Origin of the sequence: Stenotrophomonas sp. PAMC25021 (assembly GCF_004795795.1) — a bacterium.
Classification (GTDB): Bacteria; Pseudomonadota; Gammaproteobacteria; order Xanthomonadales; family Xanthomonadaceae; genus Stenotrophomonas; species Stenotrophomonas muris.
This window is the reverse complement of record NZ_CP039255.1, coordinates 2,539,996-2,765,219: the sequence shown is the minus strand read 5'-3', so window position 1 is coordinate 2,765,219 and position 225,224 is coordinate 2,539,996. Positions and strand designations below refer to the sequence as shown.

Genomic DNA, 225,224 nt, shown 5'->3' with positions numbered 1-225,224 from the left:
GCCCAGGTCCAGCGCCAGCTTGTAGTAGTAGGTGTTGACCGATTCGGCGATGGACTTGCGCAGGTCGGTCCAGCCATGGCCGCCACGGTGGGCGTCACCCCAGCCGCGGGAAGTGCCCGGCAGATAGAACATGCCGGTGGACAGCACCTTGTCTTCCGGGCGTCGAACGCCCGAATCCAGGCCGGCCAGGCCGATCAGCGGCTTCAGCGTGGAACCGGGGGCGACGCCACCGAGCACCAGGCGGTTGAACTGCGGCCGCGACGGGTTTTCGTTCAGCGCCTTGAAGTCGGCATGCGAGATGCCGTTGACGAACAGGTTGGGGTCGTAGGACGGCAGGCTGACCATCGCCAGCACTTCGCCGGTGCGCGGGTCCATCGCCACCGCCGAGCCTTCCTGGTCGCCGAAGGCGGCCACCATGGCGCGCTGCAGGTCGGCGTCGATCGACAGCCGCAGGTCGGCGCCGGACTGCGCGGCGACGCGGCCGATGGTGCGGATCGCGCGCCCCTGCACGTTGGTCTCGACCTGCTCGTAGCCGACCTTGCCGCGCAGCTGCTGCTCGTAGTAACGCTCCAGGCCGGACTTGCCGATGTGGGTCAGCGCGGCATTGCCTTCGCCGAGGATCTCCAGATCCTTGTCATCAACGCGGCCAACGTAGCCGATGATGTGCGCGAACAGATCGCCGTAGGGGTAGCGGCGGGTCAGGTAGGGCTCCAGCTCGACGCCGGGGAAGCGCCAGCGGTCGACCGCGAAGCGCGCCATCTCCTCGTCGCTCATGCGCAGCTTCAGCGTGACCGGCAGGAACTTGCGGCGCGCCTTGCGCGACTTGTTGAACGCTTCCAGCTCTTCCGGGCTGATGTTGATGATCTTCGCCAGCCCTTCCAGGGTGGCGTCCATGTCCTTGACCTTGTCCGGGGTCACGTCCAGGCGGAAGGCCGGCACGTTCTCGGCCAGCAGGCGGCCATTGCGGTCGTAGATCATGCCGCGCCCGGGCACCACCGGCCGCGGCTTGATGCGGTTGGCTTCCGAGCGCGTGGCATAGACGTCGTGGTCCAGCACCTGCAGCTTGAAGTACCAGCCGCCCAGGCCCAGCAGGCAGACCAGCACGCCCAGGAAGCCCAGCGCCGCGCGGCGGCGGAACTGTTCGGCTTCGGCGTGCGGGTTCTTGACCTGGCGGCGCGGGATCATGGCTCAGCGCCCGCGCTTGCCGAAGCGCACCGCGTCCAGCAGCACGAACACCAGCGGCCACAGGCCCATGCCCAGCAGCGGTGCCCACCAGTACGACCACGGCAGGGTCGGCTCATCCACCACGATGTGGACCAGCGCGCTGACGATGCGGTCGTTGAACAGCAGGCCGCCGATGGCCAGCATCTGCTGGGACATCGGGAAGAAGCGGATGCGGGCGCGGAAGCGCTGCAGGATGAAGGCCAGCATCACCAGCCGCAGCGCCTGTTCGCCCAGCACGCCGCCGTACAGCAGGTCGGCAACCACGCCGCTGGCGAAGGCGATGCCCAGGCCGACGCGTTCGGGGGCTTCGATGACCCAGTACGCCAGCACCAGCGCCAGCCAGTACGGGCGCAGCGGCTGCAGCAGCGCCGGCAACGGCAGCAGGCCCAGCAGCAGCGCCACCACCAGGCTGGCCGGCAGCACCCACGGGTTGTCGCGCAGGCGGCTCATCGCTGGGCCTCCGGCGTGGTCGGTTGCCGGCCAGCGGCCGGCACTACCGTAGCGCCGGAGGCTGGGGTGGAGCCCCCCTCTTGTTGAGGGGGGCGCGCCGAAGGCGCGGGGGTAAGGGAGGATGCGCGGGCCGGTTGCACCGAAGGTGCAGTCGGCTGAGGGGGGCGCGCCGAAGGCGCGGGGGTAAGGGAGGATGCGCGGGCCAGTTGCGCCGAAGGTGCAGTCGGCTGAGGGGGGCGCGCCGAAGGCGCGGGGGTAAGGGAGGATGCGGGGGCAACAGTCCTCGTTTGCGACGAGGGCTGTTGCCGGCCAGCGGCCGGCACTACCGGGGAGCTGGCCGGAGCCGGCGTCGTTGCCGCTGGCGCGGCTCCCGCAGGCACGCTGGCGCCGGTGGCCGGCCCCCCCGGGGCGGTTTCTTCCAGCTGCAGGCGCAGTTCCGGCGGAATGCGGATCGCCGCCCCCGGGCGCAGCAGCAGCACGTCGCGGCCGCGGTCGAGCTGGGCCGCCGGCTTCAGTTCGCCGACCAGGAAGGCATGGGTGTCGTCCGGGCGCAGGCCGGTGATGGTGCCGACCGGGAAGCCGGCCGGGAAGCGCCCGCCGAGGCCGGAGGTGACGATCTCATCGCCCACTTCCACGCCGGCGCTGAGCGGGATGTCGCGCAGTTCCAGCGTGTCGCCGCGGCCATAGACGATCAGGCGCACGCCGTTGCGGGCCACGGTGACCGGCACCGCGTGGTCGGGATCGGTCAGCAGCAGCACGGTGGAGGTGCCGCCGGTGACGCTGATCACCTGCCCCATCAAGCCGCCGGCATCGATCACCGCCTGGCCGACGTGCACGCCTTCGCGGGTGCCGGCGTCGAGCACCAGGCGCTGCTTCACCGGGTCCAGGTCGATGTCCAGGATCGGCGCCAGCTGCACGTCCAGGCCGCTGCGCTCGGCCACGTTCAGCAGTTCGCGCAGCTGGGCATTGTCCAGCGCGGCGGTCTGCAGGCGGGTCAGGCGCGCGTTGGCCAGCAGCAGCTGGTTGCGCAGTTCGCGATTCTCGGTCACCAGCTGGGTATGGCTGGCGGCGGAATCCTTGACCTGGTTGCCGAGCTTGCCGGGCAGGCCGGCCAGCGCCCATACCGGCTGCACCAGGCTGTTGGCCTGCTCGCGCAGGCGCGCCAGCCAGCCGGCCTGGTCATCGAGCACGATCAGGGTGATGGCCAACGCGAGATAGGCCAGCAACCGCAGGGGGCTGGCGGCATCACCGGATCGGGAGGCAACGGGAGGACCGGCGTAGGGCGGCACGGCAACGATTCAACTGGCAGAAGGCGAAAGGGAAACACGCGGGCGCCCCGCCGGTGCCGGCCCGCCATCACGGCGGGCCGCACCCCGGAAGGGCGCGGCGGGCAGGAACGGCCGGGACGGCTTATTCCGGCGCAAAGAACTCGTTGCCGTGCATGTCCACCAGCTCCAGCGCACGGCCGCCACCGCGGGCCACGCAGGTCAGCGGATCGTCGGCCACCTGCACGTGCAGGCCGGTTTCCTCGGAGATCAGGCGGTCCAGGTCGCGCAGCAGGGCGCCACCACCGGTCAGCACGATGCCGCGCTCGGCGACGTCGGCGCACAGTTCCGGCGGGGTCTGCTCCAGCGCCAGCTTGACCGCGCTGACGATGCCCGACAGCGGCTCGTGCAGGGCCTCGAGCACCTCGTTGGAGCTGATCTTGATCATCTTCGGCACGCCCTCGGCGAGGTTGCGGCCGGAGATTTCCATCTCGATCACTTCCGCCTGCGGGTAGGCGCAGCCCAGCTCGACCTTGATGCGCTCGGCGGTGGCTTCACCGATCAGCATGCCGTGGTTGCGGCGCACGTAGTTGGTGATCGACTCGTCGAAGCGGTCGCCGCCGATGCGGACCGAGGCCGAATAGACGATGCCGTTGAGCGAGATCACCGCCACTTCGGTGGTGCCGCCGCCGATGTCGATGACCATCGAGCCACGGGCCTCGGTGACCGGCATGCCGGCGCCGATCGCGGCCGCCATCGGTTCTTCGATCAGGAACACGTCACGGGCACCGGCTTCCTCGGCCGATTCCTTGATCGCGCGGCGCTCGACCTGGGTCGAGCCGGCCGGCACGCAGACCAGCACGCGCGGGCTCGGGCGCAGCACGCGCGATTTGTGCACCTTCTTGATGAAGTGCTTGAGCATCGCCTCGGTGTAGGTGAAGTCGGCGATGACGCCGTCCTTCATCGGGCGGATGGTGGTGATGTGACCCGGGGTACGGCCCAGCATCTGCTTGGCTTCGGCGCCCACGGCTGCCACCGAGCGGGTGCCACCGATGGCACGGTCCTGGCGCACGGCCACGACCGACGGCTCGTTCAGCACGATCCCCTGCCCGCGCACGTAGATGAGGGTGTTGGCCGTGCCCAGGTCGATGGACAGGTCGTTGGAGAACATGCCACGGAGTTTCTTGAACATCTGAGGAAGGAGTCCTGAGGGGTGTCGTGCCCGCCGCGGGATGGCGAAAAAATGGGCAGAAATCGAGGCCGACAAGCCTAGCAACCCGCCTGCCGCCGAGCAAGGAAAAAACTAGCTGAACCCGCGTCTTCACAGGCTTTCGGCCTGATCGGGCATCACCCGGTTCTGGCCCTGAGCGGCACCAGCGGGTAACCTTTGCGCCGTCGGGCGCCCAAGGGCGCCGTTTGCTTGCCCGCTGAACCGGGCTGGCCCACCCCAAAATTCACCGCATAGGCTTACATCGATGTCCGCTCTGATCTGTGGTTCTCTTGCCTTCGACACCATCATGGTGTTTCCGGACCAGTTCAAGAATCACATCCTGCCGGACAAGGTGCACATCCTGAACGTGTCCTTCCTGGTGCCGCGCATGCGCCGCGAGTTCGGCGGCTGCGCCGGCAACATCGCCTACAACCTGCACCTGCTGGGCGGCCAGCCGATCCCGATGGGCACCGTGGGTTCGGACTTCGGCCCGTACCGCGAGTATTTCGAAGGCCTGGGCATCGACCTGTCGCGCGTGCGCGTGATCGATGAGCTGTTCACCCCGCAGGCGTTCATCACCACCGACCACGACAACAACCAGATCACCGCCTTCCACCCGGGCGCGATGATGCGTTCCTACGAGAACCATGTGCGCGGCGTGCCGGGCGTGACCCTGGGCCTGGTCGGCCCGGATGGCCGCGAAGGCATGATCCAGAACGCGCAGGAATTCCACGAGGACGGCATCCCGTTCATCTTCGACCCGGGCCAGGCCATGCCGCTGTTCAACGGCCCCGAGCTGCGCGCCTTCATCGACCAGGCCGACTACGTGGTGGTCAACGACTACGAGTCGAACCTGCTGCAGGAACGCACCGGCTGGGACGAAAAGGAGATCGTCAGCCGGGTCAAGGCCTACATCACCACCCGCGGCCCGAAGGGCGCGGTCATCCACACCCCGGAAAAGAGCTACGACATCCCGCCGGCGCACGAGCGCCGCGTGGTCGACCCGACCGGCTGTGGCGACGCCTTCCGCGCCGGCCTGATCTACGGCATCCAGAAGGGCTACGACTGGCTGACCATCGGCCGCATGGGCAACCTGATGGGCGCACTGAAGGTCGAGCACCCGGGCACGCAGAACCAGCGCTTCACCTTCGATGAGTTCAACGAGCAGTTCAAGCAGCAGTTCGGTTACGCGCTGGGCGCGTAAACCGAACTGCCCGCGCATCGCTCGGTGGGTGTCGACCTGGGTCGACACTGCCGGCCGGCAGCCGGCACTACCGGAACTTCCGACCGACACGTTGCCTGCTCTCTGTGGAGCCGAGCCCATGCTCGGCTTGCGCGCGCCTGCGCGATCTGACCGCAGAGCAGCCGAGCGTGGGCTCGGCTCTACACGGTCATGCGGCCTGCCAGGCCGCCAACAGCGCGCGGCAATCGGCGAAATGCCAGTCGGCACGGCCGGGCCACGGGTTTTCCGGCAGGTTGACCAGTACGGTATGGGCGCCCGCGGCGCGGCCGCACTCCAGGTCGTAGGCGTGGTCGCCGACCATCACCGCCTCCCTCGCTGCAATGCCCCAGCGCCGCAGGTGCTGCTGCAGGCCATCCGGCGAGGGCTTGGGCACCGCTTCATCACGGCCGACGATGTCGGCATCATCGAACAGTTCCCCGACCCCGATCGCGTCCAGCGTCAGCTTCGCCAGCGCATGATCGTTGCGGGTCAGGATGCCCAGCCGGCAACCGTCGGCTGCCAGCGCACGCAGCAGCGTCACCGCACCCGGCGCCGGCAGCGCCTCCTCGGCCAGCACACGTTCGTGATCCAGCAGCCACTCACGCTTGGCCTGCGCCGGCGCATCCGGCAACGCTGCGATATGGTCCAGGATGTCCTCCTCGGCCGCGATCTGCAGCGCACGGCGGATCGCGGCGAAATCATGCACGGCGACGGTCAGCGTGCCATCCATGTCGAAGACCCAGTGCCGGATCGCGGACAACGCGTGCACTGCGCTGCCCGTCGCGATCATCACTGCCACCACTGCGGCATGCGACTGGCGTCGACACCGCCGGTCTCGAACACGGCCGTACGCGTGCCGCCAGCCTTGACCGGGAACTCGATGCTGATCGACTTGCCCTTGCGCGCCAGCTTCCACAACGCCTTCTGGTCGGTGATGAACAGGGCGATGGCTTCATCGGTCTTCGGGCGCCAGGCCGCCATCGACACCGGCTTGCCATCGTCCACAGTCACCTTCACCGTGCACTGCGGGCAGCGGAAATCGCCGGCCTGCAGCACCAGGTAAGCGTGCCGCTTCCACTCCGGGTGATCGCGGAACACCAGCTGCACCGGCTTGGCGCCGCTGCCATCCACGTCCACCCGTTCCTTGCTGTAGATCTGCGCCGAAACCTGGTTGCCCTTGTTGCCCACCGGGATCTGGTTGTACTGCCACAGCGCCTGCATGCGGCGCAGGTCGCGCGCGGCATCGCCCTTGGCCTTGACCTCGTCGAAGCCCGCGGCGATGCGCTCGGCGGCGGCGGTGTCCTTGTACTGGTCCAGCAGCGAGGCGCCATGCAGGCGCGCGCGTTCCCAGTCCTGCGCGGCCACGGCCATGTCGTACTGCTTGGCTACGTCCTCGGCCTTGGCTTCCTTCTGCGCCTGCACGGCGGCCGCGGCGGCTTCCTGCGCCTTGCGCTCTTCCTCGGGGTTGCTGCAGGCGGCCAGGGCCAGGGTGCAGGCGGTGAGCAGGATCAGTCGTTTCATGGCGGAGGTCCTATGCGAGTGCATCCCGATTCTATCGGCAGCGAAAAGCGGATACAGCAACGGCGGGTTTCCCCGCCGTAGCTGGTGAAGCAGTGACCGGTTGCCGGCCAGCGGCCGGCACCACCGGTTACTTGGCTTCAGCCTTGGCCAGCATGTCCTGGACCGAGGCCGTGGTGATCGGGTGGTAGCCCGGCTTGGCCTTTTCAAAGGCCTGCTTGGCCAGCTCCAGCCCCTTCGGGGTCTTCACCAGTTCGGCGTAGATCGGCAGGATCAGCTTGCGACGGCCGACGCGCTCGATGAACGCGGCAGCACCTTCATTGGCCTGCTCGTAGCCGCTGCGGATCGCCAGCGGGTACCAGCGCATGGCGATCTCGCCATTCGGGGTGCCGGTGAAGTGGAACGCCTTGTCCAGCGTGGCCAGCTTGTCCAGCGGCTGGGTCGCACCCAGGCCGTCGATGAAGCGCACCCATTCCTGCGTGCTCCAGTCGGCGATGACCTGGCTGCTCGGCACGGTGCCGGCGCTGGCGAAGGCAATGCGCGCGGTATCGACGCTGCTGAAGTTGCGCGACTGCGCCTTGGCCGCGAACGCCGGAATGCCCGGCTCGTCCAGCCACGCCTTCAGTTCGGCCTCGGTCACTGCCGAGGGATTCTTCGGCAGCAGGTTCTTCTTCATGTACGCGACGAACTGGTCGGTGTTCGCGCTCTGGAAGGCATGGTCATCGAACCAGCCGCGCAGGAACGGATCGAAGGTCTCGCGGCCGAAGCGCTGCTCCAGGAATTCCAGGAACCACGAACCCTTGACGTAGGCGACCTGGCTGAGGGCTTCGTCGGGGTCACGCTCGTTCAGCGGCGGCAGCGCCAGCGCCTGGTCGGCCGGGCTCATGTCCTTCACTTCGGCCAGCAGGTCGGTCTGGTCGATCTGCTTCTCCATCTCGGCCATCTCCTTGCCGTACAGGGCTTCGGTGATGCGGCCCTGGACGTAGGTGGTGAAGCCTTCATTGAGCCAGATGTCCTTCCAGCTGGCGTTGGTCACCAGGTTGCCCGACCAGCTGTGCGCCAGTTCATGGGCGACCAGCGAGACCAGCGACTTGTCACCGACGATCACGGTCGGGGTGGCGAAGGTCAGGCGCGGATTCTCCATGCCGCCGAACGGGAACGACGGCGGCAGCACCAGCATGTCGTAGCGGCCCCAGCGGTATTCGCCGTAGAGCTTCTCGGCGGCACCGATCATCTTCTCGGTGTCTTCGAATTCCTTGGCGGCCTTGTTGACCATGGTCGGCTCGGCCCAGACGCCGGAGCGGCCGGAGATCGGCTCGAACACCAGGTCGCCGGCGGCGATGGCCAGCAGGTAGGACGGAATCGGCTGCGGCATCTTGAAGGTGTAGTCACCGTCACGCGCGGCCTTCGGATCGTTGTCGGCGCTCATCAGCACCATCACGTCCGGGCGCGAGACCACGTGCGCGCTGTAGGTGAAACGCACGCTCGGGGTGTCCTGCAGCGGCACCCAGGAGCGGGCGTGGATGGCCTGCGACTGGCTGAACATGAAGGGCAGCTTCTTGCCTTCGGTCATCGACGGCGCCAGCCACTGCAGGCCCGAGGCGGTCGGTGCGGTGTGGTAGGTCACTTCCACCTTGGCCGGCTGTTCCGGGGTCTCGATGGTCAGCTTGCTGCCGAACACCTTGTCGACCGGGGCCAGCGCGAACTGCAGCGGGCTGCGCGCGCCATCGGCACCGACGGCCTCGACCTTGGACACGGTCAGCTCGCGGGTGTCGAGCACCAGCTGCCTGGCGTCCTTCTGCTTCCATTCCAGGGTGTAGGTGGCGGTTCCGCCGATCTGCTTCTGGTCGAAGTCCAGCTTCAGATCCAGCGCGATGTCCTTGATGACGACCTTGTCCGGCTCGGCGTACGAGCTTTCGTCGTGGCTGCGGTTCTCGGCGTTCACGGGGGCGGCGGGGGCCTTTGCGGCAGTCGGGGCGGCGGCGGGCGCGGCCGCCTCCTGGGAGCAGCCGGCGGCCAGGGCCACGGCCAGCGGAAGGAGCATCAGCGGATTACGCATGAATCGGGACCGTTACGGGGATCAAACCCCAATGGTACCTCCCTCCGGCCGCGCAGGCGTTGCGCGGTGCGGGGTAATGCAGGCCGGGGCCGTTCCTGCGCCTCCGGCGCATGCCAACCAAGGTTGGCATCTACAGGTAGGTGCCAACCTTGGTTGGCATCTACAGGCAGGTGCCCACCTTGGTTGGCACGGATCCATCAACGCACGCGGCAGGCCCGTGCCGACCAAGGTCGGCACCTACCAGAGCGGATGACCGCAGCGGGCGAGTGCCAACCAAGTTGGCACCCACCAGAGCAGGGCTTACAGCTTGTAGCCGGAGTGGATCGAGACGATGCCGCCGGTCAGGTTCTTGTAGTGGCAGCGCTCGAAGCCGGCCTGCCCCATCATCGCCTTCAGTTCGTCCTGCGGCGGGTGCTTGCGGATGCTCTCGGCCAGGTACTGGTAGCTGTCCGAATCGTTGGCGAACAGCTTGCCCAGCTTGGGCAGGATCTTGAACGAGTGGAAGTCGTAGATCGGCTTGAACCAGTCCGCGGTGACTTCGGAGAATTCCAGTACGCGGGCCTGGCCGCCCACCTTCAGCACGCGGTACATCTCGCGCAGGCCAGCGTCCTTGTCGGTCACGTTGCGCAGGCCGAAGGCAATGGTGACCAGATCGAAGCTGTTGTCCGGGAACGGCAGGGCTTCGGCGTTGCACTGCACGTAGTCCAGGCCGAGCACGAGGCCGCGGTTGGTCAGGCGGTCACGGCCGACCGACAGCATGCCGGCGTTGATGTCGCCCAGCACCACCGAGCCCTCGGCGCCGACGCGCTCCTTCAGCAGGGCGGCGATGTCGCCGGTGCCGCCGGCCAGGTCGAGCACGCGGTCGCCCGGCTTCACCTGCGCGGTGGCCACGTAGTAGCGCTTCCACGCCCGGTGCACGCCCAGGCTCATCAGGTCGTTCATCAGGTCGTAGTTGCGCGCGACCGAGGTGAACACCTGGCCGACCAGCTTCTGCTTGTCCTTGGCGGCGACGTCGCGGAACCCGAAATGGGTGGTACCGGCTTTGTAGGGGGATTCGCTCATGGCCCCGATTATCGCACCGCCGGGGGCCAGCGGCACCCCCTGCCCGTATGATGGCGGGCCACGACTTACCGGAGAGCCCCGCATGATCACCACGCCCGACTACCAGGCCCTGCTGCAGACCGCCATCGCCGAAGCCCGCCAGGGCCTGGCCGAGGGCGGCGTGCCGATCGGCGCGGCGCTGTACCACAACGACGGCCGCCTGCTCGGCTGCGGCCACAACCGCCGCGTGCAGGAAGGCGACCCGTCGGTGCATGGGGAAACCGACGCCTTCCGCAAGGCCGGCCGCCAGCGCCGTTACCAGGACACCATCATGGTCACCACCCTGGCCCCGTGCTGGTACTGCTCGGGGCTGGTGCGCCAGTTCAACATCGGCACCGTGGTGGTGGGCGAATCGCGCACCTTCCAGGGCGGCATCGACTGGCTGCGCGAAAACGGCGTCAACGTGATCGACCTGGACAACCAGGAATGCGTGGACCTGCTGGGCGATTTCATCAGCCGTCATCCCGACATCTGGAACGAGGACATCGGCGAATGAGCCACGCGCGCTCGTCTCTGCAACACATTTAATGAACGCTTCAGCGCCGGTGCGCCCTTGTGCCGGCAGCCTTTGCGGGCATCGGCGTGACCGCGCGCACAGTCAGCCACGCCACGCGCACACATTGCGGTAACACCCCACGCGGCTGACACGCCTACGGTGGGGTCACCGGGGCACCCTTTCCCCGGCGGAGCCAGCCATGTGCGCGCACGCCGTACGCCCTACGACAGACCCGATCCTCGATCCGATCCGCGAACGCTTGCAGCAGCAATATGCGCTGCACCGGCGCGGCGCGCCGTTCTGGACTGCCTATCAGCACATGCAACTGGAGCTGGTCCGCCGCCACCCGCTCGACCACGAACGCCTGTGCAATGCGATGGCCACTCTGGCCGAAGACCTCGGTACGGTCGAACATGCGCAGTTGATCGGCCATGCCAACGCAGGCTCCACATCCCGCTGACGCGGCATGCACCGCCATATACGCCACACTCGGATGAACCCCCACTCCCTTTCCACTCAACCGAACTGGATTGTCATGCACGCTGAAGTCCCCACCATTCCTCCGGTCATCAACGTTGACGCCGAGCTTGACCACTGGCGCCGCCAACATGCCGAAGGCGCACTGCCGCACAACTCGTTCGGCTCGTACGTGCCGTGGATCAAGTTCGCCTGTGATTCGCTGATCACCCAGCCGCGCGCCAGCGAGGCCGAACGTGACGAGATGTTCCAGACCCAATACGCCCTGCAGATCATGCCGCGGCTGAGCGAAGCCCAGGCCCGTGAGTTCGTCGACCGTTGCTGGCAGCACGTCTACCAGAGCAGCCCGGTGCGCAGCCTGCAGGCGCCACGACTGCAGCGCATGCGCGCCTGACCGCCGCTGCACAACCCCTGCACGGGCCACTGCCGATCATCCTCGTCACCTGAGTGGGACGACGACGATGAAAGCACGCAACCTGTTCAATACGATCGCCAAGAAGGCCGCGGCCGCCACCGGCTCGCCGTGGACCTTCCTGGCTGCAGTAGCGATCGTGGTGATCTGGGGCATCAGTGGCCCAGTGTTCGGTTTCAACGACACCTGGCAGCTGGTGATCAACACCGGCACCACCATCATCACCTTCCTGATGGTGTTCCTGATCCAGCACACGCAGAACGCGGATACTGCCGCGATGCAGATCAAGCTGGACGAGCTGATCCGGGCGACGGCCGAAGCCAACAACGAACTGTTGGATCTGGAAGAACTGGATGAAGCGCGCCTGGAAGAGATCCGCGCCGAGTACGAGCAGATGGCGCGCGAAGCCGGCGATGCGCTGGCGCGCGTTCGCGCCTGCCATGCGGCGCGGCGCGACGATGAAGCGGTGTAGCAGGCCTCCGAATGACAATGCCGGCCAACGGCCGGCACTACCCTCGATCTCCAGGTAGGTGCCAACCTTGGTTGGCACAGGGCCAGCCGCCTGCGCTGACGCATCCGTGCCAACCAAGGTTGGCACCTACCAGAAGCATTGCTTACCCGCGCTCGTGCCAGCCGCCGCCCAGCACCTTGTACAGGGTGATGCGGTTGGCCTGCTGCGCCAGCTGCGCCTCCAGCTGGGTCTGCTGCGCGTTGTAGGCGGTACGCCGCGCGTCAAGCAGGGTGACAAAGCTGTCCAGCCCCGCGTCGTAGCGTGCCTGCGACAGGCGATTGGCCTGTTCGGCCGCTTCCACCAGGCGCTGCTGTGAACTCACCTGCTCATCCAGGCTGACATTCAACGCCAGCGCATCGGCCGTTTCGCGGAATCCCACCTGGATCGACTTCTCGTACTGCGCCAGTGCGATATCACGATCCGCGTTGGCGATGGCCAGGTTGGCGCGCAGCTTGCCGCCCTGGAAGATCGGCAGGGTGATCTTCGGCAGGAAGCTCCACACACGGGTGCCGCTGTCGAACAGGTTGGACAGTTCGCTGGAGCCGCTGCCGATGCTGCCGGTCAGCGAGATGCTCGGGAAGAACGCTGCGCGTGCCGCACCGATGTTGGCATTGGCGGCCAGCAGCTGGTGTTCGGCGGCCATGATGTCCGGGCGCTGCAGCAGCACGTCGCTGGGCAGGCCGGCCGGCGGCGGGGCCAGCGCCAGCAGCTGCGGTTCGATGCTGTCCGGCAGCAGTGCCGGATCGAGCTGGCCACCGGCCAGCAGCGCCAGTGCGTTGCGGTCCTGGGCCAGCTGGCCGCGCAGGCGCGCGGCATCGGTGCGTGCGGTCTCGACCAGGGTACGGGTCTGGGTCAGCTCCAGCGCCGAACTGCCGCCGCGTTCGTGGCGGGCCTCGGCCAGGCGCAGCGAATCCTCGTAGGTCTTCAGCGTGGCATCGGCGATCTTCAGCCGCTGCGCATCAGCCCCATAGGTCAGCCACGCGGTGGCGGTCTCGGCCACCAGGCTCAGCTGCGCGTTGCGGCGGTTGGCAGCCACGGCGAAGTACTGCTGCAGCGCCGCCTCGCTGAGGTTGCGCACGCGACCGAACAGGTCCAGCTCGAACTCGGCCACACCCACGCCCGCGCTGAACTGCTCGGTGACACCGGCATCGGTACCACGGCGGTCCATCTGGCCGGTCACGGCCACGCCGGGCACGCGATCGGCGCGCTGCACGCGGTACTGGCCACGCGCGCGCTCGACATTGAGCACGGCCACGCGCAGGTCGCGGTTGTTCTGCAGCGACTGCTCGATCACCTGCTGCAGGCGCGCATCGGTGAAGAAATCGCGCCAGCCGACGGCGGCGACATCGGCCACCTCGCCCTGCGCGGCCTCGGCCGGCCACTGCGCAGGAATTGCCGGAGCGACGGCGGTGTTCTTCGGCGCCAGGGTGGAGCAGCCGGCCAGCGCGAGCGTGGCGGCAATGGAGAGGAACAGGGATGCACTTTTCATGGGGATCACTTCCATCGGTACTGCCGGATGGCAGGAGGCAGTGCCGGCCAGCGGCCGGCACTACCGTTTCGATAACGCCAGCCTGAGGCCGGCATGACCGCTACAGGTCACGTCGTGGATCTGCGCTTGAACACGCGCTGCACCACCACGAAGAACAGCGGCACGAAGAACACGCCGAGCACGGTGCCGACGATCATGCCGCCGAGCACGCCGGTGCCGATCGCCTGCTTGGCGCCGGAGCCGGCGCCGGTGGAGATCGCCAGCGGTACCACGCCCATGCCGAAGGCCAGCGAGGTCATCACGATCGGGCGCAGGCGGTCGCGCACGGCGTGCATGATCGACTCGATCAGGCTGGCGCCCTTTTCCAGGTTTTCCTTGGCGAACTCGACGATCAGGATCGCGTTCTTGCTGGTCAGGCCCACCGTGGTCAGCATCGCCACCTGGAAGTAGATGTCGCGCTCCAGGCCCTTGAAGGTGTTGGCCAGCACCGCGCCGAGGATACCCAGCGGGGCCGCCAGCAGCACCGCGGTCGGTACGCTCCAGCTTTCATACATCGCGGCCAGGCACAGGAACACGATCATCAGCGACAGCGTGTACAGCAGCGGCGTCTGCGAGCCGGCCTGGCGTTCCTGGTAGGACATCGCCGTCCATTCGATGCCGAAACCCGCCGGCAGCTGCTTGGCCAGCTGTTCGATCTCGGCCATGGCATCACCGGAGGCGACACCCGGGGCCGGTTCGCCCTGGATTTCCATTGCCGACACACCGTTGTAGCGTTCCAGGCGCGGCGAACCGTAATCCCAGTGCTTGGTAGCGAAGGCGCTGAACGGCACCATCTCACCCTTGTCGTTCTTCACGGACCAGAGATCGAAGTCCTCCGGCACCATGCGGAACGCCTGGTCGGCCTGCACGAACACGCGCTTGACGCGGCCACGATCGACGAAGTCATCGATGTACGAGCTGCCCCACGCCGCGGCCAGCGTGCCGTTGATCTGATCGATCGACAGTCCCAGCGAGGTCGCCTTGGCCGCGTCGATGTCGATGCGGAACTGCGGCGTGTCTTCCTGGCCGTTCGGGCGTACGTTGGCCAGCTTCTTGCTGCCTGCGGCCAGGCCGAGCAGCTGGTTGCGCGCGGCCACCAGTGCCTCGTGGCCCTGGCCGCTGTTGTCCTTCAGGAAGAAGGTGTAGCCCGAGGCGGTCCCCAGCTCCGGAATGGCCGGCGGCGGGAAGGCGAAGATGAAGGCATCCTTGATCTGGCCCAGGGCCGCCATCGCACGGCCGGTGATCGGCATCACGCCATTGTCGGCGTCACGCTCGCTCCAGTCCTTCAGCTTGACGAACGCCATGCCCGCGTTCTGGCCCATGCCGGCGAAGCTGAAGCCCTGCACGGAGAACACCGAGTCCACCGCATCCTTCTCGTTCTGCAGGAAGTGGTTTTCCAGTGCCGCGATCGATTCCAGCGTGCGTTCCTGGGTGGCACCGACCGGCGCCTGCACCAGCGCCATCAGCACGCCCTGGTCTTCATTGGGCAGGAACGAGCTGGGCAGGCGCACGAACAGCACGCCCATCAGCACGAACAGCGCCGCCACGATGCCCATGAAGCGCCACGGACGGTGGATGATGCCGCGCACGCCGCGCTGGTAGCTTTCGCTGGTGCGGTCGAAGCCACGGTTGAAGCCATTGAAGAAGCGACCGGCCAGGCCACGGTGGGCGACGTGGTGCTCACCCTTCTTCAGCGGCTTGAGCATGGTCGCGCACAGTGCCGGGGTCAGCACGATCGCCACCAGCACCGACAACGCCATCGCAGAGACAATCGTGGCCGAGAACTGCCGATAGATCACGCCGGTGGAGCCGCTCATGAAGGCCATCGGCACGAACACCGCCGACAGCACCAGGCCGATACCCACCAGCGCACCGGTGATCTGGCCCATCGACTTGCGGGTCGCTTCGAGCGGCGACAGCCCTTCCTCGGACATGATGCGCTCGACGTTCTCCACCACCACGATGGCATCGTCCACCAGCAGGCCGATCGCCAGCACCATCGCGAACATGGTCAGCATGTTCACCGAGAAGCCCAGCATCGCCAGCACGCCGAAGGTACCCAGCAGCACCACCGGCACGGCGATGGTCGGGATCAGGGTGGCGCGGAAGTTCTGCAGGAACAGGTACATCACCACGAACACCAGCACGATCGCTTCGATCAGGGTCTGCACCACGCCCTTGATCGACACGCGCACGAACGGGGTGGTGTCGTACGGGATCTCGGCCTTCAGGCCGGCCGGGAAGAAGCCCTTCATGTCTTCCAGCGCGGCATCCACACCGGCCGCGGTATCCAGCGCGTTGGCGCCGGTGGCCAGGGTGACCGCCAGGCCACTGGCCGGCTGGCCGTTGTAGCGGGTGACGAAGTCGTAGGACTCGGCACCCAGCTCGACGCGGGCGACATCACCCAGGCGCAGCTCGGCACCGTCCTGCGCACCGCGCACGATGATGTTTCGGAACTGTTCCGGGGTCTGCAGGCGCGACTGCGCGTTGATGGTGGCGTTGAGCTGCTGGCCCTTCACCGACGGCGCACCGCCGAGCTGGCCGATCGCCACCTGGGCGTTCTGCGCCTTGATCGCGGCGGTCACTTCCGGCACCGACAGGCCATAGGTATGCAGCTTGTTCGGGTCCAGCCAGATGCGCATGGCGTACTTGCCACCGAACACCTGGATGTTGCCCACGCCCGGCACGCGGCTCAGGCGGTCGACGACATTGGAACCGACGTAGTCGGCGATGTCGTTGGCGTCCATGCTGCCGTTCTCGGACACGAACGCGATGACGTTCAGGAAGCCCGAGCTGGACTTGGCCACGTTGATGCCCTGCCGCTGCACTTCCTGCGGCAGCAGCGGCATGGCCAGCTGCAGCTTGTTCTGCACCTGCACCTGGGCGATATCCGGGTTGGTGCCGCTCTCGAAGGTCAGGGTGATGGTGGCCTGGCCGTTGGACGAGCTGTTGGAGGAGAAGTAGATCAGGCCATCAAGGCCCTTCATGTTCTGCTCGATGATCTGCGTCACCGAGTCCTCGACCACCTTGGCCGATGCACCCGGGTAGGTGGCACTGATTTCCACCGCCGGCGGTGCGACGTTGGGGTACATCGAGACCGGCAGCTTGAACAGCGCCAGGCCGCCGGCGAGCATGATGATGATGGCGATCACCCACGCAAAGATGGGTCGATCGATGAAAAAGCGTGCCATGGGGTTCTCCGCTTACTTCGCGTCGCCGGCCGGGGCGGCAGGCTGGGCGGCTGCCGCCGGCTTGGCCGGTGCGTCGCCCTTCTCGGTGGCCTTGACCGGCATGCCGGGGCCGATCTTCTGCAGGCCTTCGACGATGACCTTGTCACCGGCCTTCAGGCCGTCCTCGACCAGCCACTTGTCGCCGACCGTGCGGCTGACCTTGACCGGGCGCACTTCGACCTTGTTGTCCTTGCCGACCACCATCGCGGTGGTGTCGCCCTTCGGATCGCGCGCGATGCCCTGCATCGGCACCAGCACCGCGTCGCTGCGCACGCCGCCGCCGATCACCGCACGCACGTACATGCCCGGCATCAGCAGGCCGTCCGGGTTGTCCACCTTCACGCGCAGGCCGAAGCTGCCGGTGGTCGGATCGACGCTGACTTCGGAGAACTCCAGCGTGCCCTTGTGCTCGAAGGTGCTGCCGTCTTCCATCAGGATGCTGACCGGCAGGGTCTGGTTGTCCTGCAGGCGGCCGGCGGCCAGTTCGCGGCGCAGCTGCAGCAGCTCGGCCGAGGACTGGGTCAGGTCGACATAGATCGGGTCCAGCTGCTGCACGGTGGCCAGTGCGTTGGCCTGGCCGGCGCTGACCAGCGCACCCTGGGTGACGCTGGACTTGCCGATGCGGCCGCTGATCGGCGCGGTGATGCGGGCGTAGCCCAGGGTGACGTTGGCCGCATCCAGCGAGGCCTTGGCGGCACCGACGTCGGCCTCGGCCTGCTTCTGCGCGGCGACGGCGTTCTCCAGGTCCTGCTGGCTGACCGCATCGACCTTGGCCAGCTCGGTGATGCGCTTGGCACTCAGGCGCGCGGCATTGGCGGTGGCTTCGGCGCGGGCCAGCTGGGCGCGGGCGTTGTTGGCCTGGGCCCGGTAGCTGGCATCGTCGAGCTGGTACAGCGGCTCGCCGGCCTTGACCATGCCGCCCTCGGTAAACAGGCGCTTGGCCACGATGCCATTGACCTGCGGGCGCACTTCGGCGACCAGGAAGGCATTGGTACGGCCCGGCAGTTCGCGGGTCAGGCCCACGGTCTCGGACTTCAGCGTGACCACGGTGACGTCACCCGGGCCCTGCTCGGGGGCCTGGGGTTGGCCGCCGCAGGCAGCCACGGTCGCGGCGATTGCCAGCGACAGTGCAAAGGGTCGGATTCGGCTCAGCAACATGACGGAAAGGCTCTTGGAGGAAGGAATCTCAGAGGGAGCTGATATCGATGGACGTTCCCCTTCCGGTGAAAGCCCGCAGATCGCGCCCACCCGGGTGGAGTGGGCGCCAGACCGGCCTGCCACGCACACGACGGGAATGATGGGTGCGAAATATACATACATGCTTGTTTGTTTGTAAACCGGTACAATTCAGCCACGTTTCACCCGCACTCGTACCCACACCCATGGCCCGCAAGACCAAAGAGGACACCCAGGCAACCCGGGAAGGCATCCTTGACGCCGCCGAAGCCTGCTTCCATGAACACGGCGTGGCCCGTACCACGCTGGAGATGATCGGTGCCCGCGCCGGCTACACCCGTGGCGCGGTCTACTGGCACTTCAAGAACAAGAGCGAGGTGCTGGCCGCCATCGTCGAGCGCGTGCACCTGCCCTTCATGCAGGAACTGGAGCGCACCTCCACCGACCAGCGCGACACCCCGGTGCACGACCTGCGCGCGGTGATGATCCACTCGTTCATCGAGCTGTCCGAGGACGAGCGCCTGCGCAAGACCATGGAGATCATGCTGCGCAGCGATGCGTCGGCGGACACCAGGGTGCTGACCGAAATGCAGCAGGCCGGATTCCGCGATGCGCTGGACCGGATGGAGCGTGCCCTGCGCCGCGCCCGCGATCTGGGCCAGCTGCGCGAAGGCGCCGACCCGAAAATCGCCGCGCGCATGCTGCACGCCACCGTGCTGGGCGTGCTGCACGGCGCGATGGTCGAACCGGAACTGATGGACCTCAAGCGCGATGGCATGCTCGCGCTGGACATGACCCTGGCCGCCTACGTGAAGGATGGTGTGTTCGTTCCCGGCACCGTCCCCGAGCCGCTGCCCGAGGCGTGAACGAGGCTGCTCCCATCACTGCGGCACCCCCTGCAAGGGCAGATCGATGATCCTGGACAACGTGGTGTGGGGCTTCATCGGGTGTGGCAGCGTCACCGAGAAGAAGAGCGGGCCAGCCCTGGCCAACACGCCGGGCTCACGGGTAGTGGCGGTCATGCGCCGCAATGCCGCATTGGCCGAAGACTATGCACGCCGCCACGCGATTCCGCGCTGGTACGCGGACGCCGATGCACTCATCGCCGATCCGGAGGTGAACGCGGTCTACGTTGCAACACCGCCCTCCACGCACATGCACTACGCATTGCAGGCGATTGCTGCGGGCAAGCCGGTCTACATCGAAAAGCCGATGGCCATGGACCACGACGAGTGCCAGCGCATCATCGCGGCCAGCGCCCGCAGCGGCGTGCCCGTGTTCGTGGCCTACTACCGCCGTGCCCTGCCCCGCTTCGCACAGGTGAAGCAGCTGCTGGACGACGGCGCGATCGGCACAGTGCGCGGCGTGCGCGCCACCCTGCACCGGCCGCATTCAGTGGATGCCGCATCGCCTGACTTCTGGCGGACCAACCCCGCGATCGCCGGCGGCGGGCTGTTCGTCGACCTGGGCTCGCATACCCTGGACCTGCTCGACCATCTGCTGGGGCCGCTGAGCGATGTGCGTGGCCTGGCCAGCTCGTTGACCGGCGCCTACGCCGCCGAGGACAGCGTCTCGATGTGCTTCCGCACCGGGACGGGGACGCACGGCATCGCGCAATGGAGCTTCTGCGCGTTCCGCCGCCAGGATCAGATCGAGATCACCGGCGACCGTGGCCAGCTGCGCTTTGCCACCTTCGAGGACGTTCCGGTGGAGCTGGAAACCGAAGCGGGCGTGCAGGCCTTCGACATCCCGAACCCGTCGTCGATCCAGCAGCCGTTGATCGCCTCCCTCGTGGACGAACTGCGCGGCAACGGGCACTCGCCCTCGAACGGCATCAGCGCCGCCCGCACCAGTGCAGTGATCGACCAGGTGCTGCGGGACTACCGCACCCGGCAATCGCACTGACCGCACAGGAAAAAGGCCGCCTTGCGGCGGCCTTTTCTGCTGCAGTGGGCGGGGTCAGCGCCCTCGCCACGGCGAGGGATCCGACCCCACCGGGCATTACAGGATGTAGCGGCTCAGGTCCGGGTCCTGCACCAGTTCACCCAGGTGCTTGTCCACGTAGGCGCTGTCGATGGCCAGGGTTTCGCCGTCGCGGTCCGGTGCCTCGTAGCTGAGCGAATCCAGCAGGCGCTCCAGCACCGTATGCAGGCGACGCGCGCCGATGTTTTCCTGGCGTTCGTTCACCTGGAAAGCGATCTCGGCCAGACGATCAATGGCATCGGCAGTGAAGCTGACCTTGACGCCTTCGGTGGCCAGCAGTGCTTCGTACTGCTTGGTCAGCGCGGCCTTCGGTTCGGTCAGGATGCGCACGAAATCGTTCTTGCTCAGCGCACCCAGCTCCACGCGGATCGGGAAGCGGCCCTGCAGCTCCGGAATCAGGTCGCTGGGCTTGGCCAGATGGAACGCGCCCGACGCGATGAACAGGATGTGGTCGGTCTTGATCGTGCCGTACTTGGTGGACACGTTGGAGCCTTCCACCAGCGGCAGCAGGTCGCGCTGCACGCCTTCGCGCGACACGTCACCACCACCCACGTTGTCGCCACGCTTGGCGACCTTGTCGATCTCGTCGATGAAGACGATGCCGTGCTGCTCGCAGGCCTCGATCGCGGCGGTGCGGATGTCGTCCTCGTTGACCAGCTTGCCCGCTTCTTCCTCGATCAGCAGCGGGCGCGCGGCCTTGATGGTCAGCGTGCGCTTGTGCGCCTTGGCGCCGCCGCCGAGGTTGGCGAACATCGACTTCAGCTGCTGGCCCATTTCCTCCATGCCCGGCGGGGTCATGATGTCCATGCTGACGTTGGCGGCCAAGTCGAGTTCGATCTCGCGCTCGTCCAGCTCACCGTTGCGCAGCATCTTGCGGAACTTGATGCGGGTCTCGTTGTCCTGCGCCGACGGCTCGTTGCGGGCGACTTCCGGATCGAAGCCGATGCCACCGCTGCGGCGCGGCAGCAGCGCATCCAGGATGCGGTCTTCGGCACGCTCTTCGGCCTGGGTGCGTACGCGCACCTTGGCCTGTTCGCGATAGAGCTTGACCGCGGTATCGGCCAGGTCGCGGATGATCTGCTCGACGTCCTTGCCGACGTAGCCGACTTCGGTGAAGCGGGTGGCTTCGACCTTCACGAACGGTGCGTTGGCCAGCGTGGCCAGGCGGCGCGCGATCTCGGTCTTGCCGACGCCGGTCGGGCCGATCATCAGGATGTTCTTCGGCATCACTTCATTGCGCAGCTCGGGCACCAGCTGCATGCGGCGCCAGCGGTTGCGCAGGGCGATGGCCACGGCGCGCTTGGCGTCGTGCTGGCCGACGATGTGCCGGTCCAGTTCCTGCACGATCTCGCGCGGGGTCATGGTGGCGGAGGAAACTTCGATCTTCGACATGGATGTGCTCACGGATTCTTTGTCGGTAGTGCCGGCCGCTGGCCGGCAACCAGGCACGCGTGCGGGGGATCATGAGGTTGCCGGCCAGCGGCCGACGCTACCCTCACAGCTCCTCGACCACCACGTTGCGGTTGGTGTAGATGCAGATGTCGCCGGCGATGCCGATCGCTTCGCTGGCGATGGTGCGCGCATCCAGTTCGGTGTGCGCCATCAAGGCGCGTGCGGCCGACAGTGCATACGAGCCACCCGAGCCGATGGCGATGATGCCGTCCTCCGGCTCGATCACATCGCCGGTGCCGCTGATGATCAGCGAGGTTTCCTTGTCGGCCACCGCCAACAGGGCTTCCAGCTTGCCGAGGCGGCGCTCGGTGCGCCAATCCTTGGCCAGTTCGACCGCAGCACGCTGCAGCTGGCCATGCTTTTCCAGCTTGGCCTCGAACAGCTCGAACAAGGTGAAGGCATCGGCGGCGGCACCGGCGAAGCCGGCCAGCACCTGGCCATCACGGCCGAGGCGGCGCACCTTGCGCGCGTTGCCCTTCATCACGGTGTGGCCCAGCGTGACCTGGCCGTCGCCGGCAATGGCCACGTGCTCGCCGCGACGGACGCAGACGATGGTGGTGGCGTGGAAAACGTTGGGGTTCTGACTGGGGTCCATGATGCCTCCGGGGTGACAGAACCAGAGGTGGGGACTGCGCTGCGCCCTTCAAGCCACCCGCGACCGGCTGCCGCAGGGGCAACGTTCAGCTTTCTCCGCTGCCCTCGTTGCTGCGTCGACGCTTCGCGCGCGGATGCGCGGCGTCGTAGACCTTGGCCAGGTGCTGGAAATCGAGGTGGGTATAGATCTGCGTGGTGGCGATGTCGGCGTGGCCCAGCAGCTCCTGCACACCGCGCAGGTCGCCGGACGATTCCAGGATGTGGCTGGCGAAACTGTGCCGCAGCATGTGCGGGTGCACGTGCTTGAACAGGCCCTGGCGCTGCGCCAGCTGGCGGATGCGGATCTGCACTGCACGCTGGCTGATCGGCCCGTTGCGGCCGGGGAACACCGGCGAGGCCGGGCCGCCCCCACTTTCCGTGCGCCACGCCTGCAGGGCTTCGCGCGCGGGCCGGCCGAACGGCACCCGGCGCTGGCGGTTGCCCTTGCCCAGCACGTTCACCAACCCGCTGTCGAAATCCAGATCGCGCCAGGTCAGCGCGCAGACTTCGCTCAGGCGCAGGCCAGAGGAATAGAACAGTTCCAGCAACGCGCGGTCACGGCGGCCGAGCTCACCCTCCGGCTCCAGCTCGACCAGCTGCACCGCCTCATCGGCGTCGAGGACCTGTGGCAACCGGCGCGGTGCGCGCGGTGCCTTCAGCGTCGCTGCCGGGCTGACCTCGATACGCCCGTGCTTGAGCAGCCAGGCATAGAAGCTTCGGCAGGCCGACAGGCGGCGCTGCAGGCTCTTGGCCGACAGGCCACGCCGGTGCTCGTCGGCAACGAACTGGCGCACGGCCTCGGCATCCAGTGCCTCCACCGCCACGCCACGCGGCTCGGCCCAGGCCGACAGCGCGTCCAGGTCGCGGCGGTAGGCGTCGAGCGTATGCGCCGACATCCGCCGCTCCACCTGCAGGTGCTGCAGGAAGGCCTGTACCGCGCTCATCGTCGTCGCAACCTGCTCAGCCCGGGAAGCGCTTCAGGCCAGTGACCAGCGCGTCGCCCATCATGCGCAGGAACAACGTCCCCATGCCCGGGTAGAAGCGGTTCGGGTCGTGGCTGCCGACCGCGATCAGGCCCACGCCCGGTAGCGGCAGCAGCGCGGTGGTCTGCACTTCCTCGCTGCGCACGCCGTACAGCACGGCATTCTTTTCCGGCTGCAGGCGGCCGCAGATCGGCTCGCCATCGTTCAGGCAATCGCGGAACGGGCCCAGCTGCGGATCATCCGCGGCAATCACCCGCAGCCAGTCGGCCTGTTCCAGCCCGGCCACTGGCGTGTGCACCACCAGCCGCACCAGGTCGCCGGCGAAGTCTTCCTGCAGCGAGGCGGCCATCGCGCGCAGGGTGTCAGCCGCGTTGTCCTGCTTCATCAGCGCCAGGGTCAGCTGGTGCGTGCGCACCGCCAGGCGCTCATTGACCTGGGCGGTCGCGCCCAGATCGGCCAACCGTCGTGCCAGCTCGCGGTTCTTCTCGCGCAGCACTTCCAGCTGGTAGCTGGCCAGCGACGCGGTCGGGCCGTCGTCACGCGGCACCACCAGGGTCAGGGCCAGGTCCGGGAACTGCTTGAGGAAGCCGGGATGACGCCGCAACCAGGCAGCGACTTCATGGGCCCCGAGCTTGTCGACGGTTTCGGTCATGCGATCCACTCCCCTTCGAAGACGAATGCGGTCGGGCCCGCCATCACCACCGGCTGGCCATCGCCCGGCCACTGGATGCGCAGGTCGCCACCGGGCAGGCTGATGCGGGCATCGCGCTGCAGGCGACCGCGCTGCATCAGGGTCACCGCGGCGGCACAGGCACCACTGCCGCAGGCCAGGGTCTCGCCGACACCGCGCTCGAACACGCGCAGGCGGGCGTGGGCCGGGCTCATCACCTGGGCGAAGCCCACGTTCACCGAGCGCGGGAACGACGCATGCTGCTGCAGCAGCGCACCGACGCGCTCGACCGGTGCAGCATCGACCAGGCCCACTTCGATCACCGCATGCGGGTTGCCCATCGACACCGCGGCGAAGCGTACGCTCTCGCCCTGCAGCGGCAGCAGGTATTCCTCGCGCGCGTGCGCAAAGCCCATCAGCGGCACGTTGGCCGGCTCGAAGGCGGGCACGCCCATCGTCACCGCAAACTGCCCTTCGCCCAGCACCTTCACTTCATGGCTGGCCAGCGGGCTGTCGATGACGAATGCACCGCCCTGCGCACTGCCCTCGCGCACCAGCCAGGCGGCGATGCAGCGCGCGCCGTTGCCGCACTGCTCGGAATTGGAGCCGTCGGCATTCCAGATGCGGTACGAGGCCACCGAACCGTCCGCACGCGGTGCCTCGATGGTCAGGATCTGGTCGCAGCCAACGCCGGTGTGGCGGTCGGCCAGGCGCGCGGCCAGCTCGGGCGTGGGCGGTGCGGTGCCGTCACGCAGGTCGATCACTACGAAATCATTGCCCGCGCCATGCATCTTGCTGAAACGCAGGGCCCTGGAACCGGCCTTACTCATTCCCGCTGCCCGCCTTCTTCGCGGGCGTTGGCGCCGGCTGGGTGGCCGGTGCGGCCGGCTCCACGGTCGTGGCCGGGGTGCCGCTGCCCTGGGTCTGCGGCGCGGTCGCCTCGGTGGCGGGCTCGGCAGCGGGTTCGACGGTTTCTTCCACCGGCACCGGCTTCTGCGGCAGTACCAGCGGGCCCTTGTTGCCGCAGGCGGCGAGGAGCAGCAGCGAGGCCGCTGCCAGCGGAATCAGGATGGCGTTTCGATGGGGGATCTTCATGCCCCGAGTATAGCCATTGGCGGCTGAGCGGTTGGTGCAGGGAATCGGGTGGCCGGCCAGCGGCCGGCACTGCCGCCGGCGCTCAATCCGCGGGCGGTGGTGGCAGCGGCCGCGTCCACAGCCAGATTGCGACCACGGTCATGCTGCCGATCGAGAACCACTTCACCCAGGCGATCGGCACGCACCACAGCATGATGCCGGCGCATACCGCCATGGTGATCGTGGCCATCCACTTGCCGTAGCGGCTGACCGCCCCGTGTGCCTGCCAGTTGGCGATGGCCGGGCCGAAACGCGGATGCTGCAGCAGCCAGGTATGCAGGCGCTCCGAACCGCGCGAGGCGGCCCAGGCCGAGATCAGGATGAATACGGTGGTCGGCAGCCCCGGAACGAAGATGCCGACGATGCCGGTGCCCAGGCTGACGTACGCCAGCAGCCACCATGCCCAGCGGAAACGCACCACGCGCGGCGGCGTGGCGCTATCGCGGGGTGCAGATGGCTCGGGCTGGCTCATGGCCGCAAGGATACCGGTTCGGGGTGCCAGGCAGCGCCCGGCGCCCCTTCGCCGTTACGGCTGGGCGATGCCCAGCTGCTGCAGCACGAACGCGTACGACTCGGACAGTTCACGGTAGCGCTGGAAGCGCCCCGACTTGCCGCCGTGGCCAGCTTCCATGTTGGTGCGGAACAGGATCGGGTAGTGGCCGGTGTTGTCATCACGCAGCTTGGCCACCCATTTGGCGGGCTCCCAGTACTGCACCTGCGAATCCCACAGGCCGGTACCCACGTACAGCGCCGGGTACGCCTGCTGCTTCACGTTGTCATAGGGCGAGTAGGACAGCATGTAGTCGTAATACGGCTTCTGCTCCGGGTTGCCCCACTCGTCGTATTCGTTGGTGGTCAACGGAATGGTCGGGTCGAGCATGGTGGTGACCACGTCGACGAACGGCACCTGCGCCACCATCACCCGGTAATCCTGCGGCGCCTGGTTGGCCACCGCGCCCATCAGCAGGCCGCCGGCGCTGCCACCGGACGCGGCCACGCGATCCTTCGCCGCCCAGCCCTGTGCTACCAGGCCACGGGTGACGTCGATGAAGTCGTTGAAGGTGTTCTGCTTGTGCAGCAGCTTGCCGTTCTCGTACCAGTCGCGTCCCATCTCCTGGCCGCCACGGATGTGGGCGATGGCATACACCACGCCACGATCAAGCAGGCTGACCGCGGTCTGGTTGAAGTACGGATCCATCGACATGCCGTAGCTGCCGTAGGCGTACTGGAACAGCGCGCCCTTGCCGTCCTTCTGGTAGCCCTTGCGGTAGACCAGCGACACCGGCACCTTCACGCCATCGCGCGCGGTGATCCAGACGCGGTCGGTCTCGTACTTCGAGGCGTCATAGCCGATCACCGGCTGCACCTTCAGCTGGCGACGCTCGCCGGTGGCGGTGTTCAGCTCGAACACGGTGGTCGGGGTGGTCATCGAGGTGTAGACGTAGCGCAGCCACGGCGTATCGGCCTCGGTGTTGTCGCCCAGGCCCATCGAATAGGCCGGCTCGTCGGCCTTCACGTAGTCGCTGCGCCCGTCCTTGAACAGCAGGCGGATGCGCTCCAGGCCCTCGGACCGTTCGGCGATGGCGGTGTAGGTGTCGAACAGTTCGAAGCCTTCGATGAACACCGCATCGTCGTGCGCGATCCAATCCTTCCATTGCGCGCGCGAGGTGGCATCGGTCGGCGCGGTGACCAGCTTGAAGTTCTTCGCACCGTCGTTGGTGCGGATCACCCAGCGGCCGTCATGGTGGTCGGCGTCGTACTCGACATCGCGCTGGCGCGGCGCCAGCACGGTGAAGGTGGTCGGGTCGCTGGCCGGCGCGTAGCGCTCTTCCGAGGACACGGTGCTGTGCACGCCGATGGTGATGAAGCGATCGTCGCGGGTGCGGCCGATGCCCATGTAGAAGCTGTCGTCCTTCTCTTCGTAGACGACGGTGTCGGCGCTGGCCGGGGTGCCCAGCACGTGCTTCTTCACGCGCACGGTCAGCAGCGTTTCCGGATCGTTTTCGACATACAGCACGGTGCGGTTGTCGTCGGCCCAGACCAGGTCGCCGGAGCTGCCGGTGATCACATCGGGCAGCACCGTGCCGGTGGCCAGGTCCTTGAAGCGGATCGTGTACTGGCGGCGGCCGACGTCATCGTCGGCCCAGGCCAGCAGCTGGTTGTCCTGGCTGACTTCCATCGAGCCGACGCTGAAGTAGCCCTTGCCGGCGGCCATCGCGTTGACGTCCAGCAGGATTTCCTCGGCCGCCTCCATGCTGCCCTTGCGGCGCGCGTGGATGGGGTAATCCTGGCCGGTCTCGAAGCGGCTGTAGTACCAGTAGCCGCGCTCGCGCGCCGGCACGCTGGAATCATCCTGCTTGATGCGGCCGACGATCTCCTTGTACAGGGTGTCTTCCAGGGGCTTCAGCGGTGCCAGCAGCTGGTCGGCGTAGGCATTCTCGGCCTGCAGGTAGGCCAGCATGTCCTTGTTCTCGCGCTTGTCGTCGCGCAGCCAGTAATAGTCATCGTTGCGGGTCGCGCCGAACGGCGCCTTGACCACGTGCGGATGCTTGGCGGCATCCGGCGGAACGGGCGGCGTGGCGGCGGTAGCAGTCGTGGTCATCAGGCTGGCGAGCAACAGGCAGAGGGTGGACTTCATGAGATAAGGCTCCTGGCGCATCAATGCAATGGTCTTCGACGGGGTCAGATCCCTTTTCCCGAAAAGGGATCTGACCCCAATCTCGGTAATGCGGCAACCCTGCGGAACGTCATGGGTTGCGCCGGCCGGCGTACCATGGGCACATGAGCACCCCGCCCCACACGCCGGGCTACAGCCGGCGCAGCCATGAAATCGCTCCGTTCCACGTGATGTCCCTGCTGGCCCGCGCGCAGGCGCTGGAACAGGCAGGCCACGATGTGATCCACCTGGAAATCGGCGAACCGGACTTCACTACCGCCGAACCCGTCGTGCGTGCCGGCCAGGCCGCACTGGCCGCCGGCCACACCCGCTACACCGCCGCGCGCGGCCTGCCGGCGCTGCGCCAGGCGATCAGCGGTTTCTACCGCAGCCACTATGGGCTGGATGTCGATCCCGAACGCATCCTGGTGACCCCGGGTGGGTCCGGTGCGCTGCTGCTGGCCAGCAGCCTGCTGGTCGATCCCGGCCGCCACTGGCTGCTGGCCGACCCCGGCTACCCCTGCAACCGCCACTTCCTGCGCCTCGTCGAGGGCGGCGCGCAGCTGGTGCCGGTCGGCCCGGACACCGCCTACCAGCTGACCCCTTCGCTGGTGGAACAGCACTGGAATGACGACAGCGTCGGCGCGCTGGTCGCCTCACCGGCCAATCCGACCGGCACCGTGCTGTCCGCCGACGAACTGGCGGCACTGTCGCAGGCCCTGCACGCGCGGGGCGGCCACCTGGTGGTGGACGAGATCTACCACGGCCTGACCTACGGCCTGGATGCGCCCAGCGTGCTGCAGGTGGACAACAGCGCGTTCGTGCTGAACAGCTTTTCCAAGTACTTCGGCATGACCGGCTGGCGGCTGGGCTGGCTGGTGGCACCGCCTGCAGCGGTACCGGACCTGGAAAAGCTGGCGCAGAACCTGTACATCAGCGCCTCCAGCATCGCCCAGCACGCCGCGCTCGCCTGCTTCAGCGAGGAATCGATGGCGATCTTCGAACAGCGCCGGGAAGCGTTCCGCCAACGCCGCGACTTCCTGCTGCCCGCGTTGCGTGAGCTCGGCTTCCGCATTGAAGTCGAGCCGCAGGGCGCGTTCTACCTGTACGCCGATGTCAGCGCGTTCACCGACGACGCGCAGGCGTTCTGCGCGCACTTCCTGGAAACCGAGCACGTGGCGTTCACGCCGGGCCTGGATTTCGGCTTCCATCGCGCCAACCAGCATGTGCGGCTGGCGTATACCCAGCAAGTACCGCGGTTGCAGGAGGCGGTGGGGCGGATCGCGCGCGGGTTGAAGCGTTGGCAGGGATCACGTTGAGGGTAGTGCCGGCCGCTGGCCGGCAAGCCGGGAATGCCTGAATGATGCGGTTGCCGGCCAGCGGCCGGCACTACCGGTAAAGAAAAACGCCGCCCTGGGGCGGCGTTTTCCGTTCTGCTTACTTGCCGCCCAACCGCTCCCACAGGAAGCTGTAGGCCAGCGCGGACATATGCGCGGCCTGTGCATTGTTGGCTGCGCCGCCGTGGCCCCCTTCGATGTTCTCGTAGTAGGTCACGTCCTTGCCGGCGTCGATCATCTTCGCCGCCATCTTGCGGGCGTGGCCCGGGTGCACGCGGTCATCGCGGGTGGAGGTCGTGAACAGCACCGGCGGGTAGTTCTTCTTCGCGTTGAACAGGTGATACGGCGAGAAGGTCTTGATGAATTCCCAGTCGCTGGTGTCCGGGTTGCCGTACTCGGCCATCCACGAGGCGCCGGCCAACAGGTGGCTGTAGCGCTTCATGTCCAGCAGCGGCACCTGCACCACCACCGCACCGAACAGCTCCGGGTACTGGGTCAGCATGTTGCCGGTCAGCAGGCCACCGTTGCTGCCGCCCTGCACGCCCAGGTGCTTGGCGCTGGTGATCTTGCGCTTGACCAGGTCCCGCGCCACCGCGGCCATGTCTTCATAGGCCTTGTGACGGTTCTGCTTCAGCGCCGCCTGGTGCCAGCGCGGGCCGTACTCGCCGCCGCCGCGGATGTTGGCGACCACGTACACGCCGCCCTTCTCCAGCCAGGCGCGGCCCATGCCACCGGAATAGCTCGGGGTCAGCGAGATCTCGAAACCACCGTAGCCATACAGCAGGGTCGGGTTGGAGCCATCGAGCTTCATCGCCCTGTCGTGCACCACGAAATACGGCACGCGGGTGCCGTCCTTGCTGGTGGCGAAGTGCTGCTCGATCACCTTGCCCTTGGCATCGAAGAAGGCCGGCATGGTCTTCAGCGTTTCCGGTGCCTGGCCGATCTCGGCCAGGGCCAGCGTGGTCGGCGTCAGGTAATCGGTGGCGGTCAGCCACACCGCGTCGCTGTCATTGCTGTCCACCGCAGCCACGGCCAGCGTGCCGAAGGCCGGGGCGCCGACGAAGCGACTGGTCTGCCAGCCGTCGGCACCCGGGGTCAGCACCGACAGGCGGTTCTTGACGTCGTCCAGCACGTTCAGCACCAGGTGGCTCTTGGTCCAGCTGGCACTGGCCAGCGAGGTGGTCGCGGTCGGGGTGAACAGCACGTCGAAGTCGCGCTTGCCGGCCAGGAAGTCATCCAGCTTCGTCGCCAGCAGCGAACCGGACGCGTAGGTCTTGCCGCCCACGGTCCACGGATCGCGCAGTTCCAGGGTCAGCCACTGCTTGTGCAACCCCTTCTCGGCCGAGTTCGGCGCGTCGATCTTGGTCAGCGTGCCGTCGTCGCCACGCAGGTAGAGCTCGTTGTTGTAGAACGCCAGGGTGCGGCTGACCAGGTTGCGTTCGAAGCCCGGGGTGTCATCGTGCATCGCCGCGATGTACATGTCCTCCGGCTTGCCTTCGTACACCACGGTGGCCGAGGACATCGGCGTGCCGCGCTTCCACAGCTTGGCCACGCGCGGGTAGCCGGAGGTGGTCATCGAGCCGGCACCGAAGTCGGTGTAGACGAACACGGTGTCGCGATCGACCCAGTTGAGGCCGCCCTTCGACTCCGGACGGAAGAAGCCGTCCTTGATCCAGGTCTTGTTGGCCAGGTCGAACTCACGGGTGACGTCGGCGTCGGCGCCGCCGCGCGACAGCGCGATCAGGCAGCGGCTGTAATCCGGGCGCAGGCAGTCGGCGCCGTGCCAGACCCAGTTCTCGCCCTCGGCCTTGTTCAGTGCATCCAGGTCGAGCACGGTCTCCCACTGCGGCGAGGCCTTGCGGTACTCGGCCAGGGTGGTGCGGCGCCACAGGCCGCGCTCGTGCTGCTGGTCCTTCCAGAAGTTGTAGTAGTAGTCACCGATCTTCTGCACGCCGGGAATCTTGGCGTCGGAGTCGAGCACCTCGCGGATGCTGGTCTCCATCTGCTTGAAGGCCGGGGTCTGCGCCAGGCGCGCCTCGGACCTGGCATTCTGTTCCTTGACCCAGGACAGTGGCTTGTCGCCGGTGACGTCCTCCAGCCAGGCGTAGCGATCGGTGTCTTCAGCGGCCACGGCGGTCCCCACCGAGGCAGCGGTCATCATGCCGGCCAGCAGGCAGGCGGAAGCGAGTCGTGACATTGCAGCTCCAGGCAGTCATAAGCCGGGGAACGCTAGCACGGAATGTCGCGGCCTCCCCCGTGTCGAAGGTCAGGCCGTGGCCGCCGGACCGCGCCGGCCGCGTGCGGCGGAAGCCGGCCGACGGCGCGCCTGTCCACCGGTACGCCGCGCCCGCCATCGCCATGACGGGTGCGGCAGCGGAAAGCGCAGCAGCGCCCACCAGGCGGCGAGCGGCATGCCCACCAGCCACATCGGCAGCCAGCCCAGCCACGCGCTGCTGCCGCGTGCCGCCGGCCAGACCAGGATCAGCGCCAGCCCGGCCAGCGCCAGTTGCCGCACGCCGCGCAGCAGGCGTGGGTCGGCGCGTTCGATGACGCGTTCAGTTGCAGGGCGACGGACGGAACGAGCGTTCATGGGGGCTTCTCCGGTAGACAATGCAACACAGCTTGGGCAAGCCCCTTCTCACAGGATGCGACACCATTGACGGATCGCGTGCACACAGTCGACCATGCGCGTGCAAGCCCACTGGAGCCCGCTCCCGCATGACTTCGATCCGCCCGTTCTGCGCCGTGCTGCTGGCTCTGTCCCTGGCAGGTCCTGCCATGGCCGCCAGTGAGCCGCCGTCGCCCCGCGCCAGCGCCACCGACGCGGCCGACCCGGGGGCGCCGATCGACCTGAAGCGCTTCATGGGCACCTGGTATGTGATCGGCCGCGTGCCGAACTTCATCGAACGCGGGCATGTCGCCAGCGTCAACGAGTACGAGCTGCGCGACGAGCACAAGGTCGCCATCACCTACCGCTACCGTGATGGTTTCGGCGAACCACTGCAGGAAATTCGCGCACGTGCCAGCGTCGATCCGGACAGCGGCAACCATGGCTGGCGAACCTGGTTCTATCGCGTGGTGCCGACCCACTCGCGGGTACTGGAAGTGGCCCCGGACTATTCATGGGCACTGATCGGTTATCCGGGCCGCGAAATGGCCTGGATCTTCGCGCGCAAGCCGGACATGGACAAAGCCCTGTACAAGGAGCTGGCCGAGCGCCTGCGCGACGAGTACGGCGTGAACACCGACAAGCTCAAGCGCGTGCCTCAGCATCCGGAACAGGTCGGGAAGCTGGGCTACGAAGTACCGAACGCGCGTTGACCGGATCGTGGGCACGGATCCGGGGCCGCGCGTCCAGGGTTCATGCCGCCCGAGGCTGCACGCGGCGTTCGATCTCGCTGCGTGTTGGCAATGTCTTGAGATCGTAGGCCGCCTGCATCGCAAGCCAGGAAGCGGCATCCCCGCCGAAATGCCGTGCCAACCGCGCTGCCGTGTCCGCCGAGATGCTGCGCTGACCGTGGACGATGGCGTGCAGCCGCGTTGCGGGAACATCCAGCGCCTTCGCCAGCGCATTCACGCTCAGCGACAGGGGCAGCAGAAACTCTTCGCGCAGGATCTCGCCAGGATGGATGGCGCGCATGCCGTTGTGGGGACGCTTCATGGCGGGCACCTCAGTGATAGTCAACAATTTCCACGGCATCGGCGCCGCCGTCGGTCCAGGTGAAACAGAGCCGCCACTGATCGTTGACACGGAGGCTGTATTGTCCTCTCCGATCACCTGACAGCGCCTCAAGACGATTCCCGGACGGGCTGCGCAGGAAGGCCAGCGTCTGTGCCGAATCGAGCAGCTGGAGTTTACGTTCAGCAGCGCGTCGTATCGGGCGCCAAGCGCGAGGGCAGGTTCCTTCAAACAGGGCCGGGTCTGCTTGCAGCGGAATGAACGGATCATTCCGCCAAACGTATTACGCCTTACGGAACACACCAAGGAACGCGACGTGCTGCCAGTCCCAGTCTGGCGATATCGATCCCTGATGGACGTGGCAGCTTCCAGAGCCTGGCGCCATTACAGGCACCCTGTCGACACTCTGCAGGCTGCAAGCTGCCGGCCAGCGGCCGGCACTACGCGAACGATGCCGGGCGCCGCCCGGCACTCTGTTATCTGCGGCTGTAATGCGCGACCAGGCGGTCGCCGAGCATCTGCAGCAGCTGCACCAGGACCAGCAACAGGACCACGGTGACCAGCGCCACGTCGGTGTGCGAACGCTGGTAACCATCGCGGAACGCCAGGTCGCCGAGGCCACCGGAACCGATCGCACCGCCCATCGCGGTGAAGCCGATCAGGGCCACGGTGGTGACCGTCGCCCCGGCGATCAGCCCCGGTCGTGCTTCCGGCAGCAGCACCCGGGTGACCAGCTGCCAGGTGGTGGCGCCCATCGCCTGGGTCGCCTCGATCACGCCACGATCCACTTCGCGCAGCGCGGTCTCGACAAGGCGCGCGTAGAACGGCGCCGCGCCGATCACCAGCGGCACGATCGCGCCGCGCACGCCCAGCGAGGTACCCATCAGGAACAGCGTGACCGGGATCAGCACGATCATCAGGATGATGAAAGGCACCGAGCGCAGCAGGTTCACCACCAGAGCCAGCACGCCATAGGCAAACGGCCGGCGCTTCATCTGCGGCGCCCCGAACAGGTACAGCAGCACACCCAGCGGCAGGCCGATGGCCAGAGTCAGCGGCAGCGAACCGAGCAGCATCAGCAGGGTGTCGAGGGTGGCCTGGCCGATGTCGGCCCACTTGCCCGCATCCAGGTGACGGAAGAAACCGCCGGCAGTGGCGATGATCATCGACGCAGCTCCTCGACATGCACGCCGGCAGCCACGAAGGCAGCCTGCGCGGCGGACTGGTCACCGCCCACCAGGGCGACCACCAGCTGGCCATAGGGGGTGTCCTTGATCCGGTCGATACGGCCGGACAGGATGTTGTAGTCGACCCCGGTCTGGCGCGCGACGCTGCCCAGCAGGGGTTCGTAGGTGTCGCCGCCGAGGAAGGTCAGGCGCACGATGCGCCCGCCCACCACGTCGAAATCGCGGTGCAACGCCCCTTCGTCCACGTGCTCCGATTCGCTGACGAACCGCCGCGTGGTCGGGTGCTGCGGATGCAGGAACACCCGGGTAACCGGACCGGTCTCGACCATCTGGCCAGCATCGAGCACGGCCACGCGGTCGCAGACACGGCGGATCACGTCCATCTCGTGGGTGATCAGCACGATGGTCAGGCCCAGCTCGCGGTTGATCTTCGACAACAGCGACAGCACCGAGGCGGTGGTCTGCGGATCCAGCGCGCTGGTGGCCTCGTCGCACAGCAGGATCTGCGGGCGGGTCGCCAGCGCACGGGCGATGCCGACACGCTGCTTCTGGCCGCCGGACAGCTGCGCCGGATACTTCTGCGCATGCGCTTCCAGGCCCACGGTCTGCAGCAGCTCGGCCACGCGCGCGTCGATCTCCGCCTGCGGCGTGCCGGCCAGTTCCAGCGGGAAGGCGACATTGCCAGCCACCGTGCGCGACGACAGCAGGTTGAAGTGCTGGAAGATCATGCCGATGCGCCGGCGCAGCGTGCGCAGGCCGTCCGCGTCCAGTGCGGTGACATCCTCGCCACCGATCAGCAGCCGGCCACCGCTGGGTTCTTCCAGGCGGTTGATCATGCGGATCAGGGTCGACTTGCCGGCGCCGGAATGGCCGATGATGCCGAATACCTCACCGGCCTCGATGGTCAGGTCCAGCGGTTGCAGCGCGCTGACTTCGCGGCCGGCAACGGCATAGGATTTGTGCAGGCGCTGGAACTCGATCACGGGCGTGGCTCACCGGCTGGGTGACGGAAGGGGGCGTGCAGCCTACCAGCGCAGGCGGTCGCGCGCCCGCGCCATGGGCCAGAATGTTATTCCTTTTGGTTCTAAGCCGCCCGCGCCGACGTGTTGGCTGGGGTCAGAGCCCCTGCGGGGATCCGACCCCGGGGTCGGATCCCCGCAGGGGCCCTGACCCCATTCCCAGGCCCAACCGGCTCAGGGATGGTCCAGCGGCTTAGGTGGCTGCACCCGGTTCAGGCGCTCACGATGCAGCAGGTACAGCCCCGAAGCCACGATGATCGCGGCGCCCACCCAGGTATAGCCATCAGGCAGCTGGCCCCAGAAGGCCAGATCCCAACCGATCACCCAGACCAGGCCACTGTATTCCAAGGGCGCGATCATCGAGGCCTCGCCCAGCTGGAACGCCTTGGTCAGGGCGATCTGGCCCAGCGCCCCGGCCAGGCCCATGCCGGCGATCAGCGGCGCATGCGCCAGCTGCAGCGGCACCCAGCCGGGAAGGGACAGCAGGCCGGCACCGATGGCCATGATCACCAGGAACCAGACCACCATCGACTGCGAGGTATCGGTGCGGGTCAGCAGGCTGACCGTGATCGCCGCCACGGCATAGGCGGTGGCCGCAGCCAGCACCATCAGGCCGGGCACCGAGATGAAACCGTCCACGCCCGGCCGCAGCACCACCAGCACGCCGACCAGGCCGATGCCGATGGCGACCCAGCGCCGTGGCCCGACCCGCTCGCCCAGCAGCGGTACCGACAAGGCGGCGATCAGCAGCGGGGCGACGAAATAGATGGTGTAGGCGGTGGACAGCGGCAGGTCGCGCAGGGCGAACACGAAGCAGCCGATCATCGCCATGCCCAGCGCGCCACGCAGCAGGTGCAGGCCCCAGCGACGCGGCACCAGCGAGCGCGGGCCGGCGCTGGCCAACACCCAGACCAGCACGAACGGCAACGAGGCCGCGCCGCGCAGGAAGGTCACCTCCAGGGTCGGATAGCTGGCCGACAGCTGCTTCATGCCAGCGTCCATCAGCGAGAAACAGGCGACCGCAGCGACCATCCAGGCCACCGCACGCGAAGGGGAGCGTTGCACGTTCATGGCCCATTATCGCCCGGTCGTCGCTTTCTGTAGAGCCGAGCCCACGCTCGGCTGCTCTTCACAAAGCCGCCGAGCGTGGGCTCGGCTCTACAGGGGACGGGCATGCGGGCCCTCGCGATAGAATGATCGCCACTGAAACCTGCGGAGCACCGCCCATGCCTTCCTTCGACGTCGTGTCCGAAGTCGACACCCACGAGCTGACCAACGCCATCGACCAGGCCAACCGCGAACTGGCCACCCGCTTCGACTTCAAGGGCGTGGACGCAAAGTTCGAGCGCGACGGCGATGTCATCAACCAGACCGCGCCGACCGAATTCCAGCTCAAGCAGATGAACGACATCCTGCGTGCTCGCCTGGCCGCACGCGGCATCGACGTGCTCAGCCTGGAGTTCGGCGACATCGAGACCAACCTGGCCCAGGCCCGGCAGAAGATCACCGTCAAGCAGGGCATCGAGCAGAAGATCGCCAAGAAGATCGCGGCGGCGCTGAAGGATGCCAAGCTGAAGGTGGAAAGCCAGATCAACGGCGACAAGCTGCGCGTGCAGGGCAAGAAGCGCGACGACCTGCAGGACGCCATCGCCGTGCTCAAGGCCGGCAAGTTCGAGCTGCCGCTGCAGTTCAACAACTTCCGCGACTGAGGCATCCGCCGGGCATGCCCCGGCGCTGCCAGCGGCAGGCACGACGGCGCGTTGCCAACGACGCGCCTACAATGGCGGCCCCGCCAGCCGACGTGCCCGCCATGACCGATTCCCCCCTGCCCACCGATGACCCGATCGCTGCCACCCGCCTGTGGCTGGAGCGCATCGTCATCGGCCTGAATCTGTGCCCGTTCGCCAAGGCGGTGTATGTGAAGGACCAGGTCCGCATCGTGCTCAGTGATGCGACCACGCCGGAAGCGCTGGTTGAGCAGCTGGCCGAGGAACTGGTGCTGTTGCGCGATACGCCGGCCGAGCAGATCGATACCACGCTGATCGTGCATCCGCAGGTGCTGACGGACTTCCTCGACTACAACGATTTCCTCGACAACGCCGACGCCGCGATCGAGGCACTGGACCTGCAGGGCATCCTGCAGGTGGCCAGCTTCCACCCGGACTACCAGTTCGACGGCGTGGCAGCGGACGACGCCAGCAACTACACCAATCGCGCGCCCTTCCCCACCCTGCACCTGCTGCGCGAAGACAGCGTGGCGCGCGCAGTGGATGTCTATCCGGACCCGGACGTGATCGTCGAGCGCAACATCCAGACCCTGGACCGCATCGGCGTGGACGGCTGGCATCGCCGCCTGCGTGGCGAAGACCTGACGTGAGCACGGTGCCGCCGATTGCCGCATGGCCGGCCGCGCCGCTGTCGGGCAAGGTGGTGCTGGTCACCGGCGGCGCCAACGGCATCGGCCGTGGCATCGCACAGGCCGTGCTCGGTGCCGGCGGACGCGTGCTGATCGGCGACCTGGACGTGGAGGCCGGCGAGGCGTGCCTGGCGGAATGGCAGCGTAGTGGCGAGGCCGCATTCCAGCGCCTGGACATCACCGACGAAGCCAGCGTGCGCGACTTCATCGCCGTGGCCCTGCGGCGTTTCAGCCGTATCGACGGGCTGGTCAACAACGCGGGCATCGCCGTACCGCATGGCACGCAGCTGCAGGACATGGACTGGGACGAGTGGCAGCGCCGCCTGTCCTCGCTGCACGGCGCCTTCCTGTGCAGCAAGCACGCACTACCGGCGCTGACGGCCAGCGCCGCCGGCGCAATCATCAACATCGCCTCGACCCGCGCCTGGCAATCCGAAGCGCACAGCGAGGCCTATGCTGCGGCCAAAGGCGGGCTGGTGGCGTTCACCCATGCGCTGGCGATCAGTGCCGGCCCAACGGTGCGGGTCAACAGCATCAGTCCGGGCTGGATCGGCACCACGGCCTGGCAGGCCCCCTCGCGGCGACACGCACCGGAGTACTCCGCCATCGACCAGGCACAGCACCCGGTCGGCCGGGTCGGCCGCCCCGAGGACATCGGCGCGCTGGCGGTGTACCTGCTGTCGTCGCTGTCCGGCTTCAGCACCGGCCAGGACTTCATCGTCGACGGCGGCATGACCCGGAAGATGATCTACGCCGAATAGAAAAAGGGGACGGAGGGGATTAAGTCGTTTGTGCACAAACGACTTAATCCCCTCCGTCCCCCCTTTTTTTCGCTTACGCCATGCCCGAGTGCCGCAGCAGCGCGTCGATCTGCGGCGCGCGGCCGCGGAAGGCCTTGAAGTTCTCCGCCGCCGGGCGGCTGCCACCACGCGACAGGATCTCATCGCGGAAGCGTGCACCGGTTTCAGCCAGTGCCTGCGGCGCTTCCTCGAACGCGGCGTAGGCATCGGCGCTGAGCACTTCGGCCCACTTGTAGCTGTAGTAACCCGCGGCGTAACCACCAGCGAAGATGTGGCTGAACTGGTGCGGGAAGCGGTTCCAGACCGGCGGGTGGTTCACGGCCACTTCCGCGCGCACTCGGTCCAGCAGTGCCAGCACGCTGTCCTGCGCCGGTTCGAACTGGCTGTGCAGCAGCATGTCGAACAGGCCGAACTCCAGCTGGCGCACCGTGGCCATGCCGCTATGGAAATTGCGCGCAGCCAGCATGCGCTCGTACAGCGCGCGCGGCAGCGGCTCGCCACTGTCCACGTGCGCGGTCATGCCCTGCAGGTGGTCCCATTCCCAGCAGAAGTTCTCCATGAACTGGCTGGGCAGCTCCACCGCGTCCCATTCCACGCCGTTGATGCCGGCCACGCCCAGTTCGCCGATGCAGGTCAGCAGCTGGTGCAGCCCGTGGCCCATCTCATGGAACAGCGTGGTCACTTCATTGTGGCTGAAGGTCGCCGGCCTGCCGTTGGCGCCCCGGCCAAAGTTGCACACCAGGTAGACCAGTGGCGTCTGCACGCTGCCGTCGCCACGCACGCGACGGTTGCGGCAATCGTCCATCCACGCACCGCCGCGCTTGCCCTCGCGTGCGTACAGGTCCAGGTAGAACTGGCCGACCAGCGCGCCCTGCGCATCGACCAGGCGGAAGAAGCGCACGTCTTCGTGCCACACCGGTGCGCTGTCTTCCTGCACATGCAGGCCATACAGCTGCTCGATCACCGAGAACAGGCCGCCCAGTACCTTCGGTTCGGTGAAATACTGCTTCACTTCCTGCTCGGAATAGCTGTAACGCGCCTGCTTCAGGCGGTCGGCGGCGAACGCCAGGTCCCAGGCCTGCAGGTCATCGATGCCCAGCTGCTCGCGTGCGAACTGCTCCAGCTCGGCGCGGTCCTTGGCCGCGAACGGCTTGGCTCGCGCGGCAAGGTCACGCAGGAAACCCAGCACTTCGGCCGGATCCTGCGCCATCTTGGTCGCCACCGAGTAATGGCCGTACGAATCGAAGCCGAGCAACGCGGCCAGTTCGGCGCGCAGGGCAAGGATACGGTCGATGTTGCCACTGTTGTCCAGCGCGTCATCGCCGAACTCCGATGCACGCTGCGCGCTGGCACGGTACAGGATCTCGCGCAGGTCGCGGTCTTCAGCCCAGGTCTGCACCGGCAGGTAGCACGGCATCTGCAGGGTCAGTTTCCAGCCGGTCCTGCCGTCCTTCTCTGCCGCAGCGCGCGCGGCAGCCTTCACGTCTTCCGGCAGGCCCAGCAGTCGCGCTTCGTCCTCGATGTACAGCGACCATGCATCGGTGGCGTCGAGCACGTTCTGCGAGAACTTCGCCGACAGCGCCGACAGTTCCTCCTTGATCGCCGCAAAGCGCTGCTGCGCCTCAGGTGCCAGCTCGGCACCGCCCAGGCGGAAGTCACGCAGCGTGTTGTCCAGCACCTTGCGCTGGGCTTCATTGAAATGCGCGGCCTCCGGGCTGGCGGCCAGTGCCTGGTACTGGCGATACAGCGCCAGGTTCTGGCCCAGCGCGCTGGCGAAACGGGTCACCCGCGGCAGGTTGCCGTTGTAGGCCTCACGCAGTTCCGGGGTGTTGACCACCCCCTGCAGGTGGCCGACCAGGCCCCAGGCACGCCACAGGCGCTCGGTGGCGTCATCCAGCGGGGTGACGAAGGTGTCCCAACGCACCGGCTGCACCCGCTCGGCTGCGCTGACGGCAGCTTCGGCCTCGGCCAGCAGCACATCCAGCGCCGGCGCGACGTGCTCGGGGCGGATCGCGTCAAAGCGCGGCAGTCCGGAAAAGTCGAGCAGGGGGTTGGCAACGGTCACGGCAGATCTCCAGGGAACGGGCCCGGCGGGCGGGCAGCTTCCCAGATATGGCGCTGACAGGCGCGGCTGACAAGGGGGCATGCGCCGGCGTTCACGTCGGCCTGACGGCCGCGCACCGAAGCTCTGGCTGCGGGGGAGTCCGCAGCGGTACTTACCGAACGAGGCCCTACATGGAAGGTCTGGCTGCAGTGGCATCCATCTCACCGGCGCGCTCGCTGGCGCTGTCCGCCAGCCCGGCAGAACTGGCCTGGATCGCCGCGCTGTGCGATGCCGGCGACGACGCCCCCCGCCATTTGGAGCAGCTGCAGGCGGTATTGCAGCAGGGCGGCACGTTCAACGATGCCCAGGAGTGGTACCCGTTCGAGGTGATCGAGCGCGGCGCCAGCCAGTTGCAGCTGGGCCACGAGCGCGAGTTCGTGATCTGCGTGCTGCTGTGGCTGCAGGCATTGGCCCAGGGACGCGCCAGCATCCTGGACCCCAGCCTGCACCTGGATGACCGAGCGATGGACATCGAGGCGTTGCCTGATGCGCTGCGCGATGCGGTGCTGGATGCGTTCACCGCAGCGGGGTATTGAGACGCCCCGGCGACCGGGTGGATTCGACTGTGGGTCGACTTTCGCGCGCAGCGCGGGATTCCGGCGACCTGAACGTGGAGCGGTCGACCAACAGTAGACGCTACCCAGCCGATGCGCAGCCGGCCGTGCGTTGCCGCGTTACAACGCTTCCAGGCTGCACCACGGCAGTTCGGGCAACCCCTGCCCGGCCACCGCCGCCGCCAGCTGCGCATCGGCGCCGTCGACATCGATCCCCTGTCGCCCATACCACGCCGGGTCGTAATAGCTCTGCGCATAGCGCTCGCCACTGTCGCACAGGATGCTGACGATGCTGCCCTGGTGGCCCGCCTCACGCATCCATTGCGCGGCCTGCAGCACGCCGATGAAGTTGGTGCCGGTGGAGCCACCGACACGGCGGCCGAGCTGGCGGCTGACATGGCGCATCGCGGCCAGGCTCAGCGCATCGGGCACCTTCACCATCGCATCGACACTGGTCGGGATGAAACTCGGCTCCACCCGTGGCCGGCCGATGCCTTCCACGCGCGAGCCACCGCTACAGGTCAGTCCACGCCAGTCCTGTTCACCGGCCACGGCAGCCTTGTAGCCGTCGAAGAACACCGACACTTCCGGGTCCGCGCACAGGATGCGGGTGTCATGCCGGCGGTAGCTGACATAACGGCCCAGCGTGGCGGCGGTACCGCCGGTACCCGGGCTGCACACGATCCATTCCGGAACCGGGCTGGGCTCTTCGGCCATCTGCTTGAAGATGGATTCAGCGATGTTGTTGTTGGCACGCCAGTCGGTCGCCCGCTCGGCATAGGTGAACTGGTCCATGAAGTGGCCGCCGGTTTCGCGGGCCAGCTTTTCCGAATCACAGTTGAGGTCGCAGGCGCGCTCGACCAGGTGGCAGCGGCCCCCATGGAACTCGATCGCCGCGATCTTTTCCGGCGAGGTGGTGGCCGGGATCACCGCAATGAACGGCAGGCCCAGCAGGCGCGCGAAATAGGCTTCGGACACGGCGGTCGAGCCACTGGAGGCCTCGATCACTGGCCGGCCCTCGCGCAACCAACCGTTGGCCAGCGCGTACAGGAACAGCGAGCGCGCCAGCCGGTGCTTGAGGCTGCCGGTGGGATGGCTCGACTCGTCCTTCAGGTACAGGTCGATGCCCTCGAACCCGGGCAGCGCCAGCGGGATCAGATGGGTATCGGCGGAACGGTTGAAATCGGCTTCGATCTTGCGGATGGCGGCGGCCACCCATTCACGCTGCGACATGGCGGGCAATCGTTATCAGGACGGAACGGTGCGATCCGGCCATTGTACGTCGCGGTGCCGTCAGGTGCGGGCCGGTAGAATGGCGCCATCCGGCCGGCAACGGCCCCGTCTGAAGGACCTCCCCCATGACCATTCCCGCCCTGCGCGATGTCCCCGGCGTCGCCGCCCAGGCCCCGGCCGAAACCAGCGGCTTCGTGTTCAACCACACCATGCTGCGGGTGAAGGACATCACCGCCTCGCTGGACTTCTACACCCGCGTACTGGGTTACCAGCTGATCGACAAGCGCGACTTCCCGGACGCCCAGTTCAGCCTGTACTTCCTGGCCTACGTGCCGGCCGGCGCAGTGGTGCCAGAAGACGACAGCCAGCGCCGCCTGTGGATGGCCGGCCTGCCGGGCGTGCTGGAACTGACCCACAACCACGGCACCGAGACCCAGCAGGGCGCGGTCTACCACGACGGCAACAGCGACCCGCGCGGCTTCGGCCACATCTGCGTGTCGGTGCCGGACATCGAGGCCGCCTGCCAGCGCTTCGAGGACCTCGGCGTGACCTTCCAGAAGCGCCTGACCGACGGCCGCATGAAGAACCTGGCCTTCATCAAGGACCCGGACGGCTACTGGGTCGAAATCATCGCCAACTGACAAAAAGGGGACGGAGGGGATTAAGTCGTTTCTGGCACTATTGGCCGGAAGCGACTTAATCCCCTCCGTCCCCTTTTTTTCGAGGTTCGTATGGAAACGATGGAACTGCACCGCGGCCGCCTGATCGACCACATCCAGCTGGTGGTGCGTGACCTGGCGGCCAGCCGCCGCTTCTACCAGGCGGTGTTCGACACCATCGGCATCCCGATCGCCGGCGAAGGCGATGATTACTTCTGGGCCGATGAGCTGTTCATTTCCAGCGCCAGCAGCGAGGCCGCCGCCGGCCAGCTGACCGGCCGGCACCATCTGGCCTTCCAGGCCCGCGACAGCGCCACCGTCGATGCCTTCCATACCGCCGCGATCGCCGCCGGCGGCACCGATAACGGCGCGCCGGGCGAACGCCCCTACCACCCGGGCTACTACGGCGCCTTCGTGCTCGACCCGGACGGCAACAACATCGAAGTGGTCTATCACGGTCCTGCGAACTACAGCGCCGACTCGGTAAAGGTCACGTTCTGATATCACCGAAGCCGTGAACGAAGAAGCCGGGCAATGCCCGGCTTCCCTGCTTCCAGCGCTGCAGCCCTCAGTGGGCGGCCATGTAGATGTCCTGAAGCACGGCCTTTTCCAGTTCCAGCTCGCCCAGCAGGTTCTTCACGATATCGCCCAGGCTGAGGATGCCGACCAGCTGGTTGCCGTCGGTCACCATCAGATGACGGCGCCGCGAGTACGTCATCAACGACATGGCCTGCTTCAGCGTCGCGTCCGGCGCAATGCCTTCCAGGCCGGTGGACGGCAGGCTGGAGATCACCCGGCGGCCGGCCTGCGGGCCGTCGTCGGCCAGGGTACGCACGATGTCCTTCTCGGAAATGATGCCGACCGGGGCATCGTCCTTCATCACCACCAGCGCAGCGATCCTGTTCGCGCTCATCTTGTGGGCGGCGGCACCGATGGTGTCTTCGGCGTCGATGGTGATGACAGCTTCTTTCTTGGATTGCAGGAGTTCGCGGACGTTCATTCTTGTTTCCTGGTGCAGGTCACTGAAGTCAAAAAAGTGTGCTCTTCCGATACGCCCCCTCCCCGGGAACAGACCTTTCAGCGCACGTCTGGCGCACCCGGCCGCCGCGTGGAATGGATCGGCAGGCGATGTGCTGCAACGCGAACGAGGTGGGCTCAACCGCTCAACCCGGACCTCGGTCAAATCGATTCTACGACTGCGACCATCGGTCACTACCGGCATCGATAGGACAGTTCGTCGTGGGAACCAACCGACGATCCAGAGAATGGCACCGCGGCTGAAACCGCCGCTGAATACAGCCGATGCCGCGCATTAAAGAATGATTGCCTGCTGCCGACGGCGGACAGAACACCCGGTGGCTGTCCCACTTGGCATGGCCGACCACGCAAACGAAAGGGGCCACGCGGGCCCCTTTTCGCATGCAGCATTCAACGGATCCGGGAGTGTTACTCCACCGTCACGCTCTTGGCCAGGTTGCGCGGCTTGTCCACGTCGGTGCCGCGTGCCAGCGCGGTGTGGTAGGCCAGCAGCTGCACCGGAATGGTGTGCACGATCGGGCTGAGCACGCCGGCATGGCGCGGCGTGCGGATCACGTGCACGCCTTCGGACTCATTGAAGTTGCTGTCCTGGTCGGCGAACACGAACAGCTCGCCACCACGGGCGCGCACTTCCTGCATGTTCGACTTCACCTTCTCCAGCAGGCTGTCATTGGGGGCGATCACCACCACCGGCATGTCCTCGTCCACCAGCGCCAGCGGGCCATGCTTCAGCTCGCCCGCCGGGTAGGCCTCGGCGTGGATGTAGGAAATCTCCTTGAGCTTGAGCGAGCCTTCCAGCGCGATCGGGTAATGCAGGCCACGGCCCAGGAACAGCGCATTGGACTTGCGCGCGAAGCGTTCGGCCCACGCCGCGATCTGCGGTTCCAGATTCAGCGCGTGCTGCACGCTGCCCGGCAGGAAGCGCAGCTGTTCCAGGTAATCCGCTTCCTGCGCCGCGTCGATGCGGCCATGCAGCTTGCCCAGCACCACGGTCAACTGGAACAGCGCGGCCAGCTGGGTGGTGAAGGCCTTGGTCGAAGCCACGCCGATCTCCGCGCCCGCGCGGGTGTAGCAGACCAGCTCGCTGGCGCGCGGAATCGCGCTTTCCGGCACGTTGCAGATCGACAGCGTGTGCTTGTGTCCAAGCGCCTTGGCGTACTTCAGCGCCTCCATCGTATCCAGCGTTTCGCCGGACTGGGAGATGGTGACGATCAGGTGCTTCGGGTTGGCATACGCGGCGCGGTAGCGGTACTCGCTGGCAATCTCCACGCTGCACGGCAGGCCGGCGATGGCCTCGATCCAGTAGCGCGCGGTCAGGCCGGCGTAGTAGCTGGTGCCGCAGGCAATGATCTGCACACCCTCGATGCCCGACAGCACCGCTTCGGCATTCTTGCCGAACAGCTCGGCCGGGAAACCACCGGCGTCGATCGCCGCCTCGATGGTGTCGCCCAGCGCGCGCGGCTGCTCGTGGATTTCCTTCTGCATGAAGTGGCGGTACGGGCCAAGCTCCAGCGATGCCAGCGACACGTCGGACAGGTGCACATCGCGCTCGACCGGCCGGTCATGCTCATCGAAGATGCGCACGCCATCGCGACGGATCTCGGCGGTGTCGCCCTCTTCCAGGAAGATCACCTTGCGGGTGGCCGAGATCACCGCCGAGACGTCGGAGGCGACGAAGTTCTCGCCCTCGCCCAGGCCCACCAGCAGCGGGCAGCCCATGCGCGCGCAGACGAAGCGCTCCGGCTCGGCGCGGCTGACCACGGCCAGCGCGTAGGCGCCGGTCAGCTCCTTCACCGTGTGCTGCAGCGCCACCAGCAGGTCATCGCCGCCCTTCAGGTGATGATGGATCAGGTGCGCGATGACTTCGGTGTCGGTCTGCGACTCGAAGGTGTAGCCCAGCGCCCGCAGCTTCTCGCGCTGCTCTTCGTGGTTCTCGATGATGCCGTTGTGCACCAGCGCCACGCCGTGGCTGATGTGCGGATGCGCGTTGGCCTCGGTGACGCCGCCGTGGGTGGCCCAGCGGGTGTGGCCGATACCCAGCACCGCATTGAACCCTTCGGCCTCGGCCGCCGTGGCCATTTCCGACACGCGACCGGTGCGGCGGACACGACGTACTTCGGGGCGCTCGGCGTGATCGATCACCGCGATGCCCGAGGAGTCGTAACCACGGTACTCAAGCCGCTTCAGGCCTTCGATCAGCACCGGCACCACGTCGCGATCGGCGATTGCACCCACGATTCCACACATGTCACGCGTTTCCTTGAAGACGATCGGCGCATTCTAGCCCGCGTGTCCGGCTTCCCCCTCCTGTCCGCTTAATGAAAGTGTCCGGAAAGGTGTCCGCGGACACCCGGACACTCCAGCGGCCCGCCCAACCTGTTGAACTGAAAGGAAATAAAGTTGGCACGCTACGTGCTTGGTACTGGCTACCACCGTCAGGCACGCACCCGATGATCCGCGACACTTCCGCACAGGACCAGATCGTTTCCTCCGCCCCCGCCGGCGCCACCCGCGTCAACTGGCAGCGCTACCGCTGGCCGGCGCTGGGCGCCATCGTGCTGCTGGCCGGCATCGGCTGGGCCGTGCATGCCTGGTCCAATGCCAGCCGCTCCTTCGACAGCAGCCGGGTGCGCATCGCCGAAGTGAAGCGCGGCGACCTGGTCCGCGACATCGCCGCCGACGGCCGGGTGATCGCCGCCAATAGCCCGATCCTGTACGCCATCTCGGCCGGCACCGTGGACCTGAAAGTGGTCGCCGGTGACGTGGTGAAGAAGGGCCAGGAACTGGCGGTCATCGACAGCCCGGAACTGCGCAGCAAGCTGGCCCAGGAACAGGCCACCCTGGCCGGCCTGGAAGCCGAGGCCAGCCGTGCCGCGCTGGACGCCACCCTGGCCCGCGCCAAGTCGCGCAAGGAAACCGACCAGGCCACCATCGAGCGCCAGGCCGCCGACCGCGACCTGCAGCGCTTCCAGCGCGGCTACGACGGCGGTGCGGTGCCACAGATCGACCTGGCCAAGGCCAAGGACTCGCTGAAGAAGGCCGACATCACCCTGGCCAACGCCACCACCGATGCGCGCCTGCAGAGCCAGGGCGCCGACCTGGATGCCCGCAACAAGCGCCTGCTGGCCGACCGCCAGAAGGCCGTGGTGGCCGAAGTGCAGCGCCAGGTCGACGCACTGACCCTGCGCGCACCGTTTGACGGCCAGGTCGGCCAGGTGCAGGCGGTCCAGTCCACCAACCTGGCTGCCAACGCGCCGGTGCTGGGCGTGGTCGACCTGTCCAAGTTCGAGGTCGAGATCAAGGTGCCGGAGAGCTTCGCCCGCGACCTGGCGATCGACATGCCGGCGCAGCTGACCGGCGGCAATGGCAAGCCGTTCCCGGGCGAGATCAGCGCGGTGTCGCCGGAAGTGGTCAACGGCGAGGTCAACGCCCGCGTGCGCTTCGCCAGCGCGCAGCCGGAAGGCCTGCGCCAGAGCCAGCGGATGTCGGTGCGCGTGCTGCTCGATACCCGCAAGGACGTGCTGAAGGTCGAGCGCGGCCCGTTCGTCGAACAGGGCAATGGCGTGGCCTACGTGATGGATGGCCGCACCGCGGTGCGGCGTCCGGTGGAACTGGGCGTCAGCAGCCTGGGCGAAGTGGAAATCAAGTCGGGGGTGCAGCCGGGCGACCGCATCGTGGTCTCCGGCAGCGACCTGTTCAAGGACGCCGAACGCGTCTCCGTCAACTGATACCTGATACCTGAATCCTGGAGAGAGGACACCCCATGTACATGCTCGAAATGCGTTCGGTCGCCAAGGTCTTCCGCACCGAACAGGTGGAAACCCACGCGTTGCGCTCGCTGGAACTGCAGGTCAAGGAAGGCGAGTTCGTCGCGGTCACCGGCCCGTCCGGCTCCGGCAAGACCACCTTCCTCAACATCGCCGGCCTGCTGGAAACCTTCACCAGCGGCACCTACCTGCTTGACGGCCAGGACGTGAGCACGCTGGGCGATGACGCCCGCAGCCGCCTGCGCAACCAGAAGATCGGCTTCATCTTCCAGGGCTTCAACCTGATTCCCGACCTGAACCTGTTCGATAACGTCGACGTGCCGCTGCGCTACCGGAAGATGAGTGCCAACGAGCGCCGCGAACGCATCGAGAAGGCGCTCACCCAGGTCGGCCTGGGCTCACGCATGAAGCACTATCCGAACGAACTGTCCGGCGGCCAGCAGCAGCGTGCGGCGATCGCGCGTGCGCTGGCCGGCAGCCCGCGCCTGCTGCTGGCCGACGAACCGACCGGCAACCTGGATACGCAGATGGCCCGCGGCGTGATGGAACTGCTGGAGGAGATCAATGCCGCCGGCACCACCATCGTGATGGTCACCCACGACCCGGAACTGGCCGCGCGCGCGCAGCGCAACGTGCACATCGTCGATGGCCAGGTGACCGACCTGGTGCGCGAACCGGTGCTGGCTACCCCGCCGCGCCACATCGTTGCCGTCAACGAGTGAGGGCACTCCCATGTTCGCCTACTACACCCGATTGGCGGTACGCAGCTTCCGCCGCAACAAGATCCTGACCGCACTGATGGTGGTCGCCATCGCGCTCGGCATCGGTGCCTCGATGACCACGCTGACGGTGTTCCACGTGCTGTCCGGCGACCCGATTCCCGGCAAGAGCGACCAGCTGTTCTACGTGCAGGTCGATCCGCGCCCGCGCGGCGGCTATACCCCGGGTGAGGAGCCTGAGGAACAGATGACACGGCGCGACGCCGAGACCCTGCTGCGCGAGAAGCGCGGCATCCGCCAGGCGATGATGAGCGCGGGCGGCGGCACGGTGGAACCGGAGCTCAGCACGCTCAAGCCGTTCTCGGTGGATACGCGCTGGACGTCGGCCGATTTCTTCCCGATGTTCGACGTGCCGATGCAGTACGGGCGTGCCTGGAACAGCAGCGATGATGACAATCGCAGCCGGGTGGTGGTGCTGTCGAAAGCGATCAACGACAAGCTGTTCCAGGGTGCCGACAGCACCGGTCGCGAGATCCGCCTGAGTGGCCATTCACTGCGGGTGATCGGCGTGATGAAGAAGTGGAATCCCGAACCCCACTTCTTCGATCTGACCACCGGCAACTACGGCAAGGATGAAGACCTGCTGGTGCCGTTTTCCACTGCGATGGACCTGGAGTTCGGCAGCAACGGCAACATGAACTGCTTCGGCGAGAATCCGGATGGCAGCAGCAACTCGATCAACGCGCCCTGCAGCTGGATCCAGTACTGGGTGGAGCTGGATCCGGCCAAGGTCGAGGACTACCGCAGCTACCTGGCCAACTACTCGGACCAGCAGCGCGCAGCGGGCCGTTTCGAGCGCCCTACCAACGTGCGCCTGCGCCCGGTGATGGAGTGGTTGACGTTCAAGAATGCCGTGCCCAGCGACGTGCGCCTGCAGATGTGGCTGGCATTGGGCTTTCTCGGCGTCTGCCTGGTCAACACGGTGGGCCTGCTGCTGGCGAAGTTCCTGCGCCGCAGCGGCGAGATCGGCGTGCGCCGCGCCCTCGGTGCCAGCCGTGGGCAGATCTTCCTGCAATGCCTGGTTGAAGCCGGTGCGATCGGCGTTGCCGGCGGCGTGCTCGGCATCGGCCTGGCCCTGCTCGGCCTGTATGCGGTGCGCCAGCAACCCGTGGACTACGCGAGCCTGGCCCACCTGGACGGCAGCATGCTGCTGCTGGCCATTGGCCTGACCCTGTTCGCCAGCCTCGCCGCTGGTTTCCTGCCCGCCTGGCGCGCGATGCAGGTTACCCCGGCCATCCAGCTCAAGTCGCAGTAAGCACGAGTACGAGGACCTCCCATGGATATCCGCCCCATCCTCAGCACCCTGCGCCGGCACAAGACAGCCGCCGCCCTGATCGTGCTGGAAGTCGCCCTGACCTGCGCCATCGTCTGCAATGCCCTGTTCCTGGTCACCCAGCGCGTTGAACGGATCAGCCAGACCAGCGGCCTGGCCGAGAACGAGCTGGTGTTCGTCCGGGTCAGCGGCATCGGCAAGCAGACCAATGGCCAGGCCCGCACCCAGGAGGACCTGTCCGCCCTGCGCGCCGTTCCCGGGGTCACCGCCGCCGCGAAGGTCAACCAGCTGCCGTTCCGCCCGAACTCCTCCAATACCAGCGTTTCGCTGAAGCAGGAACAGGAACGTCCGACCGCCTTCGTCACCATGTACATGTTCGGCGAAGGTGGACTGTCCACGCTTGGACTGCAGCTGACCGCCGGCCGCGACTTCCAGCCCAGTGAATACAGCAACGTCGAGGATGCACAGAAGAACGCCTCCACCAATACTGCCTCCTCGGTGATCATCAGCCGCACGCTCGCCGACAGGCTGTACCCCGGCGAGAACGCACTGGGCAAGACGTTCTACATGGGCAAGCAGCCACTGCACGTGGTGGGTATTGTCGCGTCATTGGCCACGCCCACCGATTACAACAACAACACCACGCTGTCGATGGTGCTGCCTGTGCGGACCGATTTCACCCAGGGCCCGTACGTCCTGCGCACCGCTCCGGAACGGCGCGAGGAAGTACTCAAGGGCGCGATCGCCGCGCTTGAACGCAACGACCCCAACCGGCTGGTGCGCGAGAAGCTGACCTATGAGGCGCAGCGCAATGACTACTTCAAGAACGACAGGGCCATGGTCGGGCTGCTGATCACGGTGTGCATCTCGCTGCTGGTGGTCACCGCACTGGGCATCATCGGCCTGGCCAGCTTCTGGGTGCAGCAGCGCAGCAAGCAGATTGGTATCCGTCGCGCGCTCGGCGCGACGCGTGGGCAGATCCTGCGCTACTTCCAGACCGAGAACTTCCTGCTGGCCACGCTGGGCATCGTGCTGGGCATGCTGGCCGCCTATGCGATCAACCTGGCACTGATGAACATGTACGAGCTGCCGCGCATGCCGCTGCACTACCTGCCGCTGGGCGCACTGCTGCTGTGGGTGCTTGGCCAGATCGCGGTGTTCGGGCCGGCCCGGCGCGCGGCAGCGGTACCGCCTGCGGTTGCCACGCGGGGCGCATGAGATGCGTATCCGCTGGATGCTGATGATGATGCTCCTGCCACTGCCGGCACTGGCCGGCGGTGGCAGCTCGCAGACACTGGAGTGGCGCCAGGACGATGCGCGCCTGGCATTGCGTTCGAGCGAAGGCCAGGTGCGCGTGGAAGCCGCCGGCCCGGAAGCCCGCTTCGGCGTGCGCAGCGGCGATCGCATCCTGCGGGTGGATGACACCACCGTACGCAGGATCGAGCATCTTGCCGAGGCCCTGCGGCGTTCAAGCGCCGCCAGGGCCTATCTCCTGCTGCAGCGCGACAGGCAGGAACTGACGGTCGCGGTGGACGCCGCTGCCTGGCGCAGGGCGCTGGTCGCTCCGCCTCCGCCAGCACCGCCACCGCCGCCGCCCCGACGCTGAGCCCGCCGCCCCGACGGCTACGGGTTTGGCTATGCTTGATGGGTGGCGCCGGGCTCTCCCGGCGTATGGACACGAACACGGCTCCATCGGCGCCGCCCATCCCTTTCTGCAGAACCGCTTGATGCCTTCGATCCTGATCATCGACGACAACGCCAGTGTGGGCACTGCACTGGACGTGCTGTTCTCCCTGCACGACATCGACACCCTGCAGGCGCAGAGCCCGGCCGAGGGGCTGGCCCTGCTCGAGTCGCAGCCGGTCGACCTGGTGATCCAGGACATGAACTTCAGCGAGGACACCACCTCCGGCGAGGAGGGCGAAGCGCTGTTCGCACAGATCCGCGCACGCCACCCGGACCTGCCGGTGATCCTGCTGACGGCCTGGACCCACCTGAGCAGCGCGGTGGACCTGGTCAAGGCCGGCGCCGCCGACTACCTGGCCAAGCCCTGGGACGACCGCAAGCTGCTGACCACGGTCAACAACCTGCTGGAGCTGTCCGAGGCGCGGCGCGAACTGGACCGCCGCCGCAGCCGCGAGCTGCGCCAGCGCAATGCGCTGGAAGAAAAGTACGACCTGTGCGGTGCGGTCTTCGCCGATCCGGCCAGCGAGCGCGTCATCGCCCTGGCCTGCCAGGTCGCGCGCTCCGAGCTGCCGGTGCTGATCACCGGTCCCAATGGTGCCGGCAAGGAGAAGATCGCGCAGATCATCCAGGCCAATTCACTGGTGGCCAAAGGCCCGTTCATCACGGTCAACTGCGGCGCGTTGCCGTCGGAGCTGATCGAGGCCGAACTGTTCGGTGCCGAGGCCGGCGCCTACACCGGCGCCAACAAGGCACGCGAGGGCAAGTTCGAAGCCGCCGACGGAGGCACGCTGTTCCTGGATGAGATCGGCAACCTGTCGCTGGGCGGGCAGATGAAGCTGTTGCGCGTGCTGGAAACCGGCCGCTTCGAGCGCCTGGGTTCCAATCGCGAACGCCAGGTCAAAGTCCGCGTGGTCAGCGCGACCAATGCCGACCTGCCGGCGATGATCCGCGACGGCACGTTCCGCGAAGATCTCTACTACCGCCTCAATACAGTGGAACTGGTACTACCGCCGTTGGCCGAGCGCGCGGGCGACATCGTGCCACTGGCCGAGCGTTTCCTGACGGCCGGCAAGCCGCTGTCCAGTGCCGCCAGCGCCGCCCTGCAACGGCACCCGTGGCCGGGCAACGTGCGCGAACTGCGCAACGTGATCCAGCGTGCCGAACTGCTGGCGACCGGCAACCGCATCGAGGTGGCCGACCTGAACCTGCCGCGCACCGCACCGGCGCCACGACCTGCACCGAGCGCTGGCAACGATCCCGACCGTGAGCGCATCGAGGACGTGCTGGCACGCAACCACGGCGTCATCGCCCAGGCGGCTGCCGAACTCGGCCTGAGCCGCCAGGCCCTGTACCGGCGCATGGACCGCCACGGCATCCCACGCGAATGAAACGGCGCTCGTTCACCTTCCGCCTGTTCCTGCGCCTGCTGCCGGTGCTGGCGCTGGCCGCTGCGCTGCCGTGGCTGCTGGCGTACTGGATGAACCATGGCTGGGTGGTGACCACGGCGTCGGCCGTGATCCTGCTGGCGTTGATGTGGTGGACCCTGCGCCGCGCCACCGCACCGGTGCGCTCGCTGATGCGCGCACTGTCCGGCACCACCAGCAGCTACCGCGACGGCGAGTACAACTTCGGCGTGTACTGGCCGGGCAACGACGAACTGGGCGACCTGGTGCAGGCGCACCGCGAGCTGGGCGATGTGCTGCGCGAACAGCGGCAGGGCCTGGTGCAGCGCGAACTGCTGCTGGACACCATGGTGCAGAACACGCCGGTGGCCATGCTGCTGATTGCCTCCGGCGGCGATGGCATCGCCCGCGTGGTGTTCTCCAACCTGGCTGCGCGCAAGCTGCTGCATGGCGGCTGGAAGCTGGAAGGCCAGCGTCTGGAAGAGGTGCTGGAACAGGTGCCGGTAGAGCTGCGCGATGCCATTGCCCGTGGCGGCGACAGCCTGTTCGCGGTGCATGCCGAGGGCGAGGACGGCGACGAGGATGACGAGCAGGTCTACCACCTGTCGCGCCGCGCCTTCCAGCTCAACGGCCGTCCGCACGACCTGCTGCTGGTACGCCTGCTCACCGCCGAACTGCGCCGCCAGGAAGTGCAGACGTGGAAGAAGGTGATCCGGGTGATCAGCCACGAGCTCAACAACTCACTGGCACCGATCGCCTCGCTGGCCCACTCCGGTGGCGTGCTGGTGCAGCGCGAACGCTTCGACCGGTTGCCGGAGATCTTCACCACCATCGAGGACCGCGCACGCCACCTGGAAGGCTTCATCCGTGGCTATGCACGCTTCGCAAAGCTGCCGCAGCCGCAACTGCAGACCGTGCACTGGGCGCCGTTCCTGTCCAGCCTGCGCCAGCAGATCCCGTTCACCATGGAACGCGAGCCGGACGAGGACCTGAGCAGCCGCATCGACATCGCGCAGTTCGGGCAGGCATTGCTGAATCTTCTGAAGAACGCGCATGAAGCCTGCGCCGAGGCCGATCCGCCCAACGATGACGTACAGGTGCAACTCACGCGGCTGCCGCAATGGCTGCGCCTGGACGTACTGGATCGCGGCAAGGGCATGAACGAGCAGGTGCTGCAGAACGCCTTGATGCCGTTCTATTCGACCAAGCGCAACGGCACCGGCCTGGGGTTGGCACTGACGCGCGAGATCGTGGAAGCGCACGGTGGCCGCGTGTCGCTGCAGAACCGCGGCGATGGCGGGTTGTGCGTGTCGATCCTGTTGCCGGTGGGTTGAGCGGGCCGATCGGGTAGCTCCACGCCATGCGCGGATGTGCCGACCAGGGCCGGCACCTACCAGGTCCGCCGCATCGCCACCCGCAGGTGCATCGGAAACCCGAGCGCAGCCTCTTCGGCCATGACGGCGCGCAGGCCGTCGTTCCACTCAGCCTCAGGCACTACGTCGAACCCTTCGCTGGCATAGAAGGCTGCATTCCATGGCACATCGCTCAAGGTGGTCAGCACCGCTGCAGCAAAGCCGGTGGCCCTGGCCTGCGCCAAGGCGTGCCGCAGCAATGCACGGCCATGGCCACGACGCGCGTGCGCCGGGTCCACATCCATCTGCAGGACATGGAACTCGCCACCCAGCTCGCCGCCCAGCAGGTAGCCGGCAATGTCGCCGCCGGGGCCATCCACAACCCACAGCTGGCCCCGCTGAAGGCCGTCCTGCAGCGTCGGCAGATCCAGGCCGTGGCCGGCAAATACCGGATGGGCTTCGTGATCCTTCAGCAGTTCGCCGGCACGCTGTTCAATTGCCGGCAGCACGCCGAGCTCGTCGGCATGCGGAATACGTGGCTCAGGACTTCTTGACCGGGCGCTTCCAGCCATCGATGGTTTCCTGTCGTGCGCGGGCCAGTGTCAGCTTGCCGTCCGGGGCGGTGCGGGTGATGACCGAACCGGCAGCGATGGTCGCGCCCTCGCCGATCGTCAGCGGCGCCACCAGCGAACTGTTGGAACCGATGAACGCGTTGTCGCCGATGGTGGTGGTCGACTTGTTCACGCCGTCGTAGTTGCAGGTGATTGTGCCGGCACCGATGTTCACCTTGCTGCCGATCACCGCATCACCCAGATAGGTGAGGTGGTTGGCCTTGCTGCCGACGCCGAGGGTGACCTTCTTGGTTTCGACGAAGTTGCCGACGTGCACGCCATCGGCCAGCACGGTACCTGGGCGGAGGCGCGCGAACGGACCGACCAGCGCCGCGCCTTCGGTGACCACACCCTCCAGATCACAGTGCGCGCGTACTTCGGTACCGGGGCCGAGAGTAACGTCCTTCAGGCGGTTGAACGGACCGATGGTAACGCCGTCGCCGAGCACGATGTTGCCTTCGAGAACGACATCGACATCGATCAGCACGTCACTGCCCACGGTGACGGTGCCACGGATGTCGAGTCGTGCCGGGTCGCGCACGCGTGCACCCTGTGCGCACAGCGCACGCACGGCGCGATGCTGCCAGGCACGCTCCAGCTGCGACAGCTGCCAGGGATCGTTTGCCCCCTCGGCTTCCTGCGCGTCGGCCACCAGCGCCATTTCGGCCGGGGTGTACTCATGCGCGGCAAATGCGAACACGTCGGTCAGGTAGTACTCGCCCTGCGCATTGCGGTTGGACAGCTGCGACAGCCAGCGGCGCAGCGCGGTCGACTCCGCGGCGATGATGCCGGTGTTGATCGTGCGCACGCGCAGCTGGTCGTCGGTCGCGTCCTTCTGCTCGACGATCGCTCCCACCTTGCCTTCGGCATCGCGCAGCACGCGGCCGTAACCGGTCGGGTCATCAACCTCGGCGACCAGCACCGCCAACCGCCCCGGCTGCGCCAGCAGATCGCGCAGGGTCTGCGCGCGGATCAGCGGTACATCGCCGTACAGCACCAGCACCTGCACGGCATCCGGCACCTGCGGCATCGCCTGCGCCACCGCGTGGCCCGTACCCAGCTGCTGCGCCTGTTCAGCCCACTGCAGGTCGGGCTGGTCGGCGAACTGTTGCCGCACCGCCTCACCGCCATGGCCGTAGACCACATGGATGGCCGCCGGTTGCAGTTCGCGGGCCGCATCGATCACGTGCGCCAGCATCGGTTGGCCGGCGATCGGCTGCAGCACCTTCGGCAGCACCGACCTCATGCGCTTGCCGGCGCCGGCGGCGAGGATGATGACGTGCAGGGCTTGGGTCATGGGAACGGCAGTCCGTGGTTCGTTGCCGACGATTCTAGAGCGTACGCCGTTAACATGGGCATCCCTCCTCCTTCACCATGCCGATGAGCCTTGTCCGCCAGGGAAGCGCCTACCTCGTGATCGGGCTCGTGCAGCTGCTGGTCGATTGGCTGGTGTTCGTGGTCGCCACCGCGCTTGGCATGCCGGTCGCACCGGCCAACGTCGCCGGGCGCCTGGCCGGCATGCTGCTGGGCTTCTGGCTCAACGGCCGCTACACCTTTGCCGAGGCCGGCACCCACAAGCTGGGCTGGAAGCGCTTTGCACGCTTCTTCGGGCTGTGGCTGCTGCTGACTGCGGCAAGCACGTTGCTGGTGAGCCTGGTCGACCACGCGCTGGGCCTGCAGTACACCTGGCTGGCCAAGCCACTGGTGGAAGGCGGGCTGGCGTGCGTGTCGTTCCTGTTGATGCGCCATGTGGTGTACCGCTGATCGCGGTCAGCGGTCAGCGATCACCGTCACGGCGCAGGCGCGCTCCCAGTCCCTCACGCCACAGCTGCAGCGCGCTGTAGCGCAACCGCACCTGATGCTGCCCGGCCGGCACGCACAACGCATGGAAGAGGCCATTGCCGCGCAGCAGCGGCAGTACCTGGCCATCCTCGAGCTGCGCCTGCCAGCCACGACCGGTGGTTTCGTTGATCACCACCCATGCTGCATGGTCGGCCACCACCGTCAGCTCGATGCGTCCCGGCTGGTAGCGCAGCACCTGTACCGTGGCCTCGCCGGCATCCTGTTCGGCACAGTGGCTGCTGGCGGCTGCCGGCAGCCATAGCTGCCGGTTGAAATCGGTCTGGTTGAACAGCGGCGCAGGCGGTAGACGCTCCTCATGGCGGCGCACCTGCCGCGGATTCAGCACCCGTGGCAGCACGCTGTCACGCCGCGCAAGTTCCACCTGGTCGCCCTGCGCGCTGGAGCCCGGGAACGGCTCCTGGGCCAGCAGCCAACGCACGCCCAGCAGGTCGTACAGGGGAGCAGCGGTGTCTGGCATCCAGGCAGTGGGGACCTTCTGCTGGAAGGTATCCACCGGCTCGCCCGGCATCCCGGTCATCTGCAGATAGTCGCTTGCCAGCAGCGGGTTGTAGCCGTTTGCCAGCGCAATGGCATGCACCGCCGCGCCGTTGGTGAGTCCGCCGATGCCGAAGACCACCGCGCGCTCGGGTATGCCGATATGCCGCTCTGCCGCCAGCAGCGCATAGGCGCGCTGCGCAGGACCCGCACGATCGGCGGTGAGCACCGACTTTGTGCCGCTGCCCGCGTTGAACCTGGTGCCGACGTTGAACAGCAGCAGGTCCAACAGCACCAGCGCCAGCACCCAGCGCGCAGGTGACTGGTGGCGGCGCAGCACCCACACCGCGGCTACGCCCAGCGCGGCGCTGACCGCAAGCCAGGCGAAAGCGAGCGGATGACCATGATCGATCGCCAGCCACGCAGCGCACGCGCCCAGCACTGCGACGACCGCCACGGACACCCGATGCAATCGCAATGGCTGCCGCTGCAGGGCAACCTGCAGGGCACTGGCACCCAGCCACGCCGCCGCAGGCACGGTAAGGAACAGCGCATCGGACGGGCGCCGGAACAGGTCCAGCCCCGGAAGCCAGCCGAACAACCAGGGGAACAGCGGCGTGGCGCCACCCACCGCGACCATGATCGCCAGCGTCAGCGCACACAGCGCGACGCGCGTCGCCGCCGGCTTGCGCCGCAGCACCTCACCGCCCCAGAGCAGCCACAGCGCCAGCGGCACTGCCCCCACATAGAGGTAATCGGCGCTGATATCACCGAAGGCCCAGCTGTCGCCGCGCCCCTGCGAGAACACGTTGCCCGACAGCAGTGTCACCAGTGTCTGCCAGTGGATGGCACCCGGCAGCGCGGCTTCCAGCGTCAGGCCATTGCGATTGGTCTGGTCCAGCCAGGCCAGCGTGGACAGCCACTGCGGCGCACTGACACCACCGGCGAGAATGGCCACCACGCCCAGCTGCCACAGCAGGCGCATGCGCTGCCCCTGTGCCAGCACGACAGCAGCCACGGCGTAGATCACGCACGCGAGGATGATGAAATAGGTGACCTGGGTCAGTTGAAGCGCACACATCCCGCCGGCCACACCGGCCAGCAGGATGTCGCGCATCCGTCCCCGCCGACGGACCTGCTCCAGGCCCAGCCACAGCCAGGGCAGCAGGCAGTAGCTGATGATCATCGGCGTGTGCTGCAGGCGCGACGCGGCCACGCCACCAAACATCAGCGTGAGCGCGAACAGCAGCTGCGCCGGCGGCGGCATGCCCTGCACGCGGCTCAACCGCAGTGCACCCAGGCCGCCTGCCAGCACATGCAGCAGCACCACCACCGTGAACAGGTGCAGGGAGCCCGGCGCCAGCAGCATCGGCAGCAGCATCGTCGGCTGCAGCGTCATCATCTGCGGATCGGCCACCTGCGGGTAGCCACCGTAGAGATACGGATTCCACCAGGGGGCCTGCAGGTGACGCAACTGCTCGGCACTGAAACTGACCGCCGGGAAGAACTGCTGCACGGCATCAAAGGGAATGGTCTTGATGCCACTGAGCCATGGCAGGCACAGAACGATCCACGCAATCAGGAACACGCCTGCCGGTGTGCGCCACGGCCGCTGCCAGCTGCCGCCTTCAATCGCTGTCGAGTGGTGCTGCATTCCCTGCTCCTGTGGCGAACAAACAAAAACGCCGGCAGCTAGCCGGCGCTTGTGCTTGATGACGCGCGAACCTCAGTGCTTGAGATTCTTGCGCAGGCGCTCCAGCGCCTGCAGCTGGACGACGGCTTCGGCCAGCTTCTGCTGGGCTTCAGCCACTTCCATCGCTTCGCCGCGGTTGGCCAGGATGCGCTCGGCTTCTTCCTTGGCCTTGCGGACCGAGGCTTCGTCGATGTCCTGCGCGCGGATCGCGGTGTCGGCCAGCACGGTCACCACCTGCGGCTGCACTTCCAGGATGCCGCCGGAAATGGCGAAATCCAGCTGCTCGCCGTTCGGCGTGGTCACCACCACCTTGCCCGGCTTCAGGCGGGTGATCAGCGGCGCGTGCTTGGGCGCGATGCCCAGTTCGCCCAGCTCACCGGTGGCCACGACCAGGGTCGCTTCGCCACGGAAGATTTCCTGCTCGGCGCTGACGATGTCGCAACGGATCGTGCTCATGCAAATCTCTTCGCTGTTCGCGGCGGCGCAATGCCGCCGTGGGGGTCCACCGGCGCGGGCGGTTGCCCGGCGCCGGCGTCAGGTCAGGCAGGATCGCTCCCGCCCGTCCCGGATCAGGCCTTCTCGGCCATCTTCTTGGCCTTCTCGACCGCTTCTTCGATGCCGCCGACCATGTAGAACGCCTGCTCCGGCAGGTGGTCGTACTCGCCATCGACGATGGCCTTGAAGCCACGGATGGTGTCCTTCAGCGGCACGTACTTGCCCGGCGAACCGGTGAACACTTCGGCCACGTGGAACGGCTGGCTGAAGAAGCGCTCGATCTTGCGGGCGCGCGACACGGCCTGCTTGTCTTCTTCGGACAGTTCGTCCATGCCCAGGATGGCGATGATGTCCTTCAGTTCCTTGTACTTCTGCAGGGTCTGCTGGACGCGCTGGGCGGTGTCGTAGTGCTCGTGGCCGATGACCAGCGGATCCATCTGGCGGCTGGTGGAGTCCAGCGGATCGACGGCCGGGTAGATACCCAGCGAGGCGATCGAACGCGACAGGGTCACGGTCGAGTCCAGGTGGGCGAAGGTGGTCGCCGGCGACGGGTCGGTCAGGTCGTCCGCGGGAACGTAGACGGCCTGGATCGAGGTGATCGAACCGTTCTTGGTCGAGGTGATGCGCTCCTGCAGGACGCCCATTTCCTCGGCCAGGGTCGGCTGGTAACCCACGGCGGACGGCATGCGGCCCAGCAGTGCCGACACTTCGGTACCGGCCAGGGTGTAACGGTAGATGTTGTCGACGAACAGCAGGACGTCCTTACCCTTGCCGTTTTCGTCCTTCTCGTCGCGGAAGTACTCGGCCATGGTCAGGCCGGTCAAGGCGACGCGCAGACGGTTGCCCGGCGGCTCGTTCATCTGGCCGTACACCATCGCCACCTTGTCCAGGACGTTGGAGTCCTTCATTTCGTGGTAGAAGTCGTTGCCCTCACGGGTACGCTCACCCACGCCGGCGAACACGGACAGACCGCTGTGCGCCTTGGCGATGTTGTTGATCAGTTCCATCATGTTGACGGTCTTGCCGACGCCGGCGCCGCCGAACAGGCCGACCTTGCCGCCCTTGGCGAACGGGCACATCAGGTCGATGACCTTGATGCCGGTTTCCAGCAGCTCGGTGGCCGGGGACTGGTCTTCATACGACGGCGCAGCGCGGTGGATTTCCCAGTTGTCGCTGGCAGCGACCGGGCCGGCTTCGTCGATCGGACGGCCAAGCACGTCCATGATGCGGCCCAGGGTGCCGGCGCCGACCGGCACCGAGATGCCACGGCCGGTGTTGACGGCAACCAGGTTGCGCTTCAGGCCGTCGGTGGAACCGAGGGCGATGGTACGCACCACGCCGTCGCCCAGCTGCTGCTGGACTTCGAGGGTGATCTCGGTGTTTTCCACCTTCAGTGCGTCGTACACCTTCGGCACCGATTCACGCGGGAATTCGACGTCGACGACCGCGCCGATGATCTGAACGATCTTGCCCTGACTCATTGCTGCATCCTCTAATGTGTGCTTTGAACGAACGCGGTCAGACTGCTGCCGCGCCGCCGACGATTTCGGAGATTTCCTGGGTGATCGCTGCCTGGCGCGCCTTGTTGTAGACGAGCTGCAGGGTGCCGATCAGCTTGTTGGCGTTGTCGCTCGCTGCCTTCATCGCAACCATGCGTGCCGCATGCTCGGAGGCGACGTTTTCCAGCAGTGCCTGGTACACCAGCGACTCGATGTAACGCGTCATCACGTGCTCGAGCACGGTCGCGGCATCGGGTTCGTACAGGTAGTCCCAGTCGTGGTGAGCGACCTGCTTCTCAGCCGGCGGCAGCGGCAGCAGCTGATCGAAGCTGGCCTTCTGCACCATGGTGTTCACGAAGCGGTTGTAGACCAGGTACACGCGGTCGATCCTGCCTTCGGTGAAGGCGTCGAGCATGACCTTGATCACACCGATCAGCGATTCCAGCTTCGGCACGTCGCCGATGTGGGTCACGCTGCCGACCATGTTGACCTTCACGCGGCGGAAGAAGGTCGAAGCCTTCTGGCCGATGGTCACCAGGTCCACTTCGGCACCCTTGTCCTGCCATGCCTTGGCTTCGCCCAGCATCTTGCGGAACAGGTTGTTGTTCAGGCCGCCGGCCAGGCCGCGATCGGAGGAGATCACGATGAAACCGACCCGCTTGACCTGCTCGCGCTCGACCAGGAACGGATGCTGGTAGTCGGTGCTGGCCTGGGCCAGATGACCGATCACCTGCTTCATCGCCTGCGCGTACGGACGCGAGGTCTTCATCCGATCCTGCGCCTTGCGGATCTTGGAGGCCGAGACCATTTCCAGGGCGCGCGTCACCTTGCGGGTGTTCTGCACGCTCTTGATCTTGGTTTTGATTTCGCGTCCGCTTGCCATCTCTTGTTTCCCGTGGCGCGGGGCTGATGCCCCGCGTTGTTCAACCGTTTGTCATCTGGTCCAGCGGAGCCAGCGGCTCCGCTCTACAGGACCGCGATTACCAGCTGCCGGTGGTCTTGAACTCGGCGATGCCCTTCTTGAAGGCACCTTCGATGTCGTTGTCCCAACCGCCGGTGGCGTTGACCTTGCTGATCAGCTCGCCCTGGGTGTTGGCGAAGTGGGCGTGCAGGCCTTCTTCGAACGCCAGCAGCTTGTTGACCGGCACGTCGTCGAGGTAACCCTCGTTGACGGCGTAGATCGACAGCGCCTGGTTGGCGATCGACATCGGCGCGTACTGCTTCTGCTTCATCAGCTCGGTGACGCGCTGGCCACGCTCCAGCTGCTTGCGGGTCGCTTCGTCCAGGTCCGAGGCGAACTGCGCGAACGCAGCCAGCTCACGGTACTGGGCCAGCGAGATGCGGATGCCGCCCGACAGCTTCTTGATGATCCTGGTCTGGGCCGAGCCACCGACGCGCGACACCGAGATACCGGCGTTCACGGCCGGGCGGATGCCGGCGTTGAACAGGTCGGTTTCCAGGAAGATCTGGCCGTCGGTGATCGAGATCACGTTGGTCGGAACGAAGGCGGACACGTCGCCGGCCTGGGTCTCGATGATCGGCAGCGCGGTCAGCGAACCGGTCTTGCCAGTGACCTTGCCTTCGGTGAACTTCTCGACGTATTCCTCGGACACGCGGGCAGCGCGCTCGAGCAGACGGGAGTGCAGGTAGAACACGTCACCCGGGTAGGCTTCACGGCCCGGCGGACGCTTCAGCAGCAGCGAGATCTGGCGGTAGGCAACGGCCTGCTTGGACAGATCGTCGTACACGATCAGCGCGTCTTCGCCGCGGTCCATGAAGTACTCACCCATGGTGCAGCCCGAGTAGGCGCTGATGTACTGCATGGCAGCCGATTCGGAAGCGGTCGCGGCCACCACGATGGTGTGGGCCAGCGCGCCGTTCTCTTCCAGCTTGCGCACGATGTTGGCGATGGTCGACGCCTTCTGGCCGATCGCAACGTACACGCACTTGATGCCGGTGCCCTTCTGGTTGATCACCGCATCGATCGCCATGGCGGTCTTGCCGGTCTGGCGGTCACCGATGATCAGCTCGCGCTGGCCACGGCCGATCGGGATCATCGAGTCGACCGACTTGTAACCGGTCTGCACCGGCTGGTCGACCGACTTGCGCCAGATCACGCCCGGCGCAACACGCTCCACCGGAGCGGTCAGGTCGGTGCCCAGCGGGCCCTTGCCGTCGATCGGCTCGCCCAGCGCGTTCACGACGCGGCCCAGCAGTTCCGGGCCGACCGGCACTTCCAGGATGCGGCCGGTGGTCTTGGCGACGTCGCCTTCGCGCAGGTGCTCGTAGTCACCCAGGACCACGGCGCCGACCGAGTCGCGCTCCAGGTTCAGGGCCAGGGCGAAGGTGTTGTTCGGCAGTTCGATCATTTCGCCCTGCATCACGTCGGCCAGACCGAAGATGCGCACGATGCCGTCGGACACGCTGGTCACGGTGCCTTCGTTGCGCGATTCCGCGGCCAGCTTGACCTTCTCGATGCGGTTCTTGATCAGTTCGCTGATTTCGGAGGGGTTGAGCGTGGTTGCCATCGTCAAGTCCTAGTGCCGGCAGCGGGGCCGGACGTTAAATGAATTCAGTTAGCGAGCGCGGTCTGCAGACGGGCCAGCTTGCCCTTCAGCGAACCATCGATGACCACGTCGCCGGCGTCGATCACGGCGCCGCCGATCAGCGAAGCATCGACCGCGGTGGTCACGTCGACCTCGCGGTTGAAGCGCTTGCGCAGCGCAACCTTGATCGCGTCCAGCTCGCCGGCCGACAGCTCGGAAGCCGAGGTCACCGTGGCCTTGACCACGTGCTCGGCTTCGGCGCGCAGGGCGTCGAACATGCCGGAGATTTCCGGCAGCAGCGGCAGACGATGCGATTCGGCCAGGATGGCCAGGAAGCGCGAGTAGGTCTCGCCGTGCGAGACCGGCGCCAGCAGGGCGACGGCGTCGTCACGACCCAGCTCCGGGTTGGCGAGCAGGGCCGCCACGCGCGGGTCGGCGGCGACGTGGGCGGAGAACGCCAGGGCGTCCGACCACGGCGCGAACGCACCTTCGTCGCGCGCGGTCGCGAACGCGGCGCGGGCGTACGGGCGGGCAAGCGTGAGGGCCTGGCTCATCCTTAGATCTCCGAGGCCAGCTCGTCGAGCAGCGCCTTGTGGGCGTTGGCGTCGATTTCGCGCTTGAGCAGCTTTTCGGCACCGGTCACGGCCAGCGCGGACACCTGCTTGCGCAGATCTTCACGGGCACGGTTGGCGGCGGCGTCGATTTCAGCCTGGGCCAGTTCCTTCTGACGGGTGGCTTCGGTGATCGCTTCGTTACGGGCTGCATCAACGATCTGGTTGGCACGCGCGTGGGCCTGATCGATGATCTCGTTGGCCTTGGTGCGGGCTTCCTTCAGCGCTTCGTTGACCTTCTCCTGCGCCTGGGCCAGATCTTTCTGGCTGCGGTCGGCAGCAGCGAGGCCTTCAGCAATCTTCTGCTGGCGCTCTTCGATCGCGTTCATCAGCGGCGGCCAGATCTTGGTCGCGATGATCCAGATCAGACCAGCGAAGGCCAGCGCCTGCGCAAGAAGGGTGAAATTGATATTCATGGTTAGCTCGATCGCTGGTTTCGGGGTGGACGTGCCGCCGAAGCGGCACATCCGGCCTTCATCCGAAACCGGGTGCATCAGCACCCGGTCGTCTCAAACCGCTGTATCAGCCGGCCAGAGCCTTGGTGACGGCGCCAGCAAAGGCAGCCGACAGCGGGTTGGCGAAGGCCAGCAGCAGGCCAACGGCGACCGAGATGATGAACGCGGCGTCGATCAGGCCGGCGGTGATGAACATGCGGACCTGCAGGACCGGGATCAGTTCCGGCTGGCGCGCGGCCGACTCCAGGAACTTACCAGCCATGATGGCCAGACCCAGACCGGCGCCCAGCGCGGCCAGGCCGATCATGATGCCGACGGCAAGGGCGGTGGAGCTCTGAATCTGCGCGAAGTTGGTCAGGACGGCGAAGTACATGGTTATCTCCAGGAACTTAAGTTGCTAAGGGTGATGAAACGGATGAAGGTTGAAACGCGTTGAAGCTTGAAACTCAGTGAGCGTCTTCCGACAGGCTCAGGTACACGATCGACAGCATCATGAAGATGAAGGCCTGCAGCGGGATCACCAGCAGGTGGAACAGCATCCAGCCGAGGCCGAACACACCACCCGCGATGGCGCCGAAGAAACCGGCACCACCCAGCACCCAGATCAGCAGGAACACGATTTCGCCGCCGAACATGTTGCCGAACAGTCGCATCGCCAGCGAGATCGGCTTACTCAGCCACTCGACGATGTTGAGGATCAGGTTGAACGGCATCATCCACTTGCCGAACGGCGCCGTCAGGAATTCCTTGACGAAGCCGACCAGGCCCTTGGACTTGAGCGCGAAGAACAGCATCAGGAAGAACACGCTGATGGCCATGCCGAGGGTGGCATTGACGTCAGCGGTCGGCACCGGCTTCCAGTAGTGCACGCCCACCCATTCCAGCGGCTTGGCGATGAAATCGGCCGGGATCATCTTCAGCAGATTCATCAACAGGATCCAGAAGAAGATCGTGATGGCGATCGGCGTGACCAGCTTGCTCTTGCCGTGGTAGGTGTCCTTGGCCTGGCGGTCGACGAACTCCAGGCAGATCTCGACGAAGGCCTGCCACTTGCCCGGCACGCCGGCGGTGGCCTTGCGGGTCCCCAGCCAGAACGCGACAACGATCACCAGGCCCATCAGGACGGCGGTGAGGAAGGTATCGACGTGGATATGCCAGAACATACCCTCACCCTTGCCGACCGGTGCGGTCAGGTTGTGCAGGTGATGCTGGATGTAGCTGGTAGGGGTTAGAGCCTCGCCCGCCATGTGTCCGGAACCTTCAGTTAATTGAATTCTGTCAACGCCTGGCCATGGCCAGGACCTGGAACATCAAGCCGACGGCGATACCGGCCAACAGCGCCAATGCAGGCAGCTTGAAGACCAGGAACCCCACCAGCAGGACGCCGAAAACCACGACCCACTTGGCCACGATCGCAATGATCAGGCGAGCCATCGCCGATCCTGCGGCCACCGCACCACCGCCCAGAGCCATCCGTGCCGCAACCCAGCCGCCGGCCGAAATGGCCACACCGGACGCCAGCGCGCCGAGGGCATACTTCGGACCTACCAGCAGGAAGGCCAGGGCCAGGACAGCCACCGCGGCCAGCGGGTAGACCGCGGCGCGCAGCATCAGTCGCCGACCCGCATCAACGGAGTTCAGCACAGGACGTCCCGCGTGGTTGCAAGTGGAGGGCTGAGGCGGCTACAGCAGGGGGGCCTCATCGAGCCGCCAAATTATAGCAATGGGACAATTTGCGAGACAACCGCTGCCTGTTCATCCCTGGAAGCCGCAAGTTGCGGTAACGGTTACATTTTTGCGTGCCACCCGGGGGACAATGACGTCCGCGTGATGCTGCACCGCAGTATTGAACTTTGGTCGCAGGCGCGGAACTTTCGCTGGATGCGCCGGTCCGATCTTTCGACCTGCCTGCAGCAACCTCGTCGACGCTCCGCCCCGCAGGTCCCACGATGGCCCCGAAGCCCGTCTCCGGGGCCATCTTTTTGCGTCGTCGCGACAGGGCTGAACCGTGCACACTCCGTGGACCATACGTTCACGGATGGTGGACGGCGGCGTCCGGCACAGTGGTCTTCATTCTGATGAACCACTGCAAGGACTCTTCGATGCGCCCCGTACCCACCCTGCTCGCCCTTTCCCTGCTCGCTGCCGGCGCCTCGTTCGCCAATGCCGCCCACGCCGCCGAAGGCGACGACCGCTTCGCCATCCGTCTGGGTGCGATGAACATCGATTCGGACAACACGCTGCGTGGCAGCACCACCGTGGCCGGCCAGGACATCTCCCTGGACCAGGACTTCAAGCTGGGTGGCAAGGAATGGGAGCCGCGCATCGACGGCATGTTCCGCATCAGCAACCGTCAGCGCCTGCTGTTCAACTACTTCAAGTACGACAAGGACCGTCGCGAGACGCTTGACCAGGGCATTTCCTTCGGCGGTGAGAGCGTGCCGGCCGGCAGCTTCGTGAAGGGCGAGCTGAAGTACCAGGTGGCCAGCCTGGTCTATGACTACTCGGTCGTCGATACCGACACCTTCGACCTGGGCCTGCAGATCGGTGGCGAGTACGCCAAGGTCAGCACCAAGGGCTACGCGGACCTGGGCACGGTGTATGAAGGCCAGTTCCTCAACGAGAAGGCCGATGGCGTGGCACCGGTGGTGGGTGCGCGCATGACCTTCACTCCGTCCGAGCGCTGGATGATCACGCTGCAGGGCCAGTACCTGAACACGCGCTGGGGCAGTTTCGATGACTACAAGGGCGACCTGAGCCGCGCCAATGCGATCGTCGATTACCGCTTCACCAAGAACTTCGGTGTGTTCGCCGGCTACGACTGGTTCAAGCTGGACGTGGACAAGAAGGGCAGCGACGGCACGGTCGGCCTGAAGCAGGAATTCAAGGGCCCGGTGGCCGGTATCAGCTTCGTGTTCTGATCCCCTGCCCCTTCCACGGCATCTTCTCTCCTGGCGCGGCCTCCGGAACATCGGGGCCGCGTTTTTTCTTTGCATCGTCGAGCAGAAAAGCAGGCTGGTCGAGCGCTGGGAAGAGGGGCTTGCGTGCGAATGTCCCCCGGCGCCGGCCTGCGGCCGACGCCTCCTCCTTTACTTCGCACACAACCCCCGCTCCCTCCGCGTGTCAGGCATCCCGGCGGCCCAGGCACTGGCTCTCGACTATCTGCAAGCCGAGCCGCTGCACGGGTGGCAATTGCCGTAGACGCATGCGTGGTCGAGCGCTGGGGGAAGAGGGGCTTGCGTGCGAATGTCCCCCGGCGCCGGCCTACGGCCGTCACCTCCTCCTTTACTTCGCACACAAGCCCCTCTTCCCCCGCGTGTCAGGCATCCAGGCGGGCCAGGCTGTGGCTCTCGACTATCCGCAAGCCGAGCCGCTGCGCGGGTGGCGGGCATTTCGACAAAGTAAAGGAGGAGGCGACCGCCGCAGGCGGGCGACGGGGGACATTTGTCGAAATGCCTGCCACCCGCGCAGCGGCCCCACCCTTTGCTGCAGCACTGATCGAAGAAAAAAAGCCCCGGCAGATGCCAGGGCTTTTCGTTCGGAACGGCGCGGACGCCTTACTTCTTCTTCGGCATGTACAGATCGGTGATCGTGCCGTCGTAGATTTCCGAGGCCATCGCCACCGACTCGCTCAGCGTCGGATGCGCATGGATGGTGTGGCCGATGTCTTCCGCTTCCGCACCCATCTCGATCGCCAGGCCGATCTCGGCCAGCAGGTCGCCGGCATGCACGCCGACGATCGCGCCACCGATGATGCGGTGGGTCTCTTCGTCGAAGATCAGCTTGGTGAAGCCCTCGGTGCGACCGATGCCGATCGCGCGGCCACTGGCGGCCCACGGGAACTTGGCCACGCCGACCTTCAGGCCCTTGGCCTTGGCTTCGGTCTCGGTCACGCCGACCCAGGCGATTTCCGGGTTGGTGTAGGCCACCGACGGAATCACGCGGGCGACCCACTCCTTCTTGTGGCCGGCTGCCACTTCAGCGGCCAGCTTGCCCTCGTGCGTGGCCTTGTGGGCCAGCATCGGGTTGCCGACGATGTCGCCGATGGCAAAGATGTGCGGCACGTTGGTACGCATCTGCCGATCGACCGGGATGAAGCCGCGGTCGGTGACCTGCACGCCGGCCTTCTCGGCATCGATCTTCTTGCCGTTCGGCGAGCGGCCCACGGCCACCAGCACGCGGTCGAAGGTGCCCTGCGCCAGCGCAGGCGCCTGGCCTTCCTCGGCGGCTTCGAAGGTCACGGTGATGCCCTTGGCATCGGCGGTGACGCCCGAGGCCTTGGTCTTCAGGTGCACGTCGATGCCCTGCCTCTTCAGGCGGTCGGCCAGCGGCTTGACCAGGTCCTTGTCGGCGCCGGGCATCAGCTGGTCCATGAACTCGACCACGGTGACCTTGCTGCCCAGCGCGCTGTACACGGTGGCCATTTCCAGGCCGATGATGCCGCCGCCGACGACCAGCAGCGAGCCCGGCACTTCGGCCAGCTCCAGCGCATCGGTGGAATCCATCACGCGCTTGTCGTCCCACGGGAAGTTCGGCAGCTTCACCGCCTGCGAACCGGCGGCGATGATGCATTTCTGGAAGCGCAGCAGCTGGGTGCTGCCATCAGCGGCGGTGATCTCCAGCTCGTTGGCCGAAACAAACTTGCCGACGCCCTGCACGTTGCGGACCTTGCGCTGCTTGGCCATCCCGGCCAGGCCCTTGGTCAGCTGGTTGACGACCTTTTCCTTGTACGCGCGCAGCTTGTCCAGGGTGATGGTCGGCTTGCCGAACTCGACGCCGAAATCACCGGCGTGGGCCACTTCGTCGATGACCGCAGCAGCATGCAGCAGCGCCTTGGACGGGATGCAGCCGACATTGAGGCAGACGCCGCCGAGGCTGGCGTAACGTTCGACCAGCACCGTATCCAGGCCGACGTCGGCGGCGCGGAAGGCTGCGGTGTAGCCGCCCGGGCCGGAGCCCAGCACGACCATCTCGCATTCGATGTCGGCCGGCTTGCCGCTGGACAGCGCCGGCTTCGGCGCAGCCGGTTCGGCCGGGGCGCGGTGCGACGGGGTCACCGGCGGCTTGCTGGCCGGGGCGGCCGGAGCCGGCGCGGCGGCCTTGGCCGGGGCTTCGGCGGCGCCTTCAGTGTCCAGCACCACGACCACGGCGCCTTCGGACAGGGTGTCGCCCAGCTTGACCTTGATTTCCTTGACCACGCCGGCGGCCGAGGACGGCACTTCCAGGGTGGCCTTGTCCGACTCCAGGGTCACCAGACCCTGATCCTTCTTCACCGTGTCGCCGACGGCGACCAACACTTCGATCACCGGCACATCGCTGTAATCGCCGATGTCGGGAACCTTGACTTCAATCGTGGCCATGGTGGGTTTTCCTCGTGCCCGCCCGGCGGCGCCGGCGGGCTGTCACTGCATCTGTTCACGCGGCCGCGCCAGGGGCTGCGGCCGCACGGTGGGGGCGAAGCGGTGCCTTACAGCAGCACGCGGCGCATGTCGGCCAGTACCTGCGACAGGTACGTGGTGAAGCGTGCGGCCAGTGCGCCGTCGATGACGCGGTGGTCGTAGCTCAGCGACAGCGGCAGCATCAGCTTCGGTGCGAATTCCTTGCCGTTCCAGACCGGCTGGATGGACGACTTGGAGACGCCGAGGATGGCCACTTCCGGTGCGTTGACGATCGGGGTGAACGCGGTGCCGCCGATGCCGCCCAACGAGCTGATCGAGAAGCAGCCGCCGCTCATGTCCGCCGGGCCCAGCTTGCCGTCGCGTGCCTTCTTGGCCAGTTCGCCGGTTTCCTGCGCGATCTGCACCACACCCTTCTTGTCCACGTCGCGGATGACCGGCACGACCAGGCCGTTCGGCGTGTCGGCGGCGAAACCGATGTGGAAGTACTTCTTCAGGGTCAGGTTTTCACCGCTGGCATCGAGCGAGGCGTTGAATTCCGGGAACTTCTTCAGCGCTGCGGCGCTGGCCTTGATCAGGAAGGCGAGCATGGTCAGCTTGATGCCGGCCTTCTCGTTCTCCTTGTTCAACGCCACGCGCAGGCCTTCCAGGTCGGTGATGTCGGCCTGCTCGAACTGGGTGACGTGCGGGATCATGGCCCAGTTGCGGGCCAGGTTCGCACCGGAGATCTTCTTGATGCGCGACAGCGGCTGGACTTCGGTCTCGCCGAACTTGCTGAAGTCGACCTTCGGCCACGGCAGCAGGTTCAGGCCACCACCAGCAGCGACGGCGCCACCGGCAGCTGCCGGCACGCCACCGCTGAGCGCGGCCTTGACGAACTTCTGTACGTCACCCTTGGTGATGCGGCCACCCTTCTCGGTGCCGTTGATCTGCAGCAGGTCCACGCCCAGCTCGCGGGCGAACACGCGCACCGCCGGGGTGGCGTACGGCACCTTGGCCGGCAGCACGCCATCGGCATTGAACTGCACCGGCGGGCTGGACGGGGTACCGGCCGAGGCGATCTCGCGGGCCGCCAGCTTGTCCGGCTGCGCCGGCACAGCGACCGGCTCGACCTTGGTGGCGGTCTCTGCGGCAGCCGGAGCGGCAGCAGCAGCGGCCTTGGTCGGCGCCGGCGCGGCAGCGCCCTCGGCTTCGATGATGGCAACCACGTCGCCTTGCGACAGATTGTCGCCCACCTTGACCTTGATCTCCTTGACCACACCGGCCACAGACGACGGCACTTCCATGGTGGCCTTGTCGCTTTCCAGCGTGACCAGGCCCTGGTCCTTCTTGACCGTATCGCCCACGGCGACCAGCACTTCGATGACCGGAATGCCGGCGTAGTCGCCGATGTCCGGCACCAGGGCTTCAACCGCACCACCGCTGGCAGCCGGAGCGGCCGGCGCAGCTGCGGCCGGCGCGCTCTGGGTGGCGGCAGCCGGGGCAGCGGCCTTGGCCGGTGCCGGTGCCGGTGCCGGTGCGGCAGCGGCCGGCTTGGCGGCTTCGGCTTCGCCTTCGGCCACTTCGATCAGGGCCACGACCTTGCCTTCGGACAGGCTGTCGCCCACTTTGACCTTGAGCTCCTTGACCACGCCCGCCACCGAGGACGGCACTTCCATGGTCGCCTTGTCGCTTTCCAGCGTCACCAGGCCCTGGTCCTTCTTGACCGTGTCGCCGACGGCGACAAGCACCTCGATTACCGGGATATCGCTGTAGTCACCGATATCGGGGACAAGTGCTTCCTTGATTTCGGCCATGGGGATAACTCCGGCAATCTGGTGTAGGGAAACGTCTATTGTGCGGCCAGCGGGGTCCAGCGCCAACCGTTACAGGTGTTTTCAGTACGCACGCAGCCGGGACAGGCTGTTGCCCATGGGTCGGGTGCGCGACCAGTCGGTAGCGTATTGTCCAGGCGATGTCCGCTTCATGTCGCCCGCGCGTCGGCCACCGGCTGCCAGGCCTGGCGCAGGCGCGGCAACGACCACGCCGCATTGGCAGGGCTGGTCGACGGCAGCGCGACCACCTTCGGCGGGGCCTCCAGCCGCGGCAACACCCAGCGCTGGAATGCCTGCAATGACGCGCCGCCATTGCAGCCGATCAGCGTCAGCTCAGGCAACGTGGCGATCAGTTCCGGCAGTGCATTGGCCACTTCCGTGCCACGCACGATGTCCGCATCCAGGCTGCCGCGCCGCTCGCAGCGCCCGATCACATCCCACAGGCCGATGCCTGCGGCCTTCAACGCCTGCAGCCGTTGCGCATAGGGCAGATCCGCGTCGAAACCGCAGATATCGGCCATCAGCGGCCAGAAGCGGTTGCGAGGATGCGCGTAGTAGCGCTGCTCCTGCAGGGATGCCACGCCTGGCATCGAGCCCAGCAGCAGCACCCGGCATCCCACGTTCACCTGCGCTGGCAGGCCAATGCACAACGTTGCCGTGCTCACATCTTCTCCAACTGCATGAATGTCGGCGAGAGCAGAAAACGCCATGAATAAAGGCATTCCGCACCCGTCGCTGAACAAGGAAAACTATTTTTTAACGTGCGTCGGATTCGATTCATGTTTGGGCGACTACGGTGTGCTCGCCCCGCAACCGGGGGCCCAAAACAAGAAACATTAGGAGATACCCCCATGCGCTCCATCCGTATCCTGAGTCTCGCCCTGCTGACCTCCGCCGCCTTCGCGCCGGCCGCTTTCGCCCAGGACAGCAGCACCACCAATACCGCTTCGGGCAAGCATTTTGCCGTTGTTGGCGGCATCTCGCTGCTGGAGCCGAAGAACGACCCGATCACCGGCGTGAAGAAGACCGACGGTGGCCCGGCGCCGACCGTCAGCTTCAGCTACTACATCAACGACAACTGGGCCGTTGAGCTGTGGGGCGCTGCCGACAAGTTCGACAACAAGTTCAAGGGCCCGAACAACGCCCGCCTGGGTTCGGTCGAGCAGCAGCCGGTCGCGCTGAGCGGCCAGTACCACTTCGGGCAGGCTGACAACGTGTTCCGCCCGTTCGTGGGCGTGGGCTACTACCAGTCGAGCTTCAGCAACGAGAAGCTGGGCAACGGTGCTGACACCGACATCCGCTTCAAGGATGCCAAGGGCGTGATCGGCACCGTCGGCGTCGACATGAACATCAACTCCACCTGGTTCGCCCGCGCTGACGCCCGCTACATGCGCGCCCGCCCGGACATCAAGGTCGGCGGCGAGAAGATCGGCGAAGCCAAGATGGATCCGTGGACCGTCGGCTTCGGCATCGGCGCCCGCTTCTGATCCAGGCAGCACCTGCTTCACTGATGCAACGCGACGGGCCCTTCGGGGCCCGTCGTCGTTTCCGTCACCCGCGTTCCGCGTGTAGAGCCGAGCCCATGCTCGGCTGCTTTTTTGTAGAGTCGAGCCAAGCCCCCTATCCCGAGTCGAGCGGCGGGCTCCGCGCGCATTGCGATGCGTTACGTTCAATGGCGCCCACGGTCAAGGGTGGCGCGGCTCGGCTCTACAGACACAGGACGCGGAGACACGATGGACGACGTCGACCTGCTGGTGATCGGTGGCGGCATCAATGGCGCCGGCATCGCCCGTGACGCCAGCGGTCGCGGCCTGCGCGTGCTGCTGTGCGAACAGCATGACCTGGCCGCGCACACCTCCAGCGCCAGCAGCAAGCTGATCCACGGCGGCCTGCGCTACCTGGAGCAGGGCGAGTTCGGGCTGGTGCGCAAGGCGCTGGGTGAACGCGAGGTGGTGCGCCGGCAGGCGCCCCATCTGGTCCATCCGCTGCGCTTCGTCCTGCCGTGGGAACCGCACCTGCGCCCGCGCTGGATGCTGCGCGCGGGGCTGTGGCTGTACGACCATCTGGGCCGGCGCAGCCCCGCCTTCCCCGCGTCACGCGCACTGGAACTGCAACACGATCCGCTCGGCCAGTGGCTCTCCCCGGCGCTGCGGCAGGCCTTCAGCTACGCCGATGCGCAGGTCGATGACGCGTGGCTGGTACTGCTCAACGCCCTGGATGCCGCGCAGCGGGGCGCACAGGTGCAGGTGCGCAGCCGCTGCATCGACCTGCACCCCGTGCAGGGCCGGTGGCGGGCTGTTCTGGAATCCGCCGATGGCCAGCGGCACCCCGTGAATGTCCGCGCCGTGGTCAATGCGGCGGGCCCGTGGGCCGGGGGCCTGCTGGAACGGATGCAGGCGCGCAGCGGCGGCCCTGCGCTGCGCCTGGTGCAGGGCAGCCACATCGTGCTGCGCAGGCCGTGGCCCGATGACAGCGCCTGCCTGCTGCAGCAGCCCGACGGGCGGGTGGTGTTCCTGCTGCCTTTCGCCCACGACCACCTGCTGGCGGGCACCACCGATACCGACTATCGCGGTGACCCGGCGCGCTGCAGCGCGCTGCCTTCCGAGGTGACCTACCTGTGCGAAGCGGCCAATCGCTACCTGCGTGACCCCATCGCCCCGGACGAGGTGGTCTGGGCGTTCGCCGGTGTCCGTCCATTGCTGGCCGACCCGGATCCGCGCGCAGCGCAGCTGAGCCGCGACTACCGCCTGCAGGTGCAGGTGGACCCGGCACCGGCGCTGCATGTACTGGGCGGCAAGCTGACCACCTACCGGGTGCTGGCCGAGGAGGCACTGGACCTGCTGCGCCCTGCCCTGCCACAGATGGGACCGGCCTGGACGGCGCGCGGAGACCCGCTGCCGGGCAGCGACTGGGGCGACGCCGCACAGGCGTGCTCGCGCCTGCTGGCGCTGGCACCGTGGTTGCCCGCAGGTATCGCGCGACGCTGGGCCGGGGCCTATGGCAGTCGCAGCGCGGAACTGCTGCAGGGTGTACAGGGCCTGCACGATCTGGGCGAGGACTTCGGCGGTGGCCTGCATGCACGCGAAGTGGACTTCCTGCGCGAACGCGAGTGGGCGTGTGACACCGACGATATCCTGTGGCGCCGGAGCAAGCTGGGGTTGCGGCTGGATGCTGCGCAGGTGGCACGGCTGCAGGCGTGGATGGAGGGTCGGATCCCTTTCCCACGGAAAGGGCTCTGCCCCCCGTGATGCCACGTGTGCCAACCCAGGTTGGCAGCTACCAGGGCAGCCGCGCGCGACGCGATCGATGCATTAGGATTTCCCCATCGCCATTGGAGACGCTGCATGACGCCCCGCTACGTGCTGGCCATCGACCAGGGCACCACCAGCTCGCGCGCGATCCTGTTCGACCGCGCCGGCGATATCGTCGGCAGCGCGCAGCGCGAGTTCGCGCAGATCTTCCCGCAGCCCGGCTGGGTCGAGCATGACCCGCGCGAGATCCTTACCAGCGTCTATGCCACATTGACCGAACTGCTCAGCCGCGGGCAGATCGACCCACGCCATATCGCCGCGCTGGGCATCACCAACCAGCGCGAAACCACCGTGGTCTGGGACCGTGCCACCGGCCAGCCGATCCACAACGCCATCGTCTGGCAATCGCGGCAGAGCCACGCCATCTGCGAGCGGCTGAAATCGGAGGGGCATGAAGCACTGATCCGCGAGCGGACCGGGCTGCTGATCGACGCCTATTTCTCCGCGACCAAGGTGCGCTGGATCCTCGACCACGTGGATGGTGCGCAGCAGCGCGCCGAACGTGGTGAGCTGCTGTTCGGCACCATCGACAGCTGGCTGGTGTGGAACCTCAGCGGTGGCCAGGCACATGTGACTGACTACAGCAATGCGGCGCGCACGCTGCTGTTCAACATCCACACGCTGGACTGGGATGACGACCTGCTGGCCCTGCTCGACATTCCGCGCGCGATGCTGCCGCAGGTGCGCGACTCCAGCGCGGTGTACGCACACACCCGGCCGCAGTTCTTCTTCGACCACCCGATCCCCATCGCCGGCATCGCCGGTGACCAGCAGGCGGCGCTGTTCGGCCAGGCTTGTTTCCAGCCGGGCATGGTCAAGAACACCTATGGCACCGGTTGCTTCATGTTGATGCACACCGGCGCGCAGGCGGTGCGGTCGCGCAACGGCCTGCTGACCACCATTGCCTGGGGCCTGGACGGGCGCGTGGAGTACGCGCTGGAGGGTTCGATCTTCATCGCCGGCTCGGTGGTGCAGTGGCTGCGCGATGGACTACGCATGATCGAACGCGCCAGCGACAGCCAGGCGCTGGCTGCGCAGGTGCCCGACAGTGGCGGCGCCTACCTGGTGCCGGCGTTCGTCGGCCTCGGCGCGCCCTATTGGCGCAGTGATGTGCGCGGTGCGATGTTCGGCCTGACCCGTGGCACCCGCAAGGCGCACTTCGTGCGCGCCGCGCTGGAAGCGATGGCCTACCAGACCCGCGATGTACTCGATGCGATGCAGTCCGATGCGGGTATCGCGCTGACCGAGCTGCGCGCTGATGGCGGTGCGATCGGCAACGACTTCCTGGCCGGTTTCCAGGCCGACATTCTCGGTGTGCCGCTGCTGCGGCCGCGACTGACCGAGACCACCGCGCTGGGTGCGGCCTATCTGGCCGGCCTGGCAGTGGGGTTCTGGAACAGCCGCGAACAGATCGCCGCGCAATGGGGCCTGGACCGGCGCTTCGAGCCACGGATGGAGGTGGCCCGGCGCGAGAAACTGTATGCGGGATGGCAGCAGGCGGTGGCCGCGACCCTCGCCTTCCACGTCGATTGAAACGGCAATGCCCTGCCCTGCTGCGGCACGTGGAGTGACACTGTAGAGCCGAGCCATGCTCGGCTGCTGCTGGCGGGATACCGCAAAAAGCAGAGCCGAGCATAGGCTCGGCTCTACAGGCGAATGGGCGCTGGCGTCAGAACGCCGGCAGCACCGCGCCCTTGTACTTGGTCTCGATGAACGCCTTCACCTGCGGGCTGGTCAGGGCCTTGGCCAGCTTCTGCACGCGGGCGTCGTCCTTGTTGTCCGGGCGCGCGACCAGGAAATTCACGTACGGCGAGTCCTTGCTCTCGATCGCCAGCGCATCCTGGGTCGGGTTGAGGCCTGCGTCCAGCGCGTAGTTGGTATTGATCAGGGCCAGGTCGACCTGGTCCAGCACGCGCGGCAGCATCGCCGAGTCCAGCTCGCGGAACTTCAGGTTCTTCGGATTGGCGATGATGTCGCGCTGGGTCGCCAGTGCGTTGGTCGGGTCCTTCAGCTCGATCACGCCGGCCTTGTGCAGCAGGATCAGCGCGCGGCTGTTGTTGCTCGGATCGTTCGGGATCACCACGTCGGCGCCTTCGCGCAGCTCGGCCAGCGACTTGACCTTGCGCGAGTACGCACCGAACGGCTCGATGTGCACGCCGATCACCTTCACCAGGTCGGTCTTGCGGTCGCGGTTGTAGGCATCCAGGTAGGGCTCGGTCTGGAAGTAGTTCGCATCCACCTGCTTCTGCACCAGCTGGTCGTTGGGCTGCACGTAGTCATTGAACACCCGCACGTCCAGGTCCACGCCTTCCTGCTTGAGGATCGGCTTGACCACCTCGAGGATCTCGGCATGCGGCACGGCCGTGGCGGCCACCACCAGCTTCTGCGAGGGCTCGCCGGACTTGCCGCAGGCGGTCAGGGCCAGCGCAGCGGCGAGCAGGGGCAGCAACAGGGTCTTTTTCATGGGGGATTGAATTCTCGGGGGAGTGTCAGGAGTTTTCGTAGTTGCTCAGGGCCAGCTCAAGCAACGCCTTGGCCTGCTCGCGCAGCATCATGGGCTCGACGATCTCGGCATCCGAGCCGTAATGCAGCACATCCATCAGCAGCTCGCGCGAGACGCTGTACGGCACCTTCAGCTCATAGCGGCCGTCGGCCAGGAAGCGGCCCTGCTGCTTGGAATGCCAGTGCTCGTCGGCCACCCAGCGCGCGGCCTTGGCGCTGAACAGGATGGTCGCCCAGCCCTTCGGCGCGCCAGAGAAGATGCCGTAGCTGGCGCCGAGCTGCTCGTCCAGCTCGCTGTCGGCGACGTCGCGCGCGGTGCTGTCGACCACCCGCGCCTTGTGGATGCGGTCGACCGCGAAACTGCGCAGGGCGTCGCGGTCATGGTCCCAGGCATCCAGGTACCAGTTGTCGCGATAGTGGGTCAGGCGCTGCGGCGAGACGGTGCGCTTGGTCGGCTCGTCGGTGGAACGGGCACGGTACTCGAACGCCAGCTGGCGGCGCTCCAGCACGGCCGATGCGACGCTGCGGAAGCTGCCTTCGTCAAACTTGCGGCCACGGTGCGGAATCACCCGCACGCGGTCGACCGGCCAGCTGGACACGCCGGCCTGGGCCGCCAGCAGGCTCTCGATGCGTTGCTGCAGCGGTGCCAGCACCGACGACAGCACACCACCGCCGGTCCGCGCCAGCAGGTGCTGCGAGGCCAGCAGGGCATGCAGCTCCTCCGAGCTGAGCCACAGGCCGGGCAGCTCGAAACGGTCGCTCTCGTCAGCCTGGTAGCGGAAGCCCGCCTCGCCGTCGCCCTCGATCGGTGCCATCAGCGCATCGCGCAGGAAGGCCAGGTCGCGGTAGACGGTGGCGCGGGAACAACCGAGCTTGTCCTGCAGGGTCGCCACCGTCACCGGATAGCGCGCGGACTTGAGCAGACGATGCAGGGCGGTGATGCGTTCGTATCGGTCCATACCCCCGATTATGTCCGAGTCGCGGGTCTTGTGTGGGACGTTTGGGCTATCGTGGTCGGCCCCACCCCCATGGAATGCCCGATGCGCCGGTTGCCTGCCCTGTCCCTGCTGGCCTGCCTGCTGCTGGCCGCCTGTGATCGCGCGCCGGCGCCGGCCGGCGCCGAGCCCCCGGTACCCGTCGCCGATCCGACGCAGGCGGTGCTGGGCGCCAGCCAGCGTTTCGCGGCCCTGCGCAGCTTCCACGCCGAACTGGAGGTGCTGGGCGCGCCGCAGCCGGTACGCAGCGGCATGGACTTCGTCGCGCCCGATCGTTTCCGGGTGGAGACGCCGGCGGGGCCGCAGACCATCATCGGCGACACCATGTTCCTGCAGGCCGACGGCGCGATCCGCCAGGTGCCGACCCCGCCCGGCCTGCTCGAGCAGTGGCGCAACCCGCTGCCCGCCGATGCCCTGCCCGCCGATCTGAAGGCCGAAGATCTCGGCAGCCAGTCGCTGGACGGGGTGCAGACCCGGCACTACCGGCTGCGCGGCACCCAGCCCGGGGAACGCCTGGAGTACTGGGTGGATGCCCAGGGCCTGCCACGCCAGATCGTACGCAGCGGCAGCAGCAATGGCCGCAGCTTCCAGCTGCGCCTGCGCTATTCGCGCTTCAACGACCCTGAGGTGCGCGTCGATCTGCCCTGAATAGGCGACCGCGCCAACGTTCGCTGAAGCGCGCATTGGATCGATTCGGACCGCCATCACGCTTCCAGTATCATCACCGGCTGTCAACCGTTCCGGAGAAGCCTCGATGTCCCTGCGCGTGTCCCTGCTGATCCCCCTGCTGCTGTGTGCGCCGCTCGCATACGCACAGGATGCCTCCGAACTGGCGGCGATGTCCTCGCCGTGGAGCGGCAGCGGCGGCGAGCTCGGCTTTGCCTCGGCACGCGGCAACAGCAGCACCGAGAGCTTCAACGGCCGTCTGCGCCTGCGCTACACCGACGGTGACTGGGTGCACAGCATGGACCTGTTCGGCCTGCGCTCCAGCTCCAAGGTGACCGAAACCAACGACGACGGCACCACCACCCGCCGCAACAACACCACCGCCAACCGCTACACCGGCAGTGCCGGCAGCGCGCTGCAGCTGGGCGAACACCGCCAGCTGACCGCGACGGTGCGTACGGAACGCGACGACTTCGCCACCTACGACCGCCAGAGCTCGTTCGGTCTGGGTTACGGCACCCGCCTGTGGAACACCGAGCGCTTCTCGTTCGACGCGCAGATCGGCCCCGGTGTGCGCCGCACCCACAGCACCGAGGACGACCGCACCCGCACCGGCCTGATCGGCCGTGGCCTGTTCGACATGAAGTATTCGCTGACTGACAACACCGACCTGGTCAACACGCTGCTGGTCGAATCCGGTTCGTACAACACCTTCGGCCAGAACGACTTCGGTGTCTCGGTGAGCATGAACGAGCACCTGGCACTGAAGGCCGGCTGGCAGGCGCGCTACAACAGTGACGTGGCCGAGGACAAGCGCAAGACCGATACGCTGACCACGATGAACGTGGTCTACAAGTTCAAGTAAGCAGAACGGGTGCCAGGGCGCCCGTTCTTCTTCCGGTAGTGCCGGCCGCTGGCCGGCAACTGCGTTCAAGTGGTGGCACGCGGTTGCCGGCCAGCGGCCGGCACTACCGGCGGTAGCTCAGACGTTCAGCAGTTCGCCGGCACCGGCTTCCAGCAGCATCTTCGCCACGCGCTGGCCCAGCGCCTCCGGATCCCGGGCCGGGCCCACCGCCTCGGCGCGCACCGCACGACCATCGCTGGCACTGCCGACCAGGCCCTGCAGGTGCAGGTCGTCGCCCTGCCACTGCGCGATGGCCGCCACCGGCACGTGGCAGCTGCCATGCAGCGCGCGGTTCATCGCCCGCTCGGCTTCCACGCAGGCGCGCGTAGCGGCGTCATCAAGCGTGGCGAACAGCGCCATCAGGCGCGTATTGCCACCGTCGCACTCCACCGCCACCGCGCCCTGCGCCGGTGCCGGCAGCCACTGCGGCGGCTGCAGGCGCGCGACGATGCGCCCGCCCAGGCCCAGGCGCTCCAGGCCGGCCACGGCCAGCACGATGGCGTCGTAACCACCATTGTCGAGCTTGGCCAGGCGGGTGTTGACGTTGCCGCGCAGGTCCAGCAATTCCAGATCCGGGCGCAGCGCGCGCAGCTGGGCCTGGCGGCGCAGCGATGAGGTGCCGACCCGCGCACCGATCGGCAGCGCGTCCAGCGAGGCGTACAGGTTGGAGACGAAACCATCGGCTGGATCGTGGCGGGTCAGCATCGCCGGCAGCGCGAAGGGTTCGTCCAGTTCCATCGGCACATCCTTCAGCGAGTGCACGGCGCAGTCGGCCTCACCGCGCAGCATGGCCAGCTCCAGCTCCTTCAGGAACAGGCCCTTGCCACCGATGGCGGCCAGCGAGCGGTCGAGCACCTCGTCACCGCGGGTGCTCATCGGCACCAGTTCCACATGCAGCCCGGGATGGGCCTGGCGCAGGCGGTTGGCGACGTGTTCGCTTTGCCAGAGGGCGAGCGGGCTCTTGCGGGTGGCGATGCGGACGGTTTCCATCCGGTCATTATCGCGCCTTCGGCGCGGATACGGCCAACGGCGGAGCCCCTCGTGGCTGGTGCTATCAAAGCAGAAGCCGTGCTTGGCCGGGGCGGTGGGGTCATGCGGGGACGCCGTGAACCCATCCCTGGGGGCTTGGCCGCGGCATCCATGCCGCGGACACCCCGCATGACCCCACCGCCCCGGCCCCTGACAGTTTCCGTGTGCGCCAGCCACGGAAGATCAAAAAAAAGAGTGCAGAAGCAAAGGCAACAGCCGACGGCTTCCGGGGTCACGGCTTCCGGGGTCAGATCCCTTTTCCGCAGGAAAAGGGATCTGACCCCTCTTCCCCCACCCGATAACAACAATGCCTTTGCCGTCCGACGCTGGACGAATGTGAGGGTTGGGCCGGGGTGGGGTGGCGGGACCGTTGGCGCCATGGATGGCGCCATCGAGCCCCCAGGGATGGGTCTACGGCGTGTCCCGCCACCCCACCCCGGCCCGACCCAGCACGTAAGAACAACGAGCCGGCCAACCTGCTGTTGATCTTGATGTTGATGTTGATCTGTAAGCAGTCGCGGCCGCAGGCCGCGCGGGACCACTCACAGATGCCGCAGTTCCTGCTTCAGCGTCGCCACACAGCGGCGGCTGACTTCCAGCGGCTGCCTGCCATGCCGCAGCACCGCCTGCACCTGCCCGCCGGAGCCGCGGCGCAGCTCCACCAGCTCGTGCCGCGCCACCAGGCAGTTGCGATGGATGCGGATGAAGCGGCTGGCGAACTCTTCCTCCAGCGACTTCAGCGATTCCTCGATCAGGTCCTCGCCGCGCGCGTGGTGCACCACCACGTACTTCTCTTCGGCCTGCAGGTAGTGGATGTCGTCCAGCGGAATCAGCCGCAGGCTGCCGCGCAGGCGTGCGCACAGTACGCTGCGTGCCTGCTGCCCGCTGTGCGCCTGCGGCTGGCCATCGCGACCGGCCAGGAATGTGCGTGCCCGTGCAATCGCCGCTGCCAGGCGTTCGGCGCGCACCGGCTTCATCAGGTAATCGATGGCTGCCGCTTCGAAGGCCGACAGCGCATGCGCATCGTAGGCAGTGCAGAACACCACCGCCGGCCGCGGTTCGAAGCTGGCCAGGTGGCGGGCTGCTTCCAGGCCGTCCAGCCCAGGCATTGCGATGTCCAGCAGGACCAGGTCCGGCTGCAGCTCCGCGCACGCGTGCAGGGCCTGCTCGCCGTTGCCGGCCTCGGCCACCACGTCCACGCCGTCCTGTGCGGCCAACAGGCTGCGCAGGCGCTCACGCGCCAGTGGTTCGTCATCGGCGATGACTACCCTCACGATCGTCCCCTCACTGGATCGGCACTGTCACCTGGCAGGCATAGTAGCCCTCGCTCCAGCCAGCCGTCATCCGCGCGGCACTGCCAAAGCGCCAGGCCAGCCGATGGCCGATGCTGTGCTGGGCATGGCCGGCCCCCCGCGCCAGGGCCAGCCCGGGCGCCTGCGGATCAGGCGCGGGATTGCGCACGCGGATCTGCAGATCGTTGCCCTCGCGCAGCAGCTGCAGCTCGATGGTGCCGCCCTCGGGCAGGCGCGAAATGCCATGCAGCACGGCGTTTTCCACCAGCGGCTGCAGTACCAGCCTTGGCAATGGCAGGTCCCACGGCAGCGGCTCGTCACGTTGCCAGCGCACCTGCAGGCGTTCGCCCAGGCGCAGCGATTCGATCGACAGGTAGCGCTCGGCCAGTTCGCATTCGTCGCGCAGGGTGGAATCGCCCTCGCCTGCACCGAGCGCAGCACGGAACAGATCGGACAGGTCGAGCACGGCACGCTCGGCCACCGCCGGGTCCCGATGCAGCAGGCTGGCGATGAGGTTCATGCTGTTGAACAGGAAATGCGGGCGGATGCGCGCCTGCAGCGCATCGGCCTGGGCGCGTGCATTGGCCTGCACCTGCGCGGCCCAGCGGTCGCTGACATAGAAGTAGCGCAGCGCCAGCGCGGTGATCAGCGCGGTGGTGGCGGCGCTGCCGAGGGTGAAGCGCCAGAAGCTGATGCCGTTGGCGAAGCTGTCACCCAGCACCGCGTACAGCGCGTGCACGATGCCGGCGCAGACCACCGCGATCAGGGCCGCCAGTGCGATGGCAGCGACCGCCCCCATCACCTGCGGCAGCCTGGACAGCGCCTGCCGCAGCAGGCACAGGCTGGCGGTCACGGCCAGCGCCAGCCACAGCGCGAAGCCGCTGGCCGACAGCAGCTCGCCAACGGTCCAGTGGCGGCTGCCATCCGGGGCCAGGGCCAGCACCACCACCACCAGCTCGGCCAGGCCCAGCATCGCCGCCAGCCGCGGCAGGCGGCACAGTTCCGGCATCCACGGCGATGGGCTGGCCAGGGGCATGGCTCAGGCCGCGCCCAGCCGTTCCTGCAGCCAGTCACCCAGTGCCTGGATTTCCTCGGCACAGACCTGGTGGGCCATCGGGTAGCTGTGCCACGCCACGTCCAGGCCCAGCGTACGCAGCGCCTGTGCGCTGTGGGCCGCCACGGCCTGCGGAATCACCGGGTCGCCACTGCCATGGGCCATGAACACCGGCACCTGCACCGCGCCTTCAACGCGCGTGGCACTGTCGGCTTCGGGCAGATAGGTGGACAGGGCGATCAGGCCGGCCAGTGGCGCGGTGCGCGACAGCGCAGCAGTCAGGATGATCGCACCACCCTGCGAGAAGCCGGCCAGGAAGATCTTCTCCGCCGCGACGCCACGCTCGATCTCGCGCGCGATCAGCGCGTCCAGCTGCACCACCGATTCCTGCACGCCGGCCATGTCGGCACGCGACCGGAAGTCCATGCCGACGATGTCGTACCAGCCGCGCATGGGCACGCCGTTGTTGATCGTGATCGGCCGCACCGGTGCGTGCGGGAACACGAAGCGCAGCGCCGGCCAGTGCGGCCGCACCAGCTCCGGCACGATCGGCGCGAAATCATGGCCATCGGCGCCGAGGCCGTGCAGCCAGATCACCGACCACTGCGGCGAGGCGCCGGTTTCCTGTTCCACCGTTTGCAGCATGATGCGGCTCCTTCAAGTTCGAGCCGCATTATGCCGCTGGCGTGGGGCAATCAGTACAGCGGCGGTTGCTCGGCCGCTTCGCGCCGCAGCTGCGCGGCGCGGACCAGTACCGGTGGCGGGATGTTCTCTTCGGGAATGTCCAGCAGGCCCAGGCGATGCAGGAAGGCGCCCGGACCACGCGAGGAGGTCAGCGCCACCACCGGAATGGCCAACACCATGCCGATCACCACCGGCGCCATCCACGCCGCCAGCGACGGCGACACGGCCCAGGCCAGCACGCCCATGAAGGCGCCGAACACACCCAGGCCACCGTAGCCGCGGATCAGTGCCAGCCACGAGATGCCGCCGTCGTCACGCTGCTGCGCATCCCAGCCGGAATCGCGGCCGGACAACACTTCGGCCACGCCCCGCGACTGCACGTACATCACCACCGGCGCCATCAGCGCGGCCAGCACGGTTTCCACCAGCATCGACACGAAGGCACGGATCGCACCGCCGCAGCCACGGCGGTCGACCGGGTCCAGCAGCATCGCCAGGTAGCCCAGCACCTTGGGCAGCAGCAGTACCGCCATCGTGGCGGCGAACAGGCGCACCACCTGCTCTTCGTCCTGTGCGCGCCAGTACACGCTGGGCGACAGGTGCAGCAGGGCATTGAAGTCGATGCCCTCCTGGAACAGCGGGATGGCGATGCCGATCAGCATCAGCATTGCCCACATCGGTGCGGTGAAATAGTGGCCGATGCCGATCAGCATGTGCGTGCGGCTGATCCAGTGCAGGCCGCGGCTGCCCACGACCTTGCCGTGCTGCAGGTTGCCCTGGCACCAGCGGCGGTCGCGTACCAGCAGATCGGTCAGCGTCGGCGGGCCCTCTTCATAGCTGCCACCGAGGTAGGGCACCATGTGCGCGGCCCAGCCGCCACGACGCATCAACGCTGCTTCGACGAAGTCATGGCTGAGCACGTGGCCGCCGAACGGCTTGCGCCCCGGCAGCGCCGGCAGGCCGGCGTGGTCGGCGAAGGCGCGGGTACGGATGATGGCGTTGTGGCCCCAGTAGTTGCTCTCGGCGCCATGCCACCAGGCCACGCCACGGGCGATCACCGGCCCGTACACGCGGCCACCGAACTGCTGCATGCGTGCGAACAGGGTGCGGCCGCCGATCACCGACGGCAGGGTCTGGATCAGGCCGACGTCGGCGTTGTGCTCCATGCCGGCCACCAGGCGCACGATGCTGTCGCCGGTCATCAGGCTGTCGGCGTCGAGGATCAGCATCTGCGGGTAGGCACCGCCGAAGCGACGGACCCAGTCGGCGATGTTGCCGGCCTTGCGCCCGCTGTTGTCACCACGGCGGCGGTAGAACAGGCGGATCTGCCCGTCCGGCACCCGCTCGCGCAGCTCGCCGAACACCCGCTCCTCGGCAGCGGCGATGTCCTCGCGACGGGTATCGCTGAGCACGAAGAAATCGAATCGGCCGAGCTGGCCGGTGGCCGCCACCGACTCGTAGATCGCCTGCAGGCCCGCCAGCAGGCGGCGCGGGTCTTCGTTGTAGGTCGGCATCAGCAGCGCGGTGCGGCTGTGCACGGTCGGCAGCGGCTTGTCCGGGTCGATGCCGAGGCGATAGCCACGGTCGAACACGGCGGTCAGGAAGCCGGCCAGGGCGCTGGCGAAAGACAGCGCGATCCAGGCAAACAGGCCAACGAACAGCACCAGCAGGCAGGCTTCGAGCACGCTGATGCCATTGGCCGACAGCACCCGCCACATCATCCGCGTGGCCACGGCGGTCATGCCGAGCGTGCCACCGAAGATGTACAGCCGGCGCAGGCCGATCAGGCGCGGCGACGTGCGATGCCGCCGGACCTTCAGTGCACCTTCGCGCAGGGTCTGTTCGGGCATCTGCAACGGCGATTCAGCGGGCAGCAGCGCCCAGCCGGCGTCGAGCCGGGGCGTTTCTGCTTCCGCATGGATGGTCTGCACCCCCATCGCCGCCTACTCCGCGCCGTCGGCACGGCCGGCCATCCCGGCCGGGCTGCATGCACCAAGGTTCCCGGCGCGCTTTCCCGGCGCCCGCACTTGTCCAGACTGTGTCGGCTTCAGGCCGCACAGTCGATGTCTGTCACTACCGGAACCCACACGATCTCCAACGGGGCGGAATCGAAAATGCGGCCCAGTCTAGGGCGCTGAATGTAAGCCGGGTGCGAAGGCCTACGCCGGGATTTATCCCCATTCAGCAAATAGCAGGCGATCACGTCGGGGGATGGCCAGATGTCATTGCATCGCCCCGGGTACTGGATCGTATCAAACGCGAACGGTTATCATTTCATTAACCAGGCAGGTCACCGTCTTCCGCACGGCCGCGACCCACCCAGCTGCGCCGGTCCACACCGCGCGCACCGACGACCCACGGAAGGGTGGCTGCCTGCTGTCTGCCTGCGCCTGCTGCTTCCACCGGGTCACCCCACCTCCCATGGAAGCCGCCATGTCCCCATCGTCCCGTTCCCGTTCCGCGCGCCTGCCGCGCACCCGCCTGGCCCCTGCCCTGGCCTCCGCCTGCCTGCTGGCCCTGCCAGGCGTGGCCGCTGCAGAGGCCGGCGCCGATGCCTCCACCAAGGATCTGGATACCGTGGTGGTCACCGCCTCGGGCAGCCAGCAATGGATCAAGGATGCCCCGGCCAGCATCAGCGTGATCAGCCGTGAGGACATCGAGCGCCAGCCGGTTCCCGACCTGGCCACCCTGCTCAGCCGCGTGCCGGGCGTGACCGGCGGCCTCAGCGCCGTCGGCGAACAGTCCAAGATCAAGCTGCGCGGCATGCCGTCCAACTACACGCTGGTGCTGGTGGACGGCAAGCGCATGGGCAGCTCGGCCGCGACCAACTACCGCCCCGACCTCGGCCGCCAGGACCTGAACTGGATCTCGCCCGACCAGATCGAACGCATCGAAGTGGTGCGTGGGCCGATGTCCTCGCTGTACGGCTCCGACGCCATGGGCGGGGTGATCAACATCATCACCCGGCGCATCGGCGACGAATGGAACGGCAGCGCCACCCACAGCTACACCCGTCCCGGTGATGGCAAGCGCGGCGATACCCAGCAGATCGGCGCGACCTTCTCCGGCCCGCTGGGCGAACGCTTCGGCCTGCGCATCGGTGCCAACAGCATGCGCCGTGATTCGGACCAGTCCAACCACGGTGTCTACGGCAATGCCTACGCCGGCGAGAAGGACCGCACTGTCGATGCGCTGCTGCAGTGGAAGCTGAGCGACGCACAGGAACTGTCGCTGGAGGCCGGCCATGGCGTGCAGCAGGCCTTCATCGATGCGTCGCTGGAAAAGCAGGACGAAGGCGCCTGGGGAGCCAGTGAGCTCAAGCGCAGCTCGCTGGCGCTCAACCACGATGGCACGTGGAGCTTCGGCACCTCCAGGCTCAGCGCGTACTGGACCGAATACAAGAACGACATCGGCGCCACCGGCCGCTCAGAGGCCACCGACACGATCATCGAAGGCAGCCTGACCACGCCGTTCACTCTGGGCGTTGAACACCAGTTTGCCGTGGGTGGGCAGTGGAAGCGCCAGGAACTGACCAACACCGATACCATCGGCCGCGCGCCGATCGACTACGCCGGCAACGCCGTCAGCGGCTCCAGCCTGGAAGTGGATACCTGGGCGCTGTTTGTTGAAGACGAACTGAAGCTGCACCGCACCCTGGCCCTGACCGTGGGCGCGCGCCTGGACCACCATGAGAAGTTCGGCGGCCACGTCAGCCCGCGTGCGTACCTGGTCTGGCATCCGGCCGAACAGTGGACCATCCGCGGTGGCGTCTCCAAGGGGTTCCGTGCGCCCAGTCTGACCGAGAATTCGGCCACCGCTGCCACCCAGTCCGGCGGCCGAGGCTGCACCTCGCTGATCCCGCTGGGGTATACCCGCGGCGGGTGCTACATGGCCGGCAACCCGGACCTGGATCCGGAAACCAGCACCAACCGCGAGATCGGCATCAGCTTCGACAATGACCTGATCGATGTTGGCGTGACCTACTTCCACACCGACTTCCGGAACAAGATCGAATACGCACCGCTGGGCCGCTTCAACGGCATCTGGTGGACGCGCATGAGCAACGTGCAGCGCGCGCGCACCAGCGGCATGGAAGGCAACTTCAACGTCCGCTTCGGCGAGCAGTGGCGCTGGCGCACCTCGGCGACCTGGATGAAGGAAGCCAGGAACCTGACCACCGGCCGCAACCTGATCGATACGCCGGAATTCTCCGGCTACTCGTCGCTGGACTGGACGCCGAATACGGTGTTCTCCGGCAGCCTGTCGGCGCAGTACACCGGCAAGCAGACCGGCACCGCCACGACCTTCCTCAAGGCCTACACCCTGTATGACCTGACCGTGGCATGGAACGTCAACGAGGTGCTGACCCTGCGCGGTGGCGTCAGCAACCTGGCCGACAAGAAGCTGTATGCGGAAGGCTCCACCGACTACTTCGTCGCCGGGCGCAGCTACTTCCTCAGCATGACCGCGCGCTTCTGACCGGCGGCACGCGCCGTGATCGCGCTGGCGACATGCCAGCGCGATCGACGGTATTGCGGGTCACTCGCTTTCCAGCGCGGCCGGTGCCGCGTCCCGCGTGGCGGCCGTGCGCGCACGGTCCATCGCCACCGCCAGTTGCTGGCGTGCGAGCAGTTGTTGTGCCTGCACCACTTCAGGTGTCGGCAGGAGCACCGGTCCCGGTGCGTTTTCCGGTGTAGCAGGTGTGGTCATGCAACCTCCATGGACATCCCGCCGCCGCACGGGTCCAACCGGGGCGGCAGCGGAACTGCGCACCCTATCCTAAAAACAAGGCGGGCGGGTGACGGTGCGGCACCCGGCCGCAGCACGTGGAACACGGCACGCGTCACATTTTTGACGGCTGCCCTTGGATCCTGAATAGGACTTGCCTTATCATGAAAACGTTTTCTCACAGGGATGTTTCCCCCAAATGAATACCACTGACCTGTCCCAGTTCAGCCCGAAGTGGCAGTTCCGCTTCAACTTCTTCCGCCAGCATGGCGCGCCCAAGAATCCCGGTTTCAAGCAGGCCTGGAAGGCGCTGTCGTTCGGTGACCGCCTGAAGATCAACCTGAACTTCTTCGCGTTGTTCTTCGGTGCGATCTACCTGTTGATCCTGGGCATGTGGCGCAAGGCGCTGGTGGTCATCGGCATCAACATCGCGCTGGCCATCGTCAGCATGTTCCTTCCCGACGTCGTCGGGCGCATGCTGTTCATCGCGATGAATCTGCTGGTCGCCTCCAGCACCAACTACAGCTACTACCTGGAGAAGGTGGAAGGTCGCGCCAGCTGGAACCCGTTTGAAGGAATGTTCTAAGCCATCAGACCGGCGCAGGGATGCGCGGCAAGGACGCAACCGACGCCCGGCCCCCGCCGGGCGTCTTCATTTGCGCGATCAGGCCGCGCGGCGTGCCACGGCCGCCGGCTCGGCCTGCAGGCGGAAGCGCGACACCGCCACCGCCAGCTGCTCGGCCTGCTCCTCCATCGCGCGCGCGGCGGCACTGGCTTCCTCCACCAGCGCGGCGTTCTGCTGGGTGGTTTCGTCCATCTGCACCACAGTCTGGTTGACCTGCTCGATGCCGGCCGATTGTTCGCGCGACGCGGCCGAGATCTCGGCCATGATCTCGTTGACCCGACCGACCTGACCGACGATGTCCTGCATGGTGCGCCCCGCGCCGTGCACCAGCTGCGCACCGGCACCGACCTGGGCCACCGAGGCGTCGATCAGCTCCTTGATCTCCTTCGCAGCACCCGCCGAACGCTGCGCCAACGCGCGCACTTCACTGGCAACCACGGCGAAGCCACGGCCCTGCTCACCGGCGCGCGCCGCTTCCACTGCTGCGTTCAACGCCAGGATGTTGGTCTGGAACGCAATCCCATCGATCACCGAGATGATCTCGGCGATGCGCTGCGAAGACGCCTCGATCTGCTCCATGGTGTGCACCACCTGGCTGACCACCTGGCCGCCTTCGCTGGCCACGCCCGCCGCGGAACCGGCCAGCGCGTTGGCCTGCAGCGCGTGGTCGGCGTTCTGGCGCACGGTGGAGGTCAGTTCTTCCATCGACGCGGCGGTTTCTTCCAGGTTGGCAGCCTGCTGTTCGGTACGGCGCGACAGGTCGCTGTTGCCGGCAGCGATCTCACCGGCGGCCAGGCGGATGCTGGCTGCCGACTGCTGGATCTGGCCGACGATCTGGGTCAGGTGCTGCACGGTGCTGTTGGCATCGTCGCGCATCACCGCAAACACCCCATGGAAGTCACCCTGCATGCGGGTACTGAGGTCACCGCCGGCGATCGCGCGCAGCAGCGTCGACAGTGCGGCCAGGTTGTGGTCGCTGACTTCCATCATGGTGTTGAGGGTCTCCACCATGCGGCGGAAATCGTGGTCGAAGCGCAGTGCATCACCGCGCACGGCGAAGTCACCGGCGGCGGCCGCAGCGGCAAGCTGCTGGATCTGCTCGTTGATCGCGGCCAGGTTGCGCTTGGTGGTCGCCATCGCAGCGGTGAACACCGCCTTCTCGCCCGGCAGTGCTTCCATGTCCACGCTTAGGTCGCCGACGGCATAGCGCTGCATCACTTCAACCAGGCGCTGGGTGACCGCGTTGCTGGAGGCCACCAGCTGGTTGCTGTCGGCCACCATGCGGCCGTACTCGCCCGGGAACGCCGCGGCATCCATACGGTAGCTGAGTTCACCGGCATCGTGGCGGCGCGCCATTTCGGCCTGCGCAGCCATCACCGCCTGCAGCTGGCCGCGCATGCCCTGCATCGCGTCCAGCAGGCGCCCCACTTCGTCGTTGCTGCGCGCCGGCAGGGTGCTGTCCAGCTTGCCGGCGGCGACGTCACCGGCCACGCGCACCGCTTCGGCCAGCGGGCGGATCGCCAGGCGGCGCAGCAGTATGTAGACACCGGCGCTGAGGGTCAGCGCGGCGATCACGCCGACCAGCAGGGTCAGCCACAGCAGCTGGCGCGCTTCGGCCACGATCACCGCATGCGGCATCACCACGCCCAGCGCGAAGCGCTGCGGGGCATCGCCCACGCGCAGCGGCACATACACGCGCACGTTGCCGGCCGCATCGGGGCTGAAGGCCTCGAAGGGGCGGTCGGCGGCGATCTCGGCCAGCATGCTGCGGGTCAGTGCGTCGTTGCGAGGCTTGCCGATTTCGGCGGCATTGGCCGAGGCCAGCACCACGCCCTTCGGCGACAGCAGTTCGACGCGGCCGGCCCCCATCGGCTTCAGCGTGGCCAGGTGCTTCTGCAACGCTGCCAGCGAGAAGTCGACGGTGAAGACACCGAGGAACCTGTCGTTCTCGATGATCGGCGTGCTCAGCGTACTCATCAGCACCTGCTGCCCGGCGATGTCATAGGCATACGGTTCGCTCACTTTCGGCAGCTTGTCGCGGCTGGGCACCATGTACCAGTCACCGGAACCGCTGGCGGTCTCGGTGTAATCGGTCATCACCGACTGCTGCGGCTTGCCCTCCTGCCAGGCCCAGTAGCTCATGTAGCGGCCGGTGGCATCGTGCGCCTCGGTGTTGACGAACTCGGCATCCTTGCCGTCGAAGGCATCGGCCTCCCACATGGTGCTCTTGCCCAGCCATTCGGGATGGGCGCGCAGCTGCTCGCCCAGCACCGCCGCCAGGCTGGCGCGGTCGGGCACGTCACCACGGGCGCGCTGGGCCAGCACGCTTTCAACCATGGCATCGTTGCTGGCAAAGGCGGTGCCCAGATCGGCCGCCACCTGGCGCGCCTCAGCGGTCGCCTCGCTGGTCATGGTCTGGCGCGAGGCGCTGATAAGGCTGGCGCTGGCCTGTCGGTAGATCAGGAACGCGGTCAGGCCGAAGCACAGCAGCGCGATCGCGGCGGTGCCCAGCATCAGCTTGTGGGCGATGCTGCCCGGGCGGCGGGCAGCGGCGGAACGGGAAGAAGGCATGGGAGGGTCCGCAAGGCAGTTCAGGACGACCGGCACCACGAAGGCACCGCGCAGGCGCGCGATCCGTCGCGCAGGCCACCGGCCGCCGGGCGGGCCCGGCGCTGGAAGCGCACCGGGTTAGCGGCCGCCCGCCAACGAGGTTGAGGCGACCGGCCTGCACATTCCTGAATCTGCTCAGGGTCGGGTCAGCCACCCGTTCGTCGCGATGGCCTCACTCGGCCACGCGGTCCTTGATCCACTGCGCGCGCGGCAGTACCTCGATGCTGCCGACGGCATACTGCTGCAGCACGTCGTCCGGCCCGAAGCACGGTTGCCAGCCCAGCTCACTGCGCAGGCGGGCACTGTCGTAGACACGGTCGATGCTCAATGGCAGCGGCCAGCCACGGCGTTCGAACTCGGCCAGCAGCTGCGGCGCGCGACGGGCCAGCACGCTGCGCGGGTGGGTGGCCAGTTCCAGGCAGTCCTCGCGCCGGAACGGCGTCGGTGCGCAGGCGAGATAGCGGGCGAATCGGGCGCCTTCGTCGAGCAGCAGTGCAGCGTGTGCGCTGGCCACATCGCGGGCGTCGATGCCGCGATGCAGGCGGAACATCGCCATGCGCTCGGGCGGTTCCGGGAAGCACCGGCCCATGCGCAGCACGCGAACGCTGAAGCCCGGCGTGGCGGCAGCTTCAGCCAGGGTCTCGGCCTGCAGCTTGGTGCGATGGTAGATCGTGCGCGGCAGTGGCTCGGTGTCTTCGTCGATCCAACGGCAGCCACCGGCTACCACGGCATGGCCGTACAGCGCGGTGGTGCTGGTCAGCACGAAACGCCGTGCGCCGGCTTCGCGTGCGGCCTGCAGCAGGTGCGCGGTTGCCTCCACGTTGATCTGCTGGAATACCGCGTCCGGCACCAGGCCGACATGCGGAGCATGCAGGGCCGCGGTATGGATGACCGCGTCCACGCCCTGCACCGCACGCGTGACCGCCTGGCGATCGGTGACATCGGCAATGATGCGCGTGGTGGCGAACGGGCTGCGGTCCAGCCCCACCACCTCGTGGGCGGCCGCCAACGCACCGAAGATCGCGCGCCCGATGCGCCCGGAACTGCCGGTCAACAGAATCTTCATTGAGTCCATTCACTCGAAGCGCCCGGGAACTACCGGGATGCTTCGATTCTAGGCATGCATTCGCGCATCTGCGATAGGACAGCCATGCAATCGTGCGTTCATCTTGACGACTTCGCAGGCGCCAGCAGTTGCCGCGCGATGAACAGCGGATCGTCGCCGCCGGCCACATCAGGCCTCACGCCGGTGCCTTCCCAGTTGCCGCCGGTGCGCAGATTGATCGGTTGCCGGTCGGGAATGCTGATCTGATAGCCATCGGGCAGCAGCACAGGATCACCAAACATATGCGCGGCACCGCCACTGCGCGTGCCGACAATGCGCGCGCGGCCCAGGGCCTGCAGCGAATAGGCGACGAACTCGGCCGCCGAACCGGTACGCCGGTCGATCAGCACCACCAGCGGCTTCAGGTACACAGGCAGGCTGGCAGGCGGCAGCGGTACCGGCGTGCGCCGGCCACGCTGGTCCAGCTGCTGCACCGCGCCGATCTTCGCGTCCAGCAGCGTGCGCACCAGCAGGTCGGCACTTGCATCGTCGCCTCCCCCGTTCTGGCGCAGATCCAGCACCAGGCCATCGGTGTCGGCCAGCAGCGTGAAGGCCGCAGCGAACTTCGGCCGCGCCAGATCCAGCGGGTAAAAAGTACTCAACCGCAGGTAGCCAATGTTGCCTTCCAGCACCCGCACCTCGCGCACACCGGCACCATTGCTGCGGGCATCGGCACGCCAGGCCATCAACCAGTCGTCCTGGCCGGCAGCTGCGTCCACGCGCTCAACGTGGAAGTGGCCATCGAACATGTCCAGGTCCTGGTTCAGGCGTGCGCTGAACGCAGCAGGATCCGAACAGCTGTCCGCATACCGCTGCTGCGCCGACCAGCTGCGCAGGGCATCGGCGATGCGGGCGGCCTCCGCCTCGTCCAGGTACTGCGCCTGCACGGCGCTGGCGGCCGCCTGCAGCACCGCATCCTGCGCCGGGCAGGCCGTCGCCAGCAGCGCGCCGAGCATCCAGGAGACCGCCATCATCCACCCCGCATTGAGGATATATAAGCGCTTATATATCATCCCGCTCATGGATCTCCAACACGCCACGCTGGGTACCCTGCTGCGCGCACTGCTGGACCAGCTGGACCCGGCCGTCGAGCAGGCCTACCGGCACCTGCAACTGGACTACCGGCCGCGCTACACGCCGGTGCTGCGCACGCTGATGGCGCAGGGCCCCTGCCGGATCAAGGACCTCGCGCTGGCCTGCGGGCTCAGCCATTCGGCGCTCAGCCAGACCGTGGCGGCGATGGTGCGCGATGGTTGGCTGCACACTGCCAATGGTGACGACGGGCGCGAACGCATCCTGCAGTTGAGCCCGCGCGCGCAGCGCGCGATGCCCGTGCTGCAGGCGCAATGGCAGGCCACCGCAGTGGCGGCACGCAGCCTCGATGCCGATCTGGGGCAGTCGTTGGAGCAGGTGCTGCGCAAAGCACTGGTGGCGCTCGAACAACGGCCCTTCGCGCAGCGCCTGCAGGACGCCCGCCGGCGCTGAGGCGTTACTGCTCTGCAGCCATCTCGATCTCGCTGAGGAAGGTCCAGCTGCCGTTGGCCACGCGCAGCTCCAGCGTGCGGCATTGCGCAGCCAGGGGGGCTGCATTGCCGAGCACGTACTCCTCTTCGGTCGAGCCCATCACGCCGGACTGGGTGAAGGGTGCCGACAGCGTGCCGATGGTTACGGCGGCAGTTCCGGGCTCGGCGCACATCACCTCCACCGAAGTCGGCGTGACGATGCCCCAGGCCGGGCGGGTCATCGTATGCAGGCCGATCCAGTCCACCCGTCGGCGCTGGCCCAGGTCGATGGTGATGCTGACGTTGCCGTGCACGCCTACCCAGCCCGCGTCCATCGGATTGCGCGGGTCGCCTACCCGGCGGTCGAACAGCTCATGGCCGCTGCCGTCGGGATAGCTGGTCGCCGGCGCCACGCTGTAGTGATAGGTGGTCTGCACCGGATCGACGAGGTACGAGGCACCCAACCCGTACAACCCGCGATAGGTGTTCATCATCCGCGGCGCCTCGCCGTAGCCCTGGCCGGGGCCGACCACTTCGGACATGTGGTACTGGTTGAGCCAGGCAACGCGCTTGCCAGCCGAACGCGCGCTCCACAACTGCTGGTTGATGCGCTGCACCGACGCCGACCGGTATGCACCGGACAGGCCGTTACCGGTATCAAGGAACAGCGGGCTGCCATGGTTGAACAGCTCGATGTCGGCCCACACAGCGCTGGCGCCCAGCTGCGCCGACAACGCCTGGTAGTACTGCTCGGTGGAATAGCCCGGTCGATCCCACTGGAACAGTTTCGCGTGCGACGCCGCGCCGATGCCGTCCTGCCAGATCTGCACGTCGACCCCCGTGGCAGAGCGGAACCGTAGCGCAGCACTGGCCACGCTGGCCGGGTCGACGCTGGAGGATGCCAGATAGGGCGCCACCATCACCGGCCTGGATGGCGTCGCCGCTTTCAGTGTGGAAACGATTGAACGATAGAACGACGCACGCTCGGCCGGTACCTGCGCGGGCTCATCGGTGATGTACCAGCCGGCGAATGCCGGATGCATCGCGTACTGCTGGGCCAGCTGCGCCATCGACTGCGCTGCGTCCTGCGCCACCGCTGCAGCGTTCGAGCCCTGCCAGAACGCCGCACACTGGCCCGAACTGTAGGTGGTGCCGACCACGACCTTCATCCCACGCGCTGCGGCCGCGTCCAGCACCGTGCCCAGCTTGGCCGGGAAGCCGGCGATCCATTCGAAATCCTGCGCGCTGCTGGCGCAGCCCACGCCGGCACGGGTGGCGCGGGTCTGGCCGATGATGAGCGTGTCGTTGCCCAGGTCCCGCAGTTCGTCGAGGAACAGCGGCAGCTGCGCCGCTGGCAGCTGCTCATCGGTGGACGAGTAACCGAAGTGAACGAAACTGCCGCTCAGCAGCGCAGTGTCCGCATGGGCCGGTGCAGCGCAGGCCAGCAGTACAAGCCATCCGAATCTGTTCACGGCGTCCTTTCCTGTCTGGGCGGTCATCCGCCATGCCGGTCCATCCTAGCCAAGCGGCGCTCATCGCGCAGCGGCGTAGTTGCGCCGTGAAAGCCAGTGCGGCGTGGCGTGAGGGCAGCACCGCCGGTGCGGACACTGCCTTAGCCGGGCACACGCAAGGATGAGCTCCCCTTCCATGCACCGGGAGCCTTCACATGGCTGACCAGCATCACGGCACCTCCCATCGTGGCTTCGCTTCGATGGACCGGGACAAGCAGCGCGCGATCGCCGCAAAGGGTGGACGCGCCGCGCATGCGTCCGGCAATGCACATGAGTTCAGCCCGGCCGAGGCACGCGTGGCAGGCCGCAAGGGCGGCGAGGCGATCAGCCGCAATCGCCAGCACATGGCAGCGATCGGCCGCGAAGGCGGGCACGCGCGCCACGCCAATGCACGGCAACAGCGGCAGCACGCGGCCGAACCCGCGCCGGCGAAGGAAGGGCCGCAACGCCAGCAGGGCTGACCGCAGCGTGCTCAGGCGCGCCTGCACTGGCGGTACAGGGCGAGCGCCGCCAACAGGGCCAGCACGCCGGCGACAGCCATCGCCCAGCCGAAACCGCTGGCCATCGCGCCGCGGTACCAGGCCAGTATCTGCGTCCCCGGCAGCAGTGAAGACGGCTGCAGGATCAGCGTGCGCGCCTGTGCGGCCACTGCGGGCTGCCCTGCCGCCTGCGCGGTCGCGGTGAACTGGCATACCGCGCGCAGGCCCATCAGGCTTCCCAGCAGCGCGATGCCAAGGCTCATGCCCGCCTGGCGCAGCGCGTTCATCGTGGCCGACGCAATGCCGGCACGCTCGGCCGGTACGCATGACATCACCGCCATGCCGGTCGCAGGTACCGCCAGTCCCATGCCAGTGCCGAGCAGCATCAGCAGTGCGCTGGCCTGGCCGTGCGCTGTAGTCGGCTCGAACGTGGCAATCGCACACAGCGCCATGCCTGTCATTGCATAGCCCGTCACCAGTGCAGCATGCAGCCCGAACCACGCCGCCAGACGGCCGAACAGCAGCGACACCACCGCCATCAGCACGAATTGCGGTACCAGCTGCGCACCGGCCTGCGCAGCCCCATGTCCCTGCGCCTGCTGGAAGAACAGCGACAGGAAGAACAGGCTCGCATAAGCGGTGAATCCAAGCACGAACGAGGCCAGGTTGAGCATGCCGAAACCCGGCTTCGCCAACAGGTCCAGCGGCAGCAGCGGCCGCGCCACGCGGCGCTCGACCCACGCAAACAGCGCCAGGCCGGATGCTGCGATGCCGAGCGCCAGCAGGGTCGAAGGTGCCAGCAGGCCGTGCTCGCCGATCGCGATCAGGCCGTAACTGAGTGCACCCAGCGCGACGATGCTGAGCAGCTGCCCGGCCGGGTCCAGCGCGGCGTGCTGCGGATGCCGTCGCTCTGGAATGCCCCAGGCCCCCAGCGCGAGTGCAAGCAGGCCCAGCGGCAGGTTGATCAGGAAGATGCTGGGCCAACCTGCGTGCTGCACCAGTTCGCCTCCCAGCAGCGGCCCCAGCACCAGCGCCAGCGCGCTGAACGCCGACCAGCCCCCGATCGCGCGTGCACGCTGGCGCGGATCAGGGAATGCATGGCTGAGGATCGGCATCGCACTCGGGATCAGCAGGGCGCCGGCCACCCCCTGCACCGCCCGCCCCGCCACCAGTGCGGAAAGACTGCCTGCGCAGGCACACAGCAGCGAGCCCACGGTGAAGGTCGCCACGCTGAGCAGCCACATGCGGCGGTGGCCATAGCGGTCACCCAGCGGCCCCGCCGACAGCATCACTGCGGACAGGGCGATGGCATAGGCGTTGATCACCCACTGCAGCCCGGCCATGTCGGTGTGCAGTGCCTGCTGCAGCGTCGGCAGCGCGACGTTGACGATGCTGATGTCCAGCGAGGCGAGGAAGGTGCCCAGGTAGGCCGCCAGCACCAGGGCCGGCCGTCGGAAGCGTTGCATGTGCGGATGCCGGGAGGGAGCGTGCGCGCATCGTAATTTGCTGACTGACCGTCAGTCAATGACCGACGGTCAGTCATTGCCGGAGGAAGCTAGAATGGCGACCGTCGCACCCGGACCCCGCCCCATGCAGATTCCCGCCGTCGCCAGGCCCCGCACCAAACCCGCTGAAACCCGCCAGGAAGAGCTGATGGACGCCGCGCAGGCGCTGTTCCTGTCACAGGGCGTGGAAGCGACCACCATCAGTGACATCGTGGCCGCCGCCGACGTGGCCAAGGGCACGTTCTATACCTACTTCGCCTCGCGCACCGAGATCCTGCAGGCGCTGGCGCAGCGCTACACGCTGCAGTTCATGGCCGAGGTCGACCATGCCGTTCAGCAGCAGCCTGCCCACGATGGCGTGGCGCGACTGTGCGCCTGGATCCGCGCCAACATCGAGACCTATGTGCGCACGCACGCACTGCACGACGTCGTCTACGCCAACCATCACCACCACCAGCGCGGCAATGCCGAGCGCAACGCCATCCAGCAGCAGCTGCTCGACATCCTCGAGGCGGGCACCCGTGCAGGCCTGTGGCAGCTGCCGGCACCGCAGATCACGGCCTCGCTGATCTATGCCGGCGTACATGGCGCCACCGATGACCTGATCGCTGCGCCCACGCAGGACGCCGACACCTTCATTGCGGCGGTGGTGGCCGATTGCCTGCGCATGGTCGGCGTGTCGCCGGCGCCGAAGCGTGGCGGCACCCGTCGCTGAAGCGCCCGCCGTCGCTCAGGCGTGGGCGAGGATGTTCAACAGCCGGCCGAACGGGTCGCGGACGAAGAAGCGCCGCACGCCCCAGGGCTCGTCGGCCGGCCCATAGTCCAGCGCGATGCCAGCCGCGTGCATGCGTTCCAGCACCTCCTGCAGGTTGTCCACTTCGATAGACAGGTCCGGCACCGGTGCGCCGGAACCCCCTTCGCTGGCGAAGCTGACCTGCGCCAGCGCACTGCCCTGCCCGCCATGGGTGACGATCCAGCCATGGTCCATCACCACCGGCATGCCGAGCAGCTCGCCATAGAATGCAGCGGCGCGGGCGGGATCAGACGTGGCGATGTTGGCGACGACACGCATGACGGCCATGTTCCACTCCACCAGGAAGAATGCGCCGAGAGTGCCCGACCCTGCGCACAAACAGAAGAGCCCCGTCATGGACGGGGCCCGTCATCAGCCGATCATGGCTGGGCTTACACCGCGCCGCAGCGCTCCATGACGCATCGATCGTATTCGTACTGGCATTCCATGGCATCACCCCCACCGGCTACACACGCCTGGTAGGCCTTCCAGCAGGGAAAATCGCAGGGCTGGACCGGTCCGGCCACGGCCACCGAGCCGCTGCAGGCCAACGCGAACACAGCACCGGCGATCACTTTCCTGAAAGTACGCATCGACATCACTCCTTGATAAGCCTGGTGAGCCCAGGCCGGGCAACCTTAGCGCTGCACACGGGACGTTGGGTGAAGGCGGATGCGGCTGGACTCAGTGTTGCAGCATTCCCAGGACACGCAGTTGCCCGGCCAGCTCATCACTGTTGCGCCACGGCAGGATCGGCGAATTGCCGCGCTCGTCCGGCGGGGTGTCCGGCAGCGCGTCGGACCCGCCACCTGCCCCTGCAAGCGGCAGCAGCGGCCGCTTGTGCAGCCAAACCTCCGAGATCGTGCAGGCGCGCCCACCGCTGACGATGCAGGCATCACCGGCAAGGGCCATGATCAGGTTGCGCGCATCCCCCATGCCACAGGGCACCACCACCGTGGCCGGCCAGTCGGCCGGCGGCATGCTGCCTTCCGGGATGACGCTGGGCACCTGGCCACCAGCTGCGCGCTCGAACGCGTCGCTGCCAGGATCGGCATCGCCCAATATCGCCAACGGTGGTTTACGGAATGCGGTACGCATGGGCGGTTCCGAAGCCTCGGAAGGAAGGGTCACGGTGCCCTGCCCGCTGGAGCCGCACCATGCACCGATCACAAAACATTAACACGTTCATAAAATTCTCTTCACATTACTGGGGGATATCGCCATGCCTTGGCGTTAACGGCCTTGTTGTCCGTCAACCAAGGAAGTTGTCCGATGAATCACCCGCTGTACGGCCGTTCGTCCCGCTCCCTGTCGCATCGCCCACTGGCGCTTGCCGTCGCCAGCTCGCTACTGCTGGCCACCGCACTGCCAGCCATGGCCAGCGAATCACTCGAGGCCTGGCAGCAGCAGCGCCAGCTGCAGGCCGCGTGGGCGCAGCCCGCTGCCAGCACCGCACCTGCAACCACGGCCACGGCAGCCGCCGCCAGCAGCACCGCCGTTCTTGGCAACCCCGGCGATCCGGCCAGCTGGCGCAGCGATGAATTCAACGCCGATTGGGGCCTGGGCGCGATGGGCGCGGACTACGCCTATGCGCGCGGCCTGACTGGCAAGGGCGTACGCCTGGCGCTGTTCGACTCGGGCTCCGCACTGGCGCATCCGGAGTTTGCAGGACGCAATACCTCCAGCATCACCATCGGTGCCGACTGTGCGACGCCGGGCGTGGTCGCAGGGGCGGGCGCCTGCGGGCAGACCCGCGGCGAACAGCCCGGCTACAACTACTACGGACTGGGCGCCGGCGTTCCGGCCTCACTGGCGGCACGCCTGATCGCCGCCGGCCAGCCCTATGGCTTCAGCTACGCCGATCACGGCACGCATGTGCTTGGCACCATCGGCGCCAACCGCAATGGCACCGGCATGCATGGTGTGGCCTTTGGTGCGGATCTTACCGCCGCCCGCGTGTTCGGTGACACCTACTACGAGTGGCGCCTGGACCCGGACAGGTTCTATCGTCCGCGCGCGGTGTACCGCACCGATCCGGATGATGCCGCCACGCTGGACATGTATGCGCAGATCCAGGCGCAGGGTGTACGCGCCATCAATCACAGCTGGGGCATTTCCACGCGCAACATGACCGCCGCCGCGCTGGACCAGCAGTACGCCAGCATCGGTGCCGACTACGGCGTATACGGCAGCATCTACGCCAACAACGGCGATGCCCCGGGTTCCACTCTCATCCAGGTGTGGTCGGCTGGCAACGGCAGCGGTGCGGTTGCCGGCATCACCGCCTCGATGCCGCGCTGGAAGCCCGAACTGGAACCGTACTGGCTGGCGGTCGCCAATGTCCGCCGGCCCGACGCCGCCGCAGGTGAAACCGACTACGTGATCGATGGCAGTTCCAGCATCTGCGGGGTTGCCGCCAACTGGTGCATCTCGGCCCCCGGTACCGATATCGTCAGCACCATCGTCTCCGGCGATATCCAGGGCCGCATCGAGAACACCTCCGCCTACGTGCGGCTGATCATCGACAGCGAGAACACCAACTACGTCTACGGCACCAAGACCGGCACGTCGATGGCCGCCCCCCATATCACCGGTGCCCTCGGCCTGCTGATGGAGCGCTTCCCGTACCTGGACAACGCCCAGGTCCGCGACGTGCTGTTGACCACCGCACGCGATCTCGGCGCGCCAGGCATCGATGCAATCTACGGCTGGGGCATGGTCGACCTGCGCAAGGCCATCGAGGGCTATGGCTCGCTGCGCGTGGACACCAACGTGGTGATGAACCAGAGGGCCGGCGGCCTGAAGGTCTGGGAAGGCGATGCGTGGGACAACTGGACCAACGACATCGGCGGCCCCGGCAAGCTGACCAAATCCGGTATCGGTTGGCTGCGCCTGAGCGGCAACAACAGTTTCAACGGCGCCGTGGTGCAGGACGGCATGCTGGAGTTGAACGGCGCCAACACGCTCACCTCGGCGGTCGAGGTCCAGGGTGGCCGGCTGCTGCTCAACGGCAGGCTGGTCTCCACCGCCCTGACCACCACCGGTGGCGTCAGCACGGTCAGCACCAGCGGCGTGCTGGATAACAGCAACCTGGTAGTCAACGGCGGCGTGGTGTCCTTCAACGGCACGCAGACCGGTGGCACCACCACCGTCGGCGCCAATGGCCTGCTGAAGGGCGTCGGCACGCTCGGCAACACCCGCGTGGACGGCATCATCGCGCCGGGCAACTCGATCGGCACGCTGACCATCAACGGCAACTACGTGCAGGGCGCCACCGGCGTGTATGCGGCGGAGCTGGCACCGGGTAGTCGCAGTGACCAGCTGCACGTGACCGGCACCGCCACCCTCGGCGGCACCCTGGTCGCCCTGCCGGAACCGGGCGTGTATTACCTCGGCGAACAGTTCAACGTCCTGCGTGCCGACGGTGGCATCAGCGGCCAGTTCGCCAAGACCGACTTCAGTGCGTTCTCGCCTTTCCTGCAGTTCAGCCTGGCCTACGGTGCCAATGGCACGCGCATCGACGTTGCCCGTGGCGCTTCGCTGGCCACGGCTGCCAACACGCCCAACCAGCGTGCGGTGGCGGCCGCCGCCGACCTGCTGCCGATCGCCCAGGGCCTGCCCAAGCCGCTGACCCAGCTGTTCCCGCAGCAGGTCGGTGGCGTGCTCGATGGCCTCAGCGGCGAGCTGCATCCGGCCACGGCCATCGCCCTGGTCGAGGGCAGCCGCTACGTGCGCGATGCCGCGTTGTCACGCCGGGCCGGCGCCGCCGCACCCGGCAGCGACGTGGGTGATGCGACGGGCGCATGGGTGCAGGCCATCGGTGGCAACAGCAGGCTGGACGGTGACGTCAACACCGCCCGCACCGAGGCCAACAGCAACGGCCTGCTGGTCGGCATCGACCGCGAGTTCTCCGGCTGGCAGGTCGGCGTGCTGGCCGGTACCGGCCGTACCGACGTCAAGCAGCAGGACCGCCGCGCCAAGTCGAAGATCGACAACACGCACTTCGGTGCCTATGCCAGCCACACCTGGGGCGGCTTCGGCCTGCGCGGTGGTGTGGCGTGGAGCAAGCACGAGGTGAAGAGCACGCGTGAAGTCGCCTTCGCAGGTTTCAGTGACAGCCTGAGCGCGCGTTACGACGCCCGCACCCGCCAGGCCTTCATCGAAGCTGGTTATCGCTTCGGTGGCCCCGAAGCCGGGCTGGAGCCGTACCTGCAGGTGGCGCGCGTGGAAGTGGACCTCAAGCGCATCAGCGAACGCGGTGGAGCAGCGGCGCTGCAGGGCAAGGTGGACGACACCGGAACCACGATCGCCACCGCCGGCGTGCGCTTCGACAAGGGGCTGAAGGCTTCGTTCCAGCAGGACAGCTGGCTGCACCTGCGCGGGGGCGTCGGCTATCGTCGTGCCTCGGGGGATCGCAGCCAGGTCGCCAACCTTGCGTTTGCCAATGGCAGCTCCACGTTCGCGGTCAACGGCGCGCCGATCGCCGACAACGCGGTGGTGGCCGAACTGGGCCTGTCGGCGTGGCTCACCTCGCGCCAGCAGCTGGAGCTGGGCTACAGCGGCCAGTTCGGCAGCGAGAGCCGTGACCATGGTGCGAATGCACGCTGGTCCGTGCGTTTCTGATCTGTGCCTGCAGTGCGATGAAAACAGGAGGGGCGGCCCATCGGCCGCCCCTTCTGCTTGCGGGTGACGCTCTTTCAGCTCAGGCGCACAGCGCCTGCATGGCCTGCGCTGTGACCTCGACGATCTGCCCATCCACGATGTGGACGCTGCGACCCGCGCACGCCGCCAGCTCCTTGTCATGCGTCACCATGATGATGGTCATGCCGCCCTGGTTGAGCTCACGCAGAATCTCCATGACCCCCTGCGACATCTGCGAGTCCAGGTTTCCGGTCGGCTCGTCAGCCAGCAGCAGGGCCGGCGTGCCCGCGATGGCGCGGGCGATCGCCGCGCGCTGCTGCTGCCCGCCCGACAGTTCGCCGGGATAGTGCGACATGCGGCTGCCCAGTCCGACCTGGGCCAGTGCCGAGGCCACACGCTGCCTGCATTCGGCTGCCGCCATGCCACGGTAGCGCAGGGGCACCTCCACATTGGCCTGGATGGTCAGATCCGGAATCAGGTTGAACGCCTGGAACACGAAGCCGATCTTCTCGTTGCGCAGCGCGCTGAGCGCCGCGTCGCGCATGCCGCCAACATCCACGCCGCCGATCGCGTAGTGGCCGCCGGAAAAGCCCTCGAGCAGACCGAGGATGTTCAGCAGTGTGGACTTGCCGGAGCCGGAAGGGCCGGTAATCGAGAGGAAATCGCCCTCCTGCACCGACAGGTCGATGGAGCGCAATGCATGGGTCATGACTTCACCCACCTGGAACACTTTGCTGACGCCTTGCATCCTGAGCATGGGAATTCTCGCTTGCAGATGGAAGCAGCGACCGGCCAAGGCCGCTGCGGGACTCACAACGAACGGATGGCCGACACCGGCGCGATGGCCGCGGCACGCAGCGCCGGCAGCAGTACCGCCGCCTGGCCCAGCAGCAGCAGGATCACCGCACTCACCGGCAGGTACAGCAGTGGCAGGCGCGGCAGTTCGTAGAAGCGCATCAGGGTCAGGTTCATCGCGTAGGCCAGCAGAGCCCCGGCCGCGATGCCGATGGAGACAATCAGCAGGTTCTCGATCTGGAAATAGCGCATCACATCGGTGCGCGTGGCCCCCAGCGCGCGGCGGATGCCGATCTGCTTGCGACGTTGCTCCACCCAGTAACTGGCCAGTCCGACAATGCCCAGGGCAGTGGCAGCCAGCAGTGCGATGATGACACCGCCCAGCAGCCCCATCATGACCCGGTCACCTTCGAAATGCCGCTCGCGCAGTTCGGAGATCCGCCGGCTGCCCTCGACATCGAACACCACGTCCGGCGCGACACGGCGGATTGCCTGCTGCGCATCGCGCATTACGCGGTTCATGTCGCCGGCCTCGGCGCGCACCAGATAGCGGCCGGTCAGGCGCGGCCCCTGCGATGCGGGCACGATCACCGACCAGTCCGAGCCCTTGGCTTCACCGCGGCCGGGGCGGGATACGGCCATGTGCTCGACCACGCCGATCACCCGCAGCCGGGTGTCCATCGCCCACAGGCTCTTGCCCACGGCGTTTTCGCCGGGCCAGTAGCGTTGGGCCAGCTCCTGGGTGACCAGCGCCGGGGGATTGGCCGGCACCAGTTCATCGGTCGGTGCGAACTCGTCCGCACCGGGCATGCGCCCCCCCACCAGGTGCAACTGCAGCGCGTCCAGGGCCACGGCATCGGCCAGGTAGAAATCCAGAACACCGCCGGGCACCTGCTGGTCCTCGTCCAGGTTGACGCCGGCGCGTATGCCCGGGCTGCCGAACGGCATGGCACTGACCAGCCCGGCCGCCGTCACGCCGCTCAGCCCCCGCAATGCACCAACGACCCGCGCGTTGACATCGTTGGCGCGCTCGGCATCGATGCCGTCGAGCTGGATCACCCCCAGCCGTGACTCGTCCAGGCCACTGACCAGCTGCATTGCAGCGTTCCGCTCGATCATCAGGAAGATCGCGTTGCACAGCACGGCGCAGGCCAATGCGATCTCCATCGCGATGAGGAAGGTCGCCAGGCGGTGCCGGCGCAGGGCCGAAAGTACGATGCCGATCTGCATGGTGGTTCCTCTACAGAAGCTTCAGTTGGGCGATGGGCTGGACCGCACTGGCACGGATCGCGGGAATCAGGCTCGCCAGCAGGCTGGCCAGCACCGACAGCGCCAGGGTGAACAGCAGCATGGTGGTATCAAGCCGCGCCAGGTCCGCATAGGCCACCGGCTGGCTGCGCACCGCGCTCAGGCCGAGCCAGGTCAGCAACAGGCCCAGCGTGCCACCCAGTGCCCCCACCAGCGCGGCCTCGACCACGCACTGCAGGAAGATCGCCGCGCGGCTTGCGCCCAGTGCGCGACGCAAGCCGATCTCGCCGCTGTAGCGCAGGAACTTCGCCAGCAGCAGACCGATCACATTGGCAATGCAGATCCCGAGGAAGGCGAAGGCCAGGATGGCCTGCAGCTTCACGTCGCTGGGTACCACCTGGTTGAAGTCGAGCCACTGCATCAATGAGCGCAGCCGCGTGTTGTCGGCGTGGCTGATCCGGCCCAGGGCCTTCTGCTCAGCGGCATAGTTCTGCAGGAACCGCTGATAGGCGGCCACCTTGGCGGCGCTGTCCAGCTTGACCCACAGGTGTACCCAGACACACGGCGCGGTCTGCAGCCGGCCGCGCTGCTCCGGCGTGGACCAGCAGGTGAACGGCACGAAGTCGCCGTCATTGATCTCCAGGCTGGAGGTCAGCGGCATGAACAGATCATCGGCCGAGGCGAAGAAGCCCGACGTGTTGCCGCCGCTGAAGCGGCCGCCCCGCACCTTGTAGAACAGCGGCGAGGGTCGCCAGGGCGCGAGCACGCCCACGATGCGCATCGCGGTGTCCTTGACCCGCAGTGTCTGCCCCACACTGTCGCCCCCACCGAACATCTGCTCGTTGAGCTCCGACGAGATCACCACCACACGTGCGCGCGCGTCATCCTCCTCGCGTGACCACCAGCGCCCATGTGCCAGCGGCACCGCGAACATCGTCGCGAAGTCGGTGGTGGTGGAGATCGATGAGCGGATGACCGGTGGCGCACTGCCCTGATCGGGCCGCAGCTTGACCGGATTGGTGACCACCAGTGTCTGCTGGTCCGCGCGCCCGGACGACCACAGGTCGAAGGCCGAGCGATAGTCCAGCACGTCGTACGGCTCGCGGCCCTTCGAGTTCGGATTGGCATCCAGCTGGGGGTAGTAGAGGTCACCGCTGCGCCCGGGCAAGGGATCGCCGGACAGCAGGTAGACCACGGTCAAGGTGGTCATGCTGGCTCCAATTCCCACCGCGATGGCCAGCACCATCAGGGCGGTGATGGCCTTGCTCCGCAGTGTATTGTGCAGCGCCACCTGCGCGCAGTAGACCAGCCTGCGCATGCCCGCACCCTTTTCTGCACCCTGTATCGACTTCATGTCATGCCTCTCCCCGGACGTGCACGGGCGTGACCCGTGCCGGTTGCCACATGGACCTGCCAAGTTCGTGTACGTGATCGAATCGGGCGCGGTAGGCCTCGGCGCCGTGCATGATCATCACCAGCATGCGGCCATGGCTGCGTGCGAAGATCGCGTCCATCGCAATCTCGCGGCTGGCCGTATCGAGGTTGGCGACCGGCTCATCAAGAATGTAGAGGTCGGCGTCCTCGCCCAGCACCATCGCCAGGGCGATCTTCTGCTGCTGCCCTGCCGACAGGGTTTCCGGCAGGCTGTCGGCGATCCCGTCGCCGTCCATCCCCAGTCGCGCCAGCAGCACCGGATCGGCGCCGAGGTCGCGCACCTTCAGCGGAGGGAACTGCAGAGGAAGCGTGATGGCGCGGATACGCGCCGGTCGCAGCAGCTGGCCGGCGACGGGCTGGAAGTACCCGGCCAGGACGTTGGCCAGGGTCGTCTTGCCGCTGCCATTGTCGCCAATCACCAGTGCACGTTCACCGGGTGAAAGGGCCAGGGTGAAATCCGAAAACACGGGAGTGGCGCCGTACCCGTAGCCGATCGACGTCGCCAGCAGACCACCCTCGATGTGCGTGGCCGACGCCGCGGCTGCCGGCGCGGTCATGAACTCCGCCACCCGCACCACCACCACACCGTGGCTGTGCATCTCGGCAATGTTCTTGAAGATGCCGATGAGCGTCGTGGCTGAGCGCCAGAAGGCGTTCATGAAGGCGATGAACGAACCCAGTGTCATCTGTTGGCGGAACACGAACAGTGCGCCGACGAAGATCGAGCAGACATCCGAGATCACCATCGTCAGGTCGCTCGCACCCTGCAGGGTCCTCACCACCCTGAAGCGCTGGTAGGTCGAATCCAGCACCTCGCGCAGGCTGCGGTCATGGGCCTGCACCGTCCTGGGGCCCAGGCCGAACGTACAGACCATCTTGAAGGCAGACACGGCCCGGGTCAGCAAAGAAACCAGTTCGGCCTCGCGGTCACGCTCCACCACGGTCAGCTCGCGGATGCGTCGGCCGACCAGCACGCTGACCGTGGTAGCGATGGGAATGATGGCCATCAGCACCAGGAACGCACGCCAGGAGATGATCAGCAGGGCTGCGATCAAGGCGACGAATGTCACCGCCTGGGTCAGGGTGGTGCGTGCGACCGACAGCATCGGCACCACGCCATCCTTCACGTCCGAGCGGATCCGCGCCACATAGTAGCCAGCCCCCTTCTGCACCACCTCGTCATAACTGCGGCCATAGTAGGCGGTCAGCAACGAGGTCCCGATCCGCTCCACGATGCGGTTATCCACGCGCTGCTGCCACAGCGCGCAGCTGTAGTTGCCCAGGTTGGTCACCAGGCACAGCAGCAGATATGCACCGGTAAGCAGCAGGAAGCGATTGAAATCCTGCCGGCTGGCGGCCTCGTCGAAGATCGCGCGGATCAGCAGCGGATGCAGCAGCCCGCCCAGTCCGCCGAACATCGCGGTGGTGGCGGCCACCGCAAGGTAGCGCCCGCGGAGGGGGCCGAGCAGGATCGCGAAGCTGGCGAGGATGGCGCGCACACTGTGCCGCTGCGCGGTCTGCTCGCGCTGAAGTGGCTGTCCGGCCGGGTGCGGGCGCGCATTCATGCAACCGCCGCCTGCCCCACCCCGGCTCCGTCCACTTCCCGTACCACCGCGCCATGCACATCGAGTGCATCCAGGAAGAACTCATCCGGCGCCAGCGTGTCGTACCGATGCAGGGCGCGGATCACTCCGGCGATGCCGGTACCGTGGTCGAAGGAAATGCGGAACAGATTCTCGCCCGGCACCGCCGCCATTCCCTCCTCCTCCTCGAACAGATACAGATCGACGATGCCCTGGTACGGTCGCTCCGCCATCTGCAGGTACCTAGGGTCACCGGAGTAGAGATGGGCGTCGACAAACACATCCAGCATGCCCGACAGGCCATACAACAGGCCGCAGAAGCCGGAATACTTGCGATGGAAGTCATCCACCAGCCGATTCACGTCCTGCCACAGGCCGTAACGGATCGCGACCTTGGCGATGCCCGCAGTCCCCTGCTCCAGATAGGGTTCATAGGTGTTGACCTCTTCCGGTGAGCTGGGGAAGGTGGTCACCCCGGTCTCCAGCTCGAAGCCGTAGGAGAGATCGTGTCGCAGTGCCTGCTCGCCAAGCACGCGCCATGCCGGATCACCACTGAGCTGCGACAGCCTCAGCAGGAACAGCGCCACGCCGGCCTGGCCGTAACCCATGCCGATGCGGACGCCACCTTCGTCCTGCCAGTAGGCACCCCGCTCTCCGTGGTGGACGGTGTCTGCAAGCCGCCGCGCCAGCGACAGCGCCCTGTCGAGATGCCCGGGCAGGCCGGTCGCGTGATGCATGGCCAGGTGCGCCATTCCGATACCCGCCATGCCGTGATAGAGCGAGTGATGCGCATGCAACAGGTCACTGCCGTCAGCGCTGTCGAGCAGGCTGCGGGCCAGTTCCACCTCGCCACGCAGCAGCGCCGACCAGGCGATGCCGGCAAGGCCGGTGAGGAACCCCGGCGGTAACGATGTGCGATCCAGGGCCTGCAGCTCCTGCGCATAGCGCTCCATCACCGCCGGCGACGGCTGATGACCCACCCCATGGAAGGCGTGGATCACACCGGTCGCCCCCAGACCAAGGCTCATCGTGTTGGTGGAGTGCGAGAACGGATCAAGTGGGAACAGCGTCCGCTCCGGCTGCAGCCGGCTGTGTGCATCCATGAACGCGAGCAGCCGCCGGATACACTGGCGCGGCGCCGGCAACGGGCGCTGCGGCGACGAGAACGGCGCCTGCAGGGTCGCCGGCTGCTGCAGCAGCTGTGCGGCCTCTTCCAGGCCGATACGGTCGTCCACCAGCGCCTGGATGACCTCGGCCACTGGCGTGTGTTGCCAGCCGATATCCTCCATCATCACCGGCAGCACCTTCTGGAACAGGTCGGTACGGATGTAGGCCATGGCCATCAGCGGGAACAGGCAGTAGAACATCACCACCGCGGTCGCATAGCGGTCATCCCTGAAACAGCTGGCGCGCTTGCGACCCTTCATGATCCGGCGGAATCCGGGCGTGTGGATGTCATCCCACTCATCGCTGCCGTCCAGGAACGCGGCCTCCAGATCGATCAGGCGCACACGCATGTCGCTGCGGTCGACCATGATGTTGGACGGCGAGATGTCACCGATCACCACTCCCACCTTGTGTGCGCGGTCGACCGCGCGAAGCAGACCGGTGAAGATGGTCACGCACATCCCGTAGTAGTCACTACCATCGCGTGCGCTGGGACGGGCCTTCATCAGCGGCGAATGCTTGAGCATCAGCTCGCGAAGATCGAATGCATCCAGGCGCTCTTCCACCAGATAGCTGTTTTCCCAATCGGTGAATGCATCCAGGCAGCGCGGCGAGGCGCCCACCGGGCCCAGCAACTCCAGATTGCGTCGTTCGCGTGCCAGGCGGCTGGTGGCGTCGAGCCCTTCCCCGTGCATTTCCACATGGGGTCGTGCCTCCTTGATGACCACTTCCTCCCCGGTGACCTGGTCCAACGCCAGGTAGACCCCGCCCGTGTTGGAGAACCCAAGCGCGGCCTGCACCTGATAGCGGCCCTCCTTCAACGTCATCTCGCCGGGATCATCCTCGCTGGGGAACGGGTCGGTTTCCCAGGCAGGCACCTCGAAATAGGGATTGCGCAGGTCGGGAACATGGCTGCCGTCGGGAGCGACCAGCATCGGCACCTTCTGGCCGATGAAATCAAGCCGGTACACCTGGCGCATGCCGCCATAGCGGTAATACAGGCAGCGGCAGTCCTTGTAGCGTCGATCGGACAGGATGTACGAGCCATCTTCGTCCTTCAGCGCCCCATGCAGCTGCTCGATGAAGCGCGTGAAGACCGCAAGGTCCAGCGGATAGAGCGTGATGAACTTGCCTGAGCCACCGCGTGGCCAACGCTTGGAGCTCATCATGCGCATCGTGTTCATGTCATTGGCGAACTTGAACTTCACGCGCTCGGCCAGGGCCATCCGGGTGACGATGCGCAGCACCCGCTGGCAGTTCTCCTGCGTGGCTGAAACGTGGATCTTCCAGCCTTGCGGCGGCAGGTTGCCGGCGACCGGGTCGCCATGCGTCGCCAGGTGCGACCAGACACCGATGCGATGGATCGTCCACGCCATGCCGGCCGCCTCGATCTCCGCTTCAACGATACTGCGGAAATCTTCGCTGGGCCGGTACTGGTTGTAGCTCAATTCGTAGAACCGCTCGTCGCCCCCCACATAGGCGGCCTTGTCCATGTGGCGTGCTTCACGCAGTGATCGTTGACGCGCTGACATCGTCTCTCCCTGGTCGGTTCCACGGCTCATTTGCCCGGTGCACACATCCGCGAACGGCTCGCACATGCGCGATGGATGCATTGCGGGCGCTCCAGCCTGCAGGCATCGCAAAATGCGGAATGCGGATTCCCTGCCTGCTTCATTCGTAAGCACGGCGTGAAATCCGCGGGCTATCGCTGCAATGCAGCCGCCCGGAATGTCCCTGCAGATCGATGATTGCCACCGTACCTTGCCGCTACATTGCGCAGGCGATTCTCATTCCACAATTGACTTGACTCATTCCAATCGGCAATGCCATTTTCCATCCGCCACGTATAGACCGGGGTTCTTCAGCAACTGCAACAGGGCTTTGAGATTGCGTGGTGCAATCGCGCAGTGAATCATTTCATTGCGTAACGCGTGGGAGGCACGCATGCCTCCCGATCCCATGTACGACTAAGGAGAGTTGATATGAATCGCGTCCTGAATCTGCAGCGCCTGATGATCGAAAACCAGCAGGAAAACCTGGGCAACAGCTGCAGCAGCTCCGACAGCAACTGCTGCAACGGCTAAGCCTCTCCGGCTTGCCTGAGGTGGTGGTGCGCGCCCACCACCTCGACATCTGCCACAGCGTGATGCACCGCCACGTGGCAGGTCTCCATACGACGTAGAGATCGCTTGGCAGGCAGCCGTCCGCTGCCCGCGCTGCGCGTCCTGCATCTGCCAATGCCAGGACAGGCATCCCGGGGGGGGATGATCAGCCAGCTGCAGCACGTGCTGCAGCCGTGACCATTGCTCGGCCCCGCTGCGACCTCACCACCATGACGGACGCTACGCAGTGCGCCTGCACGCCCGCCGGATCCAGCAATCAGGAAAAGACGCAGCATGCGCATCCTCGTGGCCATGGACGACGCCGAACTTGCACAGGCGCTTCGCAACGTATTGCAGAGCCGCAACATGCTGGTGGACCTCGTGGCAACCTGGTCACTGGCCAAGGCCGCGGTACAGGCCGTGGAGTACCGCGCCCTCATTCTCGACCGCTGGCTGCCCGAAGGCGATTCACTGAAGCTGGTGCAGATCGTGCGCGGCTTGCGTACCTGGCTGCCCATTCTGCTGTTGGGGCGCCACAACCACGCTGCAGACTGCATCGCTTGCCTGGATGCCGGTGCCGATGACTACCTGCCCACGCCGTTCGAGTTCGACGAACTGGCCGCGCGGCTGCGCGCGATTACCCGGCGCCTCGACGCTGATGCCGGCCACATTCTGAGAATCGGCAATTTCACGTTCGATTTTTCCAACCGCATGGCATTGGTAGGCGGTGCGCCCCTGAGCCTGCCGCGCAGCCAGCTGCTGCTGCTGGAAGCGCTTTGCGCCCGCCAGGGCCGGATCGTCCGCCATGAAGTGCTGAGTGCTGCCGTGCACCTGGCCGGCGCCGATGGCGGTACCACCGTGTTGGATCCGCACGTATCACGCCTGCGCCGTGCCCTGCGCTCGGCCAGTGTCAGCATCGAGTCCAAGCGTGGGCTGGGCTACATGCTGAACGACGACGCGGCCTGATCAAAGGCCATCGGCGCGGGCCGCAAATGCAACAGCCGGGGCGGTAAACCGCCCCGGCTGCCAGTCCCGCTGCTTGGGCCGACCGATGCGGTCAGGCGGCCTTCATTGCGTGCTTTCGCGCACGCATGACGTTATGGCATTCCTGCACTTCCGGCAGCAGCTGGGTCACTTCCTGGCGCACGGCCGGCGGCAGCTCGTTGTCCTGCAGCACATCCTTGAACGCGCCCAGCAGGCGGTCCTCGGATTCTTCAAGTTCAGCCACGTAGCCATAGTTGGTGTCACCGAAAGCGGCTCGAACCTTGCCGTAGAACTGCTGCATCGAACCGACCACGGTGCCATGTTCGGCCGGCTTGCCACCGCTGGCGGCCACTGAGCCGCTCAACGCTGCCACGATGCGGCCCTTGACGCCAGCGATGCGGGTGAACAGTGCCGACAGCTCGGCATCCTTGACCTTGGTGGCCGCTTCTTCATAGAACGACTTGCCATCGCGGGCGATTTCGATCAGGTCGTTGAGGCGATGTTCGATGGTGGACTGGGTGCTCATGGCGTCGCTCCTGTGTGCTCGAAAGTCAGTGGAGAATGGCAGTGCATCTGCATTGCCTTCGACCCCACTGTGTGCAATCGCGTGTGCCAACCAGGTGAGCACGAATTGATGCACGCATCACCATGCGAAACACCTGCTGACTTCGTCATTTCAAGCATCGTCGGCTTTCACGGAATCTGAGCGCGTTGCACGCGTTACCACGGTGCGGTGACGATGATCAGAGTGACCAGCAGCGCGATTGCCAGGATCACCAGCAGCACGTGCCATTGCTTCCAGGTGGGTCTCGGCTTTCCAGGCGTATTCATCGATGGGCTCCTGCGCGGGCGGGGAATGGGGTTGCCAGACTGAAGCGCAACGGCATCGCACAACGTCGACGTGAGGTGCACGTTTCGTGCAGACCTTGCTGGAATATCGGGCCGCATCGGCCTTCCGCACCCGTGCCTGGCGGCATATTCAGCAAGTACCACACCCGACACCGCCAGCAGGCTGCCACCCAGCACCCCATCCGCTGAGTGACTCACCCAGCAGCATCACCGCCATTGCGGCGGTCACGATCGGCACCAGGTTGAAGAATCCCGAAACGCGCGCCGCGCCCAAGCGCGAAAGACCGGTCATCCAGCTGAGGGGCGCAAGGATCGATGCACACACCGCAGCGAAACCGAAACAGCCCACCGCGGTCAGGTTGTTCACTCCGGCAGCTGCACCGGCAGCAGGATCAGCGACGTCGCCGTGGCCTGCAGGAACAGTGACTCCAGCACCGTCAGCGGAATCTTCCGGCGCTGCATCAGCACGATGCAGGCGGCAAATGCACGGCCGAATCCGTGGCCGAGATCGCGCAGCGGCCTCACATGAGCGTGCGCACGCTGGAGCGCATGGCGCGCAGTGAACTGGGCATGTCACTCGGCGGCCGGCGTGGGCGTGTGAAGTTCGTGCGCGCCACCGAGGCGCTGTGCACACGCAAGCCGATCAGCCGCATCGCCGGGGAGCTGGGCTATTCAGGCGTCAGCGCGTTTGCCGAAATGTTCAAGCGGCACGCGCAGTGCACGCCCGATCAGTATCGGGAGCAGCATCGGGCCGGGTGAAGGCCCGCATCGAGGGCTGTCGATTTCCCGCCCCGTCGCTCGTCGGAACAGGAAAGGCAGGCCCATCGGCCTGCAGGAGCGCTCCAATGCCACCGATCCTCACCGCCTTCGCCACCTCCCCCGACCGCGGCCAGGGCCTGGCCCGTGACATGCGCGTGCGCTGGGCGCTGGAGGAACTGGCCGTGGCCTATGACGTACAACTGCTCAGTTTCGCCGAGCTGAAGCAGCCCGCGCACCTGGCACGGAATCCGTTCGGGCAGATTCCCACGTGGCAGGAGGGCGACCGGACCCTGTTCGAATCCGGCGCCATCGCCCTGCACCTGGCCGAACAGCACCCCGGCCTGCTGCCGCGCGATCCGGACGCCCGCATGCGCGCGATCATGTGGGTGTTCGCTGCGCTGAACACGGTGGAGCCCCCCATCGTCGAGCGCTCCATGGCCTGGGTGCTTGAGCGCGAGCAACCCTGGTACGCGCAACGGCTGCCAATGCTCGATGAGCGGGTCCGGACGCGGCTGGCCCAACTATCGACGTGGTTGGCCAGGACAACGTGGCTGGACGGCGAATTCAGCGTGGGCGACCTGATGATGGTCTCGGTGCTGCTGCGCCTGAAGAGCAGCGGCCTGCTCGACGAGTACCCACAGGTCGCCACCTATGTGGCCCGGGCCACGCAGCGGCCCGCCTACCAGCGTGCGTTTGCTGCGCAGCTGGCGGTTTTCCAGGACGCCTAGCGCTGCGCCTCCTCCCAGGTAACAAGGGGCCAGCAGTCACGCAGGCCCCATGCGTTACTTCAATCGACGCGATCTCCAGTTCAGGTAACCCCGCCAGCCAAAGGGAGCACTAAAAAGCGCAACCGCACCGCACGCCAGCAGGCCGTTGAACATCCAAGGGGTCAGCTCCGGGGAACCTGCCGACATGGATGGAAACACGAACCCGCATAGCAGTGCTCCCACAAAGGAAGTACCGAATATGACCGTGGAACCCAGGCCTGGTGAAACTCGCATCGATCTATTCCTCATCAGTTCCGGTTGCAGGTCACCTTGACCTCGGTCAGCCTGATCGTGCTGGTGCAGGTGACAGACTGATTGCCCGCCCCCGTCACCGGGACACCGATGTTGTTGAGCGCATTGACGAAGCTTCCCATATCGGTGGCATTCCCATTCGGGAATTCGAAGCGATGCGTAACGCCGCCTCGCCCCTCGCTCAACTGTGTAACGCTAAGCAGAATGGAGTTACCGAACCTGTCCTTGTAAAGGAGGGCGTTGGGCTCCCAGCGACGGTTGATCATGCTGTAGTTGTAGGAAGCGGTAGACCCGTCAGCATAGCGGATCTTCTGCGGCGCCCAGACATCGATGCCAAGCGAGTACGCGCCGGAAGCCAGGTAGATGTAAGTCTCGAAACGCTGCCCCAGATGCTGGCTGACCGCATCCCTTCTCTGCGGATTCTGGATGTCATCGTACACATTGGTCGGGTAGCCGGGCTCAGACAGGCTGATCACCGATTGAGCGACTATGCGCTTGAACTGAAGATAGTTGATCGCCGGTTGCTCGACCGGGAGCTCGTCGATGATGACGAAGGGTTCGCAATCCATCGCGCCGGGTTCCATTTTGTCGCAACGGATGCCGCCTTCACGATCACGCATGACGCTGAACTTTCGTGCCATGTTGCCCGATGGATTCAGTATGTAGAGGATCCTGTGCGACGGCATACTTCATGAGCATCGCGCGCCACACGCGATGTCACTACCGCTTTGAAGGATTGAGAGCGCTTGCCATACCCGGCACTTCTCCCGCAGCGACGACACTGTCAGTGCAACCTGCGCCGGCAGGCGGCCTGCACCAGCATCAGCTGCGCCACCAGGACCAGCATCGCGCAGCCCGACAGCAGCCACGGATCGATGTACCACTGTTCGTTGAAACTGAAGTCGCCGGCGGAAATGCGCTTCCAACCGTTGAAGTGCTGCATCGCCGCCACCACGAACGCGAAGGCGCCCGCGCTGTACGACAGCCAGGGCACCACGATGCCGCCCGGGCGCGCGAACAGCGTCAGCAGGCCCAGCACGCCGATGACCGTGCGCTGCACGCGGCAATATGGGCAGACATAGGCCATCCCGCTCCATTCCACCGCCCAGGCCAGCAGGCTGACCAGCACGGCCGCGGCCGCGGCGATATACAGCATCGTGGGCGTGATCGTCCTGCCTGCATCGTGTGCCATCCCGCGCTCCTTCGTTCAAAGACCCCGGCAGGGTAGCAGCGTGGCAGGTTCAATCCTTCTTGAAGACCGTGCGCTTGCCGATCGGGCTGCCCTTGCGCGCCGTCGGTCGCGCCAACCCGGGAATCAGGAAGTCGGTGACCTTGTGGCCCTTCTGGATCCTGGAAGCGAGCCAACGCGGCATGCGCCCGCGGCCGGACCAGGTCAGCCGCTTGTATTCCGGGTCTCGGTATTTGGCGGCCACTTTCCCGGTTCTGCGCCGTGCCGGTTTCCGGCTGGGTGCGGCCGCTTCGATGGCTTCATCGCCAAAGAGTTCTTCGAGGGTATATCCCGCTTCCGCTGCGGCGGCTTTCAGCATACGCCGCACCGCGCTGGCAGGACGGCGGTTGGAAATCAGCTGCTTCCGCTGTTCAGCAGCAACCACCAAGGCGCCCAGCTCCCGCAGGCTGAGCGATTCAATATCGATCGTCATGCTGGAAAGGTCTACTGCCGCGCGGCGCCTGTCAAGGCGGCTTGCCCCCGCGTAGACACGGGCTTCACTGCGGGTGGGCTCCGATCGCCTTCGTCGGCCATCCCCGAGGACATCCCTGTGAGCACCTCATCGCATTCGCTTGCCTACCTGCTTGCGCGCATCCTGCTGATGGCGCTGTTCCTGGTCTCCGGGCTGGGCAAGCTCGGCGATCTCAGCGGCACCCAGGCCTATATGGAAGCCATGGGCGTGCCCGGCATCCTGCTGTGGCCAACGGTCGCCTTCGAGATCGGCAGTGGCCTGTGCATCCTGCTCGGCTTCCAGACCCGGCTGGTGTCGATCGTGCTGGTGGGCTTCAGCCTGGTCACCGCTTTCATCTTCCACCACAACTTCGCCGACCAGACCCAGCAGATCATGTTCCTGAAGAACCTGGGGCTGGCCGGTGGGTTCCTGCTGCTGGCCTGCACCGGGGCTGGGCGCTACAGCATCGACGGGCGCGGTCGGCGCGGGTAAGCCTCGATTCGGAGTGTGCACCCGCTAGCGGCGAAGTTCGGCCTCTGGCGCCAGCGTGTGGATCACCTTGCCCTGTGCATGCAGGTACTCGATGGCACCGTAACCCTCGGCCGTGAGGGCCCGGCCAGGTTGAAGGCGCGCTTGTACTGCAGGCCATCGATGATCGGCGCCGGCGTCTTGACCTGGGTGGTTCGCCAGCGTCGGACGCGAATGCCCGAACGCATTGCGATGCAGCCAGAACGAAGAACGCACAAGCACTGCGCATCATGCGATCTCCTGTCGGGATCGGAATCAACATCCGCACGCCCAGCATGCCTGTGGTCGACGACCCCGCGCGGTGACACCGGCATGCTGGCGATGGATCGACACCATCCCGTCAACCACGGCCCCCCGACGTCGGCCTTCCCCCCCCTGTGCACGCCGCCGGATACGGAAATGATCCCGGCATGCGGACGGGGACATGCCGACAATGCTCTGGAACACCTTGCGGAAGGCGCTCACGTCGTCGTATCCAACTCTCACTCGCGCGGCGTTGGATTACCTGTCCCGCTGCGAGTCCGCACCGTCACTCGAATTCTTAACTCTTCAGAATTCGACCAAGCCACCTTTGTCCCAGATGGCCCACAAAACAGCATGATGGCGCCCTACGGATTCAGGGATTTCGTTCATCTTCATGCGTGACATCGGACAGTTCTACGTAATCAGCGTCGAGGGAGTGACGCGGGCAGACGGCACCCTGCTGCAGGTCACCCGAATCGATTGCTCCTGCATCAAGTGTTCCTGGCAGTTCAGGGCCATTCCCAACCATGGCCTTGTCGATCTCGACGGTGCGGCTGCCCTCAGTTGCCCAACCTGCGGCAATCACCAGTCAGTCAGCCGCGCACGGCTTGAAGAGCTCAATCGACGCAGCGACGAATAGCCTGCACTTCAACCATCCATCAACGCAGCACCGACACGACCGATACCCGGTGGGCCCTATCGTTCGTCAACAAGCACCCCCCGGCATTCCCATGAGTCATACCGGCATTTTTCAGATCACCGATCTCACCTACAAGGCTGGGGAGCAGGGCGACCTGGCCCGCGCACTGCAGATCGTCGCCACCTGCACCGCCTGCGGATCGACGAGCGTGTGGGACGAGCATGAGATGGAACACGTTGCCGGTGGAACCGTGCTGTCATGCCGTGGCTGTGGTGTCCGCCAGGCCATCAGCAACGCGCGCCTTTCTGGCTGCGCTTCCGACATCCGCCATCCGCGCCGCTGAGCGGCGCGCAGTTCGTACTGCGTAGCCGCCGGCAGGGGCAGTCGTTCACTCGGCTTTTACAACGCTGCGACGTTTCAAGCGACAACGCGCACTGATGCATCTGCCTGCATCCAAGGGCCGCGCCAGCGCGTATGTAGGATGCCCGCGCCTTGCGGGCATCCTATAGAGGAACGCGCCGTGAAAGCCCTTCAGCGGATAGCCGCCACAGTCAGCTTCGCCGTACTCGTCTCAGCCACTTCAATGAGCTTCGCCGCCAGTACCGTGATGGTCGGCGGAGCGGAGATGTATCCCACCAGGACCATCGTCCAGAACGCCATCAACTCCAAGGACCACACGACCCTGGTCGCTGCGGTCAAGGCAGCGGGCCTGGTCGATACCCTCAATGGCGCCGGCCCCTTCACCGTCTTCGCGCCCACCAATGCAGCCTTCAGCAAGCTGCCCGCAGGTACGGTCGATACGCTGGTGAAACCTGAAAACAAGGCACAACTGACCAAGATCCTGACCTACCACGTGGTGCCAGGCAATTACAGTTCAGCGCAACTGATGGCCGATGCCAGGAAGCACGGCGGCAAGGCGACGCTGAAGACCGTTGAAGGTGAATCCCTCACCGTCGCACTGCATGACGGCAAGCTGTGGGTCATCGATGCCAAGGGCGGCAAGGCGGGGATCAGCGTTGCCGATGTCGGCCAGTCCAATGGCGTGATCCACGTGATCGACACCGTGTTGATGCCGAAGTAGTTGCAAGCAGCAGGACGAGCACATGCGCGGCAGCCGCATCGCGGCTGCCGCCGTCTCCTCCCATGAATCAGCATCGCGGCTGCGGGGCGATGACGCGCTACCTGATGTATCAGGAGCGTGCAGCGGCGTTGGGGCCTTTGTATCCCTGTCAGTCAGAAGGGGGCCTTGAATTCCAGGTGATTGCCTGACGTCGTAGATCTCGCATTCGGTTGGGTCCATCGGTTCCCAATGCTCGCTCGCCAGCTCAAAGAAGGCAGCGGGTACCTCCATGGGGAACGTTGCGCCTTTCTCGCGATTGCGCTGGCGGACGCGATCGAATGTCATGCGGGGTATCCAGGAGATGCACCACCAGATCGTGGGCCGCCCCCCTGACCTGCGCGTCGAAGAGGGTCTTCGTACCAATTCGAGAACCCACAGACCGTAATACTCCAGTGGTCAACTTAGAAGCCAGCCAAATTGACCATGAGGGAAGCAGCCATGCAACTGGAAGACATCGAGCGCATAGGCGACTACGTCATGCCGGAGCGCCCTGCAGTACGCTCAGATCTCGCACTGATCTTCGGAACTCGGCACGGAGTGGAGGATTTCTGCCAGGCAGTAGTCACCCTGTGGCACAAGAGAATGTTCCGGAAGGCAGTCGTTTCCGGTGGCATGACCGCAGGTCTTCACGATTCAGAAGCCGAAACCATGGCTACCCGCCTCATGGAGTTGGGAATTCCAGAGCATGTGCTCATCATCGAGCCGTTCGCCATGAACACTGGTGAGAACGTATGGCGCTCGCGCGAGCTTGCCGAGCGCATGCTGCCTCTCGAAGAGAGACGGAGCGTCATTGCCATCGGAAAAATCTGTTCCGCGCGTCGATATCTGATGACACTGGCCCGTCATTGGCCAGGGCCAATCGTTACCGCGCAGTGGGTCAACTATTTCGCGGTGGACAAGAGTGACTGGCACCTGGATCCGGAGTTCGCCGAACGCGTCAGGGCCGAGTACGTGAAGATCCCGCACTACATAAGGAGGGGATTCCTGATCGAGCTTCCAGAAAGCTGATCCAGGTGCTGCCAAGGCACGCTGCACGCATCACGCCACGACGCCGTGTGCTGTTCAGGGCTACCGAGCGGCAACACCGGGCCTGACCAGCCCGAAGTCTCTCAGCGCAACGTAAGGATCCCAGTACTCCCTGTAGGCCATTATCTTGCCGCTTTCGAGCGTTACCATGGAGATATGGTCCTGGCGATAGAGCCAGCCGGCGTGGCCGCCTCCGTGTACTCTCCGCGCACCTGCCGGCGAGGACCAACCAATTCGTTTCTTGCTGCCTTCCTTGTCATGGCAACAAGTGTCCATTGCCTGTCGATGCGCAGTAAATCCCGTGGAACCCTATCGGCGTCCGAGAATTATTTCCGATGTTCTTTCCGCCGACGCGGTAGAGGCATCGGGCCCGACGCCCAAGCACCTGCTTCTTATGGTGGGCCCACCAGGATTCGAACCTGGAACCAAGGGATTATGAGTCCCCTGCTCTAACCGTTGAGCTATAGGCCCGGCGCAGCGTCACAGTGTAGTGGAGGCCGCGCCCGATCGGCTACCCGGCGGCGGCAAGCGCCTCCGAAATACGCCCCAGCCGCCTCTCCGCCGCTTCCGCGAGCCATACCTGCCGCCTCAGGCATGCCTGGAACAACGCAACCATCCTACTGATCTGCTCCAGTCCCTGTTGGTTGTCGCCGCTGAAGCCGGCAAGCAATCCGGCCTCCGACAGCGTCAGCAGCGCATACGTCGTACGGCGTGCAAATCCCAATCGATCCTCGCACTCATCCCGCATCACCTCATCCCAGTCCAGCAGCGGCGGGAAATCGGTTTGCACGGGCTCGGGAACATCGTGCTCCACATCCTTCATGGCGTGACTCCAGATGCATGACGAATCAATGCCGCAGGCCGTACGAGTTGCACGTGACCTGCCGCGCGCTTGCATCGGCGCCGGTGATGACCGGCCCGCCTACGGGATGTGTTGAGCATCTGCGCGATCAGCGTGCGACCGTCGCAGGAAAAATTCAAACGGCAGATGCGTCATCGGCAAGCCCCGTCGGGCATGTCCAGGCACCCCAAAAAGAAAAACCCCGCACCAGGCGGGGTTTCTCTCAACGCTTCACCAGCCGCTGGAAATCAATCGATATCCAGGAAGCTGCGCAGCTGCTCCGAGCGGCTCGGGTGACGCAGCTTGCGCAGCGCCTTCGCTTCGATCTGGCGGATGCGCTCGCGGGTCACGTCGAACTGCTTGCCGACTTCTTCCAGCGTGTGGTCGGTGTTCATGTCGATGCCGAAGCGCATGCGCAGCACCTTGGCTTCCCTCGGGGTGAGGCCGGCCAGCACGTCGCGCACGGTTTCAGACAGGTTGATGTTGGTGGTGTTCTCGATCGGGGACTCCACGTTGGTGTCCTCGATGAAGTCGCCCAGATGGGAATCCTCGTCGTCGCCGATCGGGGTTTCCATCGAGATCGGCTCCTTGGCGATCTTCATCACCTTGCGGATCTTGTCTTCCGGCATGTCCATTTCCTTGGCCAGCTCCTCCGGCGTAGCCTCGCGGCCGTACTGCTGGAGCATCTGGCGGGAAATGCGGTTCAACTTGTTGATCGTCTCGATCATGTGCACCGGAATACGGATGGTGCGCGCCTGGTCGGCAATCGAGCGGGTGATCGCCTGGCGGATCCACCAGGTGGCGTAGGTCGAGAACTTGTAACCGCGGCGGTACTCGAACTTGTCCACGGCCTTCATCAGGCCGATGTTGCCTTCCTGGATCAGGTCGAGGAACTGCAGGCCACGGTTGGTGTACTTCTTGGCGATCGAGATCACCAGGCGCAGGTTGGCCTCGACCATTTCCTTCTTGGCCTTGCGCGCCTTGGCTTCACCGTAGGCCATGGCACGGCTGATTTCCTTCAGCTCTTCCAGGTCCAGCTGGGTCAGCTTCTCGATGTCGATCGTCGCCTGCTGTTCGGCGATGATCTGGTCCTTCACTTCGCGCAGGGCCGACGACCACTTCTGCTTGCGCTTCAGTGCGTCTTCCACCCACTCCAGGTTGGTCTGGTTGCCTTCCCAGGAGCGGATGAAGTCCTTGCGCGGCATGCGCGCGGTGACGGTGGCCAGGTTCAGCACGCGTCGCTCATGGGCCTTGATCGACGCCATGGTGTCGCGCAGCTGCTTGGTCAGCACGTCGGTCAGCGGCAGCGGCAGCTTCAGGGTGACGAACACCGCCGACATCTCTTCGCGCAGGCGCGGCAGGTTCTTCTTGTCGCCCTTGGTCGCCGCCTTCTTGAAGGCATTGAAAGCATCGCTCAGCGCCTGCATGCGCGCAGCGACTTCCTCCGGATCCGGACCGGTCGGTGCGGCTTCTTCCTCGCCACCCTCGACGTCATCGTCCTCGTCCTCGTCGCCTTCTGCGTCGGCATCGCTGCTGTCATCGGCAGCGACCGCCGGCGGCGCCGGCTCTTCGTCGGCCAGGTCGTTGAAGCCGACGATCACTTCGGCCAGGCGCTTCTTGCCTTCCTTGTGGGCCTCGTAGTCGGTCAGCAGCGATTCGACCGAAACCGGGAACTGGCCCAGGGCGGCCTGGACCTGCGAAAGGCCTTCCTCGATGCGCTTGGCGATGGCGATTTCGCCTTCGCGGGTCAGCAGCTCGACCGTGCCCATTTCGCGCATGTACATGCGCACCGGGTCGGTGGTACGGCCACCTTCGGTGTCGAGCGCGCTCAGCGCGGCGGCAGCTTCTTCGGCCGCGGTGTCATCGACTTCGCGGTTACCGGTGTTGCCGTCGTTGAGAAGCAGGGTTTCCACATCCGGCGCAACTTCATGGACATCGATGCCCATGCCGTTGATCATGCCGATGATGTCTTCGATCTGTTCCGGGTCGACCATGTCGTCCGGCAGATGGTCATTGACTTCGGCGTAGGTCAGGTAGCCCTGTTCCAGGCCCTTGCTGATCAGTTGCTTGATTTCGGATTGGGCAGGACGTTCGTTGGCCATGTAGTGCTCGCGCCACCGGCTAGGGAGAAATAGGGAACGTAGCATTATACCAGCCCGGGGCCCTGCCTGCCGGGCGGTGGTCCCGGCGGCCTAGGGCCTGAGAAGGAAGGTCACGGGACCGTCGTTGACCAGGCTGACGACCATATGGGCACCAAACCGGCCCGTTTCCACCCCTGGCGCATGATTTTCACGGCAGATGTCGACAAATCGATTGAACCCGCGTTCAGCCTCGTCCGGCGGTGCGGCGCTGGTGAAACTCGGCCGCATGCCCGAACGGGTATCGGCCGCCAGGGTGAACTGGCTGACCAGCAGCAGGCCGCCACCGGTGTCGCGCAGCGACCGGTTCATCTTCCCGGCCTCGTCGGCGAACACCCGGTAACCCAGCAGGCGTTCGGCCATCCGCCGCAGCTGGGCCTCGCTATCCCCCGGTTCCATGCCGACCAGGGCCAGCAAGCCGGGGCCGATCTGCCCCACCACCTCCTCGTCGACATGGACGGCGGCCTGGCTGACACGCTGGATCAGGACGAGCATCGTGGGCTTCCAATGAACGGGGCCGGCCACGATAGCAGCGCCCTTGGCTAAACTGGCGCCGATGAATCCGCAACGCAAAGCCCGGCTGGTCTACCGCGCCACCACCCTGTTCGCCCGCCTGCCCTGGCCGCTGCTGCGGGGGTTCGCACACGCCCTGGCGTGGACGTGGGTTCGTGTCAATGCCCGTGAGAGCCGCGTTACCCGGCGCAACCTCGAACTGGCCTACCCGGAGCTGGACGGTCCTGCACGCGACCGCCTGCACCGCGAACTGCTGCGCTCCACTGCGCTGCAGGCCATCGAGACCCTGCGTTTGTGGAGCCGGCAGCCGGCCGACAACCTGCGGCTGCACCTGAAGCAGCGCCACGGCGAAGCCCTGTACGACGCGGCCCTGGCCAGCGGCAAGGGCGTGATCGTGGCCGCACCGCACTTCGGCAACTGGGAGCTGCTGAACCAGTGGCTGGCCTCGCGCGGGCAGATCGCCATCGTCTACAAGCCGCCGGAAGACGAGGCCAGCGACGCCTTCCTGCAGCTGGTGCGCGGCGGCCAGAACGTGCAGCAGGTACGCGCCGAGGGCCCGGCCGTGCGCCAGCTGTTCAAGGTGCTCAAGGACGGCGGCGCCACCGGCATCCTGCCCGACCAGCAGCCCAAGGCCGGCGATGGCGTGTTCGTGCCGTTCTTCGGCGTGCAGGCGCTGACCATGACCCTGGTCAACCGGCTGGCCGAGCGAACCGGCGCCACCGTGCTGTATGGCTGGTGCGAGCGCATCGGGCCGGACATGGAATTCGCCCTGCACATCGAGCCGACCGACCCGGCCGTGGCCGATCCGGACCCGCAGGTGGCCGCCACCGCGCTCAATGCCGGCATCGAGCGCATCGCCCGCCGCGACCCGTCGCAGTACCAGTGGACCTACAAGCGCTATACGCTGCGGCCACCGGGCAGCGGCGAGGAAGATCCGTATGCGACCGAAGAGCATCCGCACTGACGGCCCCCACGCCCAAGCCCATCCGGCCCCTGCGACCGGCGGCCGCACCACGTTGAATACGACGCCGGCGCCCCCATAGAGACTGCGATGTCCGCCTCCCCCGGTCCCGCCATGCCTGCTGCCTCTTCCCTGTTCGGCGACCCCGCCGCGATCCGCTGCGAACGCGCGGTGGCCGAACTGCGTGCCGGTCGCCCGGTACTGCTCCACGATGGGCAGGGCCAGCGGCTGGCGGTGATTGCACTGGACAGCGCCACTGCCAGCAGCTTCGCTGCCTTCGCCGCTGCCGCACGCGAGCGCCATTACCTGTTCCTGACCGCCACCCGCGCCCGCGTGCTCGGCGTGGAGGCACCGGCAGGCGCGCGCCTGCCGCTGGCGGGGGTTGCCTTCGATGCCCTGCCCTCGCTGGGCTACCTGCGCGAGCCCGGCCCGATGCCGGACGACTGGACGGCCGGCGACGCCTTCGATGCCGGCGCGGTGGAGCTGGCCCGCCTGGGCCTGCTGCTGCCGGCCATGGTGGCCGTGCGCCTGGACGCAGCTGACCGCACCTTCGAGGGTGCTGCTGAAGTGGCGCTTTGCGATCTGGCCGAAGGCGCGGCACACGCCGCCCACGATTACGAACTGGTCGCCCGTTCGCCGGTACCGCTGCGCGACGTCGGCATGACCACCTTCGCGGTGTTCCGCGGCGGCGTGGCCCAGCGCGACCAGGTCGCGATCATCGTCGGCGAACCGGACCTGTCGGCGGTGGTGCCGGTACGCGTGCACTCCTCGTGCCTGACCGGCGACCTGTTCGGCTCACTCAAGTGCGACTGCGGCGACCAGCTGCGGCGCGGCCTGCGCAAGCTGAAGGAACTGGGCGGCGGCGTGCTGCTGTACTTGGACCAGGAAGGCCGCGGCACCGGCATCGCCGCCAAGATGCGCGCCTACAGCTACCAGCACGACGGCCTGGACACCATCGATGCCGATGCACAGCTGGGCTTCGGTGCCGACGAGCGCCGCTACGGCAGTGCGGTGGCGATGCTGCATGGCCTGGGCATTTCGCGCGTGGCCCTGCTCAGCAACAACCCGACCAAGGCACAGCGTCTGCGCAACGCCGGCATCGAGGTGCTGGACTGCATTCCGGTCACCGGCGAGATCACTGCCGAGAACGAACACTACCTGCGCACCAAGGCCGATCGTGCCGGCCACATGCTGGATGTGGACGCGCTGATCCAGGCTGCCCAGTAGCGCGGTCGACCTGCTACCGTCTGCGCGGTGCGGCCCTGCCGCCACCGCCCGCCCTGCCACCTGACGGAGCCTGCGTGATCGACGTTCCCCTGACCTCCCCGCCTGCCGATGCCTGGCAGTCGCTGCCGCAGCGCGCCGCCCGCCTGGCCGCACTGGAAGGCGCCTTCGGCGGACTGTTCGTGCCGGGCCTGCCGCTGGCCGCGGCCGCGTGGTTCTTCGAGCTGCCCGGCGGCCTGTGGACGGCCGCCCTTGGGCTGCTGATCGGCATCGTCTTCGGCGCGTGGCTTGGCCACCGGCGCTTGACCCGCACCCGCTGGCGGCTGGATACCCAAGGGCTGGGCCTGCGCCGCGACCTGATGTGGCAGCTGGAAACGCGCATCCCCATTTCGCGCGTGCAGCACCTGGACCTGCGCCGCGGCCCGCTGGAACGCCGTGCCGGCCTGGCCACGCTGATCGTGCACACCGCCGGGACCCGCATGAGCGCAGTGACCGTGAGCGGCCTGGACGAGGCCGACGCCGAGCGCCTGCGTGACACCCTGTCCCATCAGCTCGACCAGGACGCCGACGCCCTGTGAGCCTGCCGCCGCCCCTGCCCGCATCGCTGCCTGCCGGTGGCGAGGACCATCGCCTGCACCCGTGGTCGTGGCTGTTCGTGCTGCTGATGCAGCTGCGCCACTACTTCCTGCCGCTGGTGGCGCTGCTGGTGTTCGGCCAGCGCGGTGACCGCGACCCGATGTGGGCGCAGCTGATTCCGCTGTCGGCGATTGCCGCGCTGGTGCTGGTCTCGGTGCTGCAGTACCTCAGCTACCGCTACCGCATCGGCAGCGACGCGATCACCGTGCGCAGCGGACTGCTGGCGCGCAACCGCCGCGAGATCCCGTTCGCCCGCATCCACAACGTGGAAGTGCGGCAGAACCCGCTGCACCGCCTGTTCGGCGTGGCCGAGCTGCGCCTGGAATCGGCCGGTGGCGTGCGTCCGGAAGCCGAAATGCGCGTGCTGAAGCTGGACCAGGCGCTGGCGCTGGAACGACTGGTGCGCCAGCGTGGGCAGGCACCGCAGGCCGCCGACGTCGTGGCCGCCCCCTCGATCACCGACGCCGACACCGAACAGGTGCTGCTGCGCCTGTCGAGCTGGGACGTGGTGCGCATGGGCCTGCTGTCCAACCGCGGCTGGGCATTGGCGATCGCCGCCTTCGGCGTGCTGTTCCAGACCGTGCCGCGGCCGGTGATGGACGCGGCCATCCAGCGTGGCGGCCGGGAAGCCTTCGGCTACGCAAGCCACCTGCATCCCGGCGTGGCCGGCGCCTTCCTGCTGCTGGCCGCAGCCTTGCTGCTGGGCTGGCTGGCGCTGCGTGCGCTGTCGGTGGTGCTGACCCTGCTGCGCTATCACGGCTTCACCCTCAGCGAGCAGGACCGCCGCCTGACCGTCTCGGCCGGCCTGCTCAGCCGCACACGCAGCAGTGTCGCGCGTCGCCGCATCCAGGCCTGGACGCTGCGCGAAACCACCCTGCATCGCTGGTTCGGCCTGCGCCAGCTGCGCATCGACAGCGCTGCCGGCGGGCCCTCGCGCGACGAGGACCGCGCCCTGCGCGAGCTGGCACCGCTGGCACCGGCAATGCGCTGCGAGCAGCTGGTGCAGCACCTGTTGCCTCAACTGCAGTGGCCGCCAGCGCAATGGCAGTCCATTCCGCAGCGTGGCTGGTGGCGGCTGTGCCTGGGCGCGCTGCTGCTGGTGCCGGTGCTGGCAGCGGCCGCGTACTGGCGCTGGGGATCATGGGGCCTGATCGTGCTGGCCTGGCTGCCGGTGGCGCTGCTGGTGGCACATCGGCAGATGGCGCGCATGGGCTGGTATCTGGATGCCCATTACGTGGCCGTGCGCGGCGGCTGGTGGACGCGCTGGTGGCGCTGGGCCGAGCTGGACAAGGTGCAGGGCCTGCGCCTGCAGCGTTCACCGCTGGACAAGCTGCTCGGCACCAGCAGCCTGCAGCTGGATACGGCCGGTGCGCACGGTGATGTGGCGTTGACCCTGCGCTACCTGCCGCAGGCACAGGCGCAACACGTGATGGAGCAGCTGGCCGCGGCGCTGGCGCGGCGCAAGCTGCGCTGGTAAGCAACACCGGTAGTGCCGGCCGCTGGCCGGCAACCGCAGACATTCCCGAGGTTGCCGGCCAGCGGCCGGCACTACCGCGAGCGGGGTCGGCGAGGCATCAGCGCTGCGACGGCCCCCAATATCCCAGGTCCTTGCGGATCTGCAGGTCGCGCACCCAGCTGCCGAAGGGCTTGCGCCGCAGCACGCCCATTTCACCGGACAGGAAATCCTCGGTGGCGGCGATCACCCGCTCGCTGGACAGGCCATCGCGGTACGGATGGATGGCGTCGGCGTAGCGCACGATCTCCGCCTGCAGCGCGGCGTCGGGATGCAGCGCGCGCTGCAGCATCGCCGGCAGCTGCGCCGGGTCGTCGAAGTCGATCATGTGCGGCTTGGGCACGCGGTTGCGGAAGGTCACCACCGGCTTGTGCTGGACGATGAACTCCGAAACGATCGACGAGGTGTCCGACACCAGCACATCGGCGGCGCGCTGCGCGGCCATCACCTGCTCCGGCTCGATGAAGCGGGCATGGGCACCGGCCAGCGCGCGGTAGCGCTCGAACAGTTCCGGTGGGCACTTCGGGTGCAGGGTCAGCAGCCAGTAGCGCTCACCGCCAGCGATATCGGCGGCGATCTGCGCATGCAGGTGGGGCGCTGCGCTCAGGCGCTCGGTGAAGGTCGAACCGAACAGGATCACCGGGCGCCCGCCCGCCGCTGCGCGCAGCGCGGCGCTCTCGCCACCGTCGTCGCGGAACAGCGGGTCGAGCTTCGGCCAGCCGGTCTCGGCTACGGCGAAGTGGCCCTGCAGGGCGGCGATCTCACGGAACGGCGCGGTGGTGGCCGGCCCCTGCGTGCAGTACAGGTCGAACATGCCGCGCACCCGGAAGTGGCCGCGCGCACTGTCGCGCTTCTCCACGTTGAAGCCATGGAACAGCTGTACCTTGGCGCCGGACAGGAAGGTCGGCACCCAGTTGGCGGCGCTGAACACGGCACGCGGCCGCATCGCCAGGGCCTGTTTCAGTCCGATGTTGGGCACACCCGGCAGGCTGCTGGCGGCCGCGCCGTCCTCGAACCAGGCCGCCACCTCCTGCCCGGAGGCGTGCAAGGCCTGCGCCAACGGGGCGAGAATAGGCAGCGCATAGCGCTCCGTCGCAAACAACAGGTACCCGGCCATCATGTCCTCCACGACCGCTCCCATCGAACGGCCTCGCATCTCGGCCTGCATTATCGCGTTCAACGAGGCCGGCCGCATCGGCGACTGCCTGGCCTCGCTGGCCTTCTGCGACGAAATCATCGTCGTGGACTCGTACTCCACCGATGCCACCCTGGCCATCGCCGAGGCCGCAGGCGCCCGCGTGCTGCAGCGCGCGTTCGATGGCTTCCGTAGCCAGAAGGCCTACTGCGTCGAGCAGGCAAGCCACGACTGGGTGCTGTGCCTGGACGCCGATGAGCGGATCAGCCCGGAACTGCGCGCAGCCATCGAACGGGCCCGCGACGGTGGCTTCGCCGGCCATGCCGGCTATCGCTTCGCGCGCCTGTCGGAGTACTTCGGCAGGTTCCTGCGCCATGGCAACGCCTACCCGGACCGGGTGATGCGCCTGTTCGACCGCCGCCGCGGCGGCTGGCGCGGCAAGCGCGAGATCCACGAGGCGGCCAGCGTCGACGGCAGCGTCGGCACCTTGCGCGGCGACCTGGTCCATTACCCGTACCGCTCCCTGCAGCAGCAGCTGGCCAAGACCGAGAAGTACGCGCGGATGATGGCCGAGCACGAGTTCGCACGCGGCAAGCGGGCCACGCTGGGCAAGCTGGTACTGGCGCCGGCCTGGCGGTTCTGGCGCGGCTTCGTGTTCCGTGGCGGCTTCCGCGACGGCTGGCACGGCCTGGTCTACGCCTACGTGCGCGCCAACTACGTGCGGCAGAAGACCATCATGCTGTGGATGCTGGGCAACGGCCAGCCCGTGGCCGACCCGCCGAACCCCTGATCGCCGGGGCCCGCCCGGCGCGCCGACGCATCACGAGCCGGTGATCGCCCGGTGGCGCGCGCCTTCGACGATCGACAGGCCGGTCAGCAGGCCGACCAGGGTCACGTAGAAACTGGCCGTCATCTGGTGCGCGAACATCGACTGGGTCAGCCCGCACAACGCGTAGGTGATCACCAGCATGACGCCGGCAGCGGCCGGCCCGCGGAAGGTCGCCCGTCCGCTGCGGCGATGCAGGCGCACGAACAACCACAGCGGGATGCCATACACCGCCAGCAACAGCAGCAGGCCCGGTACACCCTGGGTCGCCGCCCATTCGGCCACGTCGTTGTGGGCATGCCCCAGGTGGCAGCGCAACTCTTCCGGGTTCTCCCGGCAGACCGGCACGCGCTGCATCGCGCTGTCGAAATGACCGATGCCAACACCCACCAGCGGATGATCGAGGAAGGTCTGCCAGGCTACCTGCAGGCGCTCGACGCGGGCACCGGCGGAAGAATCACTGTCGCCCAGCTCCATCCGCTGCACGTCGCTGTGCAGCTCGCTCAGGCGGACCTGGTGGCGCAGCTCCGGCACCGACAGCAGCAGCGTCGCACCGATCGCCAGCATCCCGGCCAGCACCGACAGGCGCGCCGCACCGGTACGCCAGCGCAGGCTCAGCGCCAGCACCACCAGCAGCGCCAGCAAGGCGGCGAACACACCGCGGCTGCCGGTCAGCACGATGGTGCCGCAGCCGGCGGCCATGCCGAGGATCACCAGCGACCAGCGCCGCGACGGGCGGCAGAACACCAGCAGCACCATCAACACCATCACGATGTCGGCCAGCACGATGGCGTTGGTGAACAGCTCCGCGCGCGGGGCGCCGCCCAGCACCTGCCACAGCGACATCACGAAGGTGGCGAGCAGGCCGGTCAACGAGCCGTACCAGAGCCACCGCAGGCTGGGACGCAGCGCGCAGATCCACAGCGCGATCCATGGGATCACCACGAATCGCGAACGGTTGTCGACGTCACGCAGGCCCTGTTCGAACAGCACCACCGACAGTACGCCGAGCGCCAGCACCGCCAGCATCAGCCAGACCAGCACTTTCACCGGCTGGCCGGCCATGCCCCGCGCGCGCCACAGCAGCTCCGGCGCCAGCAGGGTGCTGAGCAGCAGCAGGAGACCGTACGGCAACAGGTTGATCGGCACGGTCAGCACCAGTGCCGGCAGGCAGAACAGCCCCAGCTGGGCCAGCCCGTGTGCAACCCCGTGACGGCCACCGACGGGAACGCCCAGCGGGTCGCCGGCCATGAGGTTCAGGTTGTCCGGTGAAGCTGGCACGTCGGGAAGTATCGCTGCAATCTGCTGGAAGAATGGGACGGGCCAACAGCGGGCCGTCCCAGCCTGCTGTTTTACTGCCTTTGGACCCGCTTGGGCAGACTGGACAAGCGGAAATCGTGCTGGCTAGTCATGTTCCTGCAAACGCCGTTCACGTTCCCGCTCCTCGGCAGTGACCACGCACGGCACCGTCACCGCCGCCGCCGGCACCAGCCACCAGCGCCGCCGGTTGGCCACGCCGGCCAGTTCGGAGCGGTTGCGGTCGACGCACGACAGCATCGCGTACTCGTGGACCAGCAGCCAACGGCGTCCGGGCGCCAGCCGCTGCCAGCGCGTGGCCGCCACCAGCTGCTCGTCCCAGTCAGTCTCGAAACCGAAGGTCGCTGCGGGACGGTCGGCCAGCAGCAGGTGCTGTTCCTTCCAGGCCACCAGCCCCAGCTCGGCATCGGGGCCCAGGCGGGTACCGACCGCGCGCATCAGGCCACGGGCCGAACTGGAATCGTTCAGCAGCGGGTAGCCGACCAGGCTGTACAGCACCCAGACCACCGCCAGGGTCGACACCAGCGCAAGCTGCCGGCGACGGCCACAGGCCAGCAGGCTCAATCCGCCCCACAGGCCCATCGCCAGGATCGTCCACGCCAGCGCGTCGACGGCCCCGGGGGCGAGCCCGCGGCTATGGGTCAGGCGCAGCTCGAAGGCCGGGTCACCCAGCACCGCCATCGCGCCAGCCACGGCCAGGCCCAATGACAGCAGGCCGGTGAACAGCCCCACCACGGCCTGCACATCGCGTCGCTTCAGCAACCCCGGCAACAGCGGTGCCAGCACCAGGCAGAACATCGGCAGCGCCGGCAGGATGTAGACGTCGCGCTTGCCGGCGGGAATCGAGAAGAACAGCACCACCATCAGCCACCAGGCCAGCGGCAGCAGATAGCGCGCGTCGCGGCGTTGCAGTCGGCGGCGCCAGGCCGGAATCGCCCAGGGCAGGGCCAGGAATGCCGGGATCCACATCAGCGGCATCGTCGCCAGGAAGTACCAGGCGGGCTGGTGGTGATCCCAGGAATGGGTGTAGCGCCGCGCCGTCTGCTGGAACAGGATATCGTCCATGTAGGCGCGATATTCGTCCGAGCCGGTGGCAAAGCCGGCCAGCAGCATCGGCGCCAGCCACAACGACACCGCCAGCAGGAAGGCCAGCGGCGCCAGCCAGAAGCGCGCGTCGCGCGCGTGCAGGCCCACCCGTGGCCACCGCAGCGCCGTGGCGATTGCCGCGGGCACGATCATCAGCAGCGCCAGCATGCCCACGCCCTTGGTGATCACGCCGATGCCGGCGAAGAACCAGCCCAGCCACCACCAGCGCCAGGCAGGCCCCAGCAGCAGGTGGCGCAGCAGGCCGTAGTTGGCCAGGGTGATGAACAGCAGCAGCAGGGGATCGATCTGCGCCTTCTTCGCCTGGAAGGTGAACTGCAGCGCGAACAGCAGCGCCCAGCCGGCATACAGCCCCACCCGCCGCGTCCACAGCCGCCGGCCCAGGTCGACCACGCACCACAGCGTGCCCAGTGCCGCCAGCAGCGACGGCAGCAGGAAGGCCACGCGCCACTGCCCGACCAGGCTGTACAGCGTGGCCTGCCACCACATCAGCATCGGCGGCTTGTCCGAGTACAGCTCGGTCCCGCGGTGCGGGAACAGCCAGTGGCCGCTGTCGAACATCTGCTTGGCCACCAGCGCGAAGCGCGGCTCGTCCGACGGCCACGGATCACGAAGGCCCAGCCCGGCCCCCAGCACCAGCAGGGCCATCACCACGAACAACCACGTCTCGCGCGACGCGCGGGATTTCAGCATGGGACTCGCAACGTCAGCGGGGGGTCAGGCCGTTTTTAGCAGACGCGCGTAAAAGAAACCGTCAGCATCGCTGTCACCCGGCAGTCGCTGGCGCGCGATCCCCTCGCAGTCCAGGCCGAATCTGTCATCCAGCGGCTGTGCCACCGCGTCCGGATGCCACTTCAGGAAGGCCCGCACCTGATCGATGTTCTCGGCGCGCAGGATCGAACAGGTGGCGTACAGCAGCACGCCGCCCGGGCGCAGCATCGACCAGCAGGCCTCCAGCAGGCGGGCCTGCACGCCGACCAGCGCATCGATATCCTCGGCGCGGCGGTGGAACATCACGTCCGGCTGGCGGCGGATCACGCCGGTGGCCGAACACGGCGCATCCAGCAGGATGGCGTCGAACGGGGTGCCATCCCACCACGCAGCGGGGTCGCTGGCATCGGCCACCCGGGTCTGCGCGCCCTCACCTACACCGGTGCGGGTGTAGGTATCGCGGGCACGCGCCAGGCGACGCGCATCGATATCCAGCGCCAGCAGGCGCAGGCTCGGGTCACGCTCCAGCAGGTGCGCCGACTTGCCACCCGGTGCCGCGCAGGCGTCCAGAACGCGGGCGCCGGACGCCGGTGCCAGCGCGTCCGCCGCACATTGCGCCGACAGGTCCTGCACCGACAGCGCACCGTCGGCGAACCCCGGCAACTGGTTCACCGCGATGGGCGCCACCAGGCGCAGCGCGTCGGCGCTGAGCGGGCTGGCTTCGGCAGCAATGCCGGCCTCGGCCAGCGTGGCCAGCGCCTTGTCACGCCCCCCCTGCTGGCGGTTGGCACGCAGCCACAGCGGCGCCGGCTGCAGGCTGGCAGCAAAGATCGCCTGGGCCTGGGACGGCCAGTCGCGCTCGACGGCATCGGCCAGCCACGCCGGAAAGGCGTCACGCGCAGGCTGCTCCGGGAACCCCTCGCGCTGCGCGCGGCGCAGGATCGCGTTGACCAGCCCGGCCTGGCGCTCACGGCCCAGCGCGCGGGCGGCGTCGACCGTGGCCGACAGGGCCGCATGCGCCGGCAGTTCCAGCACGTCCAGCTGCGCGAAGCCCACCATCAGCAACGTGCGCAGGTCGGCATCACGCGCCGACAGCGGCTTCTGCATCCACGACTGCAAGGCAGCGTCGTAGGTACTGCGGCGGCGCAGGACTGCAAAGCACAGCGCTTCCAGCAAGGCGCGATCACGACTGTCGGCCAGCTTGGGCAGTGCCCAGGCCAGTTCCGCCTTCAGCGAGCGGCCACGGGTGAACACCTGCGCCAGTACGCGTGCGGCCAGCATGCGGGTGGCCGCGCCCGGCGCCGCCTTGGCGACGGAGAAATCATTCTGCTTCGACACCGCTTATGCCCCCACGTGCAGGTCGCGGCGGGCATTGAGGTAGTCGGCGGCGGTGATCGCCTTGCCGCCTTCGCGCTGCAGCGTGCGCAGCCGCAGCGCGCCCTGGCCGCAGGCGATGTCGATACCATCGCGGCTGGCCGCCAGCACCGCCCCCGGCGCCTGGCCGTGGGCCAGGTCAAGAGCGACCGCGCCGTGGATGCGCACGCGCTCGCCGGCCAGCGTGGCCTCGGCGATCGGCCACGGATTGAAGGCGCGCACGGTGCGCGCCAGTGCATCGGCGTCCTGTGCCCAGTCCAGGCGGGCTTCGGCCTTGTCCAGCTTGTGCGCGTAGGTCACGCCCTGCTCGGGCTGCGGCCGCGCGATCGGCTTGATGCCGGCACGCAGCAGGCCCAGGCCGTCTGACAGCACCTGTGCGCCCAGTTCGGCCAGCTTGTCATGCAGCTGGCCGCCGGTATCGGTGGCCGCGATCAGCAGCTCCTGGTGCAGCAGCACCGGGCCGGTATCCAGGCCGGCTTCCATCTGCATCAGGCACACGCCGGTCTTTGCGTCACCGGCCTGGATCGCGCGCTGGATCGGCGCGGCACCGCGCCAGCGCGGCAGCAGCGAGGCATGCACGTTCCAGCAGCCGTGGGTCGGGATCGCCAGTACCGCCCTGGGCAGGATCAGGCCGTAGGCGACCACCACCATCAGGTCCGGCTGCAGGTCGCGCAGCTGCCGCTGGGCAGCTTCATCCTTCAGCGATTCGGGCTGGTAGACCGGAATGCCACGGGCCACGGCTTCGAGCTTGACCGGCGACGGTGCCAGGCCACGGCCGCGCCCGGCCGGGCGATCAGGCTGGGTATAGACGGCCACGACCTCGTGGTGGCGCGCCGCGGCGCGCAGCGACGACACCGCGAATTCCGGCGTACCGGCAAAGACAATCCTCATGGCTACCCCACTTGCAGGATGGATTCGTGCAGGAAAGAAAACGGCGCCGTCGGCCGGCGCCGTACAGCCCGCGCGCGTCGCGCAGGCACGGGCCACCCGGAGGGCGGCCCGGATTGGCGATCACGCCACGTGCTTGCGCTGCTTGGCCAGCTTCTTGCGAACCATCTCGCGCTTGAGCGGCGACAGATAGTCGATGAACAGCTTGCCGTCCAGGTGGTCCATCTCGTGCTGGATGCAGGTGGCCAGCACTTCACCGGCCTCCAGCTGCTGCTCCTGGCCGTTGCGGTCCAGGTACTTCACGGTGATGGTGTCAGCGCGGGTCACGTCGGCGAAGATGCCCGGGACCGACAGGCAGCCCTCCTGGTACACCCGGCCCCCGTCCTTGGCGACGATTTCCGGGTTGATGAACACATGCGGTTCATTCTTCTCTTCGCTGACATCGATGACCATGAAGCGCTTGTGCACGTCCACCTGGGTGGCGGCCAGGCCGATGCCCGGGGCGTCGTACATGGTCAGGAACATGTTGTCGATCAGTTCCTGGAAGGCCGGCGTGGTGACTTCGGCGGCGTCGATCAACGCAGCCTTGGTACGCAGGCGCGGATCGGGGAACTCGAGAATGGGGAGAAGGGCCATGGCTGTTTCCGGGTAGGGGGCCGGCACGCCGGCATACGTCGCAGATTCTAGCTCCAACGCTTGCCTTGCGCCCCGGTTTCTGGACTATAGTGCGTGGACCTGTTGGGGAATCAGGGCTTCACACCTATGTTGCTTCGTTTTCGTACGGTCGTCGCCGCGGCGATGCTGACCGTGGCTGCCTATGCTACCGCCGTGGAAGTGAATGGCGGGCACCCGGACACCTATGTGGTCCGAAAAGGGGATACGTTGTGGGATATCGCCGCACGTTTCCTGCAGAAGCCCTGGCTGTGGCCGGAGATCTGGCAAGCCAATCCGCAGATCGCCAACCCGCACCTGATCTATCCAGGTGACGTGCTGAGCCTGGCCTACCTGGACCGGGTGACCGTGTCCCAGGCCGGTCCGCGCCAGGAGGCCCCGATCGACGCCATTCCGCTGGCCCAGGTCGAGCCGTTCCTGAAGCAGCTGAGCGTTGTCGACAGCGTCAAGCAGCTGCCCTACGTCGTCGGCCTGGAGGACAGCCGCCTGCGCGTGTCCGGTGGCGACACCGTCTACGTGCGCCTGGCGGATGCCCAGGTGGGCCAGCGCTGGGCCGTGGTACGCCCGACCGTGCGTTACGCCCAGCCCAAGCCGACCGAGGACCTGACCGCCAATGGCGACGTCACCCCGGGCAGCGGCAACCTGTGGAAGGCCTACAACGCACCCAACGCACGTCGTGGCGTGCTCGGCTACGAACTGGCCCAGGTCGCCACCGGCACCATCACCCAGATCGCCGGCGGCAAGGTCGAGGCCTCCACGCTGGTGCTGGACAAGAACGTCGGCGGCCGCGAAGTGCGCGCCGGCGACCGCCTGGTGCCGGTCGAAGCCCGGCCGTACGACCTGCAGTTCGTGCCCCACGTACCCGCTGCGGGTGTCGAGGGCGTGGACGTGCGCGTGCTGGCGGTCACCGACATGTTCACCGCCGGTGGCCCACGCGACGTGATCGCGATTTCGGCCGGCCGTGCCCAGGGCGTGGACAACGGCACCGTGTTCTCGCTGTGGCGCCCGGGCCGGCATGTAGCGCACCGCATGAAGTACCCGACCTCCTCGCGCATGGACGACTCGCTCAGCACCGGCGCAGGCCGGGTCTCGCTGCCGGATGAATATGCCGCGCATGCGATGGTGTTCCGCACCTTCGACAACGTCAGCTACGCGCTGGTGATGCAGGGCGTGAAGCCGGTGCAGGTGGGTTACAACGCGCTGCACCCGGACGCGAAGTAACGGTTGCCGGACTGCCCCGGCCACCACTGGAGTGCCGGCCGCGGGGCGGCAGGCACCTCCGGCAAAACCTGACAGCCACATGCGAAGGCGCCCTAGGGCGCCTTTGTTGTGTGCGGCCGATAGTGGGGGATGACCACACATGCATACGAGGCGCTGCTGCGCCTGTTGATGGCGGGAGGCGCACTGGCGTCCCGACGGGCCCTGCTGCAGGCCGCGGGCGATGCGGAAACCGCCATCGCGCAAGGCACTGCGACCTGGCGTGCGCACGGTTGCACGCCGGAGCAGTGCGCCGCCCTGGAACGCCCCGATACCCGGGCCTGGACATCGGCCCGGCGCTGGCTGGAACAGGACAACCATCACCTGCTGCCGTGTACCGATCCGGCCTTTCCGCCATCACTGCTGGAGGTACCCAACCCGCCGCTGGCGCTATTCGTGGCCGGTGATCCCTGCCTGGCCTGGCGCCCTTCGGTGGCGCTGGTCGGCAGCCGCTCGCCCACCCCGGGCGGGCGTGCACTGGCCGCGCGTTTTGCCGGCTGCTTCGTCGAGGCCGGCTTGGCGGTGACCAGCGGCCTGGCCGCAGGCATCGATGCGGCCGCGCACCAGGCTGCGCTGGAGGCCGGCGGCTGCACCATGGCAGTGATCGGCACCGGCCCTGACCGGGCCTATCCGGACAGCCACGCGCGGCTGCAGGCGCGGATCGCCGCCGAAGGCGTGGTGCTCAGCGAGTACCTGCCGGGCACGGCTGCCCGTCCCAGCCACTTCCCTGCGCGCAACCGGCTGGTGGCCGGACTGGCGCTGGCCACCGTGGTGGTCGAGGCCGCGCAGCGCTCGGGCGCGCTGATCACCGCGCGCCTGGCCGCCGAGGCGGGCCGCGAGGTCTGTGCCCTGCCCGGGTCGGTGCTCAACCCGCGCGCGGCCGGCTGCCATCGCCTGATCCGCGAGGGCGCGGCGCTGGTCGAGCGCCCCGAGGAGGTCCTGGAACTGCTCGCCCCCGCCCTTCGCCAGCAGCTGCCGGGCTTGCAATCGCGGTTGGCCACCCCCACTGAACAGGCACCGCCGGCGCTCCTGCCGGCGCGCTGGGCCGACGACCCTGACTACCAGTGCTTGTGGCGGGCGCTGGACCACAACCCAAGCGGTATGGATTCACTGATCACGCGTTGTGGATTGACGGCGTCACAGGTGTCCTCCATGCTGCTGGCCATGGAACTGGCGGGAATCGTGGTGTGCGTACACGGCCGCTACTGTCGAACTCCCTAGTTTCTTCACCTCCACAGCGTCGCGCGGCGCAGGCCGAGGGGCAATGAAAGAGAGCATCCTGGATGTACTGCTGTACCTGTTTGAACACTATTTCAGCGAAGATGCGGACCTGATCCGTGACCGCGATTCGCTCCAGAACGGCCTGATCCAGGCCGGTTTCAGCCCCACCGAGATCAACAAGGCGTTCGACTGGCTCGATGCCCTGGCCGCGCAGCGGCCGAGCGTGGCCCAGGCGCGGGTCGATGGCCCCGTGCGCATCTACCACGGCCCAGAGCTGGACAAGCTGGACGTGGAATGCCGCGGCTTCCTGCTGTACCTGGAACAGCACGGCATCCTCGACGCCGACCAGCGCGAGCTGGTGCTGGACCGGGCGATGGCCCTGGACCAGGACGAACTGGACCTGGACGACCTGAAGTGGGTCGTGCTGATGGTGCTGTTCAACCAGCCCGGCTCCGAAGCGGCCTACGCCTGGATGGAGACGCAGATGTTCATGGACGAGCCAGAACCCCTGCACTGACCGTACACTTGGGGGCATAGCGCATTCAGGAGCGTCCCCGTGAGCGAGTGGTTCCACGCAGAAGGCAACCGGCAGCAAGGCCCGCTGCCGGCGGAACAGTTGGTCGAGTTGTTCCGCAACAACCAGATCTCCCTGGACACCCTGGTCTGGCGCGACGGCCTGCCGCAATGGCAGCCGTTGCGCAGCGTGGTCGATGAGCTGGGCCTGATCGTGCCGGCGCTGGACGTCGCCGCGCCGGCCGTGGAACCCGAGCCGGAGCCCGAACCGGAACCGGTTGCGCCGCCGCCGCCGCAACCACCGGTGCTGCCACCGTCCACGCCCTATGCCACGCAGACCCCGGCCGGGGTGCTGCCGCCGCCGAAAAAGAAGCTCTCCGGCTGCGCCCTGACCGCGATCATCGGCGGCGGCCTGCTGCTGGTGCTGGTGCCGGTCATGGCCATCCTCGCGGCGATCGCCCTGCCTGCCTACAACGACTACACCGTGCGTGCCAAGGTTGCCACCGCGGTCAATGCCCTGCAGCCGCTGAAACAGCAGGTGCAGCACTTCGCCGACGACGAAGGCCGCTGCCCCGGTGCCAACGATGCCGGTTTCCCGGCGCCGGGTGATTTCACCCAGGCCGGCCTGTCGGCGGTGAACATCGGCCGCTTCAACAACGGCCACTGCGGCATCGAAGCAACGCTGGCCGTGCCCGGCAAGAGCCTCGATGGCGACCTGCTGTGGCTGGAATATGATCGCGACAGCGGCCGCTGGGAATGCAGCGGTGAAAGCGACGACAAGTACCTGCCGCCGTCGTGCCGCGGCTGAGCCACGTGCACGGCAGCACCTCCAAGGACGATCCAACAGGGAACATGCAATGACCGAGTGGTACTACGCCGAAGGACAGCAACGCCAGGGCCCGCTGCCGGTCCAGGAAATCCGCCAGCGCTTCCAGCGGGGCGAACTGAACCTGGACACCCTGGTCTGGCGCGAAGGCATGGCCCAGTGGGCTGCACTGCGCCAGGTGGTCGATGAGCTCGGCCTGCAGACACTGGCCGATGCCAGCACGGCCACCGCCAGCGGCGGCTTCGACCTGCGCGGCGACTACGCCGCCATCGACAACGGCACTGCACCGCTGCCTGGCACGGGTGCGCTCAGCAGCTCGCCCTACAGCGCCCCGGCCGCTTCCGGTGCCGGTGGCCCGCAGCCGGTGATCGGCGGCGAGGTGGTCTACGCAGGCTTCTGGAAGCGCGTAGCGGCGTACATGATCGACTACTTCGTGCTGGCCATTCCGGGCGGCATCATCGGCGCCATCATCGGCGTGGTGCTTGGCGCCAGCATGGGCGCGGTGGGCAGCGGCGAGACCTCCATCGAAATCGTCGCGCAGGTGGCCAGCGCGCTGATCAACATGGCCATCGGCGTTGCCTACTACACCTGGTTCCATTCCTCGCAGGGTGGCGCCACGCTGGGCAAGATGGCGGTCGGCATCAAGGTCGTGCGCAGCAACGGCGATCGCCTGACCAAGGGCCGCGCCTTCGGCCGCTACTGGGCCATGCTGCTGAGCAGCTTCACCCTCGGCATCGGCTTCCTGATGGCCGCCTTCACCGAGCGCAAGCAGGGCCTGCACGACATGATCTGCGACACCCTGGTGGTCGACCGCTGGGCCTACACCGACCAGCCGCACCTGCAGCGCCATGAGCTGGGCACGGTCACCATCGTGATCCTGGTGCTCACCGGCCTGCTGGTGCTGGCGGGCCTGGTGCTGCTGGTGGCCGCGGTCGGCTTCATCGCCAAGATGGCCTCATGAACGGCCATCCTCACGTCTGGCTGCTTGACAGGGGCTGGCCGGGCGTGATTCCTCTAATAAGGTGAAACCTGAACGCCCGGCACACTACCGGGCGTTCAGCGTATTGATTTGTCCGTGGCCGCTTCACTAATGCGGCCGTTTGCTCCACCCTAGCGGCCCCTCCCCTGCGGCTCGCCCCACAGACACTGCTGCCATGCCCAAGCACCTGCTCATCGTCGAATCGCCGGCCAAGGCCAAGACGATCAACAAATACCTCGGCAAGGACTACACCGTCCTGGCCTCGTATGGGCATGTGCGTGACCTGATTCCGAAGGAAGGCGCGGTCGACCCGGACAACGGGTTCGCCATGCACTACGACGTGATCGACAAGAACGAAAAACATGTCGACGCGATCGCCAAGGCCGCCAAGGGCGCCGACGACATCCTGCTGGCGACCGACCCGGATCGCGAAGGTGAAGCGATCAGCTGGCATATCGCCGAGATCCTGAAGGAACGCGGGCTGGTCAAGGACAAGCCGATGCAGCGCGTGGTGTTCACCGAGATCACCCCGCGCGCCATCAAGGAAGCGATCAGCCAGCCACGCGCGATCGCCAGCGACCTGGTCGATGCCCAGCAGGCGCGCCGCGCGCTGGACTACCTGGTCGGCTTCAACCTGTCGCCGGTGCTGTGGCGCAAGGTCCAGCGCGGCCTGTCCGCCGGCCGCGTGCAGAGCCCGGCGCTGCGCATGATCGTCGAGCGCGAGGAGGAGATCGAAGCCTTCATCGCCCGCGAGTACTGGTCGATCGCCGCCGAGTGCGCACACCCGTCGCAGCACTTCAACGCCAAGCTGGTCAAGCTGGACGGGCAGAAATTCGAGCAGTTCACCATCACCGACGGCGACACCGCCGAAGCCGCCCGCCTGCGCATCCAGCAGGCCGCGCAGGGCTCGCTGCATGTCACCGACGTGGCCAGCAAGGAGCGCAAGCGCCGCCCGGCGCCGCCGTTCACCACCTCCACCCTGCAGCAGGAAGCCTCGCGCAAGCTCGGTTTCACCACCCGCAAGACCATGCAGGTGGCGCAGAAGCTGTATGAAGGCGTGGCGATCGGTGACGAAGGCACCGTCGGCCTCATCTCGTACATGCGTACCGACTCGGTGAACCTGTCGCAGGACGCGCTGGCCGAGATCCGCGACGTGATCGCCCGTGATTACGGCATCGCCTCGCTGCCGGACCAGCCGAACACGTACCAGACCAAGTCCAAGAACGCCCAGGAAGCGCACGAGGCGGTGCGCCCGACCTCGGCCCTGCGCACCCCGGCCCAGGTGGCGCGCTTCCTGACCGACGACGAGCGCCGCCTGTACGAACTGATCTGGAAGCGCGCCGTCGCCTGCCAGATGATCCCGGCCACGCTCAATACCGTCAGCGTCGACCTGTCCGCTGGCAGCGAGCACGTGTTCCGTGCCAGCGGTACCACCGTGGTGGTGCCCGGCTTCCTGGCCGTGTACGAGGAAGGCAAGGACAACAAGAGCGCCGAAGACGAGGACGAAGGCCGCAAGCTGCCGGCGATGAAGCCGGGCGACCGCGTGCCGCTGGAACGCATCCAGGCCGAGCAGCATTTCACCCAGCCGCCGCCGCGCTACACCGAAGCGGCGCTGGTGAAGGCGCTGGAAGAGTACGGCATCGGCCGTCCGTCGACCTACGCCTCGATCATCCAGACCCTGCTGTTCCGCAAGTACGTGGAAATGGAAGGCCGCAGCTTCCGCCCGTCCGACGTCGGCCGCGCGGTGTCCAAGTTCCTGTCCAGCCACTTCACCCAGTACGTGGACTACGACTTCACCGCCAAGCTCGAAGACGAGCTCGACGCCGTCTCGCGTGGCGAAGAAGAGTGGATCCCGCTGATGGCCCGCTTCTGGGAGCCGTTCAAGGAGCTGGTGGAAGACAAGAAGGAATCGGTGGACCGCGCCGAGGCCAGTGGCGCGCGCGAGCTCGGCACCGACCCGAAGACCGGCAAGCCGGTCAGCGTGCGCCTCGGCCGCTTCGGGCCTTACGCCGCCATCGGCAGCACCGCCGAGGACGCCGAGGAGAAGCCGAAATTCGCCTCGCTGCGCCCCGGCCAGTCGATGCACACCATATCCTTGGAAGACGCGCTGGAACTGTTCCTGATGCCACGCGCGCTGGGCGAGGACAACGGCGAGCCGGTCAGCGTCGGCATCGGCCGCTTCGGCCCGTTCGCCAAGCGCGGCAGCACCTATGCCTCGCTGAAGAAGGAAGACGACCCGTACACCATCGACCTGGCCCGCGCCGTGTTCCTGATCGAAGAGAAGGAAGAGATCGCGCGCAACCGGATCATCAAGGAGTTCGAGGGCAGCGACATCCAGGTGCTGAACGGCCGCTTCGGCCCGTACATCAGCGACGGCAGGATGAACGGCAAGATCCCCAAGGATCGCGAGCCGGCATCGCTGACCCTGGCCGAAGTGCAGCAGCTGATGGAAGAAACCGGCAAGCCCGTGCGCAAGGGCTTCGGCGCCAAGAAGGCTGCCGCGAAGAAGGCACCGGCCAAGAAGGCGGCGGTGAAGAAGGAAGCGGCGCCGAAGAAGGCCGCAGCCAAGAAAGCGCCTGCCAAGAAGGCGGCGAAGAAGGCCGTGGTAAAGAAGGCCGCTGCAAAGAAGGCACCGGCGAAGAAGGCCGTCAAGAAAGCCGCGAAGTAGATTCACGCCATGCGTGGATAAGGGGTAGTGCCGGCCGCTGGCCGGCAACATCCAGAAGCACCCGATGCCGGCCAGCGGCCGGCACTACCGGGCCAGGGTCCACCCCTTCTGCACGCCGCAGGGGGATAATGGGGGCCCACGTCGGGCCGGTCGCCGCCATGAAAGAACTCACCCTGGACTCTGCTGTCGCCACGCTCCGCGCCGGCGGCGTGATCGCCTATCCGACCGAAGCGGTCTGGGGCCTGGGCTGTGATCCCTCGCATGAGGCGGCGGTGCACATGGTGCTGCGGCTGAAGCAGCGCCCGATCGAGAAGGGCATGATCCTGGTCGCCGCCGAATTGTCGCAGCTGGAGGGCTGGGTGCGCCTGCAGGCGTTGCCCGATGCCCGCCAGCGCGCGGTGCTGGCCAGCTGGCCGGGTGCCAACACCTGGATCCTGCCGGCCGGTCCGCGCGCCCAGCCCTGGATTACCGGCGAGCACAGCGGCATCGCCGTGCGCATCAGCGCGCACCCGCTGGTCGCCGCACTGTGCCGCGCCTGGGGGGGGCCCCTCGTCTCCACCAGCGCCAACCTGGCCGGTGAACCACCGGCACGCAGCCGTGCCGAGCTGGATCCACGCCTGCTGCGCCTGCTCGATGGCATCCTCGATGGCGAAACCGGCGGCCTGGCCCAGCCCACCCCGATCCGCGACGCGCTCAGCGGCAACGTGCTGCGCTCCTGAGCGGACGATTGCACTGCCACGCACAATCACGCACCCTGCCGCCATGAACCTGCTGCGCACCGCCCTGGGCCTGTGCCTGCTGCTGCCATGGACCGCACCGGCCGCCGAGGACGTGCGCGTCTACCGCTGCGTCGCCAGCAATGGCGCCGTGGCCCTGCAGGACAGGCCCTGCAGCAGCGGCCGGCAGGAGGTGCGTGACCTGCAGCGCCCGCGCGATCCGGCACCCCGGGTGGTGCGCAGTGACGCCCCTCCCGCGGCGCCCAGCGAGGTTCCGGTGATGCGCGATCGCGAAGCCCGCCACGTCTACATCCAGCCGCCACAACCGTTGTACGAGTGCGTGAGCGACGACGGTCGCCGCTACACCAGCGACAGCAACGAGGGCAATCCGCGCTGGGTCCCGTTGTGGACCAGCGTGTGGCTCCCGCACGGGCACCACGGCGCGGTCCATCCCGGTCCACGCCCGGGCTTCGGCACGCCGGTCGGTGCGCCGATCGGTGAAGGCACAGGCTACCGGCCGCCTGCGGTGGGCGTCGGCGTGCAGGTGCCGGCCGGCAGCGTGCTGGTCCGTGACAGCTGCCATGCGCTGCCGCCGCAGGACGTCTGTGCGCGCCTGCGTGACCGCCGCTGGGAACTGGACCGCCGTTACAACAGCGCGCTGCAGAGTGAGCGCACCGCCATCAGCAATGAACAGCGTGGCATCGACGCGCGCCTGTCGCGGGACTGCGAACGCTGAGCGCGATGCCTGCCTGGGCATGTACGCTGTGCGCATGAAGAACCTGATCTGGCTGGCCCTGGGCCTGTTCGCCGGCAACGCGTTGGCCGACGACGGGGTGATCTACCGTTGTACCTCCAGCAGCAGCGATGTGCCCACCCTGCAACGCACGCCCTGCCCTGCCGGCAGCAAGCAGCAGGTGGTGAGGGTGCCGGCCAGTGCTCCGCCGGCGCCGGCCTCAGCGGCACCCGTGCCGGCCGCGCCCGGACCGGCCGCGGCCACTGCGCCGTCCGTTCCCGCACCCGCGCCTCGTCGCCCCGGGGAAGGACGCACGATCATGGAAGCTGGCATGGTCGAACGCGAAGGCGGCGATCTGATACTCGACAGTGCATCGCTGCCACGCCAGGCCGATGCCGCGCCGGACAGCAATGCGCCGCCGAAGCCGCCGCTGCCACCGATCTTCCAGTGCACCGACAGCCAGGGCGGTGGCTACCTGCACGAATACGAAGCCGCCCCCGGGCGCTGCGAACTGATGACCGTGCAGGGACTGGGCGGCGCCACGCCGGTCAATGCCGCCGGCTGCGAAGTGGTGCGCGACCGCTGCGAGGAACTGCCGGACGCGCAGCGCTGCAGCAGCTGGCAGCAACGCTTCCGCGACGCACGTGGCCGTGAGCGGTTCGCCTCGCCGGAAAACCGCGACAACGCCCGTGGGGAACGCGAACGGCTGCAGGGCGTGCTGGAGGCCAGCAACTGCCCGGTACCGGGGTGACAGCCACCCGGTAGTGCCGGCCGCTGGCCGGCAATCGCAGGATCTTCAAATGATTCCAGTTGCCGGCCAGCGGCCGGCACTACCTTTTGGAAGATCAGAACCCGTAGCGCAGGAAGCCGCCATCCACCGCGATGCATTCGCCGGTGACATAGCTGGCCGCCGGCAGGCACAGGAAGCCAACGGCTGCGGCCACTTCCTCCGGCTCGCCGATGCGGCGCATCGGCGTGCGGTTGATCACTTCCTCGTAGTAGTCCGGGTCCGACAACGGACCGGACGTGCGCCGCGTGCGGATGTACCAGGGCGCCACCGCGTTGACCCGGATGCCATCCTCCGCCCACTCGACGGCCAGGTTGCGGGTCATCTGGTGCATCGCCGCCTTGGTCATGCCATAGACCACGCCACTGCGCACATGGGTCAGCCCGGACACGCTGCCGACATTGACGATCGACGACGACGCGTGCCGGGCCAGCAGCGGATGCGCGTAGCGCGACAGCTCGAAGGCCGAGAACAGGTTGGTCTCGAAGATCTTGCGCCATTCGTCCTCGGAATATTCCGTGGCCGCCTTGGTGACGTTGCCACCGGCATTGTTGACCAGGATGTGCAGGCCATCGCTGTGATCTTCCACCCAGTCCAGGATCTGCCGACGGTCCTCGTCATCGGAGACATCGGCCGCCAGCGCGTGCACCTGGTGCTGCGGATAGACATCCAGCAGTTCGTCGCGCGCCGTTTCCAGCATGTCGATGTCGCGGCCGACGATCATCAGGTCGGCGCCGAGGCCAGCCAGTTCGTGCGCAATGGCCAGGCCAATACCGGCGCTGGCACCCGTGATCAGGGCCGTCTGGCCGTCCAGGCGCCACCGTTGCTGGGTCATGAGTCCTCCGGGGCCGCGCCCGCTGTGTTTCGATGCCGCAAGGATACGCGCTCACGGCGGCCCTCTGCCGAGGATGCGACACTGCACGTACGCCCACTGCGGAGAGCCGCCATGCGCATCCTGACCCTGTTCTCGTCCCTGCTGGCCGGCGTGCTGTTGGTGGCCTGCCAGCGGCCGCCGACGCCGAACCCGGAGAAGCCACCGGTGCCCAAAGCGATGTCGCGTGCGATGCAGGAACCGCTGGACCGCGCCAAGGGCGGGCAGAAAGCGGTGGAAGAGGCCGCCGCACGCGAACGCAAGGCCGAGGCCGACGCGACGCAGTGACCTGTGGGGTCAGAGCCCTTTGCGGGGCAAAGGGATCCGACCCCATGAACGAAAACGCCCGGCCAGAGCCGGGCGTTTTCATTCGGTACCGTTGCCGATCAGAATCCGCAGAAGCAGTACGCCAGCGCCTTCACCGGAGCGCCATTGCCCTTCTCGCGGGCCGCGTTCTCGACGAAGCGCAACTGAGTGTCCACTTCCGGCATCGTGCGTGCCAGCATCATCCGCGCCATCCCCGAATCGGACAGCATCCAGGCACCGGCGCGGCTGCCGGCGAAACCGCTGACGAACTGCGCGAACGGCGTGGCCGCCTTCTCGATGTAGCGCACGCGATAGGCATCGGCCTTGCCCAGCTTGGCGCGGCTGGCCGCATCGGCCACCGCGTCCTTCAGGCCACCGAAGGCATCGACCAGGCCGCGTTCCTTGGCCTGTGCACCGCTCCACACGCGGCCACGGGCGACCTCGTCCACGGCCTCGACCGGCTTCTTGCGGGCGTCGGCGACACGGCCGGTGAAGTCCGCGTAGCCCTTGTTGATCACCGTCTGGATGACCTGGCCCACGGCCGGGTCCATCGGGCGGGTGACATCGAAGGCGCCGGCGAAGCGGGTGGTGCCGACACCGTCGGTGTGCACGCCGATCTTGTCCAGCGCGCGGCTGAAGTTCGGCACCATGCCGAAGATGCCGATCGAACCGGTGATGGTCGACGGATCGGCATAGATGCGATCGGCGTTCATGCTGATCCAGTAGCCACCGGAAGCGGCCAGATCACCCATCGACACCACGACCGGCTTGCCAGCGGCCTGCAGGGCTACCACTTCACGACGGATCTGCTCGGAGGCGAACACTTCACCGCCCGGCGAATCCACCCGCAGCACCACCGACTTCACGTTGTCGTCGTCGCGCGCGGCACGCAGCAGCGCCGAGGTCGACTCGCCACCGATGCGGCCGGCCGGCAGGTCACCGCCACTGATTTCGCCGGCGGCCACCACCACGGCCACCTGCGGACGCGAGTCCACCGGGTTGCGGCGCGCGTCGAGTAGGGCCAGGTAGCGGCCGAAGTCAACGTTGCGGAAACCACCGTCGGCATCCTCGTCGGCCACGCCGCGCTCGATCATCAGATCCTCGAATTCCTCGCGGGTCTTCAGCGCGGTCACCAGCTTCTGCTGCAGGGCGAACTTGGCCAGGTCACCACCGGCGGCAGCGATGCCTTCCGGCAGGGTGTCGATGCCGGCGGCCAGCTGTGCCGGATCCAGGCGGCGGGCCTTGGCGATGTCGCCCAGGTAGCGCTGCCACACGTCGTTCATCCAGAACAGGTCGGCTTCCTTGGAGGCCGGCGACGCCGCGTCGAGCACGTACGGCTCGGCCGCGGACTTGTACTCGCCCACCTTGAACAGGTGCACGTCCACGCCCAGCTTGTCCTGCAGGCCGGTGCGGAAGTACTGGCGGTAGCGGCCGAGGCCTTCGAGCACGACCGACCCCATCGGGTCCAGGTAGACCTCGTCGGCCTGCGCGGCCAGCAGGTACTGCGACTGGCCCATGCTCTCGCTGTAGGCCACCAGCTGCTTGCCGGAGGCGCGCAGGTCCTGCAGCGCGGCGGCCACCTCACGCAGCGAGGCGAAACCGGACGGCTGCAGCTTGTCCAGCTCCAGCACCACGCGCTCGATCTTCTTGTCTTCCTTGGCCGACTCGATCACCCGCAGCAGATCGCGCAGCTGGATCTCCTCGGCGCCGTTGTCACCCACCGCCTTGGCCAGCGCGCGGCTGACCGGGTCGGCGCTGAACTGCTCGACCAAGCGGCCTTCCGGCGCGATCACGAGCGTCGTGCGGTCCTGCAGCGACTTGCTGGCACCGGCACCCATGCCGGCGGCGATGACGAACATCACCAGCAGCAGGAACAGCAGGCCGAAGAACACCAGGTTGAGGATCAACCGGCGGGTGAAGTTCATGACGTCCCACAGCCCGATGAAGAAACTGGCGACGGGGTTGCGACGCGCCGGGGGCAGCGGGGGCACGGGTTGATTCATGGAACGCTCCGGATGGCTTCTTGCCGTGGTACCAGCATAGCCGGTGCCGCGTGATGCAGCATCGGACACAAGTCAGGGGATCGCCCGTCACGGGTGAACGTGGCGGGCGGGAAGATCAGGACAGCGCGGATTGCCCGATGCGCTGGCTGCTGCGGCGCAGGCGCCAGCCCATCAGGATGGCAGCGGCGGTCAGGCCGACGATCAGGCCGATCCACATGCCCTGCGGGCCCATGCCCAGCCCCAGGCCGAGCCCGGCGCCGAGCGGCATGCCCAGGCCCCAGTACGCGAACATGGCGATGAACATCGGCACGCGGGTGTCCTTCAGGCCGCGCAGCGCGCCGGCCGACAGCACCTGGATGCCGTCCGGGAACTGGAAGGTGGCCGCGTACAGCAGCAGGGTCGAGGCCAGGCCGGCCACCGCCAGGTCGTTGGTGTACACACCGACGATGGCATCGTGGCCGAACAGCAGCACCGCCGCCGACAACGTCTGCGTGCCCATGATGATCGCGTAACCGGCCCAGGCCGCACGCCGCACGCCGAAGCCGTCACCACGGCCGACCGCATGGCCGACGCGCACGGTGGTGGCCTCGGCCACGCCCATCGGGATCATGAAGCACAGCTGCGCGACATTGATCGCGATCTGGTGCGCAGCGGCTTCGTTGGCACCAAGGCGGCCGATCAGCAGCGCGGTGACGATGAACAGGCCGCCCTCCATCAGCACGGTGATGCCGATCGGCAGGCCGGTGCGCAGCAAGTCCCAGATCGCCTTCCAGCGCGGCCCTTCGAAATGCGAGAACAGCTGCAGATGGGCGAAGCGCCTGGTGAACCACAGGTAGGTGGCGAAGGCGATTGCCTGCAGCCACATCATCACCGCCGAGGCGATGCCCAGGCCTTCGGCGCCCATTTCCGGGAAGCCGAGCTTGCCGTTGGCCAGCACATAGCCCATCGGTGCCAGCACCAGCAGGCCACCGAAGCCGAGCAGCATGGTCGGCAGCGTCCAGTGCATGCCTTCACTGAGATAGCGCATGCAGAAGTACAGGGTCAGCGCAGGTCCGCCCCAGCGCACCGCATGCAGGAACGCGGTCGCCCCCGGCACGATGTCCGGCGCGATGCCGAACGACGGCAGCAGCGGCGGCACCACGGTGAGGAAGGTGAACATGATCAGGCCCAGCCCCAAGGCCAGCCACAGTGCCTGGCGGAACAGCGGGCCGATCTCGCGCTCGCGGCCGGCGCCATGCAGCTGCGACACCGAGGCGGTGAGCGAGATCAGGGTGCCGATCGGAATCAGCATCGGCAGCCACAGCAGCGCCGTACCGATGGTGACGGCGGCCAGTGTGGCCGTGGCGTGGTGGCCGGCAATCACGTTGTCGACGAAGGAGATCAGACCGGTGGACACATGGCCCAGCACAAGCGGCAGGGCGAGCAGACCGGTGGCGCCGACTTCCTTGCTGAAGCGCGGCGTGGAGGTTGCAGTAGACATAAGGTGCTTGACGCGAACTGCGGTTGCGCGCGAAGGGCACAGGCACCGGGTTGCGGGCGCCCATCTTACGCGGGCGGCGCGTGCATTCCCATGACATGGCGTGAATGCTGGGTTTCAGCCGCCCCACACAAAAAGGGGACGGAGGGAATTAAGTCGTTTCAGGCCCGCTAGTGCCGGATGCGACTTAATCCCCTCCGTCCCCTTTTTTACTGGCCGGCCTGGCGCTTGAGCCAGCTGTCGCGCTCGGCGGCGGGCACGGCGAGGAAAGCGCTGCGCACTGCGTCGCGTTCCTGCGGTGGCGTGCGCTGCGCGACCAGAGTCAGCTGGGCCAGCTGCGCCGGGCTGAGCTGGCGCAGTACGGCCAGCGCGGTCTCGCGCTGTTCCGGCGGCACGAAGCCGAACAAGCCATGCAGCTTGGGGAATTCCAGGCCCAGTTGCGGGCCCAGCCGCCACCCGTCGCGGAACGCCTGGTCCTGGTCGCGGAACTGTTGGCGCAGGCGCTGCTGCTGGTCCGCAGGCAGCGCATTGAATCGCGCAGCCGCCTGGCGGATGCGCTCGCGCTCTCCTTCCGGCAGCGCGCGCCAGGCGGCGTAGTCGGCGCGGCGCTGGCGCTGCTGCTGCGCATCGAGCTGGGCGAAGCCAGAGGGTGCTGCCGTCGACGGTGCTGGCGAAGCCACCGGCGTGGCCGGCGACGTCGGTGGCGGCAACGGCACGTTCAACGATTGCGGCGCGGCAGACAGCGACAACGGCAGGGCCAGCAGCAGGCTGGCGAACACGGACTTATTCATCGGCAGCAGCGGTTTCCAGCGTGGCACTGGCCGGCTCCGGCCGGCTCGGCCTGGATTGCGATTCATCCACCGGCAGCGGGCCGCCCGCGGCAGTCCACGCGTACAGGTCGGCATCGGCAACCAGCGGGTAGTCACGATCGGCCAGCATCGCTGCGTCGTCCGTGGCCTGGGCCGTGGTCGCATCCGGCGTGGCGTTGACCTTGCTGGGTGGCAGGGCTTCCACCGTCACCGGACCGGCTTCGCCCACCACCCCCTCCGGCAGCGGTGCATCACTGCCGAAGGAATGCCCCTGCCAGTGGCGCCAGCCCAGCGCTGCGGCCAACAGTATCGCCACGGTCGCCAGCAGGATCAGCGGACCGCGCCAACGTGGCTTGGCGTTCGTGCGACGGCGCTTGCCATTGGCGGCCGCCCGCTCATCGCGCTGCGGTGCGCGCCAGCTCGGGGTCGGGGCTTCATTGTGGGCGGTCGCGGCGGCGGGTTGCTGCAGCTGCTGCAGGCGCGCGGCCGGCAACTCACGGATACGCGCCTGCACCTGTTCGGCCAACTGGCGCCAGGCCGAGGCATCCGGCTGGCCGTGGGCATCACGCGGGCAGGCGTCGGCCAGCAGGTGCTGGTAGCCGGCCTCGTCCTGGTCGAGCACGCGCATGGCGATGCCCTCGTCCAGGCTGCCCCCCACCCGCAGCAGCAGCGCAAGGCGCGGCAGCGGCGGCATCGCGCCCAGCACGGCCAACGGCGGCAGCCACTGCCCGCCCACCGGCTCGCGCAGCGCCTGGCGCTGGCCCAGAAGGGTCCAGAAGCGGGTCGGCCACTGCGCCATCGGCAGGTCGCTGGCCACTGCGGCAAAGGCGCGCATCACCGCCACCAGGGTCTGCTCGGCACGCGCGGCATCGCCGCACTGCAGTTCAGCGACCACCAAGGCACGGCGCTCGACGCCACGCAGGAACGCCGACAGCGCGCCGGCCGCGGTCGAGGAAACAGGGGCGGGCACAGCCGTCATCGGTCACTCCAAAGGTCTGCCGGCATGATAGCGGCAGGCCATCGACGCCCGTAGGACTTGCGCCCACAGGCACTTCGTGCTGCAGGTTGTGCACAGCACCACGCCCCCTCCGGCGAAAACTGTGGCTTCGGGCTGAATTCACTCTGTTTCAGCATTGTTTCACACTTAAGATATTGATTTTATTGTCTTTTGTTGTGTGGCGATTTTTTGACCAACCCAAGCGTGAGGCCGTCGCCATCGGCCTTCTACGTTTCCGATGGCCGTTAACGCACAACGTTATCCACAGAACATGTGGATAAGACTGAATCTCCAATGGACACCGATATTTAGGTGACATTTATGATTCAACGGGCGCCGCCCCGCCGCTCCCGCTGCTGCCGTTCGCGCGCGCATGGCCCGTTACACTGGCCCGATGCTTTCACCGATTCCGACCCTGCAGGTCGCCCTGCCTGTCCCCCTGCCCCGCCTGTTCGACTACCTGTCGCCGGAGGGCGATGCACCGGCGGTCGCGGTCGGCTGCCGCCTGAAGGTGCCGTTCGGCAACCGGGAGCTGGTCGGTGTGGTGGTGGGGCACGGCCAGACCGACGACGGCCAGGGACTGCGCCAAGCCCTGGCCTGGTGCGACCCGCAGCCGCTGCTGCAGGGGGAGCTGTGGCAGAGCCTGCAATGGCTGGCGCGCTACACCCATGCGCCACTGGGCGAGGTGCTGAGCACCGCCCTGCCCGGCCCGCTGCGCCATGGCGAGGTCCTGCCCGACACACACCACTGGGGTTGGCAGCTGACCACCGAAGGCCACGCCCAGCGTGAAAAGCTGCGCGCAGGCAGCCGTCCACGGCAACTGGCCGAGCTGCTGGCCGAAGCCATCGTGGATGAGGACGTGCTGGGCGAACGCATGCAGGACTGGCGCACCGCCGCGCGCAGCCTGGCCAAGCGCGGGCTGGCCGAGCGGGTTGCGCTGAGCGTGGCCCCCCAACACGCGCAGCCACTGCCCGGTCCCACGCTCAACCCGGACCAGGCCGAGGCGGTGGCCGCGATCACTGCCGCCGACGGCTTCCAGCCGTTCCTGCTGGATGGCGTGACCGGCAGCGGCAAGACCGAGGTCTACCTGCAGGCGATCATCCATTGCCTGGCGCAGGGCAGGCAGGCGCTGGTGCTGGTGCCGGAAATCGGCCTGACCCCGCAGACCCTGGCACGCTTCCGTGGCCGCCTCGGCATCGCCGTGCATGCGCTGCACTCGGGGTTGAACGACAACGAGCGCGCGCGCGTCTGGGCAGCGGCCTCACGCGGCGAAGCGCGCGTCATCGTCGGCACCCGCTCAGCGGTGTTCACGCCGCTGCCCCAGGCCGGCCTGCTGATCGTCGACGAGGAACACGACGGCAGCTACAAGCAGCAGGACGGCATCCGTTACCACGCGCGCGATTTCGCCCTGGTCCGGGCCAAGTCGCTGGGCGTTCCGGTGTTGCTGGGCAGTGCCACGCCCTCGCTGGAAACCCTGCACAACGCCTACGCCGGGCGTTACACCCACCTGCGCCTGAAACAGCGCGCCGGCGATGCGCGGCCGCCGCGCGTGCGCATCCTCGATGTACGCAAGCGCCCGCTGCATGACGGCCTTTCGGCCGATGTGCTGGCCGGCATCGGGGAGCATCTGCAGCGTGGCCAGCAGGTGCTGGTGTTCAAGAACCGCCGCGGCTACGCACCGGTGCTGCTGTGCCACGACTGCGGCTGGACCGCGCCATGCCAGCGCTGCGATGCGCCGATGACCGTGCATGGTGGCGGTCGTCGCCTGCAGTGCCACCACTGCGGCGCGCGGCAACCGGCGCCGCTGGCATGTCCCGCCTGCGGCAGCCTGGCACTGCAACCGCAGGGCATCGGTACCGAACGCCTGGAAGAACATCTCACTGCGGCCTTCGCCGACTTCCCGGTGGTGCGCATCGACCGCAGCACCACCTCACGGCGCGACGCGCTGGAACAGCAGCTGGCGAAACTGGGCGACCAGCCCGGCATCCTGGTCGGCACGCAGATCCTGGCCAAGGGCCACGACCTGCCCAAGCTGACCCTGGTGGTGGTGGTGGGTATCGATGAGGGCCTGTTCTCGGCCGACTTCCGCGCCAGCGAAAAACTGGCGCAGCAGCTGATCCAGGTGGCCGGTCGCGCGGGACGTGCGCGCGACCCGGGCGAGGTCTGGCTGCAGACCCATCACCCCGGGCACCCGCTGCTGGAAACCCTGGTGAGCGGTGGCTACCATCCGTTCGCGCAAGCCGAGTTGAACCAGCGCCAGGCGGCCGGATTCCCGCCCTTCGCGCATCTGGCGCTGATGCGCGCCGAAGCGCAGCAGGTGGAGCATGCCAATGCATTCCTGCTGGCAGCCCGGCACCTGCTGGGCGAACAGAACGTGGTCGAGGCCTACGGGCCGATGCCGGCGCCGATGCCGCGGCGGGCCGGTTACCAGCGCACGCAGCTGCTGCTGTCTGCGGTGCAGCGGCCGCCGCTGCATGGCGTGCTTTCGCAACTGGTTCCGCAGCTGTACGCGCTGCCGGAAGCACGCAAGGTGCGCTGGTCGCTGGATGTGGATCCAACGGATCTTTACTGAGGGGTCAGAGCCCACCCGTCGGGTGGGATCCGACCCCGATGCCCTGGGGTCGGATCCCTTTTCGCAGAAAAGGGCTCTGACCCCGGACGCCTTCGCTTACGTCAGCGGCGACATCACGCCGCGCTGGTAGGCCGGTCGCTCACGCAGGCGCGCATACCACTCGGCCAGGTGCGGCAGGTCCGGGCGCTGGATCGGCAGTTCATACCAGGCGTACACCAGCGAGCCGAGCGGAATGTCGCCCATGGCGAACGTCCCGCCCGACAGCCATGGCTGCGTGGCCAGGGTGGCATCGGCCATCGCCAGGTAGTCACCGGCACGGACGATGGCCGCGCTGATGCGCGCTTCGTCACGGTCGGCCGGCGCGGTGCGCATGATGCCCCAGACCAGGTCGCTGTACAGCGGCGCCATCCGCGAGGTGCTCCAGTCCATCCACTTTTCGGCCTGCGCGCGCTCCATCGGGTCCTCGGCGTACAGCGTGCCCAGCGCATAGCGCGCGCTCAGGTAACGCACGATGGTGTTCGATTCCCACAGCGGCAGGCCGTGGTCCTCGATCACCGGCACCAGGCCGTTGGGATTCATCGCCTGGTACTCCGGCGTCTGCGTGCCGCCATGGCTGCCGCCTACTTCGATAGATTCGTACGGCAGGCCGATCTCCTCGGCACACCACAGCACCTTGCGGACGTTGCTGGAATTGCGGCGGCCCCAGATCTTCAACATGCGGGTTTTCCTTGCTGGCAATGCGAGCGGCAACGATACGCCTGATTGGAGTGGAGATGTGCGTGCCGGATGCGGGATCGGGCGCCTGCGCGCTGCCGGCCGGCGGCCGGCACTACCGGTTCTTTTTTGGCAGCGCGCGCACGTAGGACGACTTGCCGTCCTTCTTCAGCTCGAACAGGCCGATCGCCGCCAGCAGATCGCTGAGTTTGCCGTAGCCATAGTTGCGCGGATCGAACGAGGCCTGGTTGCCGATCTGGCTGCCGACCGGCCCCAGGTGCGACCAGCCATCCTCGCCCTCGGCCGAGGACACCGCGCGGCGCAGCATTTTCACCAGCCGGGTGTCGCTGCGCATCTCCGCCCCGCTCTTGCGCGGGCGTGCATCATCATTGGCGACGGGCTCGTTCGATGCCTGTTCGCTCGATGCCTGCTCGGCATCCGGCACGCTGGCGTGGGTCTGGCCCAGCGCTTCCAGGTAGGTGAACTTCGAGCACGCGTTGACGAACGGTTCCGGCGTCTTCTTTTCGCCGAAGCCGTACACCTTCACGCCGTCGGTCAGCAGGCGCATCACCATCGGGGTGAAATCGGCATCGCTCGACACGATGGCGAAGCCATCAAGGTTGCGCGCGTACAGCAGGTCCATGGCATCGATCACCATCGCCATGTCCGACGCATTCTTGCCCTTGCTGTAGGCGAACTGCTGGATCGGGCGGATCGCATACTCATGCAGCACCGCTTCCCAGCCCTTCAACCGCGGGCTCTTCCAGTTGCCGTAGGCACGGCGCACGTTGGCCACGCCATAGCGGGCGACTTCGGCCAGGACCTCGTCGATCTTCGAGGCCGGCGCATTGTCGGCGTCGATCAACAGGGCGATGCGCTTTTCCGGTTCGCTCATGGATTCCTCGCGGGCGGTTGCCTGAACCCGAGTATCGCCGATCCACCCAGGCGCTGACGTGACAGGTGGCCGCCGTGCGAAGATGCCAGGCGCTTCCCCCAATGCCCCCACTGGAGTGAGTCGATGAGTCGCGAGCGCGTTCCCCACCTGGTCGTTGTCGGCGGCGGTTTTGCCGGTCTCTGGGCCACCCGTGCCCTGGCCCGCGAGCGCATACGCATCACCCTGGTCGACCGCCGCAACCATCACCTGTTCCAGCCGCTGCTGTACCAGGTGGCCACCGCCGGCCTGTCCGCGCCGGATATCGCCGCACCGCTGCGCCACATCCTCGGCCACCAGCGCAACGTGGAAGTCCGCCTCGGCGAAGTGGTCGCCATCGACAAGCAGGCACGGCAGATCGGCATGGCCGATGGCAGCACGCTGGACTACGACAGCCTGCTGCTGGCCACCGGCGCTACCCACGCCTACTTCGGCAACGACCAGTGGGCCGATGATGCCCCTGGCCTGAAAACGCTGGACGATGCCATTGCACTGCGCCGCAAGCTGCTGCTGGCGTTCGAACGCGCCGAGGCCGAACCGGACCCGGCCAGGAAGGCGGCGTGGCTGAGTTTCGCCATCGTCGGTGGTGGTCCCACCGGCGTCGAACTGGCCGGCACGCTGGCCGAGATCGCGCGCCACACGCTGCGCAACGAATTCCGCCACATCGATCCGGCCAGCGCCAAGGTGCGGCTGGTCGAGGCTGGGCCGCGCGTGCTGTCCTCGTTCCCGGAAGTGCTTTCGCTGAAGGCGCGCCGCCAGCTGGAAAAGCTGGGCGTGGAAGTGCTGACCGGTACCCCGGTGAGCGACATCGACAGCCAGGGCTTCAAGCTCGGTGAGCAGTTCGTGCCGGCCCGCACCGTGGTCTGGGCCGCCGGCGTGGCCGCTTCACCACTGGCGCGCACGCTGGACGTGCCGCTGGACCGCGCCGGCCGCGTGCAGGTGCAGCCGGACCTGACCCTGCCCGATCACCCGGAGCTGTTCGTGGCCGGCGACCTGGCCGCACTGAGCCAGGCCGACGGCAAGCCGGTTCCCGGCGTGGCGCCCGCAGCCAAGCAGATGGGCAAGTACGTGGCCGAGGTGGTCCGTGCACGCCTGCACGGCAAGCCCGAGCCCGGTCCGTTCAAGTACGCCGACTACGGCAACCTGGCCACCATTGGCCGCATGGCCGCGATCGTGCACCTGGGCCGGCTGCAGCTCTCCGGCGTGCTGGCCTGGTGGTTCTGGCTGGCCGCGCACGTGTTCTTCCTGATCGGCTTCCGCAACCGCATCGTGGTGCTGCTGAACTGGGCGGTCGCGTACTGGAGCTACCAGCGCAGCGCGCGCATCATCTTCGGTGATGACCAGGACGACCGGCGGCCAAGGCGCTAGGGCTTCCCGGGGCCTTTCCAGGGGTCAGGGCCCTTTCCGCCGGAATGGGACCCGACCCCGGCTACCGCATCCACGCATGACGTGGATCTACTTCCGGCAGAAGTCCTCCTTCCTCGCGGTGTCCGCAATCTGCGCGGTACTCCAATGCCGGGTGATCCAGATCGCCAACGCGGTGCTGCTGAGATGCCAGCGCAGCATGCCGCGCCGAGGTTGCCGCCACAGGTGGCGCCGGGCAATCCAGAAGGCCTCCCGCTCCACTTCAGGCACCTTGTTCTTCATCCCGTCCTTGTCGAAGAACTGGGCGGTGAAGCGCCAGGGGTTCATCGGCTGGTATCCCGCCCGTGGCTCACCGCTGCACGCAGCCACGCCACTGGGCGCGCGGTCGGCCGGCTTCGGCCGACCGTCCACCAATGCCAGCCCGAGCAGATACAGCAGGCCAGGCAGCAGCGCGATGCCGGCGACCAGCACGACGACGGAGATCCATGCGTTGCCGGCGGCACGCATCGCTCAGTGCGCCTTCGGTTTCGGGTACCACAGTGCGTTGACGATGACCCAGCGCTGGTCGAAACGCCCCATGTGGAAGTAGTCGACGAACCACGGGGTTTCCAGCCGCACCGAGGCCGCGTTGCCGGTCACGTCCAGCACCGTGCAGCGGCGATCCCATTGATCCTTCGGGGTCTTCAGCGCGCCCTGTTTCGTCAGCGAGACCAGCTCTTCCTTCGACATCCGGCGCAGGCCCAGGCGCTCGTCGGGTGTATCGCCGAGGACCGCGCGCTTGGCCAGGTCCGGGTGCAGCGAACGGGCGACGCGCTGCGGATCGGCCTCCAGCTGTCCATCGACGTAGTCGTGGCAGGTGGCTTCGATGGCCGCGATCGTGGCGGGGTCGGCGGCAGGGCTTGTTGCTGCGGAGAGAGCGAACAGCAGGGCGATCGTGGACATCCGGGTCTCCAGCTCTGGGCGCGGGCGGATCATCGCATGGGCCGAACGGCCCATCCACGCATGACGTGGATCTACTGTAGAGCCGAGCCCATGCTCGGCTCCCGCATCGGGCAGACGGAACAACAGCCGAGCGTGGGCTCGGCTCTACAGAAGCGCAGGATCCGTTGCCTGCAGCCAGGCCAGCTTGCGTTCGCGGGGCTGCTGCTTGAGTTGCCACTCGGCCCGCGAGGCCGCGGCCCGGTCCGGGTACTCGCGCACGGCCAGCACGCGCAGCGGCGGCCGGGCCCGGGTGTAGCGCGCGCCCTTGCCGGCCTGGTGGGCGGCGAAACGCGCCTCCACATCGGTGCTGATGCCGGCGTAATAGCTGCCATCGCGGCATTCGAGCAGGTACAGGAACCACGGGCGGACGGACGAGGCCATGCCTGGATTATGCCGTGCTGCACTGCAGCGGATATACTGGCACCCGAATGCAGGAGAGAGGCGCCGCGCTGGCGCCCGCCGAAGGCGCAGGCTCCCATGATCGCTCAGGCCGGTGGGCTGGAATCCCACCAACCATGCATTCGACTCGCCGAGCTGGAGAGAGGTCACCGGGCATGCCCGGGACGATCCGCCGAAGGGGCACGCGGCCCATGCCGCTGAACTCTCAGGCAAAAGGACAGCGGGAGCGGCACCGGTCATCGTCATCCCGTCATTGCGCAGGCAGTGGCGGCGGTCGCGCATGGCCGGCCCCACCGCGCCCGGAGCCTGTCCCATGCTGCTGTCCATCATCTACCTGATCGCCATTTCCGCCGAAGCCATGACCGGCGCACTGTCCGCCGGCCGCCGCCGCATGGACCTGTTCGGCGTGGTCATGATCGCCTGCGTCACCGCCCTCGGTGGCGGCTCGCTGCGCGACATCCTGCTCGGCCACTATCCGCTGGGCTGGGTGAAGCATCCCGAGTACCTGGGCTTCACCGTATGCGCGGCGCTGATCGCCACCTGGGTGGCGCGCTGGATGCACCACTTCCGCCGCACCTTCCTCGTGCTCGATGGCCTGGGCCTGATCGCCTTCACCCTGATCGGCTGCTCGATCGCGCGCGAAGCCGGCCATGCAATGCCGATCGTGCTGATCGCCGGCATGCTGACCGGCGCGTTCGGCGGCGTGCTGCGCGACATCCTCTGCAACGAGGTGCCACTCATCTTCCAGAAGGAGCTGTACGCGATCATCGCGCTGCTGACCGGCGCGGCCTATCTGTTGCTGCTGCACTGGGGCGTGGCCGATGCCACCGCAATCCTGTGCTGCCTTGGCGGCGGCTTCGCGTTGCGCCTGCTGGCGATCCACTACCGCTGGGAAATGCCGAAGTTCGTCTACCACGACGAAGTGCATTGAGCCTCTTCGTAAAGTCGAGCCATGCTCGACTGCTCTTTGCAGGAAACCAACGCGCTTCGCGCGCAGGTCGGGCGTGGCTCGACGCTACAGGAAGCGGTATCACCACCCCGGCGATGTACCTGGCGCTGTCGCTCATGCGCAGCGCCAGGCGCATCGCCGGTGCAGATGGGCCGGCCTCCAACTCCGACCGGCCCTGATCGCGGCCGCACCCCCGCAGGCGCTGGCCGCCATCCACACACGTGCCGCACTCAGGCGGCTTCGATCAGGCTGCTTCGGACACCTTCACGTCGCGACGGGCGCGCACGGCCGCAGCCAGACGCTCCAGCACCGTCACGGTGGTGTCCCAGTCGATGCAGCCATCGGTGATGCTCTGCCCGTAAACCAGCGGCTGGCCTTCCACCAGTTCCTGGCGGCCACCGACCAGATGGCTCTCGATCATCACGCCAACGATGCGCTGTTCGCCGTCTTCCAGCTGAACAGCAATGTCCTCGATCACCTTCGGCTGGTTCTCGGGGTTCTTCAGGCTGTTGGCGTGGCTGGCGTCGATCATCAGGCGCGTCGGCAGCTTGGCCTTGGCCAGCACCTGGCAGGCGTCGGCGACGCTGCCGGCGTCGTAGTTCGGCTGCTTGCCGCCGCGCAGGATCACATGGCAATCCGGATTGCCGGTGGTCGACACGATGGCGGTGCCGCCCTGCTTGGTGACCGACAGGAAGTGATGCGGGTTGGACGCCGCACCCACCGCGTCAGCGGCGATCTTGACGTTGCCATCGGTGCCGTTCTTGAAGCCGACCGGGCACGACAGCCCCGAGGCCAGCTCACGATGCACCTGGCTTTCGGTGGTACGCGCGCCGATCGCGCCCCACGCCACCAGGTCGGCGATGTACTGCGGCGAGATCACATCGAGGAATTCGACACCGGCCGGCAGGCCGAGCTTGTTGATGTCGCGCAGCAGGCCGCGTGCGATGCGCAGGCCCTTGTCGATCCTGAAGCTGCCGTCCAGGTCCGGGTCGTTGATCAGGCCCTTCCAGCCCACCGTGGTGCGCGGCTTCTCGAAGTACACACGCATGACGATTTCCAGTTCGCCGGCCAGCGCGTCGCGCAGCGGCTTCAGGCGCTGGGCGTATTCGATGGCGGCCTTCGGGTCGTGGATCGAGCACGGGCCCACCACCACTGCCAGGCGGTCGTCACGGCCGTGCAGGATCTGGTGCAGGGCCGCGCGCGAGGCGCTGACGGTGTCGGAGGCTTCATCGTCACAGGGCAGCATCGCCAGCAGCTGGGCAGGCGGTGTCAGCGGTTCGATGGTGCGGATGCGCAGGTCGTCGGTGTGCGGGGGCATTGCAGGAGATCTCCGGAACGTTGGGGTCCCCAGCGTGGCGGCATGAAAAAAGCCGCCAGGTTCGCTGGCGGCTTTCGGGAATGCGTCTGAAGCTTTCTTCAGGGTGAGCGCAGTCCTTCCTCCGCCAGTGGCTTCGGAAAGTAATACCAGTAAAAGCGGGTGGCGGCTGCGTTCATGGGGTGTATTGATAGCACAGCTTTTGCGCAGTGCAAAATGTTTCATCCGCAACCGGGGGTGCGGCTCAGCGAGGCGCGCGCCGGCGCTGCCCACGCGGCAGCAGCCACGCAAAGCCGCTCATTTGCCATGCACTTCCACGTCCAGCAACAGGCCTTCGTGGATGTCGGCCCAGCGCTCCAGCACGCGGTCCAGCTCCTGCCTGGCCTCGTCCAGCTGCTCGGGATTGAGCAGGGAACGGGTGGTGTAGAGGTCGGAGACCAACCGCCGCAGGGCCGCCTCCGGGATGGCCACCGACGGCCCTTCCCGCCCCGGCAACTGCAATGCCGGGCTGTCGCCAAGCGGGCCGAACAGCGTGACCTGGAGCGTGCTCTGCATGATCAACTTCCCTGCGGATGGACATGGGCAATGTCCTGTTTACCGCGTCCGGGTGACAGGCGCATGTGCCATGCGCGTCCGGAGACGCTGCTACAAGGCGGCCAGGTCGGCAAGGTGCTGCCCCATCCCATCGTCTGCGCCGACGGCGTTGATGGTGGCGAAGTACTGATGCCAACCGGTGGCGGCAATGCCGGCCACCAGCGCATCGGCGTCCGCGCGGCTTGCACAGCGCCAGACCGCATAGAACTGCTCATCGCTGCCGTGCTGTACGCCCCTGGCAATGCGGCCCATCGCCAGCAGTGTGATGCGGACTGGATCGAACTGCTGCATGCCTGCACCGATACGGGCGAAGAAGGCATTCCGCTGCTCGGGCTGGAGCGTGGTCCAGGCGGGGGTGGCGGTATAGAGCTCGATGAAGGTGTGCGACATGCTGCTTCTTCCTTGAAGGTTTGGGGGGTTGCCGGCCAGCGGCCGGCACTACCGGAGCGAGCGCATGGCGCGTTTGCGGATGTAGGCATTGGCATCGCCACGGTGCTGCTGTTGCCAGCGCGCGCACAGCGCACGCAGCCACTGCGGCTGTGTCTTGCCGGCATCATTGAGCCAGTTGCCGACCGAGTCCTGCACATAGCGCTCCGGGTCGTCGGCGAGTGCCTCCAGCATCGCCTCTGCAAGTTCCGGCTGCCGCTTGAACAGCGCGACATGTGTGGCCCACACGCCGCGCGGGCGCAGCGCTTCGCAGGCGAAGCGGCGCAGGTACGGCGATCCTTCCTGCGTCCATGGTTGCAGGTACTCCAGCGCCTGCAGTGGTGCGGCAACAATGTCGGCACGCAGCGCCAGCCACGCCCATTCGCGCACGCCGAAGTGCGGGTCGTCAGCCAGTGGCCGCATCGCCTGCAGCTTGGCCGGCAGCGTCGCGTCGGCGTCGCCGCCGATCAGGTAGCAGGCCCAGCCACGCACCGTGTCTGACGTATGCGCCTGCCAGCGCGCAGGCTCCCCCTGTCCGGCTTCGTGCAGCAACCGCGCCGCCAGCGCCATGCGCTGGGTGATGCCCTTGCCTGAGGCGTCGCGCATGCATTGCAGCGATTCCGGCTCAAGGGCAGGCGCCACCACCTGCAGCAGCGCGGTGAAATCCACGGCCAGGCATTCGGCCAGATGGGTGGCAGCAGCGCTGCCACTGTTGAGTGCATGCAGCCTTTGCGCAGGAACGGGCGTGCTCATGCTGCCGATTCCCGCCCGCCGTCCGTGTGCTGCCAGACCTTGTGCAGCAGCTGCGACAGCTGCTGCTGTTCACCCGCATCCAGGCCGTCGAACAGGCCGCTGATCCATTGCGTGTGCTGCTCGAACAACGACTCGGCCAAGCGCTTTCCCGGTGCGGTCAATACGATCTGCAGACGGCGGCCATCCCCGTCATCGCTGCGACGCTGCAGCAGGCCTTCACGCTGCAGGCCATCGAGCAGGCCGCTGATGGTGGCACGGGTCACGCCAGCACGCTCGGCCAGCAGGTGCGGCGGCAGCGTGCCACCGGCCCCGTGCAGCAGGAACAGCACGACGAAGCGGCCCTCGCTGAGCCCATGCGGTGCCAGCCGCGCGGCGCAGTCGCGATCGATCGACGAGGACAACGAGAGCAGCTGGAAGCACAGGCGCAGTTGCGCGATGTTGGCGTGGCCGCGTCGCTGCGATTCCTCCAGAAGGGCCTGATGCTTGGCTTCGATCATCTCACGAACGCGATATGGTTAGGCGCCTAATCATATCACCGGATAGCCGCTACCTGTAAATCACAGCCGATATCAGGGGAGCTTTCCCAGCAGCAGGCGCGCGATCAGCCCGCCACCCTCGCGGTGCAGCAGCTGCAGTTCGCCTGCGTGACGCCTGGCCACGTTGGCGGCCATGGCCAGTCCCAGCCCGGTCCCACCGGTAGCGCGACTGCGCGAGCTTTCGCTGCGCTGGAACGGTTGCAGCAGGCGGACACGATCAGCTTCGGCGATGCCCGGCCCGCGATCCATCACATCCAGCTGCACCCCATGTCCCCACACGGCGACATGCAGCTCCACGGCGCCCGCGTAACGCTCGGCGTTGTCGATGAGATTGTCGACCGCGCGCCGGAGCAGCAGCGCATCGCCATGCCACGGCAGCGTATCCGGGCACTGAAGCGAAATGTCGACCCCGCGCAGCAGCGCCCCTTGCAGGCATTCCTGCAGCAGGGCAGCCAGATCCAGCGAGCGCATCTGCAAGGGCTGCAGCTCGCCGCGTGCATAGTCCAGCACCTGCTCGATCATCGCGTCCATGCGTTCGATGTCCGCCACCATCCGGGCGGCCTGTGGTGCGGGAGCGAACTCGGCGCGCAGGCGCAGGCCGGTCAGGGGCGTGCGCAGGTCATGCGCCACTGCCGCCAGCATATGGGTCATGTCCTGTGCCTGGACCCGCAGGCGTTCGCGACCGGTGCTGATCGCGGCGGCCAGCATCTGCACTTCGCGTGGGCCATCGTCGGGCAATGGCGACTCGGCCTGCAGGTCGACGCGTGCGCTCGCTTCGGCCAGGCGCCGCAGCGGGCGCCCCAACCGGATCGACGCCCACGCCGCCAACGGCGCCAGCAGGATCGCACCGCCCAACAGGGCGAGCATCACCTGGCGGCGCCAGGCCGCCAGGTCACTATGGTCGCTGCCGACCACCCGCCAGCGGCCGTCGGCCTGGCGCATCCCCAGTTCAAACGGCGGCCACTGCATCGCGGTCAGCAGCGCGGCCTGTGATTTCAGCACGCCAGCACGACCGGAGGCGTCCAGTACCGCGCCACCCTCGATGACCTGCACATCGGGCGCCCCGCCCTGCCCCGTCCATGCCAGGCGTACATCCTCGGCCGGCATGCCCATCTGCGCGGCCGCCAGCTGCGCGAGCCAGTCGCTGGCGCTACCTTGGGGGGGCGCGTCCTGCGTCGCCCTGCGCAATCCCAGTGACGCCGGCGCCTGTTCCCCACGCAGTACCTGCATCGCATGGTCCAGCCGCATCGGTGGCGGCGCGGGCCGGGGCATCCAACCCACCACTGCAACGCTGGCCAGGGTTGCCAGCAGCAGGCTGGCCAGCGCCAGCATCGCGATCCAGCGTGTGGTCGACCACCGGCTGCTCACAGCACCTGTACCTCAGCGTCGAAGCGATACCCTTCCCCGCGCAGTGTCTGCACGAGGGCTTCTGCCCCGGACGCGGCCTGCCCGAGCTTGCGGCGCAGGCGGCTGATCGCGAGGTCGATGGCACGGTCCACGCTGTCACTGGCTTCTCCGCGACTCAACTGCAGCAGCTGCTCACGCCCCAGCACCCGCCCGGGACGTTCGGCCAGCGCCAGCAACAGGGAAAACTCGCCACGACTCAGCACCAGCTCGGCACCGTCCGGTGCGAACAGGCGACGCTGGTCGGGCAGCAATCGCCAGCCATCAAACCGCAGTTCGCTGGCCACCTGCGTGCGCAGCTTGTCCTGACGGCGCAGCAGTGCGCGTACCCGCGCCAGCAGTTCACGCGGATCAAAGGGTTTGGCCAGGTAGTCGTCCGCGCCCATCTCCAGGCCGATCACGCGGTCCGGTGCAGCCCCCATCGCCGACAGCATCAGGATCGGGATCGCCCTCGCCTGCAGCCTGCGGCAGACCGACAGCCCATCCTCACCGGGCATCATCCAGTCGAGGATGATCAGGTCCGGTCGTTCGGCCTGCAGCAGCACGTCCAGTGCCGCCGCATCCGCCGCCAAGCGTACCTGGTAGCCGTGCAGCAGCAGGTGGTCGGCGATGGCGTCGCGGATGCTGGCATCGTCGTCGACGACGATGACACGGATGGGAGTACTCATTCGGACAGTATCCAGCACCTGTGTATCAGGACGGTATCAACGCCGATATTCCGGCGATACGCCGCCGTGCGCCAATGGTCACCCACGATCACTGCGGAGTCTTCCCTTGCGCCTCTTCCTGTTGCCCCTGTTCGCCGCTCCCTTGCCTGCGCTCGCCTCCAACGCCGCCGCGCACATCCTGCCGATGTGGATGCAGGGCGGTCATCCGGCGGTGGCCGTCTCGCTGGACGGGCGCGCCGAACCGCTGCGCTTCGTGGTCGACAGTGCCGCGGGGGCAACGCTGGTCGATGCCCGCGTCGTGCGGCGCTATGGCCTGGAGGATGCGGATGCAGAGGTATCACAGGCGCAAGGGGCGAGTGCAGCTTCGGCGCGGTTGCAGCGCATGCGCAGCACGTCCTGGCAGCTGGGCAGCTGGCAGCTGCAGGCCCAAGCCATGAACGTCGATCTGTCATCGTTGCCGAAGGATGATGATCCAGCCATCGACGGCTTGATCGGCAACGATCTGACCGGGCGCTGGGACACCCGTTGGGACTTCGGCCGCAATCAACTGGCGCTGTGGACACCCGGCGGATTGAACCTGGAAGGACCGGGTTGCCAGCCCAATGCGCTGCCCGGCCGCACTGGCGGCCTGCGCCAGTTCGGCTTCATCACGCTTGCACTAGGCGCGCCTGCGGTGGACGCCATCGCCGTGGTCGACACCGGTGCCGCACAGACCGTCCTCAACGCCGAAGCCGCCCGCGCACTGGCGCTGCGCACCGACGGCAGCGACGCGCGGGTGCGGGTGCGTGAAAAGGGCACCGAAGGCCTGGGCGGCGGCAAGCAGGCAACCTGGCTGTACACCCTGCCCGGCATGACCGGCGGCGGCTGGCAGCACCCGTCGATGGAGGTCCGCATCAGCGAACTGCCGGTGTTCAAGGCGATCGGCCTGGAGGGCCGGCCGGCGCTGATCCTCGGTGCCGATGCAATGCGCGGCGGCCAGGTGGACATCGGTGCCGGCGCGGCGCGGATCTGCCTGCGCCGGCCGCAGGCCGGCTGACATCTGGCGATGACGCCAGCGGCAGCCCGGCGTAGCATCACCGTGCGCCCCACCAGGAGTTCCACGCATGTGCCGTGCCACCCTGATGTTGCTGACGCTACTCCCGCTGGCGGTACTGGCCGCGCCGCCACCCGTGCCCTCGCCCACTCGCATCGATGCCGAAGCACGGCGGCTGATGCAGGCGGCCCATGCGCGCGGGATGGCGCTGGCGGTGATCGATGACGGCAAGGTGGTGCATGTGGCCGCCTACGGTGAACGCAACGCCGCAGGCGAGCCGCTGCGCACCGACACCGTGATGTATGCCGCATCGCTCACCAAGATGGCCTTCGGCCACCTGGTCGCACAGCTGGCGCAGGACGGGGTGATCGATCTGGATGCCAGCATCGCCACAGCTCTGGACGTGCCGCTGCCAGACTACCCGCCCGAACCGAAAAAGTACGCCGACTACAGCGTGCTGGCGAGTGATGCACGCTGGCGCCGGCTCACGCCCCGAAAGCTGCTGAATCACGCCAGCGGCTTTGCCAACTTCGGCTTTCTCGAACCGGATGGCCGGTTGAAGTTCCACTTCGAGCCCGGCAGCCGCTACGGCTATTCCGGCGAGGGCCTGATCCTGCTGCAGTTCGTGATCGAACGTGGGCGACTGGGCGAGGATGTGGGTGCGTTGATGCAGCAGCGCGTGTTCGATCGCTTCGGCATGGCGCGCACCAGCATGTCGTGGCGCGCGGATTTCGCCGGCAACCTGGCCGATGGCTGGACCGTCGAAGGCAATACAGAGCCGCACGATCAACGCAGCCGTGTGCGGGCGGCAGGATCGATGGATACCACCATCACCGACATGGCCCACTTCGCCGCCGGTTATGTGCGCGGCGATGGGCTGTCTGCGGCAATGCGCAGGGAACTGGTGCGGCCGCAGCTGCCGATCACCACCGCCAGCCAGTTCCCAACGCTGCAGCCGGAGCTGCCCGTTGCGCAGCAGCACCGGGATCTGGCCGCGGGCCTGGGCGTGGTGACCTTCCGTGGCCCCCAGGGTGCAGGCTTCTACAAGGGCGGCCACGACGATGCGGTCGGCAACACCCTGGTGTGCATCGAGCGGCACAAACGCTGCGTGGTGATCCTGGGCAACGATGTACGGGCCGAGGCCACCTTCCCGGCACTGGTGGCGTTCGTGCTGGGTGATACCGGCGTGCCATGGCAGTGGGAGTACGGCGCGGCGAAGGCCTTCATCGAATGACGGTGCGATGATCCCTGGGCGGGGAGTGCGGATGGGAGCAACCATGCATGGCGTGTGGATCCACCTCACGCGTGGATGCCTGATCCGCTCAGCGCGCCTGCTCGAAGAACATCAGGTACACCAGCCGGCCATTCTCCGGGCGGTCGCCGAACGCTGGCCCGGCGGTATGCCAGAACCAGGGCCGCAGCAGCACCAGCCGGTTGAAACGCATCGGGATGCGCATGGTCATTTCCCACTGGCTGTCGTCGTTGCTGTCGCGCTCGATGATGTCACGATGCATGTCGCCGCCGTTGGCATAGCCCAATGCGGCCAGCTCCGCTGCATCCAGGGCCATGCGCTCGGTGCCGGTACGGCGGTGGCGGAAGAACTCGGTGCCGCCCTCGCAGTGCTCCGGTGCACTCAGGTAGAGGATGCCCGACCAGTGCGAGTGATCGGCGTGCACCTTGGCGCGGCCGGTGTCACCGGCCAGGGTAAGGCGGAACTTGCCGTGCGACTGCAGTGGGTTGACCGGCCGCAGCGGTTCGTTGACCAGCCGCGAGACCGCGCCGGACAGCCCATCCAGTTCCAGCCGCTGCTGCGAATTGCGGCCGGGGAATGCACCCTCCTGCACCGGATAGGTCAGGCCCAGCGCCGCCTGGCGCAGCCCCTGCGCATCGGCAGGAGAAAGGAAGTCGTCGACGACGATGAAGGAGGTAGGCATGGCCACCGAGCGTAGCGATGCGCTGCTGCGGCGGCAACCGGGCAACGAAAAACCCCGCCTTGCGGCGGGGTTCTTCCTTGCATCGGGAGGGCGTGCCGACCAGGGTCGGCAACGACCGCCGGGGGACGTGGACTTAGAAGTCCATGCCGCCCATGCCACCCATGCCGCCCATGCCACCGGCGCCACCCATGGCCGGCTCGTCCTTCTTCGGAGCTTCGGCAACCATGGCTTCGGTGGTGATCATCAGGCCAGCGATCGAGGCGGCGTTCTGCAGCGCCGAACGGGTCACCTTGGTCGGGTCCAGGATGCCGAACTGCAGCATGTCGCCGAACTCGCCGGTGGCGGCGTTGTAACCGAAGCTGCCGGTGCCTTCCTTGACCTTGTTGATGATGACCGACGGCTCGTCACCGGCGTTGGCCACGATCTCGCGCAGCGGGGCTTCCATCGCGCGCAGGGCGATCTGGATGCCGTGGTTCTGGTCTTCGTTGGCGCCCTTCAGGCCGGCCAGCGCGGTGATCGCGCGGACCAGGGCAACGCCGCCGCCCGGAACCACGCCTTCTTCAACGGCCGCACGGGTCGCGTGCAGGGCGTCGTCGACGCGATCCTTCTTTTCCTTCATTTCGATTTCGGTCGAGGCGCCGACCTTGATCACGGCAACACCGCCGGCCAGCTTGGCCACGCGTTCCTGCAGCTTCTCGCGGTCGTAATCCGAGGAGGTGTCCTGGATCTGGGTCTTGATCTGCGCCACGCGTGCATCAACGTTGGCCTTGTCGCCGACGCCGTCAATGATGGTGGTGTTCTCCTTGGAGACCTGCACCTTCTTGGCGCGGCCCAGGTCCTTTATGGTGGCCTTCTCCAGCGACAGGCCGACTTCTTCGGAGATCACGGTGCCGCCGGTCAGCACGGCCATGTCTTCCAGCATCGCCTTGCGACGGTCGCCGAAGCCCGGGGCCTTGACGGCCACGACCTTGACGATGCCACGGATGGTGTTGACCACCAGGGTGGCCAGCGCTTCGCCTTCGACTTCCTCGGCCACGATCAGCAGCGGCTTGCCGGCCTTGGCGACGCCTTCCAGCACCGGCAGCAGGTCACGGACGTTGGAGATCTTCTTGTCGTGCAGCAGGATGAACGGGTCATCCAGGTCAGCGGTCTGCGACTGCTGGTTGTTGATGAAGTACGGCGACAGGTAGCCGCGGTCGAACTGCATGCCCTTGACCACGTCCAGCTCGTTGTCCAGGCCCGAGCCTTCTTCAACGGTGATGACGCCTTCCTTGCCGACTTCCTTCATCGCGTCAGCGATGATCTGGCCGATCGACTCGTCCGAGTTGGCCGAGATGGTACCGACCTGGGCGATCGCCTTGTCGTCGGCGGTCGGCTTGGAGATGTTCTTCAGCTCGGCGACGGCGGCCGAGACGGCCTTGTCGATACCGCGCTTGAGGTCCATCGGGTTCATGCCGGCGGCAACGGCCTTGGCGCCTTCGCGGATCAGGGCCTGGGCCAGCACGGTGGCGGTGGTGGTGCCGTCGCCGGCATCGTCGTTGGTGCGCGAAGCAACTTCCTTCACCATCTGCGCGCCCATGTTCTCGAACTTGTCAGCCAGTTCGATCTCCTTGGCGACGGAGACGCCGTCCTTGGTGATGGTCGGCGCGCCGAAGCTCTTTTCCAGCACGACGTTGCGGCCCTTCGGGCCCAGGGTGGCCTTGACGGCATTGGCGAGAACGTTGACGCCGCGCACCATGCGCGAACGGGCGTCTTCACCGAAACGAATATCCTTGGCAGCCATTGCATTTACCTCATTGGTAGCGCCGGACGATGCCCGGCGGCTGGGAGTTTGGGATCAGGTTGAAACAGGTCGCGCCGGGGCTCAGCCGATGACGGCGAGCACGTCGTCTTCGCGCAGGACCTTGTATTCGACGCCTTCGCTCTTGTACGAGCTGCCGGCGTACTGGCCGTAGATGACCTTGTCGCCGACCTTCAGCGACGGCGCGCGCACGTTGCCGTTGTCCAGCGGCTTGCCGGGGCCGACGGCCACGACCTCACCCTTGGTGGACTTTTCCTTGGCCGAGTCGGGGATGACGATGCCACCGGCGGAGATTTCGTCGGCTTCGATCGGCTTGACCACAACGCGGTCGTGCAGCGGCTTGATGCTCATAGGAGACCTCTTAAGTGATTGATTGGTCTAAAAAAGTCCGGCGATGTTAGCACTCACCCCAAGCGAGTGCCAGAACCGCACGTGAAGAAACCCGACAACGTCGGGAGCAGGGCAGAGATGGAGCCCCGCCGCCCCCTTTCAAGGGCGGAATGAAAAAATTTTTCCGCCCGCGCGCCTCGGCCAAGGCGTCGGTCTTGGACAATTTCGGTGACAAGCGTCGCACTGTCAGATATCTGACGTTCATTTACGACAAAGTGTCACTGGATCGGCCTTAGGCTCGGTCAGGCATTCCCAATCACAAGGAGTAGTCGATGCGATTGCTGTCCCCGCTTGCCGCCGCCTGCCTGCTGGCACTGGCCGCCGCGCCGGCCCAGGCCGAGGTTTTCATCAACGAACTGCACTACGACGACAGCACCGCCGCCGGTGACGTCGGCGAAGCCATCGAAGTGGTCGCCACCGCCGGCGAGGACCTGTCCGGCTACCGCCTCTACCTCTACAACGGCAGCAATCCTTCGGCGGCCGCGGTCTACGCCAACAACCCGGTCCCGGCCGGCACCGCCGCCGGCTGCGGCAGCGCGACCATCGCCGTGGTCAACTACCCGACCAACGGCATCCAGAACGGCCCCAACGACGGCATCGCCCTGGTCGATGCCAGCGGCAAGGTGGTCCAGTTCCTCAGCTACGAGGGCGCCATCACCGCCTCCGGTGGCCCTGCCGCCGGCATGACCAGCCAGAACATCCCGGTGGCCGAGACCAACAGCACGGCCGCGGGCACCTCGCTGCAGCTGACCGGCAGCGGCAGCCAGTACACCCACTTCACCTGGGCCGAGTCGGCCAGGCAGACCTTCGGCAGCTGCAACAACGGCCAGACCTTCAGTGGCGGCGGAACCCCGGGCCCGAACACACCGCCGTCGGTCTCCACCACCACCCCGGCGCAGGGCAGCAGCACCTTCCCGGCCGCCGCCGACCTGGAAGTGGTGTTCAGCGAGACGGTGAACCTGGCCAGTGGCGCCTTCGCCCTGAGCTGCGGCACCTCCGGCAGCGTGCCGTTGACCTTCCCGGCCAGCGGCCGCAGCGTGAAGCTGTCCACCAACACTGCGCTGGTGGCCGGTGAGGCCTGCCGCTTCGACATCCGCGCCGCGCGCATCACCGACCTGCAGGGCGCGCACCCGGCCGCCGACAGCCGCATCGCCTTCACCGTGGCCAGCACCGGCGGCAATCCGGACCCGGGCAACCCGGGCGTGCCGGCCGGCTACTACTCCAAGGTCAACACCAGCAGCCCCAGCCAGCTGCGCTGCTCGCTGCATGCCACCATCAAGGGCCACACCGCCTACCCTTACAGCGGCTCGGGCACCAGTACCTGGACCATTCTGGAAATCGCCGACGAGGATCCGAACAATTCCGGCAGGATCCTCGACGCATATCGCAACCACAGCTACGCCAAGGTGACCGATCGTGCCGGCAGTGGCAGTGGCCTGAAATACAACCGCGAACACACCTGGCCGAACTCGCTGGGCTTTGCCACCACCACCGGTGACAAGGGCCTGCCGTACGCGCCGTATACCGACACCCACATGCTGTACCTGACCGACGCGCAGTGGAACGCCGACCGTGGCAACAAGCCGTTCGGCAAGTGCGACGCCAACTGCGGCGAGCGCGCCACCGAGGCCAACAACGGCCAGGGCGGCGGCAGCGGCGGCTATCCGGGCAACTCCAACTGGGTGCGCACGCCGGACGGCAACACCGGCACCTTCGAGGTGTGGGGCAAGCGCAAGGGCGACATGGCGCGTGCGGTGATGTACATGGCGATCCGTTACGAGGGCGGCAAGGATGCGGCCACCGGCCAGTCCGAGCCGGACCTGGAGCTGACCGACGACCGCAGCAAAATCGTCAAGACCAGCAGTTCGCCGGCCTACATGGGCCTGCTGTCCACGCTGATCGACTGGCACCTGTCCGATCCGCCGGATGATGCCGAGCGTGCGCGCAATGACGTGATCTACAGCTTCCAGGGCAACCGCAACCCGTTCATCGACCACCCCGAGTGGGCAACCCCGGCCCTGTTCACCTCGGCCAAGCCGGCCACCTGCCAGCTGGCCAACTGACCGCGCAACGCAGCGGTCCACTGCCGCCGCCGGGCCCTGACCCGGCGGCGGCCCTATACTCGGCGGTCATGTCGACCGTCGATCCCGTCCTGCTGCTGTTGACCACCTGCCCGGACCGGGCCAGTGCCGAGCGCATCGCGCACGCGCTGGTCGGCGAGCGCCTGGCGGCATGCGTGACCCGCCTCGATGGCGCGCAGTCGACCTACCGCTGGCAGGGGGAGGTGACCACCGACGCCGAACTGCAGCTGCTGGTGAAAACCACCGCGAGCCGCGTCGATGACGCAATTGCCCGGATCGTCGCACTGCATCCGTATGAACTCCCGGAGTGCATCGCGGTCGAAACCCGGGCCGGCCTGCCGGCGTATCTGGACTGGATCCGGGCACAGACCCGGGAGGACACTGATTGAAGACTCTGTTTGCGCGCGGCGCCGCCTTGTGCGCCCTGTTGTGGCTCTCGCTGCCGGCCTTCGCGCTGGATGAGAAGGACCTGCTGCCGGTGGACCAGGCGTTCGCGCTGACCGCCAGTGCCCCCGAACGGGGCCAGGTGCAACTGCAGTTCAAGATCGCACCGGGCTATTACCTATATCGCCACCGCACCAGCGTCAAGGCCGACCCGGCCTTCAATGCCGGCGCGCTGCAGATGCCCAAGGGCGACAAGCACCACGACGATTTCTTCGGCGAAGTCGAGACCTATCGCGAGCGCCTGCAGGCCACCCTGCCCGGCACGCCGTCCGAGGCTGCCGGCACCATCAGCCTGGAAGTGCGTTACCAGGGCTGCGCCGATGCCGGTGTCTGCTACCCGCCGCAGAAGCGCGTGGTGCAGGTCACCCTGCCGGGCGCCGGTGCGGCGGCGGCGGTGCCTGCCGCGCGTGCCGGTGCGGCCAGCCCGTTCAACAACCCGCTGGCCGGTGCCGGCAACAGCGGTGGCCTGCGCCTGCCGGGCGCGGCCAACAACAGCCAGGCCCTGCCGCTGCCGTCGGAACAGGCGTTCGGCTTCGATGCCATCGCCAGTGACGGCAACACCCTGCTGCTGCGCTTCAGCCCAGCGCCCGGCTATTACCTGTATCGCGACCGCACCTCGCTGAAGCTGGAAGGCAGCGCCGGCGTGCTGGCCGGCAAGCCGCGCTGGCCAGCCGCGCAATCGCATCGCGACGAGCACTTCGGCGATGTCTCGGTCTACTTCAACCAGGTGGAAGTGCCGTTGCCGCTGCGCCGCACTGTCACTGATGCCGTCGACAGCACCCTGGTGGTGACCTTCCAGGGCTGCCAGACCGATGGCATCTGCTACCCGCCGATGACCCGCCGGGTGAAGCTGTCGATTCCCGCTGGCAAGCTGTCCGCCAGCATTGACCAGGCGCCAGCGCGCAACGAGGTGATCAGCCCGCTGCCCGCCGCCGGCGTGCCACGTGAATCCGCCAACGGCGCACCGTTGCGCCTGCTGCCGACCGTCCCCAACGACGGCATTGCCACTCCCGCCGCCAGCGGCAGTGAGGGTGCGCGCAATGAGTTCGCCGCCGACGCGCGCGATGGCAACGCACTGCGCACGCGCCCACCGGCGACAACCCCGAACCCGGACCGTTCGTTCGTGTGGGTGCTGCTGCTGGCGCTGGCCGGTGGCCTGGTGCTGAACCTGATGCCCTGCGTGCTGCCGATCCTGTCGCTGAAGGTGCTGAGCCTGGCGCAGAGTGGCGAAAGCCCTGAGCGGGCACGCAGCCATGCCCTCTGGTACACGCTGGGCGTGCTGGTCGCGTTCGCGGTGATCGGCGCGCTGATGGTGGGCCTGCGCGCGATCGGCAACGCCGTCGGCATCGGCTTCCAGCTGCAGCACCCGGGCGTGGTGGCGGCGCTGGCCTACATCATGTTCGCGGTGGGCCTGAGCCTGTCCGGCGTGTTTACCCTCGGCGGTGGCATCGGCAACCTCGGCCAGTCGCTGGCCAGCCGCAGCGGGCCGGCCGGCGATTTCTTCACCGGTGCGTTGGCCTGCCTGGTGGGCAGCGCCTGCGTCGGCCCGTTCATGGGCGGGGCGATCGCCTACGCGTTCATTGCCCCGCCGCTGAAGGCGATGACCGTATTCCTGTTCCTCGGCCTGGGCCTTGCGCTGCCGTTCCTGCTGATCGGCTTCGTGCCGGCGCTGGCACGCCGCCTGCCCAAGCCCGGCCCGTGGATGGAAACGCTCAAGCACGTGCTGGCCTTCCCGATGTATGCCACCGCGCTGTGGCTGCTGTGGGTGCTGGGCAAACAGCGCGGCGTGGACGGCATGGCACTGGTGCTGGGTGGCCTGCTGCTGTTCGCCTTCGGCCTGTGGCTGTTCGAGCGCAATCGCTGGACCGGCTCGCGTGCGGTGACCCTGCTCGGCGTGCTGCTGGCGATCGGCGCGCTGGTTCCTGCCTGGGGCGTGACCCAGCTGGCACCACCGGCGCGGGCCGCACAGGCCGCCAGCGAGAACGTGGTCGAGTATTCGCCGCAGTTGCTGGACCGCCTGCGTGCGGACAACCGCGTGGTGTTCGTCAACATGACTGCCGACTGGTGCGTGAGCTGCAAGGCCAATGAACGTGCCGTGCTGTCGCGGCCGGAGTTCAAGGAACTGCTCAAGCGCACCAACGCGGTGTACATGCGCGGTGACTACACCAACGTCGACCCGCAGATCACCACGTTCCTTGAAGAGCACAAGGCCGTGGGCGTGCCGCTGTACGTGGTGTACGGCCCGGGTGCGCCGCCGACCGTGCTGCCGACCCTGTTGACCCAGGCGGTGGTCGAGGAAGCGCTGCTGCGCACCGCACGATGAAGTGGCAACGGCCAGCGCTGCTGTGGACAGCGGTGCTGGCCGCCGGCCTCGGCCTGTGGGCCGGGCATCGATTGGCACCGGGACCGGTGGCGCTTGAGGCCGTGCCGGCGGCACCTGCTGTGGCGGCTGCGGCACCTGCCCTGCAGGTCGGCGACAGCCTGCCCGCGCTGTCGCTGCCCGATCTTGAAGGCCGGCCGCTGGACCTGCGCCAGCACGCTGGCGGTCGCCCGCTGTTGATCAATGTCTGGGCCAGCTGGTGCGCGCCCTGCGTGGAAGAAATGCCCGAACTGGCGCGTTTCGCACATATCCAGGGCGAGCACGGTGTGCAGGTGCTGGGACTGGCGCTGGATACGCCGGAAGACGTGCGCGGTTTCCTGCAGCGGGTACCGGTGGATTATCCGATCGTGATCGAAACCCCGGGGCCGCTTGATGCCAGCGTGCAGCTGGGCAATACACAGGGCCTGCTGCCCTACAGCGTGCTGTTCGATGCACAGGGGCGGCGGGTGAAGGCAAAGCTGGGACCGTTCGCCCACGGCGAGATCGACAGCTGGGTGAAGTGAGGGTGTTTTTGCAGGGCTTGCAGCCCTGCACCCTGCTCAATGCAACGGCAACAGCCAAAGCGGGCTTTCCGTGGGATGGCGGGGCGCTGTGGCTGTGCAGGACACGCCGTAAACCCGTCCGTGGGGGCTCGATGGCGCCATCCATGGCGCCAACGGTCCTGCACAGCCACACCGCCCCACCTTCGACAGATTCCGGCGGCTGTTGGTAGGTGTCGACCTTGGTCGACACATCTATCGATATTCAGAACGGAATCAGACCCCGTGCCGACCAACGGTCGGCACCCACCAAAGCAGAACCTCGTTCCGACAGATCGCAGGAACTGTCGAAGGCGGGGTGGGTCCGGTTGAGGGGGTGTCCGCGGCATGGATGCCGCGGCCAAGGCTACAGGGACGTACTTGCGCCGTCCCCCGCAACCGGACCCGCCCCGCTTCCTCACAGGAAACCCGCTGTTGCTTCGGCTGTTGCTTCTGAGGTTGCCGGCCAGGCCGGCACTACCGCGGGTGCCGGGCGCAGCCCGGCCGGCAACCCCTGCTTGACCGCAGGCAGGGCGCCACGGAGAATTCCGCGACTAATTCTCATTTGCTGTTGCGCAGGATGCGGGCGGCAGCCTTCCTGGCCCTCCTCCTTCGATGTTCAAGAACGTCCTGTTCCAACTTCATTGGCTGCTGGGCATTACCGCCGGTGCCGTCCTGGCCCTGATGGGCCTCAGCGGCGCCATGCTGTCCTTCGAGGACGAGCTGCTGCGCGCGGCCAATCCTGGCTTCGCTGAGATCGCCGAGCACCATGCGGACGGCCAGCATCCCCTTGCACTCAGCGAACTGGTGCCGTTGCTGCAGGCTGGCAGCGAGCGCCCCCTGCAACGCCTGCGCGTGGATGCGACCGGACAGCGGCCGTCGGTCGCGCGCTTTGCCGGCGGCAAGGAACACTGGGTGTACTTCGATCCGTACAGCGGCGAGCGCTTCAGCGCCCTGCGCGGGCAGGCATTCTTCGACGTCGTCGAGGACCTGCATCGCCACCTCGCTGCCGGTGAGCGCGGCAAGTGGATCACCGGCAGCTGTGCAATCGCGCTGCTGTTCTTCACCCTGTCCGGTCTCTACCTGCGCTGGCCACGACGCTGGTGGCACTGGCGCAGCTGGCTGGCGGTGGAGTGGACGCGCAGCGGCCGAGGCTTCCTGTGGAGCCTGCACTCGGTGGTCGGCACCTGGGTGCTGCTGATCTACCTGATGAGTGCGCTGACCGGCCTGTGGTGGTCGTTCGACTGGTACCGCAACGCGGCCAACACGCTGCTCGGTGTGGCGCCGGCGGCAAAGCACACGGTTGCCGCCGACGCGGCACTGGACGTCCATCGCATCGAGACCACGCTGTACGCGCTACCCGGCGTGCGCACCGGCTTCATCGACCTGCGCCTGCCGGAGAAGCCGGGGCAGGCGCTGAACGTGCGGGTGATGGCCGGTGATCCGTCGCAGCGCGGCGGCCACCACGACCGTGCGCATGACCTGCTGCAGCTCGATCCGGCCAGCGGCGCGGTTCTCGATGCCCGCCCGTACGCACGCCAGGGCGCGGGCGGACAGCTGGCCACCAGCGTGTTCGCGCTGCATTCGGGCAGCTACTTCGGTGTGCCCGGGCGCGTGGTGGTGATGCTCAGCAGCCTGGGCATGAGCCTGTTCTTCATCACCGGCTGGATGCTGTACCTGGACCGCCGCCGCAGCCAGCGTGCAGCGCGAGGGCTGCGCCGCGCGCTACCGGCCACGACCACCGATGGCCGTGGTCCGCCGTGGCTGGTGGTGCATGCCAGCCAGAGCGGACTGGGCGAACAACTGGCGTGGCGTGCGGCCGCGCAGCTGCAGGCGTCCGGTCATGCGGTGCAGGTGCAGTCGCTGGCCCGCGTCGATGCCGCGACGCTGCAGGCCACGTCCCAGGCGCTGCTCGTGCTGAGCACGTTCGGCGACGGCGAGCCACCGGATGCCACGCGCCGCGCGGCGCGGCTGCTGCTCGCACAACGCCTGGACCTGTCGCGCCTGCAGTTCGGCCTGCTCGCGCTGGGCGACCGCCAGTACCCGCATTACTGCGGCTTCGGCCGCCAGTTCGATGGCTGGCTGATCGGCAACGGCGCGCGCCCGCTGTTCGAGCGCATCGATGTCGATGCCGCTTCGGTGCCGGCATTGCGCCAATGGCAGCAGCAGCTGGGTACGCTCACCGGCATCGTCACCGATGACAGCGTGCTGCCTGCGGCTACGCAGATGCATGAGTGGCGCCTGCTCGGCCGCGACCACCTCAACCCGGGCAGCGTCGGCGGAGCCATCTGGCGTATCCGTCTTGCCGCACCGGCCGACGTGCAGTGGCAGGCGGGTGACATCCTGCACATCGCACCCCGCCACAACGCGCGGCATGCCGGTGCCGTGCTGAAGGGACACGGTCTGGATCCGCTGCAGCCCCTGCTGGTCGATGGCCATCCGCGCACGCTGCTGGCGCTGGCCGGTGAACGCGAGCTGCCCGAGGCCGATGCCGCGCTGGCGGTGCAGGATGCCTGCCTGTGGCTGGCCGGGCTGCCGCTGCTGCCCAGCCGCGAGTATTCGATCGCCTCCTGCACGGATGATGGCGTGGTGGAGCTGGTGGTGCGGCTGGTGCATGACGCCTCCGGTCGCGCCGGGTTGGGCTCGGGCTGGCTGTCGTTGCATGCACCGATCGGTGCCGGCATCGTCGCCCGCGTGCATCGCAACCCCGGTTTCCATCGCGTCAGCGGCGCGCCGATGGTGCTGATCGGCAACGGCACCGGCATCGCCGGGCTGCGCAGCCTGTTGCGCGAAGCTGCCCACGCAGGCGAGCGCGGGCACTGGCTGCTGTTCGGTGAACGCCAGCGCGCACACGACTTCCTGTTCGCCGACGAGATCGAAGCCTGGCAGGCCAATGGCCATCTCACGCGGGTGGACCTGGCGTTCTCGCGCGATGGCGAGGGTGGTTACGTGCAGGATCGCCTGCGTGCGGCCGTCGATGCGCTGCGCGACTGGATGCACCGTGGTGCGGTGGTCCATGTCTGTGGGTCGTTGCAGGGCATGGCCGAAGGCGTGGACCAGGTGCTGCGAACCGCGCTGGGTGATGAAGCGGTGGAAACGCTGCTGGAAAACGGGCGCTACCGCCGCGACGTGTATTGATTCCTGCCGCCGAACGCTGGTGTGAGCCGAGCATGGGCTCGGCTCTACAGTGTTCGTGCAGCCGATGTAGCGCCGAGCCCACGCTCGGCTGACTAGGCCGCCGCGCGCGCCTGCGGCATCGACTGCAAGCGGAACGCGCCCACGGCTTCTGCCAAGGCACGCACCTGCGCCTGCATCTGCGCCGTGGAGGCACCGGCCTCTTCCACCAGGCTGGCGTTGCGCTGGGTGCTGGCTTCCATCTGCACGATGGTCTGGTTCACCTGTGCGATGCCCGCATGCTGGTCCTGCGACGCACTGCGGATACCTGCCAGCAGCTCGGCCAGCTGCTGCACGCTGCCGACGATCTCGCCCATCGTGGTGCCGGCCTGCGCGGCCTGCTGGTTGCCCTGGCCGACACGCGCCACCGAATCCTCGATCAGCCCCTTGATCTGCTTGGCCGCCTCGGCACTGCGCTGCGCCAGCAGGCGCACTTCGGCGGCCACCACGGCGAAGCTGCGGCCCTGCTCGCCGGCACGCGCCGCTTCCACCGCCGCATTGAGGGCAAGGATGTTGGTCTGGAAGGCGATGCCGTCGATCAACTGGGTGATGTCGCCGATCCGTCGCGAGGCTTCGCTGATGCCATGCATGGTCGCGACCACCTGGCCGACCGCCTCGCCACCCCGCTGGGCCACCGCCGCCGCGCCCTGCACCAGTGCATCGGCGCGGCCTGCAGCATCGGCGTTGCGGCCGACGGTATCGGTCAGCTCCTGCATCGACGCCGCGGTCTCTTCCAGGTTGGCGGCCTGCTGCTCGGTGCGCCGCGACAGATCGTGATGGCCGGCGACGATCTCGCCAACGCCGGTATCCAGGCTGGAGGTGGCCTGCTGGATGCGGGTGACGATGCGGCCCAGCTGCGCGACGGTGGCATTGGCATCGTCGCGCATGCGCGCGAACACGCCCTGCAGGTCCCCCTCCATGCGCACGCTGAGGTCGCCGCAGGCCAGCGCAGCCAGCAGTGCCTGCAGGTCACCAAGGTTGGTTTCAAAGGTGGCCAGCAGGCGATTGATGCTGGTCGACAAGGTGCGCACGAAGCCCTGCTTGCCCTCCAGCACGATACGGCCATGCAGGTCGCCGCGTGCTGCAGCATCGACCAGGGCAGCGACCTCGGTTTCCAGCAGCGTCTCCAGCGCACGACTGCGCCATTCCACCGCTACGCCGAGGAACTGCCCTTCGTCGATGATGGGGTTGGCAATCAGCTGGTAGCGCACGCCGGCATGGCCGATCTCGCGCTCCTCGCGCTGGCGCGCGCCGGCCAGGCTGGTCAGCGCCGGATGCAGGCGCACGGCATCGCTGCCCACCAGATCTTCGGCCTCGCGCTCGAGTTGCTGCAGCAGTGCCGGATTGACGTAGGCCACCCGGCCCTCGGCATCGATCACCATCAGCCCGGTCTGCGCACTGTCCAATGCCTGCCGCACACGGGTGTTGCCGCGCGCCACGGCACGCTCGGTCTCGATGCGCGCGCGCAGGCGCTGCTGCATGTCGACCAGGCGCTGCGCCAGCTGGCCGATTTCATCGTTGGCGTTGTAGACGCGCAGGGTGGTGTCGAGTCGGTCGTCGGCGATGTCGCTGGCGAAACGCAGGGTGTCCTGGATCGGCTGGCGCACCGCACGCAGCACCAGCACCAGGCTGGTGATCAACACACCGGCGACCAGCAGCAGGGTCACCGCGAACAGCACGCTCATGGTGCGTGCGCCGGCCTGCTGGCGCGCCTGTGCCTTGGCCAGCGCCGCCACCTGGGCCTGCTGGAAGACGGCCAGCGCCGGCGCCACGCCGGCGGCGGTATCCAGCAGCGATTGCGCCTCTACATCCAGGCCCACGCGGGCGGCGGTATAGCCCAGCAATGCGGCCTGATAGGCCTCCATGCCGTTACGAAGGGCATCCTGCGCATCGGTCGGCAGGCCCACCAGTGCGAGATCGAACGGCAGCTTTTCTTCGCTCGCACGGTCGGCATGGGTGGAGTCGCCATCGAGCAGCAGCAGTGCCTCCTGGCGGCGCATCTTCTGCAGGGACAACGCCAACGAAGGCCGCTGCAACGCATCCACCTGCGCCTGCAGGGCGTCGGCGGCCTGCTGCAATTGCGCGGCGAGGCCGGCATCGCCACGACCCATCTCATCGACGCGTTCGAACAGGGCGGCCACACCCTGCGAGAACGCGCCGGCGGCTTCGGTCAGTGCCCGCAGCGCCTCGCGCCGGCCGGGATCCATCGGCATCGCGCGCAGCGCCTGAAGATCGGCCTGGAGCGCCTTCTGCGTCGCCAGCAGCTGCGCGCGGTCGGCATCGTCGAAACTACGTGCATACTGGGTCTGCAGACGACGCGCCTCGGCCACCCGCGTGGCCACGCTCGCGGCCAGATCGCTGCCGTGCTGGTAGCTGGCCTGGCTGCGCGCCGCCTGCGTGCTGGCATGGCCGGTCCAGGCGTAGACGGCGGCGATCGCGATCAGGCCCAGCCCACAGACCCACAGGGTCGCCTTGAGCTTGCTGGCCACACTGAGCCGATGCGGCTGCAGCCACAGCAGCAGGCCGGGGGACGCCGAGCGCAGTGCGGCAAGCCGCATGCGCAGGGACCGGAGGTGGGGGACGACGGCCGACATGACAGGCTCCAGGCGGAAGGACGCACCTGTATCGGCGGGAAATGGCGCAACTTTAGGGCGCTCCTGGTTCACTCCCACCGATTGCTGGCGGACGCGGCCTTTGTACCCGGCACAGGCGACGGGGGGATGACACCCGCGCAATGCTTGACCTCAACCCCGGTTGGGAGAGCACAGTAGATCTCCCTCCCCCGCCCGGCGCGCGCATGACGACGCTCGATGTCCCCCGCTACCTGCAACGCCTGCAGCTGGATGCACCGCCACCGCTGACGCTGGCGGGCCTGACCCTGCTGCAGCAGCGCCACAACGCACTGCTGCCGTTCGAAACCCTCAGCTGCCTGCTGCGCGATGCAGTACCGATCGACCTGGACAGCGTGCAGCGCAAGCTGCTCGACGACCGTCGTGGCGGCTACTGCTTCGAACTCAACGGCGGCCTGCTGGCACTGCTGCAGGCGCTGGGCTTCGATGCACAGCCGTTGAGCGCGCGCGTGCTGCTGGCCGCCCAGGACGGCGAACTGACCGCACGCACCCACCTGCTGCTGCGTGTGCAGGTGGACGGCGATGACTGGCTGGTGGATGCCGGTTTCGGCAGCCTGACCCCGACCGTACCGCTGCGGCTGCATGATCCGCAGCCGCAGGCCACGCCCCACGAGCGCTTCCTGTTGCAGCGCCTGCCCGGCGAGGGGGATTTCGTGCTGTCCGCCGAGTCCGGCGATGGCTGGCGGGCGATGTATCGCTTCGACCTGCACGCGCCGGCACCGATCGACAACGTCGTAGGCAACTGGTACGTGTGCACCCATCCCGATTCCAGTTTCCCCGGCCAGCTGCGCGCATCCCTGACCGGGCCGGACTGGCGACGCACCATCGGCAGTGGCAACTACACCGAGTACCCTCCCGGCCAGGCACCGGACAAGCGTCCGCTGCGCGATGTGGGCGACGTGCGCGAGGTGTTGCAGCAGCGCTTCGGCATGCAGCTGCCGGACGACCCACGGCTGGACCCGGCGATCAACGACTGGCTGCAGCGCTCACGCTCGGCCACGGTGTAGAGCCGGGCCGATGCTCGGATGAGCGTTGGCGGCTGGGTCAACAGCAGCCGAGCATGGGCTCGGCCCTACAGAACCACGCGCGCCTGCAGCGCAATGCGATTGCCTTCGCTGTCGGCGATCTCGGCCACGCGCCAGTCACCGGCATCGGCCGGGCCGAAGCGCAGCTCGGCCCCGGCCTGCAGCGCACGCTCGAGGCTGGCATCCAGGTCATCAACCCCGATGTAGATGCGCGCACCGTGGACGGAGGGCAGATAGTCGGCCCCCCGCACCAGCGCCATGCTGGCACCGGTGGCCTCATCGGCAAACGGCAGGTAGGCCATCCTGCAGTCGTGCAGCAGGATCGGTTCGTCCACCGCCACCTGCAGCCAGTGCTGGTAGAACGTGATGGCCCGGCCCAGGTCAGTGACCGGTATCTCGACGTGCAGGATGGGGTTCATGTCCGCAGGATAACCGGATGCTGACACTGCCTTGCAGGTCCGTACTGGCATGCTGGACCGCCCTTTCCCCGCGGAGTCCTGCATGTCCCTGGCCGATCATCGTGGTGCGCTGGCACCGCTGGGCTTCCTGCGCGTGGCCATCAACCTGGGCAATCCAGTACTGGCGCAGGGGGACGCGCGCTCACCGCGCGGGCCGTCACTGGAACTGGCCACGGCATTGGCGCAGCGCATGGGCGTGCAGGCACGCTTCACCTGCCACGACGCCGCGGCCGCGGTGGTCGCTGCAGCCAGCAAGGATGCCTGGGACCTGGCCTTCCTGGCCATCGATCCGGCGCGCGCCGACCGCATCGCCTTCAGCGCCCCCTATGTGGAGATCGAAGGCACCTACCTGGTGCGCGAGGACAGCCCTGCGCAGCAGGTGGCCGACCTGGACCGCGATGGCCTGCGCATCGCGGTCGGTCGTGGCGCCGCCTACGACCTGTTCCTCAGCCGCGAACTGCGCCACGCCATGATCGAGCGGGCCGAGACGTCGGCCGCTGCCATCACCCTGTTCGATCTGCAGCGCCTGGATGCCGCCGCCGGCGTGCGCCAGCCGCTGGCCGCCTGGGCGCAGGCGCATCCCGGCCACCGCGTGCTGGCCGACCGTTTCACCGTGATCCAGCAGGCGGTCGCGGCGCCGGCCTCGCGCCCGGCCGATGCATTGCAGGCGCTGTTCGAGGAAGTGGAGGCGATCAAGGCAGGCTCGTTGCTGGGCGAAGCCTTCGCCCGTGCCGGGCAGGCGGTTACGTTGGTACGGTGACTGCCGGACACACGCAGTCGGGCATGGCTCGACGCTATAAATGCGCGTCTGCCATGTGCCGGACGTGCTCGGCCGCCTGAGCGTGCAGCCAGTCGCGGAAGGCCAGGAAGCCGCGATGGCGGGCCGAGCGCTGCGGGTAGACCAGCCAATGCGGCCAGGCGGTTTTCAGTCGCAGGCTGGACAGCGCCACCAGTTGGCCGGAATCCAGCAGCAGGCGCGCCCGCGTCACCCGTCCCAGCGCTACGCCCACCCCGTCCAGCGCCGCACGGTGATGCGCCTCCGAATCATCCAGCACCGCCACGAAGCGCGGCGGCGGGTTCTGCCCACTCAGCGCGAACCAGGCGCCCCACGCGCCATCGGGATCCCCCAGCAGCGGCCACTGGTTCAGCGGCACGCGGTCGATCCCTCCCATGCGTTCGATCAGCGCCGGGCTGGCCATCGGCAGCAGCCACTCGTCGAACAGCGGCTCCACCACCAGGCCCGGCCACTGCCCGCTGCCCAGCCGCAGCGCGGCGTCGAACTGGCGCTGTCGCTCGAAGTCAATCAGGCGTTCACTCGACTGCAGGTTGATCTCGATCTGTGGATGCTCGGCAACGAAGTGCCCCAAGCGCGGCACCAGCCACGCCGACGCCATCGACGGTACCGCGCTGATCGTCAGCACGTGCTCGGCGCGTGCGGCATAGGGCTGGAAGGCCTCGTTGATCGCATCCAGATGCGGGCCGACCTGGTCGAGCAGGCGCTGCCCTTCCAGGGTGAGGGTGACGCCGCGTGGCTGGCGGACCAGCAGTGGCTGCCCCAGCCGCTCTTCCAGCTGGCGCATCTGATGGCTGAGCGCACTGACGGTCAGGCTCATCGACGCCGCTGCGCGTGACAGGTTGCCCAGCCGCGCGGCGGCCACGAAGCCCTGCAGGGCGTGAAGGGGCGGACGGGACATCAGGCTTGAATTCCTCTCAAGGCATGCTTGCGGAAATGTCGCTTTTTCCGCGTCCATGCTGCCCGTATCGTGCAATCCACTCAAGTGGAGGGACGCTCATGAACATCTACGGCAGCCTGTTGTTCCTGCAGGGCCACGTGGCCAACGCCGAACTGGCCCGGCAGCTGGCCCGCCCGTCCACCGGCTCCCCCACGGGTGCGCCGCAACCGGCCGCGCCGGTTCAGAAACCGCGTGGCCGTTGAACACGGCTCAACCTGCATACCAACGCTGGACGTGTTCAGGCAGCCATGGCATTGGGTCGATATCCAGCACCCGGCAACCGTCGAGGGTGTCACGCAGCACGCGCTCGCCGGGGCCACCGGGCATGCGCAGGCCATCCTCTTCCGGAAGCTGCACCGCCGCCCAGTCGTGCAGCCGGTCCATGCGCAGGCGCTGGGCGGCCTGCAGCCAAGCCTTGAGCTGGAAACAGCGATAGCCCTGTGCGCCCAACGCATCAACCGCGAGCGACAACGCCTGGTTGGCACCACGCACCCATTCGGTGCGACCTCCGGCCTTGTCCTGGACCGTCATCGGCGCCGGCGCGCGGTGCGCCTTGAACGGCGAACGCAGCTGCAGCTCCAGATCACGCGCATCGCGCTCGCTCTCCGCTTCCACCAGCGTACCGGCATCAAGGTCGAAGAACTCGAACCAGCGCCGGTGCAATGCGCTGATGCGCCCGAGCGGATCGCGTGAAAAGCCGATCTTCGCGTAGTCCTCCCACGCACAGGGGAAGACGTAGGCGAAGACACGACCGTCGATGCGGATATGCGACTGCATGTGCGCAGGCTGCCTCCACTGCAGCCCGGGCGCAACCGGGCGTTGCGGTGGGCGCCGCAGGGCTTTGGCAGTACGGCTTCATGCAGCCGCTTCGGACTATCCTTGCTGGCTGTCGCTGTCATCACCGCCACCATGCCTGCTCCTGCGCCTGCCCACCTGCCGGTCTCGTCCATCACCCTGGACGCGGCAACCTTCGCGGTGGTCCACCAGCACAACGCGCACATCGCGCGGCAACCGGCCTCGCTGACCAAGCTGATGACCGCCTACGCCGCTTACGGATGCGTCGAAGAGAACGGTGGCACGTGGGACCAGGCGGTCACCATCGCCGCCGAGGATGTGCATGCCGTAGCCGATGATGAAACACGCATGGGCCTGGTGCCCGGCGAAACGGTCACGCTGGCGCGCCTGCTGGAAGGGTTGATGATCGTCTCCGGCAATGATGCGGCGCTGGCCATCGCACGCCATCTGGACGGATCACAACCTGCGTTCCTGGGCCGCATGAACTGGCACGCGCGCCAGCTTGGCCTGCGCAGCACGCGGTTCGCCAGCGTGTCCGGCATCACCACCCCGCACCATGCCTCCAGCGCGCGCGACATGGCGGTACTCGCCGCCTGCCTGCTGAATGACCATCCGCAGATCCTGGCAATCACCGCGCAGCGCACGTTCGCGCATGGCCGCTTCAGCCGCAGCAACCAGAACGCCCTGCTTGGCGAAGACGGCGTGGATGGATTGAAGACCGGCTACACCCAGGCCGCAGGCTTCTGCCTGGCCGCCACTGCCTGCCGGGCTGTGCCCGGGCGGAACCTGCCGGTACGCCTGATCACCGTGGTGCTGGGCGCTGAAAGCCGCGACGCACGCGATGCCCTTGTGCGCGAGCGGCTGGCCGCCGGGTTTGCGGCGCTGGACGACACCACCGCCGACGCCTGAGCGGATCAGCGTCGCTTGACCGTCGCCACGATCAAGCGCTGCAGCTCGGCCTCGGCGCCGGCCTTGTCCAGCGCGCCTGCCGCCACGGCTTCGGACAGGGCTTCGGCCGCACCGAGAATCGCCCAGCGTCCGGCCAGGGGGACCGTGCCATCGGCCGCAAACGGGCCCAGCCAGGTGTCGCAGTTGTCGATGAAGTCCTGCTGGTAGCGCCGACGCACTTCATGGAGTTCCGGCGCGCCCACCAGCGCAGCGAGGATGCCCTGCACTTCACTGCCCTGGCTGAGGACGCAGTCGATGTAGCCGGAGGCGATGGCCGCTGCACGATCGGCCAGCTGCGCCCTGGCACGGCCGATACGCTCGTGGAAGACCACCGTCTGCCGCCCGTCATAGTCATCGTAGAGCGCGGCCAGCAGCCCGTTGCGGGTCACGAAGTGATCATAGGCCACCGGTTTGGTCACACCGGCCGCCTCGGCCAGCCGCCCCAGCGTCAATGCGTCGGTGCCTTCGTCGCCGACCAGCGCCCAGGCCACGTCCAGCAACTGGCGGGCGCGTTGCTCGCGGGTCAATCGGCGGCGCGTGGGAGCGGCGTTGGCAGGCATCGGTGGAGCACGGCGGTCAGCGCATCGGAGCACCGATTTTACGGCCGATCGTCAGCGCGGTCTGCAGATGCGCTTCGGCTGCACCGGAATCGGCGTCCAGCAGCAGGTCGGACGACAGCACGCGCGCGCCGCAGTAGTCGAAGATGCCCATGTCGATCTGGGTCTTCATCGCCGCACCGTAGCCGCGCCGTTCGATCATATCCGCGCCAGCCCCGCCGATGCCGACCAGATGCACGCCCAACCGCTGCAGCTTTTTCTGCACCTTGCCATCGGCGCCGTCCTGGTAGGCCCAGCCCTGGGTGAACACACGATCGATCCAGCCCTTCAGCAGCGCGGGGAAGGACCACCAGTACAGGGGATAGACCAGTACCAGCGTGTCGGCAGCCTGCAGCCGCGCCTGCTCGGCGGCGACGTCAGCCGGAGTTGCGCCGGTGCCGCGGAACAGCGCCTGGTCCTGCATGTTGAAGCGCGGATCGAAGCCTTCAGCCATCAGATCGGCGTGGGTCACGCTGTTGGCGGCATCCGACGCGGTGATGGCTTCGCCGATGCGCCTGGCGATGGCATGGGTCAACGCGCCGGGTTCAGGGTGGGCGGTAACGATGAGGGTGTGCATGGGGCATGTCCGGAGTTCACTAACTACCAATAGTAAGTAGTGTCACCCAGGATACCAGCGCCATGCGTGGGACGCTGTTTCCGCATCCACCGTATAGTGCGGCGGTTCCCACTGAGCTGCCCGACGATGCACCGGTATCTGCTTGCCCTTCTGCTGGCCCTGCCGATGGCAATGGACGTTACGCCCGCGCTGGCCGGTGAACTCAGTCCGGAAGACTCGGCCGCATTGCGCAAGGAGGTGCAGGCGATGATGGGCGGCTTCGCCCGTGGCGATACCGAGCTGATCATCGCGCGTACCCATCCCAGCCTGAAGCAGCTGGCCGGTGGCGACGAGGCCTATGCGCGGGCGACCCGCGACACCGTGAAGGCGCTGCGCAAGGCCGGCGTCACCATCATCAGCGACGAGGCAGGCGTGCCGGGCCGCACCTATGCGGCCGGTGACGAGGAAGTCTGCTTCGTACCGCGCCAGTCACTGCTGCGCGTGCGCGAAGCGCCGATGCGCAGCACGTCATTCATGGTTGCTGTGCGACGCGTCGGTACAACGCAATGGCGCTATCTGGACGGCGCGGCGATGCTGGACAACCCGGCACTGCTGCGGCAACTGCTGCCGGCGCTGGAGCCGGGCGTGACGCTGCCCAGGGGCGGGATGGAAGCGCTGTAGTCGCAGGCGCGCGTCCATCCACGCCCGGGCTGGATCCATTGCAGGCCTGGGCGTGTGTCAGCGGAACAGCGCGTTCAACGCCGCGCCCGAAGCCGCCTGCTGCAGGCCATCGAAGCGGCCGTCCTGCAAGATCGGCTCGATGGCCTGCATCAGCCCACCCCACGCAGCTCGCGCCAGCGCACCGCCCAGGCTGACCCGTCGCACGCCGAGTGCCGCGATGTCCTGCAGGCTCAGCGGTGTCCGTCCACCCACCAGCAGGTTCACCGGCTTCGCCCCTGCAGCGGCAACCACCGCGCTGATCTGTTCGGGCGTGCTGATGCCCGGTGCATACAGCACATCGGCGCCGGCCTCGGCATAGGCGCGCAGGCGCTGCAGGGTGTCCTGCAGATCCGGCACGCCAACGAAGAAATTCTCGGCCCGCGCGACCAGCAGCACATCGCCCCCCGCGCGGTCGATGGCCGCACGTGCCGCACACAGTCGCTCGACCGCCTGCCCGATCGGCCGCAGCGGCGCATCGGCCACGCCGCTGGCGTCCTCGATCGACAGCGCCGCGATACCGGTGTCGATGGCCGCCGCCACCGCCTCGCCCACTGCCTGTGGCGTGGCGCCGAAGCCATCACCGAAATCGGCGTTCAACGGCAGCGGTGTCGCGGCCGCCATCAGCCGCAGATGTTCCAGTGTGGCCTGCAGCGAAACCGCCCCATCTGGCCGCCCTTCACTCCAGGCGCAGCCGGCACTGGTCGTGGCCAGTGCCTGGAAGCCCTGCCGCTGCAGGTAGCGGGCGCTGCCCACGTCCCACGGATTGGGCAGCACGAAACAACCTCGCGCATGCAGCTGGCGGAAACGCGCGCGCTTGCGCTGGGTGTCGGCATCAAGCGGGGTCATGGCGGGGTCCCGGGCGGCAGACCTGCACCCTAGCCCACGCTGCGGCGGCACTCAATCACGGCGTGGGCCAACGTGCATGAGGTGATGCCGGCTGCTTATTGGACACCACCGTGCACGCTGCCCGAGCGTGCTTGCCTGCCACACAGTGCCCCACGGAGCCCCAGATGCACCCGGACCCGCAGACCCTGATCGACGCCGGCGACGATGACGCCCATTGGGCCGACCTGCTTTCACCCGCGCGCCGTCGCCTGATCGCGTCGGCCGGGCTGGCCGCTGGCGGCCTGGCCAGCGCGTCGGCTGCCACCGCAGCCGCGCGCAGCGACAACGCCGTGAACACCACCGAATCCGGGCGACCCGGCTTCCGAGCCATCGTTCCGCCAGCGCCCGAGGGCCGCAGCCCATGGGGCCAGGCCACGGCCAGCGAGCCTACCCCGCGGCCGGCCAGCGTGCGCCCCGGCGAGGCCACGCTGCCCACCCGGCCACGTGCCTACACCGCCATCAAGAGCTACCACGCCCACATCTACTTCGACGAGGACAGCTTCGAGAAGGCCGCGCTGCTGCGGCGCTGGGCCGCCGAGCGCTTCCCTGTGGAGCTGGGCAACTGGAACCTTGAGCCACGCGGGCCGCACGTCACCCCGTCGTTCTATTTCGGCTTCACCAACGACCTGTTGCCGGTGCTGGTGCCCTGGCTGCAGCTCAACAGCCTGGGCCTGACCATCCTGATCCACCCCAATACCGGCGATGGCCGCGCTGACCATCTGCATTACGCGTTGTGGGTGAACCGCGCGCAGCCGGTCAATGCCTACAACTGGCCGGCGCCGAAGCCCGGGCAGCCGGAACCGCTGGAAGAGGTGTTCCCGAACGTGGTGCCGACGGTGCCGCTGGAGATCTGAGCGGCCGGGTGCCGGACAGCTCCATGTTGGGGCGCAGTGTGCTGCCCACCGAACCCCGTCTCCCCGCATGGCGTGGATGCCGGCATCGTCGGCCTACGTGCACGCATCCCCGTCCAGCACCACGTTCAGCGCGCCTTGATCCAGCGCCCGCCATACGGCCGCAAGCGCTCCGGCAGATTTCAAACATACGATTGAAACGCTGCAAACTTCGCCGAACTGGACAGCATCCGCCGGTTCCGCCAGACTGCCGCCCTTTCCCGTCTTCCGGATCCCATGGCGAAGCTGCTGGTCCTGCACGGCCCCAACCTCAACCTGCTCGGCACCCGCGAGCCGGAGGTCTACGGCCACACCACGCTGGCCGACATCGACCAGGCCCTGGCTGCCCAGGCATCGGCCGCCGGACACACCGTGGAACGCCTGCAGTCCAACGCCGAGCATGTGCTGGTGGACCGCGTGCAGGCTGCGCGCAGCGACGGAACCGCTTTCATCCTGATCAACCCCGCCGCCTTCACCCACACCTCGGTCGCCCTGCGCGATGCGCTGGCGGCGGTGGCGGTGCCGTTCATCGAGATCCACCTGTCCAACCCGCATACCCGTGAGCCGTTCCGCCAGCACAGCTACTTCAGTGACAAGGCAGTGGGCGTGGTATGCGGTTTCGGTGCCGACAGCTACCGCTACGCGATGGACGCGGCGCTGCTGCGCGTGCAGGCGGCCAGCGCGTGAAGATGCCGCCGCGCGTGCTTGCCGGCATCCTGCTGTGGGCCGGTCTGTGCGGCGCCAGTGTCGCTGCCGAGCGCGCGGCCGCGGGCATCGACTGCGCACAGGCAAGCGGCGGCTACGAGCGCGACATGTGCGATTCCGATCGCCTGGATGATGCCGACAGCGCATTGAACGCCGTCTACGCGCAGGCGCGTGGCGAACTGAAGGCGCAGGCAACCGATGGCAGCTGCAGCCGCTGCGCGGCGGCCGAACAGCAGCTGGTGAAGGCCCAGCGCATCTGGATCACCTTGCGCGATGCAGATTGCGAGGCGGTGTATGCCTTCAATGCAGACGGCACCTCGCGCAACCCCGCGAAGATGCAATGCCTGATCACCCAGACGCGCGACCGTACGCGGCAGCTGCGCGAGTTCTACGAACTGCTTTGAACCGAGTGCAACCGCACTCTCCACCACACTGACATCACGAGCAAAGAGGCCACCATGGATCTCCGCAAAATCAAGAAGCTGATCGACCTGCTGGAAGAGTCGAACCTGGCTGAAATCGAAATCAAGGAAGGCGAAGAGTCGGTGCGCCTGTCGCGCGCCCCGGTGGCCGGCTATGCCGCCCCGGTCGCCGCGCCGGTGTATGCCGCTCCGGCCGCCCCGGCGCCGCAGGCGATGCCGATGCAGTCGCCGACCGAAGCCTCCACCGGCGGCAGCGCCAAGCCGGGCCCGGCACTGCCGGAAGGCCACGTGCTGCGCTCGCCGATGGTCGGCACCTTCTACGCCTCGTCCGCCCCGGACAAGCCGGCCTTCGTCACCGTGGGCCAGCAGGTCAAGGAAGGCGAAACCCTGGCCATCATCGAAGCGATGAAGATGTTCAACCCGATCGAAGCCGACACCTCCGGCACCATCGTTGCCATCCTCGGCGAGAACGGCCAGCCGGTGGAATTCGACCAGCCGCTGTTCGTGATCGGCTGAGGGGCGCGCCATGCTCGACAAAGTCGTCATCGCCAACCGAGGGGAGATCGCGCTGCGCATCCTGCGCGCGTGCCATACCCTCGGCATCCGCACGGTGGCCGTGCACTCCACGGTCGACCGCAACCTCAAGCACGTGGCCATGGCCGACGAGTCGGTCTGCATCGGTCCGGCGCCGTCGCCGCAGAGCTACCTCAACATCCCGGCCCTGATCGCGGCGGCGGAAGTCACCGATGCCCAGGCCATCCACCCGGGCTACGGCTTCCTGTCGGAGAACGCCGACTTCGCCGAACGCGTGGAAGAGTCCGGCTTCATCTTCATCGGCCCCAAGGCCGACACCATCCGCATGATGGGTGACAAGGTCGAAGCCATCCGCGCGATGAAGGCCGCGGGCGTACCGTGCGTGCCCGGCTCGGGCGGCCCGCTCGGCGAGGACATCGTCGCCAACACCAAGATCGCCCGCGAGATCGGTTATCCGGTCATCATCAAGGCGGCCGGCGGTGGCGGTGGTCGCGGCATGCGCGTGGTGCACGCCGAAGCGTCGCTGAAGACCTCGATCGAAACCACCAAGAGCGAGGCCAAGGCCGCGTTCGGCAATGGCGAGGTCTACATGGAGAAGTTCCTGGAGAATCCGCGCCACGTGGAAATCCAGGTGCTGGCCGATGGACAGGGCAATGCCATCCACCTCGGTGAGCGCGACTGCTCGATGCAGCGCCGCCACCAGAAGGTGGTGGAAGAGGCACCGGCGCCGGGCATCACCGCCGAGCAGCGCGAGCAGATCGGCAAGGTCTGCGTGGAAGCCTGCATCCGCATCGGCTACCGCGGCGCGGGCACGTTCGAGTTCCTGTACGAGGACGGCCGCTTCTACTTCATCGAGATGAACACCCGCATCCAGGTGGAGCATCCGGTCACCGAAATGGTCACCGGCATCGACCTGGTGGCCGAGCAGCTGAAGATCGCCGCCGGCCAGAAGCTGTCGATCAAGCAGAGCGACGTGGTGCTGACCGGCCATGCCATCGAGTGCCGCATCAACGCTGAAGATGCTGAAACCTTCGTGCCGAGCCCGGGCACCATCACCGGCTTCCATCCGCCGGGTGGCCCCGGCGTGCGCGTGGACACCCACATCTACAGTGGCTACCGCGTGCCGTCGAACTACGACTCGATGATCGGCAAGCTGATCGTGCACGGCCCGGACCGCGAAACCGCCATTGCCCGCATGCGGGTGGCACTGAGCGAAATGGTGGTCGATGGCATCAAGACCAACATCGCCCTGCAGCAGCGGATCATGCGTGACAAGGGCTTCCAGGCCGGTGGCCAGAACATCCACTACCTGGAAAAGCGCCTGGCCGAGCGCAAGAACAAGCCGATCGCATTGACCTGATCGGCGCCAGGTGCTGGACATGAAAAGGGCGGGGATCTCCCCGCCCTTTTCTGTTCCTGTAGAGCCGGGCCCATGCTCGGCTCCACAGCGAGCACGTCAGCGCTTGTCGGCCACGTCGGCCGGAATCTGCGAATGGGCCAGCGGCCGCACGCCATTGGGCGAGGTCGGATCGACGATCACCATGGTTTCGGTCGAACCATCGGGCCACACCACCTGGAAGGTGCTGCCGGCCGGCAGTGAAGCGAATGGCATGCCACTCTGCGCGCGGTAGACCGCAGCGACCTGGCTGGCACCGGCGCGGCGCACGTCTTCCTGCGCCTTCACCGTGGTCAGCTCCACCTTCGACAGATGCCGGTAGCGGTCCTCGTAGGTATCGATCATCAGCAGGCCAACCGCCCCAGCCGAGTAGGCCACGAACAGCGCCACCCAGAACCAGAACTTGGCCCCATGCAGGAATCGACGGTAATTCATCGCCCGTCCCTCTTTCCAACCAATCGCTTGATCCATTCCTTCATTTTCCCAGCACCTTGCCGCGATACCGCAGCGTCATACACGAAATCCCGGAAATCCTGCGCTCCATCCTGCGAACAGATCCCTCCGTTCGCACAAAAATTGTTGACCAGCACGCTGTCCGCTCCACAGGCCAGGCCGAGTTCACAGGCCGCAAGCCGCCATGCAAGTTCACTGAGCTGCTCGCCCGCCACCAGCCCGTCAAGCGCGCGGTCACCGGCCGCACGCACGCCCATGCCTGGCGCGATGGCCATGTAGGCCTCGGGGTCGCGCGAGGTGCGCACGCGCTCGACCAGGTCGCGGCGGTACTCGGCACTGTCATGCAAGGGCTCGCCCTCGGCGAACAGCGACGCTTCCGCGGCCAGGTTGCCCTGCGCGGCCGCCTTGCGGCGTTCGGCCAGCACCAGCGCCGCGCCCAGCTTGTCGCCCGGCACGAAACCGCCACACCGCTGTGCCACGCGCTCGCGTGCCTCGATCATCGCCGGCGCCGCAGTCAGGCCCAACCCGCTCAGTACGTTGTTGTCCAGGCGGTAGCCACCCGGATCGAGTGCGTACTGCGCGCAATAGTCATAGACGCGGCTGAGCATCCAGCGCGCCTCGTGATTGCCGGTGTCGGCCTGTGCGCGCAGACGCTGGGCGTAGGCATACAGGTCGCTGGCGTCTTCGATGTCGGCGCGCAGGTCCAGCGGCAGGCCCGACGGCAGCGTGTTGCCGCGCTCGAAAGCCGCCAGCCGCCGCGCCAGGGCTTCCGGCACCACCGGCAGCGGCGCTCCGCCGTCACGGCTGGCCATGGCCAGCGGCAGGTCCGGCGACGCCGACGTCGACGTCGACGCCACGCCCGCAGCATGGCCGCTGGCCCGATACCCGGCCACGCCCAGCACGGCCACCGCCGGCAGCACGAGCAACCAGGTTTTCAGGGTCGGAGCGAAGGCCATCGGCGGTGGTGAGCGTTCACGGCACACAGGAAAGCGCCGAGTTTAGCAAGGCCCGGCAGGCCTGTCTGAACTGCCCCCATTCATCTCAGAGCGGCATCTCAGGCAATACGGAGACGCCCCGATGGTCTAGCATTGCCCCCTTTCCCGCGACTGTCCCCACCGCCATGCCGTTCCTGGAACTGACCCTGCGCTGCACCGAAGCCACCCAGCCCCGCTATGAAAATGCGCTGGAGGACGTCGGCGCACTGGCCGTGACCCTGCTTGATGCCGAAGCCGACACCAGCAACGAACAGGCCATCCTCGAACCCGGCGTGGGGGAAACGCCGCTGTGGGACACCCTGGTGCTGAGCGCGCTGTTCCCCGCCGACAGCAATGCGCTGCTGCTGCTGGCCGCCCTGGAATCCTTCGACCCGGAACTGGACTGGAGCAATGGCAGCTTCCGCGCCGTCGAAGACGAAGACTGGGAGCGCGCATGGCTGGACCAGTTCCAGCCGATGGATTTCGGCAGCCGCACCTGGATCGTGCCGTGGAACCATGAACTGCCGGACGCTGCACAGGCCGCCGATGCCGCCGTGGTGCGGCTGGACCCGGGCCTGGCCTTCGGCTCGGGCACCCACCCGACCACTGCCCTGTGCCTGCGCTGGCTGGACCAGCTGGCCGTGAACGGCCAGCTGCAGGGCCAGCGCGTGCTCGACTTCGGCTGCGGCTCGGGCATCCTCGCGCTGGCCGCGCTGAAGCTGGGCGCCGCCGAAGCGATCGGCGTGGACAACGACCCGCAGGCGCTGGTCGCCACCGCCGACAATGCCGAGCGCAATGGCGAGCAGGCCCGCATGCAGGTGTACCTGCCGCAGGACGAACCGGTCGCCACCTACCCGATCGTGGTCGCCAACATCCTTGCCTCGGCGCTGGATGCGCTGGCCGAGCTGCTGGCCGCACGCGTCGCCGCCGGCGGTCGCATCGCCCTGTCGGGCATCCTGCAGGGCCAGGAAGGCGAACTGCTGCAGCGTTATGCCGCGTGGTTCGACGATCTGCAGGCCACCCAGGATGGCGACTGGATGCGCATCACCGGCACGCGCCGCGCCTGATCGTGATTGAATGACCGCTGGATCCGAGCCCGCGCCCTGAGCATGTCCGAGCCGAACCCGCCGCGCCGCCCTTTGGCCACCTTCCTGCGCCCCGCGTCGGAAGGCGAGGCCGCACCTGCGACCGACGCGCGCACGCCCGACCCGTCGGCGCATGACATCCCTGCCGCGAAGTCCGGGGACCCGGTCGACGCGGCGCTGCCGCCGATGGCGGAGACGCGACAGCTCGATGACACCGTCATCCTCGACGAAGCGACCGTAATCGAACCCGTCCTTGCCGTCCCGGCCGCGCAGGTGGTGGCCGGCGATGCGCCGAGCTTCCTGGGCACTTCGCGGCCGCGCGCGCTGCCGACGCCGCGCTGGCACTGGGTGCTGGTCGCCGGGCTGGCACTGCTGCTGGTACTGCAGAGCGTGCTGGCCGATCGTGCGCGACTGGCCGCCGACGCCGGCAACCGCACCTGGCTGGGCGCACTGTGCGGCGTGCTGCGCTGCAGCCTGCCGGCCTGGCACGAGCCGACCGCGTTCACCATGACCAGCCGCGAGATCCGCCCCCTGCCCGGCCAGGCCGGTGTGCTGCAGGTGCAGGCCAGCATCCGCAACGATGCGCGCTGGGCACAGGCCTGGCCGGACCTGCGCCTGTCACTGTCCGATGCCGATGGCCGGGTGATCGGCAGCGGCGTGTTCACGCCCGCGCAATACCTTGGCGAAAGCCCGGCCACGACCGTGCTGGAACCGGGCCAGAGTGCGCGCATCGCGTTCCGCGTGCAGGAGCCCGCCGCGTCCACCGTCGCATTCACCTTCGACTTCCTCTGACCAGGGTAGAGGCGACCAGCCGTGGCAGGTCGGGCACGCTCGCGCTAGACTGGCCGCCACCACCTCGTCCGGCCGCGCGCTCCGCGCGCACGGGCCAACCGAATCGGGAACCCCCTTGAACGCTGTCCTCTCTCGTCCTGACAACAGTCGTGGCGCTCCCCGGCCACCGCTGCGTGAACACGTCGCCCAGTCCGTGCGCCGCTACCTGCGTGATCTTGATGGCTGCGACGCGGACGATGTCTACGAGATCGTGCTGCGCGAGATGGAAATCCCGCTGTTCGTGGAAGTGCTCAACCACTGCGAAGGCAACCAGAGCCGCGCCGCCGCGATGCTGGGCATCCACCGCGCCACCCTGCGCAAGAAACTGAAGGAATACGGCATCAGCGCCTGAGCGCGCGCGGGTAGTGCCGGCCGCTCGCCGGCAACCCCATGAACGATGGCAGGATGTCGCAGTTGCCGGCCAGCGGCCGGCACTACCGGTAGATCCACGCCATGCGTGGATGCAGCCCCGGCGGGATCACCCGCCGCCGCCCGCCTTCCAGTAGTACCGCACCACATGGAAGAACACCGGCGCGGCGAAGCACACCGAATCGAGCCGGTCGAGCATGCCGCCATGGCCCTCGATCATGTGGCCCCAGTCCTTGATCCCACGGTCGCGCTTGATCGCCGACATCACCAGGCCGCCCCAGAATCCCATCAGGTTGATCAGCAGCGACAGGCCGAACGCCTGCAGCGGCGTGAACGGGGTGATCCACCACAGCGCCGCCCCAAGCGCGCTGGCGCTCAGCACGCCACCCACGAAGCCCTCCACCGTCTTCGACGGCGACAGCTTCGGCGCGATCAGGTGCCGGCCCAGCAGCTTGCCCCAGATGTACTGCAACACGTCCGAGGACTGCACCACGATCACCAGGAAGGCGAACAGCAGCACGTTGCGCGAGGGGTCGTGACCGGGCACGTGCAGGTTCAGCAGCAGCGGCACGTGCGAGATGCAGAACACGCAGATCATCAACCCCCACTGCACCTTCGCGGTGCGCTCCAGGTAGTGCGTGGTATCGCCACCGATGGTCGACAGGATCGGCAGGAACAGGAACGCATAGACCGGGATCAGCAGCGTGTACATGCCGTACCAGTCGATCCACACCAGGTAGTACTGCCACGGCAGCACGATGTAGAACGCAGCCAGCAGCGCGTAGTAGTCGCCTGAACGGGTCGGCGCCAGGGTGATGAACTCGCGCAGCGCGAACAACGAAATGATCGCGAACAGCACGATCACCCCGGCGCGGCCGAAGAACAGCGCCAGCCCGACCACGATCGCCATCACCCACCATGCACGGATACGCGACACCAGGTTGGCGATCACCGCGCTGGGCTGACCGCGCTGGCGCCAGCGCAGGGTCTCGGCCACCAGCGTGGCCAGCACCAGCACCGCGCCGACGCCGGCAAACAGCAGGCCGGTCTGCTGGCCGACACTCTGCGTTGCCAGATCGCCAGATACATCCAGCACGAAACTCATGCACGACCTCCATTCGGCGCCAGGTCCAGCAGCGCCTGCCGGCTGCGGGCCAGGAATGCGGCCTTGTCCTCGTCGGCCTGCAGCCGCAGCGGCGTGCCGAAGGTGGCCGTGCACAGCAGCGGCAACGGCAGGAACCGCCCCTTCGGCATCACCCGCTTCAGGTTGTCGATCCATACCGGCACGAACTCCAGCTCCGGCCGTTGCCGCGCCAGATGGTAGATGCCGCTCTTGAACGGCAACAGCGGTTCATCGCCGATATTGCGCGTGCCTTCCGGGAACAGGATCAGCGAGCAGTCTTCGTCCACCGCATCGCGCAGTACCTGCAACGGGTCCTGCTGGCGATGGCCGGCCTCGCGCTCGACCAGAACACCGTTGAACACCGCATCGATCAGGTAGCGACGCAGGCCATCACGCTGCCAGTACTCGGCCGCGGCCACCGGGCGCACCTGGCGCCGCAGTGCCGGTGGCATCGATGACCAGATCAGCACGAAGTCACCATGGCTGGCGTGGTTGCCGTAGTACACGCGGCGCTCGCTGGACGGCGCGCAACCGATCCACAGCGCGCGTGCGCCGGTCACCACATGGATCGCGCCACTGCAGGCGCGGGCAATCAGTTCGGCAAACATCGGTCACTCCCATTCACGTCTGCGGCCACACCACGGCCAGCACCAGCAGTGCGAACTGCACTGCGGTCAGCAGGTACTGGCGCAGCAGCAGGCGGCGCATGCCGGACCAGCGCGCATCCCAGCCACGCAGTGGCGCATCGGGCGACGCGCGGCGCAGGCCACTGTCGTGCAGCAGCTGATCGATGCGGCGTGCGGCGGCTTCGCCCTCCAGTCCTTCATCGCGCAGCAGCTGCAGCAGGCTGGCATCCAGCCCCACCCGCCACGCGTGGTAGGCCTGTGCGATGCCCGCGGCAACACTGAGCAGCAACAGGCCGGCAGCGATCATCGCCAGCCCCGGCTCGGTGCCGAGCAGCAGCAGTGCCACCAGCAACAGGCCCAGCGACAGCAGCGCCGGCCAACGCCCCTGGCGCAGCAGCAGCTGCATGGTCACCAGATCAGGAACCGTGCTCATGCGCGCGCTCCTGCCGCAGCAGTGATGGCATGCAGATGCGCCGCGTGCAGCACGATGCCGGGGCGTGCAGCCCGCACGATCGCCACTGCCGCGTTCGCATCGGCGGCACGACCACTGCGCAGCAGCCAGGTGGCGACGCTGGCGGCGCTGCGCGAATAGCCCAGCGCGCAGCACACCAGCAGCGGCCCCTGCACGCGCAGACGCTCGATGGCATCGGCCGCCTCGCGCAGCTGTTCCGGCGTGGGCACCACCAGGTCCAGCATCGGCACGCTGGCATACGCCGCGCCCGGCGCGCGGCAGGACAGTTCAGCACAGGTATCGACCACGCCGACCAGCGGTGTTGGCAACGCAGCACAGGGAATGCGTCCCAGCCACACGTCATCCATCACCGGCACCGGATGCGGCGCACGCCGCGTCCACAGCCGCGAATTGACCCAGGCTGCGCCCAGGTACGGCGCCAGCAGCCAGCGTGCCGCCATGGTCAGGCGACCATCGGCGCGCTTCTGGAACACCGCGGTACCCAGCCCGGCATAGGCCAGCGCCACCAGCAGCAGCGACACCACCGGCCACAGCAGCCACAACGCGGCGCCACGCAGAAGCACCACCGGCACCAGCAGTACAGCGGCCCCCAGCAGGTACACCCCTGCCAGGCGCCAGCGCTTGGCATCACGTGCCGTGCGCCATGCACGCAGCGGGGGCGTGCCCTGCTCCGGCCACAGCCACACGCACAACCAGCCGGCCAGCAGGCCGGTCGGGATATCGATGAAGTGATGCTGGAACGTGGTCAGCACCGAGACGCCGATCAACAGCGCCCACGCGTGCAGCACCCAGCGCCACACCCCGTGCAGGTACTGTGCGAACTTCACCCACAGCACGATCAGCAACACGATGTGCAGCGACGGTGCCTGGTTGAACGGCTTGTCGAAGCCCAGCAGCACATCGAACAGCCAGCCGAACACACCGCCGATCTGCGGACGCTCGAAGCTGAAGCGCAGCGGCCACAGCAGGAAGCAGCTCACGGCGATCAGCTGTGCGCTGAACAGCCGCAATGCGTGCCGGTCCAGCTCCAGCCGTTGCCGGCACAGGAAGAACGAGACCGCGTAGAACAGGTCGATCGACCAGTACGGCACGATGGTCCATGGCACGAACGGGATGCGGGTCTCCCAGCCGAACGCCATCACCGGCAGGGTGGCGTGGCGGCCGGCCATCCAGTTGGCGAAGCCATAACTGGCGAAGAAGAACGGACCCAGCAGGGCCAGCCACAACAGGGCGCGCCGCCAGGGGCGCCCCTCTGCGGCCAGTGGGGATGCGGCGAGCGTCGCCATCACGCGGTCCGGCGCGCCAGCGATACGGTGAAGATGCCGAAGTCGTCGATACGCTGCGCCACCTTCTCGAACCCGGCCAGGCGCACCAGCTCGTCCATCTCCTGCTGGGTACGGCGGCGCATCACCCACGCCGCGCCACCGCGGTGGCTGGTCAAGGCACGGGCAATGAATTCCAGCTGCGGGTGCCAGGGCTGGCCGGTATAGGCCAGGTAGCCACCCACCGGCACCGCTGCGGCAATGCCCTGCAGCGAGCGCAGCACGGCGTCGTTGTCGGGGAACAGTTCGTACAGGCCCGAGACTACCGCCAGCGTCGGCGCTGGATCGACCTTGGCCAGCTGTGCCGGGTCGAACGCATCACCCTGCTCGAAGCGCGCGATGTCGGCCGCGCCCAGGCGCTGGATCAACGCCTGGCCCTGGGTCACGTTCAGATCGCTGAAGTCGCGCAGCACGATGCGGTCGGCGCGCTGCTCGCCCTGGCCCAGTGCTTCCAGCACATAGCGGCCATGGCCGGCGGCCACGTCCAGCACCCGCACCGGCGTGCCCTGCCCGCGCAGGCGCTGTGCGGCGTCGCGCAGCAGTTCCTGCAGGTGCTGGCCACGCACGCGGATGCCACGCCAGCCGATCGCATCCAGGTAGTTGCGGTCGACCATCCGCCCCAATGGGCCCTTGCCGCGCGCCTCATTCCGGTAGATGTAGTCCAGCGTGCTACCGGAATCGAAACCGGTCTGCAGGCCCAGCGCGATGCCTTCGGACAGCGTGCCGCCGAAGCGCAGGCCGCCACGTACCACGCGCCAGCGCAGGTCGGCCAGGCTGTTGCGTTCCGGTGGCCAGGCCAGTATCTCCGACTCTTCGAAGGTCGGCCCATGGCGGTGCGCGTCGCGCCGTGACAGCTCGCGCAACGGTTCGGCGAAACGCGCCTGGATGAAGCTGCGGATGCGCGCCAGTGCCGGTGCCCGATCGCGCTCGCCCAGCGTGTCGTGGAAGAAGCCCGGCAGGTGCACCCGCTCCTTGATCGGGCTGGACAGGCGCTCATAGAAGCGATCCTGCGGGCCACGGTGCACCACGAAATCCGAGCCGGACACCAGCAGCTGCACCGGCACGCTGATCGCCTGCGCATCGGCCACGATGCGGTCGGCCGCTTCGTACAGGCCCAGCAGCACGCGCACCGAGATCGGCCGGGTGATCAGCGGATCGGTACGGTAGCTTTCCACCCGCGCCGGGTCATGGGTCAGCCACTGCGGCTTGACGTAGCTGTTGACGAAGAAGTTGCCGCGCAGCTTCTGCATCAAGGCCAGGCCCGGCCGCGCGAACGGCACGTACAGCTTCACCTTGAACGCCGGTGAAGCCATCACCAGCGCACGCAGGCGTGGCGCGTAATCGTGCACCCAGGTCGCGGCGACCACCGCCCCTACGCTCTGCGCGATCACCACGATGTCTTCCACCGCAATGCCGTGCTCGGCGCCGATGTGGGCGATGAAGCTGTCGAGGTCGCGCACCAGCGCCGGGAAGCCCGGTGCATCGCCACGCGCACCCGGCGAACGGCCATTGCCGCGCGCATCCCAGGCGAAGAAGGCGGTGTCTGGCAGGTCCAGCTCATCGACCAGGTGGGTGACGCGCCCGGAGTGCTCGTGGCCGCGGTGCAGCAGCACGATGGCCCGGGTGGCCGGGGTGGCGGTGGTGCCCGCCCAGTACCGGTAGAACAGCGGTACCTGGTCGAAGCTGTGGAATTCCCGTTCCTGCGCCTGACGCATGCAATCTCCTGATTGTCTTTTTGTATCTGCTTGATTAATTCGACGAAACCGCCGTTTCCCGCAGTCCGCGACGGACGCGGTTGATCATGGTCAGCATGCACAGCACCGCCATGGCCGCAGCCACGCCAGTGACCGTCATCGCGCCAACCCACTCAGACGCCAGCAGCAGACCCAGCACGCCGACGACGAAGGCGCGGTCACTCTTGCCCATCGGGCCGTCATAGCGGCGGCTGGCACCGACCATCAGCCCCAGCACCCCGGCGTACTCGCTCAGCGCCGCCGTCCAGGCCAGCAGCCACAGCACTTCCGGGCGCACGCCCGGCACGCTGAGCAGGCTCAGGTATAGCGCCGCATCGGCGATCACATCGCACAGCTCGTTCAGATAGGCGCCCAGCCGCGACTGCTGGCCGAACTCGCGGGCCAACATGCCGTCCACGGCGTTGAGCGCCATGCGCAGCAGCATCCACAGCGGCAGCAGCAGGTACAGCAGGGGCTGGGCCGGCGCGCAGCACCAGACGGCGGCAGCGACCAGCAGCGAGACCACGGCCGCGGTCACGGTCACCGCATTGGCGGTGATCCCCATGCGGTACAGACCGCGTACGGCCGGACGCAACAGGTCCTGAAAACGTCCTTTCAATGCATAGATCGACACGATCCGAACCCGCTGATCCTTGGCAGTTCCGGCACAGCCTACCCGATTGGAGCAGCGCGCCCCATCGAATTGCTTGCGGACCGCCCCCGGCCAGGCTGTGCTGAAGGCGGCCACAGGCCGTGGGTGCGGGTCGATTTTCCCCGCCGGCGCCCGCCACCGGCCACCACCGCCTACAATATCGGCCCCGCTCCGCTGCCGATTCTGTCCCATGACTGCTGATCTGTTGCCCGTCCGCCGGGCCCTCCTCTCCGTTTCCGACAAGACCGGCCTGGTCGAGCTGGCCACTGCGCTGGCGGCACGCGGCGTGGAGCTGTTGTCCACCGGCGGCACCGCCAAGGCGATCCGCGATGCGGGCCTGGCCGTGAAGGACGTGGCCGAGGTCACCGGCTTCCCGGAAATGATGGACGGCCGGGTCAAGACCCTGCACCCGACGGTGCACGGCGGCCTGCTGGGCCGCTCCGGCCTGGATGACGCAGTGATGGCCGAGCACGGTATCGGTGCCATCGACCTGCTGGTGCTGAACCTGTACCCGTTCGAATCGGTCACCGCCCAGGCCGACTGCACCCTGGCCGACGCGGTCGAGAACATCGACATCGGCGGCCCGGCCATGCTGCGCTCGGCGGCCAAGAACTTCGCCCGCGTGGCGGTGGCCACCGATCCGTCGCAGTACGCCGAGCTGCTGGCCTCGCTGGAGGCCAACAACGGCCAGCTGACGGCGGCCACCCGCTTCGCATTCTCGGTGGCCGCGTTCAACCGCGTCGCCCAGTACGATGCGGCGATCAGCAACTACCTGTCGGCGGTCACCGCCACTGACGCCGCCGTGCCGGCCCGTGCCGAGTACCCGGCGCAGATGAACTCCACCTTCGTGAAGGTGATGGACCTGCGCTATGGCGAGAACCCGCACCAGAGCGGCGCGTTCTACCGCGACCTGTACCCGGTGCCGGGCACGCTGGCCACCTTCCAGCAGCTGCAGGGCAAGGAGCTGAGCTACAACAACCTGGCCGACGCCGATGCGGCGTGGGAATGCGTGCGCCAGTTCGATGCGCCGGCCTGCGTCATCGTCAAGCACGCCAACCCGTGCGGCGTGGCCGTCGGCGCCGGCAACGGCGATGCCTACGAGCTGGCCTACGCCACCGACCCGACCAGCGCCTTCGGCGGCATCATCGCCTTCAACAAGCCGCTGGATGCCGCCACCGCCAAGGTGATCCTCGACCGCCAGTTCGTCGAAGTGCTGATCGCCCCGGACTACGAGCCGGCCGCGCTGGAGTACGCGCAGAAGAAGGCCAACGTGCGCGTACTGCGCATCCCGCACGGCGACGGGCTGAACAACTTCGACAGCAAGCGCGTCGGCTCGGGCCTGCTGCTGCAGTCCTCGGACAACCGCGGCATGACCCGCGACGAACTGAAGGTGGTCAGCAGGCTGGCGCCGACCGACAAGCAGTTCACCGATCTGCTGTTCGCCTGGAACGTGGCCAAGTTCGTGAAGTCCAACGCGATCGTCTATGCCAAGGACAACCGCACCATCGGTGTCGGTGCCGGCCAGATGAGCCGCGTGTACTCGGCCCGCATCGCCGGCATCAAGGCCGCCGATGCGAACCTGGTGGTCGAGGGCTCGGTGATGGCCTCCGACGCCTTCTTCCCGTTCCGCGATGGCATCGATGCCGCTGCAGCCGCCGGCATCAAGGCGGTCATCCAGCCGGGCGGTTCGATGCGCGATGCCGAAGTGATCGCCGCCGCCGACGAACATGGCCTGGCCATGGTGTTCACCGGCGTGCGCCACTTCCGCCACTGATCCGCATCACCAAGCCGGGCCCTGCCCGGCTTTTCTCTTCCGTACCCGAGAACCCTGTCCCATGAAGATCCTCGTCATCGGCTCTGGCGGCCGCGAACACGCCCTGGCATGGAAGCTGGCCCAGTCCTCCCGTGTCACCGAAGTGATCGTGGCGCCCGGCAACGCCGGTACCGCCAGCGAAGACACGTGCCGCAACGTGGCAGTCAAGGTCACCGATATCGACGGCCTGCTGGCGCTGGCCCAGGCCGAAGGCGTAGCGCTGACCGTGGTAGGCCCGGAAGTACCGCTGGTGGCCGGCGTGGTCGACCGCTTCCGCGCCGCCGGCCTGCGCATCTTCGGGCCGACCGCCGCCGCCGCGCAGCTGGAAGGCAGCAAGGCCTACGCCAAGGACTTCCTGGCCCGCCACAACATCCCCACCGCGTACTACGCCGTGCACAGCGACGTGGACGCCGCGCTGGCATATGTACGCGAGAAGGGCGCACCGATCGTGGTCAAGGCCGATGGCCTGGCCGCCGGCAAGGGCGTGATCGTGGCGATGAGCCTGACCGAGGCTGAGGACGCGGTGCGTGACATGCTGTCCGGCAACGCGTTTGGCGATGCCGGTGCGCGCGTGGTCATCGAGGAATTCCTCGACGGTGAGGAAGCCAGCTTCATTTCGATGGTGGACGGCGTGCATGCGCTGCCGATGGCCACCTCGCAGGACCACAAGCGCGTCGGCGACGGCGACACCGGCCCGAATACCGGCGGCATGGGCGCCTATTCGCCGGCCCCGGTGGTGACGCCGGAGGTGCATGCACGGGTGATGCGCGAGGTGGTGAACCCCACCGTGCAGGGCATGATTGCCGACGGCATCCCGTTCACCGGTTTCCTCTACGCCGGCCTGATGATCGATGCCAGCGGCGCACCGAAGGTGATCGAATTCAACGTGCGCTTTGGCGACCCGGAAACCCAGCCAGTGATGCTGCGCCTGCAGTCGGACCTGGTCGAGCTGGTGGAAGCGGCTATCGATGGCCGCCTGGATGAGGTCGAAGCGCAGTGGGACGCGCGCCCGTCGCTGGGCGTGGTGCTGGCGGCCAGGCCGTACCCGGAAGCGCCGATCACCGGTGACGTGATTTCCGGCCTGGACGACGTGCCGGCCAGTGCCAAGGTGTTCCATGCCGGTACGGCATTGGATGCGCAGGGCCACGTGGTCAGTGCGGGCGGTCGCGTGCTGTGCGTGGCCGCACTGGGCGACAGCGTGCGCGACGCGCAGGCCAATGCCTATGCCGGCGTGGCCAAGGTGAGCTGGGCCAACGCGTTCCACCGCAACGACATTGGTTGGCGCGCGATCGCACGCGAGGGGTGAGGCACACCCCCGCTTCCATGCATGGCGCGGATTGAATACCACAGTAAAGCAAAGGCCCGGCATTGCCGGGCCTTTGCTTTACAGGACTGCTTCGAGACCCTTCCGATCAATCAGGTTCAAAAGCTTCAGCGACGGCCCGCTCGGCTTCTTCCCGCCCTGTTCCCAGCTACGGACCGTCGAAACGCTGGTGTTGAGCACACCTGCGAACACCGGCTGGCTAAGTTCCAACGACGTGCGAAGTGCACGGATCTGGGCGCTGCTGTATTCGGGCACAGGCCTCAGACAAAGCGCCTCGTACATGCTCATGCGCCGCTTGTCGATGAAGCCGCTGGCGTAAAGGCCCGCCTCGCCTTCATGCACCGCATCGAGGATCGCACTCTTTGCACGTCCATGTTCAACCGTCTTTGTCATGGCAAATCTCCTGCAGTTCTCCGCAGATAACTGCCCTGTCCAACTGTTCAGGGCTCATTCTCAAGAACTCAGACGCATACGGCTGAAGGGCGTCCCGTTCCGCACTACTGATGGTCGCGCGCGCGTTCTTCTCGTAGCAGAAGAGAAAGAACCAGTAGCGCCCCACCCTAGTTGCGACAATAACGCGGGCGCTACCGCGCTTTCCGCGGCCCGGCAGCACAACCCGCTTTTTGAGAAGGCCGCCCCCTATATCTGCATCAATCAGTCCTTGACGCATTTCCACCACCGCGCGGCACAAGGCTCTATCGGTCAGTGAAGAACGTCGTGTACTGCGGTTGAAGCTTCGAGTGCGGAAGACACGTGACATGATCATACCGTGCCACCGAGTGGTACGGCGTGAAAATCAGCGTCCAGCGCATGCTCCGGTCGGCGCAGCTGCCGCCCTGGCGCCAGGATTGATCCACGCCATGCGTGGATGCGCTCCAGAAACAAAAAGGCCCGGCATCTCCGCCGGGCCCTTCTTCAATCCAACGCCACCCCGCTTACGCGGTGAACAGCGCCTTCATCTTCTTCAGCGCGTTCGCTTCAACCTGGCGGATGCGCTCGGCCGACACGCCGTACTCGTCGGCCAGTTCCTGCAGCGTCACCTTGCTGTCCGCGTCCAGCCAGCGGCGGCGGATGATGTCGCGCGAGCGGGCATCCAGTTCCGCCAGGCCTTCGCGCAGCAGCTGCATCTGGTTGTCTTCGCTGTCCTCGCGCTCGTAGGCCATCGACGGGTCTTCGTCATCGGCAACCAGGAACGCAGCCGGCGACGGCGGCGCGTGCTCGTTGTCCTCGTCGGTCGGCGCATCGAACCCGATATCGCGACCCGACAGGCGCGACTCCATTTCCATGACCTCGCGCTCGGACACGTTCAGGTCCTTGGCCACCGCGCTCACTTCCGCCGCGTTCATCCAGCCCAGGCGCGTCTTCGACTTGCGCAGGTTGAAGAACAGCTTGCGCTGCGCCTTGGTGGTGGCGACCTTCACGATGCGCCAGTTCTTCAGGATGAACTCGTGCATCTCGGCACGGATCCAGTGCACGGCGAAGGAGACCAGGCGCACGCCCATGTCCGGGTCGAAGCGCTTGACCGCCTTCATCAGGCCGATGTTGCCTTCCTGGATCAGGTCACCCAGGGCAAGGCCGTAGCCGTTGTAGCCGCGGGCCACGTGCACCACGAAGCGCAGGTGCGAATGCACCAGCTCGCGGGCAGCGTCCAGATCGTTGCCGTCGCGGAAGCGACGGGCCAGGTCCTGTTCGTCATCGACCGACAGCACCGGGATCTGGTGCACGGCACCGATGTAGGCGTCCAGCGAACCGAGCGCACTGGGAATCGGGAGATTGTTTGCCACAAGGGCAGTAGAGGTGTTCTGGCTCATAGGCACCCATCTTAGCAGTCCGGGATTTGGACTGCTAAAGGAGGAAAAAGTTCCAGCATCCCATTGATGCAACACTGGTCCCAAACAGAGCCCTACCGTAGCGCGATTTGATGACAGTGGCGAGCATGCTTTTCGGGATTCACAATCCCTTGGAATTCAAGCAATTACCTGCCGTAAAGCGGCCGATTCCGGTCAAGCGGAGCTGAACGGGCCGTTCTGAAGGCCCATTCAGGCCCGGGAACGTTGCCCGGTGTTCAGGCCCAGCGGCCCGCCGGCCCTCAGAGTGCCGAGCGCGGCGGCAGCGACCAGTCGATCGGGGCCTGGCCGCGGCGCTGCAGGTACTCGTTGGCCATCGAGAAATGACGACAGCCGAGGAAGCCCCGATGGGCCGAAAGCGGCGACGGATGCGGCGACTTCAGCACGCGATGGCGGCGGGTGTCGATCACCTTGCCCTTCTGCTGCGCATAGGCGCCCCAGAGCATGAACACCAGCCCTTCGCGCTCGCGGTTGAGCACATCCACCACGTGGTCGGTGAAGCCTTCCCAGCCACGACCCTGGTGCGCACCGGCCTTGCCCTCTTCCACCGTCAGTACCGCATTGAGCAGCAGCACGCCACGCTGCGCCCACGGAATCAGGCAGCCGTGGTCCGGACGCGGGATACCGAGATCGCTCTCCATCTCCTTGTAGATGTTCAGCAGCGACGGCGGCACCGGCACGCCCGGCGGCACCGAGAAACTCAGGCCATGTGCCTGGCCGCGACCGTGGTACGGGTCCTGCCCGAGGATCACCACCTTCACCTGCTCGAACGGCGTGGCGTCGAACGCAGCGAAGATCTGCGGGCCGGGCGGGAACACCGCCGCGCCACTGGCCTTGCGCTGGCGCAGGAAGCTGGACAGCTCGCGCATCTGCGGCTGCAACAGGTAATCGCCGACATGCTGCTTCCAGCTCGGTTCCAGCTGGATCGTCGGGGTGTCGGCTACTTCATCCATCATCGCAACAGAGGTCCATCGTTCAATCGGGCCAGCCTCAGCTGGAACAGCACCTTGGTGACCAGCAGCCGTTCTTCGATCGGCTTGAGCACCAGGTCGTTGGCACCGGACTGCAGCAGCCCGGTCTGGTTGTGCGGGTTGCCATCGCCGGTCATCACCAGCACCGGCAGGCGGCGCTTGCCGTAGCCGAAATCCACGCGCACGCGCTGCACCACGTCGCGACCGCTCAGTTCGCCCTTCAGGGTGACGTCGGTCAGCACCAGGTCGATGCGGTGGCGACTGCGGCCCAGCGACTCGGCGGTGAGCAGGGTAAACGCTTCTTCGGCGCTGACCACGTGCAGCACGTTCAACTGCTGGCGTTCCAGCATGCGCTTGGTGGCCTCGGCCACCACGCGGCTGTCCTCGATATAGAGGATGGTGGCGCCGGGGATGGTCTGCGGCTGCACGTAGCCGCGGATGAAGGTCGCCAGTGCTTCATGGCCGAGCGATTTGTCGAAATAGTCGGTGACGTACTCGGTGAAGCGGCGCTGCTCCAGGTGCTGCTGGGCATCGCCGGAGACCACGATCACCGGCACATAGGCCTGGCCGGCCGCTTCGCGCACCATCCGCGCCAGCGCCAGGCCGTCGCCATCGCGCAGGGTCAGCGAGGTCGTCACCAGGTCCACCGGCCCCTGTGCCAGCGCCTGCTGTGCGTCCTCGATGCTGTCGCAGCCGATCACCTCCACGCCCGGCAGGTCACGCTGCAGGACGTCGGCGATCAGCTTGCGCACCAGCTTCGAGCCATCGACCACCATCACCCGCGTCGCGGGCCCTTCAAGGTGTTTCAGCGCTTGCGGTTGCATGCCGGTCTCAGGTGTCGGTCGGGCGGGTCTGGCGGAGGAAGTGGCCGGTGACCAGCCAGGCGCCCAGCCAACCCAGCAGCAGCGTGCCGAGCAGGACCAGGCCGCCGTGCAGCAGGTCCAGGCCGTGCAGTACGAACGGGCTGCCGTAGCTGCGCGAGAGTTCGGCCAGCGGCATGCGCAGGGCGGCACCCGCAGCGCCGATCAGGGCCAGCGCCACCGCGCCGGCGCCCAGGCCGTACCACGCGCCCAGGTACAGGAACGGGCGGCGGATGAAGCCATCGCTGGCGCCGAGCAGCTGCAGCACGCCGATCTCTTCGCGGCGGGCCTGGATGTCCAGGCGCACCGTGTTGCCGACCACCAGCGCGGCACCTGCGCCGAGCAGGACCGACAGCACCTGCACCAGCCGCGCACCGAAGGCAAGCCAGGCATCCAGTCGCTGGCGCCACAGCGCATCGTGCTGCACCAGATCGGCCTCGGGCAGGCTTTCCAGCGCGCGCGCCAGGCGTGCGTCGTCCTTGCCCTGGCCGGGAGTGATCACCAGCAGCGAAGGCAGCGGATTGTCGTTGAGTGCGTCGATCGCCTCACCCAGGCCGGCATCGCGCAGTTCCTGCAGGCCCTGCTCGGGCGTGCGCACGTTCACTTCGGCCACGTCGTCGCGGTCGCGCAGCTGGCCGGCCAGGCGCAGCGCGCCGGGTGCATCGACGTTGCCCTTCAGGAACACGTTGATGTCGCGCGACTGCTGCACGCTGCCGGCGAACTGCTTGAGGTTGTCCAGCGCGATCGACAGGCCCAGCGGCAGCGCCAGCGCCAGCGCCATGACCATCACCGTCAGCAGGGTCGCCCATGGCTTGCGGCAGGCGCGGCCCAGGCTGAACACCACGCTGTGCACGTGGTGCTGGAACCAGACGCCCACGCGCGAGGGGGCGGCGGCTTCGCTGTTTTCGTTCTTCGCCATCGGTTACTCCGCCAGGTCCTGCGGCGAGATGTCATCCACCAGCCGGCCATGGTCGAGGATCAGCACGCGCTTGCGCATGCGGCGCAGCAGCGGCAGGTCGTGGCTGACCACCAGCACGCTGGTGCCGCGCGAGGGCAGCTCGGCGAACAGGGCCATGATCTCCGCCGCCAGGGTCGGGTCGAGGTTGCCGGTCGGCTCATCGGCCACCAGCAGCTTGGGCTCGCCGACGATGGCGCGGGCGATGCCCACGCGCTGCTGCTCGCCGGCCGACAGCTGCGAGGGCAGCGCCTTCTCGCGATGGCCCAGGCCCATCCGCTCCAGCACCGAGCGCACGCGCTTGCTGATGTCGCCACGGCGGGTGCCGCGCAGGATCAGCGGCAGCGCCACGTTCTCGGCGATCGAGCGGTCCATCAGCAGCCGGTGGTCCTGGTAGACCGCGCCCACCGCGCGTCGGTGGCGGGGCACGTCGCCGCCGCGCACCTTCAGCAGGTTGCGCTCGTCGAACACCACCGCGCCGCGGCTGGGCCGCTCGTCGAGGTGGATCAACTTGAGCAGGGTGCTCTTGCCCGCACCGGAATGGCCGGTGACGAACAGCATCTCGCCCGGCGCGACCTCGAAGCTGACATCGATCAGCGCCTCGTGGCCACCGGCGTACTGTTTGCTGACATTGTCGAAGCGCAGGACACTCATGCCCCGATTATGCAGGAGCGGCGCGACCTCGTGGAGACGGTCGCGCCGATCGGTAGTGCCGGCCGCTGGCCGGCAGCCATGTGGGTTGCCGGCCAGCGGCCGGCACTACCGGTCAAGGTCACCCGACCAACGGTCGGGGGCTACCCGCTGATCGAAAGCGCCGATCAGCTGCCCGACAGCATCCGGCGGATCTTGCGGCCGATGCGGGTCAGGAACGAATCGCCGCTGTCGCCCGCCGTGCGCACCGGCTTGGCCACCACCTGCACCGGGGTCACCGGGCTGGCGCCGTTGCCGGCGTTGGCCTGCACGCCCTCGCCACCCTCGACCGGACGGCCGTGGCGACGACGACGGCGCTTGCGCGGCTTGCGCTCGCCATCCACGGCACCTTCCGGCGCGCCCTCGGCGCGGGGCGGGCGCGGCGGACGCGGAGCCTGGGCGACAGCGGCTTCAGCACCTTCGGCCGGGGCAGCTGCAACCTGCTCGCCTTCCACGCGCGGCTTGCGCGGGCCACGCGAACGGCGCTCGCCGCTGCGCTCACCGTCGCGACGCTCGCCACGGCCACCGCCGGAGCGGCCCCCACTGCGACCACCACCACGGCGCTCTTCTTCAGCGGCGCGGGCTTCGCGCGCTTCACGGAAGATCTGGCCGACGCTCTCGTTCTCCTCACCTTCCTCGCCAGCAGCCGGGGCCGGGCGTTCCGGGCGCGGCAGCGGCGTCAACAGTTCCTTGGTGACCGGCTCGGACGGGATCTTCTGCTCGATGTAGGCCTCGATGTCCGGCAGGCCCATCGCGTAGCGTTCGCAGGCGAAGCTGATCGCATCACCCTCTTCGCCCAGGCGCGCGGTACGACCGATGCGGTGCACGTAGTCTTCGGCGTCGAACGGCAGGTCGTAGTTGTAGACGTACTTGATGCCGTCGATGTGCAGGCCACGCGCGGCCACGTCGGTGGCCACCAGGATTTCCAGCTGGCCCTTCTGGAAGCGGTTGAGCAGGCTCTCACGCTTCTTCTGCGGCACGTCGCCGGACAGCACGCCGACGCGGTAGCCGGCCTTTTCCAGCGAGCGGGCGACGCGCTCGACGAACACCTTGGTATTGACGAACACCATGGTGCGCGCGCCTTCACTGCGCGACAGCAGGCCCAGCAGCAGCGGGATCTTCTCGTCGTCGGCCGGGAAATAGATGCGCTGGCGCACGCGCGCAGCGGTGATGGTCTCGGCTTCGACCACCAGCTTCTGCGGCTCGTTCATGTGCTCGTAGGCCAGCTCCAGCACGCGATGGCTGAGGGTGGCACTGAACAGCAGGGTCTGGCGGATGGTGCGTTCCGGCATGCGGCGCAGCAGGAAGCGGATGTCCTTGATGAAGCCCAGATCGAACATGCGATCGGCTTCGTCCAGCACGCAGATCTCGCAGGCGTGCAGCGAAACCACCTTGTGCTGCTTGACGTAGTCGATCAGGCGACCCGGGGTGGCGATGATCACGTCCACGCCCTGCTGCAGCAGCTCACGCTGCTTGTCGTAATCCACGCCACCGTAGACCAGCGCGAAACGCAGGCCCAGGTCGGAACCGAACTTCACCGCATCCTTGTGGATCTGGATGGCCAGTTCGCGGGTCGGGGCAAGGATCAGCGCACGCGGATCCTCCGGCTTGCGGTCGGCCAGCGCCGGGCGGGTCAGCAGGCGGTTCACGACAGCGACCAGGAAGGCCAGGGTCTTGCCGGTGCCGGTCTGGGCCTGGCCGGCAACATCACCGCCGGGCAGCGCGACCGGCAGGGTCAGCGCCTGGATCGGGGTGCAGCGGGTGAATCCGGCTCCTTCAAGGCCGGCCTGCAGGGCCGGATGCAGCTCGAAGGAGGAGAAGGTCAAATCGGTCAGCGGTTTGTCGCTCATGAGTCCGTCTTGGTATGGCCGCCGGCCCGTGGGGCGGCTGGCACTTCATCGTCTAGGGGCACCGTCGCAAACTGCGGCCCCTGCGGCGGGTTGGCAGGCTGGGACCACCGGTCCGCGCGCCGCACAATGCCCCAGTTTACCGCACTCGGGCAGGCAAACCGGAATGCGGCGTCTCATAGCGTCCAGAGACGCCACCTTCACCCAGCCACACCGGACTTGAACGGCCTGCCCGGGTTCGCTGGTGTCGCCCACTGCCAGCCCCATGTACAGGAAGACAGTGAAATCCGACACATACCGGCCATCGAAGCGATCACGATACGCTGGGTTCCAACCGGCGCCTGTCCCTGCCCTGCGATAGGGGTACACTGCCGGCCGTGAGCGTCCAGGCATCCCGCCGAACGCACCGCGGCAGTGCGCCGCGAGGCAACGACGAGGGTCGCGCCACCGGGCATGGCCCAGTTCACCCACCTCCGGCATGGCCGGGTGCAATCCAAGACGAGAAACCAAGATGAGCGACAAGGTTGTACATGTCGGCGACGCCGACTTCGATAGCGCAGTGCTGAATTCCAAGGAACCGGTGCTGGTCGATTTCTGGGCCGAGTGGTGTGGCCCCTGCAAGATGATCGCCCCGGCGCTGGACGAACTGGCCGATGCCTACCAGGGCCGCGCCAAGATCGCCAAGGTCAACGTCGACCACAACCGCGCACTGGCCGCCAAGTACCACGTGCGTTCGATTCCGTACCTGGTCGTGTTCAAGGACGGCGAGAAGGTCGGCGAGCAGATCGGTGCGGTGGGCAAGGCTCAGCTGGCCGGCCTGCTGGACAAGGCCCTGGCCTGATCCTGCTGTTCCCGGCAGCCGCTGCCCGCGGCTGCCGGCGGGCGCCCCGCGTCCATCATGAATGCTGTTCCCGGCGACCCTTGCATGCCGCCGCAGGCCGATGATAGTGTCGGCATATCCGGCCGCGCTCGCGTGCCGCACCCTCTGGACGCAGTTTCTTCCAGACCCATTCCCAACGTTCGCCGCCCCAGCCGGGCGCTCGCACCTTCAAGCGAGGAATAACGCTCTTGTCCGATAACACTTCCGAAACCGGCAGCGCCGATGCGCCCGCCGAAAAGCGCGTGCGCAAGCCCCGCGTGAGCAAGGCCGCCGCCCCGGCAGCCGCCGAAACCAGCGCCGCTCCGGCGCAACCGACCCTGCCGCTGGCAGCCGCGCCCGAAGCGCCGGCACCGGCTGCAGCCGCCCCCGCGCCGAGCGCGCCTGCCACTGAAGCCCCCGCCTCCGGCGGCGGTGAGGGTGGCGAAGGCCGCGAATCCGGACAGCGCCAGCAGAACCACCAGGGCGGTGGGCAGCACCAGGGCCAGGGTCAGAACAACAACCCCTACAACCAGAACGGCCAGCAGGGCCAGGGCAATCGCCGCGACCGTTTCCGCAACCGTCGCGACCGCGACCGCAACCGCGGTGGCCGCGATGACGGCATGCCGCAGGACGGCGGCGAGCAGCAGCCCTTCGTGCCGCGCCCGCACGCCAACGTGCCCGAGGGCTTCCCGGTCTACTCGCTGAGCGACCTCAAGCGCATGCCGGCACAGAAGCTGCTGGAGATCGCCGAGCAGCTGCAGATCTCCGAAGGCGTGGCCCGTGCCCGCAAGCAGGACGTGATCTTCGCCCTGCTCAAGGTGCTGACCCGCCACGGCGACGGCGTTGCCGCCGATGGCGTGCTGGAAATCCTGCCGGACGGCTTCGGCTTCCTGCGCGCGGCCGAAGCCAGCTACCTGGCCGGCCCGGACGACACCTACATCTCGCCCAGCCAGATCCGCCGCTTCAACCTGCGCACCGGCGACCACATCTCCGGCCGCATCCGCTTCCCGAAGGACGGCGAGCGCTACTTCGCGCTGAACATCGTCGACACCATCAACGGTGAGCCGATCGAAGCGTCGAAGAACAAGGTGCTGTTCGAGAACCTGACCGCGCTGTTCCCGCGCCGCCGCTTCACCCTGGAGCGTGGCAACGGTTCGTCGGAAGACATTACCGGCCGCATCCTCGATCTGATGGCGCCGCAGGGCAAGGGCCAGCGCTCGCTCATCGTGTCCCAGCCGAAGGCCGGCAAGACGATGATGATGCAGCAGGTCGCCACTGCCATCACCACCAACCATCCGGACGTGCACCTGATCGTGCTGCTGATCGACGAACGCCCGGAAGAAGTGACCGAAATGCAGCGCACCGTGCGCGGCGAGGTCATCAGCTCGACCTTCGACGAGCCGGCCGCGCGCCACGTGCAGGTGGCCGAAATGGTCATCGAGCGCGCCAAGCGCCTGGTCGAGCACAAGAAGGACGTGGTGATCCTGCTCGACTCGATCACCCGCCTGGCTCGCGCCTACAACAACGTGGTGCCGAGCTCGGGCAAGGTGCTGACCGGTGGTGTGGACGCCAACGCCCTGCACCGCCCGAAGCGCTTCTTCGGTGCCGCGCGGAACGTGGAGGAAGGCGGCAGCCTGACCATCATCGCCACCGCGCTGGTCGACACCGGCTCGAAGATGGACGAGGTGATCTACGAAGAGTTCAAGGGCACCGGCAACAGCGAAGTGCACCTGAGCCGCCGTATCGCTGAAAAGCGCGTGTTCCCGGCCATCGACATCAACCGTTCCGGCACCCGCCGCGAGGACCTGCTGATCGAGCCGGAACTGCTGCAGAAGATCTGGATCCTGCGCAAGCTGCTGCATCCGATGGATGAAATGGCCGCGATGGAGTTCCTGCTGGACAAGATGAAGAACACCAAGTCCAACGACGAGTTCTTCGGTTCGATGAAGCGCTGATCCACGGCATTGCATCGAAAGGAACCTGCCGCTCGCTGCGGCAGGTTTTTTTTTGCCTGCAGGGCGACCCACTTCACTTTGCCGCCGCCGACTTTTGGCGATAATCCGCCCGATACCCTGCCCGGCCCTGCGGGCGTGGCCACCGATTCCGCTGTCGCCCCTTCCGGAGAACCGGTCGGGTCCAGCCTCCTGCCGGATCCGTCGACGCATGCGAACGCTGTCTCCCCGCCTCAACCTGGGCAAGCTGATCCTCGCCCTGGCCCTGCTCAGCGCCATCATCGCCCTGGCCAATACCCTGCTGGCCAGCTACCGCGTGCAGCGCGACCAGCTGGTCGGCAATACCCTGGAAGCCAACCGCGTCTATGCCACCAAGCTGGCCGAGACCACCCAGAACTTCCTGCTGGCCGCACAGCAGGAGCTGGCCTACGCCGCCACCCGGCTCGGCCAGAGTGACCTCGATCCGGCACAGGCACAGGACGAGGCCAGCCGCCTGCAGCTGCAGACCAACAGCTTCAATTCCTCGCTGGTGGTGGACGCCGACGGCCTGGTGATCGCCACCTCGCCGCAGACCCTGCAGCTGCAGGGCGAGATCCTGCACAGCGTCGGCAACAATGCCGCATTGGCCGCACGCCAGCCGATGATCAGCGACCCGTACCAGTCGACCACAGGCAAGCTGCTGGTCTCGCTGTCGCACCCGATCTTCGACCGCCAGGGCCACTATCGCGGCTACGTCAGCGGCACCCTGTACCTGCGCCAGCGCAGCGCGCTGCATACGCTGCTGGGCAAGCACTACTACCGCGACGGCTCCTACCTGTACGTGGTCGACCGCCATGGCCGCCTGCTGTACCACGCCGACGGCAAGCGGGTCGGCGACTACGTGGTCGGCAACCCGGCGGTGAAGGCGGTGGTGCGCGGTGAGCGCGGCGCGCAGCAGGTCCGTAACAACCTGGGCGTGTCGATGCTGGCCGGTTACGCGCCGGTACCGGTCACCGGCTGGGGCATCATCGCCCAGCGGCCGACCGAGGCCACATTGCAGCCGTTGTCAAGGTTGATGACCGCGGTGATCTGGAACGCGATCCCGCTCGGCCTGCTGTCACTGCTGATCACCTGGTGGTTCGCCCGACGCATCTCGATGCCGCTGTGGCAGCTGGCGCGCAACGTGCAGGGTGGCGAGGACACCGGCAGCGCGATCAACCACGTCAGCGGCATCCGCGCGTGGTACTTCGAGGTTGCCCAGCTCAAGCAGGCGGTCCTGCACAGCTTCAACGCCCTGCAGGACCGCATTGGCACACTCAACCGCGCCAACCGTACCGATCCGCTGACCGGCCTGCTCAATCGCCGCGGCCTGCAGCAGGCGCTGGATGCGCTGCAGGTGCAGGGCATTCCGTTCGCGATCCTGGCGCTGGACATCGATCGCTTCAAATCGATCAACGACAGCCACGGCCATGACGTCGGTGACGCCGCCATCGTCCATATCGCCGACCAGATGCGCCGCTACTCGCGCGACAGCGACATCCTCTGCCGTGCCGGTGGCGAGGAATTCCTGCTGCTGCTGCCGGGCATCAGTACCGACTCGGCGCGCCAGGCCGGCGAGCGCCTGCGCCAGCACATCGCCGATCATCCGTTCGAGCCGGTCGGCACCATCACCGTGTCGCTGGGCGTGGCCCACTTCCCCAGCTTCCATGTCGATGCCGAGCAGGCGCTGCGGCTGGCCGACAAGGCCCTGTACATGGCCAAGGAACAGGGCCGCAACCGCGTGGTGGTCTACCCGTACGCGGACTGAAAAGCGGCCGGCCTGGCCGACCGCTCCATCGCACCGGGCTCAGCGCTGCGCCAGCGGCGTCAGCAGGCGCAGGCCGCGCTGGGTGCCATCGACCATGTACACGCCGCCGGCCGGCAGCAGATCACTTCCCGCCTGTCCGGCGCCATCCGGCGTGCGCCAGGGTGCGGCCTGGCGCGGGCCGGGGATGAAGGCACGCCAGCGGCCGTAGCGTTCCGGCTGGCCGTTGTCGCTGTTGTTCAGGGCGAAAGTGACCGGCACGCGCACGGTCCATGAATCCCGCGTGCTGTCCTCGCCGGTGGTCGGCGGCGAAAAGGTCCACTTGCGGGCCGCACTGATACTGGCCTTGGCGAAGATGTCGCGCATCCTGGCCATGGTCCGTTCCGGTGCGACCACGGTCATGTTCACCTGCTCGGCAATGACATCGGCCACGGTGCCGTCGCGTGCGACCTTGACCAGCAGCAGTACGTCACCCTGCCCGCCATTGCGGAAGGCCTCTTCGGGGTAGCGCGGCGGCGGCATGCGCTTCTGGGTGATCGAATCGGTAGCCTTCGGATCATATTCACTGAAGTCGACGCTGGTCATGCTGATCTGGTAGTTGCCGTCTTCCTGCTCCTTGCCACGCAGGCGTACGCGCAGCGGCGCGTGGACGGCCACCGGCGTACCATCACGCAGCGTCGGTTCGAACTGCCAACCGCGGATGGCGCCTTCCACGAACGACACGATGCCGGGTGCGAGCATGGCACGCTGGTCCAGGACCAGCGTGCTGACCGAACCATCGGCCGCCACGTCGATACTGCCCGACAGCACCATGCTCATCTCGGCAGTGGCGCGCACGGCGCGCGCGTTCTGGGCCACGGCATCGGCCGGCAGCAGGGGAGCACCGGCGGCGAACGCCAGGGCCAGCGCAAGGAACAGGGGGGAACGCATCATTGCCGGATCCATGGTGATGAGGTGAACCCCCAGCGTACCGCAGTCCGAGCGGGACCGGCAGGCAGTCCACGCCACGCCGTTCAGGCCAGGCGATGGACCGCCGCATAGGGCGGCGTATCCGGATAATCACCGCTGGCGAAGCGCGCCTGCAGGCCCTGCCACCACGCGGGATCAAACAGGTGCCGGTAATGTTCGCGCACCGCCGCCAGCTCGCCCGCCGGCAGGCCCATGAACGGGCCGAAGCGCTCTGGAAACACGTCGCGTGGCCCGACGTGGAACCAGGGTTCGTCGGCCATGGCTTCCTCCGGCGTGCGCGGCTGCGGCCAGGCGCGGAAGACGCAGTCGCTGACCAGGCACAGCTCGTCATAGTCGTAGAAGACTGCCCGACCATGCCGCGATACGCCGAAGTTCTTCGGCAGCATGTCGCCGGGGAAGATGTTGTTGCGCGCCATGTCGGTGATCGCCTGCGCGTAGTCGAGTACCGCCGCACGCACCGCATCGCCGCCCTGCTCGCGCAGGTACAGGTTCAATGGACGGAAGCGACGCTGCACGTAGCACAGTGCGACTTCCACCTGATCGCCATCGACGCGCACGCTCTGCGCGCACTGCGCAAGCAGCTCCTGCAGCAAGGCCGGTGCGAAGCGGTCGCGCGGGAAACGCAGATGGCGGTACGGCTGCGCATCAAGCAGGCGACCGACACGGTCGAGGTTGAACACCAGCGCATACTTCTCTTCCACCTGCTGCCGCGACATCGACTTCGGCCACGCGAAGCGGTCGCGGATCAGCTTGAACACCAGCGGATAGCTGGGCAGGGTGAACACCGCCATGACCATGCCCGGCGTGCCTTCGGCATGCACCAGCCGCTCCTGCGGATGTTCGTTGAAGTGGCGGAAGAAGGTACGGTAGCGCTCGGTCTTGCCCTGCTTGGCGCGGCCCAGCACCGTATAGATCTCATCAATGGGCTTGCCCGGCAACAGGCTGCGCAGGAACACCACCGCATCGCCCACCGTGGCAAGGTCGGCCTGGAAATAGCTGCGCGACACGCCGAACAGATGGGCGACATCGCGACGCCGGGTCAGCACCGCATCTGCACGCAGGCCCTGCCCATCGTTGACCAGGGCGATCACGCACGGTGAGAAGCGGTGTTCGCCGAACACGCGACCCACCAGGTAGGCGCGGCGCTCCCGGTAGAACACGGTGTCGAGCAGCTCGATGCTGCGCACCGGCGTATCACCCCAGTGGGCCAGATCATCCTGCAGGCGCACAGCGATGGCCGCCGCGCAGCGCAGCTGGTGCGCATACGGAATGTCGAAGCGGTAATCGGCCAGCACGCGCTGGAGAGCCTCCACCGGCCGCGTCGGCGAGACCGCATAGGTATGCCGTGCGACCGGGTGGGTGATCGCATCGGACGGCTCGACATCGAAGGCGATGAACTCCAGCGCCGGGTCCACGCCACGGGTGGAGAACAAGCGCCGCGACAGCGTGTTGTAGAAGGTCTTGTACAGCTCGGCGTCGATCAGCCCCCGCAGCAGTGCGCTATAGCGCGCATGCACCTGCAGCCACAGCGCGCGTTCCCCGATCGCTTCGCCGGCGAGGCGCCGCAGCGCATCCATCTGGTCGGCGATGCACAGGTCGTACAACGCGATGCGCTCGACTGCATCCCGGCGCGCGCCCACCCAGTCGCGCTGCTCGAAACGCTGCCGCGCACGGGCGGTGATCGCCGCAAAGCGGGCGTGATACTGCTCGAAGCCGGCGTGAATGGCGCCGGCGATGCGCGACGCCAAGTCGGCAACGGTGTCAGGCTCGGACATGCAGGGCTCACCCGGGAGGACCTGCCTCACCATACGCTGGCGTGGGGTGGCTTGTGTAGGGCCACTGCATGCCGCGACAAACGCAACGATTCCTACAGACCTGATGCCGCCCTGCTGCCTACCCTTTCAGGCCCAACAACGGCACGAGGTGACGCATGCAGCAAATGACCTTTATTCCGCGCGTGGAGGAAGGCAACGTCATCCCGCAGCGCGCCCGCGACGGCTACATCAGCGCGACCGCCCTGTGCCAGTCCGTCGGCAAGCGCTGGTCCGACTACCGGGCACTGAAATCGACGGAGGAGTTCCTGCAGGAGCTCATGGCGCAGACGAAGCTGTCCGAGAATGAGCTGATCCACGTGGTATCCGGTGGGAACCCGGCCATGCAGGGCACCTGGATCCACCCGTACCTCGCCATCCACCTCGGCCAGTGGCTGTCGCGCAGGTTCGCAGTGAAGGTCTCGCAGTGGGTGGTGGAATGGCAGCAGGGTCGCGCCAATGCGTTGCTGCCCGTGCACATCGACCGCTACATGCAGAACCGTGCCAAGGTGCCGTACACCCATTTCTCGATGCTCAACGAGCTGACGTTGAACCTGATCGCACCGCTGGAGCAGGCGGGCTATACGCTCCCGCAGGCGCTGGTGCCGGACATCTCCGAAGGCCGACTGTTCTGCAAATGGCTGAGGGATCATCGCGGCGTCGACACCGATGCGCTGCCCACGTATGACCACGCCTACCCGGACGGCCGCACGGTGCAGGCCAAGCTGTATCCCAACGAGTTCTACGAGGACTTCCGCCGCCACTTCAACGAAGTGTGGCTGCCAGATCATGCGCCCAGGTACTTCGCCGCACGCGACAGCAAGGCTCTCTCGTTCGTCTCTGCACTGCTGCTTCCAGCAGCCTGAAGGCAGCGCCGAACGTGCTCGGCTGCTTCGGCTGGAAGCAGCCGAGCATGGTCCGGCGCTACGGAGGCGGCCGCTCAGATCGCCAGTTCGGCCTCCACGTCCTGCACCTTGCGCCGGGCCAATGCCAGGTTGGACTTGGTACGGTCCAGCACGATGTAGAAGAACAGGCCCTTCTTCTTCGCCACCGGGCGCATGATGTGGTACGCCTTGCCCAGCGAGATCAGGATGTCCTCGATGCTGTCGTTGAGGTTCAGCGATGCGGCGGTCTTCATCTTCGCGCGGATCACTTCGGTATTGCCGGCGGCGGCCACTTCCATGTCCATGCCAGCACCGGCTTCGCCCAGCAGCATGCCGCTTTCGTAATCGACCAGCGCCACTGCCTGCGCGCCGTCGATGCCCATCAGTGCGTTCAACGAATCATTCAATCCAGCCACGTCGCACCCCTTGTCGATGTTGGTCCGAGCCCCTTGTTCCCCTGCGGCCGGGCTCACGATCCGCCGAGTTCGGCCAGGATCGCCTGGCCACATTCCCTGCTCTGCCACAGCACCTGGCCGATCACGCTGCGCTGGTCGCAGGCCGCCATCAGCAGCAACGGTGCGCGCCCTTCGGCCTGGATCGCCAGCATCAGCACCTTTCCGCCCGCCGCTTCCAGCATCAGTGTCTGCAGATCGCCCAGCACCAGTTCGCGCCCGACCGCCGCAGCCAGCGCCAGCATCGCGCTGGTCATCGCCGCCAGCCGTTCGCCGCGCCCTTCGGCGCCGGCGCTGACCAGGGCAAAGCCATCGACGCTGGCCAGCACGACCGTGCGCACGCCTTCGACCCGCTGCTGCAGGTCCTGCAGCAGGGGCTGCAGGCGCTCACGCTGACCGGCGTCGGGCAGTACCGCCAGCTGCCCGTCAGCCATGTGCAGCCACCAGTGCGTGCGCTTCCATTTCGCTCATCAGTACATCCATCAGCAGCAGTCCCTGTCCTCGGTCACGGGCATCCACGGCCAGCAGCGGCAGCGGCTGGTCGTCAAGGCAGGCACGGATGGCCCAGTCATCCAGTGCGGCCTGCGGTGCCTGGTCCAGGTGGGTGACCGCCACGACCAGAGCCAAGGATGATGCGAACGGCTGCAGCACCTGCAGATAGCCTTCCAGCTCGCTGGCCAGGCCGGCGCGGCGCGCATCCAGCAGCAGCACCGCGCCACGCGCGCCCTGCAGCAGGATCGGCCACAGGAAATCGAAACGCTGCTGGCCGGGTGTGCCGTAGAGACGCAGGCGTTCGCCGTTGGGCAGGTCGATGTCTGCATAGTCCAGCGCCACGGTGGTGGAGGCCTTGTCGGCGCCGAGGCGATCACTGTTGGCCACATCCGTGTCGACCACCGCGCCAGCCGCGATGCTGCGTACCAGCGTCGACTTGCCGCTGCCCATGCCGCCCAGCACGACCACCTTGTGCTCACGCATTGCGCTCGCTCCCGCGCAGGTGCCGCCACAGGCGGGCGAGCAGTCCGTTGTCGGTGCGGGTGCCACCTGCCGCCATCATCAGCGTCGCCGGGGCGGCCTGCAGCTGTGCGTAGCCACACAGATAGGCGGCATGGATGAAATCGCGAACGGCCGCCGCCGGCAGTTCGAGCAGCATCGTGCATTCCTCAACCGTGCACGCACGCTTGAGCAGCAGCGAGCACAGGCGGAAGCCATCGTGGTCATGGCCCAGTACGCGGAAGTCCGGCCAGCGCAGCAGCTTCACCGAGGCGCCGCGCAGGCGCTCGTCCAGCGCCTGCCAATGGCGGCTGCGTTGCGCCCATTGCCACAGCAGTGGCCGCAGCGGCTGGCGTGGCCGCTCGCCGGCCAGGGCCTGCAGGCGCGCCGGTGTCAGCGCGTCCAGCTGCAGGCGCTCAAAGGCATCGGCCAGCCGCTCCACCAGCGCCGCAGCCGGCTCCTGCAACAGCACGGCCTGATCGTGCTCCAGATCCATCAGCAGCAGAGGCTCGCCCGCATCACCCAGCAGTGCCTGGCCCTGTCGCAGCGGCAGCCGCTCGCGCAGCAGGCGGGTGATGGCGTGCGCGCCATCTGCCAGGCGGATCGGCGCAGGTGTCTGCATGGCCAGGGGCTCCGGTGCCAACTGCATGCGACGCAACGCGCGACCGATGGCACCGTCATCAAGCACGTCCTGATGCCCGTCGCCATCACGCAGCTGGCCGCCGATGTCCTCGATCCAGCACTGCAGGCGCGGACGTTGCTGCCGCATGCGCTGGGCGGCGTTGCGCAGCGCCGGGGTATCGCGGATGACCAGCAGATCACAATCGTCCAGATCCTGGCTGCGGCGGACCTGGCCATCCGGCAGCGCCGAGGCCAGGCGCAGCCGTTGCAGCAGGGCCTGCTCGCCCTGGATATCGGTTCCCACTACCAGCACGCGTGCCATCCGTGTTCCCCGTGCGGCCACCTCCCCGGTGGCCTCGCGTCGTCAAGGCTAGGGCATCGCCAGCGGCGGCCGTCGTGATCGATTGCTCAGATTCAAGGCGACTGCGAAACGGCGCCGATCCATTCTGCGACCGCCATCGCGGGCAAGTTTCATGCCCCGTTGACGGCATTCCGACGACCGACGGATGTCACGGTTCTGGACACGGGTCGAATGGGGTCAGATCCCTTTTGCTTGCAAAAGGGATCTGACCCCAGCGCCATAAAAAGAAACCCGCGCCGAAGCGCGGGTTCCGGTGTCACGGCCGAACGGCAGTGGATCAGCCGCGCAGCTGTTCCAGCGCGGCGTTGAAGGTCGCGCTCGGGCGCATCGCCTTGCTGGCCTTGGCCACGTCCGGGCGGTAGTAGCCGCCGATGTCCACGGCCTTGCCCTGCACTGCGATCAGCTCTTCGACGATCTTCTGCTCGTTGTCGGTCAGCGTCTTGGCCAGCGGGGCGAAGCGCGCCTTCAGGGCGGCGTCCTCGTCCTGCGCGGCCAGGGCCTGGGCCCAGTACAGCGCGATGTAGAAGTGGCTGCCACGGTTGTCGATGCCACCCAGCTTGCGCGATGGCGACTTGTCGTTGTCCAGGAACTGGCCGTTGGCTTCGTCCAGCGCCTTGGCCAGCACGCGGGCAGCGGCGTTGTCGTAGCGGTTGCCCAGGTGTTCCAGCGACGCGGCCAG

218 protein-coding genes, 1 tRNA gene, 1 pseudogene and 2 riboswitches (2 of these 222 only partly in view) are annotated in these 225,224 nt (G+C 67.3%); of the genes and pseudogenes, 88 read left to right on the top strand and 132 right to left on the bottom strand.

The window, feature by feature from the left end; translation table 11 throughout:
• From mrdA to E5790_RS13010, 4 genes are all read right to left on the bottom strand, one after another.
• Positions 1-1,185 carry the 5' portion of a penicillin-binding protein 2 gene (gene mrdA / locus E5790_RS13025; RefSeq protein WP_053496216.1) on the bottom strand. It extends 891 nt beyond the left edge of the window, so only the first 1,185 of its 2,076 coding nucleotides appear in the window; the start codon lies at positions 1,183-1,185; the stop codon falls past the left edge of the window.
• 3 nt (positions 1,186-1,188) lie between these two features.
• A complete protein-coding gene (mreD, locus tag E5790_RS13020; protein ID WP_005419400.1) occupies positions 1,189-1,674 on the bottom strand; it encodes a rod shape-determining protein MreD in 486 nt (161 codons plus the stop codon).
• Positions 1,671-2,963: a rod shape-determining protein MreC gene (gene mreC, locus E5790_RS13015; RefSeq protein WP_136191761.1), complete on the bottom strand. Its 1,293-nt coding sequence runs from the start codon at positions 2,961-2,963 to the stop codon at positions 1,671-1,673. The genes mreD and mreC overlap by 4 nt, the downstream gene beginning before the upstream one ends.
• A gap of 121 nt (positions 2,964-3,084) precedes the next feature.
• Entirely contained in the window at positions 3,085-4,131 is a 1,047-nt protein-coding gene (locus tag E5790_RS13010) for a rod shape-determining protein (protein WP_005419402.1), read from the bottom strand.
• Between the two features lie 283 nt (positions 4,132-4,414).
• On the opposite strand from E5790_RS13010, the gene E5790_RS13005 reads away from it, so the two are divergent.
• Positions 4,415-5,353, top strand: coding sequence for a carbohydrate kinase family protein (locus E5790_RS13005; protein WP_005411078.1), 939 nt, complete (start codon positions 4,415-4,417; stop codon positions 5,351-5,353).
• Positions 5,354-5,540: 187 nt separating this feature from the next.
• Here E5790_RS13005 and E5790_RS13000 read toward each other — a convergent pair whose 3' ends face one another.
• The 4 genes from E5790_RS13000 to ubiE form a co-directional block, all read right to left on the bottom strand.
• Entirely contained in the window at positions 5,541-6,161 is a 621-nt protein-coding gene (locus E5790_RS13000) for an HAD family hydrolase (protein ID WP_049406055.1), read from the bottom strand.
• On the bottom strand, positions 6,161-6,892 hold the full coding sequence (locus E5790_RS12995; RefSeq protein ID WP_008265071.1) for a hypothetical protein: 732 nt from the start codon (positions 6,890-6,892) through the stop codon (positions 6,161-6,163). The genes E5790_RS13000 and E5790_RS12995 overlap by 1 nt, the downstream gene beginning before the upstream one ends.
• A gap of 127 nt (positions 6,893-7,019) precedes the next feature.
• A complete protein-coding gene (locus tag E5790_RS12990; protein WP_041863838.1) occupies positions 7,020-8,948 on the bottom strand; it encodes a M1 family metallopeptidase in 1,929 nt (642 codons plus the stop codon).
• Between the two features lie 300 nt (positions 8,949-9,248).
• Positions 9,249-10,010, bottom strand: a complete 762-nt coding sequence (gene ubiE, locus E5790_RS12985; protein WP_005411082.1) for a bifunctional demethylmenaquinone methyltransferase/2-methoxy-6-polyprenyl-1,4-benzoquinol methylase UbiE — start codon at positions 10,008-10,010, stop codon at positions 9,249-9,251.
• Positions 10,011-10,092: 82 nt separating this feature from the next.
• Here ubiE and E5790_RS12980 point away from each other — a divergent pair, with 82 nt between their 5' ends.
• From E5790_RS12980 to E5790_RS12965, 4 genes are all read left to right on the top strand, one after another.
• Positions 10,093-10,545 (top strand): nucleoside deaminase, encoded by a 453-nt coding sequence (locus E5790_RS12980; RefSeq protein WP_005419409.1) that lies wholly within the window; start codon positions 10,093-10,095, stop codon positions 10,543-10,545.
• Between the two features lie 199 nt (positions 10,546-10,744).
• Positions 10,745-11,005, top strand: a complete 261-nt coding sequence (locus tag E5790_RS12975) for a hypothetical protein (protein WP_111206417.1) — start codon at positions 10,745-10,747, stop codon at positions 11,003-11,005.
• Positions 11,006-11,080: 75 nt separating this feature from the next.
• The gene (locus tag E5790_RS12970) at positions 11,081-11,416 is read left to right on the top strand and encodes a hypothetical protein (protein WP_005411085.1); all 336 of its coding nucleotides are present in this window, start codon (positions 11,081-11,083) and stop codon (positions 11,414-11,416) included.
• Between the two features lie 67 nt (positions 11,417-11,483).
• On the top strand, positions 11,484-11,906 hold the full coding sequence (locus tag E5790_RS12965; protein ID WP_032961193.1) for a low affinity iron permease family protein: 423 nt from the start codon (positions 11,484-11,486) through the stop codon (positions 11,904-11,906).
• Between the two features lie 142 nt (positions 11,907-12,048).
• On the opposite strand, the gene smeF is transcribed toward E5790_RS12965, so the two are convergent.
• The 3 genes from smeF to smeD form a co-directional block, all read right to left on the bottom strand.
• The gene (smeF, locus tag E5790_RS12960) at positions 12,049-13,449 is read right to left on the bottom strand and encodes a multidrug efflux RND transporter outer membrane subunit SmeF (RefSeq protein ID WP_136191760.1); all 1,401 of its coding nucleotides are present in this window, start codon (positions 13,447-13,449) and stop codon (positions 12,049-12,051) included.
• Positions 13,450-13,541: 92 nt separating this feature from the next.
• Positions 13,542-16,664 carry a multidrug efflux RND transporter permease subunit SmeE gene (smeE, locus tag E5790_RS12955; protein ID WP_014648457.1) on the bottom strand — a complete coding sequence of 1,041 codons (3,123 nt, stop codon included), beginning with the start codon at positions 16,662-16,664 and terminating at the stop codon, positions 13,542-13,544.
• 12 nt (positions 16,665-16,676) lie between these two features.
• Complete coding sequence (smeD, locus tag E5790_RS12950; protein WP_014648458.1) at positions 16,677-17,861, bottom strand: multidrug efflux RND transporter periplasmic adaptor subunit SmeD; 1,185 nt, start codon at positions 17,859-17,861, stop codon at positions 16,677-16,679.
• A 224-nt stretch (positions 17,862-18,085) separates the two neighbouring features.
• Between smeD and smeT the strand changes: the two genes are divergently transcribed.
• Both smeT and E5790_RS12940 read left to right on the top strand, forming a co-directional pair.
• Positions 18,086-18,745, top strand: coding sequence for an efflux transporter SmeDEF transcriptional repressor SmeT (gene smeT, locus E5790_RS12945; RefSeq protein WP_032961200.1), 660 nt, complete (start codon positions 18,086-18,088; stop codon positions 18,743-18,745).
• A gap of 46 nt (positions 18,746-18,791) precedes the next feature.
• Positions 18,792-19,784: a Gfo/Idh/MocA family oxidoreductase gene (locus tag E5790_RS12940; protein WP_049439983.1), complete on the top strand. Its 993-nt coding sequence runs from the start codon at positions 18,792-18,794 to the stop codon at positions 19,782-19,784.
• A 96-nt stretch (positions 19,785-19,880) separates the two neighbouring features.
• Here the strand turns inward: E5790_RS12940 and hslU are convergent, their stop codons facing one another.
• From hslU to E5790_RS12900, 8 genes are all read right to left on the bottom strand, one after another.
• Positions 19,881-21,254, bottom strand: coding sequence for an ATP-dependent protease ATPase subunit HslU (gene hslU / locus E5790_RS12935; protein WP_014648461.1), 1,374 nt, complete (start codon positions 21,252-21,254; stop codon positions 19,881-19,883).
• Positions 21,255-21,357: 103 nt separating this feature from the next.
• Positions 21,358-21,909, bottom strand: coding sequence for an ATP-dependent protease subunit HslV (hslV, locus tag E5790_RS12930; RefSeq protein WP_005411093.1), 552 nt, complete (start codon positions 21,907-21,909; stop codon positions 21,358-21,360).
• 85 nt (positions 21,910-21,994) lie between these two features.
• Positions 21,995-22,891, bottom strand: a complete 897-nt coding sequence (gene xerC / locus E5790_RS12925; RefSeq protein ID WP_046432594.1) for a tyrosine recombinase XerC — start codon at positions 22,889-22,891, stop codon at positions 21,995-21,997.
• 16 nt (positions 22,892-22,907) lie between these two features.
• Positions 22,908-23,582 carry a DUF484 family protein gene (locus tag E5790_RS12920; RefSeq protein ID WP_046432597.1) on the bottom strand — a complete coding sequence of 225 codons (675 nt, stop codon included), beginning with the start codon at positions 23,580-23,582 and terminating at the stop codon, positions 22,908-22,910.
• The gene (gene dapF, locus E5790_RS12915; RefSeq protein ID WP_049439987.1) at positions 23,579-24,430 is read right to left on the bottom strand and encodes a diaminopimelate epimerase; all 852 of its coding nucleotides are present in this window, start codon (positions 24,428-24,430) and stop codon (positions 23,579-23,581) included. Before dapF ends, E5790_RS12920 begins: the two co-directional genes overlap by 4 nt.
• Positions 24,423-24,695 carry a lipoprotein gene (locus tag E5790_RS12910; RefSeq protein ID WP_014648465.1) on the bottom strand — a complete coding sequence of 91 codons (273 nt, stop codon included), beginning with the start codon at positions 24,693-24,695 and terminating at the stop codon, positions 24,423-24,425. The genes dapF and E5790_RS12910 overlap by 8 nt, the downstream gene beginning before the upstream one ends.
• Before the next feature lie 82 nt (positions 24,696-24,777).
• The gene (locus E5790_RS12905; protein WP_014648466.1) at positions 24,778-25,206 is read right to left on the bottom strand and encodes a YbaN family protein; all 429 of its coding nucleotides are present in this window, start codon (positions 25,204-25,206) and stop codon (positions 24,778-24,780) included.
• A 54-nt stretch (positions 25,207-25,260) separates the two neighbouring features.
• On the bottom strand, positions 25,261-27,372 hold the full coding sequence (locus tag E5790_RS12900) for an oligopeptidase B (protein WP_049406041.1): 2,112 nt from the start codon (positions 27,370-27,372) through the stop codon (positions 25,261-25,263).
• Between the two features lie 143 nt (positions 27,373-27,515).
• On the opposite strand from E5790_RS12900, the gene E5790_RS12895 reads away from it, so the two are divergent.
• A complete protein-coding gene (locus tag E5790_RS12895) occupies positions 27,516-28,709 on the top strand; it encodes a pyridoxal phosphate-dependent aminotransferase (RefSeq protein WP_111206413.1) in 1,194 nt (397 codons plus the stop codon).
• A 118-nt stretch (positions 28,710-28,827) separates the two neighbouring features.
• Here E5790_RS12895 and E5790_RS12890 read toward each other — a convergent pair whose 3' ends face one another.
• Entirely contained in the window at positions 28,828-30,924 is a 2,097-nt protein-coding gene (locus E5790_RS12890) for a prolyl oligopeptidase family serine peptidase (protein WP_049439991.1), read from the bottom strand.
• Positions 30,925-30,993: 69 nt separating this feature from the next.
• On the bottom strand, positions 30,994-31,317 hold the full coding sequence (locus E5790_RS12885) for a hypothetical protein (protein ID WP_032961212.1): 324 nt from the start codon (positions 31,315-31,317) through the stop codon (positions 30,994-30,996).
• 128 nt (positions 31,318-31,445) lie between these two features.
• Between E5790_RS12885 and E5790_RS12880 the strand changes: the two genes are divergently transcribed.
• Positions 31,446-32,048, top strand: a complete 603-nt coding sequence (locus E5790_RS12880) for a lipocalin family protein (RefSeq protein WP_014648471.1) — start codon at positions 31,446-31,448, stop codon at positions 32,046-32,048.
• Positions 32,049-32,088: 40 nt separating this feature from the next.
• On the opposite strand, the gene E5790_RS12875 is transcribed toward E5790_RS12880, so the two are convergent.
• The 5 genes from E5790_RS12875 to E5790_RS12855 all read right to left on the bottom strand — a co-directional run bounded on the left by E5790_RS12875 (position 32,089) and on the right by E5790_RS12855 (position 35,683).
• The gene (locus tag E5790_RS12875; protein WP_049439995.1) at positions 32,089-32,388 is read right to left on the bottom strand and encodes a HigA family addiction module antitoxin; all 300 of its coding nucleotides are present in this window, start codon (positions 32,386-32,388) and stop codon (positions 32,089-32,091) included.
• Between the two features lie 10 nt (positions 32,389-32,398).
• Positions 32,399-32,545 carry a type II toxin-antitoxin system RelE/ParE family toxin gene (locus E5790_RS22190; RefSeq protein WP_269471285.1) on the bottom strand — a complete coding sequence of 49 codons (147 nt, stop codon included), beginning with the start codon at positions 32,543-32,545 and terminating at the stop codon, positions 32,399-32,401.
• A gap of 337 nt (positions 32,546-32,882) precedes the next feature.
• Positions 32,883-33,572, bottom strand: coding sequence for a methionine ABC transporter permease (locus E5790_RS12865; protein WP_049439996.1), 690 nt, complete (start codon positions 33,570-33,572; stop codon positions 32,883-32,885).
• Positions 33,569-34,576, bottom strand: a complete 1,008-nt coding sequence (locus E5790_RS12860) for a methionine ABC transporter ATP-binding protein (protein WP_014648473.1) — start codon at positions 34,574-34,576, stop codon at positions 33,569-33,571. Before E5790_RS12860 ends, E5790_RS12865 begins: the two co-directional genes overlap by 4 nt.
• Positions 34,577-34,786: 210 nt before the next feature.
• Positions 34,787-35,683, bottom strand: a complete 897-nt coding sequence (locus E5790_RS12855; RefSeq protein WP_014648474.1) for a DMT family transporter — start codon at positions 35,681-35,683, stop codon at positions 34,787-34,789.
• Positions 35,684-35,838: 155 nt separating this feature from the next.
• On the opposite strand from E5790_RS12855, the gene E5790_RS12850 reads away from it, so the two are divergent.
• The 3 genes from E5790_RS12850 to E5790_RS12840 all read left to right on the top strand — a co-directional run bounded on the left by E5790_RS12850 (position 35,839) and on the right by E5790_RS12840 (position 37,789).
• Positions 35,839-36,321, top strand: a complete 483-nt coding sequence (locus tag E5790_RS12850; RefSeq protein ID WP_006471121.1) for a YajQ family cyclic di-GMP-binding protein — start codon at positions 35,839-35,841, stop codon at positions 36,319-36,321.
• A 101-nt stretch (positions 36,322-36,422) separates the two neighbouring features.
• Positions 36,423-36,989, top strand: coding sequence for a DUF1415 domain-containing protein (locus tag E5790_RS12845; protein ID WP_049406028.1), 567 nt, complete (start codon positions 36,423-36,425; stop codon positions 36,987-36,989).
• On the top strand, positions 36,986-37,789 hold the full coding sequence (locus E5790_RS12840) for an SDR family oxidoreductase (RefSeq protein WP_111206410.1): 804 nt from the start codon (positions 36,986-36,988) through the stop codon (positions 37,787-37,789). Before E5790_RS12845 ends, E5790_RS12840 begins: the two co-directional genes overlap by 4 nt.
• A gap of 73 nt (positions 37,790-37,862) precedes the next feature.
• On the opposite strand, the gene E5790_RS12835 is transcribed toward E5790_RS12840, so the two are convergent.
• On the bottom strand, positions 37,863-39,893 hold the full coding sequence (locus E5790_RS12835) for a M3 family metallopeptidase (protein ID WP_111206408.1): 2,031 nt from the start codon (positions 39,891-39,893) through the stop codon (positions 37,863-37,865).
• 170 nt (positions 39,894-40,063) lie between these two features.
• Here E5790_RS12835 and E5790_RS12830 point away from each other — a divergent pair, with 170 nt between their 5' ends.
• The gene (locus E5790_RS12830; protein ID WP_014648478.1) at positions 40,064-40,468 is read left to right on the top strand and encodes a hypothetical protein; all 405 of its coding nucleotides are present in this window, start codon (positions 40,064-40,066) and stop codon (positions 40,466-40,468) included.
• A gap of 138 nt (positions 40,469-40,606) precedes the next feature.
• Here E5790_RS12830 and E5790_RS12825 read toward each other — a convergent pair whose 3' ends face one another.
• Positions 40,607-41,719, bottom strand: coding sequence for a PLP-dependent cysteine synthase family protein (locus tag E5790_RS12825; protein ID WP_014038552.1), 1,113 nt, complete (start codon positions 41,717-41,719; stop codon positions 40,607-40,609).
• 125 nt (positions 41,720-41,844) lie between these two features.
• On the opposite strand from E5790_RS12825, the gene gloA reads away from it, so the two are divergent.
• Both gloA and E5790_RS12815 read left to right on the top strand, forming a co-directional pair.
• The gene (gene gloA, locus E5790_RS12820) at positions 41,845-42,360 is read left to right on the top strand and encodes a lactoylglutathione lyase (RefSeq protein WP_111206406.1); all 516 of its coding nucleotides are present in this window, start codon (positions 41,845-41,847) and stop codon (positions 42,358-42,360) included.
• 90 nt (positions 42,361-42,450) lie between these two features.
• Complete coding sequence (locus E5790_RS12815; RefSeq protein WP_049404183.1) at positions 42,451-42,879, top strand: VOC family protein; 429 nt, start codon at positions 42,451-42,453, stop codon at positions 42,877-42,879.
• A gap of 67 nt (positions 42,880-42,946) precedes the next feature.
• On the opposite strand, the gene E5790_RS12810 is transcribed toward E5790_RS12815, so the two are convergent.
• Positions 42,947-43,378, bottom strand: coding sequence for a CBS domain-containing protein (locus E5790_RS12810; protein ID WP_014648481.1), 432 nt, complete (start codon positions 43,376-43,378; stop codon positions 42,947-42,949).
• A gap of 446 nt (positions 43,379-43,824) precedes the next feature.
• A complete protein-coding gene (gene glmS, locus E5790_RS12805; protein ID WP_014648482.1) occupies positions 43,825-45,663 on the bottom strand; it encodes a glutamine--fructose-6-phosphate transaminase (isomerizing) in 1,839 nt (612 codons plus the stop codon).
• A gap of 203 nt (positions 45,664-45,866) precedes the next feature.
• Between glmS and E5790_RS12800 the strand changes: the two genes are divergently transcribed.
• From E5790_RS12800 to E5790_RS12770, 7 genes are all read left to right on the top strand, one after another.
• Positions 45,867-47,144: an efflux RND transporter periplasmic adaptor subunit gene (locus E5790_RS12800; RefSeq protein ID WP_111206404.1), complete on the top strand. Its 1,278-nt coding sequence runs from the start codon at positions 45,867-45,869 to the stop codon at positions 47,142-47,144.
• Between the two features lie 35 nt (positions 47,145-47,179).
• Positions 47,180-47,905, top strand: a complete 726-nt coding sequence (locus tag E5790_RS12795; protein WP_014648484.1) for an ABC transporter ATP-binding protein — start codon at positions 47,180-47,182, stop codon at positions 47,903-47,905.
• 10 nt (positions 47,906-47,915) lie between these two features.
• Entirely contained in the window at positions 47,916-49,217 is a 1,302-nt protein-coding gene (locus tag E5790_RS12790; RefSeq protein ID WP_014648485.1) for an ABC transporter permease, read from the top strand.
• 21 nt (positions 49,218-49,238) lie between these two features.
• Positions 49,239-50,453, top strand: a complete 1,215-nt coding sequence (locus E5790_RS12785) for an FtsX-like permease family protein (protein ID WP_014648486.1) — start codon at positions 49,239-49,241, stop codon at positions 50,451-50,453.
• 16 nt (positions 50,454-50,469) lie between these two features.
• Complete coding sequence (locus tag E5790_RS12780; protein WP_014648487.1) at positions 50,470-50,841, top strand: PDZ domain-containing protein; 372 nt, start codon at positions 50,470-50,472, stop codon at positions 50,839-50,841.
• Between the two features lie 121 nt (positions 50,842-50,962).
• Positions 50,963-52,309 (top strand): sigma-54 dependent transcriptional regulator, encoded by a 1,347-nt coding sequence (locus E5790_RS12775; RefSeq protein WP_014648488.1) that lies wholly within the window; start codon positions 50,963-50,965, stop codon positions 52,307-52,309.
• Positions 52,306-53,658: a HAMP domain-containing sensor histidine kinase gene (locus tag E5790_RS12770; RefSeq protein WP_014648489.1), complete on the top strand. Its 1,353-nt coding sequence runs from the start codon at positions 52,306-52,308 to the stop codon at positions 53,656-53,658. Before E5790_RS12775 ends, E5790_RS12770 begins: the two co-directional genes overlap by 4 nt.
• A 56-nt stretch (positions 53,659-53,714) precedes the next feature.
• On the opposite strand, the gene E5790_RS12765 is transcribed toward E5790_RS12770, so the two are convergent.
• Both E5790_RS12765 and glmU read right to left on the bottom strand, forming a co-directional pair.
• Complete coding sequence (locus E5790_RS12765) at positions 53,715-54,248, bottom strand: GNAT family N-acetyltransferase (protein WP_041863844.1); 534 nt, start codon at positions 54,246-54,248, stop codon at positions 53,715-53,717.
• Positions 54,217-55,584, bottom strand: a complete 1,368-nt coding sequence (glmU, locus tag E5790_RS12760; protein ID WP_014648491.1) for a bifunctional UDP-N-acetylglucosamine diphosphorylase/glucosamine-1-phosphate N-acetyltransferase GlmU — start codon at positions 55,582-55,584, stop codon at positions 54,217-54,219. Before glmU ends, E5790_RS12765 begins: the two co-directional genes overlap by 32 nt.
• Positions 55,585-55,667: 83 nt before the next feature.
• On the opposite strand from glmU, the gene E5790_RS12755 reads away from it, so the two are divergent.
• Positions 55,668-56,051: a GtrA family protein gene (locus E5790_RS12755; protein WP_049440007.1), complete on the top strand. Its 384-nt coding sequence runs from the start codon at positions 55,668-55,670 to the stop codon at positions 56,049-56,051.
• Positions 56,052-56,064: 13 nt separating this feature from the next.
• Here E5790_RS12755 and E5790_RS12750 read toward each other — a convergent pair whose 3' ends face one another.
• The 10 genes from E5790_RS12750 to E5790_RS12705 form a co-directional block, all read right to left on the bottom strand.
• The gene (locus E5790_RS12750; protein WP_049440009.1) at positions 56,065-58,278 is read right to left on the bottom strand and encodes a hypothetical protein; all 2,214 of its coding nucleotides are present in this window, start codon (positions 58,276-58,278) and stop codon (positions 56,065-56,067) included.
• A gap of 72 nt (positions 58,279-58,350) precedes the next feature.
• Positions 58,351-58,773, bottom strand: a complete 423-nt coding sequence (locus E5790_RS12745) for a F0F1 ATP synthase subunit epsilon (RefSeq protein WP_005419509.1) — start codon at positions 58,771-58,773, stop codon at positions 58,351-58,353.
• Positions 58,774-58,886: 113 nt separating this feature from the next.
• On the bottom strand, positions 58,887-60,293 hold the full coding sequence (gene atpD / locus E5790_RS12740; protein WP_005419510.1) for a F0F1 ATP synthase subunit beta: 1,407 nt from the start codon (positions 60,291-60,293) through the stop codon (positions 58,887-58,889).
• Between the two features lie 37 nt (positions 60,294-60,330).
• Entirely contained in the window at positions 60,331-61,194 is an 864-nt protein-coding gene (gene atpG / locus E5790_RS12735) for a F0F1 ATP synthase subunit gamma (RefSeq protein ID WP_014648494.1), read from the bottom strand.
• A 97-nt stretch (positions 61,195-61,291) separates the two neighbouring features.
• On the bottom strand, positions 61,292-62,839 hold the full coding sequence (gene atpA / locus E5790_RS12730; protein WP_136191759.1) for a F0F1 ATP synthase subunit alpha: 1,548 nt from the start codon (positions 62,837-62,839) through the stop codon (positions 61,292-61,294).
• Between the two features lie 44 nt (positions 62,840-62,883).
• Positions 62,884-63,411 carry a F0F1 ATP synthase subunit delta gene (locus E5790_RS12725; RefSeq protein WP_032129048.1) on the bottom strand — a complete coding sequence of 176 codons (528 nt, stop codon included), beginning with the start codon at positions 63,409-63,411 and terminating at the stop codon, positions 62,884-62,886.
• Between the two features lie 2 nt (positions 63,412-63,413).
• Positions 63,414-63,884, bottom strand: coding sequence for a F0F1 ATP synthase subunit B (locus E5790_RS12720; RefSeq protein ID WP_005419512.1), 471 nt, complete (start codon positions 63,882-63,884; stop codon positions 63,414-63,416).
• A gap of 106 nt (positions 63,885-63,990) precedes the next feature.
• Positions 63,991-64,296 (bottom strand): F0F1 ATP synthase subunit C, encoded by a 306-nt coding sequence (atpE, locus tag E5790_RS12715; protein WP_005411133.1) that lies wholly within the window; start codon positions 64,294-64,296, stop codon positions 63,991-63,993.
• A 73-nt stretch (positions 64,297-64,369) separates the two neighbouring features.
• On the bottom strand, positions 64,370-65,170 hold the full coding sequence (gene atpB, locus E5790_RS12710) for a F0F1 ATP synthase subunit A (RefSeq protein WP_014038569.1): 801 nt from the start codon (positions 65,168-65,170) through the stop codon (positions 64,370-64,372).
• A 31-nt stretch (positions 65,171-65,201) separates the two neighbouring features.
• Complete coding sequence (locus E5790_RS12705; RefSeq protein WP_014648497.1) at positions 65,202-65,567, bottom strand: hypothetical protein; 366 nt, start codon at positions 65,565-65,567, stop codon at positions 65,202-65,204.
• Between the two features lie 458 nt (positions 65,568-66,025).
• Between E5790_RS12705 and E5790_RS12700 the strand changes: the two genes are divergently transcribed.
• A complete protein-coding gene (locus E5790_RS12700) occupies positions 66,026-66,844 on the top strand; it encodes a hypothetical protein (RefSeq protein WP_046432636.1) in 819 nt (272 codons plus the stop codon).
• A 636-nt stretch (positions 66,845-67,480) separates the two neighbouring features.
• On the opposite strand, the gene lpdA is transcribed toward E5790_RS12700, so the two are convergent.
• The 3 genes from lpdA to E5790_RS12685 form a co-directional block, all read right to left on the bottom strand.
• Positions 67,481-69,283, bottom strand: coding sequence for a dihydrolipoyl dehydrogenase (lpdA, locus tag E5790_RS12695; protein ID WP_111206402.1), 1,803 nt, complete (start codon positions 69,281-69,283; stop codon positions 67,481-67,483).
• Positions 69,284-69,390: 107 nt separating this feature from the next.
• Entirely contained in the window at positions 69,391-71,115 is a 1,725-nt protein-coding gene (aceF, locus tag E5790_RS12690; RefSeq protein ID WP_069117823.1) for a dihydrolipoyllysine-residue acetyltransferase, read from the bottom strand.
• 167 nt (positions 71,116-71,282) lie between these two features.
• Complete coding sequence (locus E5790_RS12685) at positions 71,283-71,798, bottom strand: DNA-deoxyinosine glycosylase (protein ID WP_049440016.1); 516 nt, start codon at positions 71,796-71,798, stop codon at positions 71,283-71,285.
• Between the two features lie 186 nt (positions 71,799-71,984).
• Here E5790_RS12685 and E5790_RS12680 point away from each other — a divergent pair, with 186 nt between their 5' ends.
• From E5790_RS12680 to glpK, 3 genes are all read left to right on the top strand, one after another.
• On the top strand, positions 71,985-72,620 hold the full coding sequence (locus E5790_RS12680; RefSeq protein WP_136191758.1) for an OmpW family outer membrane protein: 636 nt from the start codon (positions 71,985-71,987) through the stop codon (positions 72,618-72,620).
• Between the two features lie 246 nt (positions 72,621-72,866).
• On the top strand, positions 72,867-74,381 hold the full coding sequence (gene glpD, locus E5790_RS12675; RefSeq protein ID WP_136191757.1) for a glycerol-3-phosphate dehydrogenase: 1,515 nt from the start codon (positions 72,867-72,869) through the stop codon (positions 74,379-74,381).
• A gap of 96 nt (positions 74,382-74,477) precedes the next feature.
• On the top strand, positions 74,478-75,977 hold the full coding sequence (gene glpK / locus E5790_RS12670; RefSeq protein WP_014648505.1) for a glycerol kinase GlpK: 1,500 nt from the start codon (positions 74,478-74,480) through the stop codon (positions 75,975-75,977).
• Between the two features lie 136 nt (positions 75,978-76,113).
• On the opposite strand, the gene E5790_RS12665 is transcribed toward glpK, so the two are convergent.
• On the bottom strand, positions 76,114-76,908 hold the full coding sequence (locus E5790_RS12665) for a MetQ/NlpA family ABC transporter substrate-binding protein (RefSeq protein WP_014648506.1): 795 nt from the start codon (positions 76,906-76,908) through the stop codon (positions 76,114-76,116).
• Between the two features lie 25 nt (positions 76,909-76,933).
• Positions 76,934-77,905 (bottom strand): YafY family protein, encoded by a 972-nt coding sequence (locus E5790_RS12660; RefSeq protein ID WP_014648507.1) that lies wholly within the window; start codon positions 77,903-77,905, stop codon positions 76,934-76,936.
• Between the two features lie 81 nt (positions 77,906-77,986).
• Between E5790_RS12660 and E5790_RS12655 the strand changes: the two genes are divergently transcribed.
• Positions 77,987-78,589, top strand: a complete 603-nt coding sequence (locus E5790_RS12655) for a hypothetical protein (protein WP_111206398.1) — start codon at positions 77,987-77,989, stop codon at positions 78,587-78,589.
• A gap of 106 nt (positions 78,590-78,695) precedes the next feature.
• Positions 78,696-79,472, top strand: coding sequence for a DUF481 domain-containing protein (locus E5790_RS12650; protein WP_032961276.1), 777 nt, complete (start codon positions 78,696-78,698; stop codon positions 79,470-79,472).
• A gap of 117 nt (positions 79,473-79,589) precedes the next feature.
• Here E5790_RS12650 and hemC read toward each other — a convergent pair whose 3' ends face one another.
• The 5 genes from hemC to mdoH all read right to left on the bottom strand — a co-directional run bounded on the left by hemC (position 79,590) and on the right by mdoH (position 85,507).
• On the bottom strand, positions 79,590-80,501 hold the full coding sequence (hemC, locus tag E5790_RS12645; protein ID WP_014648510.1) for a hydroxymethylbilane synthase: 912 nt from the start codon (positions 80,499-80,501) through the stop codon (positions 79,590-79,592).
• Between the two features lie 581 nt (positions 80,502-81,082).
• On the bottom strand, positions 81,083-81,814 hold the full coding sequence (locus tag E5790_RS12640) for a LytTR family DNA-binding domain-containing protein (RefSeq protein ID WP_014648511.1): 732 nt from the start codon (positions 81,812-81,814) through the stop codon (positions 81,083-81,085).
• A gap of 10 nt (positions 81,815-81,824) precedes the next feature.
• A complete protein-coding gene (locus tag E5790_RS12635; RefSeq protein WP_032958398.1) occupies positions 81,825-82,841 on the bottom strand; it encodes a sensor histidine kinase in 1,017 nt (338 codons plus the stop codon).
• Between the two features lie 30 nt (positions 82,842-82,871).
• Positions 82,872-83,531 (bottom strand): alpha/beta hydrolase, encoded by a 660-nt coding sequence (locus tag E5790_RS12630; RefSeq protein WP_014648513.1) that lies wholly within the window; start codon positions 83,529-83,531, stop codon positions 82,872-82,874.
• Between the two features lie 50 nt (positions 83,532-83,581).
• Entirely contained in the window at positions 83,582-85,507 is a 1,926-nt protein-coding gene (gene mdoH / locus E5790_RS12625; RefSeq protein ID WP_041863849.1) for a glucans biosynthesis glucosyltransferase MdoH, read from the bottom strand.
• 496 nt (positions 85,508-86,003) lie between these two features.
• On the opposite strand from mdoH, the gene E5790_RS12615 reads away from it, so the two are divergent.
• Positions 86,004-88,049 (top strand): TonB-dependent receptor, encoded by a 2,046-nt coding sequence (locus tag E5790_RS12615; protein ID WP_111206669.1) that lies wholly within the window; start codon positions 86,004-86,006, stop codon positions 88,047-88,049.
• Between the two features lie 60 nt (positions 88,050-88,109).
• Here E5790_RS12615 and E5790_RS21925 read toward each other — a convergent pair whose 3' ends face one another.
• Entirely contained in the window at positions 88,110-88,280 is a 171-nt protein-coding gene (locus E5790_RS21925) for a hypothetical protein (RefSeq protein WP_005419553.1), read from the bottom strand.
• 217 nt (positions 88,281-88,497) lie between these two features.
• Here E5790_RS21925 and E5790_RS12610 point away from each other — a divergent pair, with 217 nt between their 5' ends.
• A complete protein-coding gene (locus tag E5790_RS12610) occupies positions 88,498-88,884 on the top strand; it encodes a DUF2628 domain-containing protein (protein ID WP_014648516.1) in 387 nt (128 codons plus the stop codon).
• 78 nt (positions 88,885-88,962) lie between these two features.
• On the opposite strand, the gene E5790_RS12605 is transcribed toward E5790_RS12610, so the two are convergent.
• The 3 genes from E5790_RS12605 to E5790_RS12595 all read right to left on the bottom strand — a co-directional run bounded on the left by E5790_RS12605 (position 88,963) and on the right by E5790_RS12595 (position 93,609).
• The gene (locus E5790_RS12605; RefSeq protein WP_111206671.1) at positions 88,963-91,494 is read right to left on the bottom strand and encodes a methyl-accepting chemotaxis protein; all 2,532 of its coding nucleotides are present in this window, start codon (positions 91,492-91,494) and stop codon (positions 88,963-88,965) included.
• Between the two features lie 211 nt (positions 91,495-91,705).
• The gene (locus E5790_RS12600; protein ID WP_014648518.1) at positions 91,706-92,599 is read right to left on the bottom strand and encodes an NAD(P)-dependent oxidoreductase; all 894 of its coding nucleotides are present in this window, start codon (positions 92,597-92,599) and stop codon (positions 91,706-91,708) included.
• 98 nt (positions 92,600-92,697) lie between these two features.
• Positions 92,698-93,609 carry a S41 family peptidase gene (locus E5790_RS12595; protein WP_049439338.1) on the bottom strand — a complete coding sequence of 304 codons (912 nt, stop codon included), beginning with the start codon at positions 93,607-93,609 and terminating at the stop codon, positions 92,698-92,700.
• A gap of 49 nt (positions 93,610-93,658) precedes the next feature.
• Between E5790_RS12595 and E5790_RS12590 the strand changes: the two genes are divergently transcribed.
• Positions 93,659-94,123: a MarR family transcriptional regulator gene (locus E5790_RS12590; protein WP_014648520.1), complete on the top strand. Its 465-nt coding sequence runs from the start codon at positions 93,659-93,661 to the stop codon at positions 94,121-94,123.
• A 4-nt stretch (positions 94,124-94,127) separates the two neighbouring features.
• Here E5790_RS12590 and E5790_RS12585 read toward each other — a convergent pair whose 3' ends face one another.
• Positions 94,128-95,612 (bottom strand): DUF4434 domain-containing protein, encoded by a 1,485-nt coding sequence (locus E5790_RS12585; RefSeq protein WP_100450658.1) that lies wholly within the window; start codon positions 95,610-95,612, stop codon positions 94,128-94,130.
• A 194-nt stretch (positions 95,613-95,806) separates the two neighbouring features.
• On the opposite strand from E5790_RS12585, the gene E5790_RS12580 reads away from it, so the two are divergent.
• Entirely contained in the window at positions 95,807-96,112 is a 306-nt protein-coding gene (locus E5790_RS12580; protein ID WP_111206673.1) for a KGG domain-containing protein, read from the top strand.
• 11 nt (positions 96,113-96,123) lie between these two features.
• On the opposite strand, the gene E5790_RS12575 is transcribed toward E5790_RS12580, so the two are convergent.
• Positions 96,124-97,596 (bottom strand): MFS transporter, encoded by a 1,473-nt coding sequence (locus tag E5790_RS12575; protein ID WP_111206675.1) that lies wholly within the window; start codon positions 97,594-97,596, stop codon positions 96,124-96,126.
• 124 nt (positions 97,597-97,720) lie between these two features.
• On the opposite strand from E5790_RS12575, the gene E5790_RS12570 reads away from it, so the two are divergent.
• A complete protein-coding gene (locus E5790_RS12570; protein ID WP_046432686.1) occupies positions 97,721-98,350 on the top strand; it encodes a TetR/AcrR family transcriptional regulator in 630 nt (209 codons plus the stop codon).
• A 15-nt stretch (positions 98,351-98,365) separates the two neighbouring features.
• Here the strand turns inward: E5790_RS12570 and E5790_RS12565 are convergent, their stop codons facing one another.
• The 3 genes from E5790_RS12565 to E5790_RS12555 all read right to left on the bottom strand — a co-directional run bounded on the left by E5790_RS12565 (position 98,366) and on the right by E5790_RS12555 (position 99,526).
• The gene (locus tag E5790_RS12565; protein ID WP_032958352.1) at positions 98,366-98,716 is read right to left on the bottom strand and encodes a VOC family protein; all 351 of its coding nucleotides are present in this window, start codon (positions 98,714-98,716) and stop codon (positions 98,366-98,368) included.
• Positions 98,717-98,820: 104 nt separating this feature from the next.
• On the bottom strand, positions 98,821-99,021 hold the full coding sequence (locus E5790_RS12560; RefSeq protein WP_032958391.1) for a hypothetical protein: 201 nt from the start codon (positions 99,019-99,021) through the stop codon (positions 98,821-98,823).
• Between the two features lie 91 nt (positions 99,022-99,112).
• Positions 99,113-99,526 carry a Rossmann fold nucleotide-binding protein gene (locus E5790_RS12555; protein ID WP_111206677.1) on the bottom strand — a complete coding sequence of 138 codons (414 nt, stop codon included), beginning with the start codon at positions 99,524-99,526 and terminating at the stop codon, positions 99,113-99,115.
• Between the two features lie 174 nt (positions 99,527-99,700).
• Between E5790_RS12555 and E5790_RS12550 the strand changes: the two genes are divergently transcribed.
• Positions 99,701-103,051, top strand: a complete 3,351-nt coding sequence (locus E5790_RS12550) for an autotransporter serine protease (RefSeq protein ID WP_111206680.1) — start codon at positions 99,701-99,703, stop codon at positions 103,049-103,051.
• 79 nt (positions 103,052-103,130) lie between these two features.
• Here E5790_RS12550 and E5790_RS12545 read toward each other — a convergent pair whose 3' ends face one another.
• Genes E5790_RS12545 through lanKC form a run of 5 tightly spaced genes read right to left on the bottom strand, consistent with a single transcriptional unit; the run spans position 103,131 to position 110,828 of the window.
• The gene (locus E5790_RS12545; RefSeq protein WP_049439239.1) at positions 103,131-103,826 is read right to left on the bottom strand and encodes an ABC transporter ATP-binding protein; all 696 of its coding nucleotides are present in this window, start codon (positions 103,824-103,826) and stop codon (positions 103,131-103,133) included.
• Between the two features lie 53 nt (positions 103,827-103,879).
• Positions 103,880-105,094, bottom strand: coding sequence for an FtsX-like permease family protein (locus E5790_RS12540; RefSeq protein ID WP_032958343.1), 1,215 nt, complete (start codon positions 105,092-105,094; stop codon positions 103,880-103,882).
• A gap of 10 nt (positions 105,095-105,104) precedes the next feature.
• Positions 105,105-106,430 carry an ABC transporter permease gene (locus E5790_RS12535; protein WP_111206682.1) on the bottom strand — a complete coding sequence of 442 codons (1,326 nt, stop codon included), beginning with the start codon at positions 106,428-106,430 and terminating at the stop codon, positions 105,105-105,107.
• 37 nt (positions 106,431-106,467) lie between these two features.
• Positions 106,468-108,111 carry an ABC transporter ATP-binding protein gene (locus tag E5790_RS12530; RefSeq protein ID WP_014648531.1) on the bottom strand — a complete coding sequence of 548 codons (1,644 nt, stop codon included), beginning with the start codon at positions 108,109-108,111 and terminating at the stop codon, positions 106,468-106,470.
• Positions 108,108-110,828 carry a class III lanthionine synthetase LanKC gene (gene lanKC, locus E5790_RS12525; RefSeq protein WP_111206684.1) on the bottom strand — a complete coding sequence of 907 codons (2,721 nt, stop codon included), beginning with the start codon at positions 110,826-110,828 and terminating at the stop codon, positions 108,108-108,110. The genes E5790_RS12530 and lanKC overlap by 4 nt, the downstream gene beginning before the upstream one ends.
• A gap of 450 nt (positions 110,829-111,278) precedes the next feature.
• Here lanKC and E5790_RS21980 point away from each other — a divergent pair, with 450 nt between their 5' ends.
• Entirely contained in the window at positions 111,279-111,380 is a 102-nt protein-coding gene (locus E5790_RS21980; protein ID WP_014038605.1) for a class III lanthipeptide, read from the top strand.
• Between the two features lie 312 nt (positions 111,381-111,692).
• Entirely contained in the window at positions 111,693-112,364 is a 672-nt protein-coding gene (locus E5790_RS12520; protein WP_032958333.1) for a response regulator transcription factor, read from the top strand.
• Positions 112,365-112,455: 91 nt separating this feature from the next.
• On the opposite strand, the gene E5790_RS12515 is transcribed toward E5790_RS12520, so the two are convergent.
• The 3 genes from E5790_RS12515 to E5790_RS22085 form a co-directional block, all read right to left on the bottom strand.
• Positions 112,456-112,908 (bottom strand): PA2169 family four-helix-bundle protein, encoded by a 453-nt coding sequence (locus E5790_RS12515; RefSeq protein WP_014648535.1) that lies wholly within the window; start codon positions 112,906-112,908, stop codon positions 112,456-112,458.
• A 453-nt stretch (positions 112,909-113,361) separates the two neighbouring features.
• Positions 113,362-113,598 (bottom strand): EamA family transporter, encoded by a 237-nt coding sequence (locus E5790_RS22090; protein WP_229653719.1) that lies wholly within the window; start codon positions 113,596-113,598, stop codon positions 113,362-113,364.
• Positions 113,595-113,756: a hypothetical protein gene (locus E5790_RS22085; protein WP_232017619.1), complete on the bottom strand. Its 162-nt coding sequence runs from the start codon at positions 113,754-113,756 to the stop codon at positions 113,595-113,597. The genes E5790_RS22090 and E5790_RS22085 overlap by 4 nt, the downstream gene beginning before the upstream one ends.
• Here E5790_RS22085 and E5790_RS12505 point away from each other — a divergent pair.
• Positions 113,721-113,990, top strand: a pseudogene (locus tag E5790_RS12505) (helix-turn-helix domain-containing protein); the annotation flags it as partial. The gene E5790_RS22085 and the pseudogene E5790_RS12505 sit on opposite strands and share 36 nt — an antisense overlap.
• Positions 113,991-114,076: 86 nt before the next feature.
• Complete coding sequence (locus E5790_RS12500; RefSeq protein ID WP_049439245.1) at positions 114,077-114,718, top strand: glutathione S-transferase family protein; 642 nt, start codon at positions 114,077-114,079, stop codon at positions 114,716-114,718.
• Positions 114,719-115,005: 287 nt separating this feature from the next.
• Here E5790_RS12500 and E5790_RS12495 read toward each other — a convergent pair whose 3' ends face one another.
• The 3 genes from E5790_RS12495 to E5790_RS12485 all read right to left on the bottom strand — a co-directional run bounded on the left by E5790_RS12495 (position 115,006) and on the right by E5790_RS12485 (position 116,670).
• Positions 115,006-115,629, bottom strand: a complete 624-nt coding sequence (locus E5790_RS12495) for a hypothetical protein (RefSeq protein ID WP_229653720.1) — start codon at positions 115,627-115,629, stop codon at positions 115,006-115,008.
• Between the two features lie 164 nt (positions 115,630-115,793).
• Positions 115,794-116,201, bottom strand: a complete 408-nt coding sequence (locus tag E5790_RS12490; protein ID WP_049404777.1) for a hypothetical protein — start codon at positions 116,199-116,201, stop codon at positions 115,794-115,796.
• Between the two features lie 49 nt (positions 116,202-116,250).
• Positions 116,251-116,670 carry an H-NS histone family protein gene (locus tag E5790_RS12485; RefSeq protein WP_032958325.1) on the bottom strand — a complete coding sequence of 140 codons (420 nt, stop codon included), beginning with the start codon at positions 116,668-116,670 and terminating at the stop codon, positions 116,251-116,253.
• 117 nt (positions 116,671-116,787) lie between these two features.
• Here E5790_RS12485 and E5790_RS12480 point away from each other — a divergent pair, with 117 nt between their 5' ends.
• From E5790_RS12480 to E5790_RS12450, 5 genes are all read left to right on the top strand, one after another.
• A complete protein-coding gene (locus E5790_RS12480) occupies positions 116,788-117,180 on the top strand; it encodes a DoxX family protein (protein ID WP_032958324.1) in 393 nt (130 codons plus the stop codon).
• Between the two features lie 673 nt (positions 117,181-117,853).
• Positions 117,854-118,099 carry a hypothetical protein gene (locus E5790_RS12465; RefSeq protein ID WP_014648541.1) on the top strand — a complete coding sequence of 82 codons (246 nt, stop codon included), beginning with the start codon at positions 117,854-117,856 and terminating at the stop codon, positions 118,097-118,099.
• Positions 118,100-118,190: 91 nt separating this feature from the next.
• Positions 118,191-118,442, top strand: coding sequence for a hypothetical protein (locus E5790_RS12460; RefSeq protein WP_014648542.1), 252 nt, complete (start codon positions 118,191-118,193; stop codon positions 118,440-118,442).
• 240 nt (positions 118,443-118,682) lie between these two features.
• On the top strand, positions 118,683-119,180 hold the full coding sequence (locus E5790_RS12455) for a fasciclin domain-containing protein (RefSeq protein WP_229653787.1): 498 nt from the start codon (positions 118,683-118,685) through the stop codon (positions 119,178-119,180).
• A 477-nt stretch (positions 119,181-119,657) separates the two neighbouring features.
• The gene (locus tag E5790_RS12450) at positions 119,658-120,227 is read left to right on the top strand and encodes a YdcF family protein (protein ID WP_046432713.1); all 570 of its coding nucleotides are present in this window, start codon (positions 119,658-119,660) and stop codon (positions 120,225-120,227) included.
• A 413-nt stretch (positions 120,228-120,640) separates the two neighbouring features.
• Here E5790_RS12450 and E5790_RS12445 read toward each other — a convergent pair.
• From E5790_RS12445 to dtd, 4 genes are all read right to left on the bottom strand, one after another.
• Positions 120,641-120,716, bottom strand: a tRNA-Ile gene (locus E5790_RS12445).
• A 40-nt stretch (positions 120,717-120,756) separates the two neighbouring features.
• Positions 120,757-121,068, bottom strand: coding sequence for a hypothetical protein (locus E5790_RS12440; RefSeq protein ID WP_111206754.1), 312 nt, complete (start codon positions 121,066-121,068; stop codon positions 120,757-120,759).
• Between the two features lie 266 nt (positions 121,069-121,334).
• A complete protein-coding gene (rpoD, locus tag E5790_RS12435) occupies positions 121,335-123,188 on the bottom strand; it encodes an RNA polymerase sigma factor RpoD (RefSeq protein WP_014648552.1) in 1,854 nt (617 codons plus the stop codon).
• 90 nt (positions 123,189-123,278) lie between these two features.
• The gene (gene dtd, locus E5790_RS12430; RefSeq protein WP_014648553.1) at positions 123,279-123,719 is read right to left on the bottom strand and encodes a D-aminoacyl-tRNA deacylase; all 441 of its coding nucleotides are present in this window, start codon (positions 123,717-123,719) and stop codon (positions 123,279-123,281) included.
• Positions 123,720-123,780: 61 nt separating this feature from the next.
• Here dtd and E5790_RS12425 point away from each other — a divergent pair, with 61 nt between their 5' ends.
• The 4 genes from E5790_RS12425 (at position 123,781) to E5790_RS12410 (ending at position 128,035) form a co-directional block, all read left to right on the top strand.
• Positions 123,781-124,701: a lauroyl acyltransferase gene (locus E5790_RS12425; protein ID WP_014648554.1), complete on the top strand. Its 921-nt coding sequence runs from the start codon at positions 123,781-123,783 to the stop codon at positions 124,699-124,701.
• Positions 124,702-124,788: 87 nt separating this feature from the next.
• A complete protein-coding gene (ribA, locus tag E5790_RS12420) occupies positions 124,789-125,925 on the top strand; it encodes a GTP cyclohydrolase II RibA (protein ID WP_111206755.1) in 1,137 nt (378 codons plus the stop codon).
• A 74-nt stretch (positions 125,926-125,999) separates the two neighbouring features.
• Positions 126,000-126,500 carry a PH domain-containing protein gene (locus tag E5790_RS12415; protein ID WP_014648556.1) on the top strand — a complete coding sequence of 167 codons (501 nt, stop codon included), beginning with the start codon at positions 126,000-126,002 and terminating at the stop codon, positions 126,498-126,500.
• The gene (locus E5790_RS12410; protein WP_111206756.1) at positions 126,497-128,035 is read left to right on the top strand and encodes a PH domain-containing protein; all 1,539 of its coding nucleotides are present in this window, start codon (positions 126,497-126,499) and stop codon (positions 128,033-128,035) included. Before E5790_RS12415 ends, E5790_RS12410 begins: the two co-directional genes overlap by 4 nt.
• Before the next feature lie 97 nt (positions 128,036-128,132).
• On the opposite strand, the gene E5790_RS12405 is transcribed toward E5790_RS12410, so the two are convergent.
• The gene (locus E5790_RS12405) at positions 128,133-129,191 is read right to left on the bottom strand and encodes a CDP-glycerol glycerophosphotransferase family protein (protein WP_032958279.1); all 1,059 of its coding nucleotides are present in this window, start codon (positions 129,189-129,191) and stop codon (positions 128,133-128,135) included.
• Here E5790_RS12405 and E5790_RS12400 point away from each other — a divergent pair.
• Positions 129,190-129,996: a glycosyltransferase family 2 protein gene (locus E5790_RS12400; protein ID WP_014648559.1), complete on the top strand. Its 807-nt coding sequence runs from the start codon at positions 129,190-129,192 to the stop codon at positions 129,994-129,996. The two genes, E5790_RS12405 and E5790_RS12400, sit on opposite strands and share 2 nt — an antisense overlap.
• A 30-nt stretch (positions 129,997-130,026) precedes the next feature.
• On the opposite strand, the gene E5790_RS12395 is transcribed toward E5790_RS12400, so the two are convergent.
• From E5790_RS12395 to def, 5 genes are all read right to left on the bottom strand, one after another.
• Positions 130,027-131,283: an O-antigen ligase gene (locus tag E5790_RS12395; protein WP_014648560.1), complete on the bottom strand. Its 1,257-nt coding sequence runs from the start codon at positions 131,281-131,283 to the stop codon at positions 130,027-130,029.
• Between the two features lie 153 nt (positions 131,284-131,436).
• Entirely contained in the window at positions 131,437-133,146 is a 1,710-nt protein-coding gene (locus tag E5790_RS12390) for a glycosyltransferase family 39 protein (RefSeq protein WP_111206757.1), read from the bottom strand.
• Between the two features lie 24 nt (positions 133,147-133,170).
• Positions 133,171-134,502 carry a 16S rRNA (cytosine(967)-C(5))-methyltransferase RsmB gene (rsmB, locus tag E5790_RS12385; protein ID WP_111206758.1) on the bottom strand — a complete coding sequence of 444 codons (1,332 nt, stop codon included), beginning with the start codon at positions 134,500-134,502 and terminating at the stop codon, positions 133,171-133,173.
• Positions 134,503-134,505: 3 nt separating this feature from the next.
• Positions 134,506-135,429 (bottom strand): methionyl-tRNA formyltransferase, encoded by a 924-nt coding sequence (gene fmt, locus E5790_RS12380; RefSeq protein WP_111206759.1) that lies wholly within the window; start codon positions 135,427-135,429, stop codon positions 134,506-134,508.
• A gap of 120 nt (positions 135,430-135,549) precedes the next feature.
• Positions 135,550-136,062: a peptide deformylase gene (def, locus tag E5790_RS12375; protein ID WP_014648564.1), complete on the bottom strand. Its 513-nt coding sequence runs from the start codon at positions 136,060-136,062 to the stop codon at positions 135,550-135,552.
• Between the two features lie 126 nt (positions 136,063-136,188).
• Here def and E5790_RS12370 point away from each other — a divergent pair, with 126 nt between their 5' ends.
• The 9 genes from E5790_RS12370 to E5790_RS12330 all read left to right on the top strand — a co-directional run bounded on the left by E5790_RS12370 (position 136,189) and on the right by E5790_RS12330 (position 145,762).
• Positions 136,189-137,319, top strand: coding sequence for a LysM peptidoglycan-binding domain-containing protein (locus E5790_RS12370; RefSeq protein ID WP_032958270.1), 1,131 nt, complete (start codon positions 136,189-136,191; stop codon positions 137,317-137,319).
• Between the two features lie 129 nt (positions 137,320-137,448).
• Positions 137,449-138,576, top strand: a complete 1,128-nt coding sequence (gene dprA / locus E5790_RS12365; protein WP_111206760.1) for a DNA-processing protein DprA — start codon at positions 137,449-137,451, stop codon at positions 138,574-138,576.
• 43 nt (positions 138,577-138,619) lie between these two features.
• A complete protein-coding gene (locus E5790_RS12360) occupies positions 138,620-139,093 on the top strand; it encodes a DUF494 family protein (RefSeq protein WP_005419622.1) in 474 nt (157 codons plus the stop codon).
• 39 nt (positions 139,094-139,132) lie between these two features.
• A complete protein-coding gene (locus E5790_RS12355; protein WP_014648567.1) occupies positions 139,133-139,897 on the top strand; it encodes a pilin in 765 nt (254 codons plus the stop codon).
• 49 nt (positions 139,898-139,946) lie between these two features.
• Positions 139,947-140,876 carry an RDD family protein gene (locus E5790_RS12350; RefSeq protein WP_014648568.1) on the top strand — a complete coding sequence of 310 codons (930 nt, stop codon included), beginning with the start codon at positions 139,947-139,949 and terminating at the stop codon, positions 140,874-140,876.
• Between the two features lie 193 nt (positions 140,877-141,069).
• A complete protein-coding gene (locus tag E5790_RS12345) occupies positions 141,070-143,562 on the top strand; it encodes a DNA topoisomerase I (protein ID WP_049408649.1) in 2,493 nt (830 codons plus the stop codon).
• A 128-nt stretch (positions 143,563-143,690) separates the two neighbouring features.
• Positions 143,691-144,281 carry a Sua5/YciO/YrdC/YwlC family protein gene (locus E5790_RS12340; RefSeq protein ID WP_080053022.1) on the top strand — a complete coding sequence of 197 codons (591 nt, stop codon included), beginning with the start codon at positions 143,691-143,693 and terminating at the stop codon, positions 144,279-144,281.
• Between the two features lie 43 nt (positions 144,282-144,324).
• Entirely contained in the window at positions 144,325-145,014 is a 690-nt protein-coding gene (locus E5790_RS12335; protein WP_111206762.1) for a DUF4124 domain-containing protein, read from the top strand.
• A 34-nt stretch (positions 145,015-145,048) separates the two neighbouring features.
• Positions 145,049-145,762 (top strand): hypothetical protein, encoded by a 714-nt coding sequence (locus E5790_RS12330; RefSeq protein WP_041864295.1) that lies wholly within the window; start codon positions 145,049-145,051, stop codon positions 145,760-145,762.
• Between the two features lie 94 nt (positions 145,763-145,856).
• Here E5790_RS12330 and E5790_RS12325 read toward each other — a convergent pair whose 3' ends face one another.
• On the bottom strand, positions 145,857-146,633 hold the full coding sequence (locus tag E5790_RS12325) for an SDR family oxidoreductase (RefSeq protein WP_014038643.1): 777 nt from the start codon (positions 146,631-146,633) through the stop codon (positions 145,857-145,859).
• A 111-nt stretch (positions 146,634-146,744) separates the two neighbouring features.
• Between E5790_RS12325 and E5790_RS12320 the strand changes: the two genes are divergently transcribed.
• Complete coding sequence (locus tag E5790_RS12320) at positions 146,745-146,957, top strand: hypothetical protein (protein ID WP_111206763.1); 213 nt, start codon at positions 146,745-146,747, stop codon at positions 146,955-146,957.
• A 98-nt stretch (positions 146,958-147,055) separates the two neighbouring features.
• Here the strand turns inward: E5790_RS12320 and sppA are convergent, their stop codons facing one another.
• From sppA to E5790_RS12300, 4 genes are all read right to left on the bottom strand, one after another.
• Entirely contained in the window at positions 147,056-148,978 is a 1,923-nt protein-coding gene (gene sppA, locus E5790_RS12315; protein WP_032958263.1) for a signal peptide peptidase SppA, read from the bottom strand.
• 115 nt (positions 148,979-149,093) lie between these two features.
• On the bottom strand, positions 149,094-150,458 hold the full coding sequence (locus E5790_RS12310) for an MATE family efflux transporter (protein WP_046432753.1): 1,365 nt from the start codon (positions 150,456-150,458) through the stop codon (positions 149,094-149,096).
• A gap of 206 nt (positions 150,459-150,664) precedes the next feature.
• Entirely contained in the window at positions 150,665-151,246 is a 582-nt protein-coding gene (locus tag E5790_RS12305) for a DUF3106 domain-containing protein (RefSeq protein WP_032958258.1), read from the bottom strand.
• Entirely contained in the window at positions 151,239-152,243 is a 1,005-nt protein-coding gene (locus E5790_RS12300) for a hypothetical protein (RefSeq protein WP_014648577.1), read from the bottom strand. Before E5790_RS12300 ends, E5790_RS12305 begins: the two co-directional genes overlap by 8 nt.
• Before the next feature lie 412 nt (positions 152,244-152,655).
• Here E5790_RS12300 and E5790_RS12295 point away from each other — a divergent pair, with 412 nt between their 5' ends.
• Positions 152,656-154,833 (top strand): primosomal protein N', encoded by a 2,178-nt coding sequence (locus tag E5790_RS12295; protein WP_014648578.1) that lies wholly within the window; start codon positions 152,656-152,658, stop codon positions 154,831-154,833.
• Positions 154,834-154,929: 96 nt separating this feature from the next.
• On the opposite strand, the gene E5790_RS12290 is transcribed toward E5790_RS12295, so the two are convergent.
• On the bottom strand, positions 154,930-155,550 hold the full coding sequence (locus E5790_RS12290; protein WP_014648579.1) for a glutathione S-transferase: 621 nt from the start codon (positions 155,548-155,550) through the stop codon (positions 154,930-154,932).
• Positions 155,551-155,662: 112 nt separating this feature from the next.
• Positions 155,663-156,442 (bottom strand): NYN domain-containing protein, encoded by a 780-nt coding sequence (locus tag E5790_RS12285; protein WP_014648580.1) that lies wholly within the window; start codon positions 156,440-156,442, stop codon positions 155,663-155,665.
• A gap of 123 nt (positions 156,443-156,565) precedes the next feature.
• On the opposite strand from E5790_RS12285, the gene E5790_RS12280 reads away from it, so the two are divergent.
• Positions 156,566-157,846, top strand: coding sequence for an NAD(P)/FAD-dependent oxidoreductase (locus E5790_RS12280; protein ID WP_046432761.1), 1,281 nt, complete (start codon positions 156,566-156,568; stop codon positions 157,844-157,846).
• 87 nt (positions 157,847-157,933) lie between these two features.
• Here E5790_RS12280 and E5790_RS12275 read toward each other — a convergent pair whose 3' ends face one another.
• From E5790_RS12275 to E5790_RS12265, 3 genes are all read right to left on the bottom strand, one after another.
• On the bottom strand, positions 157,934-158,350 hold the full coding sequence (locus E5790_RS12275; RefSeq protein ID WP_049408667.1) for a hypothetical protein: 417 nt from the start codon (positions 158,348-158,350) through the stop codon (positions 157,934-157,936).
• A 3-nt stretch (positions 158,351-158,353) separates the two neighbouring features.
• The gene (locus tag E5790_RS12270) at positions 158,354-158,785 is read right to left on the bottom strand and encodes a nuclear transport factor 2 family protein (RefSeq protein ID WP_049408669.1); all 432 of its coding nucleotides are present in this window, start codon (positions 158,783-158,785) and stop codon (positions 158,354-158,356) included.
• Between the two features lie 144 nt (positions 158,786-158,929).
• Positions 158,930-159,205, bottom strand: coding sequence for a GIY-YIG nuclease family protein (locus E5790_RS12265; RefSeq protein ID WP_111206764.1), 276 nt, complete (start codon positions 159,203-159,205; stop codon positions 158,930-158,932).
• Between the two features lie 40 nt (positions 159,206-159,245).
• Positions 159,246-159,335: riboswitch (glycine riboswitch) on the top strand.
• A 13-nt stretch (positions 159,336-159,348) separates the two neighbouring features.
• A riboswitch (glycine riboswitch) is annotated at positions 159,349-159,452 on the top strand.
• Positions 159,453-159,536: 84 nt separating this feature from the next.
• Between E5790_RS12265 and E5790_RS12260 the strand changes: the two genes are divergently transcribed.
• On the top strand, positions 159,537-160,154 hold the full coding sequence (locus tag E5790_RS12260) for a trimeric intracellular cation channel family protein (protein WP_005411215.1): 618 nt from the start codon (positions 159,537-159,539) through the stop codon (positions 160,152-160,154).
• Between the two features lie 262 nt (positions 160,155-160,416).
• On the opposite strand, the gene E5790_RS12255 is transcribed toward E5790_RS12260, so the two are convergent.
• The 7 genes from E5790_RS12255 to E5790_RS12225 all read right to left on the bottom strand — a co-directional run bounded on the left by E5790_RS12255 (position 160,417) and on the right by E5790_RS12225 (position 165,868).
• Positions 160,417-161,490: a 3-deoxy-7-phosphoheptulonate synthase gene (locus tag E5790_RS12255; RefSeq protein ID WP_014038657.1), complete on the bottom strand. Its 1,074-nt coding sequence runs from the start codon at positions 161,488-161,490 to the stop codon at positions 160,417-160,419.
• A 294-nt stretch (positions 161,491-161,784) separates the two neighbouring features.
• Complete coding sequence (locus E5790_RS12250; protein ID WP_014648585.1) at positions 161,785-162,042, bottom strand: hypothetical protein; 258 nt, start codon at positions 162,040-162,042, stop codon at positions 161,785-161,787.
• 90 nt (positions 162,043-162,132) lie between these two features.
• Positions 162,133-162,471, bottom strand: coding sequence for a DUF6616 family protein (locus tag E5790_RS12245; RefSeq protein ID WP_046432768.1), 339 nt, complete (start codon positions 162,469-162,471; stop codon positions 162,133-162,135).
• Between the two features lie 48 nt (positions 162,472-162,519).
• Positions 162,520-163,260, bottom strand: coding sequence for a DNA alkylation repair protein (locus E5790_RS12240; RefSeq protein WP_111206765.1), 741 nt, complete (start codon positions 163,258-163,260; stop codon positions 162,520-162,522).
• Entirely contained in the window at positions 163,257-163,757 is a 501-nt protein-coding gene (locus E5790_RS12235) for a MarR family transcriptional regulator (protein ID WP_111206766.1), read from the bottom strand. Before E5790_RS12235 ends, E5790_RS12240 begins: the two co-directional genes overlap by 4 nt.
• Before the next feature lie 72 nt (positions 163,758-163,829).
• A complete protein-coding gene (locus E5790_RS12230) occupies positions 163,830-165,128 on the bottom strand; it encodes a HAMP domain-containing sensor histidine kinase (protein WP_111206767.1) in 1,299 nt (432 codons plus the stop codon).
• A gap of 32 nt (positions 165,129-165,160) precedes the next feature.
• Positions 165,161-165,868, bottom strand: a complete 708-nt coding sequence (locus E5790_RS12225) for a response regulator transcription factor (protein WP_014648590.1) — start codon at positions 165,866-165,868, stop codon at positions 165,161-165,163.
• A gap of 106 nt (positions 165,869-165,974) precedes the next feature.
• Here E5790_RS12225 and E5790_RS12220 point away from each other — a divergent pair, with 106 nt between their 5' ends.
• Complete coding sequence (locus E5790_RS12220; RefSeq protein WP_111206768.1) at positions 165,975-166,904, top strand: retropepsin-like aspartic protease; 930 nt, start codon at positions 165,975-165,977, stop codon at positions 166,902-166,904.
• A 67-nt stretch (positions 166,905-166,971) separates the two neighbouring features.
• Positions 166,972-168,135 (top strand): serine hydrolase domain-containing protein, encoded by a 1,164-nt coding sequence (locus E5790_RS12215; protein ID WP_049439294.1) that lies wholly within the window; start codon positions 166,972-166,974, stop codon positions 168,133-168,135.
• An 88-nt stretch (positions 168,136-168,223) separates the two neighbouring features.
• Here the strand turns inward: E5790_RS12215 and E5790_RS12210 are convergent, their stop codons facing one another.
• From E5790_RS12210 to E5790_RS12200, 3 genes are all read right to left on the bottom strand, one after another.
• Complete coding sequence (locus E5790_RS12210; protein WP_032958237.1) at positions 168,224-168,835, bottom strand: DUF6445 family protein; 612 nt, start codon at positions 168,833-168,835, stop codon at positions 168,224-168,226.
• 133 nt (positions 168,836-168,968) lie between these two features.
• Positions 168,969-170,618 carry a chaperonin GroEL gene (gene groL / locus E5790_RS12205; RefSeq protein WP_005411226.1) on the bottom strand — a complete coding sequence of 550 codons (1,650 nt, stop codon included), beginning with the start codon at positions 170,616-170,618 and terminating at the stop codon, positions 168,969-168,971.
• An 81-nt stretch (positions 170,619-170,699) separates the two neighbouring features.
• The gene (locus tag E5790_RS12200) at positions 170,700-170,987 is read right to left on the bottom strand and encodes a co-chaperone GroES (protein WP_005411227.1); all 288 of its coding nucleotides are present in this window, start codon (positions 170,985-170,987) and stop codon (positions 170,700-170,702) included.
• 311 nt (positions 170,988-171,298) lie between these two features.
• Here E5790_RS12200 and E5790_RS12195 point away from each other — a divergent pair, with 311 nt between their 5' ends.
• The 5 genes from E5790_RS12195 to E5790_RS12175 all read left to right on the top strand — a co-directional run bounded on the left by E5790_RS12195 (position 171,299) and on the right by E5790_RS12175 (position 179,587).
• Positions 171,299-173,089 (top strand): endonuclease, encoded by a 1,791-nt coding sequence (locus E5790_RS12195; protein WP_014648594.1) that lies wholly within the window; start codon positions 171,299-171,301, stop codon positions 173,087-173,089.
• A gap of 68 nt (positions 173,090-173,157) precedes the next feature.
• Positions 173,158-173,496, top strand: a complete 339-nt coding sequence (gene cutA, locus E5790_RS12190; protein ID WP_014648595.1) for a divalent-cation tolerance protein CutA — start codon at positions 173,158-173,160, stop codon at positions 173,494-173,496.
• Positions 173,493-175,874 carry a protein-disulfide reductase DsbD gene (locus tag E5790_RS12185; RefSeq protein WP_014648596.1) on the top strand — a complete coding sequence of 794 codons (2,382 nt, stop codon included), beginning with the start codon at positions 173,493-173,495 and terminating at the stop codon, positions 175,872-175,874. The genes cutA and E5790_RS12185 overlap by 4 nt, the downstream gene beginning before the upstream one ends.
• The gene (locus E5790_RS12180; RefSeq protein ID WP_111205589.1) at positions 175,871-176,434 is read left to right on the top strand and encodes a TlpA disulfide reductase family protein; all 564 of its coding nucleotides are present in this window, start codon (positions 175,871-175,873) and stop codon (positions 176,432-176,434) included. Before E5790_RS12185 ends, E5790_RS12180 begins: the two co-directional genes overlap by 4 nt.
• Before the next feature lie 630 nt (positions 176,435-177,064).
• Positions 177,065-179,587, top strand: coding sequence for a sulfite reductase flavoprotein subunit alpha (locus tag E5790_RS12175; protein ID WP_136191756.1), 2,523 nt, complete (start codon positions 177,065-177,067; stop codon positions 179,585-179,587).
• A gap of 92 nt (positions 179,588-179,679) precedes the next feature.
• Here E5790_RS12175 and E5790_RS12170 read toward each other — a convergent pair whose 3' ends face one another.
• A complete protein-coding gene (locus E5790_RS12170; protein ID WP_111205591.1) occupies positions 179,680-182,217 on the bottom strand; it encodes a methyl-accepting chemotaxis protein in 2,538 nt (845 codons plus the stop codon).
• A gap of 203 nt (positions 182,218-182,420) precedes the next feature.
• Between E5790_RS12170 and E5790_RS12165 the strand changes: the two genes are divergently transcribed.
• Complete coding sequence (locus tag E5790_RS12165; protein WP_111205592.1) at positions 182,421-183,260, top strand: arylamine N-acetyltransferase; 840 nt, start codon at positions 182,421-182,423, stop codon at positions 183,258-183,260.
• Positions 183,261-183,325: 65 nt separating this feature from the next.
• Here E5790_RS12165 and E5790_RS12160 read toward each other — a convergent pair whose 3' ends face one another.
• Positions 183,326-183,697, bottom strand: a complete 372-nt coding sequence (locus E5790_RS12160) for a VOC family protein (protein ID WP_014648601.1) — start codon at positions 183,695-183,697, stop codon at positions 183,326-183,328.
• An 82-nt stretch (positions 183,698-183,779) separates the two neighbouring features.
• Here E5790_RS12160 and E5790_RS12155 point away from each other — a divergent pair, with 82 nt between their 5' ends.
• Positions 183,780-184,496 (top strand): transporter substrate-binding domain-containing protein, encoded by a 717-nt coding sequence (locus E5790_RS12155; RefSeq protein ID WP_014648602.1) that lies wholly within the window; start codon positions 183,780-183,782, stop codon positions 184,494-184,496.
• Between the two features lie 34 nt (positions 184,497-184,530).
• Here E5790_RS12155 and E5790_RS12150 read toward each other — a convergent pair whose 3' ends face one another.
• Positions 184,531-185,430, bottom strand: coding sequence for a LysR substrate-binding domain-containing protein (locus E5790_RS12150; RefSeq protein ID WP_032959086.1), 900 nt, complete (start codon positions 185,428-185,430; stop codon positions 184,531-184,533).
• A 98-nt stretch (positions 185,431-185,528) separates the two neighbouring features.
• On the opposite strand from E5790_RS12150, the gene E5790_RS21920 reads away from it, so the two are divergent.
• Complete coding sequence (locus tag E5790_RS21920; RefSeq protein ID WP_167692587.1) at positions 185,529-185,672, top strand: hypothetical protein; 144 nt, start codon at positions 185,529-185,531, stop codon at positions 185,670-185,672.
• Between the two features lie 7 nt (positions 185,673-185,679).
• Here E5790_RS21920 and E5790_RS12145 read toward each other — a convergent pair whose 3' ends face one another.
• A complete protein-coding gene (locus E5790_RS12145; RefSeq protein WP_014648604.1) occupies positions 185,680-186,246 on the bottom strand; it encodes a GIY-YIG nuclease family protein in 567 nt (188 codons plus the stop codon).
• A gap of 132 nt (positions 186,247-186,378) precedes the next feature.
• Here E5790_RS12145 and E5790_RS12140 point away from each other — a divergent pair, with 132 nt between their 5' ends.
• Positions 186,379-187,173, top strand: coding sequence for a D-alanyl-D-alanine carboxypeptidase family protein (locus E5790_RS12140; protein WP_111205616.1), 795 nt, complete (start codon positions 186,379-186,381; stop codon positions 187,171-187,173).
• Positions 187,174-187,178: 5 nt separating this feature from the next.
• On the opposite strand, the gene E5790_RS12135 is transcribed toward E5790_RS12140, so the two are convergent.
• Both E5790_RS12135 and E5790_RS12130 read right to left on the bottom strand, forming a co-directional pair.
• Positions 187,179-187,772, bottom strand: a complete 594-nt coding sequence (locus E5790_RS12135; RefSeq protein ID WP_111205593.1) for a TetR/AcrR family transcriptional regulator — start codon at positions 187,770-187,772, stop codon at positions 187,179-187,181.
• A 16-nt stretch (positions 187,773-187,788) separates the two neighbouring features.
• A complete protein-coding gene (locus E5790_RS12130) occupies positions 187,789-188,385 on the bottom strand; it encodes an NAD(P)H-dependent oxidoreductase (protein ID WP_111205594.1) in 597 nt (198 codons plus the stop codon).
• Positions 188,386-188,511: 126 nt separating this feature from the next.
• On the opposite strand from E5790_RS12130, the gene E5790_RS12125 reads away from it, so the two are divergent.
• Positions 188,512-189,045, top strand: a complete 534-nt coding sequence (locus tag E5790_RS12125; protein WP_111205595.1) for a hypothetical protein — start codon at positions 188,512-188,514, stop codon at positions 189,043-189,045.
• Between the two features lie 57 nt (positions 189,046-189,102).
• Here the strand turns inward: E5790_RS12125 and E5790_RS12120 are convergent, their stop codons facing one another.
• On the bottom strand, positions 189,103-189,930 hold the full coding sequence (locus E5790_RS12120) for an isocitrate lyase/phosphoenolpyruvate mutase family protein (RefSeq protein WP_049439313.1): 828 nt from the start codon (positions 189,928-189,930) through the stop codon (positions 189,103-189,105).
• Positions 189,931-190,094: 164 nt separating this feature from the next.
• On the opposite strand from E5790_RS12120, the gene E5790_RS12115 reads away from it, so the two are divergent.
• The 5 genes from E5790_RS12115 to accC all read left to right on the top strand — a co-directional run bounded on the left by E5790_RS12115 (position 190,095) and on the right by accC (position 193,880).
• Positions 190,095-190,823, top strand: a complete 729-nt coding sequence (locus E5790_RS12115; protein WP_111205596.1) for a DOPA 4,5-dioxygenase family protein — start codon at positions 190,095-190,097, stop codon at positions 190,821-190,823.
• Between the two features lie 273 nt (positions 190,824-191,096).
• Positions 191,097-191,546, top strand: a complete 450-nt coding sequence (gene aroQ, locus E5790_RS12110; protein ID WP_032959080.1) for a type II 3-dehydroquinate dehydratase — start codon at positions 191,097-191,099, stop codon at positions 191,544-191,546.
• Complete coding sequence (locus E5790_RS12105; protein WP_032959079.1) at positions 191,543-191,968, top strand: lysozyme inhibitor LprI family protein; 426 nt, start codon at positions 191,543-191,545, stop codon at positions 191,966-191,968. Before aroQ ends, E5790_RS12105 begins: the two co-directional genes overlap by 4 nt.
• A gap of 54 nt (positions 191,969-192,022) precedes the next feature.
• Complete coding sequence (gene accB / locus E5790_RS12100; RefSeq protein WP_005419696.1) at positions 192,023-192,502, top strand: acetyl-CoA carboxylase biotin carboxyl carrier protein; 480 nt, start codon at positions 192,023-192,025, stop codon at positions 192,500-192,502.
• 10 nt (positions 192,503-192,512) lie between these two features.
• Positions 192,513-193,880 carry an acetyl-CoA carboxylase biotin carboxylase subunit gene (accC, locus tag E5790_RS12095; RefSeq protein ID WP_014648613.1) on the top strand — a complete coding sequence of 456 codons (1,368 nt, stop codon included), beginning with the start codon at positions 192,513-192,515 and terminating at the stop codon, positions 193,878-193,880.
• A 96-nt stretch (positions 193,881-193,976) separates the two neighbouring features.
• On the opposite strand, the gene E5790_RS12090 is transcribed toward accC, so the two are convergent.
• Both E5790_RS12090 and E5790_RS12085 read right to left on the bottom strand, forming a co-directional pair.
• Positions 193,977-194,351 carry a hypothetical protein gene (locus E5790_RS12090; protein WP_032959077.1) on the bottom strand — a complete coding sequence of 125 codons (375 nt, stop codon included), beginning with the start codon at positions 194,349-194,351 and terminating at the stop codon, positions 193,977-193,979.
• Positions 194,348-195,325 (bottom strand): hypothetical protein, encoded by a 978-nt coding sequence (locus E5790_RS12085; RefSeq protein ID WP_111205597.1) that lies wholly within the window; start codon positions 195,323-195,325, stop codon positions 194,348-194,350. The genes E5790_RS12090 and E5790_RS12085 overlap by 4 nt, the downstream gene beginning before the upstream one ends.
• Before the next feature lie 164 nt (positions 195,326-195,489).
• Between E5790_RS12085 and prmA the strand changes: the two genes are divergently transcribed.
• The 3 genes from prmA (at position 195,490) to fis (ending at position 197,611) form a co-directional block, all read left to right on the top strand.
• Positions 195,490-196,410, top strand: coding sequence for a 50S ribosomal protein L11 methyltransferase (prmA, locus tag E5790_RS12080; protein ID WP_111205598.1), 921 nt, complete (start codon positions 195,490-195,492; stop codon positions 196,408-196,410).
• A 42-nt stretch (positions 196,411-196,452) separates the two neighbouring features.
• On the top strand, positions 196,453-197,220 hold the full coding sequence (locus E5790_RS12075; RefSeq protein WP_111205599.1) for a DUF3426 domain-containing protein: 768 nt from the start codon (positions 196,453-196,455) through the stop codon (positions 197,218-197,220).
• Positions 197,221-197,335: 115 nt separating this feature from the next.
• Positions 197,336-197,611: a DNA-binding transcriptional regulator Fis gene (gene fis, locus E5790_RS12070; RefSeq protein ID WP_005419706.1), complete on the top strand. Its 276-nt coding sequence runs from the start codon at positions 197,336-197,338 to the stop codon at positions 197,609-197,611.
• A gap of 126 nt (positions 197,612-197,737) precedes the next feature.
• Here fis and E5790_RS12065 read toward each other — a convergent pair whose 3' ends face one another.
• Genes E5790_RS12065 through E5790_RS12040 form a run of 6 tightly spaced genes read right to left on the bottom strand, consistent with a single transcriptional unit; the run spans position 197,738 to position 203,538 of the window.
• The gene (locus E5790_RS12065) at positions 197,738-198,733 is read right to left on the bottom strand and encodes a phosphatidate cytidylyltransferase (protein ID WP_014648618.1); all 996 of its coding nucleotides are present in this window, start codon (positions 198,731-198,733) and stop codon (positions 197,738-197,740) included.
• Entirely contained in the window at positions 198,730-199,359 is a 630-nt protein-coding gene (locus tag E5790_RS12060) for a lysophospholipid acyltransferase family protein (RefSeq protein WP_014648619.1), read from the bottom strand. Before E5790_RS12060 ends, E5790_RS12065 begins: the two co-directional genes overlap by 4 nt.
• A gap of 13 nt (positions 199,360-199,372) precedes the next feature.
• Entirely contained in the window at positions 199,373-199,810 is a 438-nt protein-coding gene (locus tag E5790_RS12055; protein ID WP_111205600.1) for a hypothetical protein, read from the bottom strand.
• A complete protein-coding gene (locus tag E5790_RS12050; protein ID WP_172617731.1) occupies positions 199,807-201,111 on the bottom strand; it encodes a phosphatase PAP2/dual specificity phosphatase family protein in 1,305 nt (434 codons plus the stop codon). Before E5790_RS12050 ends, E5790_RS12055 begins: the two co-directional genes overlap by 4 nt.
• Positions 201,112-201,134: 23 nt before the next feature.
• A complete protein-coding gene (locus E5790_RS12045) occupies positions 201,135-202,886 on the bottom strand; it encodes a bifunctional alpha/beta hydrolase/class I SAM-dependent methyltransferase (RefSeq protein ID WP_049439322.1) in 1,752 nt (583 codons plus the stop codon).
• Between the two features lie 34 nt (positions 202,887-202,920).
• On the bottom strand, positions 202,921-203,538 hold the full coding sequence (locus tag E5790_RS12040; RefSeq protein ID WP_111205601.1) for a CDP-alcohol phosphatidyltransferase family protein: 618 nt from the start codon (positions 203,536-203,538) through the stop codon (positions 202,921-202,923).
• 208 nt (positions 203,539-203,746) lie between these two features.
• Here E5790_RS12040 and purH point away from each other — a divergent pair, with 208 nt between their 5' ends.
• Positions 203,747-205,330, top strand: a complete 1,584-nt coding sequence (purH, locus tag E5790_RS12035; protein ID WP_111205602.1) for a bifunctional phosphoribosylaminoimidazolecarboxamide formyltransferase/IMP cyclohydrolase — start codon at positions 203,747-203,749, stop codon at positions 205,328-205,330.
• Between the two features lie 61 nt (positions 205,331-205,391).
• The gene (purD, locus tag E5790_RS12030) at positions 205,392-206,675 is read left to right on the top strand and encodes a phosphoribosylamine--glycine ligase (protein WP_014648625.1); all 1,284 of its coding nucleotides are present in this window, start codon (positions 205,392-205,394) and stop codon (positions 206,673-206,675) included.
• Between the two features lie 78 nt (positions 206,676-206,753).
• On the opposite strand, the gene E5790_RS12025 is transcribed toward purD, so the two are convergent.
• From E5790_RS12025 to rhlB, 8 genes are all read right to left on the bottom strand, one after another.
• A complete protein-coding gene (locus tag E5790_RS12025; protein ID WP_111205603.1) occupies positions 206,754-207,086 on the bottom strand; it encodes a DNA-binding transcriptional regulator in 333 nt (110 codons plus the stop codon).
• Positions 207,070-207,453 carry a type II toxin-antitoxin system RelE/ParE family toxin gene (locus tag E5790_RS12020; protein WP_247594913.1) on the bottom strand — a complete coding sequence of 128 codons (384 nt, stop codon included), beginning with the start codon at positions 207,451-207,453 and terminating at the stop codon, positions 207,070-207,072. Before E5790_RS12020 ends, E5790_RS12025 begins: the two co-directional genes overlap by 17 nt.
• Before the next feature lie 175 nt (positions 207,454-207,628).
• Positions 207,629-208,504, bottom strand: a complete 876-nt coding sequence (rpoH, locus tag E5790_RS12015; protein WP_005411269.1) for an RNA polymerase sigma factor RpoH — start codon at positions 208,502-208,504, stop codon at positions 207,629-207,631.
• A 278-nt stretch (positions 208,505-208,782) separates the two neighbouring features.
• Positions 208,783-209,496, bottom strand: a complete 714-nt coding sequence (gene ung / locus E5790_RS12010) for a uracil-DNA glycosylase (protein WP_111205605.1) — start codon at positions 209,494-209,496, stop codon at positions 208,783-208,785.
• Positions 209,493-210,335 (bottom strand): response regulator, encoded by an 843-nt coding sequence (locus E5790_RS12005; protein ID WP_019660837.1) that lies wholly within the window; start codon positions 210,333-210,335, stop codon positions 209,493-209,495. The genes ung and E5790_RS12005 overlap by 4 nt, the downstream gene beginning before the upstream one ends.
• A gap of 7 nt (positions 210,336-210,342) precedes the next feature.
• Positions 210,343-211,290, bottom strand: coding sequence for a permease-like cell division protein FtsX (ftsX, locus tag E5790_RS12000; RefSeq protein WP_032961674.1), 948 nt, complete (start codon positions 211,288-211,290; stop codon positions 210,343-210,345).
• Between the two features lie 3 nt (positions 211,291-211,293).
• Positions 211,294-211,980, bottom strand: a complete 687-nt coding sequence (gene ftsE, locus E5790_RS11995) for a cell division ATP-binding protein FtsE (RefSeq protein WP_014648630.1) — start codon at positions 211,978-211,980, stop codon at positions 211,294-211,296.
• Between the two features lie 164 nt (positions 211,981-212,144).
• Positions 212,145-213,866, bottom strand: coding sequence for an ATP-dependent RNA helicase RhlB (gene rhlB / locus E5790_RS11990; protein WP_111205606.1), 1,722 nt, complete (start codon positions 213,864-213,866; stop codon positions 212,145-212,147).
• Positions 213,867-214,374: 508 nt separating this feature from the next.
• Here rhlB and trxA point away from each other — a divergent pair.
• The 3 genes from trxA (at position 214,375) to E5790_RS11970 (ending at position 218,460) form a co-directional block, all read left to right on the top strand.
• A complete protein-coding gene (gene trxA, locus E5790_RS11980) occupies positions 214,375-214,704 on the top strand; it encodes a thioredoxin (RefSeq protein ID WP_005411275.1) in 330 nt (109 codons plus the stop codon).
• 227 nt (positions 214,705-214,931) lie between these two features.
• Positions 214,932-216,677: a transcription termination factor Rho gene (gene rho, locus E5790_RS11975; protein ID WP_046429862.1), complete on the top strand. Its 1,746-nt coding sequence runs from the start codon at positions 214,932-214,934 to the stop codon at positions 216,675-216,677.
• A 208-nt stretch (positions 216,678-216,885) separates the two neighbouring features.
• A complete protein-coding gene (locus E5790_RS11970) occupies positions 216,886-218,460 on the top strand; it encodes a sensor domain-containing diguanylate cyclase (RefSeq protein WP_014648635.1) in 1,575 nt (524 codons plus the stop codon).
• A 39-nt stretch (positions 218,461-218,499) separates the two neighbouring features.
• Here the strand turns inward: E5790_RS11970 and E5790_RS11965 are convergent, their stop codons facing one another.
• Both E5790_RS11965 and aceK read right to left on the bottom strand, forming a co-directional pair.
• Positions 218,500-219,390 carry an energy transducer TonB gene (locus tag E5790_RS11965; RefSeq protein ID WP_111205608.1) on the bottom strand — a complete coding sequence of 297 codons (891 nt, stop codon included), beginning with the start codon at positions 219,388-219,390 and terminating at the stop codon, positions 218,500-218,502.
• 80 nt (positions 219,391-219,470) lie between these two features.
• Positions 219,471-221,201, bottom strand: a complete 1,731-nt coding sequence (gene aceK, locus E5790_RS11960) for a bifunctional isocitrate dehydrogenase kinase/phosphatase (protein WP_111205609.1) — start codon at positions 221,199-221,201, stop codon at positions 219,471-219,473.
• Positions 221,202-221,356: 155 nt separating this feature from the next.
• On the opposite strand from aceK, the gene E5790_RS11955 reads away from it, so the two are divergent.
• A complete protein-coding gene (locus E5790_RS11955) occupies positions 221,357-222,103 on the top strand; it encodes a KilA-N domain-containing protein (RefSeq protein ID WP_014648638.1) in 747 nt (248 codons plus the stop codon).
• Positions 222,104-222,177: 74 nt separating this feature from the next.
• On the opposite strand, the gene E5790_RS11950 is transcribed toward E5790_RS11955, so the two are convergent.
• The 5 genes from E5790_RS11950 to E5790_RS11930 all read right to left on the bottom strand — a co-directional run.
• The gene (locus E5790_RS11950) at positions 222,178-222,537 is read right to left on the bottom strand and encodes a hypothetical protein (protein WP_014648639.1); all 360 of its coding nucleotides are present in this window, start codon (positions 222,535-222,537) and stop codon (positions 222,178-222,180) included.
• A gap of 53 nt (positions 222,538-222,590) precedes the next feature.
• Positions 222,591-223,007 (bottom strand): roadblock/LC7 domain-containing protein, encoded by a 417-nt coding sequence (locus E5790_RS11945; protein ID WP_014648640.1) that lies wholly within the window; start codon positions 223,005-223,007, stop codon positions 222,591-222,593.
• Complete coding sequence (locus E5790_RS11940; RefSeq protein WP_014648641.1) at positions 223,000-223,548, bottom strand: ATP/GTP-binding protein; 549 nt, start codon at positions 223,546-223,548, stop codon at positions 223,000-223,002. The genes E5790_RS11945 and E5790_RS11940 overlap by 8 nt, the downstream gene beginning before the upstream one ends.
• Positions 223,541-224,506, bottom strand: coding sequence for a hypothetical protein (locus tag E5790_RS11935; RefSeq protein WP_075076478.1), 966 nt, complete (start codon positions 224,504-224,506; stop codon positions 223,541-223,543). The genes E5790_RS11940 and E5790_RS11935 overlap by 8 nt, the downstream gene beginning before the upstream one ends.
• Before the next feature lie 316 nt (positions 224,507-224,822).
• Positions 224,823-225,224: the final stretch of an NADP-dependent isocitrate dehydrogenase gene (locus E5790_RS11930; RefSeq protein WP_046432822.1), read on the bottom strand. The gene runs 1,821 nt beyond the window's last position; 402 of the gene's 2,223 nt are visible here — the last part of the coding sequence; its start codon lies off the right edge, out of view — the gene reads right to left on this strand; it ends in the stop codon at positions 224,823-224,825.

Bases quoted from the DNA above. Each gene is read 5' to 3' on its own strand.
- mreD (WP_005419400.1), bottom strand. From the start codon at position 1,674: ATGAGCCGCCTGCGCGACAACCCGTGGGTGCTGCCGGCCAGCCTGGTG.
- E5790_RS13010 (WP_005419402.1), bottom strand. From the start codon at position 4,131: ATGTTCAAGAAACTCCGTGGCATGTTCTCCAACGACCTGTCCATCGAC.
- E5790_RS13005 (WP_005411078.1), top strand. From the start codon at position 4,415: ATGTCCGCTCTGATCTGTGGTTCTCTTGCCTTCGACACCATCATGGTG.
- E5790_RS13000 (WP_049406055.1), bottom strand. From the start codon at position 6,161: ATGATCGCGACGGGCAGCGCAGTGCACGCGTTGTCCGCGATCCGGCAC.
- E5790_RS12995 (WP_008265071.1), bottom strand. From the start codon at position 6,892: ATGAAACGACTGATCCTGCTCACCGCCTGCACCCTGGCCCTGGCCGCC.
- E5790_RS12990 (WP_041863838.1), bottom strand. From the start codon at position 8,948: ATGCGTAATCCGCTGATGCTCCTTCCGCTGGCCGTGGCCCTGGCCGCC.
- ubiE (WP_005411082.1), bottom strand. From the start codon at position 10,010: ATGAGCGAATCCCCCTACAAAGCCGGTACCACCCATTTCGGGTTCCGC.
- E5790_RS12980 (WP_005419409.1), top strand. From the start codon at position 10,093: ATGATCACCACGCCCGACTACCAGGCCCTGCTGCAGACCGCCATCGCC.
- E5790_RS12975 (WP_111206417.1), top strand. From the start codon at position 10,745: ATGTGCGCGCACGCCGTACGCCCTACGACAGACCCGATCCTCGATCCG.
- E5790_RS12970 (WP_005411085.1), top strand. From the start codon at position 11,081: ATGCACGCTGAAGTCCCCACCATTCCTCCGGTCATCAACGTTGACGCC.
- E5790_RS12965 (WP_032961193.1), top strand. From the start codon at position 11,484: ATGAAAGCACGCAACCTGTTCAATACGATCGCCAAGAAGGCCGCGGCC.
- smeF (WP_136191760.1), bottom strand. From the start codon at position 13,449: ATGGAAGTGATCCCCATGAAAAGTGCATCCCTGTTCCTCTCCATTGCC.
- smeE (WP_014648457.1), bottom strand. From the start codon at position 16,664: ATGGCACGCTTTTTCATCGATCGACCCATCTTTGCGTGGGTGATCGCC.
- smeD (WP_014648458.1), bottom strand. From the start codon at position 17,861: ATGTTGCTGAGCCGAATCCGACCCTTTGCACTGTCGCTGGCAATCGCC.
- smeT (WP_032961200.1), top strand. From the start codon at position 18,086: ATGGCCCGCAAGACCAAAGAGGACACCCAGGCAACCCGGGAAGGCATC.
- E5790_RS12940 (WP_049439983.1), top strand. From the start codon at position 18,792: ATGATCCTGGACAACGTGGTGTGGGGCTTCATCGGGTGTGGCAGCGTC.
- hslU (WP_014648461.1), bottom strand. From the start codon at position 21,254: ATGTCGAAGATCGAAGTTTCCTCCGCCACCATGACCCCGCGCGAGATC.
- hslV (WP_005411093.1), bottom strand. From the start codon at position 21,909: ATGGACCCCAGTCAGAACCCCAACGTTTTCCACGCCACCACCATCGTC.
- xerC (WP_046432594.1), bottom strand. From the start codon at position 22,891: ATGAGCGCGGTACAGGCCTTCCTGCAGCACCTGCAGGTGGAGCGGCGG.
- E5790_RS12920 (WP_046432597.1), bottom strand. From the start codon at position 23,582: ATGACCGAAACCGTCGACAAGCTCGGGGCCCATGAAGTCGCTGCCTGG.
- dapF (WP_049439987.1), bottom strand. From the start codon at position 24,430: ATGAGTAAGGCCGGTTCCAGGGCCCTGCGTTTCAGCAAGATGCATGGC.
- E5790_RS12910 (WP_014648465.1), bottom strand. From the start codon at position 24,695: ATGAAGATCCCCCATCGAAACGCCATCCTGATTCCGCTGGCAGCGGCC.
- E5790_RS12905 (WP_014648466.1), bottom strand. From the start codon at position 25,206: ATGAGCCAGCCCGAGCCATCTGCACCCCGCGATAGCGCCACGCCGCCG.
- E5790_RS12900 (WP_049406041.1), bottom strand. From the start codon at position 27,372: ATGAAGTCCACCCTCTGCCTGTTGCTCGCCAGCCTGATGACCACGACT.
- E5790_RS12895 (WP_111206413.1), top strand. From the start codon at position 27,516: ATGAGCACCCCGCCCCACACGCCGGGCTACAGCCGGCGCAGCCATGAA.
- E5790_RS12890 (WP_049439991.1), bottom strand. From the start codon at position 30,924: ATGTCACGACTCGCTTCCGCCTGCCTGCTGGCCGGCATGATGACCGCT.
- E5790_RS12885 (WP_032961212.1), bottom strand. From the start codon at position 31,317: ATGAACGCTCGTTCCGTCCGTCGCCCTGCAACTGAACGCGTCATCGAA.
- E5790_RS12880 (WP_014648471.1), top strand. From the start codon at position 31,446: ATGACTTCGATCCGCCCGTTCTGCGCCGTGCTGCTGGCTCTGTCCCTG.
- E5790_RS12875 (WP_049439995.1), bottom strand. From the start codon at position 32,388: ATGAAGCGTCCCCACAACGGCATGCGCGCCATCCATCCTGGCGAGATC.
- E5790_RS12865 (WP_049439996.1), bottom strand. From the start codon at position 33,572: ATGATCATCGCCACTGCCGGCGGTTTCTTCCGTCACCTGGATGCGGGC.
- E5790_RS12855 (WP_014648474.1), bottom strand. From the start codon at position 35,683: ATGAACGTGCAACGCTCCCCTTCGCGTGCGGTGGCCTGGATGGTCGCT.
- E5790_RS12850 (WP_006471121.1), top strand. From the start codon at position 35,839: ATGCCTTCCTTCGACGTCGTGTCCGAAGTCGACACCCACGAGCTGACC.
- E5790_RS12845 (WP_049406028.1), top strand. From the start codon at position 36,423: ATGACCGATTCCCCCCTGCCCACCGATGACCCGATCGCTGCCACCCGC.
- E5790_RS12830 (WP_014648478.1), top strand. From the start codon at position 40,064: ATGGAAGGTCTGGCTGCAGTGGCATCCATCTCACCGGCGCGCTCGCTG.
- E5790_RS12825 (WP_014038552.1), bottom strand. From the start codon at position 41,719: ATGTCGCAGCGTGAATGGGTGGCCGCCGCCATCCGCAAGATCGAAGCC.
- gloA (WP_111206406.1), top strand. From the start codon at position 41,845: ATGACCATTCCCGCCCTGCGCGATGTCCCCGGCGTCGCCGCCCAGGCC.
- E5790_RS12815 (WP_049404183.1), top strand. From the start codon at position 42,451: ATGGAAACGATGGAACTGCACCGCGGCCGCCTGATCGACCACATCCAG.
- E5790_RS12810 (WP_014648481.1), bottom strand. From the start codon at position 43,378: ATGAACGTCCGCGAACTCCTGCAATCCAAGAAAGAAGCTGTCATCACC.
- glmS (WP_014648482.1), bottom strand. From the start codon at position 45,663: ATGTGTGGAATCGTGGGTGCAATCGCCGATCGCGACGTGGTGCCGGTG.
- E5790_RS12800 (WP_111206404.1), top strand. From the start codon at position 45,867: ATGATCCGCGACACTTCCGCACAGGACCAGATCGTTTCCTCCGCCCCC.
- E5790_RS12795 (WP_014648484.1), top strand. From the start codon at position 47,180: ATGTACATGCTCGAAATGCGTTCGGTCGCCAAGGTCTTCCGCACCGAA.
- E5790_RS12790 (WP_014648485.1), top strand. From the start codon at position 47,916: ATGTTCGCCTACTACACCCGATTGGCGGTACGCAGCTTCCGCCGCAAC.
- E5790_RS12785 (WP_014648486.1), top strand. From the start codon at position 49,239: ATGGATATCCGCCCCATCCTCAGCACCCTGCGCCGGCACAAGACAGCC.
- E5790_RS12780 (WP_014648487.1), top strand. From the start codon at position 50,470: ATGCTGATGATGATGCTCCTGCCACTGCCGGCACTGGCCGGCGGTGGC.
- E5790_RS12775 (WP_014648488.1), top strand. From the start codon at position 50,963: ATGCCTTCGATCCTGATCATCGACGACAACGCCAGTGTGGGCACTGCA.
- E5790_RS12770 (WP_014648489.1), top strand. From the start codon at position 52,306: ATGAAACGGCGCTCGTTCACCTTCCGCCTGTTCCTGCGCCTGCTGCCG.
- E5790_RS12765 (WP_041863844.1), bottom strand. From the start codon at position 54,248: ATGGCTGGAAGCGCCCGGTCAAGAAGTCCTGAGCCACGTATTCCGCAT.
- glmU (WP_014648491.1), bottom strand. From the start codon at position 55,584: ATGACCCAAGCCCTGCACGTCATCATCCTCGCCGCCGGCGCCGGCAAG.
- E5790_RS12755 (WP_049440007.1), top strand. From the start codon at position 55,668: ATGAGCCTTGTCCGCCAGGGAAGCGCCTACCTCGTGATCGGGCTCGTG.
- E5790_RS12750 (WP_049440009.1), bottom strand. From the start codon at position 58,278: ATGCAGCACCACTCGACAGCGATTGAAGGCGGCAGCTGGCAGCGGCCG.
- E5790_RS12745 (WP_005419509.1), bottom strand. From the start codon at position 58,773: ATGAGCACGATCCGTTGCGACATCGTCAGCGCCGAGCAGGAAATCTTC.
- atpD (WP_005419510.1), bottom strand. From the start codon at position 60,293: ATGAGTCAGGGCAAGATCGTTCAGATCATCGGCGCGGTCGTCGACGTC.
- atpG (WP_014648494.1), bottom strand. From the start codon at position 61,194: ATGGCAAGCGGACGCGAAATCAAAACCAAGATCAAGAGCGTGCAGAAC.
- atpA (WP_136191759.1), bottom strand. From the start codon at position 62,839: ATGGCAACCACGCTCAACCCCTCCGAAATCAGCGAACTGATCAAGAAC.
- E5790_RS12725 (WP_032129048.1), bottom strand. From the start codon at position 63,411: ATGAGCCAGGCCCTCACGCTTGCCCGCCCGTACGCCCGCGCCGCGTTC.
- E5790_RS12720 (WP_005419512.1), bottom strand. From the start codon at position 63,884: ATGAATATCAATTTCACCCTTCTTGCGCAGGCGCTGGCCTTCGCTGGT.
- atpE (WP_005411133.1), bottom strand. From the start codon at position 64,296: ATGTACTTCGCCGTCCTGACCAACTTCGCGCAGATTCAGAGCTCCACC.
- atpB (WP_014038569.1), bottom strand. From the start codon at position 65,170: ATGGCGGGCGAGGCTCTAACCCCTACCAGCTACATCCAGCATCACCTG.
- E5790_RS12700 (WP_046432636.1), top strand. From the start codon at position 66,026: ATGCGCCCCGTACCCACCCTGCTCGCCCTTTCCCTGCTCGCTGCCGGC.
- lpdA (WP_111206402.1), bottom strand. From the start codon at position 69,283: ATGGCCACGATTGAAGTCAAGGTTCCCGACATCGGCGATTACAGCGAT.
- aceF (WP_069117823.1), bottom strand. From the start codon at position 71,115: ATGGCCGAAATCAAGGAAGCACTTGTCCCCGATATCGGTGACTACAGC.
- E5790_RS12680 (WP_136191758.1), top strand. From the start codon at position 71,985: ATGCGCTCCATCCGTATCCTGAGTCTCGCCCTGCTGACCTCCGCCGCC.
- glpD (WP_136191757.1), top strand. From the start codon at position 72,867: ATGGACGACGTCGACCTGCTGGTGATCGGTGGCGGCATCAATGGCGCC.
- glpK (WP_014648505.1), top strand. From the start codon at position 74,478: ATGACGCCCCGCTACGTGCTGGCCATCGACCAGGGCACCACCAGCTCG.
- E5790_RS12665 (WP_014648506.1), bottom strand. From the start codon at position 76,908: ATGAAAAAGACCCTGTTGCTGCCCCTGCTCGCCGCTGCGCTGGCCCTG.
- E5790_RS12660 (WP_014648507.1), bottom strand. From the start codon at position 77,905: ATGGACCGATACGAACGCATCACCGCCCTGCATCGTCTGCTCAAGTCC.
- E5790_RS12655 (WP_111206398.1), top strand. From the start codon at position 77,987: ATGCGCCGGTTGCCTGCCCTGTCCCTGCTGGCCTGCCTGCTGCTGGCC.
- E5790_RS12650 (WP_032961276.1), top strand. From the start codon at position 78,696: ATGTCCCTGCGCGTGTCCCTGCTGATCCCCCTGCTGCTGTGTGCGCCG.
- hemC (WP_014648510.1), bottom strand. From the start codon at position 80,501: ATGGAAACCGTCCGCATCGCCACCCGCAAGAGCCCGCTCGCCCTCTGG.
- E5790_RS12635 (WP_032958398.1), bottom strand. From the start codon at position 82,841: ATGCCGGAACTGTGCCGCCTGCCGCGGCTGGCGGCGATGCTGGGCCTG.
- E5790_RS12630 (WP_014648513.1), bottom strand. From the start codon at position 83,531: ATGCTGCAAACGGTGGAACAGGAAACCGGCGCCTCGCCGCAGTGGTCG.
- mdoH (WP_041863849.1), bottom strand. From the start codon at position 85,507: ATGGGGGTGCAGACCATCCATGCGGAAGCAGAAACGCCCCGGCTCGAC.
- E5790_RS12615 (WP_111206669.1), top strand. From the start codon at position 86,004: ATGTCCCCATCGTCCCGTTCCCGTTCCGCGCGCCTGCCGCGCACCCGC.
- E5790_RS21925 (WP_005419553.1), bottom strand. From the start codon at position 88,280: ATGACCACACCTGCTACACCGGAAAACGCACCGGGACCGGTGCTCCTG.
- E5790_RS12610 (WP_014648516.1), top strand. From the start codon at position 88,498: ATGAATACCACTGACCTGTCCCAGTTCAGCCCGAAGTGGCAGTTCCGC.
- E5790_RS12605 (WP_111206671.1), bottom strand. From the start codon at position 91,494: ATGCCTTCTTCCCGTTCCGCCGCTGCCCGCCGCCCGGGCAGCATCGCC.
- E5790_RS12600 (WP_014648518.1), bottom strand. From the start codon at position 92,599: ATGAAGATTCTGTTGACCGGCAGTTCCGGGCGCATCGGGCGCGCGATC.
- E5790_RS12595 (WP_049439338.1), bottom strand. From the start codon at position 93,609: ATGGCGGTCTCCTGGATGCTCGGCGCGCTGCTGGCGACGGCCTGCCCG.
- E5790_RS12590 (WP_014648520.1), top strand. From the start codon at position 93,659: ATGGATCTCCAACACGCCACGCTGGGTACCCTGCTGCGCGCACTGCTG.
- E5790_RS12580 (WP_111206673.1), top strand. From the start codon at position 95,807: ATGGCTGACCAGCATCACGGCACCTCCCATCGTGGCTTCGCTTCGATG.
- E5790_RS12575 (WP_111206675.1), bottom strand. From the start codon at position 97,596: ATGCAACGCTTCCGACGGCCGGCCCTGGTGCTGGCGGCCTACCTGGGC.
- E5790_RS12570 (WP_046432686.1), top strand. From the start codon at position 97,721: ATGCAGATTCCCGCCGTCGCCAGGCCCCGCACCAAACCCGCTGAAACC.
- E5790_RS12565 (WP_032958352.1), bottom strand. From the start codon at position 98,716: ATGGCCGTCATGCGTGTCGTCGCCAACATCGCCACGTCTGATCCCGCC.
- E5790_RS12560 (WP_032958391.1), bottom strand. From the start codon at position 99,021: ATGCGTACTTTCAGGAAAGTGATCGCCGGTGCTGTGTTCGCGTTGGCC.
- E5790_RS12555 (WP_111206677.1), bottom strand. From the start codon at position 99,526: ATGCGTACCGCATTCCGTAAACCACCGTTGGCGATATTGGGCGATGCC.
- E5790_RS12550 (WP_111206680.1), top strand. From the start codon at position 99,701: ATGAATCACCCGCTGTACGGCCGTTCGTCCCGCTCCCTGTCGCATCGC.
- E5790_RS12545 (WP_049439239.1), bottom strand. From the start codon at position 103,826: ATGCTCAGGATGCAAGGCGTCAGCAAAGTGTTCCAGGTGGGTGAAGTC.
- E5790_RS12540 (WP_032958343.1), bottom strand. From the start codon at position 105,094: ATGCAGATCGGCATCGTACTTTCGGCCCTGCGCCGGCACCGCCTGGCG.
- E5790_RS12535 (WP_111206682.1), bottom strand. From the start codon at position 106,430: ATGCGCAGGCTGGTCTACTGCGCGCAGGTGGCGCTGCACAATACACTG.
- E5790_RS12530 (WP_014648531.1), bottom strand. From the start codon at position 108,111: ATGAATGCGCGCCCGCACCCGGCCGGACAGCCACTTCAGCGCGAGCAG.
- lanKC (WP_111206684.1), bottom strand. From the start codon at position 110,828: ATGTCAGCGCGTCAACGATCACTGCGTGAAGCACGCCACATGGACAAG.
- E5790_RS21980 (WP_014038605.1), top strand. From the start codon at position 111,279: ATGAATCGCGTCCTGAATCTGCAGCGCCTGATGATCGAAAACCAGCAG.
- E5790_RS12520 (WP_032958333.1), top strand. From the start codon at position 111,693: ATGCGCATCCTCGTGGCCATGGACGACGCCGAACTTGCACAGGCGCTT.
- E5790_RS12515 (WP_014648535.1), bottom strand. From the start codon at position 112,908: ATGAGCACCCAGTCCACCATCGAACATCGCCTCAACGACCTGATCGAA.
- E5790_RS12500 (WP_049439245.1), top strand. From the start codon at position 114,077: ATGCCACCGATCCTCACCGCCTTCGCCACCTCCCCCGACCGCGGCCAG.
- E5790_RS12495 (WP_229653720.1), bottom strand. From the start codon at position 115,629: ATGCGTGATCGTGAAGGCGGCATCCGTTGCGACAAAATGGAACCCGGC.
- E5790_RS12490 (WP_049404777.1), bottom strand. From the start codon at position 116,201: ATGGCACACGATGCAGGCAGGACGATCACGCCCACGATGCTGTATATC.
- E5790_RS12485 (WP_032958325.1), bottom strand. From the start codon at position 116,670: ATGACGATCGATATTGAATCGCTCAGCCTGCGGGAGCTGGGCGCCTTG.
- E5790_RS12465 (WP_014648541.1), top strand. From the start codon at position 117,854: ATGCGTGACATCGGACAGTTCTACGTAATCAGCGTCGAGGGAGTGACG.
- E5790_RS12460 (WP_014648542.1), top strand. From the start codon at position 118,191: ATGAGTCATACCGGCATTTTTCAGATCACCGATCTCACCTACAAGGCT.
- E5790_RS12455 (WP_229653787.1), top strand. From the start codon at position 118,683: ATGAGCTTCGCCGCCAGTACCGTGATGGTCGGCGGAGCGGAGATGTAT.
- E5790_RS12450 (WP_046432713.1), top strand. From the start codon at position 119,658: ATGCAACTGGAAGACATCGAGCGCATAGGCGACTACGTCATGCCGGAG.
- E5790_RS12440 (WP_111206754.1), bottom strand. From the start codon at position 121,068: ATGAAGGATGTGGAGCACGATGTTCCCGAGCCCGTGCAAACCGATTTC.
- rpoD (WP_014648552.1), bottom strand. From the start codon at position 123,188: ATGGCCAACGAACGTCCTGCCCAATCCGAAATCAAGCAACTGATCAGC.
- dtd (WP_014648553.1), bottom strand. From the start codon at position 123,719: ATGCTCGTCCTGATCCAGCGTGTCAGCCAGGCCGCCGTCCATGTCGAC.
- E5790_RS12425 (WP_014648554.1), top strand. From the start codon at position 123,781: ATGAATCCGCAACGCAAAGCCCGGCTGGTCTACCGCGCCACCACCCTG.
- ribA (WP_111206755.1), top strand. From the start codon at position 124,789: ATGTCCGCCTCCCCCGGTCCCGCCATGCCTGCTGCCTCTTCCCTGTTC.
- E5790_RS12400 (WP_014648559.1), top strand. From the start codon at position 129,190: ATGTCCTCCACGACCGCTCCCATCGAACGGCCTCGCATCTCGGCCTGC.
- E5790_RS12405 (WP_032958279.1), bottom strand. From the start codon at position 129,191: ATGATGGCCGGGTACCTGTTGTTTGCGACGGAGCGCTATGCGCTGCCT.
- E5790_RS12395 (WP_014648560.1), bottom strand. From the start codon at position 131,283: ATGGCCGGCGACCCGCTGGGCGTTCCCGTCGGTGGCCGTCACGGGGTT.
- E5790_RS12390 (WP_111206757.1), bottom strand. From the start codon at position 133,146: ATGCTGAAATCCCGCGCGTCGCGCGAGACGTGGTTGTTCGTGGTGATG.
- fmt (WP_111206759.1), bottom strand. From the start codon at position 135,429: ATGAGGATTGTCTTTGCCGGTACGCCGGAATTCGCGGTGTCGTCGCTG.
- def (WP_014648564.1), bottom strand. From the start codon at position 136,062: ATGGCCCTTCTCCCCATTCTCGAGTTCCCCGATCCGCGCCTGCGTACC.
- E5790_RS12370 (WP_032958270.1), top strand. From the start codon at position 136,189: ATGTTGCTTCGTTTTCGTACGGTCGTCGCCGCGGCGATGCTGACCGTG.
- dprA (WP_111206760.1), top strand. From the start codon at position 137,449: ATGACCACACATGCATACGAGGCGCTGCTGCGCCTGTTGATGGCGGGA.
- E5790_RS12360 (WP_005419622.1), top strand. From the start codon at position 138,620: ATGAAAGAGAGCATCCTGGATGTACTGCTGTACCTGTTTGAACACTAT.
- E5790_RS12350 (WP_014648568.1), top strand. From the start codon at position 139,947: ATGACCGAGTGGTACTACGCCGAAGGACAGCAACGCCAGGGCCCGCTG.
- E5790_RS12345 (WP_049408649.1), top strand. From the start codon at position 141,070: ATGCCCAAGCACCTGCTCATCGTCGAATCGCCGGCCAAGGCCAAGACG.
- E5790_RS12340 (WP_080053022.1), top strand. From the start codon at position 143,691: ATGGGGGCCCACGTCGGGCCGGTCGCCGCCATGAAAGAACTCACCCTG.
- E5790_RS12335 (WP_111206762.1), top strand. From the start codon at position 144,325: ATGAACCTGCTGCGCACCGCCCTGGGCCTGTGCCTGCTGCTGCCATGG.
- E5790_RS12330 (WP_041864295.1), top strand. From the start codon at position 145,049: ATGAAGAACCTGATCTGGCTGGCCCTGGGCCTGTTCGCCGGCAACGCG.
- E5790_RS12325 (WP_014038643.1), bottom strand. From the start codon at position 146,633: ATGACCCAGCAACGGTGGCGCCTGGACGGCCAGACGGCCCTGATCACG.
- E5790_RS12320 (WP_111206763.1), top strand. From the start codon at position 146,745: ATGCGCATCCTGACCCTGTTCTCGTCCCTGCTGGCCGGCGTGCTGTTG.
- sppA (WP_032958263.1), bottom strand. From the start codon at position 148,978: ATGAATCAACCCGTGCCCCCGCTGCCCCCGGCGCGTCGCAACCCCGTC.
- E5790_RS12310 (WP_046432753.1), bottom strand. From the start codon at position 150,458: ATGTCTACTGCAACCTCCACGCCGCGCTTCAGCAAGGAAGTCGGCGCC.
- E5790_RS12305 (WP_032958258.1), bottom strand. From the start codon at position 151,246: ATGAATAAGTCCGTGTTCGCCAGCCTGCTGCTGGCCCTGCCGTTGTCG.
- E5790_RS12300 (WP_014648577.1), bottom strand. From the start codon at position 152,243: ATGACGGCTGTGCCCGCCCCTGTTTCCTCGACCGCGGCCGGCGCGCTG.
- E5790_RS12295 (WP_014648578.1), top strand. From the start codon at position 152,656: ATGCTTTCACCGATTCCGACCCTGCAGGTCGCCCTGCCTGTCCCCCTG.
- E5790_RS12290 (WP_014648579.1), bottom strand. From the start codon at position 155,550: ATGTTGAAGATCTGGGGCCGCCGCAATTCCAGCAACGTCCGCAAGGTG.
- E5790_RS12285 (WP_014648580.1), bottom strand. From the start codon at position 156,442: ATGAGCGAACCGGAAAAGCGCATCGCCCTGTTGATCGACGCCGACAAT.
- E5790_RS12280 (WP_046432761.1), top strand. From the start codon at position 156,566: ATGAGTCGCGAGCGCGTTCCCCACCTGGTCGTTGTCGGCGGCGGTTTT.
- E5790_RS12275 (WP_049408667.1), bottom strand. From the start codon at position 158,350: ATGCGTGCCGCCGGCAACGCATGGATCTCCGTCGTCGTGCTGGTCGCC.
- E5790_RS12270 (WP_049408669.1), bottom strand. From the start codon at position 158,785: ATGTCCACGATCGCCCTGCTGTTCGCTCTCTCCGCAGCAACAAGCCCT.
- E5790_RS12265 (WP_111206764.1), bottom strand. From the start codon at position 159,205: ATGGCCTCGTCCGTCCGCCCGTGGTTCCTGTACCTGCTCGAATGCCGC.
- E5790_RS12260 (WP_005411215.1), top strand. From the start codon at position 159,537: ATGCTGCTGTCCATCATCTACCTGATCGCCATTTCCGCCGAAGCCATG.
- E5790_RS12255 (WP_014038657.1), bottom strand. From the start codon at position 161,490: ATGCCCCCGCACACCGACGACCTGCGCATCCGCACCATCGAACCGCTG.
- E5790_RS12250 (WP_014648585.1), bottom strand. From the start codon at position 162,042: ATGCAGAGCACGCTCCAGGTCACGCTGTTCGGCCCGCTTGGCGACAGC.
- E5790_RS12245 (WP_046432768.1), bottom strand. From the start codon at position 162,471: ATGTCGCACACCTTCATCGAGCTCTATACCGCCACCCCCGCCTGGACC.
- E5790_RS12240 (WP_111206765.1), bottom strand. From the start codon at position 163,260: ATGAGCACGCCCGTTCCTGCGCAAAGGCTGCATGCACTCAACAGTGGC.
- E5790_RS12235 (WP_111206766.1), bottom strand. From the start codon at position 163,757: ATGATCGAAGCCAAGCATCAGGCCCTTCTGGAGGAATCGCAGCGACGC.
- E5790_RS12230 (WP_111206767.1), bottom strand. From the start codon at position 165,128: ATGCTGGCGCTGGCCAGCCTGCTGCTGGCAACCCTGGCCAGCGTTGCA.
- E5790_RS12225 (WP_014648590.1), bottom strand. From the start codon at position 165,868: ATGAGTACTCCCATCCGTGTCATCGTCGTCGACGACGATGCCAGCATC.
- E5790_RS12215 (WP_049439294.1), top strand. From the start codon at position 166,972: ATGTGCCGTGCCACCCTGATGTTGCTGACGCTACTCCCGCTGGCGGTA.
- E5790_RS12210 (WP_032958237.1), bottom strand. From the start codon at position 168,835: ATGCCTACCTCCTTCATCGTCGTCGACGACTTCCTTTCTCCTGCCGAT.
- groL (WP_005411226.1), bottom strand. From the start codon at position 170,618: ATGGCTGCCAAGGATATTCGTTTCGGTGAAGACGCCCGTTCGCGCATG.
- E5790_RS12200 (WP_005411227.1), bottom strand. From the start codon at position 170,987: ATGAGCATCAAGCCGCTGCACGACCGCGTTGTGGTCAAGCCGATCGAA.
- E5790_RS12195 (WP_014648594.1), top strand. From the start codon at position 171,299: ATGCGATTGCTGTCCCCGCTTGCCGCCGCCTGCCTGCTGGCACTGGCC.
- cutA (WP_014648595.1), top strand. From the start codon at position 173,158: ATGTCGACCGTCGATCCCGTCCTGCTGCTGTTGACCACCTGCCCGGAC.
- E5790_RS12180 (WP_111205589.1), top strand. From the start codon at position 175,871: ATGAAGTGGCAACGGCCAGCGCTGCTGTGGACAGCGGTGCTGGCCGCC.
- E5790_RS12175 (WP_136191756.1), top strand. From the start codon at position 177,065: ATGTTCAAGAACGTCCTGTTCCAACTTCATTGGCTGCTGGGCATTACC.
- E5790_RS12170 (WP_111205591.1), bottom strand. From the start codon at position 182,217: ATGTCGGCCGTCGTCCCCCACCTCCGGTCCCTGCGCATGCGGCTTGCC.
- E5790_RS12165 (WP_111205592.1), top strand. From the start codon at position 182,421: ATGACGACGCTCGATGTCCCCCGCTACCTGCAACGCCTGCAGCTGGAT.
- E5790_RS12160 (WP_014648601.1), bottom strand. From the start codon at position 183,697: ATGAACCCCATCCTGCACGTCGAGATACCGGTCACTGACCTGGGCCGG.
- E5790_RS12155 (WP_014648602.1), top strand. From the start codon at position 183,780: ATGTCCCTGGCCGATCATCGTGGTGCGCTGGCACCGCTGGGCTTCCTG.
- E5790_RS12150 (WP_032959086.1), bottom strand. From the start codon at position 185,430: ATGTCCCGTCCGCCCCTTCACGCCCTGCAGGGCTTCGTGGCCGCCGCG.
- E5790_RS21920 (WP_167692587.1), top strand. From the start codon at position 185,529: ATGAACATCTACGGCAGCCTGTTGTTCCTGCAGGGCCACGTGGCCAAC.
- E5790_RS12145 (WP_014648604.1), bottom strand. From the start codon at position 186,246: ATGCAGTCGCATATCCGCATCGACGGTCGTGTCTTCGCCTACGTCTTC.
- E5790_RS12140 (WP_111205616.1), top strand. From the start codon at position 186,379: ATGCCTGCTCCTGCGCCTGCCCACCTGCCGGTCTCGTCCATCACCCTG.
- E5790_RS12135 (WP_111205593.1), bottom strand. From the start codon at position 187,772: ATGCCTGCCAACGCCGCTCCCACGCGCCGCCGATTGACCCGCGAGCAA.
- E5790_RS12130 (WP_111205594.1), bottom strand. From the start codon at position 188,385: ATGCACACCCTCATCGTTACCGCCCACCCTGAACCCGGCGCGTTGACC.
- E5790_RS12125 (WP_111205595.1), top strand. From the start codon at position 188,512: ATGCACCGGTATCTGCTTGCCCTTCTGCTGGCCCTGCCGATGGCAATG.
- E5790_RS12120 (WP_049439313.1), bottom strand. From the start codon at position 189,930: ATGACCCCGCTTGATGCCGACACCCAGCGCAAGCGCGCGCGTTTCCGC.
- E5790_RS12115 (WP_111205596.1), top strand. From the start codon at position 190,095: ATGCACCCGGACCCGCAGACCCTGATCGACGCCGGCGACGATGACGCC.
- aroQ (WP_032959080.1), top strand. From the start codon at position 191,097: ATGGCGAAGCTGCTGGTCCTGCACGGCCCCAACCTCAACCTGCTCGGC.
- accB (WP_005419696.1), top strand. From the start codon at position 192,023: ATGGATCTCCGCAAAATCAAGAAGCTGATCGACCTGCTGGAAGAGTCG.
- accC (WP_014648613.1), top strand. From the start codon at position 192,513: ATGCTCGACAAAGTCGTCATCGCCAACCGAGGGGAGATCGCGCTGCGC.
- E5790_RS12090 (WP_032959077.1), bottom strand. From the start codon at position 194,351: ATGAATTACCGTCGATTCCTGCATGGGGCCAAGTTCTGGTTCTGGGTG.
- E5790_RS12085 (WP_111205597.1), bottom strand. From the start codon at position 195,325: ATGGCCTTCGCTCCGACCCTGAAAACCTGGTTGCTCGTGCTGCCGGCG.
- prmA (WP_111205598.1), top strand. From the start codon at position 195,490: ATGCCGTTCCTGGAACTGACCCTGCGCTGCACCGAAGCCACCCAGCCC.
- E5790_RS12075 (WP_111205599.1), top strand. From the start codon at position 196,453: ATGTCCGAGCCGAACCCGCCGCGCCGCCCTTTGGCCACCTTCCTGCGC.
- E5790_RS12065 (WP_014648618.1), bottom strand. From the start codon at position 198,733: ATGAGTTTCGTGCTGGATGTATCTGGCGATCTGGCAACGCAGAGTGTC.
- E5790_RS12060 (WP_014648619.1), bottom strand. From the start codon at position 199,359: ATGTTTGCCGAACTGATTGCCCGCGCCTGCAGTGGCGCGATCCATGTG.
- E5790_RS12055 (WP_111205600.1), bottom strand. From the start codon at position 199,810: ATGAGCACGGTTCCTGATCTGGTGACCATGCAGCTGCTGCTGCGCCAG.
- E5790_RS12045 (WP_049439322.1), bottom strand. From the start codon at position 202,886: ATGCGTCAGGCGCAGGAACGGGAATTCCACAGCTTCGACCAGGTACCG.
- purH (WP_111205602.1), top strand. From the start codon at position 203,747: ATGACTGCTGATCTGTTGCCCGTCCGCCGGGCCCTCCTCTCCGTTTCC.
- purD (WP_014648625.1), top strand. From the start codon at position 205,392: ATGAAGATCCTCGTCATCGGCTCTGGCGGCCGCGAACACGCCCTGGCA.
- E5790_RS12025 (WP_111205603.1), bottom strand. From the start codon at position 207,086: ATGACAAAGACGGTTGAACATGGACGTGCAAAGAGTGCGATCCTCGAT.
- E5790_RS12020 (WP_247594913.1), bottom strand. From the start codon at position 207,453: ATGTCACGTGTCTTCCGCACTCGAAGCTTCAACCGCAGTACACGACGT.
- rpoH (WP_005411269.1), bottom strand. From the start codon at position 208,504: ATGAGCCAGAACACCTCTACTGCCCTTGTGGCAAACAATCTCCCGATT.
- ung (WP_111205605.1), bottom strand. From the start codon at position 209,496: ATGATGGATGAAGTAGCCGACACCCCGACGATCCAGCTGGAACCGAGC.
- E5790_RS12005 (WP_019660837.1), bottom strand. From the start codon at position 210,335: ATGCAACCGCAAGCGCTGAAACACCTTGAAGGGCCCGCGACGCGGGTG.
- ftsX (WP_032961674.1), bottom strand. From the start codon at position 211,290: ATGGCGAAGAACGAAAACAGCGAAGCCGCCGCCCCCTCGCGCGTGGGC.
- ftsE (WP_014648630.1), bottom strand. From the start codon at position 211,980: ATGAGTGTCCTGCGCTTCGACAATGTCAGCAAACAGTACGCCGGTGGC.
- rhlB (WP_111205606.1), bottom strand. From the start codon at position 213,866: ATGAGCGACAAACCGCTGACCGATTTGACCTTCTCCTCCTTCGAGCTG.
- trxA (WP_005411275.1), top strand. From the start codon at position 214,375: ATGAGCGACAAGGTTGTACATGTCGGCGACGCCGACTTCGATAGCGCA.
- E5790_RS11970 (WP_014648635.1), top strand. From the start codon at position 216,886: ATGCGAACGCTGTCTCCCCGCCTCAACCTGGGCAAGCTGATCCTCGCC.
- E5790_RS11965 (WP_111205608.1), bottom strand. From the start codon at position 219,390: ATGATGCGTTCCCCCCTGTTCCTTGCGCTGGCCCTGGCGTTCGCCGCC.
- aceK (WP_111205609.1), bottom strand. From the start codon at position 221,201: ATGTCCGAGCCTGACACCGTTGCCGACTTGGCGTCGCGCATCGCCGGC.
- E5790_RS11955 (WP_014648638.1), top strand. From the start codon at position 221,357: ATGCAGCAAATGACCTTTATTCCGCGCGTGGAGGAAGGCAACGTCATC.
- E5790_RS11945 (WP_014648640.1), bottom strand. From the start codon at position 223,007: ATGGCTGACGGGCAGCTGGCGGTACTGCCCGACGCCGGTCAGCGTGAG.
- E5790_RS11940 (WP_014648641.1), bottom strand. From the start codon at position 223,548: ATGCGTGAGCACAAGGTGGTCGTGCTGGGCGGCATGGGCAGCGGCAAG.
- E5790_RS11935 (WP_075076478.1), bottom strand. From the start codon at position 224,506: ATGGCACGCGTGCTGGTAGTGGGAACCGATATCCAGGGCGAGCAGGCC.